This is a genomic window from Borreliella burgdorferi B31, assembly GCF_000008685.2.
In the GTDB taxonomy this organism is placed as follows: domain Bacteria; phylum Spirochaetota; class Spirochaetia; order Borreliales; family Borreliaceae; genus Borreliella; species Borreliella burgdorferi.
Window position 1 is genome coordinate 634,387 of record NC_001318.1, and the last position, 230,686, is coordinate 865,072.

Below are 230,686 nucleotides of genomic sequence, written 5' to 3' on the forward strand. Positions count from 1 at the left end.
TCAAGATTTATTTCAGAAATTCCTAAAGAATTTTTAAATTTTAATTATTATGCAGATTTTGTTGAAAACAAAGCTTAACCAATATTATTGAATTTATTGAATGAATTTAAAGATTAATTTAGTATATTATATTATTAATTATAAATTAAATCCAAGTATATTTATGGATTTAATTTAATCAAAGGAAAGTTATTATGAGTATTGTAATTGATTCTTTTAAAGAGATATCAAAAATTCCAAGATGTTCAAAAAATATTAAAGGAATTATTAATTTTATTAAGCAGAGAGCCAAAAAATTTGGTTATTCTTTTAAAGAAGATCGTGTTGGTAATATTGTAGTGCAGATAAAATCAAATAATAATATTGATATGCATCCTATTATTTTACAATCTCATGTTGATATGGTTTGCGAAAAGAATGAATCCAGTTTGCATAATTTTGAAACAGATCCAATTGAAATTGTTGAAGAGGATGGATATCTTAAAGCAGTAGGGACCACCCTCGGAGCTGATAATGGGATTGGAGTAGCTATGATGTTGGGGATTATGAGTGAAGCCAATAATTTTCCTCATCCCGATTTAGAACTTCTATTTACCGTTGATGAAGAAATAGGTTTAATAGGTGCTCTTGGTCTTGATTCTAATTTATGTAGTGGTAAAAGCCTCATTAATCTTGATGGAGAGGAAGAGGGTTATTTTTTAGTTGGTTGTGCGGGATCAAGACTTGTAGAAATTGTTTTTTCTCCTAAGTATAGCCTTGTAACGAAAAAAACAAAGGTAGAAATTTTGTTTAAAGGGCTTAAAGGTGGCCATTCTGGGGCAGATATTCATTTAGATTTGGCAAATTCTTTAAAATTAATGTTTTTTGCTCTTTTTGAAATTAAGGCAAATCTTAATTTTGAGATTGAAGGCATTTTTGGTGGAAATAGTAGCAATGCAATTCCAATTGAAGCCAAGGCTTTAATCTTTATAGATGATAATGATTATGATTTATTAAATAAAGAGCTTAAACTGTTCGTACTTAAAGTTAAAAGTGCATATTCTCTTGAAGATGAATTTGATATTATTGTTAATAAAAGAGAATTTTCATCAGTTAAAGTTCTTGATGAAAATAGCAAAAATAAGCTTTTAAATATGGGAATGGGATTTTTACATGGAGTTCAAAAAGTAGAAAATTATGAAAATAAGCTTATAAAGACCTCTTTAAATTTTTCAAGTCTTTTGAGAATGCAAGACGATTATATTTTTACTTTTTTAATAAGATCTTTATTGGATTTAGACAAAGAGTATGTTTGCAATCATTTACAATCAATAAGTGATTTGTCGGGAGCTAATTTGCGTGTAATTTATGATGATCCTTCTTGGCAGCCTGATAAGAATAGCAATCTTTTAAAACATCTTCAAGAAGTGTATAAAGAGATGTATCTTGAAGATGCTAATGTTTCCACAATACATGCAGGTCTTGAAACAGGCATAATATCTTCTAGATTGGGAGGTATAGAATCTGTTACCCTTGGGCCTTGGATTGAATGGCCTCATACTACTAGGGAAAGAGTAAATATTTCTTCAACTATTAGAGTTTATGATTTTTTGAAAAAAAGCTTAGAAAGATTTCAAAAATTTTAGTTTTGAAAAAAATTAATATTTTATTATAAATTTTTTAATAAAAGTCTTATGGCTTTTATTATTTTTATCTTTTATTGACTTAGGAATTAAATATTTATAAAATATTATAATAATCATAGTCACTAGTTATTGGTGGTTGTAGCTCAGTTGGTAGAGCGTCGGGTTGTGGTTCCGAATGTCGCGGGTTCAAGCCCCGTCAATCACCCTTTAATCAATTTTATTTTTAACTGCATTCATAGCTCAATTGGATAGAGCGGCGGACTTCGAATCCGAAGGTTGCAGGTTCGACTCCTGCTGAGTGCGAAATTATTATTTATTTAGTAGATTAGGCATACTTGCAAAAGCTTTTAAGTTTTTGTATACTATTTTGAGTATGAAGTATGCCAGGAGTGGTGGAATTGGCAGACACGCTAGACTTAGGATCTAGTGCCTTTGGCGTGTGGGTTCGACTCCCACCTTCTGTAAAAATGCGAAAGTAACTCAGGGGTAGAGTGTCACCTTGCCAAGGTGGAAGTCGCGGGTTCAAATCCCGTCTTTCGCTTTTTAATAATTATCAATAAAATTTAATTGAGGCATTAACAGTGATTTTGAGTAAAGATATTAAGCTTCTTCCAGGTTCAAAAGTTGAGGTTGTCATTAGAGTTTCAAAAAACGTTATTCAGGAAAAATACAATTCATTATTGCAAGATTATTCTTCCCGACTTAAGATTCAAGGCTTTAGAATTGGAAAAGTTCCTATTAATGTTATTGAGAATAAATATTCTGAGGGTTTAAAAGCTACCGTTTTAGAAGAAGTGATTAATAATTCTTTTAAAGAATTTTTCAAAGAAGAGTCCAAAATACCTTTAAGTTATGCTACTCCTACTGTAAAGGAAAAAAATTTAAAATTAAATCTTGACAAAGATTTTGAATTTACTTTTACATATGAGACTTATCCTGAATTTAAAATTCCAAGTTTTGATGAGATTGATATTAAAGTGGAGATCCCTGAAGTTTTTATTGATGATTCTGATATTGATGATGAGATTAAGAATCTTCAAATAGAAAATTCAATTATCATTGAAGATGAGGAAGGAGTTGTCAAGGAAGATAGCATTGTTAAAGTGGATTTTGTTGAGCTTGATGACCTTTCAAATGAGATAGTATCAACAAAAAGACAAGGCTTTGTTTTTACGGTTGGAAAATCTGAGACCTATTATGATTTTGACAAAGATGTAATTGGTATGAGAATAAATGAAGAGAGAGTTATAGAAAAATCTTATATTGCAGATTACAAATTTGAAGAACTTGCGGGTTCTTCAAGAAAATTGAAGATTAAGATTAAGAGTATTAAAAAAAGAGATCTCCCCTTAATAGATGATGAGTTTGCACAGGATATTAGTGATAAATATAATACACTAGATGATCTTAAAAATTTTATAAGATCTAGTCTTTTAAACATTGTTGAAGAAAAAAAAGAAACTTTAAAGCTAAATAAATTTTTTTCTACTATTTCTGAAAAATTAGAAATAGATATTCCCCATTCAATGATTGAGGCTGAAATTGAAATTGCTTTTAAGGATGCTAAAAGGCAAAATAAAAATAATATGAGCCTTGAAGAGTTTAAAAGTATTTTTTATTCTTCAGGATATATTGGTGGTGATAATTTAAAAGATGAGATTCTTGGGAATTTGAAATCTAAACTGATAATGCAAAAAATGGTAGATTTAGACCCAATTAAAGTTACTGAAAGCGATGTTGAAGATGAAATGGCCAGGCAGTCTAAGAATTTAGGTGTAAGTTATGAGGAGATTAAAAAATTTTATGAAGATCAAAATTTGATTTCTTATTTAAAGGATGATATTAAAAGGGAAAGAGCTAAGAAAAAAATTTTGGAAAATCTTAAAGAGGTAAAGGGTAAAAAACTAAATTTTAGAGATTTTGTTAATTATAAAATTTGTGAGTAAGAAAAATGGAGTTTATGCATAATTTAATACCCACTGTAATAGAGAATACGGGAAATTATGAGAGAGTATTTGATATATATTCAAGATTACTTAGGGAGCGTATAATATTTTTGAGTGGTGAAATTAATGATCCTAAGGCAGATACCGTGATTGCGCAACTTTTGTTCTTAGAATCAGAAGATTCAAGCAAAGACATTTATCTTTATTTAAATTCTCCAGGCGGCAGTATTACTGCAGGTCTTGCGATTTATGATACTATGCAATATATAAAGCCTGATGTAAGGACAATTTGCATTGGGCAAGCCGCTTCAATGGGTGCTTTTTTACTTGCTGGTGGCGCTAAAGGTAAAAGAGAATCTCTAACTTATTCTAGAATAATGATTCACCAGCCTTGGGGTGGAATAAGTGGTCAGGCTAGTGATATTAATATACAAGCTAATGAAATTTTAAGACTTAAAAAATTAATAATAGATATTATGTCTAATCAGATAGGAGTTGATAAGGAAAAACTGGCTCTTGATATGGAAAGAGATTATTTTATGACTTCAAGCGATGCTCTTAAATATGGTCTTATTGATAGTATCTTAGTAAGGGAGTAGTTTTATTTTCGGTAAAAGTTTTTATGGCAAGAGTAAAAGGTCAAAAAGTAAAAGAGTGTTCTTTTTGTGGACTTAGTGTCGCTGAGCTTGGTGGTAATGTTGTTATATCTAATGGGGTAGCGATTTGTCCGGAATGTTCTAAAATATGTCACAATCTTTTTAAAGAAAAGTTGTGTAAGCCGCTAGATTCTAAGTCCAACGGTTTGCCAACTCCCAAACAACTTAAAGATCATTTAGACATGTATGTTGTTGGGCAAGAAGATGCTAAAAAAGTCTTATCTGTGGCTGTTTATAATCATTATAAAAGAATATTGAAAAATAATAAATATGACAATGGTATTGAGATTGAAAAATCTAATATACTTTTGGTTGGTCCTACAGGCAGTGGTAAAACTTTGCTTGCAAAAACGTTGGCTGCAGAGATGAATGTGCCATTTGCAATAGCAGATGCTACAACTTTGACAGAAGCAGGATATGTTGGCGAGGATGTAGAAAATATTTTGCTTAAATTGATACATGCTGCTCATGGGGATGTTAGCTTAGCTGAAAAAGGGATTATCTATATAGACGAGATAGATAAAATTGCTAAAAAAAATGAAAACGTCTCAATAACAAGAGATGTTTCTGGGGAAGGGGTTCAACAGGCTTTGTTAAAGATAATTGAAGGCACGGTTGCCAATGTTCCTCCAAGAGGCGGTAGAAAGCATCCTTATGAGGATACTATTGAAATTAATACTCAAAATATACTCTTTATATGTGGCGGTGCTTTTGTTGGGCTTGAAAACATTGTTAAGAATCGAATAAATAAAAGTTCTATTGGGTTTTCAGCAATTGAAAAAAAGAATATAAGAGAAGATACTTCATTAAAGTATTTAGAAATGGAAGATTTGATTAAATTTGGCTTAATACCAGAATTTGTTGGCAGACTTCCTGTGCATTCGTATCTTGAAAAGTTGAATAAAGAAGATTTGTTGAGAATATTGGTTGATCCTCAAAATTCTATTGTTAAGCAGTATTATCATATGTTTAAAATGGACAATGTTGAATTGGTATTTGAAAAAGATGCTTTAGAATCAATTGTAGATGAAGCCATTTTAAAAAATACTGGAGCAAGAGGTCTTAGATCTATTTTAGAGGGTCTTCTTAAAGATGTTATGTTCGAGGTTCCTTCTATTAGTAAGGCTAAGAAGGTTGTTGTTACAAAAGAATCTGTTTTAAATGCAGATGTTAACCCATTAATTTTAGTGGGAAATGCAATTAAAAAACCTTGGGCAAAAGAGTTATATGAAATCAATCTTAAATATGATAAAAAATAGAAAAGAAGATCTTCCAATTGTTATTTTAAAAGAAAATGTTCTTTTTCCCAATATTACATTGTGGGTAACCTTTGATAATGAATATGTAATTAATTCCATAGCGCAATCCATGTTAGAGGAAAGATTGATTTTATTTGCTTATTCAAATGAGCCTAATTGTGATGAATCTGATAGGGGAGTAGTTAAAAACCTATGCTCTGTGGGTACTTATTCTAAACTTATTCAGGTTATAAAGATTAGTAAAGACGTAATAAAAGTTTTAGTTGAGTGTCAAAGTAGGGTTCTTATAGACAGTGTTTCTAAAAAAAATGATTATTTGAGAGCTAAAGTTACTTTTGTGCCTGATTCTAGTGGATTAAACAGAGAGCTTTTTACCTATTCTAAATTTTTAAAAGAAACCTATGAAGCTTATAGAAATTCCTTATCTTTAAAATCTTATGATGCGGATAATGAACCAATTAATTATTTTGAGAATCCAAGTAAGCTTGTCGATATTATAGCTTCTAATTCAAATTTGGAAAATAGCATAAAATTAGAACTTTTACAAGAGCTAAATGTTAAAACCAGAATAGAAAAGTTGATTGTTAATTTAAGCATTGAAATTGATCTTTTAGATCTTAAAAAAGATATTAATTCTAAAGTTAGAGCTAAGTTGGATAAGGGGCAAAGGGATTATTTTCTTTCTGAACAAGTTAAAGAGATACAAAAAAGATTAGGTAAAGATGAAAACGATTATATTGATAGATTAAACTCTAAAGATATTCCAGAAGATGTTAAATCTAAGATTGAAAAAGAAATTTCTAGATTGTCTAAAATGCAGATGAATTCACCTGATGCTAATATTATTAGAAGTTATATAGAATTAATATTAGATCTTCCATGGAATGAAAATACTGTTATGAAAAATCATTTAAGCGAGATTGAATTTATCTTAAGAAATTCTCATTATGGTATGGATGAAGCAAAAGAAAAGATAATAAATTTTTTGGCTGTTTATCAGATTAATTCTAAGGTCAAAGCTCCTATTTTATGTCTTGTGGGGCCTCCTGGTATTGGCAAAACATCTCTTGTGGAGTCTATTGCAAGATCACTGTCTAGAGAATTTGTTAAAATATCTCTTGGTGGCTTAAGAGATGAGGCAGAAATTAGGGGGCATAGAAGAACTTATGTTGGTTCTCTTCCGGGTGTTTTTATTAGCGCAATGAAAAGATCAGGTAAATCCAATCCCGTTATTCTTCTTGATGAAATAGATAAAATTAATAGTAGTTATAAGGGAAATCCCGAATCTGCCCTTTTGGAAGTTTTAGATCCGGAGCAAAATTATAAGTTTATAGATCATTATTTAGAAATTCCTTATGATCTTTCCAATGTTTTATTTGTTACAACAGCCAATTCTCTTAATGGTATGTCAAAGCCGCTTTTAGATAGAATGGAAATAATTAAGGTTGAGGGTTATTCTTATATTGAAAAGTTAGAGATTGCTAAGATTTTTCTGATTCCAAGCATAATTAAAGAGAGTTTTTTGGACAAAGTTTATATAAGAATAGAAGATGATGTTATTTTTAATTTGATTAGAAACTATACTATGGAATCTGGTGTAAGGGGGCTAAAGAGAGTTTTGACTAATTTGATTAGGAGACTTGTAAGGGAGCTGCTTTATGAGTATTCTAAAGATCAAATCATCAAAGGCAACTTTTATTCACCAAGTTCTTTGATACATGGGAATAATTCGCTTTTTACTCATGATCCTGATATTCCAGGTATTTATAAAATAATCAATATTAATAATTATTATAATTATGTTGATACTGAGGATAACTTGGATTTAATTAAGATTGATTCTTCGGGGTTTGTTTATGGGCTTGCTTGGACAAATTATGGTGGTACAGTTCTTCCTGTTGAGGCAACTAAGTTTGAGAAAAAGGGAGACATTATTCTAACAGGTAGTCTTGGAGCTATTATGAAAGAGAGTGCACAGCTTGCATATTCTATAGTTAAGACCTATTCTTCTAAGCTTAATTTTGATGTGAAGGAAAGTCCTGAAATTCATTTGCACTTTCCAGAAGGAGCAACACCAAAAGATGGGCCTTCTGCAGGTATTACCATTGCAACGGCAATTGCTTCGATATTGTCTGACAAGAAAGTTCCTTTGGATCTTGCAATGACTGGTGAGGTGACTTTAAAGGGCTTTGTTCTTCCTGTGGGCGGCATTAAAGAAAAAGTTTTAGCAGCCTATAGAAACGGTATAAGTAAAGTTATTTTGCCCAAAGATAATAAAAAAGATTATTCTAAGCTTCCAGAAGAAGTTAAGGACAATATAGATGTTAAGTTTGTCTCCAGCTTGGAAGAAGTTTTTGATTATTTGAATATTATTTAAAAATTTACATATTTAAATTTATATTTTAGGAGTAGATCTATGAAAGATGGAGTTAGAAAGCCTTCGGGCAATAGAGCGTCTTTTAGCGCTCAGCCTAATGTTAAGGGCTTGAGAAAGAATAATAGTTTTTCTTGTTTTGCTAAGAATAATTTGGGTAAAAGTTTTTCAAAGGGTAAAAAAAGGGGTAAATAAAAAAAGTGGCTTTAATTAGCCACTTTTTTTATTTAATAACACAGAAATAAAAGATATTTTATGCTCTCTTAGAATAATATTCTACAACCATTTGTTCATTAGCAAGCGTAGGTATCTCGTCCCTTGATGGAGCATGCTTTACTTTTATGTTTAAATCATCAGCATTTACTTCTATCCAAGTTGGCAAATTTCTAAGAGACGAAGTTTTTTCTATATTTGATCTTATTAATTTTTTTAGGCTGTCTTTTTCTTTTATTTGAATTTGATCATTTGCTCTTAGTATTATTGAAGGGATTGTAACTCTTCTTCCATTTAATATAATAATACCGTGAGAAACTATTTGTCTTGCGTGTGCTCTTGAGATGGCAAATCCAGCCCTATATACAACATTGTCAATTCTTCTTTCAAGTATTGAGAGCAAGTTGTCTCCAGTAACACCGTGATGTTTTTTTGCTTCTTTAAAAGTGTTGGTTAGCTGTCTTTCACTTACACCATAAGTAAACTTTATCTTTTGTTTTTCTATTAATTGTTTTCCATATTCTGTGATTTTAGCTTTTCTGGCTTTTCCGTGCATTCCGGGAGGATGCGGCTTTTTTTTGAGGATTTTGTCATATTTTGGCTGCTCAAAAATGTTGATACCAAATCTCCTTACCAGCTTGCCTTTAGCTATTTGTTTTCTATTCATCAATTCCTCACATATTAAAAATAAAGCATAGCAGGGATAGGACTCGAACCTATGACCTTCGGGTTATGAGCCCGACGAGCTACCAACTGCTCTACCCTGCGTCTTACAATTTAAAATGTTAACACAACTTTATTATGAGTGTCAATTATTTGTTTATTATTAATTTAATTAGACTAAAAAATATATATCATTTATTTCTTTATATTCTTGTTTTATGATTTTTTTAATATCTTGTGTTTTATTTATAAAATTTTTAAAGTCATTTTCTGAATTTAAATTTATTTTGATATAAAGCACAAGTTTGTTGCCTTGATTATGAAAATTGAGTGTTTTAAAGTTTATATTTGAATTTTTTAACGTGTCTTTTACGCTTCTTTTAAGATCTATATTTTGTTTTGATAGCAAATTGTTTGCGTTATTTATTATTACGTTAAGCCCTTCTTTTATTATGATAAAGCCAATAAATATAGACATAATTTTGTCAAAGCCACTCCACATGTAGGTTGCAAGCAGTAAACTTAGTGTAATCCCACCATGTGAGAATATACAGTTTTTATCAGCAGAAGCTAGTGCTAAGAGAAGTTGATTGTTGTATCTTTTTCCTATTTGAAATTTTGTCAAATATTCTATTATTTTCACTATAAAAAAAATGAAGGGGGTTAATGGTATCCACAAGCTTTTTTTAAGAGATTTATTTGAAAATATTTCTAGTATGTTTTTTTTGTCTTCTTCGTTGTGGTCGTGGTTATGATCGTGATCGTGATCGTGTGAATGGCAATGGTCATGTTCATATATAGTATCATTTTTATTTTTGTTCTGGTGTATGTGTAGATTAAATCCAGACTCTCCCCCAAGAGTGATAAATTTATTTAATCCGGTTGTATTTAGAAATAGTGTAAATCCTGTCATAAGTATAATTATTCCCATGATAAAAGCTATTAAGCTTTCCATTAGTTTGTGTCCATAGGGATAATGAATGGTTTCAGGCTTGCTTGTAATTTTCAAACTAAAATAAGTTATTGTAGATAAAACAAAGTCGGCCATTACGTGGAAAGCATCAGCAATAAGTGCAAATGAATTAAACAGTATTCCAACAGTAAGCTTAGAAGATATTGATGCTACTTCGGTAAATATAGAGATTATTCCTATTCCCATTACAAATTTATCTTCTTCTATTTCAGATGCTAATTCTTTTTTATATTTAGAATCGTTATATTCAAATCCCAAGCTTAAAAGCTCTTCTTGTATTTCAGCAATTTGGCATGAAATTGTTTTAAACTTATTTTTTTTGCCGTAGTGAATTAAATTGCTAATCATTATTCTTTCTATGCCTTCCGATTTAAAATCATCATCAATATAAAAATTAATTATTTCAATTTGATCAACTTTTGTTTTTGCTTTAAGATTTGCAATTAATTTTGAATTAGTTTCAATATAAACAATGTAGATATCCTCTTTTTTTAAAGGATCCAGTTTTAAATAAGCAAATTTATGAATGTTTTTTAAGCTTATTACCTTGACCATAATTGTAACATTCTCCTAGTTGTTGCATAATTTTACTATATTAGCAGTAATGTTAAATTTTATCATTTATTAAATTTAAGCTCAATCTTAGTTTGTTGGGGGCAAAAGTGAGGGATATTTTATGCGGCAAGCAGATTTTTTTGTGAAAAAATGTAAAAAAATTATTTTAAATAATAATGATTTGCACAGTTTAATTGATAATATTAAAAATATTTTTTACGAGATTTTAAAAGAGTTTGACAGAAGGTCATTAGAAGATATATTTGATTATTATTATGAAACCCATGATATTAATAATAGTTTATACAGCTTTATAGAAAAATTTGTTCCAATTATTAATTTTTTATTATTTGAAGATTTGGAATATAATTTTAATTCTGATGAGAAAAAGCTTATTTTAAATGTATTTGATTTATCTGCTCATACTCTTGAAAGCAACAAATTAAATAAGTTTGCAAGTGCTTTGGTTTCTCTAAAGATATTAAATTAAATTAATTTTTTTTCAAGCTCAGAGTATGTTACTCTTCGTAGTTCTTTTTTATCAAAAGGAGATTTAAGTAAATCTTTTAATGTATAAATTTTTATTGGTGTTTTGTTTTCACTAAATGATTTAGATTCTGTTATTATTATTTTTGTATCTTGATTAAAAAATTCTGCCATTACTTGCAGGCATATAGCGCACGGAATACATTCAGGACTTGTATTAAGTAATAAAAAATCTATTTCTTGTACGCCAATTTTTGCAATCATATTTAAAATCGCACTTCTTTCTGCACAACAAGTTGCTCCAAAGCTTGCATTCTCAACATTTGTTCCAATAAAAAAATCGTTTGTTTTGGTCTTAATGCAGGCACCTACTTTGAATTTTGAATATGGAGAATATGAATTATTTCGTGCTTTTTCTGCCATATAAAATGCTTTATCTATATCTTCTTGTTTTAGTTTTTCCAAAATTTCCCACCTGTTATATTTTATTAGCCATTGTGGTTTATTTTATTGAAATATTGTAATATAGTCAATGTAAAATAAGCTAAAAACTTGTTTTGCGGAAGGTTTGCGAACTTTATTATGAGAGATGTTATTAATTTTATTAAAAAATATAATAATTTTGTTATTATTGGGCACAAAGATCCTGATTTTGATTGTATAGGTTCTTCTTTAGCTTTATCCTCTTTTCTCTCAAGAATTGGTAAAAATTCTATTTTGTTAAATGAAGGTCCTTTTATTAGAAAAGAAATAGTTCCTTTTAAGGATAAGTTTTTATCTGAATGGCCCAATATTGAGATTTCAGAGTATTCAGTTATTATTTTAGATTGCTCGATTTTAGATAGGATAGGTGATGAATTTATCTTTTATGTAAAGAATATGCCTACTTTAGTAATCGATCATCATATGTCTGGTGAAAAATTAGAATGTGAGGGCTATATTGATCCTTTTGCACCTTCTACTACTTTTTTAATTGAAAAATTGATAAGAGAGTTTGGACATGATCTTACAAAAGAAGAAGCTTGGTATATTTTAGTAGGATTTTGTACTGATACTGGTTTTTTTAAATTTATTTCAAGAAGTGATCCAGAGCCTTTTGAAATGGTTGCAAGACTGGTTTCAAAAGGAATAAGCCTTAAAGAAGTTTATAGCTATATAGAAACCACCAAAAGCCTAAAATCAATAGAAACTCTTAAGTTAATGCTTAACAGTCTTGAATCTTATTGGAATGGAAAGGTTTTGTTTACATTTTTATCTTCTTCTAGCTCTGGCAAAGATGGTGGAGTTAGTGGGGTTAATGAGCTTTTTTATATGATTTTAAGCAATGTTGAGAATAATGAAATTTTAGGCATTTTAAAGGAAATGGAGGATGGTTCGATTATAGTTGGGCTAAGATCTAAAGATTCTTTTGATGTTGGAAAATTGGCAGAAGATTTTGGAGGCGGTGGGCATAAAAATGCCAGTGGGTTTAGAATCAAACAAGGTTCTCTAGAGATTGTAAAAAATCGAATGCTAGCATACATTAAGGATAATATTTATTTATAATATTTTTTAAAGGGATGGTTCCTTTTGGATCAAAATCTTTAGTGAGTGTTAAAAATCCAGATTTAAATGCCAAGGGTGTTGTTCCATAAATAATTACTATGTTTTTTATCCAATTTAATTTTTTAATATGGTGAGGAGTAAGAGATACAATTACGCTTATTTTGTCTTTGTATTCTTTCAAATTTTCTAAATATTTCAAGCTTCCAGGTGTGGATAAATTAAATATTACTTGTTCAAATTTATTAATTAATTTTTTAATTTCGTCGAGTTTTTGGGGATTAATTCCGTTTAAGGGATAATAGTTGTAATAATAAGCGTATGTATTTTGAAATATTTTTTTACCCTCTACAATCATTTTGTAGTAAGGAGATATTATAAGTGTTTTTTTGGTTTTAGATATTTCTTTTTCTATTCTTACTTTTGTAATACTCCTTAATGTGTTTTGTTCAAAAAATTTTTCACCTTCTTTTGAATATATTTTCTCATTTTTGTTTAAATTAGGATAAAGATCAGATTTATTTTTATTTTCTTTTAAGTACATTAATTTTATTCTTAATATTCTTTTATTAGATTCAATAATATTGTTTTTTATTTCTGAATCTTTTTTCATTAAATTTAATAGCATGTTGTAAGCATTTTGTTGTATATTTTCATTTAAAGATATTAAAAAAATGTCACTTTTGGTTCTAACTATTCTTTCAATCGTATTATAAATGCTCTCATTATTGTAGTTTACTGCGTTCATTAATAGGTCATCAGTAATTATTATGTTATTATATTTTAATTTTTTTCTAAGTATGTCTTTAATTATTTTTATTGAGGATGATGCAGGAATATTTTCTCCATTTGTAAGCTTTGGATATGCTAAATGACCTGTCATTATTACGGGGATGTTTTCTTGGATTAATATTTTATATGGTAAAAGTTCATTTAAGCTTATTTCTAGTAAATTAGAATTTATTATTGGAATATTGATATGAGAGTCAAGAGTGGTATTGCCGTGTCCTGGGAAATGTTTTGCAGTAGAAATTACTCCTCCTTGCTTTTGTCCTTTATAAAAGGCCAGAGAAAGAAGTGATACTATTTTGGGGTTATCCGAATATGTTCTTGGTCCTATTGCAAAATTATTTTCATGGCTGTATATATCTACTATGGGCGCAAAGTTTAGATTTATTCCAAGTTGCCTTAGCTCTTGTGCTATGTAATATCCTGTATTATAAGAATCTTTTGGAGAAAGCGATGCTGCAATTCCAAGATTGCCAATTGTTTCTGATGTATTTAATTTTATGTGCTGCGCCAATCCCCCTTCTTGATCTGTTGCTACAAATAAAGGAATTTTAAATTTATTATTTTGAGATGTTTTTTGAGCTTTATGAATACTTTCTGTTAAATTTTTTAAATCTTTTGCGTTCCATCCAAAAATTTTAATTCCCCCAAGATTTTTTTTACTTATAAAATCAAGAACAAAATTTGTGATTGATTGATTTGGGTAGCTTATCATGAACATTTGCCCCAGTAATTCATGATCTTGCATTTTGCTTACCATTTCATTTATTAATTTTTCTCTTTCCATCGTATCCCAAAAATCAATAGAAAAGCAGTTATTAGCTATAAAAAGGACAATGAGATAAAAATTTCTTTTCATTTAACCATATAAATAATAAATGCTAATTTAGTAATTTATATTTATTAGCAAGCCATTTTGTATTATACTTTATAATAATACTTTTGAATAATAACATTGACAAAGCATTATTGAATTTATACACTTAATAAAAGTTTAAGCTGATGTAGCTCAGTTGGTTAGAGCACTCGGCTCATATCCGAGTTGTCGTGGGTTCAAGTCCCTCCATCAGCATTAGAGGTTGTAAATGGTAGTAGGAATTATTCTTGCAAATGGCTTTGAAGATATTGAGGCCATAATCCCGATTGATATTTTAAGACGGGGTAATGTTAATATTCAAATTATCAGCACAAATGATAGCAATGTTGTGATAAGTTCAAAAGGCGTTTCTTTTTTAGCAGATGATATAATATCAAACTGTAAGGAAAATTGTTTTGATCTAATAATTCTCCCGGGAGGTATGCCTGGAGCTACTAATCTTTTTAATTCAAAAGAATTGGATTTGATTTTAAAAGATATGAATTCCAAAGGTAAGTTTATTGCAGCTATTTGTGCTTCTCCGGTAGTAGTGCTTGCTGCTAAAGGTCTTCTAGGATTCAATAAGTTTACATGTTATCCAGGTTTGGAGAAAAATGTGCTTGATGGTGAGTTTGTAGATGAAAATGTTGTTAGAAGCAATAATTTTATTACTTCTAAAGGAGTTGGAACTTCATTTGAATTTGCTTTTACTCTTCTTGAAATGGTAAAAGGAAAACAAATAATGGAAGATGTTAAAAAAGCAACTTTGCTTTGCAAGAGTTAAATATAAATCTATTTTAAATGATTATAATAAATAAACCAGATTTTAGTTTTTAAAATTGTAAATTATAAATTTTTTGGAATTAAATTATAAATGTCTTCAAGAATGGTTGATTCTTCGTTTGTTGGTATTGCCAGTATTTTTAGTTTGCTATTAATGGTTGATATTTCAGATTCTAAATACTTACTTTGGGCCATTTCATTTTTTTCAAGGTCCAGTTCTATTCCAATTTTTTCAAACCCCTTTAGTGCAAGAGCTCTTATTCCATAATCAGTAACACCAATTCCGCCTGTAAAAACTATTGCATCGACATTAAAATCAAGAGCGGCAATGTAAGATCCAATATATTTTTTTATTCTATATGTCATTATTTCTACTGCAAGTTTTGATTGATATTCTCCTTCTTCAATTTTGTTCCAAATATCCCGCATGTCATTTGATTTTTCAGAAATTCCCAGTATGCCACTTTCTTTATTTAATATTTCTTCAATTTGTTTGGTGGTTTTGTTTAATATAGTGCTCATCAAATTAATAATTGATGGGTCTATATCACCGCTTCTTGTTCCCATTGCAAGGCCTTCAAGCGGAGTAATTCCCATGCTTGTGTCATAAGATTTTCCATTTTTAACAGCATTAATACTTGCTCCGTTACCAAGATGCAATATTATTAAATTTAGACTATCTATTTTTTTATTTAAAATTTCTGAGGATCTTTTTGTTATGTACGAATAAGAAAGGCCATGAAAGCCATATTTTCTAATATTGTGGTTTTTATACCAAGAATATGGAATTGCATAAAGAAAGGCATGTTCTTTTATAGTTTGATGCCAGGATGTATCGAAGCATAAAACTTGCTTTGCGTGTGGTAAAATTTTAAGCACCGCTTCTATTGCGGTGATTGCATTTGGGTTATGAAGTGGAGCAAGTTCAGAAATTTGTTTTAATTTATTTAAAATACTATTATTAAGAATTACTGAATTTTTAAGGCTTGATCCTCCATGTACAACCCTGTGTCCTATTATTTTAATTTCGCTAAGAGTTTTAAGGATTTTTAAATCGCTGTTTGTGAGTATTTTAAACATTTTTTCTATTGCTTTTTGGTGATTTTCAATTCCTTTTTCAAATCTTTCTGTTGTTGATCCGTCAGTATTTACAATTTTTATGATTGATTTTTGTGATTTTATTTTTTCAACAATTCCAGATATTATTTTTTTTGAATTTTCATATTGATAAATAGCAAATTTTAATGAAGAACTTCCTGTGTTTATGATTAATATTTTCATTTTTTTTCCTTTTGTATTTGACAAGTTATGTGCTTGTTTTTAGTAAGTTAATATTTTTATATATGTAATTTATTTTTTCAGATTTTTCAATATTTTTAAAGCTTAAAAATATTGATTTTTGATATGAGGGATTTAATATTAATAAATTAGGATGTTTTTGAAGTATTTCTATTATTTTTTCCATAGGAATGCTTTCTATATTTTTGTATTCTATTTCCAAAGCCCTGTTTTTTTCTTTTAATTTTGTTATGTTTAAATCTTTTGCTAGAATTTTAAGTTCAGCTAACATTAATAGACTGTTTATTTCTTCGGGTATTGGGCCAAAGTCGTTGTGGAGCTCTGATCTTATTTTTTTACTTTCCTCTTCAGTTTGAATTTTAAAGATTTTTTTGTAGATTAGTATTTTATCCTGCTCATTTTTTGCATAATTTTCAGGAATAAATCCACTATAGTTAATTTTAATATCAACCTCTTCTTCATCTGATGAGATTTTTCCCATTTTCTTTTCAATTGCTTTATTTAGCATTGTTAGATAGTAATCTAGTCCAATCGACTCAATCTCCCCATGTTGTTCTCTACCAAGTAAATTGCCAACACCTCTTATTTCCATATCTTTCATTGCTATTTTAAATCCTGCTCCTAGCTCTGAAAATTCTGTTATTGCTCTTAATCTTTCAATAGAGCGTTCATTTAGCTTTTCGCTGTCTTGGTACAAAAAATAAGCATAAGCTTTCTGAGATCCTCTTCCAACTCTTCCTTTTAGTTGATATAGCTGTGCAAGTCCAAACTTGTTTGCATTATTTATTATTATTGTATTTGCATTTGGAATATCTATTCCATTTTCAATTATTGTTGTTGCCAATAAAATTTGATACGCTTTTTTAATAAAATTGTGCATTATATTTTCAATCTCTTCTCCTGTTAGTTTTCCATGAATTATTGCAATTCTTGCATAAGGGGTTAATCTTTCAATTAGTGTTTTTAAATAATACAGTTCTTCAATATTATGATTTACTAAAAAAACTTGACCATCTCGAGACAGTTCACTCTCAATTGCATGTTTTATTAAAAGTTCGCTAAATGATTCTAAATAAGCTTCTATTTTTACTCTGTTTTGAGGCGGAATTTTTAAAACGGAAATATCTCTAAGCTTAATTAGTGACATGTGAAGAGACCTGGGAATTGGTGTTGCAGAAAGAGCAAGGCAATCAACCGAAATTCTTATTTCTTTAAGTTTTTCTTTTTCTTTTACACCAAATCTTTGTTCTTCATCAATTATTATTAACCCTAAATTTTTGCAGGTGAATTTTTTTGAAAGAATTTTGTGCGTTCCTATGATTATATCAATTTTTCCACTTTTAAGTTCTTTTAAGATCCGGCTTTCTGCGTTATTTTTTATAAATCTGCTTAATACTTCGATTTTGATTGGAAAATTTTTAAATCTTTTTTTAAATGTATTGAAATGCTGTTCTGCTAAGATAGTTGTTGGTGAGAGTACAATAACCTGTTTGTTTCCCATTACGGCTTTAAAAGCAGCTCTCATGGCAACTTCAGTTTTTCCAAATCCAACATCTCCACAAAGAAGGCGATCCATTACTTTAAAGCTCATCATATCTTCTTTTATTTCTTTTATTGCTCTTATTTGATCTGGAGTTTCATCGTATGGAAATTCAGATTCAAACAACAATTGTAATTCATTATCTTCTGGGTATTTAATACCCTTAATGCTTTCTCTTTTTGAATAAAGTTCTATTAATTTGTCTGCAATCTCCTCGATTCTTTTTTTTGCGTTTGCTTTGTTTTTTATCCATGTTTTAGAACTTATTTTATCTAATTTGATATTTTTAGGATCACTTCCAATGTATTTTTGGATTAAATTTGTTTGTTCAATTGGAATAAATAGTTTTTCTCCTTCAGCGTATTCAATTTCAATATAATCCTTTTCAAGAGAGCTTGTTTTTATTCTCTTTATTTGCCTAAATATACCAATTCCATGGTTTATGTGAACTACGTGACTATTTTTCTCAATCTCAACAAAAGAGTCAATAGCTTTTGTTTTTGAAGATTCAAAGGCTTTGTTTATTTTTTGCCCCGTATTGAAAATGTTTGATTCAAGAATAATGGCAATTTTTTCTTTTTCTATTATTAAAGAGCTAGATATTTTTAAAACCTCAATTGATACTTTTGGCAATTCTTTGAAAATATATTTAAGTTTTTCTTTTTGTGATTCAGATTCTGCTGCAATAATGATTTTAAATCCATTTTTCAGCCAATTTTCAAATTCTTCTTTTGTAAGTGCTATATTTGAAAAAAAGTTTCTCTCACTTTCGATTTTAAACTCTATAGTTTCTTTGGATTTAAGGCTTTTAATTTTTGAAAATAAAACATCGCTTTTTAGATTGAAGGTTTTATAATTTAAGAGAATTCTTTTTGGATCAATTATATTTTTACCGGCTTCTTCTGCTTCTTTGTAAAGCTTTTCATATTCTTGGTGTATTTTTTCAATTTCTTTTTCGAAATTGTTAATTTCAAAGTTTACAATAGGTGTGTGTTTTTCAATCTCATCACCTAAGTAAGTATTTGCTACTAGTGGATAAAACATTTCTTCTGTTTTTGTTTCTTTTTTAAAATCCAACTCTTCAAGAATCTTTTTATATTCAACAGATTTAATTTTTGTTTTTAAGGTGTTAATAGTTTTATCGTCCCAAATAATTTCTTTTTTTGGAAGAATTTGGAATTCTAAAATTTCATTATCGTGTTTTAATTGGGTTAAGGGATTAAATTTTTTTATTTCTTCTATTTTGTCAAAGTTTAGTGCAATTCTTATTGGATTTTGTTCTCCAAAAGGGTATATATCTATAATTTCTCCTTTTACTGTAAATTCTCCTGGAATTGTTACTCTTAATGTTTTTTCATATCCCAATGTTATAAGAGTTTTTTCAATGTCTGCTGTATTAATATTGGTATTTTTTTCAATTTTATATATATTCTTTAGTAATGTATTTTTATCGGGTATTTTGCTAAGCAATGATTTCAAGACTGTAATATATATTCCAGGATTTTTTTTATAAAAATTGAATAAGAATTTGATTCTTTCGTTAAAGATCGTACTTTTTGAGCCAATGCCCTTGTATACAAGGGGGCTAAAATAGTTAAGCTCAAAGATTTGATTTGTAATTACTTGTAAATCGTTTTTGATTTTATCTAATGTGTGCTCGTCTTTAACTATTAATATTATTTTCCCGGTTTTGCTATATTCTTTGATTTTTTTAATTAAAAAAGCCTTGAAAAATCCTTCATATCCTGTTAATGAAAAAAATATATTTTGTTCTAAAAATTCTTTCATTTTTTTTAAATTAGAATTATTCTTTAATATTGTTGTTAGTTCTTCATCTATATTCATTTTTTACCTTTTTGTTTAATTAATTTAGTATAATAATATACTATAGGTATTATTACTTTCTTTATATATAATGTGTTTAGGTTTTGAGGGGAGCTTATGAATATTAGAAAATTGCTTTTTTGTATCTTTTTTATGAATATTTCTTTTCTTTTGTTTGCGGGAGATTACAAGGGCCTTGATTTTAAAATCAAGTTTTTTAATCAATCTATTTATCGTGTCAATAGTAATGTTTTTATTGAAGTTTCTCTTAGTAATGCGTCTGAGAGTGTTTTAACTTTAGAAATAGGCGATATTAATTCTTTTGGCTTTGATTTTGATGTTACTGATACCACCAATATTAAAGTTAAAAGACCTATTGAATATGTTAAAAAGAGATCTAAAAATGTTGCAATTCCTGTTAGAAATATGAGCTTGAGACCTAATGAAAAATTTTCTGTAGTTATTAACTTAAATCAATTTGTTAAGTTTAGTAAAGATGGAGTTTATTTTGTTAAGGGTATTTTTTTCCCAGACATTTCAGATCCATCTAAGAAAAAAGAATCCAATATTATTACGCTTTTTTTGAATGATGGTTTTGATGAAAATCCAGGTAGCATAGACCTTGTTAATTTGTCTGAAAATAATGATATTCAAGATATCTTGAAAAAGAAAAAATTATCTCCCGATGAAATTGTTAAATATTTGTTAAAGGCATTGCAGCTTGGGAAAAAAGAAAAGTTCTTTTTATATCTTGATATTGAAGGTTTGTTATTAAATGACAAGGGCAAGGCATACCTTTATAAGCAAAAGTTATCACCTATTCCCAATAAAAATGTAGTTGAAGAGTATAAAGAATATTTGTGGAATTCTAATAATTCGGATATTTCAAAAGCACCAAATAAATTTTCTATTATTGAAACTACTTATTCTGATACTTCTGGCAAGGTGATTGCTGATTTATATTTTGACGATGGGCAATTTTATATTTCCAAAAGATATACTTTCTTCTTTAAAAAATATGATTATTATTGGATAATTTATGATTACATTGTTCAAAATACTGGCATTAAGGAAAAGTAAAACTTTTTGTATTTTGCAAATTATAGATCTTATTATATTATTTTATTTTTTAATAATAGGTCCTGTAAATCTTAATGCCGATTTTGAGTATAAGGTTGTCAAGGGAGATACTCTTTTTTCAATTGCAATTAAATATAAAGTCAAAGTAAGCGATCTTAAAAGGATTAATAAACTTAATGTTGACAATATTAAGGCGGGTCAAATATTAATTATTCCAAGTGATTCTAATTTAGGTCAAAACATTACCCACAAAGTCAATCATTCTTTTAGTTTGCTAGAATCTAGTAAAGGGGGAGTTTTTTACACCGCAAAAGAAGGCGACACCATTGAGAGCATCTCAAAGCTTGTTGGACTAAGTCAAGAAGAGATAATTGCTTGGAATGATTTGCGTTCTAAAGATCTTAAGGTTGGAATGAAGCTTGTATTAACCGAGCCTGATTTTTTAAAGCCTTATATGGTTAGGAAAGGTGATTCACTTTCAAAACTTTCTCAGGATTTTGATATTAGTTCTAAGGATATTTTAAAATTTAATTTTCTTAATGATGATAAATTAAAGATTGGCCAGCAACTTTTTTTAAAGAAAGCCACTAAGAATGTTAATTTTCATTATGTTAAAAGAGGGGAAACTCTTGGCAGAATAGCTTATATTTATGGCGTTACTGCTAAGGATCTTGTAGCCCTTAATGGCAATCGGGCTATTAATCTTAAAGCAGGTTCATTGTTAAATGTTTTAAAGATTGTAAATAATGATTTAGAAAAACCTGTTGAGAGAGATTTAAAAATTGAGAAAAAAATAGATAATAAGTTTATCTATCATTCAGTTGCTGTAGGGGAGACTTTGTATAGCATTGCCAGACATTACGGTGTTTTAATCGAGGATCTTAAAAATTGGAATAATTTAAGCAGCAATAATATTATGCACGATCAAAAATTGAAAATTTTTGATAAAAAACTTTCAATTGATTCTTCTATAATTAAAACTAAAAACGATTTATATATTAAAAAAAAGGTTGATTCTGGCTCTAATTCTTCTAATAAAGTGCAAACAATAGTTAATCTTCCCTCAAGTAAAAATAAAAAACTAAATTTAAATACTTTTGGAATTACTGCCAATCAAGATCTTTTTGATATTAGCTCTTTGGTTATTTTAGACTCCAAAATACCAATATTTGAGGTTGTTGGTGATTTCTATTATTGGTATAGACCAAGAAAGATAAGTCAGCCAAGTGAGTTTTATTCAGAAGATTGGCATTCTCCTTTGAATTCTTATAAAAAGGCAACCCAGCTTTTCAAAAGTTTTGAAAAGTTGGTAAATTCTAGGTTTAATAAAGGATCAAGACTTAAGGATAAATTAATAATTCTTGATCCAGGTCACGGTGGTCTTGATCCTGGAGCTATTGTTAAATCTAGAGATGGTCTTGGAAATGAAGTTTTTGTTGTTGAAGATGAATATGTATATGATATTGCCTTAAGGCTTTATGTATACCTTAAAGAAGAGGGGGCCAATGTTGAATTTACTATTTTAGCCCCCGACCATTTAATTAGAAATAGTGTTTTTGCTAACAATACTTTTGTTAATGTTAAAAACGAGGTTTACAATGATTATGATCTAAATAAAAATGATACTGTTGATTCTTGGATAAGCGGCACTCCATCAGGCCTTAAAAAAAGATTAGTCGTTGTTAAAAACATTGTTAATAAATATAAACATATTAAAGATAAGGATATAGCCTTTTTTAGTTTGCATGCGGATAATAGTGTTGGAGCGCCTAAGAGTATGGGGTTTTATTATCAAAAAGATGACGATAAAAAATATGATATTCATTCAAAGTCTGCAGCAGAAAAAATTACAGAAGGAATGAAAAGAAGTTTTTATATTAAGGGTCAAAATCTTCATGTTTTAAGAAATAATATAGTAATGACTAAGCTTTTAGTAGAAGTTAGAAATTTGGCATTTCCAGAGGAAGCTTGGGCTATTAGATCTTCTAAGCTTAGAGATCAAGATTCTAAAATTCTTGCTAATGGGATTTTAAAAATATTGGAAAATAATTGACAAAAATTTTTAAATTTAAGATAATATTTTTAGTGTTCAATTTCCCCTATAGCTCAGTGGTAGAGCGGGTGGCTGTTAACCACTAGGTCGGAGGTTCAAGTCCTTCTGGGGGAGTTAGTTAAAGCCAATTGGTTTTTTAGGTCTGTTTTTTTTATTTTAAAGTAATTCAGCCTTTCTAAGAGTTTTTTACTATTTCCATCCCCCAAACAAAAGTGTTTTTGTATTTTTTGTCTATTTTCTTTTGAGTTTTCTCCTATTATGCCAAGTTCTAACAAATCGCTTAATTTTAATAAATCTTTTTGATTATCTTTAGATAAAGTTCCAACCCCCTTAAGTATTTTTATTATTTCTGTTTTATTTACTGATTCAACCTCAGTGTCTTTAGTATTAAGATATGCATGTTTGATTTTATTATTTTCTCCCAGATATTTGACTATTTTTTGTCTAATAATATTTCCAGATTTATCGCTGTCTGTTAAGATTATTATTCCTTTGTATTTTAAGGCTTTTTTTAACAACTTAATAGTTTCAATTTTTAAAGCAAATCCTTTTGTTTCTATTACTGTGCAGTCAAAAGATTCTTTGATTCTTTTAAGATCATCTTTTCCCTCAACTACAATTATTTCTTTTATTTTTTCCAATTTTAAATTCCTTTTTCAAAGAAAGCCCTTAGCAATTTAATTGCTTCTATGTGGTCAGCTATTGATACTGTTTCGCGCAGGGAATGCATTGCCCACATTGGTGTTCCAATGTCAATAGTTTCTATTCCTGTTCTTGCATTTGAGATTGGACCAATTGTTGTGCCTGAAGGAACATTTGCTTTCATTATTATTTCTTGAATCTTAATATTGTTTTTAATAGCCAAATTTTTTAATTTTGCAAATCCTGTTGAAGTTGTTGCATATCTGAAATTAGCACTATTTTTTACAACTACGCCCTTACCTAGATTTGCTTGATAGTTTGGATCATGTTTAGATGTATAACCCGGATGAATGCCGTGAACGCTGTCAATTGAGATATTAAATGATTTGTTTGTTTTTATTAAATGCTCTTCTCTGGTTAAATCAAGAGCAATATCGATTCTTTCTAAAACTTCTGATAAAAAATTTGAATCAGCGCCTCTTGATGTTAAAGAACCTACTTCTTCGTTATCAAAAAATACAGCTATTTTATTTTTATCATTGCTTGTATGAACATAAGAATTCATGATTGCATGGCATCCCGATTTGTTGTCAAGATTTTTAGAAGCCAAAAATTCTCCTTCAGTTCCTATTATTTTAGAAGGTTGTGATTCTGTGAATATTAAATCACAAGATAGAAAATTTTCACACTCTATTCCAAGTTGTTCTAAGATATTATCTTTTATTGCTTTTTTAGTGCTACTGATTACTGTTAAATTGTCATGAGCATTGTATTTAAATCCTTCGTTAATTTGTCGGTTTAAATGGATTGCAAGGTTTGGAATAATTCCTATGTTTTCAATGTTGATTAATTTTGATTCAATATTCTCATTTTTTTTGAAATATACAATTCCTGCTAAGCTTAAGTCTCTGTCAATCCAAGTAGAAATTATTGGACTACCATAAACTTCAATATGGTTATAAAACACACCACTTACTTTTTCTGTTGCGTCTATTTTTAATTTTAATCCCGGACTGTCTGTATGTGCTGCTGCTATTAGAAACGGTTCATATTTTTTTTTGACATCAATATTAAAGGCAATAAGGCTAGTTCCTTCTTTTTTTATGTAATATGATCCTGTTTTAATTTTCCATTTTTCATTAAGTTTTAATTGTTGTGCATTAAAATAATTTATTAATTTCTCTTCAATATAGTTTACTAAGTGATAAGGGGTAGGGCTATTGTCTAGCAGACTTTGAAAAAATTTTGGTTCTAGTGTTTTAKCAKTCACCATAGGTGTTCTCCTTTAGTTTTATTGCTTTATAGCTATATATTCTATTATAATAGTTTTTAACTGTTAGTTAGGAGTTTGTTATGAGAAAGTGTTTTGTTAGCTTGAGTTTATTGTTGATTTTTTTTGCTTGTAGCTCTAATGTTGAAATTGAGTTAAATGATGATATTAGTGGTATTGTTTCAATATTTGTTAATGTTAATAGAGAATTTGAAAAAATTAGAAAAGAACTCTTAACAACTTTGGTGGGAGAAGAAATTGCAAATATGCCTCTTTTTCCTGTAGATGAAATAAAAAAATACTTTAAAAATGGAGAGGAAAAGCTTGGGCTTAAGCTTTTGAGTATTAAAACCCAAGGAGATTCTATTAATTTAGTTGTTAAGTTTGATAATTTAATTAAAATTTTAGGCGATTATATGAAAAAACCCGATATATCTGTGTTTAAGATAGAAAAAAAAGATGGTAAAAATATTATTGAACTTAATATTAATTTGGAAAACGCTACTAAGAATATTAATGAAAATAAAGAATATATTAGTGATGCACTTGCTGCTCTTTTGCCATCGGATGAGATCCCAATGTCTGCCAAAGAATATAAAGATGTTTTGGTTTATTTTTTATCGGATTTTACTTCCAAAGCAAGTGAACTTATTGACAATTCCAAACTTAATCTTGTAGTTAAGACTTCTAGAAATGTTCAAGAACAATTTGGATTCAAACAAATTAACTCAAACACACTGCGGTTTGAGATGGATATGGTTAAAGGATTAAGTCTTGAAACACCAATAAAACTTAGATTAGTTTATTGACTGGGTTCAAGAATATAAACTTAATCGTTTATATTCTTGTATTCTTTTTTAAGGATTCCTATTAAAACAGCTGTTATAATAGATCCTACCAGGATAGATGTTATCCACATTAATGGGTTTACTACTATTGGTAGAATAAATATTCCGCCGTGTGGTGCTATAACCTCTACCTTGAAAAGTGCAGAAATAAATCCTCCTACAGATGAGCCTAGTATACATGCGGGTATTACCCTTAAAGGATCTGCTGCTGCAAATGGAATTACTCCTTCTGTAATAAAGCATGCTCCCAAAAAATAACAAACTTTTCCAGATTCTCTTTCTTCTTTTGAGAATCTATTTTTAAATAAACTTGTAGCAAGAGCAATTCCTATGGGAGGTATCATTCCTCCTGCCATTATGCTTGCGTGAGGAATATAATTTTTGGCAGTTATCATTGCAATTCCAAATGCATATGCAGCTTTATTTACAGGCCCTCCCATATCTATTGCCATCATTCCTCCAAGCAAAGCTCCAAGTATTGCCATATTAGTACCGCTAAGTTGATTTAGCATATTTGTTATTGATTCATTAATAACAGATATTGGACTAAGCATTCCATATATCAAAATTCCTGAAATTATAACTGATAAAAAAGGATAAGTTAATACCGGATTTATTCCTCTTAAATTGCTAGGAATTATTTTGTCAGATATTTTTTTTACAGTTAGTGTAACGTAGCCTGAAATAAATCCTGCTAAGATGCCTCCCAAAAATCCTGCATTTCCATTGTTCATCATTAATCCTGTAATCATTCCAGGTGCAAGTCCTGGTCTTTCTGCTATGCTAAATGAAATATAGCCAGCAAGTATTGGGATCATTAAAGCAAATGCGCTTCCACCGCCGATTTGCATTAGAATATCTGCTATTTTATTGTAGCTTGGATCGTTTATGTCAAATGCTTTGATTCCAAACATGAATGATATTGCTATTATTATTCCTCCTGAGACTACAAATGGAAGCATAAATGAGACCCCATTCATTAGATGTTTATAAATCCCCGTTTTTTTGTTTTGTTTTTGGAGGGTTTCGGTGGTTTTGTTTGTGTTGCTTTTTTTGTAAATTGGTGCTTCGTTTTTAAGAATTGTTTGGATAAGCTCTTTTGCTTTGTGTATGCCGTCTTTTACTCCCACTTCGATTAAAGGTTTTCCGCTAAATCTTTCTTTATCGATAGTTTTGCCAGATGCAATAATGACTCCTTTTGCTTTTTTTATTTCTTCTTCTGTTATTGGATTTTCGGTTCCACTAGATCCATTTGTTTCTACTTTTATATTTATGTTTAATTCTAAAGCTGCTTTTTTAAGGCTTTCTGCTGCCATATAGGTGTGAGCTATTCCCACAGGACATGCTGTTACGGCAAGAATGAAATCTTTTTTTGTATTTAAATTGTTAGATTCATTTATATTGTCATTATTCAATATTATTTCTAAAAATCTATCTTCATTATTTGTGCTCATAAGTTCATGTCTTAATAGGTTGTTGCTAAAAGTATTACTTAGGTATGATATAGCTTTTATGTGTGCATTGCTTGGAGTTTCTTCGGGTAGGGCCATCATGAAAAACAGTTTTGAAAGCTTTTGATCAGAAGAGTTGAAGTCAAAACCATTGCCAACAACTCTTAAAATAGCAATTCCGTGTTTTTTAATGAAATTGCCTTTTGCATGAGGCATAGCTATATGCTCTTCAATGCCTGTTCCGTTAGTTTCTTCTCTTTTTTTAATTTCTTTTATAAATGCTTCCATGTCATTTAAGTATCCATTTTCATTGAACATGCTAGCCATTTTTCTAATTACATCTTCTTTACTAGTTGCATTGTAATTTAAAACAATCAAGTTTTTTGAAAATAAATTTTGCATAATAATCACCTTTATATATTATATAGTGTATATACATTTATTAAATTTTACTATTTATTTAATTGATTTTATAAATCAAAGGAGATTATCTTGATATATACTCTAACACTCAATCCTTCTGTGGATTATAAAATAGTTTTAAAAGAATTTCAGGAAGAAAGTCTTAATTATGCTTTAAATAACAATTTTTTTGCTGGCGGTAAGGGAATAAATGTAAGCACCGTTCTTAAAAATTTAGGAAAACCTAGTACGGCTTTGGGATTTTTGGGAGGTTTTACGGGTGATTATATAAGATTTTCTCTTGATTCTAGGGGCATAAAAAACGATTTTATTAAAATAAAATATGATACAAGATTAAATATTAAAATGATAGCAAATGGCAGAGAAACAGAAATTAATGCCAATTCTCCAGATATTTCTGAGAATGAATTTGAACTTTTGAAAAATAAACTTAAAAATTTAGCAAATAATAGTACATTAGTGATGTCAGGAAGTGTTCCCGCAGCTCTTGGTGAGGATGCATACAATGAAATAGCTAATAGCATTTCTAATGATGTTAAGCTTATCATTGATACCAGTGGCAAACCTTTGCGAAAAATTCTTAGATTAAATCCCTTTTTAATAAAGCCTAATATTTATGAACTTGAAGATCTTTTTAATGCTAAATTTGATTCTACAAAAGAATTGATTAAAATCGGAAAAAATCTTGTAGAAAGTGGGGTTCAAAACATTATAATTTCCATGGGAAGTGACGGAGCTATTTTTATTGGCGGCAAAAATGTTGCTTTTAGGGCCTTTGTTCCTAAGATTAATTTTGTTAGCACCATTGGAGCAGGAGACTCTGTGATTGCCGGGTTTGTATATGCTTTTGATAATGGAAGTACTTTAGAGGATTCATTTAAATTTGGTGTTGCAGCTGGTACAGCTACGGCATTAAAAGGCAATCTTTGTGAATTTCAAGATGTTAAAAAGATGCTTTGTCAGATTAGGGTTGAGGATATTTACACTTCTTAATATTTTAAATAGAGCTGAAGGATTGATTTTGAAACTTTACTGTAGCTTTTAAAAGCTACAGTATTTAGTTTGCTTAAATTTTTAATTTTGATTTATATAATTTCTTTTTTGCTAGAGCTAATCCTGTAATTACTAGCAATGCAAGTATAGCCATGCTTGTAAAAAAGCCTGTTGTATTTGATTGAGAGACTTTTGCAGCGATTTCTGTACTTTGTTCATCGCAAATACAGTTAACATATCCGCATATTGGGCAGATCTCTTCTACTCCAAATTGGCTTAAGTTCCCATTTGGAATTACATTTTCTTTTGCTATTGTGTTGGTTTGTGCGAAAACAGATGTTGAAATTAATAGTAAAGCAGTTAAAAATAGATATTTTTGTAGATTCATTTTACATTCTCCTTATAGATTTTTTTTTTAATTATTTAAATTATAACCTTTAAATTAAAGATTTGTAATTTTTTTATTAAAAATTTGCTAGAGCATCAATAGATTCTCTAAGAAAAGCTGCTGACACAATAAAATGTAAAATTCATCATCGGGAGCGACGGGTCTCGAACCCGCGACCTCCTGCGTGACAGGCAGGCGTTCTAACCACCTGAACTACGCCCCCAAAGCCATTCTTTTAAAAAGATTATAGTAGTTTTTAATTTATTTGTCAATTTCTTTAAATGAGTTTACGTGTTCTAGTATTTTTGAATCTCTTTTGCTAGATTTTTTGCTTAACTTAATAATAGTCTCTTTGTTAGAAATTATTTCTAAGCTATCCTTGGCTCTTGTTATTGCAGTATACATAAGTTCTTTTGTCAAAAAAGGGTTATTTTCTAATATTACTTTTATATGTTTGTATTCAGATCCTTGGCTTTTATGTATTGTTGTGGCAAAGCTGAATTCATAATTTGTTAGTAAATCTAAATTTATTTTTTTATATTTTTCATCTTTTCTTTGGAATAAAGCATAAAATTTAGAATTTTCATTAAAAATAACACCCCGTTCTCCATTAAATAATTTATTTTTATAGTCAGTTTTAGTTATCATTATTATTTGGCCAATAAAGCTTCCATAGGTCTTTTTCAGGTAAGTTTTTATTATTTCATTTAGTGTTTTAGTTCCAAATTTGCCAAAATTTTTTGAACTTAAAATTATATTTTCAAGTAAAGTTTCAAGTATTGTTTCAATTTTTGATTCTTTTAGTAATTTAAGATTAAAAGTGGGTATTTTTCTGTATAAATTGTTTGTATATTCTATTAGATCTTTTTTTAAGTTTATTTTTTCTATTTCTTTCAGTTGAATATTTTTATTATTATTAATGTATTTGCAAATCAAAGTACTATCTTCTTTGTATATTGCCTTTGAGAGTAAATTTATTTCTTTGTTGCTTCTGAAATTTTCTTTAAGATCTTCTACATTATCGCTATTTATTTTTTGTATTCCCAAAAGACTTGAATATACATTTCCTTCGTTTACTGACGGGAGTTGATTTTTATCTCCTACCATTATTAACTTAGTGGTTATTGGAGTTGCTTTCAGTAGTTTTAAAAAAGTATGTGCATCTACCATTGAAGCTTCGTCAATTATTATTACGTCAAAATTTAATTGATTTTCTTCATCATATAGATTTTTTTTGTTTATGAATTTGATTCCCAATAGTTTTTGGATTGTATTACATTCTATTTCTAAATTTTTGAATGAATAGTCGATACTTGTTTGCAGCCTTAGGCTAGCTTTTCCTGTAGGTGCTGTAATGGCTACTAATCCTTTTTTTTTATTGTTTAATGTTTTATTAATTGCTTTTAAGATATAGTTAACAGTTGTTGTTTTGCCTGTTCCCGGGCCTCCGCTTAATAGAAAGAAGTTGCTTTTTAATGCCTTTCTCACTGATGTAATTTGCTCTTTATTTAAATTATTGGTATTTAAATTTGATATTATATTTTGTATTTTATTGTCATTTAATTCGCTTTTATGGTTTTCTAATCTTTTTATAATTTGTTTTATTAATTCTTCTTCTTCTCTGTAGTTTTTTTGAGTATAAATGTAAATATTGTTTTCCAGGATTAGGGGAGTTGTAATTTTAAGCTTGTTAAATTCCATTAGTATGTTGTTTTTCTTTAAAAGTAAAACTATATTCTTAATAGTTTCTAGATTTCCAAATGTTTCTAGCCCTTTTAGTATTTTTATTAATTTGTTGTAACTTTTATTGGTTTTTTCTAGGTTGTCTTTTGTGAATATTATTGTATTTTGAATATCTTTTGCTAATAGATTTATGTCAGCTCTTAAATGGCCTTTATCAAAGTAGTTAAATAAAAATATTAAAAATATTACAATATTTTCATTGTTTGTGGATCTTGCAAGTGTTTGTGCTTTATAACAATTTTTTTTATTGATATTTAAAAGTTCAATTATTTCATAAAGTTTAAGCTCGGGGGTTAAGAATTTTTTGTTTTTATCTTTTAAAAATTCTCTTAATACTAAAAAATCTCTCATAAGTGTCTTTTAATGCCTAACTCTAAGATGATTTTATCTAAATCCACGTCGTTAAATTTTGGAAGATTAAAATAAATACCATTTTCAAATTTTGATTTTAAGCATTCAATATTGTCTTCAAATGCTCTTGTAAAAAGATATATTATTCCACCAAATTTTTGATTATATTCTTTTTTGTTTTTAAATAATATTTTTTTTATTCCAAGGGCATATATTTTATATTGCAAATCATAATATTCTTTTTTTATCGTATTTTCTAAATTTGTTATATTATAATCTTCCTTATTTTTTCCAAGATAGTTTGTTTTGTAATCTAGGATATATATTTTATTATTAGCTTTAAATATAAGATCTACTATTCCCTTTAAATATCCATCACTTAGTTTTATGTGAAGATCTTCAAAGTGTTTGTCAAAAAGATATTTTTGTTTTTGAAATTCAGGATTTATTTTTATTAAAAATTCCATTTCTTTTTGTAATTCTTCAATATCACACAGACGAGTATTAATTGCTCTTATATTATAAGTTAGTATATTATAAATCATTTTAGCTAATGAATTTTGTATTTCTATTGTATTGAGATTTGAGTTAATTTTTTGTATTTGTTTTTCAATAATTTCAATGTTATTTTTTTTAAAATTATCAAATGTATCTTTTGCTGTGCTAAAGATTATTTCCTCCATTGCTGCATGTAAAATGTTTCCGATGTCTTTTCCTTTGGGCAGAGTCTCTTCTAATCCAGGCTCATAATCAAGTTCTGTTTCTTTTTCGTAGTTAATATTTTTAAAATCATAGTTTTCGTAAAATTCTTTATGATGAGCTTGCGCTGTTAAACTTGAAAAACTAGATGTATATTCTTTTTTAAACATGTTTTTAATTATTGGTTTTGGCGGAATTAATTTTGTATTTACATTTGTATTGTATTTTTTTTTATTGAATCTCTTTTGGCCAATAAATTCATGTATGTTAAAGTCATGTTTAATATCATCGATAGTAAAAATTTTTGCTATTTCTAGTAATTTGCTAGTTATGCTATTTATTTTTATAATAAAAAGAGCAAATTTAGCTCTTGTTGCTCCCACATAAAATATATTTTTTTCTTCGCTTAGTATTTTTAGTCTTGCGTATTTTTTATTTTCTTCCAATTTAAAAAAATCATATTCAATTTTTCCGTCTTGATAAAATTTGTAAAATTGATTTTTTTTTGAAAAAAAATTGCTATTTTCTATTGGAGTTGTATTTAGTAAGAATACAATATTCATGCCAAGCCCTTTTGATTTGTGTATTGTCATGAGTTCTATAGATTCATTATCATTATTTATATTATTTATTTTTTCTTCTATTTCTTCAGGTTCTTCGTTTATTATTAGGCTTTCTAAAGTAGAGATTAGAGATTGTATGTTTTGTTCTTTATGATATATTTTAGAGATGATCTCAAGTGTTGTTTCATAGGTTTTTAAATTTTCAAGCTTACCTTCTTTAATAAGAAGACCTTTGTAATTTATTTTATTTTTTGCCCATTCAATAATTTTTTGATCTTTGGTGATATTTGCAATTTTGATCCACAGGTTTTTTTCGAATGTAATTTTGTTAATTGCATTTATTAATGTTATTTCATTTTTTTCAAGCAAAACTATTATATTTTCAATAAATTCTTCTATAAGGCAAATTTTGTCTTGTTTGATTAAAATTCTTTGTAAATTCCACGGCACATTTAATATTTTGCTGCTTAGAATATAATTTAGAGTTTTAAAACTTTGCTTTCGGTCTAAGCACTTAATAATATAAAAAATTTCGCTAAATTCTTTGGTTTTTAAAAATTTTTCTTGAGTTTTGTTTGTTTGGATTTGCTCTTTTTTTAATGCTTTATCTATTAAATTGATTTCATTTTTTCCTCTGCAAAGTACTTTAATGTCTTGCATTTTAATATTTCTAATTTTATTGTTCTCAGCAATTTTTCCATATGCAAGCAAATATTTTATTGTTAATGCTGTTTTTTGGTAAATGTCTTCTTCGCTTTCTGTATTTGTGGTTATTATATTGATTCCTTCTATTTCTTGTCCGTTGATGACAATTTTATTATTGTCGTTTTTTTGATTTGGAAGTGAATTGGTAAAATCAATTTTTTCAATTTCATCGGCTATTGCATTATTGTATATATTATTAAAAATTTTATTTAAAGGCCCTATGAGTTTTTTACTTGATCTGTGATTTATTTTTAGTACAATTCTAGCGTCTGTATTGATTTTATTTTTTATTTCTTTGTTATAAAATGAAATGTCTGCTTTTCTAAAGGAATATATTATCTGTTTTGGATCGGCTATGAATATCAATTTTATTCCTGCTGTTTTTAATATTTTAAATATCTCAATTTGTATTAGGCTTAAATCTTGCGCTTCATCAATTAAAATGATTTTGTACCGATTTTTGATTGCATTTAGAAGCTTTTTGTCTTCTGATTTTAAGTAATTTTTTAAATTTGAAATTATGTAATTTTGATCTATTGTGTTTGTTGATTTAATAGTTTTCTTTAGTTCTTTTTCTATATATTTTAGTATTTTGTATTCAACTTTTAAAATGACATATTGCTTTAAATTGTTTCTATTTTTATTTCTATTGTCTTCTGATTTATATTTTTCATGTTTAATATTAATTCCCAAACAGATTAAATCATTTTTAATCTTAAGTTCTTTAGGCGATAATTTAGAATTTTTTTTAGTTTCTTTTTCTATTAGAGTTGAAAAAAATTTATTTTTTAATAATGTTTCTGCTATTTTGAATATGTCGTTTTCTTTAGAGTATTCTATTTCAAGTTTGCCAGTTTGAATATGTTTATTATAAAAACTTAATATTTCATCTTTTGTCATTTTATCTAAGTCTTCTATTATTTTGTTGTAATCTTTGATCAGCTCTTCCTTTTTAAGAAGAATGTTTTCAAAAGCCGTTTGGGTTTTAAGCCAATCTCCAAGCTCTTGAGTCGTATCTCTTTCGTAAGCTTTTTTTATTTTTAAAACAATCTCTTCTGTTTTTTTAGCATCAGATTTAAACACTTTAAGTTCGTAGTCTTTAATATCAAGAGCTTGAATCAAGCTATCTGATTTTCTTAAAAAGTCATAAACTATTTCATCTATTTCTTTTGAAAATTTTTCTTTAGGTTTATATTTGGAGTAATTTTCTGTTTCAATTTGAAAATTATTTAAGGCATGTAATGCAAATTTATTGATTGTTGATATAAAGAGTTTTTTTGATTGCTCATAAGCTTCTTTTAAGATTTCATTTGTTTTTGAGTTAGAATAAGCATTTTCTATTACTTTTAGTATTCTTGTGTGCATTTCTTCTGTGGCTTTTTTTGTAAAAGTTAATACCAAGATTTCATTTATGGAGTATAGCTTGGTTTTTATTAAATTTATAACCACATTTTCCAGTATGTGAGTTTTTCCGGTGCCCGCCGATGCTTCTATTAATATTGTTGTGTTATTTTGAATTTTTTCTAGGATTTTGTTCATGAATTTTAATTTTTTGTCCTTACGAATTTAATGTAAAATTTTTCTATCAATATTAATAAATTTTTGTCTAACTTGAAATCATGAGTGTCTTTAAATCTGTTATAGTAATCGCAGAGTGTTATTTCGCTAGTTTTTAAAAATCTCTCGTGTGCTTTGCTTGTGAAATAAGCTTTGGAAGGATTTTTTATCTGCATTTTTATTAAATTCTTAAAACAATTTGAAAAATTATTTTGATTTATTTTTGTTAAAATTTTAATTATCAAGCTTTGGTAAATTGGAGTTGGATAGCTTGATATGTATGCAAATTGCATAAGCATATTTTCAATGTCATCAATTATTATTTCTTTGTGATGATAGCAAATAGTTGTTTTTTGCAGTTAAGCTTTCAAGATCAATTTTTACTTCTGTTAATGAATTGAAGTTTTGTATTTCTTTTTTTATTAGCAGTCCTGTTATATATAAATCTATTTCATTTTTTATTTTATCTGGGATACTGCAATAGTCTTTTTTTACAAAATTTAAATAAAAATAATTGTTTTCGACCTTATATACATTCTCGATATCTTTTTTTAATTCAAATTCTATATTTTTATTTTGAAAATTTAGTTTTATTTTTTTGCAAAATTTAATTTTGCTTTTTGTCATTGCTGAAAGCTTTTTTAAGCTTTCAGCAGCATTATATTTTAATTTATTTATTTTTTTTAAGATTTCATTTACAGTCGTTTTTTGATCTATGTTGAAAGGAATGCTTCCTTGTTGTATTTCATATCTAATGTGGTTTTTAATAATTTCTATTGCTTTTCTTACATCATCTTTTTTCCCCATTATGTATTCATGCAGTAGTGTTGAATTTTTTATAAGTCTGTAAATAATTTCAATAACACTGAAAATTTGTTCTTCTTGTTTTTCTTTGATTTCATTTTCCAATCTTATGTCTTGTATTTTAACGTTTAAAGTTTTTTCGTAAAAGTGCTTGTAAGGATTGGAAAGGGCGTTTTTTAATTCGTATAAATTTAGCTTAATTGGGCTTTCTAGTTTAATTTTATTTTGCTTGAATCCAATTGGTTTAGAATTTTGTAGTATTTTTGCGATATTATAGGCTTCTGGATCATAGTTTATTAAATAATTTTCTTTTGCATCTTTAAAATATACTGGGTCGTGGTTTTCATTTGGATGCTTTTCTATTTGAAAATTTTTTTCATACTTTTGTATGTGTTCAAGTATTTTGTTTATTGTTTTTGATGTATTAATTTCTGGGCTTAAGTTGTCTTGAAAGGAGCAGTAAAGATAAAATTTTTCTGATGTTGCAAAAATCAAATTAAAAAGAGCCGTTATTTCCTCTTTTTCAGTATTCTCATGTTCATAGTATTCATTTAATAAATTCATATTATCATAATTTATCTTAGAGTTGAATTTTTGAAATCCCAAAAAATGAATTTCTTTTTTTTGAAGATATTCTATTTCTTTGTAATTGGCAATCAATATCCCATTTTTTTTATACATTACTCCGTATTTTTCTTTTTCAAGACTTTCTTCAAGCATAATCTTAAAAAGATAAAATTCAATTTTTATTTCATTAATTTCTTTTAAATAGTTTTTGTAAAGATTGTCATTTAAATCTTTGGGGAAATTTTTAAAGGATTTTATCTTATTTTGTAAATATTCATCGGTTGTATTAAAATCTTCAAGATCAATATATTTTTGAATAAAAATTTCTATGATTTCTGCCCATTCATATACTTTGTATGCTTTATTTTTAAAATAGTTTATATCTTCATACAAACTTTTTACTATTGTTATAAGTTTCATTATTGACTCTTGATCTTGAAATCTTGTGCTTTCTTTTTGGGTTTCCTCTTCGTATTTTTCGTCAAATATTTCAGACATTAAAAATCGATTAAATCCATCTTCCCATGAGTTTAAAAAGTTTTGATCATAGTTTAGATTTTCTTTGTGAGTTTTGTTTGCACCAAAACTAATGTTCATCGTATCGCTAAATTCTATTAAATAGTTTAATTCAGATGTTGATATATTAAATTTTTTCATTACTTTGTTGTTACTTAGTAGGTCAAATACTTCTTTTCTGCTAAAATTACTAATTGTTCCGTTTTTTGATACGAAAAGATCCATTAGCCTTTTTAAAGCTATTATACTTTCTCCTCTTGACAAATTGTTATAACATAGAACGCTATATTCGATTTCATATTTATTTAGACATTCTTCTATATATGGCAAATATTCATTAAATTTTTCTTGCAAACAAGTTATTGCTATGTCGCTTAATTTTAGGTTATTTTTTTGCATTGAGTGTACTATTTGATTTGTCAAAATTTCTACTTCACGTTTTTGATTTTTAGCTTCTATTATTTTAAAGCTATCGTCTAATGTTGAAATTGGAGTTTTTGCTATGATATTATTTTTAATGCTTGTTAAAAAATTTTCACCTTTAAATAATTCAATATCTACTTTTTCTAAAGCTTGATATTTTATTGGGTTGATTTTTGTTTTTGTTAACAACAATTCTTTAACAAGAGTAGATTCATAGTTTAGTAAATCTTCAAAAATTAACACATGCACTTCAAAATCAAAAATTTTTTCTAAAGAGTTGAGAATTTTTTTCTCAATCTCTCTGTTGTTGCCAATAAATATTATTTTTTTAATTTCAATTTCTATTTTTTTTGTTGGTTTTTCCTGAATTATTTTTTTATGTAAGTTTAAAATATTTTTTTGTTTTTCAAAGAGCTTTTTAAATAGTTCTTTTTGCATATTTTCGTAGGGTTTTAAATTTTCTTCTTGGAATAAAAATCCATTATCTTCCCAAGTTTCAATTAATTTTGAAAATTTTGAGTAATAATGGTGGAATAAATCTATTATTTTTGATGCAAAAAAGTACCTATTCTTTGTGGATTTGAAATCTTTTATGTATTTTAGTTTTTCAGTTTTCAATATGTTGTATAAAATAAATTTTTCTGTTTCCAAGTAAAATGAAAAAGTATTCTCTTCTATGTATTTTTTTATATTGGGATTTTTAAAAGAAATTTCATATATGCTTTTTGCGGCATTTTTTTTAATATTTAGATTATAAGAAATCCCATTTAGTTTTGCTATGGTTTTTTTAATTTCTTCTCTTAAGAGATCATTTTTTACTATGATGAGTGTTTCTTTTTTAAAAATATTGTCTTTTTGAGTTAGTTCTTTAATTTTATTATAAATTTTATTTACTTTGTTAGTTTTATATATATACATATATTAATTGTTTTTGATATCTTTTGTGAGTTTGTTTTTTAACTTTCTTAAGTTTTTACTGATACTTACTTTATATATGTGGGGATTAATTATTCTTTTGTACGTATGTTCAAGTTTGCTTAAGTCGAGTTTGGTTTTATTTCTAATATTGGTTAAGCTAGACTCGTAGCCTTTGCGAAGTTTTCCATTTTCTAAGACAGTGTGCGTTAGAAATTCAAAATCGTCATATTGTTTGATGATTTTGAAAATGTTATCTTGTATTGGATGAAAAACGGTAAATTCTTTTCTTGAATTCAGATGATCTTTGATTTTATCTTTTTCTTCTTTTAAAAATATAAAATCAAGGATCATTTGGTCATTTAAATAGATTCTTGCAACTTCTTTTTGGTCAGGTAATGTGGATTTTTCTGCGTTATTTGATATTTTTATTTTTGGTATAAATTTTCCATTTTTTTCTATAGAGATCATTTTATATACTCCTGAAAGGCTTGGATCTCCTTTTGCTGTAACTAAATTTGTTCCAACGCCCCAAATATCAATTGGAGCATTTATTGAATTTAAGTACATGATAATATTTTCGTCAAGCTCATTAGATGCAATAATTTTTACATGATTTAATCCATTTCGGTTTAATTCTTTTCTTGCTGCTTTACTTAAATATTCAAGATCTCCACTGTCAATTCTTATTGAAAAATTATTTTTTTCTTCATGTTTTAATTCTTTGAATATTTTAATGGCATTTTTTAATCCACTGTTAAGCGTGTCGTAAGTATCGATTAGCAAACTTACTTTGTTTGGATATGTTTTTGCATATTCTCTGAATGCTTGCTCTTCGGTTTCAAAGCTCATTATCCAACTATGAGCCATTGTTCCTGTAACTGGTATATTGTATTTATATCCAGCAAGCATATTGCTTGTGAAATCTGCTCCCCCTATGTAGGCGGCTTTGCTGGCAGAAAGTGCTCCATTTATTCCTTGAGCTCTTCTTAGCCCAAGTTCTGCTAAAATTTTTGCACCAGATTCTTTTATTCTAGCGGTTTTTGTTGCTATCAAACTTTCGAAGTTTATTATATTTAACACTAACCCTTCTATTAATAATAATTCTATTAAGTGTCCTTCAATCACAACTACTGGTGCTTGGGGGAAAACTATTCGACCCTCTTCTATTGAGCTTATTTTTACGTTTAGTTTGAATTCTCTTAGAAAGTTTAAAAATTGTTTATCTAATATATTAAAGCTTTTTAAATATTTAAGTTCATTTTCTCCAAAACGAATATTTTTTAATTCATTAATCAATGTATGCATTCCAGCTAAAACAATATAGCCATTTTTAAAGGGTGTTTTTCTAAAAAACACTTCAAATTTTGCTTTAGGATTAATTCCTTTTGTAAAATAAGCGTTCATCATTGAAATTTCATAAAAATCTGTAAATAGTGATAGATTTTTCATTCTCCTTATTATATACTAGTTTTGTTTATAAAAAAATGATATTTAATTTGAGCTTAATTTTTGTCTGCTAATCTTTATGAATATGTTTTTTGTGATATATAATAAATTGACCAGATTGGACTAAATTCTATGAAAGAAAGAAGTGTTTCTAATTTTGATATTGTAATTTTTGGGGTTACCGGGAATTTGTCTAGAAAAAAGCTTATTCCTTCACTTTTTAATTTATTTAAAAATAAATGTATTAGCAATTTTAGGGTTATTGGTTTTTCTCGTAAGATTTTTACAGATAAAGAATTTAGATTGTATATTAAAGATTCTTTATGGCAGGAAGAGACCGATTCGTTGATTGAGATTTTTTTAAATTTTTTTGTTTATGTATTTGGCGATTTTAATGAAAAGGAGTCTTATAAAAATTTATTTAAATTTTTAGATAGAAGTCGAGAAACGATATATTATCTTTCGACGTCTCCTGCATTTTATGGACCTATAATTAATCATTTGAAAAAGTATTTTTTAAGCGAAAAATTGACTTTGTCAAAAATAGTTCTTGAGAAGCCTTTTGGCTCTAGTCTTGAGACAGCAAAAAAATTAAATAGTTTGCTTTATTCTGCTTTTAAAGAAGATCAAATTTATAGAATAGATCACTATTTGGGTAAAGAAACGGTTCAAAATATTTTTACATTTAGATTCGGCAATTCTATTTTTGAAAATATTTGGAATAATCGTTATGTAGATTTTGTTCAGATTACGGTAGCAGAAGAATTAGGTCTTGATGGAAGAGTAGAGTATTACGATTCTGTTGGCGCTTTGAAGGATATGGTTCAAAATCATATTTTACAATTGTTAAGCCTTGTTGCAATGGAGTCTCCTATTAAATTTGATTCTGAGTTTATTCATGATGAAAAAGTAAAAGTTTTAAAAAGTTTGAGGAAAATTAGCAAAGAAGATATTAAGAATTACATTGTTAAGGGTCAATATATAGGCTCACAAGTTCAAGGGGTTTTTAAAAAAGGCTATAAAGATGAAACAGAATTTTTGGGAAATTCAAATACCGAAACTTATTTAGCTATGAAAGTGTTTATTAATAATTGGCGTTGGTCTGGGGTTCCTTTTTATCTTAGAACTGGGAAAGGTCTTGCTAGGAAATTTTCAGAAATATATATTCAATTTAAAAAACCGAGCTTTACTCTTTTTAACAATAGTTCTGTTGATTTTTCTAATGCTTTGATATTTAGAATTCAGCCAAGGGATGGAATTGAAATCAAATTCAATACCAAGAAGCCCGGATATAATTATGAAATTCAAACTGCTAATATGGAGTTTTCATATCACGGAGCATTTAAAAGATTGTTTGATGAGGCTTATGAGCGTTTATTGTTAGACGCTTTTTTAGGAGATGGTACTTTATATGCGACAAGTGATGAGATTGAAAGTTCTTGGGAATTTGTTTCAGATATTGCAAATAAATGGGCAGATATTGAAATTTGTAATTATTTTTATGGCTCTGAAGGACCAAAAGAGATAGACTCTATTTTAGAAAAAGATCATTTTTGGCGTAAAATTTAATTTTCTAGTTTTTTAAAAGATATTTTTTAAATAGATAAATGAGATAGAATTTTTATATAATTTATTCCTATCCCTTTTTAATACTTGAGCCCCCAACCCCAACTCTGTGTTCTATTATTTTAATCTAGCTAAGAGTTTTAAGGATTTTTATTCTTGATTTGATTGCAAATTTATGCATCGATTAATAATTTGCGTTATGATTAAAAGATATAAGTAATTTTTTTATAAAAACAATGCTTATATTTAAAGGATGTATATGGAAAATATTGAAGTAAGAGGGCAGCCAAATTTTTTTGGGCTTATTCCTTTTTTTGTTTTTATTATTATCTATTTAGGCACGGGGATTTATTTGGGAGTTATTGGTGTAGAAATGGCCTTTTATCAACTGCCGGCTAGTGTTGCAATGTTTTTTGCTTCCATTGTTTGTTTTTTGGTATTTAAAGGAAAATTTTCCGACAAAATTCACATATTTATTAAAGGAGCAGCTCAGTACGATATTATACTAATGTGTCTTATTTTTATGCTTTCGGGAGCTTTCTCTTCTCTTTGTAAAGAAATAGGCTGCGTTGAAACTGTAGCAAATTTGGGAATTAAATATATTAATCCTAATTGGATTGTTTCTGGTATATTTTTTGTAACCTGCTTTCTTTCTTTTTCTGCCGGCACTTCTGTTGGATCTATCGTTGCAATTGCTCCTATTGCTTTTAATATTGCTGTTAAAAGCGGCATTAATCCGAATTTAATAGCAGCATCTGTAATGTGTGGAGCTATGTTTGGAGATAATCTTTCTTTAATATCAGATACAACTATTGTTTCTAGTCGAACTCAAGGTAGTAGCATCTTAGATGTTTTTATTAGTAGCAGTTTTTATGCTTTTCCATCCGCCATACTAACTTTTTTTTCTTTTTTCTTTCTTTCTGAAAATTTGTCCAATGCCACAAACTTTTTACACGAAAGTTCAATAGATTTAGTGAAAACTGTGCCTTATTTAATGATTATATTTTTCTCTTTAGCTGGAATGAATGTTTTTATAGTTCTTTTTTTAGGTATTCTTTCTATATGTCTTATTAGCGTTTTGTATGGTAATTTATACTTTCTAGATGTAATGAAAAACATTAATAAAGGGTTTTTAAATATGGCGGATTTGATTTTTCTTTCAATTTTAACAGGGGGAGTTTCTTTTGCCGTGATTCATAATGGAGGCTTTAAATGGCTACTTATTAAATTAAAATCCTTGATTAGAGGAAAAAGTTCAGCGGAATTTTCTATTGGGGCTTTTGTTTCAATAGTTGATGTTTTTCTTGCTAATAACACAATTGCCATACTTATTTGCGGCAAAGTAGCAAAAAAGATAGCTTTTGAAAATAACATCAGTGTTCAAAGAAGTGCTTCTATTTTAGATATGTTCTCTTGTATTTTTCAAGGCATTATTCCTTATGGTGCGCAAATGATTATTTTAGTGAATTTTTCAAATGGACTTGTGTCGCCAATTAGTATTTTGCCATTTTTAGTTTATTTTGGATTTTTATTGTTTTTTGTTATTTTATCTATTTTGGGCCTTGATATAAAAAAAGTTTTTTTATTTTTTTTAAAAAAATAAAAATTTTAAAAATTTTAAGATTTGCATTGTTTAATTTTTTTGATTTTATTTAGAATAAATTGTTCTTAATTATATGATTTAGGAGGGTTAAAATTGGAAAGAGATTTGAAATTAGAAAGAGAAACTAATGTGGTTCCAAATTTTTGGGGGCTTATGCCTTTTTTTCTTTTTATAGGGATTTATATTGGCACAGGACTCGTTCTTTATTTTAATGGTGTAGAAAGGGCATTTTATCAAATGCCTCCCGTAGTTGCTATGTTTATTGCTATTGTTTTGACATTTATTATTTTTAGAGGATCTTTTTTAGCAAAAATGAATAAATTCATTGAGGGATGCGCTCAGCAAGATGTTATTTTTATATCTTTAATATTTATGTTATCCGGTGCTTTTTCTGCTGTTTGTAAAGAAATAGGAAGTGTTGATGCTGTAGTAAATATTGGTCTTAAATATGTTCCATTGAATTTAATAGTATGTGGCATTTTTTTAATTACTCTTTTTTTGTCTTTTTCCACTGGAAGTTTTATGGGGACTATTGTTGCTGTTGCTCCTATTGCTTTGGAGCTCGCAGATAAGGTAAACATCCCCCTTCCATTGATTGCTGGTGCTATTCTTAGCGCTGGTGCATTTGGGGACAACATGTCTTTGATATCAGATACTCCTATTATTTCAAGTCATACTCAAAAGGTTAATATTGTTGATGTTTTCAAAAATGGAGCTTTTTATACGTTTCCAGCAGCAATTTTAGCAAGCATTGCTTTTGCATTTTTAGGTTCTTATTATTGCAAGGTCGATAGTTTTATTATTGAGCCTGGTGAGATAAATTTTTTCAAAATTATTCCGTATATTTTTGTTATGGTTTTTGCAATCTCAGGCTTTGATGTATTTTTAGCCTTGTTTTTAGGCATTGTTGTTGCTGGTATTATTGGAATTTATTATTCAGATATTACTTTTTTATTGCTGGCTAAAAAAATCAATGAAGGATTTTTAGGCCTAGGGGAAATGTTTATTCTTGTTATTTCTACTGGTGGAATTTCTTATATGACAATTAAGTATGGGGGGTTTGATTGGTTGCTCTTAAAATTGCAAAAAATGTCAAAGTCTAAAAGAACTTCGGAATTTGTCATTGTTGTCTTAGTTGGCATTTTGACCATGTTTCTTGCAAATAATGGGCTTGCTATTTTAATGAGTGGTTCTGTTGTAAGATCAATAACTAAGGAAAATAATTTAAACTCAAAGCGTATTGCGGCTTTACTTTGTATGTCTTCGTGCTTTTTTTTAAGTATTTTGCCCCATAGTATGCATGTTATAGCTCTTGTAGATTTTACAAAAGGCAAGCTTTCTCCTTTTGACATTTTTCCATTTTTAATTTATCAAGGATTTTTGATCTTATTGATTGCTTTGTCTATAATTGGACTTGATATTAAGTTAATATTTAAGTCTTTTTTAAAAATAGTCACAAAACTTAAAAGCTTTAAATTTTAAAAGCTTTTAAGTTTTTTTTGAATTTAAATATTTAAGAAGACAGATTTAAATATATTTTAAGGATTTCTTCTTTTATTTTTTTAGGTATTTTTTTAAAAATTTCAAATTTGGAAAAATCTTTTGGTAAAAATTTTTCTTCTAAATATAATTTCATTTCGGGGTTATTTTTTGCCTCTTCTTCTATTCTTTTTATTACGTTTTTGTTTGGAGAATTATATCTAGTTTCTTTGAAATTTTTATAAGATGGTTCATTCTCGTATAAAAAGTTTATGAATTTGTAAGCCAAGTTTTTATTTGGAGCATCAATAGGAATTACAAATGCGTCTATCCATAGATTGGTGTTTTCAGGTGCATAAAAATCTAAATTTTTGTCTTTTAGCATAGCGCTTTGTGCTTCGCCGCTCCATGTGAGTTGAATAGATGCTTCTCCATTTAGCATTAATGATTTTGCAGGCACATCTGAAAAATATCCGATTAATAGTGGATTTTGGATTTTTAAAAGTTCCCCAGCTTCTTTAATTTTATCTGTATCATGCTCATTTATTGAGTATCCAAGTTTTTTTAAAGCAACCCCAATATTGTCTTTAGGGGAATCTAGCATTGTAATCTCTTTTTTATATTTTTTATTAAATAATATGTCAAAACCTTGCATGTCATTTAAATCTATTTTAGTTTTATTGTAAAGTATGCCCATTAATCCCCAGTAGGCTGGCACTGAATAAAGATTGCCAGGATCATGTTCCAAGTTTGTAAGATTTTGGGTAATATTTTTTGTTACATTTGGCAATTTTGAGTAGTCTAATTTTTCAATTTTGCCTTCATCGATTAATTCTTGGATTAAATATTCTGATGGGACTATTATATCGTAGTAATTCTTTGTGTTGTTAAATTTAGCCATCATTTCTTCATTATTGTGAAAGATTTCATAATTAATTTTTATATTGTTTTCCTTTTCAAATTGATCTAATAAAGTTTTGTCAATATATTCTGCCCAATTAAATACGTTTAAAGTTATTGTGTCTTTGTTAGTGCAAGCAAAAGTTGTAAGAATTACTATTAATATAAAAATTTTTTTCATAAGTACTCCTTTTTTTCATTTTAAAGCTCAGCATCTGTTGTCAATTTTTTAATTCCTATAAATTTATTAATAATAAACAAAAGGCTCAATATTGTAAAAAACAATATTGCAGAAATAGCATTTATTACGGGTTTGATGCCTCTTTTTGTTAGCGAGTTTATTAGGATAGATAAATTATTAAATCCCTGTCCAGTGGTGAAAAATGATATCAAAAAATCATCTATTGATAATGTAAAGGCAATAAGGGCCCCAGTTGCTATGCTTCCTGCGATTTCCGGATAAATTATATTGAAGAATATTTGAATTTCTGAGGCTCCAAGATCTTTGGCAGCATCAATAATATTTTTGGGAAGAGAATATAATTTGGGTAAAATTATTATTACTACGTATGGTGTTGAAAAAATTATATGTGATATTAGCATTGTAGAAAATCCCAATTGCATTTTTATTGCAGAATAAAATGTCATTAAGCTTATTCCTGTTACAATGTCAGGATTAATTATTGTTATTTTATTTACTGATAATAGTATTGTTTTTAATTTTTTGTTTTCTGATTTATAAATTGCATAAGCACCAATAATTCCAATAACAACAGAAGTCAAAGATGAGATTATGGCTATTAAAATGGTGTTAAATATTGCTGATTTGATTTGACTTGAGGCAAAAATTTCTTTATACCATTTTAGACTAAATCCTTGCCATATAAATCCACTGTCACCAGAGTTAAAGGAATAAATTATTAAGATTATTATTGGAAGGTAAATAAAGCTGAGTATTAGAAATAAGAAAATGTTTTTAAAGGCTCTAAACATATTTTACTCCCCATTATTTTTTCGCATTAATTTTATTATTATTAAATTAAAAATTAATATTACTAACATTAAAATAAATGAAATTGCAGCCCCAGTATTCCAGTCTTCTATAAAGAGAAACTGTTTGCTTATTAGATTTCCTATTAAAATTTGTTTAGAGCCTCCTAGCAAATCTGAAATGATAAATACCGTAATTGAAGGAATAAATACCATAATTATTCCTGTTGCCAGGTAAGAGAGTGTTAGTGGTATTTTTATATAAAGTAATATTTGCCACATTCTTGCTCCAAGATCTTGTGATGCTTCAATATATTCTGGCTTAATTTTTAAAAGCCCCGTGTATATTGGCAAGATCATAAAAGGCAAAAAATTGTATATCATGCCTATTGTAACAGCCTGTTCATTATAAAGAAGATCTAAAGTTCCAATTCCGATCTTTTCAAATAAGTTGTTGATGAATCCGTTTTTTCCAAGTATTCTCATCCAGGCATAAGTTCTAAGTAATGTATTTATCCACATAGGAAGTATTATCATGATTATTAATTTGTTTTGAGCACTTTTTTTTGATAATGAAATTAGCCAAGCGGCAGGATAGCCTATTAAAATGCAAAAAATTGTTGCTATTGTTGCGAGTTTTAGACTTCTTGAAAAAATATTAAGATAGCTTGGATTTAAAAGTCCAATGAAATTATAGATGGTAAATTCGTTTTTTTCATTTAAAAATCCAAGCAATATTATTATTAGTAAGGGAAGAATACTAAATGTTAGTAGGAATATGGAGTATATGATTAATATCAACTTTTTCAAAACCATTATTCCTTATGCATAACATGAATATCATCAGGTTCTAAAAATATATCAACTTCTTCTCCAACTTTTGTAAGTCTTGTGCTTTGAACTATCCAATTTGTTTTTTGGATTTCTAGAGTCATTTCGTAATGAACTCCTTGAAAAATTGCTGATGTTATAGTTCCGCTTAAATGTCCTTTTCCTTTTGGAAGTAGTTTTACATCTTCTGGGCGTATTACAAGGTCAACTGCTTCTTCAGCTTCAAATCCTTTGTCAAGGCATTCAAATTCATGACCAAGCAAACTTACAACCAGCTCTTTTTTATATGTTCCATCAAAAATATTGCTTTCTCCAATAAAATCGGCTACAAACTTTGTTTTAGGCTCATTGTAAATTTCCTCAGGTGTTCCTATTTGCAGAATTATTCCTTCATTCATTACAACGATTCTGTCACTCATTGTCAATGCCTCTTCTTGATCGTGAGTAACATATATGAATGTGATTCCAAGCTGACGCTGTATTTTTTTTAATTCTTTTTGCATCTCTTGTCGCATTTTCAAATCAAGCGCGGAAAGTGGTTCATCTAGGAGTAAAAGCTTAGGTTCCATTACCATTGCTCTTGCTATTGCAACTCTTTGCTTTTGCCCCCCCGATAGTTCGTTAATATTTCTGTATGCGTATTTTGGCATTCCTATCAGCGAAAGCGATGTTTTTACTTTTTCTTTGATTATATCTTTTGGCGTTTTTTTCATTCTAAGTCCAAATGAAATATTGTCAAAAACATTCATATGTGGGAAAAGTGCATAATTTTGAAATACAGTATTAATTTCTCTTTTGTTTGGACTGGTTTTAGATATTTCTTTAGAAAAGAAATAAATTTCTCCATTTTTTTGGCTTAAAAAACCACCCAATATTTTTATCAATGTTGTTTTTCCACATCCGGATGGGCCTAGTAGTGTGATAAACTCATTTTTTTTAATTTTTAAATTTATGTTATCTAAAGTTTTGTTTCCATTGTTATCATAATAATGACTTAGATTTTTAATCTCTAGGATACAATTATCCAACTAATTCCAACCTCCTTATGGCTGTATTAATACAAATCAAGATTATACTTAATATTATTATTTATGTAAATGCCTTTTTTAAAAGGCATTATAATTCTTATCAAGAATTATTTTGCCAAATTTACCCTCTCTAAATTCTTTGATTAATATTTTTGATGCTTTTTCAAGGTTAAGTTCATTTTTTTTACCGATTAATTTTCTTGCTTTTGCAAAATTTTGTAGAATATCAAGTGAATTTTTATGATATATTTCGTATTTTTTTAGTAAAATATTTTTATTATTTTGATCCATTATTTCAAGTAAATACAATGCAAGATCTGTGTTATCTACTATTTCATTTTTGATCATATCCAATATTGCAAGTTTTTTTGCAATCGATTGGTCTACTAGATTATGCCATAAAATCCCTGGCATATCAAAAAGATTTATTTCTTCATTTATTTTTACTATTTGTATATTTTTAGTATATCCAGGTTTATTGGCAACTTTTGCGCTCTTTTTGCCGGATAATAGATTTATTATTGAAGATTTTCCAACATTTGGAACTCCAATAATCAAAACCTTTATTTTTTCTTTATAGTTTTTTATCTTTTTAACAATGGCCAATTTTTTAATAATATCTATTATCTGCTTACGCATTCCTTTTTTGTAAATATTGCTTATTATTACAGTATTGCCAAGATTTTCAAAATATTTTTTCCATTTTATAATTTCATTTATTTGAGCAACATCTGATTTGTGTAGAAGAATTATTTTAGCTTGATTTTTAGTAATTTTTTCAGTTAATGGATTTTTACTGCTAAATGGAGCTCTAGCATCAAGTATTTCTAGCACAATATTAGCTTTTTGTAAATTATTCTTTATCAGATCTAAGGCCCTTTTCATATGTCCAGGAAACCAGTTGATTTTATTTGCCATGCCTAAATTATAGCTTAATGTGTATTGAATGATAAATTGTTTTTGTTTTTAGTTTATGTTAGTTTTCTTTAAAAGAATTGTTTTTTTTTAAATAAAAAATATAATCTGTATTTAAGTTTTTATATTTTTTAAGAAAATAAATTTTACAGGAGGTTTGATTATTATTGTAAAAATCAAAAGAGGGTTAATAGTATCTTGTCAAGCTCTTGAGAACGAGCCTTTACATAGTAGTTTTATTATGTCTAAGATGGCTTTGGCAGCCAAAATAGGTGGAGCTATTGGAATAAGAGCCAACGGAGTTAATGATATTAGCCAGATTAAGTTGGAAGTTGATTTGCCAATAATAGGTATTATTAAAAAAAATTATAATAATTGCGACGTATTTATTACTCCTACCATGAAAGAGATTGATGAGCTTTGTAATGAGGGGGTAGATATAATTGCCCTTGATGCCACTTTTAGAAATAGGCCTGATGGCGTGCTACTTGATGATTTTTTTGAAAATATTAAAAAAAAATATCCAAAGCAGTGTTTGATGGCAGATATTTCTTCTTTAGATGAAGCTATTAATGCCGATAAATTGGGATTTGATTTTATTGGAACAACTTTGTATGGCTATACAAAAAATACCAATGGTTTGAATATTGCAGACAATGATTTTAATTTTTTAAGAACCTTGCTTAATTCTAATTTGAAATCTACTTTAATAGTGGAAGGAAAAATAGACACCCCTTTAAAAGCTCAAAAATGCTTTGAAATGGGGGTTGATTTAGTGGTTGTAGGGGGTGCTATTACAAGGCCCGCTGAGATTACTAAAAAATTTGTAGAAAAAATAAATCAGATTAAAAAATAATTTTAAACTTAAGGGTTAATTTATTTTTTATTTTAGGAGGGTTTTATGTTAAAGGGTTTTGAACAAGCTCAGAAATTTGGACGTTCTTTTATGCTTCCAATTGCTATTTTGCCAGCAGCGGGGCTGCTTTTAGGAATTGGAGGCTCTCTTTCTAATCCAGAAACCGTTAGGACGTATTCTTTTTTGAATATATTCTTCTTACAATCAGTTTTCAAAATAATGAGTGCGTCGGGTTCTATTATTTTTTCAAATTTAGCGCCAATATTTTCTATTGGAATTGCTGTTGGACTTGCAAAATCAGATAAAGGCACATCTGGAATCGCAGCATTTATTGGCTACCTTGTAATGAATGCTACTATTGGAGTTTTAATTGATGTGTCAGGCAGAGCGGAGTCTTTCTCTAGTGGTGCTGTGGGTTTTGTTCTTGGAATTAAGACTTTAGAAACGGGGGTTTTTGGCGGGGTTGTAGTTGGTATTTTGACTTATTATCTTCATTCTAGATTTAACAAAGTAGATTTACCTAAGGTTCTTGGATTTTTTTCTGGATCTAGATTTGTTCCGATCATTGTTTCTTTTTCTAGTATTTTTCTTGCTGTTATTATGTTTCTTGTTTGGCCATTTGTACAAAGTGGAATTAATAAAGTAGGGGGCTTAGTAGATTCAACCGGTTATATTGGAACACTTATTTATGGGATTTTTTTAAGGATGCTTGGACCTTTTGGTCTTCATCATATATTTTATTTGCCATTTTGGACAACAGGCCTTGGGGGATCTGTTATTATTGATGGAAAGTTAATTGAAGGAACTCAGAATATTTTCTTTGCAGAACTTGCTGCCCAAGGTACAGATAGATTTTTTATCGGAACTAGCCGTTTTATGAGTGGACGATTTATTACCATGATGTTTGGTTTGCCCGGAGCTGCACTTGCTCTATATTACACTGCAAAGCGCGAGGAGAGAACAAAAGTTTTTGGTCTTTTGATGTCTTCAGCGCTAACGTCATTTTTAACAGGTATAACAGAACCTCTTGAATTTTCTTTTCTTTTTGTAGCCCCTATTCTTTATGTTGTTCATGCTACATTTGATGGATTTGCTTTCATGCTAGCGCATATTTTGCAAATTACAATAGGTCAAACGTTTTCTGGAGGGTTTGTCGATTTTATTCTTTTTGGCATTTTGCAGGGAAATTCAAGAACTAATTGGCTTTTGGTGCCAGTTATAGGCATTGTTTGGTTTTTTCTTTACTACTTTACTTTTATATTTTTAATAAATAAGTTTGATTTTAAAACTCCGGGTAGAACGCAAGATTTAAATTCTGAAGATTCTCCAAGTTCTAAGAGTAGTGAATTTGAAGAAAATTATGCCACTAAGGTTATTATTGGGCTTGGTGGTGCTTCAAATATTGTTGAGCTTGATTGTTGTGCAACTAGGCTTAGAATTACAGTAAGGGATGTTCTTAAAGTTTCTGAAAAAATTTTAAAAAAAACTGGTTCTAAAGGAGTAATTATTAAAGGCAATGGGGTTCAGGTAGTTTACGGACCAGGTGTTAGTGTTCTTAAGAATGAAATAGAAGAATTGCTAGAGGCTTGATTTTTTTAATAAGTAATAGCTTAAGGCTATTACTTATTAATCTTGTTTATGAAATCAAATACATACTTTGTGAAGTATGATGTGTTTTGGGCGCTTTTGTAGCTTTGGTTTCCAATAGGTAAGTGAGCGTGTGAATTTTCAAGAAGTATGATGGGAATATCCTTTTTTTCACCCCCATAATTTTTTATAAATTCGTTTATTTTTATTGGGTCTACTGTATGATCATTTGGTGTGTGGGTTATTATTAAAGGTATTTTGATTTCGTTGAAATTATATGAATTTAATAATGTGACAAGGCCCATCATTGCAATAATTGCGTCTACATGCTGTACTCTTGAAGAGTGGCTTTTTATAGTCGGGTGTTCTTTTCGTTTATACTCTTTTGTTTCGAATTTATTGTAGCCACCTGTTATAAGATATGCAATTTGTCGCCCCCAAGGATAGTAAACGATATTTGTTCTCTTGTCATAAGGGAATATATTAGGAGAAATTAATACCGCCGAGTTTATTTCATTTGGATAGTTTGCCAAGGCCCAGATGCTGGCAGTGCCCCCATTAGAGGTTCCAATTAATACTAATTTATCACCTATTAATTTGCCAATGTTAATAGCCTCATCAATGTCTCTCAGCCAATCTTGGGTAGTTATTCCCCGAAATGCATTTTTATTGTTAATTCCGTGTCCTTTAAGTCTTGTAAAAAAAATATTTGCATTAAGAGCTTTTGCAATATTATTTGGAACCGGATAAATTTCATTTTTTGATGCTCCAAATCCATGAATATAGACCACAGAATAATTTGTTTTTTGTGCTTTTTCTTTATACCAGATTATTTCTTTTTTTGTATTGCTTTCTAAATTAAATTGCAATTCTTCTTTTAATAAGTAATTGTCAATTTCTTCTATGTTTTTAGGAATCAGTTTTTTTGAAAATTCATTTTTAAATTTTATCCTCGGACTAACCAGTATTAAGAGTAATAAGAATATAAGTATAAAAATGATATTTTTTATATTCATAAAGTGATTTCCTTGTTCTCATCTGGGACATTATTGTTATTATGGGTATCTTTTTTGTAGCAATTATTGCAATGCCCTGAGTAAATGATTTCAATAGATTTTGTTTCCCAGTTTTCTCCAAGTTTGTCTTTCAAAATATCTTTAATATCGTCAAGTTGAATAGGGTGGACTTGATTGCATTTATTGCATTTAAAGTGAGCTATTGTGGAAGCCAAGCTTAGATAAAATTTTGTTTCTTTTTGATCAGTAGTTTTTATATCTTTTAGTATATTTCTTTCTTTTAGAATATTTAATGTGTTATATACTGTTGCTTTTGATAGGCTTGGAATTTCTTTTATAAGTTTGTTATAAACTTCTTTTGCCGTAAAGTATTCTTTTGGGTTTGATGCTATGTATAAAATGATTCTGTTTCTCGAATGAGATGCTTTCATTCCTAATTCTGATGTTAAATTTTTCAATAATACAGGATCGTTTGTAATGCCGACTTTTTCCAATGCGGAATGTACGTCTATTATGTTGTCGTTCATATGATTATACCTTTTTTGTTTAAATTAAAGATTAAATACTTTTTATGTTCTTCTTAGGATAATTTTATACCCAGTTATTAATATTTTACTACTTATTATTTATTTATTTTCATATTTTTTTATATTAGTATAAAAAATTAAATTTTTTATTTTTGAATTCAGTTTTATTTTGTTATCAAAATTATTATTTAATGGTAGTATCATTAAATTTAGTGTTTGAGAGTAATTTATTACATCTTGGATCTTAACTGTGTTATAAGAACCCCCTATATTTAAAATTAACCATTTCTTAGAATTTATTTTTTCAATTTTATAATTAATTGTATGAATGATATGTTTTTCAACATTTAAAAAGCTTATAAAAAAGTTGCTGTTTTTATCATTTCCTTTAGATATCAAAAATTCTGTGCCATTAATGTAGCCTTTGGGATTGTTTTTAGTTATTATTATTTTTTCATAAGTATCAAGATCGCTGTATTTTGCTGTTATTTTTAAATTAGTGCCTTTTGTAATTTCAAAAACAGGTATTTCAAGAGCTGAATATTCAAGAAGATAATCAGGATTGCATTTTTTTAATGTTTTTTTATCTAGATCTATTTTAGAAGGCCATTTTATTTTAATCGATATAAAGAAGCTAGAGATAGTCTCATCTATAAAAAAATCAATTGTTGATTTTTTGGCAGAGTTAAAAGCTAAATATTGTTTTATTCCTAAAATTTTTTCATTTGAGAATGAAAATGAACTTTCAATAGATGCTTCTTTTATTAGTTCTTTTTTTGATGAAACTTTAAAATAGGTTCTAGATGTGTTTAAAAATTCAACTTTTTTATCTTTAAATTTTATTTTATTTAATTTTCCATTTTCGAATTTGATGTTGTATTGATCGTGAGATAGCGTGAAATTTCCTTCCATATTGTATTCTAAATTTTTAGGCACAATTGATTCTGAATTTTTAATGATTTCATCTTGGTGTTTATTTATTAAAAATTCTCTTAAGCTTTTTTCGTTGATTTGATAATCTTTGAGTCTTTTGTTTTGAAAATTTATTATTGGCTCTTGCTCTTTAAGGGAGTTAAATTTTGGAATCTCTAGTAGTTCGGTGGTAAGTTTGGATCCTTCTAGATTTTGTATTTTAATGCTGTGTAAGTTGTTTTCTAGGGCTTTTAAATAAAGTAAAAAATTTTTTAGTTCTTGATTATCATAAGTTTCTTTGATCTCATAAAAATAAATAAGAGTTTCTACGTTGCTTTTTGGAGAATCTATTTTTTGTACTTCATATAAATATTGGCAGTTATTTTTATAAAAAATTAAATAATTTTTATTATTTTTACTCTGCCTTATTCCTTCTGTATAATTGAAATTAAGCTTTCTGTAAAGCTCAGTCACCTTTTTTCTAAACTTTTCTATGTTGTATATATAAAACATAATAGGCGTATTTTGAAATATGTCTTTGTATCCACTTTTGAATGGATTTTTTAGTGCCCAATACAAATCTAAATGTATTTCATCGTGTAGCATGTATTCATGAGGGCTTCCACTGTAAGTTCCAGGCATATATATATCTGTATTGGTTTTGAATCTTTCAAATAGCCATTTATTTAATTCCTCATGTTCTCTTAGAATTTCAAAAAAGTATATTGGAAATGTCCAATGTATTTTGTAAGCTAGCTGTTTGTGTTCAATCAAATATTTTATATTTGATATTATTAATAACAGGTTATCTTCTGAAAATTTAGTTATTGAAATAATAATAATATAAGTTTTCAATTTTTTTAGTTTTCTAAACATAAATTCTTTGTCTTTATAATTTAAAGATTAGTCAATATTTACATTATATAATAAAAATTTTTACTGGTTTTGTATATTTTGTATTTTTTGATGCATAGAAGTAATACGCTACTATAGCGAATGTATTAAGTTTATGTTAATCTTATATTGTTATATGTAAATTATTTTTATTTATAGAAAGGGGTAAAATTTTTATGGCTAAAGACATATATTTTAATGAGGATGCTAGAAAAAGCTTACTTAGTGGCGTTGAAAAATTATCCAATGCTGTAAAAGTAACTCTTGGGCCAAAAGGGAGAAATGTCCTTATTGATAAAAAGTTCGGCTCTCCAACGGTTACAAAGGATGGGGTTAGCGTTGCTCGTGAGATTGAGCTTGAAAATCCGTTTGAAAACATGGGGGCACAGCTTTTAAAGGAAGTTGCTATTAAAACAAATGATGTTGCTGGTGATGGAACAACAACTGCTACTGTTCTTGCTTATGCTATTGCAAGAGAAGGCCTTAAGAATGTGTCTTCAGGAATCAATCCTATTGGAATAAAAAAGGGAATAGATCACGCTGTAAATTTGGCTGCTGAGAAAATTCGTCAGTCTGCAAAAAAGATTACAACAAAAGAAGAGATTGCACAAGTAGCTTCAATTTCTGCTAATAATGACAGTTATATAGGTGAAAAAATTGCTGAGGCAATGGATAAAGTTGGAAAAGATGGTGTTATAACAGTTGAAGAGTCAAAAACCTTTGATACTACGATTTCTTATGTTGAGGGTATGCAATTTGATAGAGGATATCTTTCTCCTTATTTTTCTACCAATAAAGAAAATATGAGTGTTAATTTTGACGATGCTTTCATATTGATATATGAGAAAAAGATTAGTTCTATTAAAGAGCTTTTACCAGTTCTTGAGAAAGTTTTAGGGACAAATAAACCTTTATTAATTATTGCTGAGGATATTGAGGGGGATGCTCTTGCTGCTCTTGTTTTAAACAGCGTTAGAGGAGCTTTAAAGGTATGTGCAATTAAATCTCCTGGTTTTGGTGATAGACGAAAAGCAATGCTTGAGGATATTGCAGTGCTTACCGGCGGTGTTTTAATCAGTGAGGAGCTAGGCCTTACTCTTGAGACAGTTGAAATTGAGCAACTTGGACAGGCTAAAACTATTAAGGTTGATAAAGACAATACCACTATTATTAATACCGGCAATAAAGAGCAAATAAAGGAGCGTTCAGAGCTTATTAAAAAGCAAATTGAAGATTCAACATCTGAATATGATAAAGAAAAACTTCAAGAGCGTCTTGCAAAACTTGTTGGCGGAGTTGCTGTTATTAATGTTGGAGCTGTTACTGAGGTAGAGCTTAAGGAGAAAAAGCATAGAGTTGAGGACGCTCTTTCTGCAACTCGTGCTGCTGTTGAAGAGGGTGTTGTGCCTGGCGGTGGATCAACTCTTATTGAAGTTGCTATGTATTTAGATACAATAGATACAAGTAAATTAAGCTATGAGGAAAAGCAAGGTTTTGAGATTGTAAAAAGAAGTCTTGAAGAGCCAATGAGACAGATTATTTCAAATGCTGGTTTTGAAGGATCTATTTATATTCATCAAATTAAAACAGAAAAAAAAGGGCTTGGGTTTGATGCTTCCAGCTTTAAGTGGGTAAATATGATTGAGAGTGGAATAATTGATCCTGCTAAGGTTACAAGAAGCGCGCTTCAAAATGCTGCTTCAATTGCTGGACTTTTATTAACAACAGAATGTGCAATCACAGATATTAAAGAAGAGAAAAATACTTCTGGTGGTGGTGGTTATCCTATGGACCCAGGAATGGGAATGATGTAAATTAAAGTTTCACCGGCAAGCTTGTGTTTTTGCCGGTGAATATTTTATTATTCAAAGGAATTATTTTGAGTGAGGATGAATTTGTTTTTTGTATAGGCTATGATTGTTCAAAGGCAATAGTAGATAGGCAGCTTTTAAGAGAAAATAAGGGTAAAAGTGCTAAGGAACTTTTTGAACTTGGACTTTACAGAAGTGCCTTTAGCAAAGCTCTTTATAGGAATGACGATGGTCTTATTAATTATTTAATTGAAGAGTATAATAAAATAAGTAACTCTAATTATACCAAAAAAGATGATTTTAAGCTTTTATTTGGAGTAGTTTATCCTGATGATATTAATAAGATAAAAGTGACATATGTATAGTATGGGAGGTTTTGTGTTTTTATTGCAAGAATTTAGCGGCAATAGTAGCTTTTTACGAAGTTTATTAGTTTTTGTGCCTGTTATTGCTATATTTTGGTTTTTAGTGATATCTCCTCAGCGTAAGGAAGAGAAGAATAAAAAAGAAATGATAAAAAATCTAAAAAAGGGCGATAAGGTATTAACAATAGGTGGAATTTTTGGAGTTGTGAAAAAATTAGGCGATACGGATGTTATTTTAGAATTAAGTCCAAATAACGAAGCAGTATTTATAAAAAACTCTATTGATAAAGTTTTGTCTGAAAAAAAATGAAGTTAAAAAAAAGGTATTGTTTAAAGGTAAAATTAGAACTGTTAGCTAATAATGGTATTTTTTAAAAATTTTAAGGATTTGTATAATGAAAAAAGGATCTAAGCTTATATTGATATTGTTGGTGACGTTTTTTGCATGTCTTTTAATATTTCCGACTTTAAAATGGTATTTTTTAATGAGCGTTGAGGATAAAAAAATAAGCTCATATTCACAAGAGGCCTTAAGGGATTATTCAAAGAAAAAAGCCCTGAATGATCTTGTTAAGCTTAAGGAACTGTATAATAAAGATCCCAATAGCAGTATTCCAGCTAGTTTGTCTTATTTAATTCCAATAGCAAAAAATAATTATAGGTCTTCAATGAAAATTCCACCTAATATTTTTACTGCTAAAACCTTGCGTGAAGGATTTTTGACTGATTCGGATATGGGAGAAGTAAGCTTAGAGATTTATAGATATTATGAGAACATAAAGAAGGGCAAAAGCAGAATAATACATCTTGGGCTTGATTTGTCTGGAGGGATGAGTGTTACCATTTCTCTTGATTATTCAAGTGTTGAAAAAAAATTAGGTCGTTCTTTGACTTTTGCTGAGAGAGAGGATGCCATTTATCGAATAATGCAAATTCTTAAAGATAGGGTARATAGGTTCGGGCTTACAGAGCCTAAAATTGTAAGAGAAGCCGGGGGAAATAAAATTTTCTTAGATATTCCTGGAGAAAAAGATGAGAGTAGAGTAAGCACTCTTTTGAGCGGTAAAGGCAATTTGACTTTTTATGTGGTTGATGATGAGTCTACATCTCTTTTGCATAGAAAAATATTAGAAGCGGGCTCTCTTTTTTCTATTCCTGAAATTCAGGCAAGTATGAACCTTCCAGATAGTAAACAAATTTTTCCTTGGTATGTTAAAGATTCTTATGGTGTGGATGATGAGTCATCAGTTCGTTATTATGTAGTTGATGCAAGCCCTGAAAATTCATTTGATGGTGCTCACATTAAAGATGCTGGGGTTTCTAACGATCCTAGAACAGGCCGAGATACTGTTGCTTTTAGCCTTGATGTTGATGGAAGTGAAAAATTTTTTAAATTTACTCAAAAAAATGTTGGAAAGTCTTTGGCCGTTGTTATGGAAGGTAAAATTAAGTCTGTGGCAGGAATTGGATATGCTATCACTGGGGGCAATGTTTCAATTCAAGGTGACTCTTTTGATAAAAAAGAGGCTCAAGATCTTGCTTTAGTGTTTAAAACTGCAGCTTTTCCAGTTGATATTAAAATAGATGATTTGAGAATAATAGGGCCTACTCTTGGTGCTAGGACTATTGATCTTGGCATTAAAGCTTCTGCGCTTGCTCTTTGTTTAGTTTTTTTGTTTATATGTGTTTATTATGGTTTGAGTGGTGTTGTAGCTGGATTTTCACTTGTTATTTATAATGTATTTTTAATTTTAGCGATATTGTCGGCCTTTAATTTTACTTTAACTTTAACAAGCATTGCAGGTCTTATTTTGACAATGGGTATGGCCGTTGACATAAATATAGTTATTTATGAGAGAATTAAAGAAGAAATTAGAGAAGGCAGAAGATTTGAAAATGCTTTTGAAGCTGGTTTTAAAAAGGCATTTTTATCAATTATGGATGCAAATATAACAACATTTATTGCGGTGCTTTTTTTAACTCTTCTTGGGACAGGAGTTATTCAAGGTTTTGCTTGGTCTCTTTCTGTTGGAATTGTGGCATCCCTTTTTAGTAGTTTGATTTTTTCAAGATTTATTTTGGAATTTATCATATCTGTTAGAAAAAGCAAATTTATAAGTATATCTTGGAGTTCAAAATATGCAAAGAGTAATTAATTTTTCAAAATATGGAAGCAATGTTTTAATTGTTAGTGCCGTTTTGATTTTGGTTGGGCTTATTTATACTTTTTTTTATCATGGTGGATACAATTGGGGAATAGATTTTTCTTCTAGGGTTAATATTAATCTTTCAATAGAAAAATCAAATATTAAAGAAAATGAAATTAAAAAAATATTCTCTCCGATTTATAAGACTTTAGATGTTAATAGTATTTTTTCACCAGATCAGAATAAAAGTGAATTCTCTATTATGGTAAAGTCTGATGTGATTGATTATGCTTTTAAAACAGAAGTTCAAAAAACAATATTAGATAAACTTAAAGAAACATTTGATGCTAATATTGAAGTTTTGGATTCTTATTTTATTGATTCAAGTTTTTCTTCTACTTTGAGAATTAGGTCAATTTTTTTGGTATTAGGAACATTTATCCTGATTTTGATTTATATAACTTTAAGATTTAAACTAAGTTATGCTATTGCTTCCATACTTTCAATATTTCATGATATATTTTTTATAGTTGCTTTTTTAGGGGTATTTAGAATAGAGATTAATAGCTATATTATTGTGGCAATACTTACCATTATTGGATATTCTTTAAACGACACAATAATTATTTTTGATAGGATTAGAGATAATGTTAAGCGATTAACCGATAACACATTTTTAAATGTATTAAACATAAGTATTAGTCAAACTTTATCAAGAACTGTTTTGACGTCAGTTACAACATTTGTTGCAGTATTTTCTATTTATGTGTTTACTGAAGGATCTATAAAAGATTTTTCTTTGGTATTTATGGTAGGGGTAATTGTTGGAACTTATTCTTCTGTATTCATAGCGTCTCCAATACTTTTAAACCTGTATAAAAAGATAAAGTAGATCTTAAATAAGATGATATTGTGGCATGAAGTTTTTTGATTTTGGTTCATTAGGATTTTATAGATTTTTTGATTTTCAAAAATATCTTAATTTTAGCATTTTTAGGTATAGTTTAATAAATTATTATTCTTATCGAGAACAGTCAAGCCTTATTAACGATGCTAATTTGCTAAAAGATAAACTTTTGTTTTTGGATAAGATTTATAGGGATTTTAATCCCAGTATCAATAAATCTTGGGGTGCCAATAAAGCTATTTTTTTAGATACTTTACTTATTATTAAAAATTTGATAAGAAAATATCATCCTAATTCCCAATTTTTAGACATTCATGAAGATGAATTGTTAGAAGATGTTTCCTGTTTTAATAAATTTTTAGACAAGCTTAAATATTTAAATTTTAGAGTAGATCTTAAACAAAAAATTGAAAATTTTGAAAAAAAGAGCAAGGCTCCATTTTCTTGCATAAGAATTGCCACATTTTTTATTCAAGAAGAATTTTTAGATCGACTTAGTAATTCATTGGATTTTTTTTCCAATGAGGCCAATAGTAATAATTTAGATGTAATTAATAAAGAAATTAATGATTATTATGAAAAAGTAGAGCAAATTAAAAAAAGTAGCAATATTAAAGAAACTCATAAAAAATTTATTATAGATCACACAAAAGAGAGAATTGATAAAATTATGAAAGATCATAGTCTTGACATTTCTAAACTACTTATAAAAATTGCTTTGCTTGAAATTACAATTCAATGTTTTGATAGCTATTATTTAAATTTATTAGAAATTTTACAAATTCTTTTATCTATTAATAATATAATTGAGATTGGTTTAAACGAATTACCGGATGCTATTTTTAATGAGTGGAATGAGCTTATTTATTTGCGAAGAAAAGAGTTTCAAAAATTTGTTTTAATCTCCGATTATGTTTTCCAAAAAAGGATTGTATCTACTATAAATTCTGGAAATTGGAAATTTGCTTTTTTTACTCTTGCTCCCAGACAAGGGGATGTTTTTCAGTTTTCAGTGGATATTGCTAAAAATTTTGATAATATTGAGGATGGAATCAAAGAATATGAATCTAAAATAAATAAATTTAATGAATATAGGTCGGGTTGGGAGGCAAATTTAAAAAATTTTGGTCATTTATTTTCAGAAACACTTTAGCTGTATATCTCTTTTAATCTTTCGTAAATAGTTTTTACTTCATTATTTATTATTTTTGGAATTTTTACTATCAAAGTGACTTTAAGATCCCTTTTTGAGCTGCTTCCAATTATAGGCATCCCCAATCCTTTTAAGTTTAGAATTTCTCCATTTTTTGCATCTGATGGGATTTTAAGTTTTATTTTTTTCCCTTCAATTGTTTCAAATAGCTTTTCGCAACCCAAAGCTATTTCCCAGGGGTAAACTTCTATTGTTGTTTCTAAGGTTTTTCCATTCAGTTTAAAATTTTTATAACTTGATATATTAAATTTGACTATTAAGCTTCCTTTTATTCCAGAAATTGGATTAATGGGACCTTTGTTGTTTATTTTTATTGTAGTTGTTTCTAATGTTCCTTTTGGAATTATTACCTCGATTTTTTTGTTGTTTATAAGTATTATTTTTTTACTTCCCATATAAGCATCATAAAGTGAAATATTTATAATTATTTCTCTGTCTGCTGTTTTTCTTGAGGATCCGCCAAAGATTTTGGAAAAAAAATCTAAATCTTCAAAATTGCCAAATCTTGTGCTGCTAAATTCTCTTTCAAAATGGTCGTTGTTGCCATTAAAATTTGTGTTACCCAAAGAGTCATAATTTCTTTTTTTATCAGGAGAAGATAAAATTTCATAAGCCTCATTTATTTCTTTAAACTTTTCTTCAGCTATTTTGTTTCCCTTGTTTTTGTCTGGGTGATATTTTATTGCCAATTTTTTGTAAGCTTTTTTTATTTCCTCATTACTAGCATTTTTTTGTATTCCAAGTATATTGTAGTAGTCTTTGGTCATTAAAAAATCTCCTTCAATCTACCTTATTTATTGTATTTTTTAAATATATTTTAATATTTATACTTTATATATGTTATAATTAAACCTAAATTTTTAAAAGACCAATTATGAGAGTAGATCTTTTACCTCTTGTCGAGTTAAGTCTTTATATTAATTTGTCATTTTGTTGTAAAGATTTTAGCATTTTTAATAGAATTTTAGAGGAATTAAAATGTCATTTAATCTTGCTGGGTCATCCAATTATAAAAACACTTTACATTAAGCACGTAGATTTTTGTTTATCTAGGCAAGATAATTTAAAATTTATTTTCACTTCTTTGTCCAAGTATATTAATTTGGAGTTATTAGAAGAATTTACTTTAGAAATTATTCCGGGTTATGTTGATTTTGAAAAATTCAAACTTTTGGATGAATTTTGTATTACTAGAATTAATCTTAATGTTCAAAGTTTTTCTTTAGAGTTTAGAAAGATTGTGGGGATACCCGAAATTTCTTATAAAAAATTGAATATTTTGATTAACAATATTAGAAAGTTTCCTTTTGATTTGAATATTGACATGACTGTCAATATGCCTTTGCAAAAAAAATCTCATCTCAAGCGAGATTTGAAAGAATTGCTTTCATATATGCCTGAGCATATTTGTTTTAGCGATTTTATATGTGAAGAGGAAGGCTTTGTCTTGAGAGATTTTGATAACAGTATTGATTCGGAAAAACTGTGGTTTTGTGCTCTGGAGTGTCTAGAATCCAATGGCTACATTAATTATGAAATTACTAATTTTGCATTAAAGGGGCATGAGAGCAGGCACAATAAGCTAAATTGGGAGTTAAAGCCGCATTTAGGATTAGGATTGTATGCTGTAAGTTTGCTTTTTTGTAATGACAAGAATAATAATGTAAGAGCTTTGATTAGAAAAACTGGTAGTTTTGTCAAAGCAAATAATCACTTAGTAACGTTTGAATTGTTAGAGGATTTGGAGTTTTTTGTTTATCATTTTATTCAAGGGCTTGGAACCATTCAAGGTGTCAGCTTGAGGGCTCTTAGGCTTAGATTTGAGTATAATGAAAAACAATTTTTTCAGTTTATTAATTACTGCTCAACTTTAAGTAAAAAGTTTGTTTTTGATGATAATATTATGCTATTAAAAGGGAGAGAAAGGTTTAAGTTAAATTTTTATTTAGTAAAAATTATAAACCATTTTAATGATAACTTTTTTAAAGTTAAGCTTAGGCTTCCTTGATTTGTTTGTCTTGGTAATAAACTATTCTTGTGTTTTTATGGTTGAATATTCCAATCTCAAGTATACCTGGAAATAGTTTGAAGTATTTTTCTGTTCCTTCAGGATTTTCCACATGCATTTTTACATCTAAGATATAATTATTGTTATCAGTTATAGTGGGGCCTTTCTTTTCTTTACAAATTCTCAAGGTTGCCTCTAAATTCATTTCTTCAAGTCTAGTCATAATAAATCCAACAGCATTTTGGGCAACTTCTATGGGAATAGGCATTTTTGTTCCTAATTTTTTAACAATTTTGGTTTCATCTGCTATTATTAGCAATGTTTCTGAATTGTAGGCTATTACTTTCTCCATTAGATGAGCACCCCCCATTCCCTTTATTAAGCTTTTTTTTTCTAATAAAATTTCATCAGCTCCATCAATTGCAATGTCTAGATTTTTATTAAGTTTTGAAAAATTTGATTCATAAGGAATTTGTTCTTTTGAGAGTAAATATTTTGTATCACTACTTGTTGTGTAGAATTTTAAATTTTTTAAGCTACCCGATTTTATCTTTTCGCTTAGATATTTTATTGCATAATAAATAGTTGTACCTGTTCCGATTCCAAGGTTCATATTGCTTTTGATATAGTGATCAATTGCATGTTTTGCTACCAAAATTTTTTGATTTTCCATAAATTCTTTTCCTTGCTTGATAAACTTAAAGCTTAATGTATTTTAAAGTATATCATTATTTAATTACTAAGGTTTAAATCTTGACTAGATTTTATGCTAATTTATAATTATTAGTATTGGTAAATAAAATAATATGCTAGGAGATTTTATGTATAAATTAGTTTTAGTAAGACACGGAGAGAGTGAGTGGAATAAAGAAAATCTTTTTACTGGTTGGACAGATGTTAAACTTTCTGACAAGGGTATCGATGAGGCTGTTGAGGCGGGTTTGCTTCTCAAACAAGAAGGCTATTCTTTTGATATTGCTTTTAGTTCTTTGTTGTCAAGAGCTAATGACACTTTAAATATTATTTTGCGAGAATTAGGGCAATCTTATATTAGTGTAAAAAAAACCTGGAGATTAAATGAAAGGCACTATGGAGCTTTGCAAGGTTTAAATAAGTCAGAAACAGCTGCAAAATATGGGGAAGATAAGGTTTTAATTTGGAGACGTAGTTATGATGTGCCCCCAATGTCTTTGGATGAGTCTGATGATCGTCATCCCATAAAAGATCCAAGATATAAACATATCCCCAAAAGGGAACTTCCTTCAACAGAGTGCCTTAAAGATACTGTTGCAAGAGTTATTCCTTATTGGACTGATGAGATTGCAAAAGAAGTTCTTGAAGGTAAAAAAGTTATTGTTGCTGCTCACGGTAATTCTTTAAGAGCGCTTGTTAAATATTTTGACAATTTAAGTGAAGAAGATGTTTTAAAGCTTAACATTCCCACAGGCATTCCTTTAGTTTACGAATTAGATAAAGATTTAAATCCCATTAAACATTACTATCTAGGTGATGAGAGCAAAATTAAAAAGGCAATGGAATCTGTTGCTAGTCAAGGAAAGTTAAAGTAACGATTTATTTGTATTAAAGTGTAAATAAGTCATATAATTATGACTTATTTTTTATTAATTTTAAGGCTTAAACGTATTTGCTTGTAATCTTTTCAAAGCGATCAATACCAATTATTTTGATAAATCCAGCTAATTTGGGCCCTTTTTCTTTGTCAATTAAAATTTTATAAATTTGTTTAAAAAATAAAGCAGGTTCTATATTATTTTCTCTTGAAATTTTATATATTTCGTTTTGAATGTCTTGTTCTGTGGCAACTTCAAAATTTTTCTTTAAAAAATCCAAAAGTTCATTAATTGCTTTTTTGCTATTTTCTTCTAGTATTTCCATATTATCAAATTTAGATCTTAATGAAAATTTGAAATCTTCGGGTGCAAAATCTCTTATCCAATTAATTGCGCAATTTATTTTATTTATTAGTTTGTCTTTTTGATCTTCTTGAACGTTTTTCAAGTAATTTAAAATTTTATTTATATTATTTTCAAATATTTGACTGATTACACTTAAATGTCTGAATCCGACCTGATAAGGGATTCTTTTGCTTGGCATGTATGGTTGAGATAGTTCGTAAATTCTTTTAAATGCTCTTTTTTTTTCTTCTTTTACATCTTCTACTCCATAGTAGATTCTCTCAAATTTGTCGTAATCTTCGTATATTTTAATTACATCAAGATCAAATGAGATTGAAAATTCAGTATTTGGTTTAGTAGCAGCAAATAAAAACCTTGTGACTTCGGGTGTATAGACCTCAAGAACATCTTTGAGCGATATGACATCTCCCGATGAGGAGGATATTTTTCCACCACGTCCTTTTATTGAAATAAAGTCATATTGAAATGTTACAGGAGGGCTACCTTGAAAAATTTTTACAATATTTTTAGATGTATCAAAACTGCCGCCACTGCTGTGGTGGTCTTTTCCTGCAGGCTCAAAGTCAACTTTTTCATATTTCCATCTCATAGGCCAATCTATTCTCCAAGGAAGTTTAATGGCCCATGTGGTTCTTATGTCTAGAGATTCTTGATTTCCACATTCACATGAATACTCAACAGAGTAATGATTGTCATAATTATTTACAGTTGTTGTGTCTCTATTGCATTTTGTACAAAATACACTGATTGGATACCAATTTTCTTCAAGCTTTGAGGTTCTGTATTCGTTTAATGCTTCAGACAGTTCTTTTTTATGATCAAGTGCAAATTTTATTTGGCTTGCATAAGCGTTGCTGGTATATTGTTTGCTTTGGTCGATGAATTCAGGATTGATCCCAACTACAGGCAGATATTTTTCAAATTCAATTTCATTAGCCCTTGCATAACTTGTTTTGTGGCTTCTTGTGTCAGGGACCCTTGTTATTGCTTGTCTTAAATAAGTTGTAAGAAGTTCTTGTTCTGGCATATTTTTGGGAACTTTTCGAAATACGTCGTAATTATCCCAAGAATAAATAAACCTTACTTTTGATCCAGAGTCTCTTAGTGCTCTTGCTACAAGGTCTACCGAAATAACTTCTCTAAAATTGCCAATGTGCACAGTTCCAGATGGAGTAATTCCCGATGCTACTGTGTATAAGTTTTTTGGACCTTTTTCTTTTTTTATTTTTTCTGCGTAAAAATCTGCCCAGTGTGCTGTTTTCACATTTTATTCCTAATTTAAATTTAGGTAAATTTTAGCATTTTGTTTTTCAAGTTTCAAGAATTTAAAAAAATGCAGTTTAATGTTTGTTAATTTATAAGTCTTTTTATTAGCTTATCTTCTTTGTTCCAATTTTTTTTAAGTTTTACCTGTAAGAATAGGTTGCATTTTGTTTCAAAAATTTTTGCAATTGTTTTTCTTGCCCTTTCTCCTATTGATTTTATTTCTTTTCCGTTTTTTCCTACAATTATTCCTTTTTGACTTTCATTGGCTACAAAAATATTTGCTCTGATAAAAAGACTTCCTTTTTTATTTTCTAAGGTATCAATATCCACATACAAAGAATAGGGGAGTTCTTCTTTTAGGTTTTCAATAGCTTTTTCCCTTATTATTTCACTAATTCTAAAATTTATTTCTTGATCGGTGTAGTATTCTTGTGGATAATAAAGTGGGCCTTCTGAAAAATTTTCATAAATTTTATTTTTTAGTTCTTCTGTGTTAATTTTTTTTTCAGCAGATATTTTAATTATATTACTATCTTCTATTCCTTTTTCTTTTAGAAATTGCGTTATTTCTTTTATTTTTGTGTTTTTAAGGTCAATTTTATTAAGTATTACTAAAAATTTAATTTTAGAGTTTTTAATTATTTCTAACATTTTATTTTCTTCTTCTCCAGGTTTGTCTTGAATGTCTATTATGTATAAAATGAGTTCAACTTCTCCTATTGAAGAGTGGATATTTTTCATCATTGCAATATTAAACTTTTTTTTACTCAGATGAAATCCCGGTGTGTCTATAAAAATAATTTGTCCTCTGTCGTCCGTAAAGATTCCTTTTATATTATTTCTAGTTGTTTGCGGAATAGGGGATATTATTGATATTTTATGTCCGCATATTGAATTTAAAAGGGTAGATTTTCCAGTTGATGGTCTACCAAGTATTGCTGCAAATCCCGATTTCATGTTTTAGTATTCCTTAAATATGTAATATTCATATATTTTTTATTATAATTAATTATATAGTATTTTAAATACTTATTTTTAAGTAAAATTTGAGGAATTTTCGTTTGGCAAAGGTAAATTTTGAAGTTTTTTGCGAGCAATGTGGCGAAAAAGTTGGACTTAATCGATCTGTTTGTCCCAACTGTGCTGCTAAGCTTGGTGATATCGAATGTCCAAATTGTAGGCATGTAGGTCCAGTTTCTGCTTTTGGAGAAGGTTGTCCTAATTGTCACTACAGTCCTTTTCAAGAACTTAAAGAAAAGCCCTTTAAAAGAAAAGAAAGAGCAAGAATGGTAAGTGATAGAGCAGCTTCTAAGACCTTTGTAAGGCTTTTCCATTTTGGGATTAATATTGATATTTTGCTTTATTTATTTTCAAGTTTTTTATTTGTTATACTTTTTCTTTATATTGTTTATGGCTAAAGGCTTTGTATGGGTATTACAGTTTTTTATTTATTTTCTATTTTTGCATCTTTTGTTCTGGGTTCTAGCATGGATTCTGTTAAAGAGAATGTTCTCAAGAGCACTATTTTTTATTATGATGTTGAAGAAGTTGAATTTCCTTATGCTAGGAAGCAGACTTTACAATTTATTGCTAAAACCCATTTAAAATATGCTGTTTTTAATTTTGACAAAAATAAAATGTTTTCGTACACTTTTGTTTTTGATAAAAAATTAATATCTCAGTATGCAATTTTTATTGAGGTAAAGAAAAAGTTTGGCGAGGCTACACTAGTAACGCCTTTGAATTATTTATGGGATCTTGGTGATTCTATTATTGTTTTAAATAAAAATATTTTAAGAATTACTTTAAAATCTTATATTTCAAATTATAATAAATGATTTTTAATAAGGCTGATAATTGAAAAAAATTTTAAAACGGTTTTTGTTTTTAGTTTTGTCGATGTCTTTTTTATCTTTTGCTGATCATTTTTACGATAAAGAAATTATGATAAATGGGGTTAAGTTTTTTGTAAAAATAGCATCTAATGAGCTTGATAGGGCAAAAGGTTACATGGGTGCTCAAAAAGTTGAATATGGCAATGGAATGCTTTTTGTTTTTAAAAAAGATCAAAATTTGTCTTTTTGGATGGAAAATACACCTTTGCTGCTTGAAATAGCTTATATTGATTCAAGTGGAATTATTAAAGAGATTTATGATTTAGAGCCGTACTCTAGGGCAAATGTTAATTCTCTTTATAAGGTAAGGTATGCTCTTGAGCTTCCAAGGGGCTCATTTTCTAAATTTCAAATAAAAATAGGTGACAAGGTTCATTTTTGCTTTGATGTTAATTCTTTATTAGTAGAATGATTTTGAAATTATTGGGCTTTGATTTCTTGAAGTTCTTCTTCTATTTGATCTTCTTTAAGTTCGTTATTAGATTCTTTTGTTGAATTTGTTTTTTCTTGCTTTAAGGTGGGCTGTTCATTTGATTCATTTGTATTGTTATTTTCTTCATTATTATCAATGTTTTCGTTGTTGGTTGTTATTATTTTTTTGAAAATACTTATTGTTGAGGCAATCTCATCAATTGCATCAAGCAAAAATGTATCATTTGCAAATTCTTCTGCTTTTACAATATATACCAAAGAGTTGATTCCTCTTTCTGCATTATGAATAATCTCCCACGATCCAAATACTCTGTTATTATAACTATCGCTCATAAGCGAGTCAGATATTTCTTTTATTTTTGGTGTGTTTATATCAAATACTTTAACAATTCCAAATATTTCTCTTATCTTTGAATTTTTATATGAGTTTAGTCTTGATCTGATGATTACTTCTTCTTTTTCGTTATTGTTTATATCTTTAAATGCTATAAAGTCATTTTCTGAGTCTATTTTATATTCAATTTTGTTTTTATCTAAAAATTTTTTAATTCTCTTGTCGTACTGTATATTCTTATGATTGCAAGAAATGAGTGCAAAAATGATAATGATCATGCCGTAGAATAATGTATTAATATTCATTATTCTTGCAATTAGCATTGTATTATGTAACATATGATTATTATAATTTAATTATAAGGATTTTAAAAGTAATTTATGCGTCTTCCAGGTAGTGGCTATTCATATACTGTTATTCAATCTAAAAATAATTATTCACAAAAATCTTCTTTTGGAATTTCTTTTGTAATATTAAGCAGAGGAACAAAAATTTTTAGAGAAGATTTGTTTGAATTTTTATCAAATTTTGACTTTATAAGAGAAATAATTTCAATTGAAAAACAGAGCAATAGAAGTTCTTTGCAGTTTATTTCAGAAAGTTATGGTAAGTTAAAATTTATTTTACTTTCTGACGATTTGAATTCTGGGGAAAAGGTTAATTTAGCAATGAAAGAATCCAGCTGTGATTTTGTTTTTGTTTTGCAAAGTGATATGTACTTGTTAAATCCCTTTTGGATTCCAAATATATTCGATGAAATAGTAAAAAAAAATGTTCTTCTTGTTGGTGGGGAGTTTTTTGATAAAGAAGAGGAAATGATTCCTTCAATTTTTCTTCCCAGCATAGATAAAAAGCAAAAGTTTAAGGTAATTTTAGTAAATTCTGAGAAAGACTATGAAAAAACTTTGATTACCATGGATTATTGCGGACTTTATTCTAAAGAGAAATTTTTACAGCTTGGAGGTTTTGACGCAAGAATTCAAAATGAATATTTTCAAAGAATAGATTTTGGACTAAGAGCTATTTATTTTGGGGAGCATGTTTATATTTATAGAAAGCTGAGAATCCAGTATACTGCATTAAATTCGCCAGAAAATTTAACCAAAAGCAAAAGTTTTTTGATTTTTTTGCTTAAGAATTATGTCCCAATTTTTGTTGGAAATGGCGTTGTTTTTTCTTTTTTAAGGTTTTGCAAAATTTGTTTAAAATACAAAATTAATCCTTTTCTCTTCCAAAAAGAGTTTAAGGAGATAAAAGGTGAGATTACTAAAAATAGCTTAAGATTCAAAGGAGACTTAAAGAGTGCCATTGAGCTTTGGGAAAATGATATTATTGATTGATTTGATTTTGTTTTCATATTTAAGCTTGTATTCTAAGACCCCCGATTATTTAAATGTTCTTGATTTTTTTGATACTAATGTTTTTAGGTTTGATTTTAACATTGAAAATGATGTTTTTACAATTGAAAATGATAAGGGATATTTGAAGTTTAGGGTAGGCTTTGAATATGCGCTTACATCTTCTGGTTATTATATGTTTGTAGACCCAATTATTGACATTCGTGGAGAAATTTTAATAAGTCAAAAGGTATTAAAACAAATTGAAAATTATTTTAGTTCTCTTAAAGACTATAATAAACCCAGAATTACTTCAATAATCATTGATCCTGGACATGGCGGGCATGATACTGGTGCTGTTGTGACTTTAAAGATAAATGGTTATGACGTTGTGCTTCAGGAAAAAGATTTTGCATTAACCTATTCTATATATTTGTCTAAAATTTTAAGTAATTATTTTGTAAATAAAAATATTTTGTTAACTCGTATAAATGATGTTTATTTAACTTTAAAAGAACGGTCGGAATTTGCAAATGCAATAAAGCCAAATTTCCCCAATAATGTTATATTTTTATCTATACATGCTAATGATGCTCCAAACGGTGAAGCTAGAGGAGTTGAGTTTTGGTATCTTCCTAAGGATTCAAAAAGAGAAGTTATTAAAGATTTTAAGGGATATGATATTAAAGGTAATAGATACTTAAGCGAGCTTAATGATATACTAGATATTAAATATAAATATGAATCAAAAAGATTGGCTGAAATTTTGTATAAAGTGTTTAAAAATGAGTTAAGCGAAACTAATATTAGGCCAATCAGAAAAGAGCAATGGTTTGTAATAAAAAACAGCAGTATGCCTGCTGTGTTGATTGAAATGGGGTTTTTATCCAATATTTTAGATGCTAAATTAATTTTGGATTATAATTACATGAGCAAGTTTAATATTCTAATACTTAAAGCTTTAATGGAATTTATAAATTTTTATGAAAAATAATATTTCGGATATATTTTTTAAATATAATGTAGTGATTTATAAATTTTTAAATTCAAAAAAAGAGCATATGATTAGGGTGCTTTTGGGGTCTTTGGCAGTAAGCTTTTTGTTTTCTATTTGTATGGTTTTTTTAAATTATGATAATCTTTTTTCAAAAAAGGTTTTTTATTTTCATTCTAGCAAGGGATTTGTTGCTAATTTAAGATATTTAAGAGATGAACAAAATTTGAAAGATAATTTAGATCTTTTAGTAAAAGATTTTCTTTTAGGAAGCAATGAAGGGTTTTCTTTTGGGTTTTTATTAAGTGATTCAAGATTTTTATATTCTTTTTTAAAGAATGGAGTTTATTATGTAAATCTTTCAAGAGAATTTTATGATTCTTTTAATAATGGTGATTATAATGAATCTAATGAATCTTTTGATGTTAAGGTCAATCTTTTTGCTATGTCTTTAATAAAAACAATGCGCTTTAACTATCCTGGTAAGATAAAAAAGATTGTTATTCTTGTTGAAGGGTGTATCTTAAAGGAGCAAAGTTGATAAATTAAATTTTACTAATAAAAATAATTAAAAAACGAAAATTTTATAAAAGATTTATATATATAAGGAGTTGGTTTACATGAAAAGGAAAGCTAAAAGTATTTTATTTTTTTTATTATCCACTGTTCTTTTTGCTCAAGAGACTGATGGATTAGCAGAGGGTTCTAAAAGGGCAGAGCCTGGAGAATTAGTTTTAGATTTTGCCGAGCTTGCAAGAGATCCAAGTTCAACTAGACTTGATCTTACAAATTATGTTGATTATGTATATTCGGGCGCTTCTGGTATTGTTAAGCCGGAAGATATGGTTGTAGATCTTGGGATAAATAATTGGAGCGTTTTACTTACTCCTTCTGCAAGGTTGCAGGCTTACGTTAAAAATTCAGTTGTTGCGCCCGCTGTTGTTAAGAGTGAGTCAAAAAGGTACGCAGGTGATACTATTTTAGGGGTAAGAGTTTTGTTTCCAAGCTATTCTCAATCATCTGCTATGATTATGCCACCATTTAAAATTCCTTTTTATTCAGGGGAAAGTGGCAATCAATTTTTAGGCAAAGGTCTTATTGATAACATTAAAACCATGAAAGAAATTAAGGTATCTGTTTATAGTTTAGGGTATGAGATAGATCTTGAGGTTTTATTTGAAGATATGAATGGCATGGAATATGCTTATTCTATGGGTACTTTAAAGTTTAAAGGGTGGGCTGATTTAATTTGGTCAAATCCTAACTATATTCCTAATATATCATCCAGAATTATTAAAGACGATGTTCCAAATTATCCTCTTGCTTCAAGTAAAATGAGATTTAAGGCTTTTAGAGTTTCAAAGTCACACAGTTCAAAAGAGCAAAATTTCATCTTTTATGTTAAAGATTTAAGAGTTCTTTATGATAAGTTGAGTGTTTCAATAGATTCTGATATTGACAGTGAGTCTGTATTTAAAGTTTATGAGACTAGCGGAACTGAATCCCTTCGTAAATTAAAGGCACACGAAACTTTTAAAAGAGTTTTAAAGCTTAGAGAAAAAATTTCTATGCCTGAAGGCTCTTTCCAAAACTTTGTAGAAAAGATTGAGAGTGAAAAACCTGAAGAATCATCTCCGAAAAATTAGGTTTAAATTAATATGTAAAGCTACCTAAAAGGTTTGCTTTACATATTAAAATAATAGGAAATAGTATATGGAAATATTAGATTTGGAAAATGAAGAGCTTTTAGGAGTTTTTTTTGAAGAAGCTCAAAATCTTGTAGATATCCTTGAAGAGAATATTATGTCATTAGAGGATGATCCTAATAATTCTGATACTATTGATGAAATATTCAGGGCAGCTCATACTTTAAAAGGAAGCTCTGCTTCTCTTGATATGATGGAGTTATCTGATTTTACCCATATTGTCGAAGATGTTTTTGATGCTATTAGAGATGGTAAGGTAAATATAAATAATGATCTTGTTGATCTGCTTTTAAGTTCATTAGATGTTATCAAGGAAATGCTTGCGCTTCGTATTGATGGCAAGGTTTATTTAAATGACATAAGTGATCTTAAAAGCAAATTAAAGCAATTTTTAGTAATTGATGATCAGACTTTTATTAAGAGATTTGATGGAAATTCAATTAAAAACAATTTTTGTCTTTCAGAATCAGATCTTGAGGAGATAAGAGAAGGGCTAGGAATTGGACAAAAGGTTTTAAGGATCAGTGTTGTTTTTAATTCAAATAGCAATTCTGAAGTTGAAAATAGTGGGCTAAAAATATTTAATATTTTAAAAAATTTAGGATCTGTACTTCATACAATTCCTAAATATGAGCAAATCATAGAGGATAAATTTTTAAAAAGGGTTGATTATTATCTGATATATTCAGATATAGAAGGCGTGAAAAAAAGTTTAGATTCTTTAAATTTAATTGAAAGCTATTTGGTTGATGAATTTAACGTAAAAGAAGAATTAAAAAAGCTTGCAGATGAAGAGATTAAAGATGTTGATTTAGATTCCAATTTTGTTTTAAATGATAATTTTGATTTTACAGAGGATGAGATTTCTGATTTATTACTTGAGGTTGAAAATCAAAAGTTATTTAAAGTTAGATTGGATTTTGTAAAAGACAATCCTATGGCTACTATTAGTGGGCTTCAAATGCTTCAAGCATTAAAAAGTCTTGGTAAAATTTTCAAGTCTATCCCAGATTCTAGCGAATTATTGGCAGATAAGTTTTTTGATTTTGTAATATATTACTTAATATCAAATACCAGTGAAGAAAGTATTGCTAAAAAGATTAATTTACCAGATGTTGTTAGTCATTTTGAAATCAAAAATGTTAATTTAGAATCTTTAAAGAGCGTAAGGCTAAAAGAAGATGATGAAGCACCTTTTAAGGAAAATAAAAATATTAAGAAAAATAGTCCAATTAGTGTTAATTTAATTAGAATAGATAGCAAAAAAATAGATTACATATTAAATCTTGTCAGTGAGGCTGTAATAAGTAAATCATCTTATAATCAAATAAATTCAGAAATGATTACATTATTTTATAATTTTAATTATTTTTATGATTATCAAGAAAGTTTTCAGAGAAACTTTTTAATTGATTTAAAGATAGTTTTCAAAGATGCAGGCTTAACATTAGAAGATGAGATCGAATCACATATTAATTCTTTGATGAGTTTTAAAATGGAAAAGGCTCTTAAGGATATATCTGAATTGAGAAATTCTTTTTTCAGACTTCTTCAAAATTTTAAAATGACCTCTGGGCGGCTGTCAAGAATAATTACAGATTTGCATGAGAGTGTTTTAAAAACCAGAATGTTACCAATATCTAATATATTTTCAAGGTTTACAAGAGTCGTAAGAGATCTTTCAAAGAAATTAAATAAGATTGTGAATCTTAAAATGGAAGGGGAAGAAACTGAGCTTGATAAGTCTGTTATAGATGACCTTGTAGATCCTTTGATGCATTGTGTTAGAAATTCAATGGATCATGGCCTTGAAACAGTTGAAGAGAGAGTTAAAAGGGGAAAGAGCAAAGCAGGTACTATAATTTTGCGTGCCAAGAATGAAGGTAATGTAATATCAATTGAGATTGAAGATGATGGGATTGGTATAGATCCAAAGGTCATTAGGCGCAAATTAATTGAAAAGGGAACAATAAAAGAAGATGCAATTTACTCTGATTTTGAACTTATTAACTTAATTTTTGCTCCTGGGTTTTCAACAGCAGTTCAAGTGACAGACCTTTCAGGTAGAGGAGTTGGTCTTGACGTTGTGAAAAAAAGCATTGAAAAGCTTAATGGAACTATTTTGGTGGAATCAGAAATTGGTCTTGGAACAATTTTTAAAATTAAACTACCATTGACGTTAGTGATTATACAAGGTCTTTTAGTAAAGTCGGGGTCTGAGACTTATGTTATTCCTTTAAATAATGTTCTTGAAACTCATAGAATAACTGAACATGATATAAAATTGCTTGAAAATTATCATGAAGTTTATAATTTAAGAGATGAAGTCATTTCTGTTCTCAGGCTTGATAAACTTTTTAACATAACAAGGGATGATTCATTAATAGAAAAATTTTTAATAGTTGTTAATACTAGCAACATGAAGATAGCAATTGTTGTAGACTCTATTCTTGGTGAGGAAGATTTTGTAGTAAAGCCTATTAAGGATAAATTTTCATCAAGCGCGGGTATAGTTGGGGCTACTACGCTTGGCAATGGTAAGGTTGTATTGATAATTGATGTTTTTAAACTTTTTGATTTACAAAAGGATACTAAGGAGTGATCTCTTGTGCAGATAAAAGAAATTTATTTTGGACCCAAAATTTTAGATGATAAAAATTCTAATTCTAAATTGACCAATTTTGATTTTAAAGTTGTTTCTTTTGAGCTTGGGTCGGATCATTATTTAGTAGACATTATGCAGGTTAAAGAAATTAGAAAATCTAGTAATTTTACTTATGTTCCAAATGCCAAAAAGTATGTTGCTGGGCTTGATAATTTACGGGGTGAAATAATTCCTATTATAGATCTTAGAATAATGTTTAATTTAGAATTTAATAAAAAAGATATTGAAGATATTATGGTTTTAAAAAACGAAGACCTTCTTATAGGGGTAATTGTTGATAAAATTAATAATGTTTTTTCAATAGATTCTAGCCTTATTCAAGATCCACATCCAGTTTTATCTCAGGATTCTTTAATAAACTATATAAAAGGCGTTGTAGATTATAACGAAAAGCTTTATATACTTCTTAATGTTTTTAAAATTTTTAATTATGGTGAAGAAGAAAAGTTATTAAAACCTGGTCAAAATTTTGTTGAAAAAAGCGACTTTGTAAGCGATTGTGATAATTTAGATATACTAGAAAATTCTAAGAATGATTTTTCCAATAAGGTTTCTTCAAAAAATGATGGTAACAATGAAAATTCAACTCTAAACAATACTGCAGCTTTTAATTTGGAAAATATTAAAAAAAATCTTTTGAAATACTCGTTTAATGCTTCTTTGGTAAATGATGTGTTTTTGGAAAAAGTTGGAGTAAAATTTAATATGGTTGATACTGATTACTTGCCTTGCGATAGTTTTTTAAATGAATTTTATTCAAAATCATCGGGAAATTTGTGGGGAGCTGATTGTTTGGAAGAATTTAAAAATGAAATTGTTGAGAGTCGCTTAAGTTTTATGAATAACTTAAATTCTATTTTCAATGTATTGGAAATTGGTTGTGGTAGTGGAAAGGAGACTATGGCTTTAGCCAATGCTTTGTCTGAATATTATGTAAAACCTTTTAAGTTGACGGCCATTGATAATGATTTATCAAAAGTTGTTGAAACTTCTAGGTTGGTGTTTTCAGAGTCAGAAATTGGCATTAGTGAAATTTATAGTAGGAATTCTTTTGAACAAAGTCCCGGAGTTTATAAATTTAAGTCAGAAATCCTAAGTAATGTTTTGTTTGAATATTCCGATGCTCTTTTTTCAGATTTGCCTGATAATTTGGGAATGGTTTTTTTAAAAGATGTTTTATGTTTCTTGGATAGTAAAGATCAGATTTTAATTTTAAATATCATTGCTTCCAAAGCTATTAAAGGGGCTCTTTTGGTTTTGGGAGATAACGAAGAGCTTAAAAATAATGATGTTTTTATAAAAGAGAAATCCACAAAATATTTTAACTTGTACAGGAAAGTCTAAAGGAGAAATTAATGAGAATAGATTATATAGAGCCATTTTTGGATGCTGCTTCTTCGGTTTTAAGAGATATGTTGCTTGTTGAGAATATAGAAATGGGTAAGCCCGGGCTTAAGTCGATAAATCAAAAGATAAAAGGTGTTTCTGTAATAGTAGGGCTTGCTGGGTCTGTTGAGGGCAGTATAATTATTGATATGGACATAGAAACAGCTCTTTTTGTTGCTTCTAAATTAAATTTTGAAGAGTATGATGATTTTGACGATGAAGAAACAAAAGAGATGGTTGCTGCAACTCTAACTGAGGTTGGCAATATTATTGCTGGAAATTTTGTTACCACTTTGCATGCCAAGGGTTTTGTATTTGATATAACCCCCCCAGCTTTTATTTATGGAGAAAATATGAAAATAAGTAATAAAGGTTCTGAGGCTTTAATTGTTCCTTTTTCTTTGCCTGATGGTAAAATTATAGAAGTTAATATTGCAATAAGAGAGAGGGTTTGATATGAAAAAAATTCTTTTTATTAGAAGAGAGAGGTTAATATGATTCAAAAGACTACAATTGCTGCAGATTCTTCATCTAAGCCTAGAGGAATCAATTATGATACAGGCATTCCTTTTAATGTTTTAATTGTTGATGACTCTGTTTTTACCGTAAAGCAGCTTACTCAAATTTTTACATCAGAGGGCTTTAATATTATTGATACGGCAGCTGATGGAGAAGAGGCTGTGATAAAATACAAGAATCATTATCCTAATATTGATATTGTCACTCTTGATATTACTATGCCCAAAATGGATGGAATAACTTGTCTTTCTAATATTATGGAATTTGATAAAAATGCTAGAGTGATAATGATATCTGCTTTAGGCAAGGAACAATTAGTTAAGGATTGCTTAATAAAAGGAGCAAAAACATTTATTGTTAAACCATTAGATAGGGCAAAGGTTCTTCAAAGAGTAATGTCTGTATTTGTTAAATAAATTATTTATAAAAAAAGTTCAAGCTTTAATTTTATTATTTTCATTCCCTTGGGAAAAAAATCATTTCATTACTTATTTTATCTAAATTCTTTAAAAAATAAGTAATGTTAAGGTTAAATATTTTTAGAGGTTCTGCATTATTTTCTATGTAAAGTTCTAATTTGTAAAATCCTTTTTTTGTATATATTAGTGAATGGCTTTTAAAAATTCCATTTATATTTTTGATTTTAAATATTTTATATTTTAAAAATTTTTTATCAATGAGTTCGCTTTGAATTAGATATTTATTTGCTTCTTTGTAGTTTGAATTTAATAAGCTGTAGTTAGTTTTATTGAGCATTATGCTTTTTACAAAATGTTCTGTTAGTTTATAAATATTTTTTTCTATTTCGCTTGTTGGAAAATTGGTATAGTATTCTTTTTCTAAAATTAAATTATAAGACGAATATTTTTTTATTTCTTCATCTGCTCTTTTTTCAATTGAAATGTCCAAAAGTCTGGCATTAAGTGGAAAATCTAACAATGCAAGCAGCATTATAATTATTTGAATTTTCATTTTATTTCCTGGTTTTTATTAATTATTTTTTTTACTTTTTCAATTTCTAAAGGTATTTTGCTTTTTCGCTTTGAGTTTAGTTTTTCTTTTAGCAAGAGATTGTTAAATGATTTTGCAAGTTCATATACTTTTTCTTCGCTTAAAGTAAAAGGAATTTGAATTTTTCGATATTCTAATGGGTCTTGTAAAATTTTTGTCATTAAAATAATAGGATTTAAAAAGCTTGCTTTAAAAAATTTATAAAAATTCATTAAAAAAATAGTAAATGATGCAAACAATGTAAATAGAAAAATTCCAAGAATAGAATCGCTTTTTCTTTGCAAATATTTATCTATATAAAATTTTGTTTTCTCCATTTCTATTACTCTATATTCACTGGGACTGTAGTAAACAAATATTTCGTCTGATTTTGAGTATATTATGTCATCTTTTTCCTTGATTATTAAGATGAAGGGATATTTTTCTTTAATGTAAGCTTTTTCATTTATTATTGATATATTTTTAATGATATTAAATTCTTGTTTTTCTGGTATTGAATTTACAATTTTTGAGCTTGATATTATTATAAAAAATGTAAATGGTATTAATAAGCTCATTGAAAATGTCCTAGCAAATGCTATTAGTATTAGGTTCTTTTCTTTTGAATTGTAATATATTTCTATTATTAGGTCATTAAACCTAAGAAGTCTTAAAAATCTTAACTTGAAAAGTGATAGCATTATTGGATTTAATATTGTTTCATGGGCGACAATTATGTTTTTAAGCTGATATGAGCTATAAAACGCTAAAGGAATAAGGCAGTGGATTATATCGAAGAATAGATTGTTTCTGACGTAGATTTCTAATCTTTGGGAAAGGTAGGCCTTGGTTATTTTGTATAAAAAAATGAAAATAAAAATTGTGTCAAATAGAAACCCAAGAAATATTAGTGCAAATCGTATTTTGTATGGTAAAAAAAGAATTATTGAGAGTTCTTCGATTAAAAGTTCAAATATTGAAAAAATTATTATTGCTTTTAAGAAAATTGAAAATTTTTTTACCATTTATTTACCTTGGCTATTTCTGATAATTCTTTAATTATTCTTGAATCATATTCTCTAGAGCCCGACTGTTTTATTGAAAACCAACTTTCATCATACCCAATAAAACCTTTAACCGGATTGTTTTTGTATTTTGGAGTTCTTGCTCTGGCTGAAAAAATGGCAATTAATGTTGAAATTGGAGACATTGTTTGTAAGGTCTCATATTTGAAAAAGCTTTCAATTATAAGCTTAGCTGTCTTTTCGTCTAGAAAGTCGGTATCATTGCTTATTGCTTTTGAAGTGGATTCAATGTTTTTAGTAGTAAGCTCTATTCCTTTTTCAAAGCAGTATTTAATTACCAATACTTTTAAGAGAAGTAGTATCTTTATATAATTTTTTATGATGTCTGATGAATAAAGTGCTTTATTTTCCTTTTGTATTAAGTATATTGTATAAGAGTTTTTTCCTTCAAATAGTTTGTTTATATAAAAAGTAATGTATCCATTGCTTATGGTATTAAAATTATAAAAGAATTCTTTTCTTAAAGATGAGTTGACTTTGACAAAGTTAAATATCAAATTTAAGTCGTTTTTTGTCAATTCTTTACTAAAAAGAGGCTTTACAATGTTAAAATCAATAGCTTCAATGCCAGATAAAACAAATGGGGTAATCATTATATCTGTTTTATCCTTGACGTATTGAATTAGGTCTTTTATTTCTGATTCAAAATCATTTTTGATAAATGTAGCAATTGTTTTTTTGTTTTCTTTTAAATAGTTGAGTATTTCAATTTCTTTTTCTATGGCAGATAAACTTTTTATACTTTCATGATTGAATAGATAATGATATAAATAAGGAAAATATGGTTTTGTATTCATTTTATTAGGTCCAATAGTTCAAGTGGATTGTGTATTATATGTTTTGCTCCACTTTCTTTTAATTCTTGAACACTTCTAAATCCCCAAGAAACCCCTATTGGCATAAATCCAGCGTTTAGTGCGGTTAGCATATCCACATCGCTGTCTCCAATATATGCAATTTCTTCTTTTTGGGCATTTAATTCTAATATCATATCAAGGGCATTTTCAGGATCTGGCTTTGGTGGAAAATTTTTTGAATAACCCCTGATTTCAAAAAACAATATATTTCCAAAAATATTTTTCACCAAATTTATTAATTCTTCGTGGTTCTTATTGCTTAAAATTCCAATTGGAATGTTAAGCTTATTCATAGTTTCTAAAAGGGGTTTTATATTTTCATATGGTTTTGTTTGGAATGAAAGGTTTTTATTGTATTCTTTAACAAATTCTTTGTAAAGTTTTTCTTGTAAATTAGGATTATCATGTTCAAGAGATAATAGCTTTAGAGTGTCTATTACAAACTTGTTAAATCCTCTGCCAACAAGGGCATTGAATTTGCTTAGTTCTATTTTACTGTATCCTAAGTTTGAAAGAGCAGAATTCATTGAGAATGCAATATCCATTATACTATTTACCAGTGTTCCATCCATATCAAAAATGCAGGCTTTGATTTTCATAATACTCTCTTTTGTAATAATTTATTTATTCTTTTATTTTAACATTAATTTGCTCTCTTTATTAAGGTTTTTATATTTTAAGCATTTTTATTTATTAGCAATTAATTTTTATAGATAATTTATTTTGTTTATTAAAATTTAAAATGCTATTGAAAATATAAATTTTAAGCTTTATTATATTTCATTAGAATAGAATATTGTAAGTCATTTATGTTTGATATTTATATTAGGATTAAAGCTTGATGAAAGAAGATGTACTAGTATTAGAAAATATTACAAAAAAGTATGGTGATTTTGTTGCCAATGATAATGTTTCTATTAAATTTAAGGCAGGCGAAGTTCATGCTATTCTTGGAGAAAATGGTGCTGGAAAGACTACCTTAATGAAAACTATTTATGGGATTCATCAAGTAAATAGTGGTCGAATTATTTTAAAAGGTCAAGAAATAAACTTTAAGGATTCAAGCGAAGCTATTCGAAATGGGATTGGAATGGTTTTCCAACACTTTATGTTAATTCCGCAATTTACTGCTGTTCAAAACATTATTTTGGGATATGAAAATTCAAAATTTGGTTTTCTTGATTACAAACAAGCTAGAAAAAAGATAAGTTCTCTTTCGGAAAAGTATGGTTTAAAGATAGATTTAGAAAAAAGGGTTGAAGACTTGAGTGTTGGCATGGAACAAAAAATAGAGATATTGAAAGTTCTTTATCGAAATGCAGATATTATTATTTTTGATGAACCTACAGCAGTGCTTGCTCCAAGTGAAGTTGATGATTTTATAAATATTTTAAAGGTACTCGCCCAAGAGGGTCATACTGTAATACTTATTACCCATAAAATAAAAGAAATTAGATCTATTGCAAAGAAATGTACAATTATGCGTCTTGGGAAGGTTGTAAAAACTGTTAATATTGCTGATATTGATGACAAAGATCTTACAAAATTAATGATAGGAAAAGAAGTTGCACTTCGCTCATCTAAAATTAAATTTGAAAATCATTTTAATATTCTTGAAATAAAGAATTTAAGTGTTAAAGATGAGAGAGGAGTTTTAAAAGTTAAAGACGTTAATCTTGATCTGAGAAATGGAGAAATTCTTGGAATATCAGGTATTGAGGGGAGTGGTCAGGAGGATTTAGTTGATGCAATTTTGGGTTTGAAAAGCATATTTAAGGGCGATATTTTGAAAAAAAATTCTTCGGGGAATTTGGAATCTTTAAAAGGTTTAACTATTAAACAAAGAATAGATAAAAAAATTGGCAATATTCCTTCGGACAGGCAAAAACACGGCCTTATTTTAGAATTCAATGTTATGCAAAATATTGGACTTAAGAGCTTTGATAATCCTGATTATTTGAGATTAAAAACAATTCATTTGAAGAGTAATTTTGATTTAAAATTCAATTTTTTCAATTTTATTAAAAGACAATTCAATAAGTTTAAAAAACAATTTGTGGGGTTTGATCTTAATATTTTAAGAAAATTGAGCAATCAACTTGTAAGTCATTTTGATATTAGACCAAGAGATATTTTAAGCAAGGTAAAGCATTTATCCGGAGGTAATCAACAAAAAGTTATTGTTGCTCGTGAGATTAGTTTAGAGCCAGATATTCTTTTGGCTATTCAGCCTACAAGAGGCCTTGATGTTGGAGCTGTTGAGAATATTTACAAAAGAATAATAGAGCAAAGAGATGCGGGTAGATCTGTTTTATTGGTTTCTCTTGAACTTGATGAGCTTGTTAATGTTTGTGACAGGATAGCTGTAATGCATGGTGGAAGAATAGTGGGCATTTTAGAGGATAATTTTGATATTGATGTTATTGGTAAAATGATGATAGGCTTAAGCTAAATGACAATTAGTAAAAACGTATTTAGTAAATTTATTTTGAAATTTTTAAATTCTTCAGCATTTGTTAGTGTATTTGCTCTATTTGTTGGATTTTTAATTGTTGGGCTAGTGGTGATGGGGCTTGGTCATTCTCCTTTTAGAATGTATTTTATAATATTAGAAATTATTTTTTCTTCTCCCAAACATTTAGGTTATGTTTTAAGTTATTCAGCTCCTTTGATTTTTACAGGTCTTTCTATTGGTATTTCTTTAAAAGCGGGTCTTTTTAATATTGGGGTTGAAGGCCAGTTTATACTAGGATCTATTGTTGCTTTAATAGCATCAGTTTTACTTGATTTGCCTCCAATTTTACATGTAATTACTATTTTTATTATTACTTTTTTAGCTTCAGGCAGTTTAGGAATTTTAATCGGATATTTAAAAGCCAAATTCAATATTAGCGAAGTGATTTCAGGAATAATGTTTAATTGGATATTATTTCATTTAAATAATATAATTTTAGATTTTAGTTTTATTAAAAGAGATAATAGTGATTTTTCAAAACCCATTAAAGAAAGCGCATATATTGATTTTTTAGCTTCTTGGAAGCTCTCACCAGAAGGTCTTGCTTATAGATCTTCTCATCCTTTTGTTAATGAGCTTTTAAAAGCACCTCTTCATTTTGGAATAATTTTAGGTATAATTTTTGCTATTTTAATATGGTTTTTACTTAATAAAACTATTATTGGATTTAAAATAAATGCCACAGGAAGTAATATTGAAGCTTCAAGATGTATGGGTATTAATGTAAAAGCTGTGCTAATTTTTTCAATGTTTCTCTCAGCAGCTGTTGCAGGTCTTGCTGGTGCTATTCAACTTATGGGTGTTAATAAAGCTATATTTAAGCTTTCTTATATGCAAGGAATTGGTTTTAATGGGATAGCTGCTTCTCTTATGGGAAACAATTCGCCAATTGGCATAATATTTTCTAGCATTCTTTTTTCTATATTGCTTTATGGAAGCAGTAGAGTTCAAAGTTTAATGGGCCTTCCATCTTCAATTGTATCTTTGATGATGGGAATAATTGTTCTTGTAATTTCTGCTAGCTATTTTTTAAATAAAATTGTTTTAAAAGGTGTTAAGCGTGTCAAATATAATAATATTCTTGATTAGTGAAACTTTAATAAATTCTCAAACCTTAATTTTAGCTGGTCTTGGGGGTCTTATAAGCGAGAAAAGTGGAATTATTAATATTGGACTTGAAGGAATAATGACAATAGGAGCATTTTCAGGAGCTACAGTTGCATATTTTACAAATGATCCATTGTTTTCAATTTTTGCTGGTGGGCTAGCAGGGCTTGTTCTTGCTATTTTGCACGCTGTTTTTACAATTTTTTTAAAATCAGATCAAATTATAACCGGAATGGCACTTAATTTTTTAGGACCCGCTATTGCTGTTTTTATAAGCACTTTGATTTTTTCTTCTATTTCAACTCCGCCTATAGAAATAAAGTTGCCGATACTTTTTGATGGAATTTTAAACAAAACATCTTTTATTTTTCAAATTTTTGGCAAAAGATATTCTGTATACATTGCAATCCTAAGTGTGGTTTTGTTTCATATTGTTTTCAAATACACTAAAATTGGGCTTAGAATTAATGCAAGTGGTGAAAATCCAGAGGTATTAGAGTCTGTTGGAGTTAGTGTAAATAAAATTAGATTTTTTTGCGTTCTTTTGAGTGGTTTTTTAGCAGGGGTTTCAGGTGCTGTTCTTACAACGGTGGTTGCATCAAGTTATGTGCAAGGGGTTACAGGTGGACAAGGTTTTATTGCTATTGTAATGTTGATTTTTGGAAAATGGACGCCTTTGGGAGTTTTAATAGGCAGTTTTTTGTTTTCATTTGTGAAAACTTTGGCAATTGTTTTGGCTCAATTACCCTTTTTTTCTTTAATAATGCCTCCCAAAATGTTAGTGATTACCCCATATTTAATTATTATTCTAAGTCTTATCTTTTTTTCAAAAAAAAATTATGCGCCTAAGTTCTTAGGAATAACCTATAAAAAGCATTAGCAGTTAATAATAATAGTTTATAATTTGTTTTTCATGTTGTGAAAATTCTTTTATTTTTTTGAGAGTTTTTGATTTTTTGCTGTAAATTTTTTTTTGATACCCTTTGGTCTTGAGTTTATTTGATTAAATAAGTAGGTGATTTGTGAGGTAGTTTATTATGTTATTGAAGCTTAAATACAGGTTTGTTGGATTTTTATTATTGTTTTTAATTTTTATACTGCTACTTTTTTCCACGATTTTTAATTTTGTTTTATGCGGTTATTTAGAAGATTATTATAAGCAGCTTACAAGGGCGCAAGTAAGAAGAGCAGCTTTTTCTTTGCAATCTTTTTTAGACACCCTGCATGTCATAATCAATGGTGCAGCTTCTAATTTGGCACTTGAAACCATATCAGAATTTGCAATGTCTGAGAATAGAGGAAAAGATTTCTCTGAGTCGGAATTGATAGATTTAAGAAAAAATCCAAAATTTGTTATTGACTCTGTAAAGGTGAGCAAAAAATATCGACAATACTTATACAATTTTATGGCCAATCTTAAAAATGATACCCTTTTTGAAGAATTCGCTTTTTTTGATTTTGAAGGGAGAGTAATTGTTAGCACAAGACATGAGAATAATATGGATTTTGGTCATTCTGAGGCTAATACCAATTATTTTAAAAAAGCTGTTGAGGATTATAGGCAAAACCAATTAAAATTTATAGGTTGGTATTCAAATCTTTCTGAAGGAATATCCGCAGAAGTTGCTATTAGGTCTAAACAAAGCGAAAAAAAGGCTTTTGCAATAATTGTACCTGTATATTCCCCAGAAGATAAACTTGTTTGTGGGTATTTGGCCGGATATTTGCTTAATGATATTGTGGCAGATAGTTTTGATAGATTTAGATTCGGTTTTTATAAAAGAGGCAATTTTATTTATGTGGATCCCAACAATATAGCAGTTAATCCTTTTGAAGAATATAATGAAACCAGCAGGGTTAGTTCTAAATTTTTGAATGTTCTTAAAGATGTTTTCTCTAAGCCCCCTTTTCCATCAAACATTGCCAGTGAAGTGTCGGTTTACACTATTGATAGAATACTTTTGTCCGAAATGGGAGAAGATTGTTATTATGCAATGTTGCCCATAAGTAGTAAATTGGGAGAAAAGAGTGGAGTACTTATTGCTAGGCTTCCTTATAAGGATATTTACGGAGTAATATCTAGTCTAAGATTTCAGTATATTTTATATTCAGTCTTAGGCATTATAGCATTAAGTATTGTTCTTTCAATTAGAATAGACAGGATTATTAGTTTTCGTTTAAACGCAATTAGAGTTCTAGTTCAAGATATGGTTAAGGGCAATTTAGATAAAGATTATGCTCTTGATGATGATGAAAATACTCTTGATGAACTTGGCATGTTAAGTCTTCAGGTTGTTAAAATGAAAAAAGCTATTTCTGTAGCAATTTCTAGTGTTTTGAGAAATATTAGCTATGTAAATAAGGCAAGTTTAGAAGTTGCCAGTTCAAGTCAAAATTTAAGCTCTAGTGCATTGCAACAGGCATCTGCTCTTGAAGAAATGTCAGCTAATGTTGAGCAAATAGCCTCAGGTGTCAACATGAGCGCCAATAATTCTTATGAAACAGAACAAATAGCTTTAAAGACGAATGAAAATTCTCAGATAGGTGGTAGGGCCGTTGAAGAATCTGTTATTGCTATGCAAGACATTGTGGAGAAAGTTAGTGTTATTGAAGAGATAGCTAGAAAAACCAATTTACTTGCTTTGAATGCGGCTATTGAAGCTGCAAGAGCAGGAGATGAGGGAAAGGGATTTGCTGTTGTGGCCAGTGAGATTAGAAAGTTGGCTGATTTGAGTAAAATTTCTGCTCTTGAGATTGGAGAGTTAGTTGAAGATAACTCTAAGGTAGCAACTGAAGCGGGAGTGATCTTTAAAGAAATGCTACCCGAAATTGAAGAAACGGCTAATCTTGTTAAGAAGATTTCAGAAGGTAGCTCTAAGCAAAGCGATCAGATTGCTCAATTTAAAATGGCTTTAGATCAGGTTGGAGAAGTTGTTCAATCTTCAGCTTCAAGCAGTGAGCAGCTTTCTAGTATGTCCGATAAAATGTTAGAAAAGTCTAAGGAACTTAGAAAATCTGTATTATTTTTCAAAATTAAAGATTCTAAAATTGAAAATCCAGAAAATGATGATTATGATTTCAGGTTAATAGATTGTCCTGAAAATTCTTTTAAAGATGAAAATCAAAATTTGAAAAGCAATGGAATTTCTACTTCAAATGCCAGTGGGCATAATAATTATTCTTTAGATATTGAGAGCGAATCTTCTGTAAGAACTATTAATAAGCGAGTTGATCCTAAAAAAGCTATCGATATTGCTGATAAGGATTTAAATTTTGATGATGATTTTTCAGAGTTTTAGAATTTATTTTTTGTAAAAGAGGTGGTTAGTATGAAGCTTAAAGCTAGGATGTTGCTACTTGTTCTTATTCTGATAGCATTCTTTATATCAATTTTGTTTTTTGCTTTTGGAATGCTTATTAATAGTAAATTGGTGGATCAACAGTTTAATCTTATGATAAATCTTATTGAAAGCATTAAAAGTTCTTTTAATCTTTACATCTCTTCAATGGAAGAGAAAGTTAGGGTTAGTTCCATGTATTTCAACTCTGCTGAAAAATTTAATGAGGCTAGTAAAATTAAATCCAAAAGGTTGAGCTTTATTTCAGATCAATCTGAAATTCTTATTCAAACCGGTAGTAATATGATGGTTACAGACAAAGAAGGTAAAATAGTGTTTACTACGGCGGTTAAGGATAATAGTGATTTTGGCAAATCTATTGGGGATAGAGAATATTTTACAAAACTTAAGGAGTCTAATAGTATTGTTTACAATTCCTTTGTCATGTTGGCAGATCCCGGGTCTATTGAGGAGTCTTTACTTAAAGATATTTCCAAGATAAAAAATAAAAAAGGTCAGATTCCTTACATATTAATAGGTATGCCATTAAGAGATTTTGAAACAGATAACATTTTTGGTTATTTTATGTTTCTTTATTCAATGGATTATATATATAGGTCTTTTAGAGGGATTAATTTTGGAATACTCTCTAGCGGTCGTGCGCTAGCTTATGATACTACGGGTAGATTGTTGGTTCATCATGTAGTATTGCCAGGTGATATTTTGACTGATATTAGTGCTTCTTATTCCAATATTATTAAGAAAACATCTGAAGATTTGTTGCAAAAGAATAAAGAAATTTCAACTGTTTATTATTATGATCCTAAAAGCAATAAGAAATATGTGGGAATTAGTCAAAAGGTGTTATTAAACTTGTCTAATAATAAATTTATTCTTTTAATGAGAACTTCAGAGGACGATTTTTATTACATGTCACGAGCTACAACTATAATCTTAGCAATTAGTTTTGTATTTACATTACTTATGCTTGCTATTGCAACTCTTTATCTTGTGAAAAAGTTAAGCTCTTCTTTGAATAAGATACTGGAATATTCTGAGAGACTTGCTTCTGGTAATTTTACTGCTGATATTAATTTTGGCAAATGGGATACTGTAGAGCTTTACAGTTTGTACGAAGGGCTTGAGCAGTTGAGAACCAATTTTTCTTCAGTTGCAAAAGGAGTTATTGAAAATCTAGATTATCTTTATGAAAATGCAATTCAAATAGCAAATGCAAGCCAGAATTTAAGTTCTGGCGCTGTTGAGCAGGCTTCTACTTTAGAGCAAATGACAGCAAATATTGAGCAAATTTCACAAGGTGTTTCTGAGAATACTGAAAATGCAGCTACTACTGAAAAAATTGCTGTTAATACTAATGAAAGGACTAAAGAGGGGCATAAATCTGTTGTTAAGGCTATTGAGGCAATGACTGTAATTACTGAAAAAATTGGAATTATTGATGAGATAACAAGGCAAACCAATTTGCTTGCTTTAAATGCCTCGATTGAAGCTGCACGAGTGGGAGAAAAGGGCAAGGGATTTGAAGTGGTAGCTGCTGAGGTTAGAAAGCTTGCAGATCAAAGCAAAGAATCAGCAAGAGAGATTATTGATATTGCAAACAGAAGTTTAACTGTTGCAAGTCGTGCTGGGGAAAATTTTGAACAAATAGTTCCTGGTATGGAACAAACAGCCAGACTTGTAAAAAATATTTCTAATGAAAGTTATAAGCAAAGTGTTCAAATAGAGCAATTTAAAAATGCAATAGAGCAGGTTAGTCAGTTAGTCCAAACTACAGCCTCAAGCAGTGAAGAGCTTTCTGCAATGTCTGAAAAGATGTTAGAGAGTGTAAAAGATTTAAAAGAATCTGTTGATTATTTTAAGATCGAAAAGTAAGTAGAAGATTGAAAAATCTTCTCTAACTTTTTGGGCGGATTATTATTCTATGATTTTAAAAATTTTAGCACCCCCCAGGCATTCTGTGTTTTTATAAAAAATTGCAAATTGTCCTGGGGAGATTCCTTGATCTTTTTTGTTTAAAGAAATTTCCATTAAGTTATTTGTAATAAGTTTTAATTTGCATGAGTATTTCTTTTCGCCATGTCTTATTTTAATTTTGAAATTTTCAAAGTTCGTAGGTGTGTCGTTTATCCAATGTATTTCGTGAACTAAAAATTTGCGTTTTGCTTGTTTTAAATAATTCTCGTTATGGGATATGTATATAATATTTTTTTCCAGATCTTTTTCTATGACGAACCATGGCCCGTTGCTAAGTTTTATTCCTCTTCTTTGTCCAACTGTAAAAAACCAATATCCGTTGTGAATTCCTATTATTTTTCCCGTTTCTTTTTCAATTATATTTCCCTTTTTCTCTCCAAGATGGTATTTGATAAATTCGTTATATTTAATTTTTCCTAAAAAGCAAATACCCTGACTATCTTTTCTATCTTTGTTGGGTAAATTTATGTTTTTAGCTATTTGTCTTACTTCGCTTTTAAGTAATGTGCCTAAGGGAAAGTATAGTTTTGACATTTGTTTTTGAGAGAGATGAGATAAAAAGTAGCTTTGGTCTTTAATTTTATCTTTTGCCTGTTTTAATAAAAATTTACTTTCTTTTATTTGTATTTTAGCGTAATGTCCCGTTACAACCAAATCATATTGGCTATTGATTTTCTCAAAAAATGCTCCAAACTTTATCCTTTGATTGCAAAAAATATCTGGACTTGGGGTATTGCCATTTTTAAGTTCTTCAATAGTATAGCTTACTACTTTGTTATAATATTCTTTTTGAAAGTTTATTATTTCATACGGTACATTAAATTTGTTGCATATAGCTTCAACATAATTTAAATCTTCTTGCCAAGGGCAGTTTCCAATATAAGACAGTTCATCTTCAACCCAGATTTTTAAATAGTAGCATTTTATATTTGAATATCCTTTGTTTATAATTCTATAAAGGGCAACAGAACTGTCGACTCCTCCAGATAAAAGCACGGCTATTTTCATAAACTTCCATTTTTAGGTTTTATTATATAAGATTTTGCTAATTTTTGTAAATTATAATATAATACTTAAGGCCATTAATTCATTGAGGAGTATATGAGAATAGGTATTAGTGATATTAGAATTTTTTTACCTTTAAATTATTTAGATTTTTCTGTTCTTTTGGAAAATCCTTTATATTTTTCTAATGAAGTTTTTTTTAAAAAAATCAATAGAGCAATAGATGCAACCTTGCAAAAAGGTTTTAGGTTTACCAGTCCTAATGAGGATAGTGTAACCATGGCAAGTTCGGCTGTTAAGCTTATTTTTGACAACAATAATCTTGATTTAAGCAAAATTAGAATACTTTTGGGTGGAACTGAAACAGGCGTTGATCATTCAAAGGCCATTTCTTCTTATGTTTTTGGAGCCTTAAAGCAATCTGGTATTTGTCTGGGAAATAATTTTCTAACTTTCCAGGTTCAACATGCGTGTGCTGGTGCTGCTATGTCTTTGCACACTGTGGCAAGTGTTTTAAGCCATTCCAATAATTCTGAATACGGCATAGTTTTTTCTTCAGATATTGCACATTATAGCAATCTTACTACGGCTGAGATTACCCAAGGAGCCGGCGCAACTGCAATTTTGATTGAAAAAAATCCAAAGCTACTTTCGATCAATTTATCTGAATTTGGAGTTTATACTGATGATGTTGACGATTTTTTTAGGCCTTTTGGAAGTGTTGAGGCTAAGGTGCGAGGTCAGTATTCAGTTGAATGTTACAATAATGCAAACGAAAATGCTTTAAGAGATTTTGCTTTCAAAAAGCAACTTAGTATGAAAGATTTATTTTCTAATTATAGGTTTGTTTTGCATGTTCCTTTTGCTAAAATGCCAATAGATTCAATGCATTATATTTTGAAAAAATATTATAGCGATGACGAATCTGTTAGAAATGCTTATTTAGAATCAATAGATTTTTACGATGGAGTTGAAGCTGCTATGGAAGTGGGAAATTTGTATACAGGTTCAATTTTTCTATCTTTAGCATTTTATTTAAAAAGAGTATTTTCCAAGAAAGATATTACAGGGGAAAAGATATTGTTTTGCTCTTATGGATCTGGCAATATTATGATTATTTATGAACTTACCATCGAAAAGAGTGCTTTTGATGTTATTAAATTATGGGATCTTGAAGGTCTTATAAAAAATAGAAATAATGCAAATTTTGAAGAATATAAAGATTTTTTTCAAAATAAAATAATTCCTGGTGAATCCAGAGGATTTTATTTAAAAGAACTAAGGAATGATGGATACCGAGTTTATGGGTATCGAGCCTAATATATTAGAAAATAAAAAAAGGCATATTGAGATTTGTTTAAATAAAAACGATGTTAAAGGTGGCTGTAATTTCTTAAAGTTTATTAAGCTAAAACACAATGCTCTTAGTGATTTTAATTTTTCCGAGATAAACATAAAAGAAGAGATATTTGGATACAATATTAGTATGCCTGTTTTTATTTCTTCCATGACAGGGGGCAGTAAAGAGGGGAATGACTTTAATAAATCTTTAGTTAGAATTGCAAATTATTTAAAAATTCCTATAGGGCTAGGTTCTTTTAAGCTTTTGTTTAAGTATCCCGAGTACATAAGAGACTTTACTCTTAAAAGGTATGCTCATAATATTCCTTTGTTTGCCAATGTTGGTGCTGTTCAGATTGTTGAATTTGGTATTTCTAAAATAGCTGAAATGATTAAAAGATTAGAAGTTGATGCAATTATTGTTCATCTTAATGCAGGACAAGAATTGATGAAGGTTGATGGAGATAGAAATTTTAAAGGAATAAGAGAGTCAATAGCCAAATTGTCAGACTTTTTAAGTGTTCCATTGATTGTTAAAGAGACAGGTTTTGGAATTTCGCCAAAAGACGTTAAGGAATTGTTCAGCCTTGGTGCTTCTTATGTTGATCTTGCAGGGAGTGGTGGAACTAATTGGATTTTAGTAGAAGGCATGAAGAGTAATAATCTAAACATTGCATCTTGTTTTTCTGATTGGGGTATACCTTCGGTTTTTACTTTACTTAGTATTGATGATTCTCTAAAGGCTAATATTTTTGCATCTGGTGGATATGAGACGGGCATGGATATTGCTAAAGGCATTGCCCTTGGAGCCAGGCTTATAGGTGTTGCAGCAGTTGTTCTTAGGGCTTTTTATGATTCAGGAGAAGATGCTGTATTTGGTCTTTTTTCTGATTATGAACATATTTTAAAAATGTCTATGTTTTTAAGTGGAAGCAAAAGTTTATTAGAGTTTAGAAATAATAAGTATTTTTTAAGTAGTTATTTGCTTGATGAACTTGGAGTCTTTAAGCAGTTTTATGGAACTTAGTAAAAATTTTAGACATAAAAGCGTTTTAGAAAAAAGGCAAGAGATAAAAAGTTTTTTGGAATTATCTTATAAAGATTTTTTTTATAATAATGCCAATGAAGATTTTCTTTTTAATATGATAGAAAATTATATTGGATATTTATCTTTTCCTATTGGAATTGTAAAAAATTTGAAAATAAATGGCAAATACTATTCTTTGCCAATTGCAACAGAAGAATCTTCTGTTGTTGCTGCCCTAAATTTTGCGGCAAAGATTCTTGAAAATGCTGATTTAAGGTATTCTTTGGGTGAAGTGTTGGGAATTTCGCAAATTTATATAAAATCGGAAAAAGATTTAAGTAAAATTTTTGTTGACCTTGGTGATAAAATTAAGACTTGGATTGAACCTCTTTTAACCAATATGAATCAAAGGGGGGGTGGATTTAGAAGGTTGTCAACTAGGCACATTAAAGAATTAGGTATTCAAAAATTAAATATTTATGTGGATACTTGTGATGCTATGGGTGCTAATTTGCTAAACTCAATTGCAGAGCGTGTAGCAGAATTTATTTTTTTAGAATTCGGATATGAGTGTGTTTTAAAAGTTTTAAGCAATGATATTAGTGAATTTACAGCCAAAGCCCGTTTTGTTTTAGATTTTAAGCATTTGCTACCGGGTAAAGAGGATTCTTGGAATTTGGCTAAAAAAATTGAACTTATTTCTAGTATAGGTTTTTACGAAGAGGAGCGAGCTGTTACTAATAATAAAGGTATTATGAATGGAATTACAGGGGTGTGTCTTGCAACTTTTAATGACACAAGAGCTCTTGAGGCCTCTGTTCATAAATTTGCTTCAAAAAGCGGCAAATATTTTCCCCTTAGTAAATTTTATACTACTGACAATGCTTTAGTTGGAGAAATTGAAATTCCTTTGCAAGTTGGAACTAAAGGTGGGGTTATATCTTTTAATGAAGCTTCAATTTTAAGTTTTAAAATTATGAATGTAAATAGTAAGAGCGAATTTATTGGTATTCTCTCTTGTGTTGGACTTGCTAGTAATTTTGCAGCATTAAGGGCTCTTGCATTTAATGGGATTCAAAAGGGTCATATGAGATTGCATGTTAATAAAATACTCCATCTTTTAAAGACAAAATATAATATTTCTGATTTTGAAAAAGACAAATTATTATTGGAAATGGAAAGAATGAATATTTATTCTTTTGATTTTGCTTTTAAAATTTTGAAGAAAATAAGGTTAGAGAATGAAAATAAAGTGTAAAGTTCATGCAAGCTTAGCTTTAATTAAATATTGGGGGAAAAAGGATGTTTTTTTAAACATTCCAGCTACTTCCAGTCTTGCTGTTAGTGTTGACAAGTTTTATTCAATAAGTGAGCTTGAACTTTCAAATCGAGATGAAATAATTTTAAATTCAAAGCCAGTTATATTAAAAAATAGAGAAAAGGTGTTTTTTGATTATGCAAGAAAAATTCTTAATGAACCAAATGTTAGATTTAAAATTAAAAGTAAAAACAATTTCCCGACAGCAGCAGGCCTTGCAAGTTCAAGTTCAGGTTTTGCTTCTATTGCTGCTTGTATTTTGAAATATTTTAATAAATATTCTTGTAATAGCGCATCTAATCTTGCAAGAGTAGGATCGGCTTCTGCGGCAAGGGCTATTTACGGGGGGTTTACTATTTTAAAAGAGGGTTCAAAAGAATCTTTTCAATTAAGAGATCAATCTTATTTTAATGATTTGCGAATAATATTTGCCATAATTGATAGTAATGAAAAAGAATTGTCTTCAAGAGCCGCAATGAATATTTGCAAACGGCATAAATTTTATTATGATGCTTGGATTGCCTCTAGTAAAAAGATTTTTAAAGACGCTTTATATTTTTTTTTAAAAAAAGATTTTATACATTTTGGAGCAACTATTGTAAAAAGTTATCAGAATATGTTTGCCTTAATGTTTGCATCTTCTATTTTTTATTTTAAAAATAGTACAATAGATTTAATTAGGTATGCTGCTGATTTGAGAAATGAGGGGATTTTTGTATTTGAGACGATGGATGCAGGCCCCCAAGTAAAGTTTCTTTGTTTGGAGGAAAATTTAAATACTATTTTAAAAGGACTTAAGCAAAATTTTACTGGCATTGATTTTATTGTTTCAAAGGTTGGGTGTGACTTAGAATGGATTTGATTAGTTTTTCTGTACCCGGAAATTTACTTTTAATGGGGGAGTATACTATTTTAGAGGAAAAGGGATTGGGGTTGGCAATTGCCATCAACAAGAGAGCATTTTTTTCTTTTAAAAAGAGCGATTCTTGGCGCTTTTTTAGTAAAAAGAAAAAAATAGACGATTTTTCTTTAATAGAAAATAGAAGCGATTTTGTTTTTAAAATGTTTGCTTACTTGAGTCAAAATTGTTTTTTTAATCTAGAGAATTTTGCGTATGATGTATATATTGATACAAGTAATTTTTTCTTTAATGATGGAACTAAAAAGGGATTTGGTTCAAGTGCTGTCGTTGCTATTGGCATAGTGTGTGGGCTTTTTTTAATTCACAATGCTACCAATGTTGTTGAGAAAGGTGAAATTTTTAAATATTGTTTGGAAGCTTACAGGTATTCTCAAGGAGGAATAGGCAGTGGATATGATATTGCTACTAGTATTTTTGGGGGTGTTATTGAGTTTGAAGGCGGCTTTAATCCTAAATGCAGGCAGCTGGGTGCTGTAGAGTTTAATGATTTTTATTTGATGCAGGGTTTGCAAGCAATTAAAACTACTACGTCTATTTGTGAATACAATAAACATAGAAATTCTATTTTAGATTTTATATTGAAATGCAATTTGGAGATGAAAAAGCTTGTTTTAAATGCTAGCAATTCCAAATCCGCATTAATTTCTAGTTTAAGAAGGGCTAAAGAATTGGGATTGGCAATTGGAGAGGCAATAGGAGTTTCGGCAGCTTTGCCTTCAAGTTTTGATCACCTTTTAGGTCAATGTGATTTGATTAAAGCTTTGGGAGCCGGAAACGAAACTTTTTTAGTTTACAGGCCCAATATTGAAGCTTTTAATTTGTCAAAAATTATTTCAATTGTTTTAGAGAATGAAGGCATTAAGTTTGAAAGCGATAAATGCTAAGAATAAGAAAGCCTGCTAAAATATTGTTCTTAGGCGAACATAGCGCTGTTTATGGGTTCCCAGTTATTGGCGCTACAGTTCCAATTTATATGGATCTGATTTATAGTGTATCTAAAAATTGGAAATATTTAGGAAAACCCAGTACAAGATTAAATAGCCTTATAAGTTTTATTGTTTCAAATTATAGCAAAGTTAATCCTATTGAGTTTGATATAATTTCTGAAATTCCTATTGGAGTTGGTCTTGGTTCTTCTGCTAGTCTTAGTTTATGCTTTGCAGAATATATTACAAGTCATTTTGAATATAAGGATTGTAATAAAATTTTGTTGGCAAATCAAATTGAAAACATTTTTCATGGCAAATCTTCTGGAATGGATATTAGACTAATCGATCTTAATGGAACTTTTTATTTAGAGAAAAAAGAAAATGTTTTACATTCAAAGAAAATAAAAGATTCTGGTTTTTATTTTCTAATAGGAGCAATAAAAAGAGATTTAACAACTAAAGAAATAGTTGTTAATTTGAAAAAAGATCTATTATCAAATGCTTATTTATTTGTTTTTATTGAAAAGCTTGGCCTTGCCGTAAGCAATTCTTATGCTTCTTTTCAGAATAAGGATGTGTATTCTTTAGCTAATGAAATGAATATTGCACAATGTTGTTTAAAGCGTTTGGGGTTGTCTAATGATACTCTTGATTGGCTGATAAGTGAGGGAATCAAATTGGGCGCTCTTTCTGGTAAGTTAAGTGGCGCTGGTAAAGGAGGAGCATTTATTTTTCTTTTTGAAAGCCTAATAAAAGCTAATATAGTGCAAAAAGAATTAAATAACATGCTTAAAGATTCTAAAATAGATTTGCTTTTAAAGCTAAAGGTAATTGAGACTTAGATTATTTTTGGGCCCAGAGAGATTCGAACTCCCGACATCCTGCTTGTAAGGCAGGCGCTCTGACCAACTGAGCTATGAGCCCTTTTATTACTAATAAGTAGTATACAGTATAAGCTTTAATGGTGTCAATTCTTATATTTTCTTTTTCCAAAAAGAACTACAAATATATCTATATTGTCAGTCGTTTTTAATCTATAGCCACCTATTTTATCGGTATCTGTATTAATAAGAGCTTCTTTGTGGCTTGGACTATTAAGCCATGCATTAACTACTCTGTTAAGTTCAATTCCTGATGCCAGTATTTCTCTTGTTAAATTAAAGGATTGATCGTATTTATGTATTCTTTGCATTGGGGTTGTGCCAAAAAGGGTGTGAGTTATTGTTCTATTTTCTCCCAGTTTAATGGCATATTCTTTTGCAACTTTTTCAAGGGTATCATCTATTTCTAGATGGTTTAGATTTAATTTTTTTCTCAATTCAGCAATTTCTGAATATAGAATTTTCATATCTTCTTTTGTATCTATTTTATGCATTGTACTTAAATTGCATGCTTGAGATAAAAACAGTGTAAAAATTATAATCAATTTTTTCATTAAATATCCTTTTTATTTATTATGGTATTAAAACCATAATTATATCTCATTATGTATTATAATAATTATATAAAGGAGATAGTTATGGAAAAGTATTTAAGCTATATAAAAAAGGATGATTTAGACGCAATACAATTAAAATTACAAGAATTGTTAGCAAGTTTGCATATTTTTTATTCTAATTTAAGAGGTATTCATTGGAATATAAAAGATACCAATTTCTTTGTTATTCACAAAAAAACTCAAAAACTTTATGAATATATTGAAAAAATTATTGATATTGTTGCAGAACGCTCAAGAATGCTTGGATATGATTCTGAATTTAGATATTCTGAGTTTATGAAAAAATCCTTTATTAAGGAGCTTGATATTGAATCAACTTCTAATTTTTTGCCCTCAATGGAAAGCATTGTTTGCAGTCTTACTGAGATTTTGAAGAATATTTTTGGAATGAGAAAATTAATTGATACTGCTGGTGATTATGGTACTGCTAATATTATGGATGATATCATGAGTGATCTTGAGAAACATTTATGGATGCATAAGGCATTGCTTGAAAATTGCGATTGTTTTTGTCACGATGAGAATGAAAGCAAATGTTGCGAGTGTGATGCAAAATAGCAATTTTATTAAAAGGTTTAACCTGTGCTAATGAATTTATCTGCATTGAGGCTGTGGTAGTTGTTGGGGATTTATGAGTATTAGAAATATTGGAATTATGGCTCATATTGACGCTGGAAAAACTACTACCACAGAAAGAATTATTTATTATACTGGCAAAAGTCATAAAATGGGGGATGTAGATTCAGGAAACACTATTACTGACTGGATGCCTCAAGAGCAAGAAAGAGGAATTACTATTAGTTCAGCTGCCATTACTTGTCATTGGAAGGATTGCCAAATAAACATTATTGATACTCCTGGGCATGTGGATTTTACAGCAGAAGTTGAAAGATCTCTTCGAGTTCTTGATGGGGGTATTGTTATTTTTAGCGCTGTTGATGGAATTCAGGCCCAAACAGAAACTGTATGGAAACAGGCAGAAAAATACGAAATCCCACGACTTGCTTATGTTAATAAGATGGATAGAATAGGTGCTGATTTTTTTAAAGTTGTGGGAGATATTGAAAATAAATTTAAAACTATTCCTTTGGTTTTGCAAATTCCAATTGGAAATGAAAGCAATTTTGAAGGAGTAGTTGATATTATTTTAAATAAAGAGCTTCATTTTTCAATGGAAAATGGAATTCCAAAATTAACTTATAGTCAAATTAGAGAAGAATTTATTGAAAAAGTGATTCTTTTTAAAAAAAAATTAATAGACATTCTTAGCCAATTTAGTGAAGAAATTACTCAATTATTTCTTGAAGACAAAGAGATTGGTTTAGATATTATTAAAAGAGAGATTAGAAGAGGCACTATTTCTAGATTTATTATTCCTGTTTTAATGGGAACTAGTTTAAAAAATATTGGAATAGAACCTTTGATTGATTCGATTGTAGATTACTTGCCAAGTCCTTTTGAAAAAAGTTTTAGCGCTTTTTCTTTAGACACAAATAAAAAAATTTTAGTTGATCCTAATGAAAATAAAAAATTGTCAGCCCTTGTTTTTAAAGTTCAATATTCAAGCGTGATTGCTTCTCATCTTTATTTTGTTAGAGTTTATTCTGGCGAGATTAATCCTAATAAAAAAATTATCAATGCTTCAAATGGTAAGCGTGAAAAGTTTACAAAAATTTTTAGAGTTTTTTCAAATAAAAATGAACAAATAGATTTTGTAAAAACAGGCGATATTGGTGCTGTTTTGGGATTAAAGTTTTCTGTTACAGGAGATACTCTTGTTGAAGAGAATAATAATGTTTTACTTGAGGCTGTTATGTTTCCAGAGCCGGTTGTTTTAATGTCTGTTGAGCCTGAAAGATCATCAGATGAGGTTAGGCTTAAGGAAATTTTTGAAATAATATCTAAAGAAGATCCTACCTTTAGTTATTCTGAGAGTAAAGAAACAGGGCAATTAATTATATCTGGAATGGGTGAATTACATCTTGAGATTATTTTAACAAGAATTAAAGATGAATTTAATCTTAATGTTTATACAGGAAAGCCTCAAGTAAGTTACAGAGAAAGTGCTGGCAAAATTGTAAAAGAAGTTTTTGAGTTTAACAATATTTTTGCTGGCAAAAATATTGATTTTAAAATTGGAATGATCATTAAACCTTTGTCGCGGGGTGCGGGAAATAAAATTGATTTTGAATGTGGCATTGAACCTGTAATTAAGTCTGCAATATTGAGGGGAATTACATCTGCATTTGTAAGTGGAATTTTTGGATATCCCATTATTGATATTAATGTTAGTATTTTTTCTATTGTTTGTGGGGCCAATAAGATTAGCGAGAGTGCTTTTGAGTCAATTTCAGGATTTGCTTTTCATAGTATTTTTCAAAAATCAGATCCTATTAGACTTGAGCCAATAATGTTATTAGAAATTAGAACACCCATTGAGCATACAGGCGAAATTATTTCTACATTAAATGTTATGGGGGGTGTTATTCATTCAGTTAGCAATATTGGAGAGTATGACTTGATAAAATCAGAGGCGGCGTTTGAGAAACTTTTTGGGTATGCTTCTATTTTGAGAAGTTCTACTAAAGGAAGGGGCAGTTTTACTATGGAATTTTCTTATTTTAAGGAAAAATTAAGTTAAAGTTAGTGGTTTTTAAGGCAAAATGGCTTTTCTTGTATTTATTATTTTTAAATCCAATTAATTTTATTGATGAGTTTTTATGTAAAAATGATTTTATTCCCTTTTTTGTTAAGCTTTAAGTTTTTGATATTTTATGAATGTGATATTATGATGTAAAATGTTTTTTAGCCTTATAAAGGCATGTTTGTCTTTTAAGAATAGATAAAATATTGTATTGGTTTTTTTGATATGATATTTTATAATATTTTTTTTATTTTAAAAATAAAGGAGGTGTATTATGCAGGGTGAAAATATGGTTTCAATTAGAGGCGGAAATAGAAGAAAAATTCTTCTTAGTTTGAAAAATATGCAATATTCAAGAACAGACCTGGCTCGTAAGTTAAGCTTGACAAATGCTGCAGTTACTATTTTGACTAATCAAATGATAAAAGAAAATCTTTTGATTGAAGTTGGCTCTAGGGTGTCTGATGTTAAAAAACATGGACGAAAAGAAATACTTCTCGATATTAATAAAGATTATGCGTATTCAATGGGAGTTATTATTTCTAGCAATTATTTTCAAATAGGTATTGCCAATCTTAAATGCGAGGTTTTAATAAGCGAGACTCATTCTTTTGAGCCCCCAGTTAGCGCTTATGATATTTTAGAAAAAATAAAAGATCATATGATAGAAATTATTTGGAAACATAATTTCTCAAGAGATAAGTTTATTGGCTTAGGCTTTAGTATTACAGGGTTAATAAAGGATAAAGAATTGGGCATTGTTAATGATAGCTATGGATCGTGGATTGAAAAAGATGTTCCTGTTAAGAGAATACTTGAGGAATACTTTTCACTAACAGTTTATCTTGAAAGTTATGTTAAAAATTTATCTCTTGCTGAATTTATGGGTAAAAATATAGATAATATTATGTTTTTTGACTACACAGATACTGCTGAACTTTCGATTTGGTCAGGCGGCAATGTTTACCCTGGTTTTAATAATAAATCAGGTATGGTTAGTCACATGATAATTGATTATGAGGGAGAAAAAAATTGTCCAACTTGTGGTAATAAGGGTTGTGTCAATATGCTAATATCTAATTTTGCTTTGCAGAGATTGATTTCCAAAGAATTTATGAATGGTGAGATTCCTGAGCTTTATGAAAAGTATGAGGGCAGATTGAAAAAGGTTACAATATATGACATTTTTTCTCTTTATGAAAAATATGATTTTATAAATAAAATTATGCAAGATACTGTTAAATATTTGGCAATAATTATTATTAATATTCAAAGAATGCTTGATTTTAATTATTTAGTACTCTATGGTCAAAGTTTTAAATTAAAAGCTTTTTTTGATTTGTTAAAAGAAGAGATTAAAAAGCTCAATAAAGAGAATATAGTATTAAAGCTTAGTTCATTAGATACTGAAGTTTCTGTTGTTGGGCCCGCTTCCAGTGTTATTTTTAATAAATTTTATTTGACTGGAGGAGATATTGATTAATATTGCCTTTTTTTGTATCTTATATTTGACAAGATTATTTTTGAGAATAAGGGTTGTTTTTAATGCTTGAAAGTTTGGGGTCAAATTTTAGAAATTTTATAAACTATCTTTCTGGAAAATCTACGATAAATGATAAAAACATTGCAGAGGCTATTGAGATTATTAAAAATTCTTTAGTTGATGCTGATGTTAACTTAAGAGTTATAAGGCGTTTTTTAAATTCTATAATTGAAGAATCCAAGGGAGTAAAAGTTTTAAGGGGCATTGATCCTAAATCTCAGTTTATTAAAATTGTCAATGATAATCTTGTTAAATTTTTGGGAGGCAAAAATTATGAGCTTAGTTTACATCCTGCCAATAAGCAATCTTATATTCTTATGTTGGGACTTCAAGGTTCTGGCAAGACCACGACATGCGCCAAGCTTTCTTTAAAGCTTAAAAAGGAAAATAGAAAAGTACTTCTTGTAGCTGCTGATACTTTTAGAGCGGCGGCCGTAGAACAGTTAAAAATATTGGGTGGTCAAGTAGGTGTTCCAGTATTTTCAATTGAAGGGGAAAAAGATCCTATTAAAATTGTTAAAGCGTCTATGAAGTTTGCTGAATCTAATTTTTTTGATTCTGTAATAGTTGATACTAGAGGACGACTTGAAATTGAATCTTTGTTGGTTGAAGAGATAAAAAAAATAAAGGGGATTTTGCGACCCGCAGAAACCATTTTAGTAGTAGACTCTATGATGGGGCAAGTTGCTGTAAATATTGCTAAGGAATTTAATGAGAATGTTGGACTTACCGGTGCAATATTTTCTAAGTTTGATTCAGATACTAGGGGGGGAGCTGTATTATCTTTTAAAAGTATTTGTGCAGTTCCCATTAAATTTATTGGTGTTGGAGAGAAAATCGAAGATCTTGATTCCTTTTACCCAGAAAGAATTGCTTCTAGAATTCTTGGCATGGGGGATGTTGTTAGTCTTGTAGAGAAGGTTCAAAGTGTTGTTGACAAAGAAGAGGCTATTAAGCTTGAAGAAAAAATTAATAAAGCCAGTTTTAATTTTGAAGATTATCTGAGTCAATTTAGGCGCATTAGACAAGTAGGAGGGTTTTCTAATTTTGTAAGTTTTTTACCAGGTGTTTCAAAATCAATGCTGAATAGCAATAATTTAAATGAAGAAAGTTTTAATAAAGAAGAAGCTATTATTCTTTCTATGACTAAAAAAGAAAGAATAAATCCAGTGATTTTGAATAATCCCTCAAGAAAAAAAAGAATAGCCATGGGAAGTGGAACAACTGTTTTTGATGTTAATAAGCTCATAAAAAAGTTTAGTCAAGCAACTTTGATTATGAAAAAAATGAAAAATAAAGATTTTCAAAATAAGATTGCATCCCTTTTGGGAAAATAAGGAGGAATAAATTTGAGCGTTAAGATAAGATTGAAAAGAATGGGAGCTAAAAAAAGACCTTATTATAGGGTTGTAGTTATGAATTCTACGTCTCCTAGAGATGGTAGAGCAATTGAAGAACTTGGTTATTATCATCCTGTTGAAAAGCAAAACCAAATAAAAATTAAGGAAGATAGAATGAAAGATTGGATAAGCAAGGGAGCAATTTTAAGTGATACAGTGAAAATGCTTTTAAATAAAAACAACTTGAATGCGAAAAGTCAGGAGGTTTAAATGAAAGAGTATGGGAATGAGATTGAACTTATAGAGTTTATAGTAAAGTCTCTTGTAGATAAAGAAGATGAAGTAAAGTTAAATGTAATTGAAGGGGAAAAATCAACTATTTTGGAATTAAGGGTTTCTCAAAGTGATGTGGGCAAGATAATCGGAAGACGGGGTCGTATTGCGCGGGCTATTAGAACTTTGCTTGGAGCTTGTGCTGCCAAAACCAATAGGCGAGTGCAATTGGAAATTTTAGATTAATCTATGTTTATTAAAGGCGTTATATTATCGTCTTATGGAGTTAATGGGTATGCTAGGGTTAAAAGCATATCCAATAATTTTTGTGATTTTATTAATCTAAAAAACAATAAAGTTCTTTTAAAAAAAAGCAATAGTTCCAGTGTTGAAGTTAAAGTTGTAGATGTTAATATAAAGGGTAATTCCTTATTTTTGAAGTTTGAAGAGATTGATACTCCAGAGGCAGTTAGGCCGCTGATTGGTTTTGAATTGTGGGTTGATGATTCGCTTGCATCGAGTTTAAAAGAAGGCGAATATTATTTAGGAAAGCTTATTGGCTATGCCATTGTTAATAATAATAAAAAACTAGGAGAAGTTGTAGCTTTCTTTGAATATTTAAATAGTGTATTTCTTGAGGTCAGAGTGGGTATTAAATTTTTCTTTATTCCCTTTTTAAGTATATATATTGGAGATATAAATACTCAAGAAAAAACAATTGAGCTTAAGGTTCTAGATCTTTTAAAATGAAATTTACGGTTTTATCCCTTTTTCCAGCAATAATTAAGCCATTTTTTGAAAATTCAATAATGAAAAAAGCTATTAATAAGGGAATAGTAAGTTTTGAGCTTGTTGATGTTAGAGATTTTTCAAAAGATAAGCATAAAAGATGTGATGATTTGCCTTATGGAGGCGGTGCTGGGATGGTATTGAAGGCCGAACCGATTTCTTTTGCTCTTGAGCATGTAGAGTCTGCCAAGAAAACGACAATATTTTTAAGTCCTTCTGGGATAAAGTATAGCCAAGAGTTGGCGTATTCCTTGTCAAAAAGAGAAGAAATTGTTATAATTTGTGGAAGATATGAAGGAATTGATCAACGTATTATAGATTTGTATGTTGATTTTGAGATTTCTATTGGAGATTATGTTTTATCTTCAGGAGAGATTGCAGCTCTTGTTTTAATAGATAGTGTATATAGGTTGCTAGATGGAGTAATAAATCCCAATTCTTTATTAGAAGAATCATTTGGTGTAAAAAATGGATTGCTTGAATATCCTCATTATACCAGGCCCTATGATTTTAAGGGGATAAAGGTCCCAGAAGTTCTTCTTTCGGGACATCATGCAAATATAAAGAATTGGAGGCTTGTTAAAGCTAGAGAAAAAACTAAGAAAAATAGATATGATTTATACCTTAAATATTTAGAGATAATAGGAGAAGATAATGGATTTGATAAGAAAAATTGAAGCTCAGAATAAGAAAAATGAGGCTTTTGTTTTTAATGTGGGAGATACTGTGAGGGTTGTTTACAAAATTATTGAGGGTAGTAATGAAAGGTTGCAGAGTTTTGAAGGGATTGTTATTTCTTTCCAAAACAAGGGAATTGGCAAAACATTTTTGATTAGAAAAATTTCTTCAGGAATAGGTGTTGAAAAAATTTTCCCAGTATATTCTCCTATTATAGAAAAGGTTGAAGTTTTAAGAAGGGGAAAAGTTAGAAGGGCAAAGCTTTATTATATGAGGAATAGAATCGGTAAGGCTGCTATGAAGATAAAGGAGCGCCTTACTATTAAAAAAGTTAAGCATTAGTTTTTAATTATTTTAAATATTTTAGCAAATTAGGTCATAAGATGAATCAAATTAGATTGAGGTTAAAAATTGTTTTTGATTGATCTTTTGTTTTGTAAATTTTTATTCAAGATTTAGTAGAGTTTTTGCTGTTTTGGGAAATAATTTTGGCAAGCTTGGTTGTGTATTTATTATAATTGAGAGCATTAATTAACCATTCTTATTAAATTTCAATGAGGGTTTAATTGTGCTTTTGTCTTTAAAAAGCTGAAGATTTAAAGTTTTGATTTTTTGAAAAACTTTCAGGCTATGTGAGTGATTTTGTTCTTAAATATTTGTTTTTATTTTTTTGAAGAGTAAATATTTATTTTTTATAGTTAAGGAGAGTTAATTTTGAAATATACTCAAAGTAAGTTCAAGAGTAGTAATTTTCAGAAACACAATAAGCGTTTTTATGGTTTTAAGAATAAAAGATTAAATTCTGAGAGCAAAAGTCAAAATGTTGCCCCGCTAAACAGTTTTAATAATAAATCGACTGTCTTGAATACAGATAAACAAAATGTTTTTAAAGGTAAATTTAGAAGAAAAAGTATAAAATTTAAAACAAGAATAAATCTTGATGTTGCTTGTGCTATTTGTGAAAAAAAAATAAATGATATTGTTTATAGCATGTCTTTAAAGGTTGAAAATGAAGATAAACCTGTTCATTTTGATTGTGTTATCAATAAATTAACATCTGAAAATAATCTTTCAAGTAATGAAAAAGTAGTTTATAAAGGTGCTGGTAAATTTTTTATTGTGGATACATCTTCTAGAGGAGAATATTTATATTTCAAAATTATTAAAGAAATTGAATTTGAAAATTTAGAAGAACAACCACTATGGCGTAAAAAAATTCTCAAAGATATTAATAGGGGGTTTAGGCTTTCTTGATATGAGGGTGGCAGTTTTTCCAGGATCTTTTGATCCAATTACTTGGGGTCATATTGATTTAATTAAAAGATCGTTGGCTATTTTTGACAAAGTTATTGTTTTAGTAGCTAAAAATAAATCAAAAAAATATTTCCTAAGTGATATTGAGAGGTTTAGCCTTACAAAAGATGTTATTTCGTCTTTAAATTTTTCAAATGTGCTTGTAGATAGGTATAGCGGGTTTATTGTTGATTATGCATTAATTAATTCTATTAAATTTATTGTTAGAGGAATTAGGGCTTTTAATGATTTTGATATAGAGTTTGAAAGATATCTTGTTAATAATAAGTTAAATTTTGAAATTGATACTATATTTTTACCAAGTAGTGCAGAACATTTATATGTAAGGTCGGATTTTGTAAAGGAATTGATGTTGAAAAAGGATGTTGATCTTTCTAATTTTGTTCCAGAATTGGTGTTTAATAGATTAAAATCTAAGTTTATTGACAAATGACTTGGTTAATATATATATTATTAAGATAATTTAATGTAGTTTAAAAGTAGTTAGGAGAAAGTAATGGCTGTTCCAAAATTTAAGCCTTCAAAATCTAGAAGTAGAACAAGGCGGAGTATAAATATGAGAAAAAAAATTCCACAATTTCAAGAATGTTCTAATTGTGGTAATCTTGGCGTGAGACATAGGATTTGTTTAAAATGTGGATATTATAGGAATAACCAATATCTAGAAATAGGTTTGTAGCTTGTAGTAAGGAAGGTGTATTCATGGATAATGATGAAATTTTTAGCAAGGTTAGGTCTATTATATCTGAGCAACTTGATAAAAAAGAAGATGAAATTACCACAGACTCTAGATTTGTTGAAGATCTTAATGCAGATAGTCTAGATATTTATGAGCTTTTGTATTTGCTTGAAGAGGCCTTTGATGATAAGATTCCAGAGAATGAAGCCAATGAATTTGAGACGGTAGGCGATGTTGTTAATTTTATTAAAAAGAGAAAGGGTTGATGAAAAAAAAATCTTCTGATTTTTGTTTGTGTAATGAAAGAAAATCTCAATTGAGTAAATTTTTGGAAAATTTGAGCATTGACTTTAGTAATTTTGATTTATTGAATACAGCATTGTGTCATTCGTCGTATTCTAATGAGTTGGATCAAAAATCTAGTAATAATGAGAGATTAGAATTTTTGGGAGATTCTGTGCTTAATTTGATTATTACAGATCATCTTTATAAAACTTATCCAAATAAAAGTGAAGGAGAGCTCAGTAAGGCCAGATCTTATATTGTTAGTGAAGATTCCCTATCTAATATTGCTAGAGAGATTAATCTTGGTTCTTATATTTTGCTAGGTAGAGGGGAGGAGAGTAATGATGGTCGAAATAAAAAAGGCATTCTTGCAGATGCTATTGAAGCTTTTGTAGGCGCTATTTATCTTGATAGTGGGTTTTCAAGAGCAACAGAATTTGTGGTTGGACTTTTTGATATGTATATAAGATTGATGTTTAATAGGGGGGATTTTAAAGATTATAAGAGTTTGTTGCAAGAATATGTTCAAAAGAAATATAAAATCTCGCCAAGTTATAAGCTAGACAAGGAAATAGGTCCAGACCATGATAAAGTTTTTTGTGTGGAACTTTATGTTGGAGAAAATTTTATATCAAATGGAAAGGGCAAATCTAAAAAAGAAGCCGAAATGAGAGCGGCTGAAGTAGCTTTAAAAGCTATGGAAAACATTAACCTTTAAGGTTTTGATTTTTTTTATAAGATAATTTTTAGTATTAAGCTTGGGATTTTCAATTACACATCTTAGTAGCATATTTAAAATTTTACCTATATTTTTGTTTTCTATTTGTTCTAGATTTTGAATATCTTTTCCGTTTATTTTTAAATCTTTTAAAGAGAGAGGATTTTTTAGCAATTTTTTTCTTTTTATGTTTTTTATTATAAATAAATATCTTTTATTTTTTCCTTTGAGTGCTTTGTATATATCAATTATTTCTTTATAATGTTCTCTTGTGCTTTTGCTAAGCAAATATCTAATATCACTTAATTTTTTGACATTAAAAATATTGTTATTATCGATTATGCCTCTATAAAATAAAATCAGCTTAATTTCTTTATTTGAGAATTTAAGTAAAGTTAATTTTTCTTTTAGTTCTTTTATAGGTTTTTTAATTGTCAATATTGTGATTGCCTTTAGATAAAATTTGTTTTTATCAAGTAGAGCAATTTTTTTGATTACTTTTGTTTTTATTTCTAGATTAAAAAAATTTTTAAAAAAATCAACTTTTTTAAGATAATAAATTCCTTTTTGTATATTTATGCCTTCTAACAATTTGTGAAATTCATTTTTTATTCTTTCTTTTGAAATCATTAAAATATTTTCTTTTTTATATTTCATTGAAATTAAAGTATTTTTTTCAATGTTAAAATTAAGTGTGGATGAAAATCTTGCTGCTCTAAGTATTCTAAGGGCGTCTTCTTCAAGTCTTTTGTTTGGATTTCCTATGCATCTTATTATTTTCTTATTAAGGTCTTTTTTCCCATTATAGCAATCTATTATGTTGAAGTTGAAAATATCCATTGCAATTGCATTAATTGTAAAATCTCTTCTTTCAAGATCTTTAAGTAAATTTTTAGTATATTCTACTTGTTTGGGGGCTCTGTTGTTTTCATATTCTTTTTCTATTCTGTATGTGGTGATTTCAAAGATTTTTTTATTAAAAATAATACCAATTGTGCCATGTTTTATTCCTGTTTTGATGTTATTTGGAAATAATGTTATTATTTCTTCAGGAGTTGCATTTGTTGCAAAATCAAAATCGTAAGGCTGTTTATTAAGCAGTAAGTCTCTTAAAGCGCCTCCAACTAAATAAAATTCGTAGTTATTTTTTTTAAATATTTTACCAATTTTAATTATATTTGGATTGTTTTTCCCTAGATTCATATAAAATTATATTATAGTGTAAATAATTTTTTTCTAAAATTGATTTACAATTTTAATTTATTTGAAGTATGTTGTAAGTAGTACTTTATTTTTTAAATGGTTTTATTGGGGTTTTATGAGTGGTAATAACAATAGCGTATACAACTCTATAGGTCAACTTTCAAAAGAGACTAAAGATAGGTTGATGAATGATATAAGAAAAAGCTTAGGTTTGAATTCTTCCGATTTTGTTTTGCCCAATAGTAGTAATGAGCCTTATGTTGATTCTCAGCTTGAAAAATTTCTTTCGGGGCGCTTAATGGAAGAATCATTTCTTATTAGAATGTGGTTAACTATTTTAAATTTTTTTCAGAAAGATAAAAGCAAAGAAGATATATATAAAGCTTATGTTATAAAAAACCTGGAAAATCAAATTAATGAAATGTGTAAAAATCCAGTAATAGATTTTAAGAGAGAATGTTTGCATGTTGGTTTTGTGGAAATGTTTTTTAGTGTTTGCCGATATTCAATGGAATTGAAAGAATTTTTTAGGAAATTAGAAAAAGGTGGTATTGTTGTTGAGCAAACTATTTTAGAAATTATTCAAAGCAAAGTTCTTAACTCTAAGAACAATTTGGAAGATTTTTTAGATGAAGGTGAATATGAGCTTTTTTTAAAAAAAGAAAAAACCCAAAACGATTTAGAAGAATCTCTTAAGGTCAAGATAAATGAATATATTAATTCTATTCCATCTAGTACTTACAAAATCGTCTCGGATATGTTTGAGTTTTATTATGTTTTTAATAGTTTGGCGTTTTTCCCTTACAAATCTTTTTTTTCATTTTTTAATGTAGATCTTTTAGATAGTGCTGAGAATATTAGCATTGTTGACTTTGAGGTTGGATTTGGAACCAGCTTTTCAAGTGTTAGTAAGTATTTGAATTCTTTTTTTGACATTTTGTATACATTAAAAGATATTGAGATAGATGAGGATATTGTTAAAAGCATTATATCGAATTATTTTTCAATATCTGATGATATTAGTAATTCAGAGATAATTTCAAGAGAAGATCATATATCTCGGGTAGAATATGTATTTAAAAATGTTTTATCTATTGTATCTAAGATTGTTGGCTTGTCGAGGACTTTGCCTTATTTAGATATTTTTAGAGTATATTGCAAAAATCCTGTTGCATCTCCTAAAAAATATGTACCCTTTTTTGATGTAAAAAATTTTTATGAGAACATTTTATTTTTAAATGTTATGGGTCAGGCTATTAAAAAGCGTGATAGCTCTTTAAAAGTTCTTGTTATCAAAGAAATAAAAAATCTTGTTAGAGATCCTAGTTTAATTTTAAATTTAAAAGGCGAGATTTTTAATGAATTAAATCTTGGGCGTTATAGTTTTAAAAAGTTATATTTTCTTAATGATTTTTTTAAAAACATATATGATGTTAGAATGATGGAAGTTTTAAGAACTATAAATAATGTCGTATTAATCAATAATCATGATTTGAGAAATATATATGTTGACATTGAAAATAATATTACTGCTTTGAAAAAAGAAATTTATAATATTTACTTTGAGATTGATTATAAAAATGAAGAGTTTGAAAGGTATAAAAGAGACGGTAAAATTGATAACTCTTATAAGGAAAGGATTTTGAAGTGGTGCTTAACTGAATCCGTTTCTATTGATAAGGTTTCAAGTAGATTTGTGGATTATTTTATTGAGCTTAAAAAGAGGTGCTTGTCTTTGTTGGAAAATCATAATGTTTTTATTCGAAAATCTTTAACGGTTTCTTACAAATCAATGGTAACTGAAAATAAAACAATTACATTAGCCGATGTTATTGGCAATCTTTTGGAAATCATAAATCAAGCACTTTTTATAATAAAGAATTTATAAATTTCATGAAAGCTTTTAAAGTAAAAAATCTAAGACGTTTTTCAAATTTTATTAGAATTTTGGTTATTGTATTGTTTTTAAATTCTTTGTTAAGTTTGTTCGTGTTTTTGGCTGGTTCTTACAATATTTTTGTTTACAATTTTCAGAAATTTTATCTTGATCTTGCTATTATTTTAAGCTCTGTTTCTTTTGGACTTGAATCTACTAGACTGATATTTTTTTATTTTTTGAAAAATAAAAAAATTAAGTATTATTTAATTTTAATTTTTAGTTTTATAATTTTTTTTATTGCTCTTGTTTTTAAAATTTTTCTTTCTGGTAATAAATAGATTAATAGGAAGATTATATTAATTATTTATCATTATTCTATTGACTAATGAATTTTATTTTTATAAACTAACTATTAGTTTTTGTTTGCCGACTTAGCTCAGCTGGCCAGAGCAGCGGGTCTTGTAAACCGCAGTCGTCGGTTCGAATCCGACAGTCGGCTTTTATGGGGCGGTACCGAAGTGGTTAACCGGGGCAGACTGTAAATCTGTTGGCTTTGCCTACGTGGGTTCGAATCCCACCCTCCCCAATTTAGTGAAATTATAAGCGTTTGCCTTTTTATAATTTTTATTGTGATCTTTTAAATGTGTTATGTCGTTTCATTTTGGTGCTTTTATTTTTGTCTATTTAGAAAAGTTATTATTGGTTATAAAATATGATGTTAGCTATCAATTAAAAATTTTAATTGATAGCTAAAGTGTAATTAGCAAAGACTTTTGTTTAGCTAGGAGATTCTTGTGCTTATTAAAATTGGGAAAGTGTTTATTCTTTTTTTCTTTTTGGGATCTATTTTGTCAATTTTTATATATTTTTTAAATTTATCTTCTTTGGCAAATGGCTTAGTTTATGAATTTAATATTGAAAAAGGTTGGGGAGTTAAAAAAATAGCTAAAGAATTGAAAAAACAAAAATTAATTAAATCCGAGCTGCTTCTTGTTTTTATTTCATATATTTTAGGTAGTGATAAACAATTTAAAGAGGGGAAATATTTAATAAATGGCGATCTTTCTACATTTGAAATATATAAAGAGTTTTTAAAGGGATCTTCTAACGTAAATATTGATGTTACAATACCCGAAGGGTATACTAGCAGAAGAATTGCTTTAAAGCTTAAGGAATTTTCTGTTATTGATGATGTTCAAGATTTTCTTTTTTTAATCAACAAAAAATCATTTATTTATGAGCTTGGGCTTGATTATGACTCTCTTGAAGGATTTTTATTTCCAGATACTTATAAATTTTATAAGGGTATAGAAATAAAGAATGTAGTTCGCATGTTTGTTGATAATTTTTTGAATAAGCTTAAGTCTATAGGCGTTGTTCTTAGCGATTATTCAAGTAAGGAGCTTTACAATAGGGTAATAATAGCATCTATTGTTGAACGTGAATATAGGGTTAAAAGTGAAGCCCCAATAATGTCTTCGGTTTTTTATAATAGAATAAAATCTGGTATGGCATTACAATCCTGTGCTACTATTGAATATGTTATTACAGAGGAGCTAGGACGAAGCCATCCTAAGAGAATTTATTTTTCAGATTTAGAGATAGATTCTCCTTATAATACATATATTAATAAAGGATATCCTCCTACTCCAATTTCAAATGCTGGTATTATTTCGCTGCAAGCAGCTTTTTTCCCAAAAAATACGCAATATTTATTTTTTGTTGTAAAAGACTCTAAGTTGGGCACACATCAATTTTCATCAGAATATTCTTCACATCTTTTAGGGGCAAAAGATTATATTAAAAATTTTATTACTAAGGATTAAGAAGTATGAAGTATTTACAAACTGTAGCTTCAATGAAAAGCAAATTTGATATTGTAGCTATTGTGGAGCAATATATTAAGCTTGTTAAATCGGGATCTGCTTACAAAGGTCTTTGTCCTTTTCATGCTGAGAAGACTCCCTCTTTTTTTGTAAATCCTTTGCAAGGATATTTTTATTGTTTTGGATGCAAAAAGGGTGGAGATGTTATTGGATTTTTAATGGATATGGAAAAAATCAATTACAATGATGCTCTTAAGATTTTATGCGAAAAATCCGGTATTCATTATGATGATTTAAAAATAAGTCGAGGAAGTGAAAATAAAAATGAAAATAAAGACATGGTTTCAAAAATTTACTCTTTGAATTCTCGGTTAATTAATACCATTAAATTTTTTTTAAGTAAAAACAAAAAAGCTTTAGATTATGTTTTAAAGAGTAGAGCAATATCTAAGGAAATTGTTGATTTATTTGAACTTGGTTATTTGCCATTTAACTTTAAAAATGGTTTAGAGCTTCATGATTTTTTAGTTTCAAAAGGATACTCTTCTGAAGTACTTAGAAAAAGTGGTTTGTTCTCGAAAACCAATCCCAAAGTTTCTATTTTATTTCAAAGATTAATTTTTCCAATTAAAGACTTTAAAGGAAACGTTGTTGGTTTTGGAGGTCGAGATTTAGATGGGAAAGGTTCTAAGTATATTAATTTAGGTGAAACTGAAGTTTTTAAAAAAAGGGAGCTTCTTTATGGATTTTATGAGGGTTTTGAGGAGATTAAATCTACAAAATCAGTTATATTGGTAGAAGGGTATATAGATGTTCTTGCTTTTTTTACATCTGGGATTAAGAGAGCCGTATCTACTCTTGGCACTGCTTTTTCAAAAGAGCATTTAGCTTTAATTCAAAGATATGCTGATGAGATAATATTTTCTTTTGATGGGGATGATGCTGGACTTTCTGCAACTTTAAAAGCTTATCAAATTTGTTTGCCGTTTAATATCAATGTTAGTGTTGTTCGAATGGATTTTGGTACTGATCCTGCAGATGTTCTTAAAAGTGAGGGTGTAGACTCCTTGCAAAAAATTTTAAATAATAGATGTGATGCTTTTGAATATCTTTTGGATGTTTATTCTAATAAATATAATTTAAATAAAACTGTAGATTTAAATGCCATGATTAATTTATTTTTAAATTTGATAAATTTATCAAAAGTAGATACTCAGAAAAAAATTTTTTTAGACAAGCTAAGCAATAAACTTGGTATTGGTGTGACAACTTTATTGAAAGATTATTACAGAATAAAAGAAAGATTTGTAGTTGACAATAATAAAAGAAATTTGTATGCTCATAATGATGATTCTTATGAGAGGTATCTAATAGTAGCTTTGTTGAAAAATTTTAGTTATTTTAGCATAGTAAGGCGCAATATTATTGATAGTGATTTAATTAATGTCGATGCCAGAAAAGTTTTTATGTGCTTTGAAAATTTATTTGAAAATAATAAAGATTTTTCATTAATGGATTTAAAAAAAAATTTAAAGGATACCTATAAAGTTAGTGAATTTTTTTTGAAGAAATTTTAAATTCTGAATTTGAAGTGGATGATGAGATGCTCATTCATATTTTACTTGCAATCAAGAGAAGAAAATTAGATTCTCGTGTTTTGCTTTGCAAAAAAAGATATGATGGGGACTCTTTGGTAAATGCTAAGATTCAAATAAATGAGTTAATGTTTTTAAATATGCAGAGAAAAAATTTAAAAATCTACATAGATGATGTTCCAGGGAGTTAGGTTTTGTCGGATTTGGAAAAGAAATATTCGAAGCTGATAGAGGGTATTATTACTCATTTGGGAGATAGAAAATCTCTTAGTTTTAGTGAATTATCAAATTTGCTTCCCGATGATATATTAGAACCAGAGATTCTTGATTGTATTTGTTCGGTACTTGAGGATAGGGGAATAAGGTTGGTTAATAAAATTTCGGAATTAGATCTGGTTGTCAGTGAAGATGGAAATGATGAAGAGGAAGAGGTTGAGATTGAATCTGATAGAAATTTTATGATTTTAGATGATGGTTTTCAAAGTGATGAGGAAGATATTGACATTGATGTTAAGCTGGATGATTGTGATGAAGAAGATATTTCTGTTAAGGATGATTTAGGTTCAGGGTATATTAAAGGCAATGTTTTAAAAGATAGTCACTCAGAAGATCCAATCAAGCTTTATTTAAAGGAAATAGGAAAAGAGTTTTTATTAACGGGAAATCAAGAAGTTGAACTTGCAAAGCAAATGGATTCTGGAGAGAGTATAATTGAGAATATTCTTAAGAATGAGGGACTTGTTATAGAAAATTATTATAATCTTGTGAATACTATTTACTCAAGAATGGAAAGAGAAGAGTTTTTTAAAAGAGAAAAAGATAAGGATAAAGAGAGTAGTCCGGATTATTATAATAAAAAAAAAAGAATTGCCTCTTTTTACAAAATTCCTTTAAAGCCAATTCAAGATCGTTTAATAAGTTATGTAGATAATAAGCATAGGGTGTATGATCTTGGGGGGGATATTTTTGAAAAGAATTTAAAAAAGGAAAGATTGGCCCTAAAAGAGCTTTTGAGAGACATTCCTTTGTATCAAGAGGAATTAAGGATTTTCTCAGATGATTATATTGACTCTGCTAACAAAATAAAAGATTTACAAAGACAACAAAGAATAATTCTAAGCAGGCTGAAAATTGAAAAAATAAGAGATTTGAGGGTGCTTGGAAGAGATTTGACTATTGCTGAAAAAAAAATAGAGATAGAAAAATCTCTCAAGCTTAAAGAAGATGCTATTAAAGAGCAGATTACAGAGGCTCAGCTTGCCCAAAAAGAACTTGAGAGAATTGAGATGTATTATGAATATCCAACTGATAAAATAATAAGCATGTCAGAAGAGATTGCTAAAGGGAAGCAAATGATGCAGCATGCTAAAGATCAGTTGATTAAGGCTAATTTAAGGCTTGTTGTAAGCATTGCTAAAAAATATGCAAATAGAGGTCTTCATTTTTTTGATCTTGTTCAAGAAGGCAATATTGGATTGATTAAGGCTGTTGAAAAGTTCGAATATAAGAGAGGTTTTAAGTTTTCAACCTATGCTACTTGGTGGATTAGACAAGCCATAACAAGATCTATTTCTGATCAAGCTCGCACAATTAGAGTTCCTGTGCACATGATTGAGCAAATAAATAGGCTTAATAGAGAAACTAGATATTTAATTCAAGTTTTAGGCAAAGATCCCACAGATGAAGAGCTTTCAGACAGGCTTGGATGGGAACTTAAAAAGGTTAAAACTGTAAAGAGTGTTTCAAGAGAACCTGTTTCTCTTGAAACACCAATTGGAGAAGAGGAAGATTCTGTTCTTAGCGATTTTATTGAGGATAAGGCAATAAAAAATCCTGCAAATCACACATCTTTTGTAGTTTTGCAAGATCAAATAAGAGCAATTCTTGGAACTCTTCCTGAAAGAGAACAAGAAGTTGTAAAAATGAGATTTGGACTTGAAGATGGCTATTCTTTAACTCTTGAAGAGGTTGGACTTCATTTTAATGTTACAAGAGAAAGAATTAGGCAAATTGAATCTAAAGCATTAAGGCGGCTTAAAAATCCCAAAAAAACTCAAAAATTAAAAGATTATCTTGAAGATTTAAATTGAACAGGAGGATTGATGGAAAACAATATTGATACATTAAAAAAACTTGAAGTTATATATAAATCTAAGTTTGAGCTTGAAGAAAGGCGAAAAAGTATTCCCAAGTATTTGGAGGCGAAAAAAAATCAGATTGAAGAATTGTCGAAAGTTCTTGTTGATTTGCAACAAAAGTTTAAGGAGTATCAAAAAGAAGACTCTGCTTTAAAGTTAGATATTCAAGATATTAATTCAAGAAAGAGCAAGGCTGAAGAAAAAATTGATAGCATTAAAACGCAAAGAGAATATGAGGCTCTTGAAAAAGAACTTCAGGTTATTATTGACGATGAAGTTACAATTAGAAAAAAGATGACACATGTTAATGGGCTTAAAACTAAAATAGAAAAGGAAATATTAGATGTCAACGAGAAGCACATCAAAGAAGAGGAATGTTTTAGAGCTGAAAGCAGTAGTTTTGAGCTGGAGCTTTTAGAAATTGAAAAGAAACTTTTAGAAATAGAGAGTGAAGAGTTAAATTGTGCTTCTAAAATGAATGAAGATTTTTTATTTAAATTTCAAAGAATAATAAGAAATAAATCAAATGGAGTTGTGCCTTTGGTTAACAATGTTTGCAAAGGTTGTCATATGATACTTCCTATTGAATTTGCAAATAAAGTAAGACGTGAGCCCAACGATATTAAATTTTGTCCTTATTGCAGCAGAATACTTTATTATCAGGATAAAGTTCAGATAAGCGATGAAATAATTCCTGGTAGTTTAGCAGATCTTGTTGAATAAAATTTATTAATTTGATACTTTTTATTTAAGCTGGCAGTCAGCCATCGCTTAGTTTTATAATTAAAGCTTAAGAGGAAAGTCCGAGCTCCAATAAGAACATAATGCTAGGTAATGCCTAGGGGTTTTAAACCTAAGAAAGTGTCGCAGAAAATTACCGCCGTAAAAGGTAAGGGTGAAAAGGTGAGGTAAGAGCTCACCGCTTATTTAGCAATAAATACAGGCAAGATAAACCTCATTAGGAGCAAGATCAAGTATGTAAGCACCCTTTGTTCTTGAGGACATGCTTACGGGTAGATCGCACGATTTTTTTAGCGATAAAAAAATAAGAGAGATGATGGCATAGTACAGAACTCGGCTTATGGGTGTCAGCTTAATTTCATTGACCTAAAAGAGAGTTTTAAATGGAAATAAGATATTTAAGATATATTTTTTACTCATTTATGATTTTCATTTTCATTTTTTTAATTTATTACATTTTATCATATTTTAAATCTTTTTCTAGTTCTTATTTAAAGGCAGGTCCAACAGAAGTTGATTTGCTTTTACTCTGGGATAAAAAAGAATATAAAGAAATAATAGATTATGCTGAGAATGACATTAAAAATCATAGATTTGATTTTAATTTGAATTTACTTTTAGGATTTTCATATTTTTATTATTCTTTAATAGTAAATGAAGGGTATTTAAAAGGAGAGTTTTTAGATAAATCCATAGAAAGACTAAGATTTTTAATTTCTATAAATGATGGAGTCTCCATAAGCCCTTTGTATTACATATTGGGAAAGGCATATTCTCATAAAGGAGAGTTTTATAGCGAGCTTGCTGTAAAATTTTTAAAGAAGGCCTTAAATGCCGATAATTTTGATTTCATGAACATTAGAGAAGATATTTTTGAATATTTGGGATATTCGTATCAGCTTTTAAGAGATTACAAATCTAGTTTGAAGTTTTTTGAAAAAGCTTTTAATGAAAATAAATCTGATTTAGTGCTTTGGAGTTTGGCTTATGTTAATTATAAGTTGAATGATATAAACAAAAGCATTGAGTATATAAAAAAAATAATAGAAGAAGAGAAAAGAAAATTATCAAAGGGTGAGAAAACGGATGAAAATTTAATTCAAAAGGTATATTTGCTTTATGGAGACATTCTATTAGATAAAGGCGATTATGACAGTGCTTTTAATTACTATAATAAAGTTCTAGAAATTAATAGTTCAAATTCTAGCGTTTATGTTAAAATAGGAGATATATATAGAAAGAAAGATAAAGATTATCCTAAAGCTAGAAAATACTGGAGAGAAGCTCTCAATCTTAATCCTTATTTAGAAGCAGCAAGAGAGAGGCTTGGAATTACTTTGGAAGACTTTTAGGGAGGTTGTTTTGAATTTGTTTAAGTCTTTTTTGATAGATATTGGCATTGATCTTGGAACATGTAATACATTGGTTTATATTAAAGATTATGGCGTGGTTATGAGCGAGCCTTCTGTTGTTGCAATAGATATAACCAAAGGTAATAAAGTTGTTGCGGTTGGTAGAAATGCTAAAAAAATGCTTTGGAAAACTCCAGAAAATATTAAAGCCGTACGCCCACTTAGAGATGGAGTTATTGCTGACATTGAGAATACAGAGAAGATGATCAAATATTTTATTAATCAAATTTTTTCTCGTAAAAAATTATTTTTTAAGCCGAGAATGGTAATAGGTGTTCCAACTTGTATTACAGAGGTTGAGCGAAGAGCTGTAAAAGAGAGCGCAATGAATGCCGGTGCAAGAGAAGTTAAAGTAATAGAAGAATCTCTTGCAGCTGCTATTGGATCTGATATTCCTATTTTTGAACCTACAGGTCATATGGTGTGTGATATTGGGGGTGGAACTACAGAAATATCTGTTATTTCTCTTGGCGGCATGGTTGTAAGTAGAGCAATTAGGACTGGTGGTGACGAATTTGATGAGAGCATAATAAAGTATATGAGAAATTCTCATAATATTATAATTGGTCAACAGACAGCAGAAAAATTGAAAATTAAGATAGGAAATGTATATCCCGATATTCAAAATTTAAGGGTAGAAAAAATAGACATTAAGGGTACAGATGCTGTAACTGGTCTTCCTAGAAAGCAACTTGTTGATTCTATGGAAGTAAGAGAGTCTTTGCAAGAACCTATAAATGTTGTTGTGGATGAAGTTAAGCGCACTCTTGGTGCAACTCCCCCAGAGCTTGCTACAGACATTGTTGAGCGTGGCATTATTTTGACAGGGGGAGGGGCTCTTCTTAAGGGTTTAAATAGACTTCTTTCAAAAGAGACTGGAGTTCCTGTTTATGTTGCAGACAATCCGCTTCTCTCGGTAGCTGTTGGTGCCGGGTTATTTTATGATTATGCCAATAGAATAGATATTAGTAAAAATATTTACAGTTTTATCAATGAATAAGTTATGAATTTTCTTGTCAAATTCAAGAATTTTATCAAAGTACTTTTGGTATTGATAGTTTCTCTTGTTTTTATGATTCATGATTCAAGCAGCATTCAAAAGAGAAGATCAGATAATTTTTTGTTTTTTACTCTTAATTCTTATATTCAAAGCAGAATGCATGGGGTTTTTAGTTTTATTTCCAATGTTTTTAAAACTGTAAATGAATACAAAAATTACAAGGACAAGATAGAATTTTATAAAAAAAGGATACAACAGCTTGAAATAGTCACTCAGAATATACAGTCACTAAGGCAAGAGAATGTTCGTCTTAAAGAGCAATTAAATTTTTATTCGTCAAGCTCTAGCGATTTTATTTCGGCAGAGATTATATATCTAAACTATTCAAACATATCGACTTTAATGGCTATTAATAAAGGATTCAATGATGGGATAGAAAAAGATATGATAGCAGTTGCATATCAGGATGGATTTAGTGGCCTTGTAGGCAAAGTTGTAAAGGTTTATTCTAATACTGCTAAAATTTTGCCTTTAACTAATTATGAAAATTTTGTGTCCGCAAGGATTCAAAGTAGTAGGTTTATAGGCCTTATAGAAGGCAATGGTTATGGTAAAAAACTTGAAATGAATTACGTTAATAGACTTGCTGAAAAAGATTTAAAAATAGGGGATTCTATTGTTACTGCTGGATTTAGTGAATATCCAGTTGGTATTTATATTGGAAAGATTACAAATTTTCATATTCTTGATTATAATTCTCTTTTAAAAATAGAAGTAGAGCCAGCTATAGTTTTAGATAAGCTTGAGTATGTTTTTCTTGTTAAAAACAACAAAGAGATTGGTGAATAATGGCAACATTTTTTACATATTTTATTTCCAGCGCATTTTTAGGCAAAATTTTTCAACACTATTTTGCAACTTATTTTTATTTTTCAATAGATATTTTTTTAATTTTTCTAGTTTTTAATTCTTTGAATTTTATTTTTAATGTGGGATTATTATCTAGCATTTTATATGGTCTTCTTATGGATTATTTTACAGGATTACCACTTGGATTTTTTGTTTTTGGGTATACGATAATATTTTATTTTAACAATAAAATAAAATTATTCATGCCCAAAAATATGCTTAGCATGACAATATTTTTTATTCTTTCAAAAATTATATTATGGTTTTTAGCTATTGTGTTTTATGATTTTGTAGACTTAAAATCTTTTAATTATTCAATTTTCAACCTTGATCTTTTTGTAAATATAATGTCTATTAACTTTTTATATCCAATTCAAAATTATTTTACTAGAAATTTTTATTCTTTTAAAGAGGATTATTAGTGGGTGTTATAACAAATTTTAGATACAAGTTCGGCATATTTTTTTTAATAGTAATTATGGTGCTTTATTTGGCGATTTTATTCCAAATGCAAATTGGTAAGCATTTGTTTTATGACAGAGAAGCCAATGTTTTTTTATCAAGATTGGAAAAAATCAATGCCTCAAGAGGTGAAATTTTGGATTCTAATTCCAATGTTTTGGCAAATAATTTAACTATGTTTATCTTAAAGATAAGCTTACAACAGTATTACAATATGCCTGCTGCTACTAGAATTGAGATGATAGATTTTTTATCAAGCACTCTAGATATTGATAAATCAATTATTTTGTCTAAACTTCAAGAGCCTGGTGGATATCTTAAAGATGTTGAAATAATTGAACTTACCCCAAAGATGCTTTTCAAAATTTCTGAAAAAAAGTTTTATTATCCTGCTCTTTTGTGGACCTATTCTTTTAAGCGTAACTATTTAGTTGACGATTCATATTCTCATTCAATCGGTTATGTTGGGCAAATAAATCAAAGAGAACTTAGGACGTTTTACAATGTTAGTGGGTATGATAATACTTCTACGATTGGAAAGTTGGGCGTTGAACAAGTTTATGATAATTACATTAGAGGGCAAGAGGGATTAATAAAATACAAGGTAGATTCTAAGGAGAGAAGAATAGACGATGGTTCTATTATAAAAAATATGGTGCCCGGTAATGATGTTGTGCTTAATATCAATAAAGATATTCAAGATCTTGCTAAGAATGCTTTAGGCAAAAGGTATGGTTCTGTTGTAGTATTAAAACCATCAACAGGTGCTGTTCTTGCTCTTCACAATTATCCTTATTATTCTATGAAAGATGTTTACAATAAAGATAATAAGGAAGATTACTCTTTTTTAAATAAAGCAATTCAATCTGTTTACCCGCCTGCGTCTATTTTTAAATTAGTTGTTGCTGCTGCCATTCTTGAAGAAAGAGTTATAGACAAAGATCGTAAAATTTATTGTCCTGGATATTTTAAAGTTGGAAATAGAATTTTTCATTGCTGGAAGCCCGGAGGTCATGGGTATGTTAATTTAGAAGAGGCGATTGCACATTCTTCTAATGTTTATTTTTATACACTTGGGCTTAAGTATCTTGGAGTTGATAGAATTAGAAAATATGCAAAAGAATTTGGGTTTGGAGAAAAAACAGGAATTGATTTGCCAAATGAAGTAGCTGGCCTTCTTCCTAGTCCTGAGTGGAAAGAAAAAACTTTTAATCAGCCTTGGGTAGGAGGAGATACTGTAAATTTTTCAATAGGTCAAGGATTTTTAAATGCTACTCCTATGCAGATTGTTAATATGGTTGCTATGATTGCAAATGAAGGTGTTGTATATAAACCTAGAATTGTAAATAAAATTTTAAAAGGTGGTACTAATAAGGTTGTTCTTGAAAATAAACCAGAAATATTAAGAAAGACAAATCTTATTAGTAAAAACACATTTAAACTTCTGAAAAAATATATGAGAAGTGTTATAACTTATGGTACAGCAAGATATGCAGTTCTTACCAAAGCTGTTGAGGTTGGAGGAAAAACAGGTACTGGTCAAACTGGAATAGATGGTTTTGAAAATAGTTCTTTTATTGGACTTGCCCCTTATAACGGTTCAGCTGATAATCAAATTATTGTTTTTAGTTTGGTTGAGGCAAAAAGTAATGTGGATTGGTGGCCTGCAAAATCTACAGATTTAATAATGCAAGGCATTTTTGCAAATCAAAGTTATGAAGATATTCTTAAAGGTTATAGGCCGTGGTATATTAGGTAGATTAATGGTTTTTAGAAAAAATTATGATTATTTGGCTTTGATAAGCTTACTTATAGTTTCTTTTGTTGGTATATTGTTGATTTATTCTAGCGATTATAATATTAGTGGATCTTTAACCAAGAATGAATATATAAAACAAACCTTTTGGGTAATTATTGGATTTTTTCTAATTTTTATAGTGGGCAAATATGATTTAAAATTTGTTTATAGCATGGTATATCCTTTATATTTTTTATTAATATTGGCTTTAATTTTTACTGCATTTTTTGGAATGACAGTAAATGGAGCAAGATCTTGGATTGGCATATGGAAACTTGGAGGACAGCCTTCTGAATTTGGTAAAGTTGTTATTATTTTAACCCTTTCAAAATTTTACACTGAAAAAAAGGGTTATAATGAATTTTTTACCTTTATTACTGCATTTTTATTAATTTTTCCATCGGTAATTCTTATATTATTGCAACCTGATTTTGGTACAGCAATAGTATATTTAACCATTTTTATATTTATTTCTTTTTTTGCAGGAATAGATTTGCACTATGTTTTAGCATTTGCGTTGATAGGGTTTTTTTCTTTTGTTTTTGCAATTTTACCGGTTTGGTATGAATATAAGGTGAATATGGGTAATGTATTTTATCTTATTTTCTCAAATCCTTTTTATTTTAGAGTAATAATGGGAGTGCTGCTTTTAATTCTTTTGATTTCTGTTTTAGGATTTTTCATTTCTAAATATGGTTTGAGTATTAAAATAATTTATTTTTATGTATTTTTTGCAAGTTCTATTTTATTAGTTTCAATAGTGTTTTCAAAGGTTCTTTCAAAGTTAATGAAGACTTATCAGATTAAACGGTTTTTGGTATTCTTAGATCCGGCTATTGATGCTAAGGGTGCTGGTTGGAATTTAAATCAGGTTAAAATAGCAATTGGTTCTGGCGGTCTTTTGGGCAAAGGATTTTTAAAGGGACCTTATACCCACGCTAATTATGTGCCATCTCAAAGCACAGATTTTATTTTTTCTATTCTTGCCGAAGAGTTTGGGTTTTTGGGTGTTAGCACTATTTTAATATTATTTTTTTTCCTTTTTTTTAAATTTTTGATAATAATGAATAAAAGTCAAGATAGATATATGGCCTTAGTAATATCTGGAATTTTGGGACTTTTATTTTTTCATACTTCTTTTAATGTTGGAATGTCTTTAGGAGTTCTTCCTATTACCGGGATTCCCTTTCCTTTTCTCTCTTATGGAGGTTCTTCTACTATTACATTTTTTTTAGCAATGTCTTTTTATTTTAATATTGAATCAATAGTTGCTATGGATTGAAAATTTATTTTCAGGTTTTTGTTTTCTTATCTCTATTTTTTTAGAAAATTTTTTTGTATATTTTAATTTAGTAATTATAAATATTTGAGGTGCGTATTTTTACGTAAAAGTGATGAGTGTGAATTTTAATTTTTTAATAAAAAGCGAAAGGCAAAAGGTATTGTTGTGAGCAAAGATTTAGATAAAGAAGATATTCTTTACAAAAAAAGACACTCAATAGCTCATGTTATGGCAGAAGCTGTTCTTGATTTATTTCCAAATACCAAGATTGCAATAGGTCCTCCTATTAAAGATGGTTTTTATTATGATTTTGAATTTAAAAAGCAGATTACAGAAGATTCTCTTTTAGACATAGAAAATAGAATGAGAGAAATTTTAAAGACCGGAAGTTCTTTTGAAAAAGAGATAATAAGCGTAGAACAGGCTCTTGAAATTTTTAAAGATGAACCTTATAAGATTGATTTGATTAAAAATTTTGATTTACAAAATGAAGTTTCTATTTACAAGAGTCACAATTTTGTTGATCTTTGTAGAGGTCCTCATGTTGAGAATATGAATAAAATTGATCCAAAGGCATTTAAGCTTACTAGTATTGCTGGGGCTTATTGGCGGGGCAGTGAAAAAAACCCAATGCTTACCAGAATTTATGGAACTTTATGGAATAATGAAAAAGAACTGAGATCTTATCTTAATTTGAGAGAGGAAATAAAAAAAAGAGATCATAGAAAGCTTGGAAAAGAGCTTGATTTATTTTCTATACATGAAGAGATTGGACCAGGACTTGTTTTTTTTCATCCCAATGGTGCCAAAATAAGAGCTTTAATAGAAGATTTTTGGAGAGAAGAGCACTCCAAAAATGGGTATGATATTCTTTTTACTCCTCATATTGGCAAATCTTGGCTTTGGCAAACTTCTGGTCATTTAGACTTTTATAAGGATAGCATGTTTGAAAAAATAGAAATGGATAAAAGTGATTATTATCTTAAACCCATGAATTGTCCTTTTCATATTGCMATTTACAATACAGGTAAGCATTCTTATAGAGATTTGCCATTTAGATGGGCCGAACTTGGCACTGTGTATCGTTATGAAAAGATAGGTGCTTTGCATGGTATGATGAGAGCCAGAGGGTTTACTCAGGATGATGCTCATATTATATGCACCCATTCTCAGGTTTTAGATGAGATTAAAGAAGTTCTTAGGTTTGCTATTTATATGTGGAGTAAATTTGGCTTTAGCAACCCAAAGGCATATCTTTCTACAAAGCCTGACAAATCTGTTGGCAATGATTCTGATTGGGAAATGTCTTTAAAAGTTCTTGAAGAGACTTTAAGCGATTTTGAAGTTCCTTATGAAATTGATAAGGGTGGAGGTGCTTTTTATGGGCCTAAAATTGATCTTAAGATAGTTGATTCGCTTGAGAGAGAGTGGCAGATGAGTACAATTCAATTTGATTTTAATCTCCCTGAGAGATTTAATATGACTTATACCGCTGAGGATGGTAAAGAAAAAAGACCATTTATGATTCATAGAGCTTTGTTGGGATCTATTGAAAGATTTTTTGGAATTCTTGTAGAGCACTATGGTGGTGCTTTTCCTTTATGGTTATCTCCTGTTCAAGTAGTAATCATTCCTGTTAACAATATTGTCGAAGATTATGCTATTAAGGTTTTTAATAAATTTAAAAATGAGGGGATTAGAATAAAGCTTGATAATAGTTCCTCAAGAATGAATGCTAAAATTAGAGAATATCAGGCTAAAAAAATACCTTATATGTTTATAATTGGTGAGAGAGAAGCAACAGAAGAGAGAATATCTATTAGAACAAGAACAAATGAGCAAATAAATGGAATGAAACTTGATGAAGCTCTTAAATTTATTTTATTTAAAATAAGAGATAAGGAGATTTGATAAATTGAATAATTTAATCAAGGTCATTACCCCTAATAAAATAACATTAGTTAGAATTGCACTTTCCTTTATCATATTAATTTTATTTTTTTTGGAAAATGTATTTTTTTCGTATTTGTTTTTTGGAATTATTTGGTTTTTAATTATTTTTAATGAATTTACTGATTTTATTGATGGTTATCTTGCAAGAAAATATGGTCTTGTTAGCAATGTAGGTAAAATTTTAGATCCTTATGCGGATGTTTTGCAGCATTTAACATATTTTGTTTTTTTCTTTTACAAAGGTATAACCCCCTATTATTTTTTTGTAATATTTATTTATCGTGAAATTTCTATTGGGTTTGTTAGAAATTTAATTATTCAGTTTAATGTAGTTCAACAAGCAAATTTTTTGGGGAAATTAAAGTCACTTCTTTATGCTGTTTGCACTTTTGCAAGCCTTTTATTTTATACTTTAAATCAACTCAACTTTACAGAGTCTGTTCAAAATTTTATTAGTTACATTTTAACTTTTAAATTTAAATTTTTATTTATTGTTCAAATGACATATGTTTGTGCTGCTTTTTTTGCAATTTTATCATTTTTAGAATATGTGTTAATATTTTTGAATGTAAAAAAATATGAAAATAAATAAGACATTCATTTTGCTATTTTTATTTACAAAATTTTCTTTTGTTCAAGCTCAAGCAAATCAAATATTAACAGAAATTAGTCCTTTAAGTATTTTAAGCAAAAATGGGAAAGGAAGTGTTTACTTAAAAGTTAGCAAATCTTCCGATTATATTTTAACCCTAGATAAGAGTTCAAATTCCGATTTTGTTTTTAAAATTTATGACATTTCTAATAAAAAATATATAACCGATAAAGTAAAAAGAAGAGATTTTAAAATAAGATTAGATAAAAATTCTCTTTATGCAATAATATATGTTGGTACTAAAAATGAAAACATAAAGTTTTCGCTTACAGATTTAGATTTTTCAATTTTAAGTAGCGATTCCCTGAAAGCTAAAACATCTAAGATTGAAAAAGAAGATTTATTTTTTACTTTAAAAGATTTGCCTGTTTTAAATTTAACTGCCAAGCTTAAAAAATATGTATTAAGGATTTATAAAAGCAATATTTATATTGCTTATCAGCTAGAAAATAGCGATGATATTAAAGTTGCTGAATTTATTGAGGATGTTGGTTGGTTTAATCTTGATTCATCTGTTAATAGAAATATTACTAATATAGTTAATTTTGATTTTTCAATTAATTCTAAAGGAAATTTATATATTGCTTTTGTTACGAAATCAGGGGCTGATTTTGCCAGCGAGCTTATAGTTAAAAAATTTAATAGTAGAAAATGGATTGATATTAGTCCTGGTCACATAGAAAATTTTGGATCTTTATTAAATATTAGCATTGATTTAAAAGATAGGTTGTATTTAGCATATTTAAGGGAAATTAGGGGTGAATATAAAATTAATTTAATCTCGAATATGGGTTACGGAAGTATTTGGACCGATGTAATACATGCTTATTTAAGTAAAGGTGATTCTAATGTTAATTCATCAAACATTGGTTTAATATCTGAACCTTTTTTGGGCATTTTTTATAATTATAAGTCAAATAATGAGATTAAATCTGAATTTATTGTAAACAATGAAAATGCTTGGGTAAATGCAAATATTCCTTCTGTTTATATGGCCAATTTTATTAAAGGCTTTTTTGATTCTAATTTTAATCAAATAATTATGAGTTTTGTTTCTGAAAATAGACCTATTGTAAACATTTGTCCTTTGAAAAGTAGTAGATGGATTAATATAAGTCCTAATGTTGAAATGGAAGGTTTAAGTGCTGACATTGGGCTTTATAAAAATAATTTGTTTTTAGCTTTTGAGGACAATAATAATGTGAGATTAATTTATTTTAAGAATAAAAATTGGTATTTTTTAAATAAGCTTGAGAATTTTAAGAGTAATGTTAAAAGCCCTCAGATTGGAATTTATGGCAATCAAGGGCTTGTAATCTCTACTTTAAGCTCTAATTCCAATGAATTATTTTTTACTTTGATTTGCCAATGAAAGTAATTCAGAGTAAGGTCTAGTTTCAATGTTTTCTTTTAATCCAAATTGGTTGATTATGTTGTCAATTTCTTTTTTTGCCAAGTCTATATCATTTTGATTGTTAATTATTTTTTCTATTTCTAAAAAAAACCCAAGATTTTTTATTTCGTTTATCTCTACATTTAAATTGTTAGTTTGATAAATTAAACTTTTTTTTATCTTTTTGTATAGCTTTTTAAATTTAAGCTCTTTTATAAGGGTTAAAAAATTATTAATACTATCTATTTTGAATTCTATCTCTTTATTAATTTCTACAGTATTGTTGTTGTCTAATATTTTTTTTTTGAATGTGACAATTTTTTCTAGAGTATTTAATTTTCTTATTCTTATAATTTTTTTTTGGTTTGAGTAATARATGTCAGTTTTTATTTCTTCTTTAATAAACTTAAATTTTTTATTTGCTAGCTTGATAATTCTTTTTAACTCTTTTGTAGGAATAAATGCTTTTGATTCTATTTCAAACATATATTAAAAATAATGTAATTATGATAATATTTCAATGTTAAAATATTATGCTATATAAGATAAATTTTTAATAATTTAAACAACTTTTTGTATGATATGTTGAAATTTGAATTTAGCGACAGGTTTTTACTTTTTAGTTATTTTGTTTTAATTATGTTTATAGGCTCTCTTTTGTTGATGTTGCCTATTTCCTGGGAAGGTGATGGCAAATTAGCATACATTGATGCTCTTTTTACTGCTGTTTCTGCTGTAAGTATTACGGGCCTTACAACGGTTAAAATGGAAGGCTTTTCTACTTTTGGATTTATTTTGATAATGTTGCTAATCCAGCTTGGGGGACTTGGATTTATAAGTATTACTACTTTTTATTTGCTTATACCTAAAAAGAAAATGAATTTAACAGATGCAAGAATAATAAAGCAGTATTCCCTTTCAAATATAGAATATAATCCTATTAGAATTTTAAAAAGCATATTGTTTATAACTTTTTCAATTGAAATGATAGGTTTAATATTAATACTTATTTGTTTTAAACTTAGGGGAGTGAATATTTCATTCTTAGAGGCTTTGTTTACGACAATTTCTGCTTTTTGCAATGCAGGTTTTTCCATGCATTCTGAGAGTATTTATGCATGGCGAGATGTTCCTGAAGCTATAGTTGTGGTCTCTATTTTAATAATTTGTGGTGGGCTTGGGTTTATGGTCTATAGAGATGTAAATAACACTATTAAAAACAAAAAAAAACTATCGCTTCATGCCAAGATAGTTTTTTCTTTAAGCTTCTTTTTAATTATAATTGGTGCAATTTTATTTTTTTTTACAGAGATGCATAAATTAAAAGCTGGTTATTCAATGAGCACTTTAATATTTAATTCAATTTTTTATTCGATTAGTACCAGAACAGCTGGTTTTAATTATCTTGATAATTCTTTAATAAGCGGAAGAACTCAAATAATTTCTCTACCATTCATGTTTATTGGTGGTGCACCCGGATCAACTGCAGGAGGGATTAAGATTACAACATTTTTTTTAATTGTATTGGCTGTTGTTAAAAATCAAAACGGCAATGGATATATTATTGGTTCTTACAAGGTTTCAATAGATAGTATAAGATTTGCACTTTTATTTTTTGCAAGAGCTATTTTTATTTTAAGTTTTTCTTTTTTCATGCTTCTTTTTTTTGAGGGAGGATCTGGCAATTGGAAGGTTATTGATTTAGGTTATGAAGTATTTTCTGCTTTTGGAACGGTTGGTCTTTCAGTTGGAGTAACTCAGGATTTGTCATTTTGGGGGAAAGTCATTATAATTTTTACTATGTTTGCAGGACGAATAGGGCTTTTTTCAATGGCTGTTTTTGTTTCAAGAAAGTCGCGTTTTGAAGAATTTACAAGGCCAAGGCAAGATATTTTGGTTGGTTGAAGCATATGAAAACATTTGTTATTATTGGACTTAGTAATTTAGGCATTCACTTACTTGAAGATTTAAGCAGGCTTGATTGTCAAATTATTATTATAGATACATCTAAAGAGCTTATTGAAGAATATGATGTGATATCTACAGAAAGCTTTGTTGTTGAGCAATTCACTAAAAATGCTTTGAAAAGAATAATTCCAGTAGATACAGACGCTGTTGTTATTGATTTTGATGATGATCTTGGCAAAAGTGCTCTTGTTACTCACTATTGTAATCTTTTAGGTTTGAAAGAAATATGCGTTAAGACAGAAAATAGAGATGATGCTGAAATCTTAAAAACTCTTGGGGCAACAAAAATTATATTTCCAAGTAAAGATGCTGCAAGAAGATTAACTCCATTATTAGTATCTCCAAATCTTTCAACTTATAATATTATTGGGTATGATATTATTGTTGCTGAAACTGTTATTCCCAAAGAATATGTTGGTAAAACTCTTTTTGAAGCCGATCTTAGAAGAGAATGTGGGATTACAGTTATTGCTGTTAGAAATTTAAGTAATTCTAGGTATGAATTTGTTGATGGCGATTATTTTTTTTTAAAAGATGATAAAATTGTAATTTGTGGTAAACCAGATAGCATTGAAAATTTTACAAATAATAAAGATTTAATTAAAGATTTAATTTCAGGCTCTAAAGAGGATGAAAATTTAAATAAAGATGCTGAGAAAAAATCTAGATTTTTAGGGATTTTCAATTTTATGAAAATTTTTCAAAAAGATCGTAAGGATAATTAGGATTTAAGAATGACTAAAATTATTCCTGTGGCAAGTGGCAAAGGCGGTGTTGGAAAAACATCTTTTGTTGCAAATGTTGGTTATAAGCTTTCTAGTTTGGGTAAAACTGTAATACTTGTTGACCTTGATCTTGGTGGCTCTAATCTACATACGTGTTTGGGGGTTAAAAATAAGGGTGTGGGCATTGGTTCTTTTATTAATAAAAAGAGTAAAAGTTTTTCAGATTTAGTATGTAAAACATCTTATGATAAGCTTTATCTTATTCCAGGTGATGCTCTTTATACGGGAACAGCTAATCTTCCTTTTTCTATTAAGAAAAAGATTATAGAATCCATTCAAAAAGATCTTATTGCTGATTTTATTTTTTTAGATTTGGGATCTGGAACTTCTTATAATACAATAGATTTTTATTTGGCATCTTACAGCGGTGTAATTGTTACAATACCAGAAACCCCTTCCATACTTAATGCTTATTCTTTTTTAAAGAATGCTCTTTATCGTCTTTTATATTTAGGATTTCCGCAAAAAAGCCCCGAACGGGATTATATTGGTAATTTTTTTAAAGATAAGATTGAGGGGACAAACCTTGGATTTAAAGATTTGGTTGTTGGGATTGAACTTATTTCTTTGAGTTCCTCTTTGAAAGTTAAGAGGATGATGAATAATTTTTATCCTAGAGTGGTGCTAAATAGAATAGAAACTAGTGAAGAGATTGCTATGTGTGAAAATTTGATTAATGTTGTTAAGAATAATATTAATATACCAATAGAGTTTATAGGTTTTGTGCCTTTTGCAAAAAGTTTCAGAGAGGCTATTAATAATAGAGTTCCATTTATTGATTTTGAGAAAAATTCAAAGTTGAATAAATATTTTGAATTCATAGCTGGTAATTTAATTAAATCTCCTATTGAAGGGTCTCCTTATATTTACGATGACATATACGATATGATTAAAGATCAAAGTCGATTTATTAGAAAATAATTAGGTTATAATTCTATAAAGGAGTATTTGGTGTATAGAATTAAAAATGAAAATTTAGATTTTAAAATAGATAGCTTGGGAGAATGCAAGCAAAACAATCCTTTGATTGATTTTTATGCTAGTGAGGGTTCTTCCCATTTTGTTAATGAAAAAAATAAAATCAAGTTTAGTGTATATAGGAATGAGGATAAGGGAGATAGGTATGAAGATGTTCTTTTAGAAAAAGCTGGGCCTAGAGAAAAAATTTATTTTGTGCCCAGGCATGTTAAAGCTGCTATTACTACTTGTGGTGGGCTTTGTCCTGGTTTTAACGATGTTATTCGCTCTATTGTGCGAACTTTATGGAAAATATATGGGGTTCGCAATATTTATGGAGTAAAATTTGGATATCAAGGGCTTCTTCCTGAGTCAAATTCACCTTTTATTAATCTTAATCCAGATGTTGTTGATGATATTAATAAATTTGGAGGTACTATTCTTGGTTCTTCAAGGGGTGGTATTAAGCCTGTGGAAATAGTTGATACTTTAGAGAGAATGAACATTAATATGATTTTTAACATTGGCGGGGATGGTACTCAAAAGGGGTCTCTTCTTATTGCTGAGGAGATAGAAAAAAGAAATTTAAAAATAGCAGTTGTGGGCATTCCTAAAACCGTAGACAATGATTTTATGTTTGTTCAAAAATCTTTTGGATTTGAGACTGCTGTAGAACAAGCTGTTGCAGCTGTTGCTGGTGCTCATTTTGAAGCTAATAGTGCTTATAATGGCATTGGACTTGTTAAAGTTATGGGACGGGATTCTGGCTTTATTGCTGCTCATACCGCACTTTCTTCTAATGATGTTAATTTTTGTTTAATCCCAGAACTTGATTTTGACATAGAAGGTCCTAATGGATTTCTTGTTCATCTTGAAAGACGACTTTTAGAGAAAGAAAGCTTAGAAGAGATTCCCCATGCAGTAATATTGATAGCAGAAGGAGCAGGCCAAAAATATTTTGATCATTTTCCTAAGAAGAAAGACGATTCTGGGAATTTGCTTTATGAGGATATTGGGCTTTATATTAAAGATAAAATTACAGAATATTTTAAAGCAAAAAATATACAATTTACTCTTAAATACATTGATCCCAGCTATATTATTAGAAGTTCACCTGCTAATGCCAGTGATTCGCTTTATTGTGCTAGGCTTGGGTCGAATGCTGTGCATGCTGCAATGGCTGGTAAGACAAAAATGTTGATTAGTTTATGGAGTACAAAATTTGTTCATATACCTATTAAGATGGCAGTAATTGACAGAAATAAGGTTAATCCAAATGGTTCTTTTTGGAGAGATGTTCTTTCAAGTACGGGGCAACCAATTAGCATGAAGAATTAAATTAATTTAATTCTTTCTATTTGGCAGCATTGCCAGCAATATTTAATATATCCCAAGTTCTTGAGAAGGGTGGGGAATATGAGAAATCCATCATCCCTAGCTCTTTTGTTGTAAGTTTTGAATAGATTGCAATTGATAAAGCATGAATTCTTATTACGGCTCCATTTTTTCCTATTGCTTGTGCCCCAAGGATTATTTTGGTATTTTCCTCATAAATTAATTTAATATAAAGATCTTCTTGGCCTGGATAATAATTTGTATGATTTTTGTCCTTTACAAAAATCGTTTTATATTTTATTTGGAGCTTTTTTGCATCTTTTTCTGTAAGTCCTGTTCTTGCAGCTTCTAAAGATAGTATTTTAATTGAAGCTGAGCCCAATGTGCCTTTAAATGCTGTATGATTCCCAGCTAAATTTTCACCAACTATTCTTCCAAGTTTGTTGGCTGTTGTTGCCAAGGGTATGTATTCATTTTTTTTACTTACTATATTATAAATAGTTGCACAATCTCCTGCAGAAAAAATATTTTTTATGCTAGTTTCGCCATACTCATTTACAATTATTGCTCCATTTTTAGTAGTTTTAAGCTGGTTTTCTAAAAATTCAGTGTCAGGTTTTATTCCGGTAGCAAGTATAACAGCGTCAGCTTGATAAGTATTTTTGTTTGTTACTACTCCTTCTGCCTTTTTTTCTCCTATTAAACTTTTTACAAACTCATTTGTATGAAGATTAACCCCCTTTTTTGTTAGTTCTTCTTCCATTATTGTGACTATTTCTTCGTCAAAGGAATCTATGAGTATGTGCTTATCTAGTTGAATTAATCTTACATTTTTTCTTTTATTTTTTGCTGCTTCTACCATTTCAATTCCAATGTATCCACCACCAATTATCACTATATTTTTAATCTCTTCTCTATCCATTAATTTTTTTATTTTTTGACCGTCTTCTAAATTTTTCAGAGTATGAAAATTTTCTAGATTGATATTATTGATTGGTGGAATAATAGGTTTTGCACCAGTTGCTATCATAAGTTGATCGTAAGTATTGTTAAAAATGGTTCCTGTTTTTTGATTTTTTATTACAATTGTATTGTTTTTTGCATCTACTTTGATAACTTCGTGGTTAGTTTTAACAGAGATTCCAGTTTTTTCGAATTCTTCTTGTGTTCTTGAGATCATTGTATTGGGGTTGTCAAAGAATCCCCCCACAAAGTAAGGCAGGCCACAGGTTCCAAAAGATACAATATTTGTTTTTTCATAGATAGTAATGTCTAGCTTTTTGTTTAAGCGGTTTGCTTTAGCTGCGGCACTAGTTCCTGCTGATGTGCCCCCAATAATTATTATTTTCATCATTGTTTTCCTATTTATTTGTTTACAAGCTCTTTTTGGTTGTATATATTATGGTTGAATTGTTTGAGCTGTTTAGCAGATATAACGCCTGCAAGCATTGAGCCGCCTACATTAACAGCTGTTCTTCCCATGTCAATTATAGGCTCAACAGATATTACAAGTCCTACCAATCCCACTGGAAAGTTCATTGCTGAGAGCACCATTAGTGAGGCTGTTGTTGCGCCTCCACCAGCGCCAGCAGCTCCAAATGAAGTTATTATTATTAATCCAATAAGTGTGAGTATAAATGAAATATCTGTGGGGTTTATTCCCTGAGTTGGTGCTATCATTATTGCAAGCATAGCGGGGTGTAGTGCTGCACAACCATTTTGCCCAATTGATGTTCCAAAGGAGCTTGATAAATTTGCTATTCCTTCGCTTACTCCCAGATTTTTAGTTTGAATTTCTATATTAATGGGTATGGTTGCAGCACTCGACCTAGATATGAATGCAAATGATAGTGCTGGGAATATTTTTTTTATAAAAGTAATTGGGTTTAATTTATTTATTGCAATTAATGTCATATGCATAAGAAATGTAAGACCTATGGCAATGTAGGAAGCAATTACAAATTCTCCAAGCTTTATTATGCTTTTGATTTCGCTGGTTGCTGTAATTTTTGTCATTAAAGCTAATATAGCATAAGGCGTTAGTTTTAAAATCAAAGTTACTACACCTAATATTATGTCTTGGAGTGTTAATATTATTTTTTTAAAAAATTCTATTGATTCTGGCTTTTTGATAGATGTTTTAAGGGCGGCTATTCCTATGATAGCTGAAAATATCACGACCCCGATGGTTGAGTTTTTTCTAAGCCCTGCAAAATCTTCAAATATATTTTGTGGAATAAGATCTGTGATTTTTTTTGTGATTGTTGTTTGATTTAATATTTCAAGGCCTTTTTGCAATTTTTCACTTTGTAAAATTTCGATGGTTCCCGCTTGTAGTCCTTCGGCTGTTAATCCCAATGCTAAAGCAGTGAAAATGCCAATTATGGCAGCAATACCTGCTGTAAATACTAGTGTTAATATTACAAGTAGGCTCATTTTCCCAACATCTTTACTATTGGTTAGTTTTATTATTGCAGAGATTATTGATGTTATTATTAAGGGGATTATAATCATTTTAAGGAGCCTTACGTATCCATCGCCCAAAATACTTATCCAATTTATAGTTTCGTTTGTTATTTCTGAATTTGTTCCATAAAAATATTGAATGGTCATTCCAAATACTATTCCGATTGCTAACGCTATAAACACTCTTTTTGTAAAAGAAACATTTTTTCTTTTACAAAGATAAACTATGCTTATTAGAATAAGCATTATTATAATATTGATTAATGTATATAATATACTTATTTTATCCATTATTACCTCTTATATAAGCTTAGTGCATTCTTTTTTAAACTTAAGGGGGTATATTCAAAAATTAATTAATCTTGTTTTAAAATTTTTTTAGAATTTTTTTAGAATAAGATTCTATTACTTCATCTTTAAAATTGTCATTTTTTAAAATTTGATTTGCAATAATTTTTCCTAGCTGAACTCCTTCTTGGTCGAATGAGTTTATATTTAATAAAAATCCCTCAAACATTACTTTATTTTCATAATGGGAGAGTATTGCTCCTATTGCATAAGGTGTTAATTCTTTTGAATATATTAGTGCAGAAGGTCTCTCGCCTTGGAAATTTTTATTTTTATTGCTATTTTCTTTACCTTTTGAAAATGCTATTATTTGGGCTATTAAATTTGCTTTTAATTTATCATTGCTTGAGCTGTTATCAGATATTACATCTTCTTTAAGTTGTGTTTCATTAAAACCTATGAAATCCATTGGAACTATATCCGTTCCTTGGTGAAGCATTTGAAAGAATGAGTGTTGAACATCTGTTCCAATGCCTCCCCAAATTATTCTTACAGTTTTGTAGTTTATTGTTTCATTAAATCTGTTTACACTTTTTCCATTACTCTCCATTTCAAGTTGTTGTAAATGAAGATAAAAATTTTCCATTGCTTTAGAATAAGCAATGATGCAGTTGCTACTGTAATTTAGAACATTTCTTTCATATATGCTAATTAGTGCTGCCAAGAGAGATGCATTGTCTTTTACGTTTTTGTTTAATGATTTTTTGTCAGCCTCATTGGCTCCTTTTAGAATTTCTTTTGCAACTTTTTCTGTGAAGCAAAGAGTAAGTAGTGTAAGTCCAACTGCTGATGTTGGAGAAAATCTTCCACCTATTGAGTCATGCATGAAGAAATATTCAAGATATCCTTTTTCTTCTATTGCCAACATGCTATCTTTTAGTGTTATAATGACCATTTGTTTTTTATATTCTTTTATGCCATTTAATTTTAATTTGTTTATTAAGAATTGCATATTAGCTTTAGTTTCTAATGTATTTCCACTTTTTGAGACAATAATAAAAAGCGTTTCATCAACATTAATGCTGCTTAATACTTCTTCTGATTCGTCTGGATCAATGTTTGAAATAAAATAACCATTCATTAGGGCTAGATTGTGTTTTTTTGCATAATTTTTTATTGAGCTGTAAAGAGCTTTTGGCCCCAGGCTAGATCCACCAATTCCTATTTGAACTACATTTTTAAACTTTTTGCCATTTGAACTTTTAATGTTCCCAGAATGAATTTGCTTTGCAAAATTATATATTTTTTCAAGTTCTGATTGGAAAAACTCTCTCATATTTTCTTTATTGTCTTCTATTACGTCCTTACCAATTTGCCCTCTTGTAAGGTGATGCAGGACTTTTCTATTTTCACTAATATTGATCTTTTCCCCATCAAGCACTTCTTTATATTTTTCTATTAAATTTGCTTCATCGCTTAAATTTTGAAAAATTTTAAGGTGGGTTTCATTAATTTGTTTTGAAGCATAGTTATAATGTACACTATCTCCTTCTATTGTAATGTCGTATTCTTTTATCCTTTTTCCAGTTAATGCCGTTTTGAGCACTTCTGGAGCAATACCTTCAAGGATTTTAAAATTTTCAAGTTCATTAAGATTTTTGTAATTTAACATAAACACACCTCTTTATTATGATTTAAATTTTTCTATTTCTTATTTTACACATGTTTTTAATTTTTAAGATAATAAATTTAAGGAATCTTATTATTATATTGCTTTCAGAATAAATTTTTAAGTAAGCTTCTCCTTCGTTTGCCTCGCTTCTTGTGAATGATTTTCTAACATTATTCTCATCAAGTTCAATTTCAAGTAAAGTTTTTTTGTTTTCAATTGAGATTACCTTTACTTCAATTTCTTTATAGCCTATTTCTTTTAAGGCCTGATATCTTCTAAGTCCTGCTATCAAGTTTTTATTTTTATCTATTATTATTGGATAAATTAATCCATGTTTTATAATACTGTTTTTAAGAGTTTCAATGTCTCCTATATTTTTTCTAATTCTTTTTTTTATTTTTATTTGATCGATATCTATTAACATATTGTTTTAATCCAATTGGATATCTTCTCCGTTGACGTCTTTGTTGTTAATTTTTTCATTTTCATTGTTGTTTGAATTTAATTCTTTTGTGCTTTGTGTTTCTATGTTTGTTTCATTAACAATGACTTCGTCTTTAATTTCTTTGGTGTTTTCAATAAGCATTTCCTGGTTATTATTGTTATTAACTAGATCTTGTTGTGGATTTTTATTTTCTATTTCATTTAAGGGTTCTTCAATGTTCATTTCTATTTCATCTTCATTTTTATTTTCTTCATTATCATTAATGCTTTCAAGATCATTGTTATTATTGTTAAAGCTTTCAAGATTATTATCATTATTACTATTGTTATTAAAGCTTTCAAGATTATTATCAAGATATTCAAATTCAGGAGTGTCAAAATTTATTTCATCGTTATTATTAATCTCATCAATTCCATATATGTTAAATTCTATTGTATTTTTAAATTCTTGTTTATTTTCATAATATTTTGATTTTTCAACTGGCTGGGTGCCGGAAATAAATAGTTCATTTATTATTTTTTCATCAGCAATTTCTTCCGGTAGTAGACCCGTTTCTGCTTGTACGGGGATGCTAATTATTCCTGCAGGTTTTACAAAAACTTTTTTGGGTAAGTTTTTGTGATATTCTGCCATAAATTCTCCCCAACTAGGCCCTGCCAATCCTGTTCCTGTTCCAGATATTCCCAGTGAATATCCTTTTTTGTCAAATCCAACCCAAAATGCTGTTGTTATATAAGGAGAGTATCCTATTGCCCATCCGTCTGCCCAATTTTGTGTTGTTCCCGATTTTCCAGCAATGTCTGATTTAAAATTTTTGAGATTTGTATATCTTTGATTTGCTAGGGTTCCGTATTGAATTGTTGATTTCATCATATCTGTGATTATGTAAGCGGTTTGAGGAGATACTATTTGAGTTTGGTGTTCTTTGTTTTTTATTTTAGCCAATATGCTTGCTTCTTCATTTGTTATTATTCTTCCAGCTCTGTCTTCAATGTATCTTATCCCATAAGGTTCGATTTCGCTACCACTATTTCCTAAAATTGCAAAGGCTCTTGCCATTTGGATTGGAGAAACTGATATTACACCTAGCGCTAGTGGATAAACTTTTGGAAACGTTTTTTCTATTTCTTTTGGATCTGTTATTCCTAGTAGTTTTGAGGAGTAGCTAATTGCAGAGTCAAAGCCTAGCCGGTCTAATATTCTTAATGCCGGAATATTTAAGGACAAAGCTAATGCTTGGCGCGTTAAAACGTTGCCTCTCCATTTGCCGCCATAATTTCCCGGAGCATAAACTTCTCCATTTTTATTTAGAAATGCTACTGGAGAGTCTGAAAACATTGTCGCAGCTGTTATTTTTTTTAGATCAATTGCGGCTGCAAAATATAATGCTTTGAATGCACTTCCAGGCTGAACTTTTGCTTGTGTGGCTCGATTAAATTCATTGTCTTTAGTGTGTCCACTTCCCCCAACCATGGCTCTTATTGCTCCACTTGTTGTATCTATTGCTATCATTGCTCCTTCAGGCTGTGCAATAAGTTTCGGTGTTAATTTATTTTTGATAATATATTCTTTTGTCGCCTTATCTATTTTATCAATTCCAAGTATAGCTCCAAAACTTGCAATTAGATCAATATTGTCTTCGTAAAATTTTCTTTTTCTCAGTTTTTTATATTGTCTTCCATTTATTCTTAAATTTTTAATTCCCAATAAATCTGATATCGCATCTACTACAGGGACAATTTCTGAATTAATGATTATTGTTTCAGATGATCTATTTAAATTGTGCATTGTTCTTGCTTTATTAATCATGTCGTTTGTAACTTTATCTGCATATTTTTGTGCTTCAAGATCAAGGGTTGAATATATTGAGTACCCATCTTTATATATGTTTGCGCCATCTGGTAAATATTTTAGTATTTTTTGCCTTATATATTCAGAGAAATAAGGAGCTTGGTCTTTTTTGTTTGAAATTGCAGATGTGTCAGCCATTCTAGTCCAATCATAATTTTGCCAGTATTCATTAAATTCTTTTTCAGCAATTTCAGCCTTGACTATTCCATTTGATACAACTTGGTTTAAAACTGCACGTTGTATTTTTTTTGAAAATTCTGGATTGTAAAGAGGTGAATAAAGTTTTGCATTTGGAAGCTGGATTATCATCATTACTGATTCTGCTGTATTGATTTTATTTACACTTTTGCCAAAAAAGAATTTTGATGCTGCAACTATTCCATAGTTTCCGTTTCCAAAATAAACTTTATTAAGGTACTTCTCTAGTATTTCGTATTTTGAGAGTTTTTTTTCAAGTTGAATTGCCCACCATATTTCATGTAATTTTCTCAAAATAGATCTTCTTGCTTGATTTGTGTAGAGAAGCTTTGCAAGTTGTTGGGTTAATGTGCTGCCGCCTGAAAAATATCTGCCAAGAACAATATTAAATGCGGCTCTAAATATTCCTATCAAGGAAAAACCTCGATGAGAAAAAAAACCAATATCTTCCCGTATCAAAAGCGTATTAATTAGATTGTCAGGCATTTTTCTCAAAGGCATTAATTCTCTGTTCTCATCAGATATAAATTGAGTTATTTGTTTTCCATTAATATCTAAAAGTCTTGAAGGAACTGCTGGATTTACATATCCGAAATTTTTATCTTTTTGTATGTTTATAGTCTTAGATACTGCTAATGAGAGTGTGATAATAGAAAAGCTAACTGCGAAATATGTTAAATATATAAGCAGCTTATGCGTATTTATTTTTTTCAAATTAGGGCTATTCAATTTCATACTTTTTACTAAAGTATACTATAAGTGCATAAGAATTAATAATGTTATGGGTTGATTGTTATAGTGTAAAATTATTGTTATAATTTTACACTATGTAAACAGCATTTTGTAAGTTTTGTTAATTGAAAGATGCTGTGAGAGGTGGATGATGGTATGTTTTTGATTTTAAGGGTAGATTTATTGATTTTTGGCTAAGCGTGTTTATAGCTTAATTGTTTTAAACTTTTTTATTTGTGTAAAACTGTTTAAAACAATTTGAAGCTTTGTTTAGTATTTTTATATTCAAAAAAAGGAGAAAGGAGAGGTTTATGCTTTTATCTAGAAAAATAAGAGATTATGGGGCTAAGTATAGGGGTAAAGAGATTAAAATGAGCACAGAGATAAATAGTTTTTTAAATCTTCGCAATACTATTGAGATGAGAATAGGCTCTTATACCGCTTTTGGAGTAATTTATTCTATTTCTATGGATTCTCTTAAGCTTATTTTTCAAGAAGATACAGTATTGCCCGCTTTGGCTAAAAATAAAAATTTAGGCTCTATTCAACTTAAGAAAAATTCAGATTCTAAGAGTAGTGCAGCTTTTTTCCCTTTTTTGTCTGTAAAACTATTGAGTGCTTCTGCTTATTCTTCTTTGAATAAAGAATACAATTTATTAACATTAGAATTTTTATCTCCTGCACCAGAAGAGATTGCTATTAAAGTTGGAAAGCTTCTTGATTTAAAGCTTGGGCAAAATCAGAGAATTCATGAGAGGATTATTATCGATAAAGATTCTATTAGAAAGCTAAAAATTGATTCTGATAAAGCTTTTATCAAGTTTAATGGAGCAAAACATAAATGCTTAATAAAAGATTTATCTTATGGGGGTGCTTTAGTAATTTCTTCTTTTGATTATGGGGATGTCGAGGAAGATGCAATTGATTTGATTTTTAGTTTTGAATTTATAGATGGAGAAATTTTTATTGAAGGTAAATCAAAAAGCTTAAGCGTTATTCAGACTCCCAGCGGAAAGGTTTTTGCGCTTGGTATTGCTTTTGATGAAGATAAAATACCACTTGAGTATACTATGTTGATCCATGATTATTTCAATTAATCAAAGGATTGAAATTTTTCTTATGTGATTATGCGAAAATTTACTTGTAATATTTAAGTTTAAGTCTTCTTGGTTGTATTTGCTGGTTTTGCTCGGGTTGGGAGGAGAGGTGTGGCGTGTTTTAGACTTTTGCTTTTAGCTTTAGCATTATTTTATTAATGAATATTTATGCTTTTTGAATTATTTTAAATAACAATTTAGCGTCATTTTTTGTTAATGAATCTATTTGAACTAGCTTTTTTGATTCTATTGTTTATTGAATGTCCAAGTTCTTCGTCTTTTAAGAATTCGCTAAGTATTTGTTTGTAGTTGTTTTCAGAATTTACCAACTCTTTGTAAAGGTTTTGTGCATATTCTTCAAGAGTGTTAAATACTGTAATATTTTTTTTATTCCAAAAAAAATTGAATAAATAGGATTTTAGAGTAGCTTTTGTGATAAGTATTTTCGTATCTTTGTTTAAGTATCTTCTTATGTTATCTTGACTTTTAAATAAATAAACGGGAATTTTTGGCTTATAATGTTCAATTATGTTTCCAGGTGATTTTTCTAGTTCCATTTTTGTTTCTGCGTAATTTACTGTATATTTTCCTTGAAGTTCATTTTCTATCATTTTTTTTGTTATTGCGCCTGGTCTTAATATCAGTACGTTATCTTTTAGGTCAAACCCAACCACAGTTGATTCGATTCCAATATTAAAGTCTTTGTTCTCTTCCGGTTTTATTATTCCTCTTACAAGTCCATTTAATTCTTTTAAGGCCATTTCGAAATTTGTTGAGCTTGGTCTTTTTGATATGTTTGCAGACGGTGCTACTATGGGGACTTTAGATGCTTTTATTAGGCTTAAAGCTGTTTTATTTGCAGGAATTCTTATTGCCACTGTGTCTAGGTTTCCACTTACAAATCTAGATATTTTTATTGATTTTTTAAGAACATAAGTTAAAGGGCCTGGACTAAATTTTTTGATTAGCATGAGGGCACTTTTGGGAATATATTCTGATAATTCTTTTATTTTTTTTACCGTATCAACATGTACTATTAAAGGATTGTTGATGGGCCTTTTTTTTACTAAAAAAATCATTTTTACAGCATCTTCATTGTAAGCATTTGCGCCAATTCCGTAAACTGTTTCTGTTGGGAATACTACAAGTTCTCCCATTTTGATAAGTTTTGCTGCTTTTTGTATTTGGCTGCTGCTAATTATTTCTGTTGATATCATTTTTTAGACTTTTTTCTTTTTATAATTAAATCAAAAAAAATGTAAATAAGCAATTTGCAAGCTTAATTGTTTATTGAAATATGTTTTTATATTATAATAAACATTATGAGAAATTTAATTGATGCCATCTTAAGAGATAATAAAAACTTTGTTTTTCTCTTTGTATTTTTTTTTATTGCTTCTCATTTAAATTCTGCCACAGTGGGTCTTGCTTCATGGTATGGCGAAGCTTTTCACGGCAAAACTACTGCTAATGGCGAAAAATTTGATATGATGGCGCTTACTGCTGCTCACAAAGAATTGCCCTTTAATACTACCGTAAAGGTTACAAATCTTTTAAATAATAGATCAGTTGTTGTAAGAATTAATGATAGAGGTCCTTTTAGGAAGGATAGAATAATCGATTTGTCAAAATATGCCGCTGAGAAGCTTGATTTTTTAGGAATAGGGGTTGCTCCTGTAAAAATTGAAGTGATTGAAAGTTCGAATGAAAAAAGACCTTCTGTATCAAAATCTAGTGACTTTAAAAAAACATTTAATATTCCTGGGGTTAAAGAAGAAAAGAAAACCAAGCAATCAGACGAAAATATTTCTGTTAAAAATAAATCCAAAGATTTATTGGCAGATTACTCAGTTTCTGCTGACAAAGAAACAGATTTTTACATACAAGTTGGATCTTATAGGAAAAAAGATTACGCTGATAGGGCTTATCGAATATTAAAAAAAGCGGGTCTTTTTGTTGTAGTAAATTCTCATGGGCCGTTTTATACCGTTTTTATTCCTACTAATGCCGATGATGTTCAAAAAAATATAGAACTTATTAAATCTGCTGGATATAAAGATACTTTAATAAGAAAAACCAAGGTTCCAGGCGAGAGCCTTATTATGGATTGATTTTTTAAATTATTTTTTTATTAAAATTATTTATTAACTTTTTAAAATTTTATGATTATGTCCTTTATTGCCGGTCCTTTTGTGGTATTTCTTTATTTTAAAAATTTCAATGTTATTTTTGGAAATTTAAATTTATTAAACGACTGTTTTACTTTGTTTAAATTTGTATTTTATTGTTATGTAGTTATTTTATGAAGTTTTTATTTGATATTCCTCTTCCAATTATGATTTTAGCTCCAATGGAAGATGTTACCGATACTGTTTTTAGAAATTTAATTCATTTAATAGGATCTGCAGAAGGAGAACCTCATATTTATTTTACCGAATTTATTTCTACAAAAGGAATTTTAAATGGATCAAAACAATCTGTTCAACATGTTTTTTTAAAACCCAATGAACTTAATAGGCCTTTAATTGCTCAGATTTGGGGCAATGTTCCTGAGCAATTTTATAGAGCAATAGAAATATTAGGGAGCATGGGGTTTTGGGGAATTGATATTAATATGGGTTGTCCTAAGAGTAAAATAATTAAAAAAGGAGTTTGTTCAGCTTTAATTAATAATAAATCTTTAGCTAAAGAGATAATTCTTGCAAGCAAAGAAGCTTGTGCGAGATTTAATTTGCCTCTTAGTGTTAAGACCAGGCATGGATTTTCATATCCAGAAGTTGATGATTGGCTGGGGTTTTTGTTAGGCCTTGAAATTGATATGTTAACGGTTTATCCAAGACTTGCTGTTAATCAGAGCAAAGGTCCTGTTAATTTTGATATTTTTTATGAACTTGTTAAATTACGAAATAATCTTAGTCCTTCTACTCTGATTATTGGAAATGGGGATGTTTTGAGTCTCAAGGAAGCTAGATATTATGTTGATAAATATTTAATTGATGGAATTATGTTTGGTCGTGGAATTTTTGATAATTTGAATTTATTTAAGCCCTTTTCAAAACACTTTTTAGATAGTAATTTAAATTTTAGGTTAAATATATTAAAATTCCATATAAAGGATTTTCATGCTACTTGGGGACTTGAAAAAGATTTTAATAAACTTAAAAAATATTTTAAGATATATTTTACTGAGAAGGAAAGACAGAGTAAGTATTTCTCAAATCTTATAAATTCAAAAACTTATGAAGAGCTTTTTGAAAATTTAAAAGTTATTGACATGGTAGGAGATTTTTAAACGATGAATTGTAGACCTCTTGAAAAATATGATCCTAAGGCATTTGAAGATGAAATTTACACTAAGTGGCTTAAAAACAATGTTTTTTTGCCAGATAATTCTTTATTTGAAAAATTTAGTATGGTTGCGCCTCCTCCTAATGTTACTGGCGTGTTGCACATGGGGCATGCTCTTAATTTTGTTTTGCAAGATGTTCTTGTAAGGTATAAAAGAATGAAAAGACACAATACTTTGTGGCTTTTTGGCACAGATCATGCAGGAATAGCAACGCAGGCTGTTTTTGAAAGACATCTTAAAAAGATTGGTAAAAGCAAAGATGATTTTGAAAGAGAAGAGCTTGTTCAAGAAATTTTTAAATTAAAAGATAGGCATAGAGGGATAATTGTTAATCAGATAAACAAACTTGGGGCGTCTTATGATCACTCAAGAGAAAGGTTTACTCTTGATGAGAATCTTTGTAAGGCTGTTAACAAGGTTTTTAAGGACTTGTATTTTAAGGGGTTGATTTATAGGGGTGAGTATCTTGTTAATCTTGATCCTGGATCTGGGAGTGTTGTTAGCGATGAAGAGATTGAATACAAAGAAGTTGATGGTAAGCTTTATTTTGTTAAGTATTTTATTGATAACTCTTCTTTTATTGAGGTTGCAACAACTAGGCCTGAGACAATGTTTGGGGATACTGCTATTGCTGTTAATCCTAATGATGAGAGATATAAGTCTTTAGTTGGCAAAGAAGTTACAATTCCTTTGACAACTAAAAAGATAAAAGTTATTGCAGATTTTTATGTTGACAGCGCTTTTGGCACTGGGGCTTTAAAAGTTACTCCTGCACACGATCCTAATGATTTTGAAATTTCAAAAAGGCACAATATTTCTAAGGTCAATATTTTAACTCAAGATGGAAAACTTAATAAAAATGTTCCTTTGCAATACCAAGGATTAAGTGCGAAAGATGCAAGATTTAAAATTGAAACAGAATTAATGGAAAAGGGTTTTTTGCAAGATGTTAAGAAGCATAAACAACAGGTTGGGCATTGTTATCGGTCAGGTGAGGTTATTGAACCTTATTTGTCTACTCAGTGGTTTGTGAGAATGAAGCCTTTAGCAGACAAAGCTTTAAAGGCTTTAGAGAATGGCGAATTAAAATTTTATCCTAAAAAGTGGGAAAATACATATAAATATTGGTTATCAAATATTAGAGATTGGTGTATATCAAGACAGCTTGTTTGGGGACATAGAATACCGGTTTGGTACAATGTTGATACATCTGAACTTATTGTTAGTGATACTGATCCTTCTTTAGATGAAAAGAATATGGGGAAGAGGTTTGTTCAAGATCCAGATGTTCTTGATACTTGGTTTTCTTCTTGGCTATGGCCCTTTTCTTCGCTTGGATGGCCCAATGTTGATGTTGATTTTAAAAATTATTATCCAACAAATACCTTGATAACAGCTTACGATATAATATTTTTTTGGGTTGCAAGAATGGTGATGGCAGGATTAGAATTTACAGGGCAAGTTCCTTTCAAAGATGTTTATATAACACCTCTTTTGCGTGACAAACAAGGTAAAAAAATGTCAAAGTCTTTAGGCAATGGAATAGACCCTCTTGATATTATTAATGAGTATGGAAGTGATTCTTTGCGGTTTACTTTATCCTTTTTGTCTGTTCAGGGTCAAGATTTAAATATTGACGCTAAAGATTTTATGTTTGGGGCTAAATTTGCAAACAAAGTTTTTAATGCTTCCAAATTTATTCTTTTAAATTTAAAAAATAGAAAAATATTAAATGATTTGAAATTTAACGACATTGACAAATGGCTGCTTACAAGCTTAAATTCGACTATTCTTGGTGTAGAGTCTTCTTTTGCAAATTATAAATATAACGAAGCTTCAAAATTTGTTTATGAGTTTTTTTGGAATGATTTTTGTGATTGGTATATTGAAATTAGCAAAATTGATTTAAATAATGAAAATGTTGATATTCAAAATATGGCTATTTCTAAGTTGCTATTTTTTCTTAAAAAATCATTGTTAATTTTGCATCCGTTTATTCCTTTTGTTACAGAAAAAATTTATTCTGAATTTGCAGAAAAGGAAGATATTTTAGCTTTAAATGAATATCCAAATTTTGATATTGCCAATAATTTTCAAGAAGAATTTGAAATTTTTAAAGTATTGAAAACTTTTATTATAGCTATTAGAACACTTAAGAGTGAATTTAATATACCTGCTAGTGTTGAAATTGATGTTGCTTTGAAGTTTGATGCTGATTTTAAATATGAGGCATACTTTAAGGCTAATGAAAGCATTGTAAAAAGAATGATTAATTTTAAAAATATATTTTACAATGAAAATTATGATGGCATGCTTGGTGTAGCTGCAGTTGGTTTTGAAATTTATGCAGATGTTAAGTCATTGATAGATAAAACCAAAGAGTTGATAAGGCTTGAAAAGCAGCTTGAAAAGTATAAAATGCTCAATATTTCTGTTTCAAAGAAACTTGAAAATGAAAATTTTTTAATGAATGCTCCCAAGGAAATTGTTGAATCTGAAAAATTAAAATTTGTAGAATTTTCTTCTTTAATTAATAAAATAAATAATTATATTATTAATTTAAAAAATCTGTAAAAAGATTGAAAAATTATTATGTAATGAAATTGGCTATGGTTAGCTTTTCAGTAAAATGCTTGCTTTTTATTAGAAATAGCACATTTTGTGCTATTAATTGTTAAGAAGCTTGAGGAGATAAAAAGCTTGAATCTTGTAGTTTCATGAAGCTGTTTATTATTGTTGAWACATCTTCTTCTTTGATGTAAATTGATGGAAACGTTTTTCTTTGATCAAATAGGAAATTGAAATCAAGAATTAAATAAATTTGATTATTTTTTCGAGTTACACTTAGTTTTAATTCAAAATCATCATCGTCTTTGTATCGTTTATAGGGATTTTCTTTAATCATTTTTGTCTCTAATAATATGATTTCATTTTCTTTAATGTTTTTTGGTCTGCTGTCAAATAAGCTTAGACTTTTGATTATATTACTAGTATTTAAAAGATTAAAAAAGTTGAAATTTCTTCTATATCCGTTTTCTTTTAGGATAAGTTTAACTTCTGAATCGTGATCTTTAATGTATGGTCCGTTATGTTCAATTTCAATAATGCCTTCAAGGCTTGCATTATTTAGAACCTCGGAATATTTCTCTTTTTTTATTAGTATATCTTGTATAAAGAACAAATCTTTGATTGTGTCTTTTGCAAAAGCATAATTATTGGATATTAAAAAGATTAATACCCTCACAAACAATTTTTTTGTCATTAAAATTCTCCTTGTGCCATTTGGAAGTATATCATACTTGTTGGGATTTTTTTAACGACTTATGTTAAAAATAAATTTTTAATTTTTTTGAGCTTTTATCATATGTCTTTTATTTCCAAATCCTTTTTCTATGTGAATGTATTTAAAATTAGCAAGTTTTAGGCCATCTTTTACAATTCTTGCAGAGGAAAATGTTGAAAGCTTGCATTTCGGACTGCTTTTCTCAGAAATTAAATTAAATATTTCATTGCTCCACATTTCAGGATTTTTTTTGGGATTAAATCCGTCTAAAAACCAGTATTCTACATTTTCAGGAATTTCTTTGATTTTTATTTTGGCGTCTCCAATTAAAATTTTTAAATTAACATTTTCTGTTATTTTTAGTTTTAAATTTTTTTTTGGAATTTTAGAATAATTTTTCAACATTAATTTAAAATAAGCGGTTTCTTTAGCAAAGAACTTTGAAATTTGCATTATTGTTTTTTTTTCGAGTGGAAATTTTTCTATAGAATAATAATTAATTTTTGAGGTTATGTTGTTTTCTTTTATGAATTTTAAAAGACATATAAAGTTTAATCCTGTTCCAAATCCCAACTCTGCTATTAAAATATTTTTTTTTGTTTTTAATTCTAAATCTAAATTGCAACCTTTAATAAATGTATAAAAACTCTCTTCAATTCCCTGCTTTGGATTGTAATAGATGTCATCGAATTTGCTTGAATATATGGTATTTTCTTTAAAAATTGGCTTTTTCATTTAATTTTATTTTTTCAAGCTTACAGAATTTTGTAAGCTTGAAATTTTTAATTTGATTGATCAGAATAATAAGTTTTTATGTATAAATTTGTAATTTTTATTAAATATTTAATAAAAATTAAAGCTAAGTAGCTAAACTTAGCTTTTTACTCTTCTATTATTGCAACTATTTCTTTTGCTTTTAGTATTAAATGTTCTTTATTCTCGATTTTTACAGCAGCTCCTGCGTATTTTTCATAAAGCACAGTATCACCAACTTTTACAGTGATCTCTTCTTTGTTAGAACCAACAGCTATAACTGTCCCAATATTTGTTTTTTCTTTTGCATTTTCTGGTATGTAAAGTCCTGAGATTGTTTTACTCTCAGCTTCTTTGATTTTTATTAAAACTCTATCAGCTAACGGCTTAATATTTTTCATCTCAAACATCTCCTTATATAATAATATTAAATATACGAAAAAACTGAGAGTTGAGTCAATATATTTATATGGTGCTTGAAAATTAAATTAATTTTCAAGATAATTTTGTTATTAGAATATCAATTTAGGCAGGGTAATGGTTTGATAACTGTAAGTAATTTGGAAGTTGCATTTGGAGAGAGAGTTTTATTCAAAGATGTAAATATTAAATTTTCTCCTGGAAATTGCTATGGAATAATTGGTGCTAATGGGGCAGGAAAAAGCACTTTTTTAAAAGTATTAGGGGGAATGATTGAAGCTAGTAAGGGTGAAATATCTATCCCCAAAAATCAAAGAGTAGCAGCTCTTGAACAAGATCAATTTGCTTATGATGGATATAAGGTTATCGATACTGTTATTATGGGTCACAAAAGACTTTATTCTGTTCAAAAAGAAAAAGATGAAATTTATAGTAAGCTTGATTTTACTGATGAGGATGGAATTAGAGCTGGAGAGCTTGAAGCAGAATTTTCAGAGCTTGGAGGATACGAGGCTGAATCTGATGCAGCGGTTCTTCTTAAAGGTCTTGGAATAGATGAGGCAATTCATAATAATTTAATGGGTGATGTTGAAGGGGCTTTAAAAGTTAGGGTTCTTTTGGCTCAAGCACTTTTTGGTGATCCCGATGTATTACTTCTTGATGAGCCTACTAATAACCTTGATCTACAATCTATTAAATGGTTAGAAGAGTTTTTAATTAATTTTGAAAATACAGTTATTGTTGTATCTCACGATAGACATTTTTTAAATCAAGTTTGTACTCATATTGTTGACATTGATTATGGCAAGATTCAAGTGTATCTTGGAAATTATGATTTTTGGTATGAAACAAGTCAGATTTTAAACAAGCAACTAAAAGATGCTAAAAAGCGATCTGAAGATAAAATTGCTGAACTTAAGACATTTATTCAAAGATTTTCTAGTAATGCATCTAAGTCTAAGCAAGCAACATCAAGGAAAAAGTTGATTGAAAAAATAAAGGTTGAAGATTTAAAGCCTTCTTCAAGGAAGTTCCCTTATGTTAATTTCAAAAGCGAAAGAGAACTTGGCAAGAATGTTCTTACAATTAAAAATTTAATAAAAGAATTTGAAGGGAATTTAATTTTAAATAAATTTAGTATTATTGTTGAACCTCAGCAAAAGATTGTTTTTTTGGGAAATCCCATGTTTGCAACTTTTTTGTTTGATATTATTACAAATGAAGATAGAAATTATAAAGGTCATTATGAATGGGGATCTACCGTTAATTTTTCGTATTTTAATAAAGATAATGGAAAATATTTTGATTTAGATTTAAATTTAGTCGATTGGTTACGTCAGTATTCAAAAGAACAAGATGAAACTTATATTAGAGGATTTTTAGGTCGAATGCTTTTCAGCCAAGATGAAGCTTTAAAAAAGGTAAATGTTCTCTCAGGGGGAGAAAAAGTAAGATGCATGCTTGCTAAGGCTATGCTTAGCGGAGCTAATGTTTTAATACTGGACCAACCCACAAATCACTTAGATCTTGAGGCAATTACATCTTTAAATTCCGGGCTTAAAGAGTTTAAAGGAGTTGTTCTTTTTACATCACATGATCATCAATTTATAGATACTGTTGCTAATAGGATTATAGAGTTTACTCCTAACGGAATAATTGATCGATATATGACTTTTTCTGAGTATGTTGATGATGCTAAGATTAGGGATCTGAGAAATAATCTTTATGGCAATAATGCTGGTTTTAGGCTTTAGTAGCAGTTTTTTAGAAACTCAAAAGGTTTTTTATTTTGAGAGGTCTACTTTTCATATTTGTGTTTTCAGCTTCTTTTTTAAGGCTTTATTCTGATATTAATTTATATTTTCAAAAAGCATTAACTGGCAAAGTTGCAGGCAATCCAATTATTGATGAAAAACGTGACACTATTACAGTTTTAACAAAAGATAGATGGTTGACTACTTATACAATGTCATTTGAGAAGAAATATTCTTATAGATTAAATAGAATGCCATATCCTTTTCTTTTGAAAGATTTTGATAATGGGTATTATGTTATTACAGTTAGAAATGAAGTTCAAAAGATCAGAAGAGGAAAACTCGTTTGGAAGTATAAGCTTGATTTTTCACCTTTGAGCTCTCCTGCAATAGGAAATGTTAACATCCTAATTCCTCTTGCTAATGAAAAGGTTGTTTCTATTGATTTAAATAGCGGTAAAAAAATGTTTGAGGTTGACATAGGTGGTAGGCCTGCTACTTCTCCTGTAGTTTTTGATAATGGGGATTTTTGTATTGCAAGTGAAAATGATGAAATATTTTTGTTTGATTCTTTGGGTAATAAGAAATGGTTTTTCAGATTAGTTGCTTTCCCTTTTTTGTTAATGATAAATACAAAAAAAGAGGTAGTTGTTGGACATAAGTCAGGGCATATTGTTGCTTATGGAAGAGATTTTGGGGAAGTTATTAGCTCTATTAAGTTGGATTTTCCTATTAATTTTTTGTTTGAAAAGTTTAATGGTGAATATGTCGCAATTTCAAATGTTGGTATGTTTTTTGATTTGAATAGAAACTTTAAGCTTAAATTTAAAAAAAAAATGAACTTTGAGATTGAGAAAGCTGTTCTTTATAATAATAGAAATCTTTTAATTTCAACCAAATCAAATGGAATTTTGTCTTTTGAAGAGGATTTTGATATATCTTTTTCAGATGCTAAACTTAAGGGCTTGTCAGGACTTAGTGCTAATTCAGGTATTATTGTCTTAGGGGGAGATGATTGGGTTCTTAGTACTTATTATTACGAATACGACAGAGAGCTTGATGTTAGCGTTTGGAACCATTTTGGAGGTAATAAATATAATCAAGGCAGAATAGATTTAAAAGAAAAGCGTTTTGTAGATTATGATAAAAATTATTTACTTCTTGAAGAGATCCTTAATTCTAATTATAGTGATGCTGCTTATAATAAATTTTTAGAGATTTTAGATTTTCTTGCAGCTGAACATGGAAATTTTCCCGCAAAATATTTAAATTTATATGAAAAAGCTTTTAATGTGTGGCTTTTGTCAGAAAAGAGGTTTGATAGAATTGCTTCAAGAGGCAAGCTTTATAGATATTTTGTATATGTTAATGATAAAGCTGCAATTAAGAGTTTTATTAATTTGGCAATTAGAGAGAGAGATATTAATAATATAATTACCATAGTCAAAACTATTACTAAATTTGAAAGTTATTATGGGCAAGATTGTATTATATACAATTACATCCAAAATATAGTGTTAAATTATCAGGGTAATTTGGAAATAGCTTATTCTGTGATTTTAAATTTGAGAAATATAATTTTAAATTCAACAGCCGAACTTCTTAAACTTTGTAAGCATAAGTATATAAAGTTATTAATGTTTATGAGGCGTCAAAATTTTTCTGAAAATATTAACAAGCACATTAATGAAATTATTTCAAGCATTCAAGATATTTCAAGTCCCCAAGATTGAATTAGCTGTTTTGCATATAAATCCGATTGTGTTAAAATTAGGTTTAAATTGGTGAATTTAGTTGGTAAGGTAGATTATAATTAAATTTATAGGAGAATTTCTTTTATGAAAAAAATGTTACTAATCTTTAGTTTTTTTCTTATTTTCTTGAATGGATTTCCTGTTAGTGCAAGAGAAGTTGATAGGGAAAAATTAAAGGACTTTGTTAATATGGATCTTGAGTTTGTAAATTATAAAGGCCCTTATGATTCTACAAATACATATGAACAAATAGTGGGTATTGGGGAGTTTTTAGCAAGACCGTTGACCAATTCCAATAGCAACTCAAGTTATTATGGTAAATATTTTATTAATAGATTTATTGATGATCAAGATAAAAAAGCAAGCGTTGATGTTTTTTCTATTGGTAGTAAGTCAGAGCTTGACAGTATATTGAATTTAAGAAGAATTCTTACAGGGTATTTAATAAAGTCTTTCGATTATGACAGGTCTAGTGCAGAATTAATTGCTAAGGTTATTACAATATATAATGCTGTTTATAGAGGAGATTTGGATTATTATAAAGGGTTTTATATTGAGGCTGCTTTAAAGTCTTTAAGTAAAGAAAATGCAGGTCTTTCTAGGGTTTATAGTCAGTGGGCTGGAAAGACACAAATATTTATTCCTCTTAAAAAGGATATTTTGTCTGGAAATATTGAGTCTGACATTGATATTGACAGTTTAGTTACAGATAAGGTGGTGGCAGCTCTTTTAAGTGAAAATGAAGCAGGTGTTAACTTTGCAAGAGATATTACAGATATTCAAGGCGAAACTCATAAGGCAGATCAAGATAAAATTGATATTGAATTAGACAATATTCATGAAAGTGATTCCAATATAACAGAAACTATTGAAAATTTAAGGGATCAGCTTGAAAAAGCTACAGATGAAGAGCATAAAAAAGAGATTGAAAGTCAGGTTGATGCTAAAAAGAAACAAAAGGAAGAGCTAGATAAAAAGGCAATAAATCTTGATAAAGCTCAGCAAAAATTAGATTCTGCTGAAGATAATTTAGATGTTCAAAGAAATACTGTTAGAGAGAAAATTCAAGAGGATATTAACGAAATTAACAAGGAAAAGAATTTACCAAAGCCTGGTGATGTAAGTTCTCCTAAAGTTGATAAGCAACTACAAATAAAAGAGAGCCTGGAAGATTTGCAGGAGCAGCTTAAAGAAACTGGTGATGAAAATCAGAAAAGAGAAATTGAAAAGCAAATTGAAATCAAAAAAAGTGATGAAAAGCTTTTAAAAAGTAAAGATGATAAAGCAAGTAAAGATGGTAAAGCCTTGGATCTTGATCGAGAATTAAATTCTAAAGCTTCTAGCAAAGAAAAAAGTAAAGCCAAGGAAGAAGAAATAACCAAGGGTAAGTCACAGAAAAGCTTAGGCGATTTGAATAATGATGAAAATCTTATGATGCCAGAAGATCAAAAATTACCTGAGGTTAAAAAATTAGATAGCAAAAAAGAATTTAAACCTGTTTCTGAGGTTGAGAAATTAGATAAGATTTTCAAGTCTAATAACAATGTTGGAGAATTATCACCGTTAGATAAATCTTCTTATAAAGACATTGATTCAAAAGAGGAGACAGTTAATAAAGATGTTAATTTGCAAAAGACTAAGCCTCAGGTTAAAGACCAAGTTACTTCTTTGAATGAAGATTTGACTACTATGTCTATAGATTCCAGTAGTCCTGTATTTTTAGAGGTTATTGATCCAATTACAAATTTAGGAACTCTTCAACTTATTGATTTAAATACTGGTGTTAGGCTTAAAGAAAGCACTCAGCAAGGCATTCAGCGGTATGGAATTTATGAACGTGAAAAAGATTTGGTTGTTATTAAAATGGATTCAGGAAAAGCTAAGCTTCAGATACTTGATAAACTTGAAAATTTAAAAGTGGTATCAGAGTCTAATTTTGAGATTAATAAAAATTCATCTCTTTATGTTGATTCTAAAATGATTTTAGTAGCTGTTAGGGATAAAGATAGTAGTAATGATTGGAGATTGGCCAAATTTTCTCCTAAAAATTTAGATGAGTTTATTCTTTCAGAGAATAAAATTATGCCTTTTACTAGCTTTTCTGTGAGAAAAAATTTTATTTATTTGCAAGATGAGTTTAAAAGTCTAGTTATTTTAGATGTAAATACTTTAAAGAAAGTTAAGTAACTTTACAGTTAGATTTAATTTGTATAAATCGTTAAAAAACCAAAAAAGCTAAAAACAAAAGTTTTTAGCTTTTTTAATATTTTTTCGGGATGGTGGGATTCGAACTCACGATCCCCTGCTCCCAAAGCAGGTGCCTTAGCCACTAGGCCACATCCCGAATGAAGCGCACCAATTAGGACTCGAACCTAAAACCTACAGATTAGAAGTCTGTTGCTCTATCCAATTGAGCTATTGGTGCATTTAAAATTCTAATGATGAGTATATCATTTTGAAAAATCCTTGTCAATAAAGTCTAGATACCTTTACTTTGTATATTTTTTATTTTTGTTTTGTGTTTATAATGTTTTATAATTTTTTTATGATTAATCTTGATTTGATTGTTGATGAAACTTTATTTAGATATCCTGATGTTAAACCTTTTTTAAATTATAAAAACAATTATGAACTTTTAATAATGGTTATTTTAAGTGCAAGAACAACAGATAATTTGGTGAATAAAATTTCTCCATACCTTTTTGAAAGGTACGAGAATTTTGAAAGTTTATCAAGAGCAAATGTGAGAGATGTTGAAAAATTAATTTATAAGACTGGTTTTTATTCAAGAAAGGCTAAAAATATTGTGAATTGCTCTATTGATATTTTAGAAAAATTTAATGGTGTTATTCCAAATAATATTTTTGATCTTATTAAGCTACCTGGAGTAGGTCGAAAAACGGCAAATGTTATTCTTGGATCTGTTTACAATAAACCCGCAATTATTGTAGATACTCATTTTAGTAGAGTTATTACAAGACATGCTCTTTCTTTGGAAAGTTCTCCTATTAAGATTGAATTGGATCTAAAAAGAAGAATAAAGCCTTGTAAGCAGTATAGATTTTCTATGGCTATTAATAAGCATGCAAGAGAAATTTGTACTTCTAGAAATGTAAATTGTGATAATTGTTTTTTAGAAAAATTTGCTCCAAGAGTTTGTTAATTTTTTATTTAAGATGATATTAAATGTTTCATTTTTTTTCTTAGCTTAAAATTTATAATTGCTAGTATTATGTTTATGCCTATTAATATGAGTAAGGGATTGATCCATATCCATAGATATTTATTGCCCATTTGCATATAGTTGAGCAGTTCTCCAAGACTGGGATATAGATTTTTATCTTGTTTTTGTAAAAAACTTACTACTTCAAAAGTAGTAAGACTTCTTCCCATTTGTAATGGGATTATAGATGATATTGATGAGAATACTTCTGGAAAAATATGATACAATATTATTCTAATTTTGCTTGCTCCCATAGCTTCGCTGGCTTTAATATAATCTAAATTTTTTATTATTAATGTATTGTTTCTTGCAATAAAAGCAAATCTAATCCATCCATGAATCAATGCTAATAGTGTTGCTGTTTGAAGCATATTGTAAGTTTTTTGTTTTAAAAAGTAATAAAAAACTAAAGACACAACGTAAAAAAAAGGTAATGTTTGCAATGTTTCAATTGGTTTTGAAATCAGCATGCAAATTTCAAAACTAAACATGCCAATGATTGTTCCAATAAAGATTCCAATTATTGCAGAAATTGTTGCGTAGCTTAGTGAAAGTAAAATAGAGTTTCTGGTTGCAATTATTAATCTTGCCATAATATCTCTTCCCATTTTGTCGATTCCTAATGGGTTGTCTTTTGTGGGTGGCATAGGTACATTTTTAATAGATTTTAAATAGACTTTATTTGGATCTTTTTTATAGATTGCAATTTTTGAATTTTCATTAACCAATGACGGAGTAATAATTAGCAACACAATAAATATATTAAAGAGTACGATATAAATTTTTTTTATTATTGTATCTGTTTTCATTAGTTTAGAGTGTCCTTATATGGGTTAATTTTGTAAATTAGTATATCTGTTATTATATTTGGAATAAGCATAATGAAAACGCCAATAAAAATCAAATCTTTAGAAATAGCATAATCGTTAAATTTCAAAGCATTTAAATATAAGGCCCCAATTCCATCAATTTCAAACATTGATTCAATCATTGATGCTCCAAAAAAAGCTGTTGTAATAATAGGTCTCATGTTTGTGAGTAATGGTGTTATTGATGGAATTAATGCATGTTTTAAGATTATTTGCAATTTATTTATTCCTCTTGATTTTGCAGCTTTTATGTAAAATTCTGATAAAGTTTTGTCAAGAGATTGTTTAAAAATTACAGAATTAAATATGAAGAATGAAAAAAACCATGCAAATCCACCCATTATTAAATTTTTTGGATTTAAATTAAGGTAATATATTAAAGACAGTATTAAAAATACTGTTAAGTTTCTTGGCATGGAGTGGAGCAATAGCATTAAATATTCTAGAATATTATTTATTAGATTATTTTTTATGTAAATTTTCCAAATTATAATAAGGATTATTGCCGCAATATAAGAGAGTAGGGCGCCTGGAATTGAGATTTTTAAAGTATTAAATATTTTTTGAAAAATTATTTTAGTAGTTGGCTTTCCTTTGCTCAGCAGAGAGTATCGATGATCGCCCCACAGCATTCCTTCATTTTTTGTTTTGTATATTATATATGAATTGCCAGCTATATGCTTCAAAAAGCAATCTTTTTCTAATTTTGATTTAGGGTTAAAGTCATGTATCAGGGCATATCTTTCTATACTTTTATATACTCCAATGTATTGTAAGTAATTTTTTATGACATTTGTTTTAACAAAAGGAGTATACTGTTGTTCATTTGAAAAAAGATTTACTAACGATACGCAAAAAAATGATGCACAAATTAAATTAATTAATAAATATATTGTATTTTTAAAAATAAATATTTTCAATAAAGACTAATCCTTAGAGTTGTTGGAAGCAAGTTTATTGATTTTTGTAATTTTCTTGGTTTGGATAATGCAGCTTGATAAAAAATAATAAATTAAACCTATTGCTATTGATATAAGGTAAAAATTTTGATTCTTGGAAAGGGGTTTTTGTAAGGTTAATATTTGCCCTTGGTTATATTGATCTTTATTATTGTTGGTTTTTATTACTGTTGAGTTTTTTGGGTAGTAGCCCAATTTTTTAGCTTCTTTTAGAATTTCCGATTTAGATACTTGTAGGTTAATATATCTTGCTTTTAATTCTTTTTGAATTTCTTTTAGTTTTTCGATGTGATTTTTTATTAATGTTAAGTTGTTATCCAATTTTTGATAATTAACAAATCCTCTCTCTCCAAATATGGGAGCTATTATAAAGTAGCTTAGTATTCCTGAGTAAAAAGACATTGCAATTTTTTTATAAATAGTCATATAGCTTGTAATTATATTCTTAATATACTATATTTACAAGTAGTTAAAATTGCTTTAGATTGTAGTTTTATTGAGTAGTTTTGGAGAGCAAGTTTGGCATGAAGGAAAGTGTTTTTTTTATCAAAGAAGGTCCCAAGGAAGTTAATTTTGATATTGAAAAGGTATTTTTAAGAAGTGAGTCTGTTGATATTGTTTCTATAGCCCCAGATAATCTTAAAACTTTTTTGGATGAAAAGCTGTTAAAACTCGATAACATCTTAAAAGAAAGGCACGGCGAGCTGATTAATTGTTTAAAGGGTGTTGAGCTTCGTGTTGAGAGAGTTGAAAAAGAAATGCTTGATAATAGTCTTAAGTTTGTTCAAAGGGATTTTATTTCTTATGATTCGAAGGATTTTGAAAAAAAATCATCCGAGACGGATGATTCATTTTCAAAAAAAGAAGATAATTTGCCTAATATTTCTATTGGTCAAGAAGAATTAGATGCGCTGCTTGAAGGTATCAATTATACCCCAAAAGAAAATGAAGAAGTTCAGCACGATGTTAAATTTAATAGAGATAAAGATTTGAATTTGACTAACAATTTACATGTGGCTGATAATTTTTCTAATAATATTCTTAAAAAAGAGGATATTAATGTTGACAGTGATAATGTGTCCATAGGAAATATGGAGTTAAATAATAATAACGATCACAGTAAAAAATTGGAAAGTTTTACTACAGAGCCAGATAAACTGTTAGATTCTGTTAATAAAAATTTGGATAATAGTTCTTCTTTGGAACATGAAGTGGGAGCAGAAGATCCCTATTCTATTGCTAATTGCGATAACTCTCGAAAATTGGAGAGCTTTGTAGATAATAATAAACAACGTTTGGATTTAATTAATGAGAATGAAAACATTGAGCATGAGAATGGTGATAATTGTGCGATTCTTAAAAGCTTTGGTGAACGTTTTGAGTCAAAAGAATTTGATGATTTTGAAAATATTTTAAAAGAGGATCTGGATTCTACGGTTGCCGAAGGCTCTTTTTCTAATGCTGGAGAGAAAAATTTGCATGATAATTTGAGAGATAAATCAGATCAAGACCAAAGTAATGATGTTGCTAATTATGAAAAGCCCAGCTCTCAAAGCATAACTAAGGACCCTTTTCCTTCTAATTTTAATTTTAATGATGTTGAAAAGGTTGTAAGCAAATTTAATGCTGAAGAATCTTTAAGTAATGTTGTGCTAAATAGCGATGAAAAAGCCATATTAATAAATTTTATTGATAGGGTAGAAAGTGAACTTGAGTTAAATCCTAATAGAAATATTTTTAAAATTAAACAAGAGTATGAAGTTTTAAAAAAAGTTAAATTTTTACTTACTAAAGGTTGAAAATCCATTCGTTTAAGTTCTATTTTTTATAAAAATTCTTAAAATTAATATTTGATAACTGAGCGGTTTGTTTGATATTAATTTTAATTTAAAAGATATATCAGTAAAGCCAAACAACATCTTATCTTTTGATAAAATGTTGTCTTTGTCATGGTATATTTTAATTATATTTATTTTTATATGTTTTTCTTTTAATGCTTTTTATATATAGCAAGATTAATCTGCATTGTTGTGATGTTCATGATGATCTTCTTGATTATCGTTGCTAGAAATATCATCTTTTTCTGTTAATTTTTTTTCTAAGTCGAATACATCAAAAAAAGTCCATTTGCTAGTCGTGTAGTAATATTCATCTTTATCTTTTTTGATTAATATGTCTTTGTCATTTTCTTCGTTTTTATTAAAATAAACTTCAATATTATTGACACTTTTATTGCTCCATTTGACTTCAATTTTGTATTGAAGATTATAATCATCTATTTTAGATTTATCAATTTCAAGTCCGTCAGCTTTAAATTCAGCAATAATATTTAAAGGCCTTTCTTTTGTCATTTTTTGGTTATTTAAAAAATAAAGGCCATCTTTACTGATAATCTCATAGTTATTATTTATGTTATTTTCATTTTCCTTGTTTAATTTTCTTATTATTTTGAATGATAAATTTTCTAATTTTGTGTTTTTTTCTTGGAACAATGTAGTATCTGAAAATGTATTGTAAGAATTTCCTTTGTATGATAAGAAAATGTTTTTTGTTAAGTAAACATTTTCGTCACTACCTTTAATGTATGCCAGTCTTGAATCGCCTTCTCCTGATTTTCCAACAAAAATTTCTGTTAACAGCTTATTATTATTGTCAAATAATTTAAAGCTTGGATTTTCTCCAATTCCTAGTTCCTTGTGTTTTTTTTGATCTCTACTTACAAGCTTGTTTTTTTGAAGCTCGTCTAATGCTTTGATTAGAGAGTTGACTTTTTTGTTATCAACAGGAATATTTTGTTTATTGTATGTTAAAATCCAATCTTTGCCAAGTTTTGTTAGCGTTCCTTCAAGCTCTGTTTCAATTTTAGAAATTAAATTAAAGTCAAAATCAAAAAATTTTTCTTCAAGGATCCTTGCTACTTTATTTTCATTTGAAAAAATTATTCCCAATAAGAATGTAGATGTTAACACTACTATTATCAATATTTTTATTTTTTCTTTATTGATTGAGAATATTTTTGGTTTTGTCATAAACACTCCTTTGTTCTTATTAATTTGCTTTTCTTTTTCTAGTAAATCTAACAAGTCCAAATATTAATATTATTGTTGGAAGAATAATTAAGTTAACAATTATTAATGAAAACTTTGCATTGACCATTTCGTTTGAAGAGCTTGCAAATTTTAATTTAGCTCGTACCTCTCTGGACTTAATATTAAAAAATTCTTCCTTTTGCATTAAATAATCCGAAATTCTTCCTGATAGTTCAAAGTTTGATGGAGACCCGTTGTACATATAATCGCTAAATATCATGCTTGATCCTGTTAGGATTATTTTAGAATTTTTGGAATATTGATCTTTATAAGGACTTTTAATTTTTCCTTCAATTGCATATCCTAGTATTTTAGTTTTATTCTCTTCAAATTTATTTGGAACTTCAAATGCATTCAAAGATATGTTTGAAAGGTTAGGTTCTTTAACTTGCCATGATTGTTTGGAACTTGCAAATAGAGGTAAAAATTTTACTTCTGTTTCATCTTTTTTTATAAGTTCTAATGAGCTGCTCCAAGGAATTGTAGCGGTATAAAAATTTTTAAGCAATGGCATGTCTTTTTTTACAATATTGCTTTTGTCTATTAAGATCCATGGATAGTAAGTTTGGAAATTGCCACCCAAAAAGATTGTGGGCGCTCTTTTATCAAGAATAATATTATCGTTGTATTTTATCCCATAACTTTCAAATAGATCAAATAGGCTGGATTTAATAGGAGTTATGCCATATGGATTTTGAGGATTGTAGTCAATTGTGCTTGTTGCAACAAATATTTTTCCATCATTAACAATAAAATCGTCAATTTTTTTTGCAATTTCTTCGTCAATTTCTTTAGCGCCAATAATGAATAATCCATTTATATCTTTTCTAATGTCTTCTAATTTTTCAGTTTTTAAATCTATTTCTTTTATTTCAATTCCAAATGCTTTTTTCATTATTTCGGAAAAGTTTTTATGTGCTTCTTTTAAAGTGCTGTCTCCAAAAGCAAGTCCTAAAACTTTTTTGGTATTATTTATTAGTTTGTCAAGTCCATTTGCAAGGTCATATTCTAGATTGCTGATTTCTGTTACAACCGGTATTACTTCTCTTTTTCCCTCGTAAATAATCTCAATTCCTGAGTATATTTTGAGTATTGAAAGCTGATTAATATCTCTTAAGTCGATTTGCTGAGAGGGAATACCAATGTGCTCTAATGGTGTTGAAATTTTATCAGCGTCAATTTCTTTATAAATTACCTTACATTTTGAAGCATCAGAAAAACTTATTAAAAAATTTTTTATTTGGTTTGGAAAAGCAAAATAGTTTTCAAGGCTTCCTGAATTGTAATATGTTATATATATTGTTTCATTTGCACTTGAGAACAAATTTTTTGTAACTTTAGATATTGTAAAAGCTTTGTGTTTTGTAAAGTCTATTTTAAAAATGRAAATAGATATATTACAAAAAATCAAAAAGATTATTGTAAGGTTCAAAGTTAGGTTTAAAACTTCATTTTCTTTGTTTTTCATAAATTTATCTCCATTTTTTTAGTGTTATGCTGTGTGTGCTTAGTATTAGAAATGTGACTGTGAATGTAATAAAATAAATAAAGTCTGATAAGTTTAATATACCCATATTAAAATAGCTAAAGTGATTGGTTATTGAAACAAAATTAAGTATTTCTCCTATTATATTTTCTTTTCCAAAGATCATAACCAATTTCCCAGAAAATAGTATTAATATCAGTGTAAATACGGTAAGAATGTAAGAGACTATTTGGCTTTTTGTAATGGAGGATATAAATGTTCCCATGCTTAGCACAGAAAGAGAATAAAGAATTATTCCTAGATATTGAAGCAATATTATCCCAAGATCAAATTCGCCCATGAAAATTGTCATTATTGTAAGAGGTAGGGTAAGTGAGAATAGTATTAAGGTAAATATTTTAAGCGTAATAAATTTGCCCAAGACTATCTCTTGAGGACTTAGCGGTAGAGCATAAAGAAGTTCAATGCTTCCTGTTTTGTGTTCTTCTGAGAATACTCCCATGCTAAGTGCTGGCAGTACCAACATTAAAATAATAGGCATTGAAGAGAAATAAGAGGTAAGAGATGCATTGTCTTTAATAAAAAATCCTGATAAAAAAATAAATGAAAAGTTTATGAATATTAAAAAAAATAGCATCACAACGTATGCAGTTGGGGTTCCAAATAATATTTTTAGTTCTTTTTTAGAAAGCGATAAAGATTGCTTTAAATCTATTTTCATTTTTCTCTCTCCTTGGTTAATTTGCTAAATATCTTTTCAAGGCTTTCATGTTTTGGAATCATTGCTTTTAAGATTATATTATTTTTTACTATGTAGCTAAAGAGATCTTCTTCTGTTTTGCCTTGAGATAGTTTTAATGAAATATTTAAGTCTTTTTCGTGTTCTTCAAGCTTTATTAATGAAAAAATATCATTTTTGCTGTTGAAAATTTTTTTCTCATTTTCAGATTTTTTTGAAACTATTAATTCTATTTCAATCTCTTTAAGTTTATTTTTAATAATATTTTCTTTTGTGTCATCAGCAACAATTACTCCGTTGTTGACAATAATTATTCTTTTACAAATAGATTCTACTTCGCTTAGTATGTGCGAAGAGAATAATATTGTACTTTCTTTTGCAAGTTCTCTTAAAAATTCTTTAAATTCAATTATTTGATTTGGATCAAGACCGTTTGTTGGCTCATCAAGTATTACAAGTTTAGGATTGTTTATTAAAGCGCCAGCTATTCCTACTCTTTGTCTAAATCCTTTTGAAAGTTGAGAAATCAGCTTATCTTCAACCTCTTTTAATTTGAATATGCTTATTACTCTGTCAATTTCTTTTTTTAATTTTTTAACACCTTTTATTTCTGATATAAACTTTAAATATTCTTTAACAGAAAGCTCTGGATAAAGAGCTAGTTTTTCAGGAACATATCCTATTTGCTGTAGTATTTCTTTCGAATGCTCTACAATGTCTTTTCCAAAAATTTTTACATTACCTTTGCTTGGATAATGAAATGATGTTAAGATTTTGATTAATGTGGACTTTCCGGCTCCGTTTGGGCCAAGTATACCAAGTACTTCGCCTTCTTCAACCTTAAAGCTAACATTAAATAGTGCTGTAAATGGCCCATACATTTTAGTAACTTTTTCTACATTTATCATATACCCTCCTATTTAATAATAAAGTTATTTTTGTTTGCTTCAAGCCTCATTCCATCTCTTGTTAAAAAAATTTCTCCGTCTGGATGTTCCAATTTTGCCTCCTTTAGTAAGTTTTCAAGATCTTTTCTTAATGTATATCTTTCACTAAAATGGATAAGTCCTGTTTGTAAAACTTTTGCTTGCTTGACAATATTTGCAGCCCCGCCAGCTGTTAAGTGAAGTTTTTTATCGGCTTCTTTTTTTAGCTCATTTTTAAATGTGCTCTCAATTATTACAAGGTTAAAATTTTTGATTTGCTGTATGAGTTCTTTAAAATAACCAGTATCTGTAATGTATGCAACTTTTAGTCCTTTTTTAGATTTTCCAAGTATTTCTGATGGCTTTATAATTTTTCCGTTTACCAATATTTCTTTTCCATCTTGTAGGGCTTTTCTAATAGGCCCTTTAGGAATATTTAGCTCTTCTGCTTTTTCTGTGTTGAATTTGCCGGGTTTATCTTTTTCTATAAATAAATATCCAACACATTCTATTGAATGTTTTAGTTTAGTGTATTCAATTTTTTTTGTTTTATCTTCATATATTATTTTTTCGGTTTTATCTATGATTATTTCTTTATAAATTATTTCATAGTTTTTATATATTTTAAGCATATTTATATTAGCTTGTGTATAGTTTTTTATTCCAACAGGTCCAGCGATTATTAATGGTTCTTTTCTTGTTTCTCCACTTTGTGACATTAGCATTACTATTCCAAGTAGTCCCGTGATGTGGTCAGCATGTAAGTGTGTAATGCAAATCATTTTTATTTTTTGCCAGGATATTTTTTGTTTCCTTAAAGACATTTGGGTTCCTTCACCACAATCGAACAAAAAGTTATCTCCATCGTATTCGATTAGTACGGATGACAAATATCTATTGTGGAGTGGCCTTGTTCCTCCAGTTCCTATGATATTAATATTAAATCCCAAAGATTATTCTCCTGGTTTGTTTTGTAAGTGTCAATTAATTTTATTTGCTTTGTTAAATCTTGTTTCACTCTTAGTTTCTCTTTGGATAAGAATTATTTTAGCTTAACTTAAACATTATATTATTTTTTTATGAATTTAGAAATATTAATAGTAGTCGTTTGTCAGTATGTATGGATTTAAAAATTTTGATTTTAAGAATGATCCAAAATATTGTAATATTTTGCATATCTTTTAATATTGTAATGATTTGGAATTTTGTCAATTTTTTCAATATTATTAACTAATAAATTAGATAAGTATGGAGCCATAGATACGCCCCTTGTTCCAAAACCATTTAATATAAAGATATTTTTATGCTTAGGATGTTCTCCCAAGAAAGGTTCTCTATCAAGAGTTGAAGGCCTTATATGTGCTTTTTGAGCAATGACCTTGCATTTTAGATTTGTTATTTTTTTAAATTTTTTCAATAGCTCTAATTTTGCCCATTCATTTGTAAGTGTATTCCAAGTGTTCCATTCGTAAGTGCCTCCAAGGTAAAATTTATTGCCTTTTAAGTGAATTAAAGATATGTGTCTATTGTAAATCTCTTTAAAGTTTAATTTTTTGCATTCTAATATAATGATTTCGCCTTTTGCAGGCTCAAATGGGAGATAAGAAAAAAATCCTTTGAGTTTTTCTTTATACCCTTTTGCAAATATTAATTTTTCAAATTTAAAATCTTCTATTTTGAAAAAACTTTCTCCAAGTTTAATTTTATTTTCGTTTATATTTTTGCTTATGTAAGAATTTTTTTCGATTAAGTATTTTTTAATATTTTTTATATATGTTTTTGTATTAACCCTGGCGCCTTTTATTATCATTCCGCCGTTAGAGTCGTTTGAGAAATTGTAAGTTTTTCCATCTTGTATTTTTAAAATAAAGTTTGTTATGTTTTTATTATTTTCAAGTTTATCAATCAGTTCATTTTTTTGATTTTCAGTAGTAAAGGGTCTAAAGATATTTTTTTCTATAAAAAATTTGGATTTAATGGTTTTTTCAATTTCTTGATAGTAGTTTTTTGCAAATTCAAAAATATGTGGTTCTTTCCAGGCAATGTTCATTTTTCTACCCATAATAGGATTAATAAGCCCGCCCGCTACCATTGTTGCTTTTGTATCTTCATTATCAAAAAGAATTACTTTTTTATTTCTTTTAAGCAGTTCGTAAGCAACGGTGCTTCCCGCTATTCCCCCTCCGATAACCGCAAATTCATGGTGCATTATAAACTCCTTTTTAATTTTACTTAATTTGTAAAATTTAGAGTATTTTTTAACTTTAATGAAGCTTGATTAAAGATTTATTAGTCTTTTGCTTTTCAGAAATTAAGTGCAATTGTTTAATTTTTGTGCTTTTTTATCATTTAAAAACCTTTTATTTTCAATTATAATATATCATTATGTTTTTGTATAAGGGATGTTTTATGACCGGGAAAGAAGATAATGATGCTTGTGTTTTGCATGATAAATCATTGAAGTTAGTTTTAAAGAGCAGATCAATAGTTATTGCTGGTGAGATTACCAAGGATGTTTCCAGGCTTTTTCAGGAAAAAATATTATTGCTAGAGGCTCTAGATTTTAAAAAGCCTATATTTGTGTATATTGATTCAGAAGGAGGCGACATTGATGCTGGATTTGCTATTTTTAATATGATTCGCTTTGTTAAGCCTAAAGTTTTTACAGTTGGAGTAGGGCTTGTTGCTAGCGCTGCTGCTTTAATTTTTTTGGCTGCAAAATTAGAAAATAGATTTTCACTGCCCTTTGCCAGATATTTATTGCACCAGCCCTTGAGTGGATTTAAGGGAGTTGCTACAGATATTGAGATTTACACTAATGAGTTAAATAAAGTTAAAAAAGAACTTAATAATATTATTTCAAAAGAAACGGGTCAAAAAATTTCTAAAATAGAAAAGGATACTGATAGAGATTTTTGGTTGGATAGTAGTGCTGCAAAAAAGTATGGGCTTGTATTTGAAGTTGTTGAGACAAAGTATCAACTTGAAGAGTTTATTTCCGCTTAGTGTTTTATTTTTTTCCTGTAATGTTGTAGATACAGATTTTAGTGTTTTGGAGTTTAAGGTTGCAAATTTTAATTTAAATGATGATTTTTCTCAAGGGTTACTTGATTCTGCTTATAATATTCTAAATCGAAGTTTTGATTTAATAATTATTAAGAATCTTAAGAATAAAAATGTTCTTGATTTAATTAATAATAGAGTTTTATTTAGAGCTTTTAAGAATGCTTATTTTATTGATCAAGGTAGTGGCCTTTCTGTTAGCATTCTTTCTAAGCGCAAAATAAATATTAAAGTTTTAAGTGTAATGCAAGATTCTTGCGATTTAAAATTAGGATTGCTTGTGGATTTTAAATTTGAGAATAATCACTATGGTATTGTTATTTATAATTTAAGCAAGGATTTTATTAAAAGTATTGCCAATTTGCAAATTAGTGAACAAATTTTATATTTAAAAGCCCAAATGGATAAATTGATGTTTATTTTAGATGAATCTGAATTTGTTATTTTTGATTTATTAATCAAAAATGGATTTTTTAGCTTAATAAATGATTCAAACTACACTTCAATGTTAGCAAATAAAATTGATTTTAGAGTTTTTTCTAATTTTTTTGCTAGGGTTTCTTTATATTCATTTATGTTTGTAATTGCAGATTATTTGCATAGCAATTATGTTGTTGAGAATTTTCCTCAAAAAATAGTTATCAATTGAGTTTTTATATTTATTTTCTTATTTAACTTGACATTGCAATATATTATTATTTATTATATTATTCTATGCCGAAGTGGTGGAATTGGTAGACACACAGGACTTAAAATCCTGAGGAGGAAGCTCGTACCGGTTCAAGTCCGGTCTTCGGTATTTTTAAATTTTTTATTTATATTTCTCAGCCAATTTTTTGTTTATAAAGATTCCCAGTATGAATGATGTTCCCAGAGATGTAAAAGATGTAAAGCCGATTTTAAAGTTCAATTTTAATACAATTAATATCATTTGTAGAATTGATCCAAAAATTAAGCCTTTTGATAAATAAATAAAATTATTTAAGTGCTTATCTATTATTTTCTTTATTATTAATATTGATGTAATTATTCCCATTGTTGCAGCAGCTGCAAATATTGTAATAAGAATAATGTTAAATTCAGACACAATAAGTATTATTTCTTTATAAAAGCCAAGCAGTAAAAGCATTGCAGATCCTGAGATTCCCGGTAAGATCATTGATGCTCCGCTTATTGTTCCAGAGGATATCAATAATAAGTAATATTTTATTGAGTTTTTGTCTTTAGGTATTGTACTTTGCAATTGTATATTAGATTCTTTGAGTATTAAGAAGAGTACAATAATGCTCATACCAATGAAAAACAATAAATTATTTAATATTTTTGTATTACTATTTATTTCTTTTATAGATATTTCTGTTTTTAGTGTTAGTATATTTCCAAATGCTAATCCTATGAAAAATACTATTAGCAGTGCTTCTATTATTCCATTGTCAAAAGCATAAGTTTTAAATATTTTTGCAGTTAATAATATTGAGGTTAACATTCCTGTTGCCAAAATAGTTAAAAACATTAAATTTTTTTTAATTTCTGTGAGCTTTAAGATTTCTGAGATGGAGTTTATTATTTTGTAATAAATTTTTAATATTAAAGCCAGCGTTCCCCCAGAAACCCCTGGGATTATGTTTGCAATTCCAAGTAAAATTCCCTTGATATAAATATTAAGCATTTTTATTTTTAAACTTTGAGTATTTTAAATTTAAATGCCTTATCTGTCATCGCCTTCGCCATTTATTGTTCCATTTTCATGTCGTTTTTGTATTTTTTTTAGGTTTGTGAGGGCAACATCTTCAAGCGTAATGCCTAAATTATTGCTTAAACTTGACAAGTACCATAATACGTCCCCAAGCTCTTTTTTAATTGATATTAAATACTCATCATCAATAATGTAATTTTTATCTCTTCCCAATTTTTTTATTTTTTCAACAACTTCTCCAGTTTCACCAGCAAGACCAAGTGTTGTTAAAATTAATTCTTCTTTTTTATTTTTGTATTTAGCAGTTTTTTTTGCTTTTTCTTGGTATTCGTTTAGCTCCATGTTGAGAGACAGTTTATTACAGTTTGTTATTATTTGCAAGTCCAAATAGGATTTATTTTTTTTATGTTTTTTATTATATTTGATTAATTAATCGTTAAAGAATTTATAGTATGAGTAAAATTTTTTTATTATTTAATGCAGGTTTCTTTTTTTTAAAAATAATTTATGTTTTTTCTTATCCAGAAATAAAAAATTTCTCAAGGCAAGATCCTGTTTTTTCTGATCTTAAAATTAAAGTTTTAAAATATAACAAAAAACAACATATTCCTCTGTTTTTTTACTCATATAAAGTTAAAAAAGGGGATACTTTTTTTAAAATTGCCAATAAAATAAATGGATGGCAGTCCGGCATTGCTACTATTAATTTATTAGATTCTCCTGCTGTGAGTGTTGGGCAAGAGATTCTTATTCCCAGTAAAAAAGGAGTTTTTGTTTTTGATAGTAAAGATTATAGATTTAATAATTTGCTTTTAGCAACAAGGGATCTTGCTAAAGCTGAAAAGGTAAAAATTAAAAGGAACGACAGAGTTTATGAATTTTATTTTTTTGATTTTGTTAAGAATCCAGATTTTGGACTTTTTTCAGGCACAGAATTGCTTTTTTTCTTAAATGCCAATTTTATTTTTCCTTTAAAAAAATTTATTGTTAGTTCTGATTTTGGATTTAGAAATGACCCTTTCACTGGCAACAAAAGTTTCCATACAGGAATAGATCTTGCAGCTCCAATGAATGCTGAAGTGTATTCTTCTTCTTCTGGAATAGTTATTGAAGCTGGATACAATGATCTTTATGGGAATTTTGTTGTGGTTGGTCACAAAAATAATATTAAATCTCTTTATGGGCATTTAAATTTATATTCTGTAAAGATAGGTGATTTTGTTAAATCGGGAGAATTTCTTGGAANGGTTGGGCAAACGGGTCGCGCAACTGGTCCTCATTTGCACTTTGAAATATTAAAAAAAAATATTCCTATTAACCCTTTAAAGTTTTTAAAGTAAGGTCAGGCTCTGTAGCCAGCTAAATATATTAAATTATCAAATTGTATTGATTATTAACAAATAATGGTGTATAATTATTTGTTTGATAAAAATATTTTTACACTTTTGCGCCATGATTTTAAAAGAAAGTGTTTCATTTTAATATAATTATTGGCATTAAAAAATTTTTTGGTTTCAAAAATATACATGGAATTTAAAGCAGTATTATTTTTTTGTACCCATTATAATTTAATAATTTAAAATAAATCCTATTAATCAATATTATATTCGATTATTTTATTGTGTAAAGTTTTTCTTCCTATTTTTAGTATTTCGGCGCATTTGCTTTTGTTGTTTTTGGAATGAAAAAGTGTTTGTTTTATTATTTCTTTTTCAGCTTCTTTTAGGCTAATTCCNATTGGTAGTGTTATTTTAAATATAAGATTTTCATTATTTTTGATTTTTGCTGGCAAATCTTCTTTAGTGATTTGTTTGCCTTTTGATAATATTAATGCACTTTCAAGCACATTTTTTAATTCTCTAATATTTCCTGGCCAATCGTAATAATAGAGAGCTTTCATTGCATCATTAGAAAGAGTTTTTTCTTCTCTATTGTTTTCCTTTGCGACGTCTTTTATTAGTATGTTTGTTAAATAAGATATATCATCTTTTCTTTCTCTTAAAGGCGGTATGTTTATATTAATGATATTTAATCTATAAAATAAATCTTCTCTAAATTTTTCCTTTTTAATTTCCTCTTCAATGTTTTTGTTTGTTGCAGCCAGAAGCCTGATATCAACTTTAATTGTAGCTTCTCCCCCAACACGTTCAAAAGTTTTGTTTTGCAGTACTCTTAAAAGCTTGACTTGAATTTCAGGTGAAATTTCTGCTATCTCATCAAGAAAAATTGTGCCTTTGTTTGCAAGTTCAAATCTGCCTTTTTTTTTGGAAATTGCTCCAGTGAATGCTCCTTTTTCATGGCCAAAAAGTTCACTTTCAAGAATGCTTTCAGAAAGTGCTGCGCAATTTACTTTTATAAATGGTTTGTCATTTCTATTTGAAAGATCAAAAATAGCATCTGCTATTATTTCTTTACCAACACCGCTTTCGCCCGTTATAAGAATAGATGCATTTGATTTTGCTATTTTTATTACAAGTTCAAAAATTTTTTGCATTAATAGGGATTTTCCCATGATTTTTTCATAGTATTTTAGATCTTTTCTTATTAGTATATTTTCTAAATTAGCATTTTCATTATCGTTATTTTCTTTTTTATTTAGTGATCTTTTTATTATTAGCAAAAGTCTTTCAAGGTCTAAGGGCTTTGTTAAAAAATCATAAGCACCCTCTCTCATGGCATCTACAGCAGAATCAACTGTTCCGTGGGCTGTTAGAATAATAAAAGGTATTCCCAAGTTTTTTTCTTTAACTATTTTGAGCAATTTTTCTCCAGATATCTGGGGCATTCTCAGGTCAGATATTATTACATCAAGATTTTCATTTTCAATTGTTTCAAGAGCTTCTTCTCCGTCACTAGCAGTGAAAACAAAATATCCTTCATCCTCAAGATAAGTAGCAATTCCTTCTCTAATATTCTTTTCATCATCAGCTACAAGTATTTTGCTCATTTTCAATACCCTTCAATTAAAATATTTTTTTTATTTAGTTTAGGCAGCGTAATTGTAAAAATAGTGCCTTTGCCCTCTTTGCTTTCCACAAAAATTTCACCTCCAAGCTCTTTTATTATTTTATAAGAAATAGTAAGTCCTATTCCACTTCCTTTTTCTTTTGTGCTAAATTGAGGCTTAAATATTTCCTCTTTTACCCCATCTTTTATTCCGTTTCCGTTATCTTTTATGTTGATATGTATTTTATTGTCTTTTTCGAAGAGAAAAATTTCTATTTTTTTTATTTCTTTTTTTGTTTCAAGCAGTGCTTCTTCTGCGTTTTTAACGATGTTTATAATAACTTGTTTTAATAGTTTTTCATCAATGAGAATATTGCTTATTTTGTTTAAATTAAGCAATAGTTTTATGTGTTTATTTTCTAATCCAGGATTTAACAATTCACATACGCTGCCTATTACTTGTTTAATATCTTTTTCTTGTAAGTTAATTTTTATTGGTCTGACAGTTAGTAAAAATTCTGTTACTATTTTATCTACTCTGTTTATTTCTTCTTTTATTACTTTAAAATAATTTTCAGCTTTACCATTTTTCATTTTTTGTTTTTCAATTTCCTTTTTTAGCAGTTGTAAATTTATATCGATTGCTCCAAGTGGGTTTTTGATTTCATGGGCAATATTTCTTGCATGCCTTGTAAAAGAGGCCAAAGCCTCAACTCTTCTAAATAGTTCCTCTTTCTTTTTTTTCTCTTTAATGTCTTCGATTAAAATAATGTTGCCTTCAAGTTTTTTTTCTTTTACATAAGGCATAAATGAGATTTTAATATATATGCCGTTTGAGATTGGAACTTCTAATCCTATTATTTTATCTTCTGTTCTAACTAGTTCTTTTATTAAATTTATTAAGTTTGGAATTTGAATGTCATCAAGAATTTCTATTTTTGATTTAGATGTTAAAGCTAAAATTTGGTATAAAATCTTGTTTGCATAGATTATATTGTTTTGTTTGTCAAGTACAATGATTCCTTCATTAATTGATGCAAATATTCCGTCATATATTTCTATTTTTTTGTAAATTTGTTCAATAAATTTAGTTTTTTGTTCGTTAGATAATTTGTTTAGCTTTGTTAAAGCTTTTTTGAAAAAATTATTCATATCTCCTCATAATTTAGCATTAAGTTTTCTATTATTAATTTTTTATTTTGATTATAGGGGCGATATTTGTAAATATTTTTCAAATGCTCTGTGTACTTTAGATATTGATTAATATCTATTTTGTTTTCTAAAAAATCTTTTCTAATGTTAATTGTAAGTTCGTTTAAAAATATTTTAAAGCTTTGCTCATCTTTTATAAAGTCGACTTCTTCAAGATTAAATATGGATTTTTTTTCTTTTATTATATTTAGAATTTTTGCCAATTCTTTTTTTATTTTTTTGCTTTCTTCTTTGTAAAATGAGGCGAAATACTCTTCAATTGTTATATCTTTATTTATTAGAAAGCTTTCTTTAAATCTTTGAATTTCTAAGCTTCTGTCTAGTTTTGCGAAATTGTAGACTCTAAGTCTTGAAAGTATTGTTTTTGGTATTTTGTTTTTATTTCTTGCTGCCAAGATAAAGTAAATATTTGAGGGAGGCTCTTCCAATATTTTTAAAAGTGAGTTATGGACATTAAATGATAAATTTTCGATTTCGTTTATGTAGATTACCTTTGGTTTTTCTTTTTCAGAAAAAATCCAAGTTTGAATTTTTTTTACATCATAAACAGTAATGCTATGATTTAATTCTTTGTTTATATTTTCTATATTTTTTATAAGCTCATTTTTTATGTTTTCATTGTATTCTTTTTCATAATAAACAGAATTAATGTAGTTGATATTTTTTTCTATTTTTTTTAAATTTTTTTCATTGCTGAAATAACATTTGGTAAAAATTACAGTTTTAATATATTCTAGGTATTTATTTGCTATCTTTTGCGAATTTGTAGAAAGATGTGCTTTTGCTTCTACTGTGTCAAGATTTGAGAAAATGAGCAAATTAGGGTTTGTTAAGTTTTTTCCGTTTAATATTTTTTTTGCAAGCTCAATTGCGCTAATCTTTTTTGAAGAAAATTTTTCTCCTAGTAAAAGAATTGCATTTGGCAGTATTTTTTGATCATATTCGTTTATTATCTCTTTTGCAATTTTTGGAAGCATTGTCATTGCTGGCCCTTATTTTGTTTTTGAAATTTTAAAGAGATAGTTTATTCCAGGATTTAAATAATCAAGTAGTTTGCTTTCTTTTAGGAAATATTCAGGTTTAAATATTTGTTGTGAGTGTATTATGTAAACCACGATTGCAATTATTCCAAAAGCTTCAAGTAGGCCAAGCACTAAGCCTAGTATTCTATTGAAGAATAGCAATTTAAGTTGACTTATTATTGATTCTATTAGGGATTGTAGTATTAAAAATCCTATATGTATAAGCAAAAAAAATACAAGTAGTGCTTGAATGTAGGATAGCTCAATAATAGGTTCAACAAACCTTCTAAATTCTTCAGTTTTTTTGTAAAGCAGTAGGATTAAAACAAAAACTTCAGCAAATCCGCTAATTTCTTTAATAAATCCTCTTAAAAATCCTCTAAATCCCAAAGATGTAAAAATTATTATTATTAATATGTCTACTATTCCAGTTATTTTTACAGGATCGTTTATTATCATTTAGATTTTGTCTCCTTAATATCTTTTATTAGCAATTTGGCTATTAAAGTTGAAGAATGCTTATTATTGAATTTTTTGATATTTTCTTTGAGAGAGTTGATTTTTTCTCTATCTTTTAAAGTTTTTTTTATAATTTTTAAAATATTTATATTTAAAATTTCATCTTCATCTATATAAATGCAGGCATTTTGATTTGTTAGTAATTTTGCATTTTTAATTTGATCTCCTCTAGAGCCTTTTTTAAATGGAATCAAAATTGCACATGCACCAGCATTTGCAAATTCCTTTATTGCTCCAGCTCCGGCTCTGCTTATTATTAGATTAGAAAATTTAACTATACTTGCCATTTCTTCTGCGTTAAAAAATTGCCTTCTAAGGTAATTCTTTTCGCTTAGGTCATTTAAATTTTTCCCCGATTGATGGATGAAGTAGATTTCAGCATCCTTTTTAATGCAGAGTGCAAGGTTGTTTAAAGCATTAGCGCCAAGAGATCCCCCAAGTATGCTAATAATTGGTTTGTTAGTGTTTTGTGTCAATTGTTTGATTATTTTGGGATCTGGATTTAAAAATTCTCTTCTTATAGGAGATCCTGTGTAAATAATGTTTTTGTAATTTTTGAAGTATTTTTCACTTTCTTTAAAGCTTATGTGTATGTTATTTGCGAATTTAGAGTTAATTTTTGTTGCAAGTCCGGGATCTAGATCCATTTCATGGGTTATGCTTTTTATTTTTAGCAAGCTGGATGCAATAATTGCAGGAGTTGAAACAAATCCTCCGGTTGCGTAAATAAGCTGAGGTTTATATTTTTTTAAAACGTAAAAGCTTTTTATTATTCCAAGTATTACTTTGAAAAAGTCAGTAAAATTTTTAAAAGAAAAATAGCGTCTAAGTTTTCCGCATGGAATCGAAATAAATTTAATATTATCTTGTTCTTTTATTAGTTTTTCTTCTATAGAATTTTTTTTACCTATCCAAAAAAATTCAATTTCATTATCAAATTCTTTTAATTTTTGTATGATGGAAATTCCTGGAAATACGTGACCCCCAGTTCCTCCCCCTGTAAAAAATATTATTTTTTTATTTGACATATTTTTATTTACTCATGAAAACAATAAAGCATTTACTTTGTAATAAATTTTTTCACATTTTATTTTAATAATATATTGCAATATCAGTATTTCCTTTGTACCAAGAAATTGATTCAATCTTAAAAATTGAATTTAATGGAATTTAAATTCAAAATGTATTTTTTAAGAAATTTTCAATTCGGACCCCTTCTTTTTTTGAAACATTTTCTTTAATTGACTCTTTTATTATTAGGTGAATAGCCTTTGTTGTTTTTTCTAAGGCTTGCTCTGTTTCAAATTTTTCCAAATATCCTATAAGTAAGCTGGTAAATAAATCTCCTGTTCCACTGAAATTTTGTTCTAATCCTTCTAAAAAAAACTCCGAGTATTCTTTGTTTTTAGGATTGTAGCAAATGTTTCCCAAGAGATTTCCCCTTTTAACGCTTGTAACAACTACCGTCGCTTTTGTATCAAGATTTAATATTGCTTTTATGATATCATCTTTGTTGTTAAGTTTTGAGCTTTTGCTTAGCATTTCAAGTTCTGTGATATTGGGTGTTATTATGTTTGCGTACTTTATGATTTTTCTAAATCCACTAATTATTTTATTATCAAATATAGGGTAAATTTCTCCATCGTCAGCAAACACAGGATCAATTACAATTTTTTCAAATTTTATTAATTTAATTATTTTCTCTATTGTTATTTGTTGTTTTTCGCTTCCCAGAAATCCGGTATAGAGTATGTCAAAGTGCTCATTTTGTTCTTTCCATATATTGATAAATTTTTCTAAATGATCGGTTAAATCCACTATTTCAAATTTTTTATAAGCTGTGGAAGCAGAAAGGACAGCTGTCACAAAAGGACAAACTTGCATATTAAACGAAGATATTACTGGTATGCATATTGTAAGAGATGTTCTTCCCATGCTTGAAATATCATGCATTGCTAAAATTCTTTTCATTATTTTTCCCCCTATACTGGTTTTTATAATTTTCTATTCTTGAATTTGCATCAATTTCAATTGGACTTTCTCCATATTTTAAATACATATTAAATCCAAGTCCCGCAATCATTGCTCCATTGTCTGTGCAAAGGTCAAGAGGAGGGTAGTAAGTTTGTATTTTAAGCTTATCTATTTTTTCTCTTAAATATAAATTGCTTGCAACACCTCCTGCTATTACCAATTTGTTGATTTGAGTATCTTTTATTGCCCTTTTTAGTGGGGTGATTAGATTTTCAAAGGCAGCTTTTTGGAAGCTTGCAGCTATATTATTTTTTGTTGTTGGGTTATCTTTGCTTTTGAATTTTTCGAGTTGGTGTATGCAAGCTGTTTTTAGTCCAGAGTATGAAAAATCATACCAGTTTTCTTTTTTTTTAAAGGTGGTAACTGGAAATTGAAATGTATTTTCATCTCCATTTTTAGATATTTGTTCGATGTTTGGACCTCCCGGAAATCCCATATCATAATGTTTTGCCACTTTATCAAAAGCCTCTCCACAAGCATCATCTAGAGTTCTTCCAAGTATTTCAACATCATCGAAATTTTTTTGTTTAGCAATCAATGTATGTCCACCACTTAATAATAATGATATAAATGGATATTCTATTTTTGAGTGCATTAAAGGGGCGTAAAGATGACCCAAGATGTGATCAATGCAAATAATGGGCTTTTTTAATGAAATTGCTAGACCTTTGGCAAAGTTTAATCCAACTATTAAAGATCCAATAAGTCCAGGTCTAGATGTTACAGCTATTAAGTCAATTTCAGATATTTTAGTATTTGCCTTTTTTAGTGCTTTTATACAAACAGACATAATAGCTTCCGTATGAAGTCTTGAGGCAATCTCAGGCACTATGCCGTAATATTTTTTGTGTTCGGTTTGATTTAATTTTATATTGCTTAAAATATGAATTCCATTTTCTACTACAGCTACGCAACAGTCGTCACAAGAGGTTTCTATTCCAAGCACTTTCATCTGATTGTTTCCTCGTAAAGATTTAATAAGTTGTCGAATTCGAATTCCTGGTTTAAATCAGGTCCTTCTTTTTTAAGGACTTTTAGCGTATTTTTAGACCAAATGTGTCCTATTACTTTTACCATTCCATTTTTTCTAGCAATATTTTTTGCTTTTTCAAGCTCCTTTGTTACGGACTCTTCTGTGTCTTTGCTATCAAGAAATACGTCTCTTTTTTCTACTTTAACTCCAATTTCTTTGCCTATTATTTCTGGTACGCTTCCTGCAATAGTTACGCTGTCGAAAAAATATCTGTCAATCTCTTTAAGCTTTTCTAAAATGATTTTCATCAAATCTTTATTTGAAGTGATTAAACTTCCCATATGGTTATTCATTATTTTTGCATCAGGATACTTTTTAAATGCTTTTTCGATTTTTTTGTGTATTTCTTCTTTTTTATCTTTTATGTTTATATGAAATTTTTCTATTGAATTTCTATGTTTTGATTGCATTGGGAAATGTATTATTACTGTTTTGTTAGCATTTTTTAGTTTTTTGTATAAACTCATTGATTTTGGTAAAAATGGAATAATAGCATAAGTTATTTTAAGATTAAGTTTTATAAATTGTTCTAACATAAATTCATCATAGCCCACGTCGTCAATGATTAAGTAAAACTTAGGTTTGCTTTTGGCTTTTTTATCCTCGTTGTTGTTTTTTATTATTAAGCTTTCTTTTTGTGTTTTTTCAAACCTATTTTTAAGTGGGGCATTTGCAATTTTTGAATTGTCATTAAAATATAAAAAACTTGCAAATGCCTGAGTTATTGCAATAACAATAGAAATTATAATAAAAATTACAATAATAAACTTGTTTTTTTTAATATAAAATACAAACATTCATGACCACTGACTTACAAGTAGACCAGAACATGTCATGAATGTCAATGTTAATTTATTTCTTCTTTTAATTTTTTAAGAACTCTTTTTTCAATCTGTCTTACAGTTTCTGATGATATTCCAAGTTCTGTTGAAATATCTTTTAAGGTGCTTTTTTTGGGACTATTGTCCAGGTTATATCTTTTTTTAATTATGTATCTTTCCTTTTCATTTAATTTTGTTTCAAGTATATAATTCAAATGTTTTAGAGTTGAATCTTGTTCAAGGGTAATTTCAGGGTTAAAAGAATTATCCTCGTATAGATTCAAGAGTGTTGAATTTTCAGATCCCTCTATTTCTTTGTCCAGAGAATATTCTTTTTCAAGATAGGGAATAATTTTTATATACTGAGCAGGAGATAGGTTGAATCTTTTCATTATTTCTTCTTTTTTGGGCGATTTTTCTTCTTCTGTTAAATATTTATTTATTTGTAGTATTAGATTTTCTTTTCTGTATGGGACTTTTACCAATCTGGTTTTAGTGTTTAATGCTCTTTGTAGTGATTGCTTAATCCAAAATGATGCATAAGTTGAAAATTTGGTATTTTTATTCGGGTCATATTTTTCAGCAGCTCTTATTAATCCCAAGTTGCCTTCTTGAATTAAGTCTTCAATTTTTAACCCTTTACCCGCATATCTTTTTATTATTTTTAAAACAAGTCGCAAGTTTGCATTTATCATCTTGTTTTTTGCTTTTGCATTGCCTCTTTGTATTTGTCCTGCAAGTTTGATTTCTTCTTCGTGAGTAATTAGCTTGTGTTCTCTTACTGATTTTAAATATATGTTTAAATCCTCATTACTAAATATGTTCATAGTTATTATATTTTCTCCCCTTTCTTGAATATTGTGATTAAGTTTTTACTACTTAATTTCCATGCAAAAACTGTGCCAATTTAATTTAAAAATGGTTTTAAACTAAATAGGATATAATTTTGAGTTTAGGGGGAGTATTTTTTGAATTATTTACTTTTTTGTAATTGATTGTAAATTAAATCGGCAAGGCCAAAGCTTTGAGCTTGTGCCATTTGTTTTGCTCTTTGTTCGCAAAGCATATCTTCAAAAATTTCTTCTACTTGGCCTCCGTTTAGCAAATTTTGATCTTTGTTAAGAGTTTTTTTCATGCTTTCAAGCATTTGCTTGATAAACATAGCTTCAAATTCTAAAGAAGCTTTTCGAAGATCTTCGTTTTTTTGAAAGGATTTTTTTATTTCTACAGAATTTTTAAAATTATTTATTTGATTTTTAAATTTTAGATTTTGTGAATTAATTTTGGTTTCCATCAATTTCCTCCAAGATAAGTTCCCCATTTAATTTATTAATTTTTTGCGCAGCTTGAATTATTTGAATTAATTCTTTATTGCTAAGATTGTTGGAATTTTTTAATATAAATTCATTTAATTTCATTGAGTTTACTTGAATTGTTGTTTTGTTATTTTTACTTAAAAAAATGTTTTGATTGTCTTTTTCAATGGAAAATGTAAAAGTTCCTATTTTTGCATTTTCACTTGCTAAAATAATACCATTTTTTTTGTCTATTAATATCTTGGGGTTGGTTTCTATTTTAATATTTTCAATCTCTTCTAATAGGCTTATGTTTTTTGCTTCTATTTCTATTGTGCTGTCTGATTTAATTTTGTTGTTGATTTTTTTAGAGGTTAATATTTTATGAATTCTATTTATTAATGTATAATTTCCTTTTTTAAGAATTATATTATAACTGTGGTTAATATTTTGATTCTCATTTATTATTACACTATCTATAGTATATCCAGATCCTTTTAATTTATTATTGGGCTGTGTAATTCCTGATGCAATTGCTATTATTTCCCCCTCTTTATTTTTAAGATTTGTTTTTAAAAGTATTCCATTTGTTAAATCTTTTGAGTCCAGTATTGATGCAACGCAAGCTTTATGTTTTGAACCTTTGATTGTATTACCTTTTACTTGGAGACTGACATTTACTAGTGCAATATTTTTACTTTCTATGTTATTAGAGCCTATTTCATTTATTATATTGTTTTCTTCTAAAATTTTAATTATAAGGTCTTTTTGTTTTATAGAGTCTCCTTTTCCAGCAAGTCCCGCTACTATTCCAATACCTGTTAAAAAATTTGTATTTGTGGGATAAATATCCGCAATTTCTTTTAATTTTACGCTTTCAGATAGGCTATTGTTAAATGATTGATCTGTTTTTAGTCCTGTTGAAGCTTTGTTTGTTTGGGCTAATAGACTCGTTGCAAATGTAATTAACATCAACATTAGTTTGTTCATTCTTTACCTTATTTATTGTATTTCTTTAATATCTATTATTTTATATCAATTATTGCAATTAATGAAACTTTTTTCGTTAAATTACTAATTAATCCTTGATTTGTTAAATATTAGCTGCATTAAGGGAGATTAAAATAATAATTTTTAGAAAAGGAAGATAAAATTAGGTATTATTCTTTTTGCACCTTATTTAATCTTATCTCTTCATTTTTGATTGTGTTGCGTATAACTTTGTATTTGCTATTGTTTAATTCATTTAGACTTAAAACATCATTTATTCTTGTTGTGTTAATTTTGTATTTAAAGTATGTATTGTACTCATTAAGGATTTCATTTTTTTTTAGATTTTCTTTTGCAAATACAATTGGCTCGATTACATCAATGTACATATTGATGTAATTGTGTCTTTTGTAGCTTTCAAAGTTTTTTGCATAATAAACAAGAGTTTTTTCAATTGGAATATTTTTGTATGAATTGTTGCTTTTTACCTTAAATTTTACTTTTTTGAAAAATTTATCTTCTATGTTTATTTCAGATTCATCAAAGTTAAATTGAAGTATATAGATATTTTCATTTGATAAATTTTTTGTAATGTAATAAATCATTTCAAAAATTATTGATTTTTTTGTTAAATGTGGGGGGATATATATTTTTGATAAGCTTTGATTGTTACATATTTTTGAATACTTCTTTGAAAAGAAATATGTTTTACTAGGCGCAATGTTGAAACATAAATCATGAGAAGCTCTTATAATTGAGCTTGTTGTGAAAAATAAAATAAAAATAAATAATCTTTTTTTTATTTTATTGCCTTTTTAAGTTATTTGCAATTCCTAACATATTGTCAGAAGTTTGAATAGCTTTTGAGTTTATTTCATAAGCCCTTTGAGCTACTATCATTGTTACCATTTCTTCAGCAATAGATACATTTGACATTTCAAGTATGCCTTGCCTTAGTCTTCCCATGCCTTCACTTCCTGGTATTCCTGCTATTTCTTGGCCTGATCCAGCTGTTTCTTTAAATAAATTGCTTCCAATGGCACTTAGTCCTGCAGGATTGATAAATCTTGATATTTCAATTTGCCCAAGCTCTATTGGTTCGTTGCTGGTATCAATTTTTACCGATACTATTCCCTCTTCAGATATTGTAATTGAGTTTTGGATATATTCTTCTGGGAAGAGTATATTAGGCAATACTTTGTATCCTTGGCTTGTTACAAGCTCTCGATTAGAATCGATTTTAAATGACCCATCTCTAGTATATGCATAAGTTCCATCAGGTAGAAGAATTTTGTAAAATCCATCTCCTTCAATGGCAACGTCAGTGAGTAAATTTGTGGATTGCATTTTTCCTTGTTCAAATATTCTCTGGGTGGCAGCAATTTTTGTTCCGTGACCAACTTGATTTCCAAGTGGTCTTAAAGTATTTTCAGTTGCAGGGGTTCCTGCTCTGTTATGGGTTTGATAAATTAGATCCTCAAATTCTGCTCTTATTTTTTTAAATCCTGTAGTATTTACATTTGAAAGGTTATTGGCAATTGTATCTACATTGTATTGTTGTGCAGTCATTCCACTTGCTGCTGTCCATAATGCTCTCATCATAAAACATGCTCCTTAATATTTTCCAATTTCATTTATTAATTTTCCCAATAGACTATCTTCAGTCTGTATTGTTTTTTGATTAGCTTCATAAGCTCTGTTAATTTCAATCATTAAAACCATTTCTTTAACAGCATTAACATTGGAAGCCTCAAGTGTTTCTGTTTCTATTTTAGGCCTTAATGATATATCAATTTCTTGTGCTTTGCCAGATGTTTTTGTATCGATCCATAAAGAATTTCCCTGTTTTTTGAGAAATCTGGGATTTTCAAAATTTACAATTCTAATGGTATCAAGCAGCTCATAATTTTCCCAAGAATTTTCATACTCGCTAACAAGTCTTTTGGGGTCTGATTCAAAGTTTGAATTGTGAAAGACTTGTCCTTGAGGTGTTATTTTAAAATTATTTTTCTTAAGATATATGTATCCTTTTTCTCCTAGAACGGGAAATCCGCTTTTTGTAACAAGGATTCCTTCTTTTCCAATAGTAAAAGAACCGTTTCTTGTATATCTTTCTCCATCTGAAGTTTGTATTACGAAAAATCCTTGATCGGTGAGTGCTAAATCTAATGGATTGCCAGTAGTTTTTAATGGGCCCTGTTCAAATACTGTGTATATCTCATTTTCTTCAACCCCTGTTCCTATTTTGCCCACAACCGGAGCTGTTTCAAGATGTCCTTTGGGAAATTTATAAAGACCATCATCATTTAGTCTTCTTATTAGCATTTCTGGAAATGCTTTTTGAATAGACAAATCTTTTTTGTATCCAATAAGATCTATGTTTGCCAAATTATTTGACACGGTATCAAGCTTGCGCCTTTCTGCCATCATTCCGCTGGCAGCTGTATAAATTCCTCTTACCACGGTTAAATCCTTAAAGACAATTAACTTTATTAATATTAGCATTAATTGTCCCATATAACAATTAATTGGCCTGTTGTGTTTTTGCTTAATTTTATATTTTTTTGTCTAGGTTTTTATCTTAATAATTAAAATTATAAAATAAGTTGTATAATGATGTTTGTGGCTAATTTTTAAATTAGCTGCCTTACATGAGTAATTTAAAAAAAGAGCTATAATTTGGTTTTAAGGAGGATTGATGACTAGAGTTTTTTCAAAGTTTTTTCTTTTTTTTTGTTTTTCAATGCTTTTATTTGCAAATTCAGAAGATTCAAATGAAAAGGACATTGTTAGCAAGGATGAAAACCCTGTTTTTGAAAATGAAGTTTTAGGATATTGGGTTGGTTATAATGATGTAAGTAACATAAAGAATTCTATTATCTATATTTATAAATATAATGGGGAAGTTTATGGCCGAATTTTAACTATAATAAAAGATGGCAAAAAGTATGATGCTAAAAATCCTTCAGGAGATACTGTAGTTGGGTTTGAAAATCTTGCAATAGAGGGTCTTGATTTTATGTGGGGTCTTAAGTATTCTTCTTCTTCTAAAAAGTGGGATAGGGGCAAAATAATAGATCCTAAAAACGGTAAAATTTATAATTCTGAGATGCGTGTTGATAGTAAAACCGGAAATCTTATTACCAAGGGGAAAGTTTGGATTTTTGGTAGAAGTAAAATTTGGACAAGAGCTAAAGATGATGAAATACCAAAATTAGATTTGCATAATCTTGTTCCAGCGCCCCCTGTGAAAAAATAAATTTGGCTTTTGGTCTTGATATTTGAAAAATATATAAACATATAGATGGGATAAGTAGGTTATGAAAAATAAGACAGAGTATTATGATCAGTTTATTTCAAAAATACCCAATTTTCCTAAAAAGGGTGTTCTTTTTTATGATATTACTAGCGTTTTGCTAAAACCCGAAGTTTATAGTTCATTAATAAATGAAGTATATTCTTTTTATAATTTTAAAAAGATCGATTGCATTGCAGTTGTTGAGTCTAGGGGATATTTAATAGGTGCTCCTTTGTCTTTAAAAATGCAGCTACCCCTTGTTTTAATTCGAAAAGAGGGTAAATTGCCCAGAGAGGTTTTTAGTGAAGAGTATGAGCTTGAATATGGTTTTGGGAGAATAGAGGTGCACAAAGACGATGTTAGGACGTATTCCAATATTCTTTTAATAGATGACATATTAGCTACCGGTGGAACTTTAAAGTCGTCTGCAATTTTGCTAGAGAGAGCCGGGGGCAAGGTTAAGGATATTTTTTGTTTTATTGAGCTTTGCGCTATTAATGGTAGACAAAGTCTTGAAAGTTATGAAGTCAATTCCCTTGTAAGGTATAATTAATTTAATGCTTGACTTTTCTTTTTTATTAAATTTACAATGTTTAGTTGAGGTAATATATGTATGCACTGGTAGAAATAAATGGCAAGCAATATAAGGCTATTGAGGGTGAATTTTTAAAAATAGACAAAATTTCTCCTGTTGAAAAAGATAAGTTGGAATTTAATAGTGTTTTGCTTATTAATAAAGACGGAGAGGTTAAAATAGGAAAGCCTTATGTCGTAAATTCTCTTATTAGATGTACCTATAAAGAAGATAAAAAAGATAAAAAGGTTGTTTCTTACAGATACAGAAGAAGAAAATCAAGTGAGAGAAAAGTTGGGCACAGGCAAACCTATTCTTATATTTTGGTTGATGAAATAGTTTTTTAAGTATATTGATTAATGTTTTGGTAAAAGTAAAAGACGATGTAATTATTTATCTTTTAGCCAATGGTCATGCTATAGGTAAGAATAATGTTAACGTTGTCTGTTCTTCTTTTTCTTTTATTTTGAGAACCTTTTTTAGTGTTCTTGATCTTGAGGGTGAGGCTTTTGTTGTGAAAAATTCAAAAAGAGGTTATTTAGAATTTAAGCCCTTTTTTAAGGATTTGAACAAAGAAAGTCTTTTTTACTATAGTAGGTTTTTAATTAGAGGCATAAATGATTTGTGCTTTGAGTATCCTAATGATATTAAATTAGTTTTGGAGGAAAATTAATGGCAACAAGTAAAAGTGGTGGTAGTTCAAAAAATGGACGAGATTCTATATCCAAGCGACTTGGAGTTAAAAGAAGTGGTGGTCAGTTTGTTAAAGCTGGAGAGATAATTGTTAGACAAAGAGGTACAAAGTTTCATAAAGGTAAAAACGTTGGTCTTGGAAGAGATTATACAATATTTGCGCTTTCATCTGGTAAGGTAGAGTTTAAAACTTTAAAGGGGCGAAAATACGTAAGTATTGTTTAGTTTTAATTGAAAAGATTGGAGATTTTTGGTTTTAATTGAAAAATTGGAGAAAGTTTGTATAACTTTAAGGACTCTGTAAATATAACGGTAGTTTCGGGCAATGGTGGTTCTGGGTGTGTTTCTTTTTTAAGAGAAAAGTTTAATGCAAAAGGTGGTCCAGATGGCGGAAACGGTGGGAGTGGTGGGAGTGTAATTTTCAAGGTGAGGGAAAATCTTAGCACTTTATCTTTTTACAAAAATGGTCATGTGCTTTGTGCTGAAAATGGTAAACCTGGAATGGGTTTTAAAAGAAGTGGTGCTAATGGTAAAGATTTAACTCTTTTTGTTCCTCCAAATACAGAAGTTTATAATGAAAATGATGGAACTCTTTTGTATAGGCTTAAAAATTTAAATGACGAATTTGTTGTTTTAAAAGGTGGCAGAGGGGGTCTTGGTAATTGGAATTTTAAAACTTCAGTTAGAAGGGTTCCAAGGTTTGCTCAACCTGGAGAATCGGGTAATAGTTTGAGCGTGCGTCTTGAACTTTTTTTGGTGGCGGATATTGGGCTTGTTGGATTACCCAATGCTGGTAAATCTTCTCTTCTTAATAGGATAACCTCAGCAAAATCTAGGGTCGCAAATTATCCTTTTACAACAAAGATTCCTCATCTTGGTATGCTCAGGCGTTCTTATGATGATTTGATTATTGCAGATATTCCCGGAATAATTAAAGGTGCTAGTTTTGGAGTAGGGCTCGGGACTAAATTTTTAAAGCATATTGCTAAAACTAAAATTTTAGCTTTGGTTATTGATATTTCTGAAGCAAATTTTTTGGAGTCATATAACATTCTTTTAAATGAATTAAAATCTTATAGCCATAAGCTTTTTAATAAAAAAAAAATTATTATTGCCAACAAGCTTGATTTGGACGGTTCTGAGAAAAATTTTGATTGCCTGATAAAAGCCTTAGGAAAAGAAAAGGTTGTTGGCATCTCTATTTATGAGAATAGAGGAATTGATGAACTTATTAAAGAATTTTTTATTTTGGCTAAAACTTTTTAATAAAATTGATTTTTATTGTGGGCTTTTTATTTTTAAGACTTGGTTTTTGGATATCAGATTTTATTTAGGAAAGAAATCGTGAGAATTGCAATATTAGGGGGCACTTATAATCCAGTTCATATTGGACATATTTTTTTGGCTAAAGAAATAGAGTATTTATTAAATATTGATAGAGTAATATTTATTCCTACTTGCAATCCAGCTCATAAATTGATTGATGAGAATGTTAGTGTTAGCAATAGAATAGATATGCTCAAGCTTGCATTAGAGAATGAAGATAAAATGTTCATAGATGATTGCGACATAATAAATGGTGGTATAACTTATACTGTTGATACTATTTCTTGTGTTAAAAAAAAATACAAAAACGATAAACTTTTTTTAATTATTGGCGATGATCTTTTTCAAAATTTTGATTCATGGAAAGATCCTCAAAGTATTGTAAGTTCTGTTGAACTTGTTGTTGCTCATAGAATCTACAAAGAGAGACTTAAAAGTTCTTTTAAGCATATTTATATAGATAATAAAATAATACCGATTTCCTCATCAGAGATTAGAAATAGAATTGTAAATGGATTGCCCGTCAGCTATTTATTGCCTTTTGGTGTGTTAAAATACATTAAAGATAATAATTTATATGTTAAAAAGGTAAATGTTTGAGAAAGGATTTAATTTTTTTATTTTTAATTGTTTTAATAATAGCAAGTGTAGTAATTTTTTTTATTAGAAGTTCGAAAAAAGAGTTGGTTTACTTCGAGCTTAATACAAAGAGTAATATTAGTTTTTTGTTTCTAATAGAAGATCTTAACAAAAACCTTGTAAGTATGCAAGAAATTTTTATTAATATGAAAACAGGAAATATTGGGTTTTTTGATATTCCAATTCATACTGGATATGAAGATTTAAAAGGGAATATATCTTGGTTTAAAGATCTTTATAAAAAAAATTCTTTTAATAAATTTTTATCTAAAATTTATACACAATTATCTCATGAATCAGATTATTATATTCGTTTTCAAAAAGAAAATTTTGTTAGGCTTATTGATTACTTAGGGGGAGTTAGACTTCTTGTTAAAAACCCAGTGAAAGTTTATAGTTTCGAGGATTCTATTTTAATACCCTCTGGCACTTCTAATTTTGATGGTGATAAGGCTTATGATTATTTGAGATATTTTAATGATGTTAATCAGTTTGAAGAGAGAGTTGAATTTTTTAAAGAATTTTTTAAAAGACTTCTTTTTCAAATTTCAGATTTTGGCATTGAAAATGACAGTTTTTTTAAAATATATTCCATGTTAGATACTAACCTTTCAGAGGTTGTTTTTAAGTATATTGTTAAAAATTATAAAATAAATAATGATAAAATTATTTCTATTAATATTAAAGGACAAGAAGAGATTTTTAAGGATAATGATAATAATTTGATAAAGGTGGTTTTTCCTTATTATGGGGGTGCTATTTTAAAAGAATCGGTGGATAAATTAAACAAAGAGTTGGTTAATGAAGGTGCAGAAGAGATAGTAAAGATTGTTGTTTTAAATGGAACAAAAGTTGTTGGGCTTGCAAAAAAAACAGCAAATATTTTTAATTCTTTAAAATTTAAAGTTTTAAAATTTGGTAATGCAGATAAAAATTCTTATAAAAATACCCTGATTATAAATAATTCGGATAATTTAGAAATGGCTGTTAGGGTTGGAGAGGTAATTAAAACTTCAAATATTAAGCCAATTTCTGAGGTTCAAGCTAAAAGATTGTTAGAGCTTGATAATCTTGATATTAATCCTGATGTAATAGTTATTTTAGGAGATGATTTTGATGGAAGGTATGTTAAAAGTAAATGATATTAATGATTTATGTAAAATAATAAGTGATTTTAATGGAATTGATGTTATAGGCATTAATGTTAGCGATATTTGTAATTGGACTGATTTTTTTATAATAGCCACTTTTGTATCATTTAAGCAAATGGAAGCTTTATATATTGACAAGATAATTAAATTCTTTAAAGAAAAAAAAATTAATCTTAATGCTGAAGGAAAAGGGTTGGTTTATGACTGGACTGTTGTTTCTGGTGCAAATTTGGTAATTCATTTAATGAGTGAAAAATCTAGGGAATACTATGAGCTTGAAAAAATATGGTCCAAAGGAACCATTATTTATCCCTAATTACTTAGTTTAATTAAAATTAATTAAAAAAACTAAAAATATCATAAAAACGTGTTTACAAAAAATAGAAAATATTTTAGATTTAAGTTATGTACTTTTTGCGGGAGGCTTATAAGTGGATATTACAGACATAAGGATTAAGAAAGTTGATAGTAAAAATTCTGGTTCTAAATTATTAGCATATGTTGCAGTTACTTTTGATAACTGTTTGGTTCTTCACAATATTAGAGTTATTAAAGGGCAAAAGGGAGTATTTATTGCGATGCCTAACAGAAGAACTAGAGTCGGTGAATATAAAGACATTGTACATCCTATTAGTCAGGATTTTAGAAAAGCTTTGCAAACTTCTATTTTTAAGGAATATATAAGAGAAAATCCAGCCGATCTTGAACTTGAATTAGATTTTTAGATAATTGTTGACAAAGCTCGTTGTATCTTGTATGCTTGTCAATTGTAAGTATTAATAAGGTATTTGGGACGTCGACAAGTGGTAAGTCAACTGGTTTTGGTCCAGTCATTCGAGGGTTCGAATCCTTCCGTCCCAGTATTTTACATTAGGAGTTTTTTGGTGGAAAATAGCAGGGTTTTAAGTTGCCAATATAGATCAAGCTTTGGATCTTCTAATGCTCGCAGAATAAGAGCTAAGTCTGAAATACCAGCTGTTGTTTACGGGCAAGGTAAGGATGTTTCACACTTGAGAATTAAGAGTAGTGAATTTAATAAGAAATTTGCAAAATTTACGGATAATACTGTCTTAATATTAGATGATGGCAAGCTTGAAAGATGTGTTTTTGTTAAAGATGCTGCAGAAAATATTGCCAGCAAGCTCATTTATCATATTGATTTTTACGAAGTAGATAGGAATGTTGAGCTTGAAAAATATGTTCCTATTAAGCTTATTGGAGCTTCTATTGGGGTTAAAGAAGGTGGAATTTTGACTGTTTTAAAAGAGCAGGTTAAGGTAAGGTCTTTGCCCTTGGATTTGCCAGAATTCATAGAGCTTGATTTAACTCCTGTTAATAAAGGAGATAGCGTTCTTCTTAAAGATCTTGTGTTGCCTTCTAATGTTAGGCTTGCAGAAAATGACGAGAATTTGGAAGTTGTTATTATAAAGTGATTTTATGGGGTTGTTGATACTTGGATTAGGAAACCCTGGATTAGAATTTTCTTTAACTAGGCATAATGTTGGTTTTTCTCTTTTGGATAAAATTGTTTCTAAAAACGGCCTTTTTTTAAAGAGAAAAAAAAAGTATGAATATTCAGAATTAAAAATGATTTCCGGAAGAGTAATTTTGGTTAAGCCATTGACCTATATGAATCTAAGTGGCTCTCTATTTCCTTCAATATTTTCAGATTTTTATATGTGTATAAAGAATTTATTAGTGGTTCTTGACAATGTTGATCTTCCCCTGGGAAAATGCAGGCTTAAAGAGCGAGGTGGTGTGTCTACTCATAATGGTCTTAGATCGATTTCAAGTGTTCTTGGAAGCTCTAACTATAGTAGACTTTATATTGGGGTTGGAAGCAATCTTATGCGTGATATAAAGAGTTTTGTTCTTTCTAGATTTTGCAAGGATGAAATGGATAGACTTGAAAAATTGTATGATTTTTTAAGTGATGAGCTGATTGATATTAGCGAAGCAAATTTTAAAAATAAGGTTCAAAAAATTAATTCTAGTAATTTTTAATGCATTTTTTAGACGAAAATATACAAATTAAAATAGATAAATTTTATAAAAAAAATTCTTTAGATAAAAATCGGGTTATTGTTGCTTTTTCTGGCGGGGCTGATTCTACGGCTTTATTATTGAATTTAAAATATTACCTGAGCAATAATGTTATTGCATTTTATTTTGCTCATTTTATTAGATCTGATAATGAGCAAAATCAAGAGATAGAGCATGTAAAGGGGTTTTGCGATCTTTACAATATTGCTTTACAAATTAAAAAATGTGATATAGATATAAAAAGTGAATCAGCTAGGTTGGGAGTATCTATTGAGGAGCTTGCAAGGAAATTTAGATATATTGCTTTAGAAAATGCTCTTAAAGAAAATGGCGCAAATTATATTGCACTTGCTCATAACGAAAACGATCAAATTGAAACAATAATTATGAGATTTTTTCAAGGATCTTTTTTGGATGGTCTTTCAGGTATTCCTAGTGTCAATAGAAACATTATAAGGCCCTTGCTTGAGGTTTCAAGACTAGAAATTGAAAATTTTTTATCTTTGAATAATATTGGGTTTTTTGTTGATAGTACAAATGCTCAAAATTTATATCTAAGAAATAGGGTTAGAAATAATTTGCTACCCGCTATAAAAAAGGTTTTTAAAGGATATGAAAAATGTCTTAAAAGAATATCTGAATTTTCAAAGGAATTTGCGGATTATTTTGGAAAAGATGAATTTTTTCCTGTTGAGAAAGGTAAATATTATTATTCTTTTGATCTGAAAACTTTCTTAGATTTTCCTAAGTATTTGGTATTTAGATTGATTTTTAAAATTTTAAATTCAGAAGGAATTGCAGCCAAAGTTTCTTATAAAGCTCTTAATGAAGCGTTTAAAGTAGAGATTAATAGGAAAAAAAATAATGTTTTGTTAAAAACCAATGATTTTTTTTTAGAAAAAAGGCATAATAAAATTAATTTAATTTTTAAAAGGGATGAAAAATTTTACAAACCTTTTGATTTTATTTTGGAAGTTGGTAAATGGCATAGTTTATCTTTAGGTAAGATTTTGCTAAAATATTTAGAGTGTAATGCAGCTTCTGTATCAAGATTAAAATGTTGTTCTTATGAGTTTAGGTATAAATTTTTTAAGGATAGATTGAAAGCAAAAAAATTTTTTTCTAAGTTTATAAGGTGTAATCCGGCTTATTTAATGTTGTTAGCATTAGATAACAGGTTAATTGGGATTATTGATTTAAATACTTTAAACTTAGTATGGAGTGAAAAAAGCATTCTTAAAAAAATTAATATATCTTTGATTGGAGGGCTTTTAAAGGAATGAATGGCAATAATAATATGAATAACAATGGAAAATCTAACAACAAAAAAAAGAATAAAAATTGGATTTTAGGACTTGTTGTTGTTTTTCTAATTTCAGCAATATTTATGTCATATTTTATAAGGGGGGGGGAAAGCTATAAAAATGTTCCTTATAGCACTTTTCAGAGTTATTTAGACAATGGTCTAGTTGAGTCTGTAGTAATAATTGATAAAAATTTGATTCAATTTGTCGTCAAGGGTTCTAACTTTGCAAAGTCTTATTTTTCTACCAGCATTCCCTATCTTGATATAAATTTACTTTCAGAACTAAAAAATAAAAAAGTTGAGCTTAGCTCAGGGAAAAGTCAAGCTTCTCTGATTGGGGTTTTATTACAAACTTTGCCATGGATTTTGTTTTTTATTTTCTTTTTCTTTATATTTCGTCAAACTCAAGGTGGCGGTGGGAAGGTTTTTACATTTGGGAAAAGTAATGCTCAAAAGTATGAAGCTGGAAAGAATAAAATCACCTTTAAAGATGTGGCTGGTCAAGAAGAGGTTAAGCAAGAGCTTCGAGAAGTTGTCGAATTTCTTAAAAATCCAAAAAAATTTGAAAAAATAGGTGCAAAAATCCCCAAAGGAGTGCTTTTAGTGGGCTCTCCGGGTACTGGCAAGACTTTGCTTGCCAAAGCCGTTGCCGGTGAGGCTGGGGTTAGTTTCTTTCACATGTCAGGCTCAGATTTTGTTGAAATGTTTGTTGGGGTTGGAGCAAGTCGTGTTAGAGATTTATTTGATAATGCTAGAAAAAATTCTCCATGTATTATTTTTATTGATGAGCTTGATGCTGTTGGTCGAAGTCGTGGTGCGGGGCTTGGCGGTGGTCATGATGAAAGAGAGCAAACTCTTAATCAGCTGTTAGTTGAAATGGATGGATTTGGAACGCATACCAATGTAATTGTTATGGCCGCTACAAATCGTCCCGATGTTCTTGACTCTGCTTTGCTTAGGCCTGGACGATTTGACAGGCAAGTAACAGTTTCTTTGCCTGATATTAAGGAAAGAGAGGCAATATTAAATATTCATTCTTTAAAAACGAAGCTTTCAAAAGATATTAATTTACAAGTAATAGCAAGAGCTACTCCTGGAGCTAGTGGTGCTGATCTTGCAAATTTAATTAATGAAGGAGCCTTAATAGCTGCAAGGAATAATCAAGATGAAATTTTAATGAAGGATATGGAAGAAGCCAGAGATAAAATATTGATGGGAGTTGCAAAAAAATCCATGACTATTACTGATAGGCAAAAGCTTGAGACGGCTTATCATGAGGCAGGCCATGCTTTGCTTCACTATTATCTTGAACATGCTGATCCACTTCACAAAGTTACCATTATTCCAAGGGGCAGGGCACTTGGTGTTGCATTTTCTCTTCCAAGGGAAGATAGACTTTCAATAAACAAACACCAAATTCTTGACAAAATAAAGATATGCTATGGTGGTTATGCTAGCGAGCAAATAAATTTGGGTGTTACAACAGCGGGTGTTCAAAATGATTTAATGCAAGCTACTAGTTTGGCTAAAAAAATGGTTACGGAGTGGGGAATGGGTGAAGAAGTTGGTCCAATATTTTTAGTAGACGATGAAGCACCTATTTTCCTTCCGAAAGAGTTTTCAAAGGCTAAAGCTTATTCTGAGAACACTGCCGATAAAGTTGACAGAGAGGTAAAAAGAATACTTGAAGAATGTTTAAAAGAGGCATCGGATATTCTTTTAAAGCATAAGGATCAACTTGTTAAGCTTGCAAAAGAACTTGTTTTAAAAGAAACTTTGACAGACAAAGAAGTGAGAGAGCTTTTGGGTTTTGAAGCTAATAAGGATGAATACGATTTATTTTCATCAGACTCTACTACAAAAGAAGTAAAGGGGGAGGATGTAAAAGGTTAGGCAAGTGTTTATGTTTTATTTGAAGATGGGTTTCATTCTTTTTATTTCTATAAACCTATATGCAATTTCAGTCAAAGAAGATGAAGATATTTCAAGTATTCTTTTCAATGAGTCTAAAAATTTTTCCAATTTACAAAAAGGAAATGATTTAATTTATGGATCTCTTGATTTCAATTTGCTAGCTTCAGATGCTCTTTATGAGCTTTCATTAAAAGAGAATGTTGCTTTAACGGATAAAATTTATTTATTAAAAGAAGCAATTAATATTAATAACTTTAAAGCAGTAACCCTTAAAGAAGTATACACTTATTATTTTTCGTTGCTTTTAAGACAAAATGAAAATAAGAATATGTATGAAGAAATTATTACTTTGTATAGAAACTTGAATGAAGAATTGCAAATAGACAAAGATTTAATTTGCATGAGGCTTGAAGCTTCTGGAAGACTTGAAAGTTTTGGAGATGATTTCAAAAAAATTTTATTTAAGGCTTTTTCTTTATATGGTAATGATTTTTTATTTTTTAAATGGTTTTTAAAAGAAGATAGGTTTTTTTTTAGCATCTTTAATACTATTAGATCAAAAGAAGATTTTTTCTTTACAACCGAAAACATTAATTATATATTTAGAAATTCAAATTTTAATTATGACAATTCTGTTTCTTTGTTTTCTTTTCTTAAGGGCAAAATTAAAGAATATAATGGAATTCACGGTATTTATTTTTTAAAATACAAACTTTTAGATCCTGATGAAGCTTATAGGATTTTTAAAAAATTTCCTCCTGAGACAATAAATGAATATAAAATGTTTTATGATCTTTTAGAGGATCCCGACATGAAGAGTAAATTTTTAGAAGATTATAAAAGTTTGTCAGGAATTTATTGCATTGATAATAAAAATAATGTTGCCATACTAAAAGATGGAGTTTTAGTAGGCATTTTTTCAGGAATAGTAGATTTTGACAGCAAATTTAGTTTAAATAGCAAATATTTTAATAAAATTTATTTTAAAGATAAGTCTCCAGTTTATTATGAGAATAGTTTGCTTGGTTATAAAATAAATTATTCTGTTTATCCTTATGTTGATATGATTGAGGTTCAATATCCTGATAAAAGAGATGTTTATACCTTTGCTTTACATGCTTTTAAGTTTAATCTTTTTAACAATTTGGGCTGCAATTTTAATAGTTTTGGGATCAGAGAGTTGTTCTTGATTGATATTAGGGATTTTTTTATTCCAAATGCTTTAAATTTATTTTTTGAAAAAACTTCTGTTTTGGATATTAGATCAAGCTTGATAAGTAAAAAAAAATATTTTGGATCTAATTTGGTAGAAATTAAAAATTATGTGGTTGGAAGTTTGGTTTCAATTTATAAAAAAGTTAATAGTTCTAAAAAATTTAATTATATTGAAATTTATGAGAAGAATAAACTAAAAATAAAGAAAGCTTTGTTAGATGATGATAGTTTTGAAAGCTATTATTCTTTTGAATAATAGCTTTAATAAGATCCTAAATTATTAATTTTTAGGCTTTTAATGTTAATGTTTTTTGTTGTTTTTATTTATATAATTGAATTTGATTTACTTTAGGGAGGATTTTTGGGTTTTTGTTTAGACTTTGCTAATAAAGAAGATACTAAATTAAATAACATTGTCTCTGTTAGTCATTTTGATTTTAGGGTAAAAATAAACTTAATTCTTGTAGTTGGACCCATGGGAAGTGGAAAAACAGAATATGCTGCAAAAATTTATAAAGATTCGCTTGTTGTAAGAAAAAAATCTTTCAAGGTATTGGGCAATATTATTAAAGGAAATAGAAGTAGGGTTAATGTATTTTTTATTAGAAATTTTCTCGACAAGAGGAGGTTTCAAGATTATCCAGAAAACGTAATACCATATAGAGGCGGTGGAAAAGATAAAATTGATGAGATTGGTTATGCTAGCAACTCTTTTGATATTGAAAATTTAATAGCCTCTAATCCTAGTTGTGGCACTTTTATTATTGATGAGGCATGTTTTTATGATGAACGTTTAATTTTTGTTTTAAATAAAATTTCATCAAATGAGAATATTTTATTTATATTACCTACACTGCTTTATAATTTTAGAAAAGAATCTTTCAATGATACTGCCAAACTTTTAGTAGAATATTCAGATAAGATTTATAAGCTTGGAGCTTATTGTGGGCACATTGATTGCATGGAAGAATCTTTTTTTTCGTATAGGTATTATTTTTACAACAATAAAGAAATTCCAGCTCCTTATTTTGATCCTTTGCTTATTGTTGGTGGCGATGAAGAGATTGAATCTGCTATTTACCCAAATTACTCTACAAGATGTTCAATGCACCATTATCTTATAGGTAAGGAATATTTTTTTTCTTTTTTAAAGCCATTTGCTTTGCTATATTCACAAGGAGATAAAAAATTTCTTGAAAATGAAATTGTAGCACTAAGCACTGATGTTGAAAATTCTAATTTTGTAAATTCTTTAGATAGTGAAAAAGCGCGTGAATTTAGAGCCGAAATTTTAAGAAATATTTTAGAATTGCCTTTTTTAGCAGAAAGAGCCTTAATAACTCTTTTCTCAGAATATAGTATTTTGAGTAAGGATAATTTTAAAGATCTTGTTTTTAAGTTTTCTTTAAATAAGGATTATATAAATAAAATTTTTTTTTCCAAAGAGGGCAAAGAGTTTTTTTAATAATAGTTTGGCCCTTGTTCAAAAAATGCTTTAGTTTCGTCAATTCTTAGTAGTTCTTTTTTAATAATGTCATAGTAATTAAGCTCTTTAAGAGAAATTTTATGATATTCATCTTCCCAGTTTGTTATTCCATCGTTTTCTAGTTTAACAGTTGTGTAATTTTCAAGTTTTTTGTGGTATTTTAGTGCTTCGCTGTAGTAATTAATAGCTAGTTTATATAATTTTTTTGATTTTTCTAGATTGGAAATAATTCCATCTTTTTCTGGAGTTTTGAAAAAATATAAATTTCTTGTGTCGAATAAATCTCCTAAATGTAAATTTTGCCTAACTAGAAGCAAGTTTACATGCATTTTGAAAAGAAGTTTATATTTTTCCCACTGTTCTTTGGTTTCTATTTTAGTTAGAGAATATTTTGGATTTCCAAATGGGTATTTTAAGGCTTTTTGAAGAAAAAATATATTTTTTTTATAGTTTTCAGGTTTTTTTTTCATTTGAGAATTAAAAATTACATACCATTGTTCTGCGTAATAAAATTTGGACGATGCATTTATCTTTGCAACTGATACTAAAAGAAATAAAATTAAATTTATTTGGAAGGGGACATTTTTGAAAATATGCATATGATTAATTATATTAGAATTTTATTAGATTGAAAATTTTTTTTGCGTTTTTATCTAAATTATCTTTTATTGAATTGTTGATGTAAATCACATTAATTTTTTTTTCTAGTTTTTTAAATATTTTTAAATATTTTAGAGCAATTTGTTCAAAAGTTTTATATTTTTCAAGTTCAAAAAGATCACTTTGTGTTCTATTTTTCTGTATTCTTTCATAAGCTATGTTTGGGTCTGTTTCGATAAAGAATACTTTTTCAGGCAATGGGAAATTTTTATTTAATTCATATCCTAATTTTCCTTGATATGCAATCGATGAGAATAAATAGCGATCAGTTATTATTTTTCTAGATTTTGTGTTTAAAATTTCCAGTATTCCACCTTTTTTATATAAATGATCGTGTCGGTCTGCAGCATAAAGATATGCAAATGTTGATTCTTCTAAAGGATTTTCAAAATTCATTAATTGCTTTCTTATCATTTCTCCAATTATTCCACTTGATGGTTCTTTTGTAAAATAATACCTTGATTCATCGTTGCAAAGAGCTTTTAGTTTATTAGTGATGCTTGTTTTCCCGCTTCCATCAATTCCTTCTATGCAATAAAAGTTTTTCAATATTTTAATCACAAATATTTTTTCTTCCTTTCTTTTGGTGTCAATAATTAGGTTATCGATAATTATTATATAATAATAATTATCGATAGAGTGTATGAATTTGTTGTTTTTGAGAAGTAAGACATTTATATTGTTGATTTTGCCATTTTTTATTTTTGTTTTAATAATTTTTTCCATTAATCTATTTGTTCAAGCTCAAATTTATTCTGCAAAGTTTTTTGCTATAAAATATCTTGAATCAAAATTTGGCTTTAAGATTAAATATGATAAAATTTCACCGTATTTCTTATCATCAATCAAGATAGACGGTTTAGAGTTAAGCTTGGATGGAAAAGATAAAATATTAATAGATATTGTTAGGATAGATTTAAATCTGTTTAAATTAATTTTGGGTGATGAAAATATTATTTTAAATGTTTATGTTAAAGGAAGTAATTTCAATTTTGATATAAACGACTTTAGTTTATCTGGCGATTTAAATCCTAGCAATGCCTATTCTGACAATGAAAATACAGTTTTTAATAAAATTTTAAACTACCTTTATAGATTAAATATTAATTTAGAAAATATCAATATTAATATCAAGCTTAATGATAATAGTTGGCTTAATTTTCAAGTTAAAAATTTTTCCTTAAGTACCGTAGATGAAGATTTTTTATTTAGCTCTGTAGTTGATTTTAGTGCTGTTAAAAATTTAGAAATTAATTTACCCTTTGAAAGAGTTGATGATGGAATTTTGGATTCAACTTTCTATTTTGAGGGGAAATTCAAAAAAGGCTTTGAAGATGGCTATGTTAATTTTAGCTTTTTTGAATTTAAAACAAGTTATTTTTCTTTACTTGAGCAGGGGTTCCAAATAAATTATTCAAAAGGAAATTTAAAAATTTTTAATTTACGAAGAGAGAATTTTGATTTTAATTTAAGTTATGACAAGGCTAATGGTTTTGTTCGATTAGATGCTTTATTTTTCAATGTTAGTCTTTTAGATTGGATTAAGCTAAACAAAGGCTTTGAAATTTATAAAGATTATTTTGATATAAGTTTAAATGGGCAATTGGCATTTTCTTATGATTTTAAGGACAAAGATTTAAGATATGCAGGAATAATAGATTCATCTTTAAATGTAGATACTATAGGAAAAGAAGTTCAAGGCTTGCAGCTTGAAATCAAGGGGGATGATAGAATTGTAAGTGTTAAGAATGCTTTTTTAAAGCTTAAAAGGGGGGTTGTAAACTATAAAGGTTATTATTCTTTGAAAGATTTGCTTCCAATGGGACGTCTTAACTTTAAGTCTGCAAAAATTTTAAACTTTAACGACCTAAATGGGTATTTAGATTTTAATAAAGATAAAGATATTTTTTCGGTTAAGTCTGATAATTTTAGTCTTGGAAATCTTAGTTTTCAAAATTTAATTTTAAAAACTTATTTTTTAAAGGATAAAATTTTTGTTGACTATTTGATTTATTTAGAAAATAAAAACTCTCAAATTTCTTTAAAAGGAGATCTTAATGATGAAGAATTTTCTTTAAGCTTAGGTATTAAAGAATTTCCTTTGCTTTTTTTAAAAGAAGTTATTCCCAGTTCTCACTTGATAAATTTTTTTCCCAAGACTTTATTTTCAGGTAAATATTTAAATTTGGTTTCTGATTTTAATTTTAATAAATTTAATTATCATAAAAATAAATTAAAAAAATTCAATTTCATGGTATTTTCAAAGTTAGACAATTTCAAATTTGTGCTTGATGCCAGTGGAGAAAAAAATTTTTACAAATCAAACAATTTTGATTTGCAGTACAATGATCACAATTTGCATTCTAACTTGTTTGTTGAACTATTTGAAAGTGGGTTTAATATTAGCACGAATTTTTCTTATTTGAATAAAGTTTATCCTTTGCATTTTAATGTTAATCTTAAAGATAAGTTTATTGTTGCCGAATCTCCTCTTGGTATTAAATTAGATTTTAATTATTTTGATTCTAAAGTAGTTTATACCCTTAATGTTAATGATTTTAAGGTTTACAATAAAACCTCTGATCTTTTAATAAATATAAATTTTAATGGGAACTATTTAGGCCTTAATGAAGATTTGAAATTTAAAATAGACGAGTTTAATATAATAAAAGTTTCTAAAACACCTGCCTATAATTTCAACTTTGGTTTTAAGGGCTTATATGAATATGATAAATTGTACATTTCTGATGTTAAACTTATAAACAAACTTTCAAATTTGCAAGGATATGGACAATTTAATTTAAAAGATAATTTTAATGGAAGTTTGAATCTATTTTCTAGCTTAAATTCAGAGAGATATTTTTTAGGGGTTAATTCCGATGAATATGGAAGTTATTTTTTGCTTAAATTTCAAGACTTAGATTTTTACAATTTTAATTCTTTCTCCCTTTTAGAGGGAAAGGTTAATGGTAATTTTTTGCTAAATTTTAAAAAGAATGATTTTAAAAATTATTCTTTGAGTGGATATCTTGAGGCAKATAAATTAACTTTTTTGGGCGTTCCCGTTCAGTTTTCTATGAATTTAGGATTATTGGATAATAAGCTTAACATATATGACATAAAAGCCAAGCGCAATAAAAAAGAGTTTCTTACCGGAAGCTTAAGATATGACCTAAGCAGTTCTATAGGGGTATCTAATATAGTTTTTAATAGCGACTTGTTTTCTTACAGGTTTAATGCAAATTTTAGAAATTTCCAAAGTGGAGTTGAAGAGCAATTTGGAGTTTTGAAAACCAAAACAGAGGGCGAATTTTTCTTTAGAGACATTAAGTATAAAAATGAATCTTTATCCAATCTTACGATTGAATTTAGCAATGATTTTGAAAAATTTAATATGGCTTCAATTGATTATGACCTTGTTAATGTTTTATATCATTATGGCAGTGGGGAATATAGCTTTATTTTAAAAGATTATTTGCCCCTTAGTTTTAATTCGTCAGGCAAAATAATTAAAAATAAAATTCTTGGAAATGTGAGAGATATTAAATTTGATTCAAAAATAATCACCAAAGATTTTTTGGATTCACATTCTTTATTTAATGTTGACAATCATTTTATTCTTTACGATCTTGTTTTAAATGGTGAATTCGATATTGATGGGGATTTGTATAATCCTAATATTAATGGAAGTTTAAATATTCAAAAAGGATCAATTAGCACTGAGTATTTAAGAGCTTCTAGAAAATTTGGTGGTGATAGAGCTTTAGAAATATTTGATATGCCAGTTGCAATTCAGGATAATAAAATCATTTTTAGTAATGAGTTTAACCTAGATCGATATTCCAAGATTTTTGTTTCTACTAGTTTAAATTTAAATTTTTTAAGTGATACTATTATTGATTATTACAAAATAGATATTAATGTGACTGGTAGAACGGGAGTTCCTATTAAATTTGAAAAAATTGCCTTAAGCTTTACAGGCTATGCTTTAGGCGATTTTTCAATTGAAGGAAATGCTGATGAAATTATGTTTAAAGGCATTTTAAATATTTCAAATGCTTGGGTTTATTCTCTTGAAAGTTCTGTTGTTGATTTATTAATAAATCCTTTCAAACGAGCAAAAAGATTGCAAACTGATATTAATCTTCTAGATTTTGATATTTTAACTGATCTTGAGATAAATTTTGACAGCGGTGTTACTTTTCATTGGCCAGATAGTAATATTTCTTTTTTACAAGCTACTATTTCAAGAGGGGATAAACTTGTAATAAAATCTGACACAAAAACAGATGATTTTATTATTAAGGGAGATTTGAATATTGCAAGTGGTTTTGTTAATTATAATAATAAAAAATTTATTTTTAAAAGCGGCTCTTATATATCCTTTAATGAGAGTAGGGCTAAATTTGATCCATGGATAAAAGCGGAGGCTACAAATACTATTAAGGATAGAAATGATAAACTGCTTGTTACAATAAGCATTGATAGTCCTTTAAGTTTATGGAAAATTGAGTTTATGTCTTATCCTTCTAGAAATGAGCAGGAAATTAAATATTTGCTTTCAGGCTCAACAATAGGAGGGTATGAGGGAGGATTGCGATCGGCAGGGACTAATGCTGCTGAAATGGCAATTGGAATAGTAAGTGACATTGCTCTTGATTTTTTAATTCAACCCATTGAAGATTATATGCGTTCTGTATTAAACTTAGACTTGTTGAGTATAAAGACAGATATATTGAAAAATTCTATTAATAGTAATTTTTTCAAAATCGGGAATCCTACTTTTGTTGATGTTCTTGACAATACAAGTGTTAAGGTAGGCAAATATCTTGTTGAGGGTGTTTTTATTAGTGGGGGCTTTGGTTTTTTGAAAGAACAAATGTCTCCTTTTTCAAAAGATTTAAATTTTGTTGTCAATTTGGGTATTGAGTTTGATTCTCCATTTTTTTTGGTTAATTATGAGTTTGATTACAATTTTATGAAAAAAGGTTTAGATGGAATAGGAAATAATATAGGCATTTCTTGGAAATTTAAATATTAAATTGTTAAGAGGTTAAGATGGGTTCAATTAGAGGTTTGTTTTTTGTAAGTTTTTTAATATTTTTTGTTGTTTTTAGTTTTGGTCAAGTTGAAAATTACAAGGGGAAAATAATAAAGGGTATTAATTTTGAAGGACTTAAGAATAAGAAGGAGAGAGATTTTATTAATATTTTAAAACCTTACATTGGCGTGTCATATTCTAATGAAATTTTTGATAAATTGCAAATTGATCTTTATTCTCTTGATTATTTTTCTGGGCTTATTAAGCCTATATTTAAAATAGATGGTGAGGATCTTTTTATTACATTTATTGTAAAAGAAAAATCTTTAGTTAATTCTGTTGTTTTTTCTGATAGCAGTAGAGTTTTTTGGAATAGCGAACTTGTTGAGAAGGTGAATATTAAAACCAATGAGCCTTTAAATCTTGCAAGTGTTAATAAAGGTATTGGCAAGCTTGAAGAGATGTATAAAGACATGGGATATCTTGAGGTTTCTGCAAATTTTGAAATCAAAGAAGAAGGAAATTTAGTTGATATTATTTTTAATATAGTAGCTGGACCCAAATATGTTGTTAAGGGGATTGACTTTGAAGGAAATTTAAGCTTTAAAAGCAGTACCTTGAGGAAATCTTTAGCATCAAGAGTAGTGTCTCTTTTCTCAGATGGTAAATATTTAAAAAGTAATGTTGATAAAGACAAGCGTCAATTAGAGTCTTTTTATAAAAATAATGGATATATTGATGTTAAGATTATCAATAGCACTGTTGATATTAAAGATTCCCTTAAAGATTCTAAAAGACTAGAAAAGGAAGTTTTTTTGAAATATTTTCTTTCAGAAGGCAATGTTTTTAGATTTGGAAAGCTTGAAATTTCTGGTAATTCAGTTTTTAGTTTGGAAGAATTAAAAAGTTTTATTACCTTTAGCGAAGGTGATATTTTTAATGATTCTAAATTTGAGCAGGATTTTGTCAAAATTAAGGAAAGTTATTTTAGAGAAGGGTATATTTTTACAGAAATTATTCCTTCGCAAAAGATAAGAGGGGAATTTGTTGATTTGTTAATTAAAATTTTAGAAAAGGATAAAGCTCATATTGAGTCTATTACTGTTTCTAAAAATAAAAATACAGCTTCGCATGTAATACTTAGAGAGATTCCTCTTCAAGAGGGAGATGTTTTTAGTTTGGACAAGTTTAAGATGGGTATGGCAAATTTACAGCAGCTTGGTTATTTTTCAAATGTAATTCCTGATATTGTTCCAGGCAATACAGAAGGGCTTATGAAAATAAATTTAAACATTGAGGAGCGAGCAACAAGTAATTTTGGATTTGGTATGAATTTTGGAGGCAATTCAAATTCTTCATTTCCATTCTCAGTATTTGGGCAGTGGGAGCTTTCTAATTTTTTAGGCGAAGGCTATTATTTTGCAGCAAGACTAAATTTATCTTTTTTAGAGCAAAGTCTTAGTTTGACATTTAGAGATAATTGGTTTTTTCAAAAAAGATGGACCGTAGGTGGATTTATAGATTTTTCACATTCCGTTAATACTGCTTATCAGGATATTAATGGGCCTATTTTTTCTGGCAAGAGGGAAGTTCCTGATCCATTTACAAGTTGGGAAGAATATCGAGATGCTAAAAGCTTTTCCGATTTTAATGCTATGAATTATTCTTTGCTTAAACTTAGTTTTGGAGCGTTTACCGGGTATACTTTTTCTAATTATCTTGGCAAACAAACCCTTCTTGGCACTTTGCAAACTGCTTTAAAATATGTTTTTTATGATAATGAGGTTAACAGACCTTCAAATTATTATTTAAGAGACAATTATAAAACTTTTAGATTTGAAAATTCTCTTAGTTTGAGCGCGGCTTGGGATACAAGAAATTCTACCTCTTTATCTAATAATGGATTTTTACTTAAGCAACAGTTTGATTTTTTTGGTGGATTTTTATTTGGTCAGAGCCATTTTATTAAATCTTCTACAACTTTTGAGAGATATTTTTCTCTTTTGGGATATGAGGATGTGTTTACTCCTTATTTTGATATTATTTTGACCTTAAGGAGTGTCTATTCAAATATATTACCTCCTCTTGGTAATGGTTTTGAAATTGAAATTCAACCCCATCACCACATAATTCTTAGTGAAAATTTTATGCAGGCTAGAGGTTGGGGGATTTTGAAAAATATTTACAGTTCTTTTGTAAATACTGTGCAGATATCTATTCCTTTGTTAAAAAATATTTTAGTTTGGGATGCTTTTTTTATAGATTTTGCTTCCTATTCTTTAGAAGGGCAAGAAAATTCTTTGTTTAGACCTTTTAGTAGTTTTGCTTTTAGCTGGGGAACTGGAATTAGAAGTCTTTTACCTCAATTGCCGCTGTCTTTTGTAATAGCTTATCCTTTTTATTTTGACAATGATAAAGTTAACAGCTATTACAAATATTATTCTGGATTTAAATTTTTCTTAGGAATTGAGATGAGATATTGATTAATGCTATGGAGAAATTTGTGTTTTTTTTGATTTTACCATTGTTTTTTTTATTATCTTTTAATGTTTTTTCGATAGATGTTATTAAGATAGGAATTGTTGATTTTGATAGAATTGTGATTGAAGTTTTAAATCCTCAATTGAAAGCTAATCTTGATCAAATAAAAAATCGGTATCAAGAACAAATAAATACGTTAAATTTAGAGCTTAAGAATTTAAAACATATGTATGATAAATCGATTGCTGATAATGATTTAGATAATGCAAGATCTTTTGGAAATCAATATAATTTGAAAGTTGATGAGCTAAAGAGAGTGTCTAGTTTAGCAAAGAATAATTTAGAACAGCAGAGATTGGCCAATATTAATAGTTTAAATAATAATAGTGAATCTTTAAGTAAAATACTTCGTGGTATTCAATATGTTGCAGAAATTAATGGGTTTTCTTTGATTATGAAAAAAAATAATCCATATATTCTTTACCACAATAGCACTGTTGATATAACAAACGATGTTGTTAAGCATCTTTTAGAAAAGGACAATAAAAACCCTTAAAGTTAATTAAATTTAAAACATTAGGCTTTTTAATAATTAAATAGCGTTTAATTGCGTAAAATATTTTTTTTATGGTCTTTTTATTATTTTATATTCTTTCTTTTTAATTGAATTATATTTATTTTATAATATCAATTGTAATTCAATATTATTTAGGAAGCATATGGAAAAAAATGTTACCCCAATGATAAGGCAGTATTTAGATATCAAGAAAAAATATAAAGATGCTGTTCTTTTTTTCAGAGTAGGAAGTTTTTATGAAATGTTTTTTGATGATGCAATTGAGGTAAGCAAGCTTCTTAATTTAACGTTGACAAAAAGAGAAAATGTTCCAATGTGTGGGGTTCCTTATCATACCAGTAAAGAATATATAAGGAAATTAATTTTATTTGATAAAAAGGTTGCAATTTGTGAACAAGCGTCCAATTCTACTTCTGGGGGGCCTTTAGAAAGAGAGGTTGTTGAGGTAATAACCCCAGGCGTTATTATTGATGAAGATTTTTTAAATGATGATATTAATAACTATTTAGTTGCTATTAGTGATTATAAAGATTATTATTCGTTTTCTTATATAGATTTATCTACTTCCAGTCTTGGAATAATGTTTTATGAGAATGGTTTTTTTGAAAAACTTAAAAGGGATCTTGAGAAATACTCTCCTAAAGAGATAATAGTTTCTGAAAATTTTTATTATGAATACTCAGAGAAGCTTAATCTTAGTAGATTTTTAATTAACAGAGTTCCTACTTGGCATCTTGATAAGGATATTGCAATAAAAACAATAAAGGAGCATTTTAACATACTTGGATTGAGCTCTCTTGGATTTGATGAGGAAAAGCCCTATTACATTTCAATTTTTCTTATTATAAATCATATAAAAAATAATTTAAAAAATTTATTAAGTAATATTGATAAAATAGATATCAATAATGATTCTTCGTACATGTTTCTTGATGACGTAACTCAAGTTAATCTTGAACTTGTAAAAAATAATAATGATTTTTCTTCTCAATATTCATTATATTCTGTGTTAAATGATTGCAAAACTGCAATGGGAAAGAGACTTTTAAGAGAATTTATTTTAAATCCAATTTTAAATATTTCTGAGATTAATACCAGGCTAGATCATGTTGAATTTTTTTGCAAAAATATTAGCTTGACTGTGACTTTAAGAGAAACTTTTATTAATATATGGGATATTGAGAGAATAATATCTAGGATTCAAATGAAAAGATATATTAAAAAAGATTTTTTATTTATTGAAAAAGCTCTTTCTGTATTTTTTACGGTAAAAAAGTTATTTGACAAGCATAATTTTGATTATTGGAATTTTGATAAATTTGAAGAGGATAGTATTTCTAAAGTTTATTTTTTGATAAATAGTGCAATTTCAAGTGCACCTGATGAACTTATTAAAAGAGGTTATGACTTAAAGCTTGATAACTTAAAAGATTTAAAGATTAATGCAAATAAATATATTGATCAATATCTTGAATCAGAGAGATTGCTTAGCAAGATTAATAACCTAAAGATTAGAAAAACTAATAATAGGGGGTTATTTTTTGAAGTTACAAAGAGTAATTATGCTCAAGTGCCACCACATTTTATGGAAAGCCAAGCTTTAAATTCTTCAAAAAGATATAAAACAGAAAAACTTATTTCTCTTGAGGTGGATATTAATAATGCTGAAGATAATGTGGTTGCTTTTGAACAGGAAATTTTTGATGAAATAGCATCAAATGTTGTTATGCATAATAAAGTTCTTAAAAAGGTTGCAGAATTTTTTGCATATATTGATTTAGTTGTTAACTTTGGTTATTTGGCAAAAAAAAATGAATATAAAAGGCCTGTATTGACATCTGGTAAAGAAATTCTTCTTGAAAAGTCTCGGCATCCTGTTGTTGAGCACTACACTAAAAATACTGAAATCTTTACTGAAAATTTTGTAAGAATTAATAAAGAAAAGTATTTTTGTTTAATTACTGGACCTAATATGGCAGGTAAATCAACCTATTTGCGTCAGGTGGCTTTAATTACTTTAATGGCGCATATAGGCTCTTTTGTGCCAGCTTCTAAAGCTTTAATAGGTATTACAGATAAAATTTTTTGCAGGATTGGAGCAAGTGATAACATTGCCAAAGGGGAATCCACTTTTTTAGTTGAAATGAATGAAACAGCCAACATTTTAAGGAATGCAACAGAAAAGAGTTTAATAATTATGGATGAAGTTGGAAGAGGTACTAGCACAAATGATGGGCTTGCTATTGCTTATTCTATTATAGAGTATATTTTAGAGTATATTAAAGCTAGAAGTTTGTTTGCCACACATTTTCATGAATTGTCGTCTATTAATCATCAGGCTTTTATTAATCTTTCAATGAAAATTGAAAAGCAGGGCAACGATCTTGTTTTCTTAAGAGAAGTTGAAGAAAAGCCATCTCTTAATTCTTATGGTATTTATGTTGCTCGCATAGCAGGACTTCCCTTAAGGGTAATAGATAGAGCTAATGTTATTCTAGAAAGTTTGGTGGGCCGAGAGGGCAACTCTTGTTTAGAGTTTCTTCCCCATGTTTCTTCTGATGGTAATGATAAAGAGATCTTGAAAAATGACACTGATATTCATATTAAATTAAATGAGTATTTAGAGTTAAAAAATTTTATTTCTAACATAGATATTAATAATATTACTCCTTTTCAATCAATTGAGCTGTTAAATCAAATTGTTTTAAAGGTTATTTCTCAGTCCAGTTAGTATGAGCTATTTAAATGTTTTAAAGAGTATATTTTTGCCTTTTTGTGTCTTTTGTGGAAAAAGGTATGTATCTTCTAATGCTCTTTGTGACCAATGTAAGTCACTTTTTAATTTTAACATTAAATTTGATGAGAATTTGATTTATTTTTTTGAATATAAAGAGCATTACAAATCTTTAATTTTGTCTTATAAAAGGGATGCTCAAAAGTCAATTGGTAGATTTTTGGCAAGTGGAATTGCTGAATGTTTAAATAATATTGATTTTGATCAAATAGTAACTGTTCCTTGTAGTTTTAAAAGAAAATTATTTTATGGTTTTGATCATATGGAATACATTGGTATTTTGTTAAGCCGTTTTGGTTTTAATTATATAAATATTTTTTCAAGAAAGTATGGAAAAAGCCAGAAGTTAATGAAAGGGAATCTTAGATTTAAAAATCTTGAAAATAAGATTAAATTAAGATCAAAATATAAAAATTTTCAGTTTAAAAAGATTGTTTTACTTGATGATATTGTTACCACAGGAGCATCTATGTGCATTTGTGAAGATCTTATTATGCAATTGGGAGCTTATAAGGTGATAAAGCTTTCTTTGGCCAAATCTTATAATTTGGTTTAATGTTGACATTATTTTTGCTAAGTGTTAACCTTGACTTAAGGTTTAGTTTATGTATTTAATAAGGTTCTTTAAAAGAACCTTATTATTTTTAGGAATACAGTTGATTAAGTATTTTGACAAAAATAATGAAGTTTTTAATTTGATAAAAGATTTAACAGGGCGGTTAAATGTTGAGATATTAGAAATTAATATCTTTAGAAATAAAAATAATGGAAAAATTCAAATAGTTCTTTATAGTAAAAATTTTTCCTTAGATATTGATTTTTTGACTGATTTGCATAAAATGATTTTATTAATTTTAGAAGCAAATCTTAAATATGGTTTTACTTTAGAGCTTTCTACTCCAGGAATAGATAGAAAAATAAAAAGTGACAGAGAGTTTAAAATTTTTGAAGGTAAAAAGATTAAGTTGATGTTGGATAATGAATTTGAAGAGGGTTTTATATTAGAGTCAAAGCCAAAAAGTTTTATTTTTAAAACAGATAGCAAAGAAGTAAATGTTTTTTATAGTGATGTTAAAAAGGCTAGATTAGTTTAAGGAGGAAGTTTGGATGATAAAGGGCACGGGGCATATGATTGTAAATATTGCAAATGATCGTGGCATGAGTATAGATTCTATTAGAAAAACAATTAAAGAATCAGTATTAATAGCTTATAAGAAGTATTTTGGAAGCAATGAGAATGCTTTTATTAAGTTTGATGATGATACGGGAGATTTGTCTGTTTATGCAAAAAAGAAAATTGTAAAAGAGGTAAAAGATTCTTTGCTTGAAATATTAGAAAAAGATATCTCAAAGGAAAATATTGTAGAAGGTGATTATGCTTACATTGAAATTAATCCCAAAGTTTTTGATAGGCTTTCTATTCAGGTTGCAAAACAAAGAACCAAAAATGACCTGCAAGGAATTGAGGATAATGAGATTTTATCAGAATTTAAAAGCAAGTTGAATAAGGTTGTTATTGGGTACGTTCAACAAAATAGAAATGGTGATCTTTATGTTAATCTTGGTAATACGGATGGTATAATTCCCAAGAAATATCAATCGCCAAGAGAAGTTTATAACCTTAATGATAAGATTAGAGTTTTAGTTTATAATGTCAAAAAGGGTAAAAATGGTATTGAAGTTATTCTTTCTAGGACCCATCCAAAGTTTATTGAAGAGCTTTTAGCGCTTGAAATTCCAGAAATTGAAGAAGGTATTATTAAGATTCATAAAATAGTTCGCGATCCTGGTTACAGAATCAAAGTCGCTGTTTATTCTGAAAAAGAAGAGATTGATCCTGTTGGTCCTTGTATAGGACAAAAAGGAGTCAGAATTCAATCTATAATTAAGGAACTTGAAGGAGAAAAAATTGATATTATTCCCTATAGTAAAGATATTAAAGAATTTATAAAGGATTCTTTGACTCCTTCAAAGATAGAACATGTTTATATTCTTGACGAGGATTTACATAAAGCTTTAGTGGTTGTTAGTGATGACCAGCTTTCTCTTGCTATAGGTAAAATGGGTCAAAATGTTAGACTTGCTAATAGACTTCTTGACTGGGCTATTGATGTTAAAACTAGCAGTCAATTTGCAGAAATGAAGGCTAATTCGGAGTTTAAGCAAGAAACACTCGAAATGTTTGATAAAGTTATGCAAGATGTTGTTGAGGAGGAGCAATTTGAAGAGATTAGTAAAATAAGTGATCTTAAATTGCTTGATCCTTCTGTGATTTCTAATTTATCAAAAGAGGGGTTTGATGATATTAACAATTTTTTACAAGCAGATGAGGGAGTGCTTTTTAATCTTGGTGTAAGTTATGAAAAACAAGAAGAAATTAACAAAATATTAAAAGAGGGGATGATAATAATTGCTAATGACAATGATGAGTCTATGGAAAAGGTAGAAGAAGATGAAGAGCTTCTTTGTCCTGAATGCGGTGTTGTTATTAATGAAAATATGACCTCCTGTCCGGGTTGTAAAATAGGGCTTAGTTTTGAGTTTGAGGAGGAGTAGGTTTGTCGAAAAATATTGATGATATTAAAAATGAAGATGGCAAAAAAGTTAAGATTATTAAGTTGAAAAAGAAGGTAGTAAAAATTGTAACATATAATGATTTAAGCGTTAAAAATGATTCAAATAGCTTTGTTGATTTGCATAATAACAGCAATAAGGCTGAATATTCGCAAAGTAGAGACAATAGAACTGGCGGGTATTCACAAAATAGGGACAATAGAGCTGGTGGATATTCACAAAATAGGGACAATAGAGCTGGTGGATATTCCCAAAACAGAGACAACAGAACTGGTGGGTATTCACAAAACAGAGACAACAGAACTGGTGGGTATTCACAAAACAGAGACAACAGAACTGGTGGGTATTCACAAAATAGGGATAATAGAGGTGGATATTCACAAGGCAGAGACAACAGAACTGGTGGATATTCACAAAGCAGGGACAATAGAACTGGTGGATATTCACAAAACAGGGACAATAGAACTGGTGGATATTCACAAAACAGAGACAATAGAACTGGTGGATATTCACAAAACAGAGATAACAGAACTGGTGGATATTCACAAAACAGAGACAGCTTATCCTTTCAATATCAAGGTTCAGTAAAGAAAACATATGTTGCCAAAAATAATTCTCAAAATAAATATACTACTACTTCTATGTCTTTTAGAAGACTTATAAAAACTAAAGTTCCCGCTATTGTTAGCAGCACACCTGCAGCGGATTCTGAGAATAGTAAAGAGTTAAATCGTAAGCTTGGCGAGAAAAAAAAACAGCAACAAGAGAGTCAAAAAAGCTATAAGAGAAAAAAAGCAGAAACTGAGAGCAAAACAATTGAACAAAAAGTTTTTGAACAACTTCAGAAAAAGAAGAGAGAAAATTTAGCCAACCCTATTCCAAAGTCAATTGACATTATGGGTAGCATTACTGTTTCTGATCTTGCAAGAAAGATGAATTTAAAATCTTCTGATTTGATTGCTAAATTAATGGCTTTGGGCGTAATGGTTACTATTAATGAAAAGATAGATTCTGATACTGCAACTATTTTAGTTGAAGAATATGGTTCAAAAGTTAATGTTGTCTCTATTTATGATGAAACGGTTATAGAAGAAGAAGTGGAAGATCAAAGCAAAAGAGTTGAAAAGCCTCCTGTTATTACAATAATGGGTCATGTTGATCATGGCAAAACCAAACTACTTTCTGTGCTTCAAAATATAGATATAAATCAAACAGAGTCCGGTGGTATTACTCAGCATATTGGAGCTTATACTATTGTTTATAATGATCGAGAAATAACATTTTTAGATACTCCTGGTCATGAAGCTTTTACTATGATGAGAAGTCGTGGGGCTCAAGTTACAGATATTGTTGTTCTTGTTGTGTCAGCAATTGATGGTGTTATGCCCCAAACCATTGAGGCTATCAATCATGCAAAAGAGGCAAATGTTCCAATTATTGTTGCTATAAATAAGATTGATTTACCAGATTCAAATCCCGATAAGATTAAACACCAGCTTTCAGAATACGGTTTAGTATCTGAGGATTGGGGGGGAGATACTATTTTTGTGATGATTTCTGCTCTTAAAAATATAGGAATTTCTGAACTACTTGATATGATTCTTTTACAGTCAGATATGATGTTGTTAAAGGCAAATCCATCCAAAAGAGCTATTGGAAAAGTGCTTGATGCCAAGATTGATTTGGGGCGCGGAATAGTTTGTTCTGTTATTATTGAGGATGGAACGCTTTATGTGGGAGATTCTTTTGTGGGTGGAGCGTGCTATGGTAAAGTTAAGGCATTAATTAGCGAAAAGGGTGTTTCTGTTAAGAGCGTTGGACCCGCTAAAGCCATTAGTGTTTTAGGATTTTCTTCAATGCCTCAAGCCGGGGATCCTTTTCAAGTAACTAAAACTGAAAAAGAAGCAAAATTGATCAGTTCTAAAAGACAAGATCTTAAAAAATATGAATCTTCCAAAAATGTAAAGAAAGTTACTATGTTGAATCTTTATGATTCAATTAAAGAAGGAGCGCTTAAAGAGCTTAAAATAATTTTAAAAGCAGATGTTCAAGGCTCAGTGGAAGCTTTAAAGAATTCTCTTGAAAAATTAACAAACGATGAGGTTCGAGTAAGAGTTGTGCATTCATCAGCAGGGGTAATAACCGAAACAGATATTAGCTTTGCTTCAGCAAGCGATGCTATTGTTATTGGATTTCATGTAAGGCCTACTGCAAAAGCTCAGGTACTAGCAGATCAGGAAAAAGTTGAGATTAGAAAGTACAATGTTATTTATGATGCTATAAATGATGTTAGGTCAGTTCTTGAAGGAATGCTTGAGCCAGATGTTGAGCAGCAGTTTATTGGCTTTGCTGAAGTGAGAGCTGTAATAAATGTTCCTAAAATAGGGGTAATAGCCGGTTGTTATGTTTCTCGGGGGCTAATAAAGCGAGATGCGATTACTAATGTAATGAGAGATGGTTTACAGATTCATTCCGGCAAAATTTCATCTTTAAAGCGATTTAAAGATGATGTTAAAGAAGTTGCTGAGCAATATGAGTGTGGTATTATGATTGATAATTATGCTAATATTAAAGAAGGAGATATAATTGAAGCATTTGAGGTAAAAAAGGTTAAAAAATCTTTTAAAACTTAGTATTGTTTTATTTATATGTGTTTATGTATAAGAATATTAAAAAGTTTAAACTTGAAAGTTTTATTGCTCAAGAAATCGGCAATTTAATAGTAAGTGGGGGGATTAAAGATCCCAGAATTCATTCATTTTTAACCGTGGTTAAAGTAGAATTTTCAAAAGATTTAATAAATGCTAAAGTGTTTATGGGCTCTATTAAGGAAGGTGCTTCTTTGGACAATGCAGTTAAAGCTTTAAATAATGCTAAGGGATTTATTCAAAGTCAAATTATTAAGCGAATTAAAGTTAGAAGCACTCCCAAATTATTATTTGTTAAGGATGATTCTCTTTCCAAATCATTTTATGTTAATAAGTTAATTGAAGGATTAAATACTACAAGAGAGAATTAAATTTGGAAAATGGATTCCTTTTAATTAATAAAGAACAAGGTAAAACTTCTTTTGAAACTCTTTTCCCTATAAAAAAATATTTTAATACAAATCGTGTTGGGCATGCTGGCACACTTGATAAATTTGCAAGTGGAATTTTGGTTTGTCTTGTGGGAAAATACACAAAGCTTTCAGGTTATTTTACTTCTTTAGATAAAGAGTATGTAGCAGAATTCAGATTTGGATTAGAAACAGATACCCTTGATCCGAATGGAAGAATAGTTAGTAAAACAGATTATATTCCTAATGTAGAGGATATAGATTTAAAGCTTAAAGATTTTGTAGGAGAGATTTATCAAAGTCCTCCTAGATTTTCTTCTGTTCATATTGATGGCAGCAGAGCCTATAAACTTGCTTTGAATGGAAAGTTTTTTGAAATTAAAAAACGAAAAGTCACTGTTTATAATATTCAAAGATTAAGTTATGATTTTAGTTCTTCTTTGCTTAGTTTGAAAATTAGCTGTTCAAAAGGTACTTATATTAGGAGTATTGCAAGAGATTTGGCATATTCTCTAAATTCTTGCGCGTATGTTAGTAATTTAAAAAGGACTAAAGTAGGTATGTTTAGATTAAAAGATTCCACATTGTGTGAAAATTTGAGTAAAGCTTCCTTAATTAGTCTAGAATCTTTAAAAAGTTTTGAAAAGGTTTACATTGATTCTAATAAGATAAATCTTGTTAAAAATGGTGTTTATTTTGAAATTGAAATCAATATTAATGAATTTAAAATTTTAAAATCCAGAGAAGAGAAAATATTAGCAGTAATTCAAGGAGTGGGTTTGAATAAATATAAATATGTCATTATATTTTAATTATAAATATATTATGACATTTTAATTTTATATTTGTTTTTTTAAACAATTTAATAATTTATTATTAAAAATAACCCGAAAAGGATAAATTGCTTTTGTTATTTTTAAGAAAAAATATTATAATCTATCGTAGTAGTTATTTTAAATTATGGCAAGAGGTTTGTTAGAGCTTTGCTATAATGGTATAGGAGTTGCTTTATGATAGATAAAAAGCAAAAGCAAAAAATAGTTTCTGAATTTGGAAAAAATGAAAGTGATACTGGTTCTGTTGGGGTTCAGATTGCACTTATTACAGGTAGAATAAAGTATTTAACTGAACATTTAAAGATAAATAAAAAAGATCATAGTTCAAAAAGAGGCTTGTTAAAGTTAGTAGGGCAAAGGCGAAGTTTATTGCGGTATTACCAGAAAAAAGATTTAGAAGCTTATAGGATGTTGATATCTAAACTTGGTCTTAGAAAATAAAAAGAGGTTGAATTTTGAGGAAAATATTAAAGTTGAAAATAGGCAGAGACGAGTTAGTGTTTGAGACCGGATTTATGGCTAAACAGGCTAATGGATCGGTTCTTGCAACTTATGGTGGATCTTCGGTTCTTGCAACTGTTTGTTGCTCGAGTAACGTGAGAGAAGATTTAGATTTTGTTCCGCTTTCTGTTGAATATAATGAGAAATATTATGCAGCCGGTAAAATTCCGGGAGGATTTATCAAAAGAGAAGGAAAGCCAAAGGATAAAGAAATACTTGTTTCCAGACTAATAGACAGGCCGATGAGACCTCTTTTTGATAAAAGATTTGGTCGAGAAATTCAAGTAATTCCTACAACTTTAGCTACAGATCAGCTTAATCCTCCTGATATTGTTGGAATGAATGCTGCTTTTACGGCAGTTTTTTTGTCAGATATTCCGTTTAATGGTCCAATTGCAGCTGTTAGAATGGTTTATTTGAATGGTAAGTTTATAGTAAACCCTTCGTTTGAAGAGATTCATGATTCTGATCTTGATATTGTTGTTGCCGGAAGTTTAAATGGAATTACTATGGTAGAAGGTGGTGCTAATGAGGTTGGTGAGGATATTTTGCTCTCAGCAATAGATGGTGCTCATGAATATATTAAGCAAATTTGTAATGCTCAAAAAGAATTTTTAGATATTGTAGGCAAGAAGGAAAAACTTCCTTTAGCTTTTGAAGAAAAAATATTTGAATTTAAAGATGAGCTTAGGGATTTTGTTTATGCTGATCTTAAAGAAGCTTGTTTTGTTAAGGGAAAGCTTAATAGAGATAAAGCCATAACTTTGCTGCGAAATAAATCTTATGAGTACTTTTCTTCTCTTGAGAAATTGACTGATAGCAATGAATCTCTTTTTCATAAGGCTTTTGATGATTTTGAGAAGGAGATTGTTAGAAGCTCTATTCTTAACGATAATATTAGAACAGATGGCAGAACTCCTAATGAGATAAGAGATATTATCTCAGAAGTTGATATTTTAAGTAGAACGCATGGATCTGCGCTTTTTACAAGGGGAGAGACGCAAGCTTTAGCGGTAACTACTCTTGGTACAAGCATTGATGAACAAATAATGGATGATATTGATGGCGATAAACGCCTTAATTTTATGCTCCACTACAATTTTCCCCCATTTTCAGTTGGTGAGACCGGTAGACTAATGACTGGCAGGCGCGAGATTGGCCATGGTCATTTAGCTCAAAGAGCTTTAGAATCAATGGTTCCTGGAAAAAATGATTTTCCTTATACCATTAGGGTAGTTTCTGAGGTTTTAGAGTCTAACGGATCTTCTTCAATGGCTACTGTTTGTGCTGGGAGCATGTCTTTAATGTCAGCAGGGGTTCCTGTTAAAGGGCAGGTTGCGGGGATAGCCATGGGGCTTATTAGCGAAGGGGATAAATATGTAGTTTTAAGTGATATTCTTGGAGAAGAAGATCATCTAGGTGATATGGACTTTAAAGTGGCCGGTACAAAAAATGGAATTACTGGATTTCAAATGGATATTAAGATTGAAAATGTTACTAAAGATTTAATGAGAGATGCTCTTGAGCAAGCAAGAATAGGTAGAATACATATATTATCTATTATGAATACTGTAATTTCTAATTCAAGAGTTGGTATATCTAAGTATGCTCCTAAAATTGTTCAACTTCAAATTGACATTGACAAGATATCTCTTGTGATAGGATCTACTGGAAAAACTGTTAAGGCTATAACAGATGAATTTGAAGTTAAGGTTCAAATTGAGCAGAATGGAAAAATCATTCTTTTCGGGGATGATGATTTTAAGATGCAAAAAGCTAAAGAAAGAATAGAGAGTATTGTAAGAGAGCCAAAGGTAGGCGAAATTTATGAAGGAACTGTCAAAAAGATTAATAGCTTTGGGGCTTTTATTGAACTTACTCCTGCAAAGGAAGGATTTTTAAGTACTCGTTTGAAACCCAGAGACAGTAAGTATGGTTCTGGAAGATTTGGGAATAGTAATAGATATTCTAGATTTGGTGGCGGTGGAGAGAATATAAGAGGTAATGCGGGGTTAGTTCGACCCCCAAAATTAGAAGAAGGTCAGCGAATTAAGGTCAAAATAATTGATATAGACAAGTTTGGAAAAATTGATCTTGAAATTGTTAGAGATAAAGATTATTAAAATAATATGAAATTTGTTTTGAATAATTTATTTAAAGGTTGTCTTATATGTTTTTTCTTGTTTTTTTCCTGCCTTACTACAGATAGATCTATTCAAGATTCTCATATTAGTGATATTGTAGAGAAGAAAAAAGAAGCAGTCATTATTGATGATAATAATGTTGTTCTTGGGAGTAATGAGGGTAAATTTAAAAGAGACTATTTGATAGGATTAAAAGATAATGAATCTTTTTTTCTTAGTGATGCTTTTTTAAAAGAAAATAATTTTTATTTTAAAAAAGCCAGGGAAAGTTATGCTAAAAAAAATATTGGCTTGACAAATTATTATTTGAATAAAATAGTAACTAATGAGAATCAGCACAGCAGAGAATTGCTAGCTAAAGCGAATTTGTTTTTTGGATATGTAAATTATGAGAATGGTTTTTATGATCTTTCCGAATATAATTTTGATCTATTTTTAAAAGACTATAAATATTCTCATGCTAGTTTAAGATTAGCTGAATTAAAATATCTTGTTAAAGAAAAATCTGATGCAATTTCTGCATTTAAAGAGATTAATGAATTTTCTATCTCAGGTTATGATAGAGAGATTTATGGCTTTTTAAGTAATAAACTTGGAGTAAGTCATTTAAACTTAGAGTCTTTAGGATTTCTTGACAACAGCGTTTTTGATACATTTGTCTTTAATGACAATATATTTGTAACTAATATATTGGGAGGGCTTTTAAGATATAATATTAAAAAAAATGATTGTAGAGTCTATCTTAAGGATAAAAAAAGCATTTTTTTAAATGGCATTAGGGGTTTTGCGGATTATAATGGAACAATTTATATTGGTGGTAAAAATGTTGTTTATTATATAGATGATGTTGATGGGGATTTAAAGCAAATAAATGTTCCCGGTAATGCTGATTTTAGCAATGTACAAGTTTTGCTTGCTGTTAAAAATGGAATATTTGTTGGCACTCTAAATTCTGGATTATGGTTTTATGATTTAAAAAATTGGAAAAATATACCGCTTGGATCTAATAAAATTTCTTCACTCTGCTTTGATAGTTTAAAAAATTTATTATTAGTTGGAACAGTTGACAAGGCTATTTATAGTGTTAATGTCGATAATTTGAAAAAGATTGAACATTTGGATTTTTTTAGCAAAAATGATAATGAAAAAAATATTAATTTTATAAAAGAATATAAAGATAGTTATTTTGTTGGAACATATGGTGGGGGTCTTTTTGAATTAAATTTAAATAAAAATAGTTACAAAAAGCACGTTATTGCCAATAATATTGATGTTAATTATTTTATGGATATGGAGATTAAAGATAAAAAGCTATTGTTTGCAACCTTTGATCATGGGTTATTGATTTATGATTCTGAAAATGACAACTGGGATTATTTTGGACCCAATAATGGGCTTCTTAATTTGAATTTAATAAAAGTTTCTAGATTTGAAAATTATGTCATACTGGGCACTATTAATAACGGTTTGGTTTTTGTAGATGAAAATATTAAAAAACAGTTATGAGTCTTACATAATTGCTGAATTTTTTAAATATTTTTTAATTACGTTTTTATTTTTCTTTTTCGTATTTTTTATAAATCAAATTTTATTCTTTATGAGAATACTTCTTCAAAATTATGTTCCCTTTTTTAAGGCTTTTATTTTTATTATATATTCTCTTCCTATGGTTATTGCGCTTTCTCCCCCTTTTGCTTCTTTGATTTCAGTAATTCTTACTATTCATAAATTCAAGCTTCACAATGAAATTTTAGCTTTTCGTTCAATTGGCATATCAATTTTTGATTTACTTGTCCCATTTTTTAAATTGGGAATAGTTATTGCTTTTGTATCTTTTATATCCAATGATATTTTACTTCCACTTGGATCTATTGGCAGATTAAAAATTTTTAATGAAATAAAAGAAGAAGTTCCCCATTTGGTATTAAAGCCTTATTCAAGCAAACAATATGGAGATTTGATTTTTGTTTCTGGTGAGAAATCGGAAAATGGTTATAAAAATGTAACTTTTTTTGATAACACTGGGCTTAAGGGTTTTGATAGAATATTTATGGCAAAAAATCTTGATATTAGAAAAGAAAATTTTCAAGTGTATTTTATTTTAAATGATGTTCTATCTATTGCCTTAACAGACAGTGAGAGTGGATTTTATGATTATTTTTATGCAGATAAGATGAAATATTCAATCGATCAGGTTACATTTAGTGATAGTTTTTTATTAAATTATGTAACTCCTTCACAAATGAGCATGAGAGATGTTATAAAATTAATTAAAAAGCAAAATAATTTAATTGCAGATTCAAATATAAAAAATAATCTAGAAGGAGACTTTTTAAGTTTAAATTTTTCAAATCTTTATTTAAATTATTTATACAATCAAAACTATTATGTGGATGAATCTTATGTTTTTGAAAATTTAAACTATATGTATAATTTAAATTTAAATTTCAAACCTTATCAAGATAGAAGCATGAAGCAAAATTTGGCTCTGTTTAATCTTGAATTTTATCAAAAAATTAGTTTACCACTTTCAGTTTTATTTTTTATTTTTTTAGCTTTTTCAATGGGAATGTATTCTAATAGAAAATATTCCATTATTCTTGAACTTGTAATTTCAATTATTGTTTGTGTTTTTTATTGGGTAATGTTTATTGGTGGAAAAGTTTATACTGTGCAGTATGCACCAAGTCCTATTATTGTTACTATTTTGCCTAATTTAATTTTAATTATTGCAGGAGCAATTCTCTTTTTGAGATTGTTAAAAAAATGAAAATAGATAAGCTTTTTATAAAAAGCATCATTCTTACTTTTTTGTCCATGAACCTGCTTTTCATGATTTTAATTATGCTTGGTGATTTGTTTGTTAATCTTCTTAACTATCTTGAAAAGAATATTGGCCTTAAGGATATTCTTTATATTTATTATTTATATTTGCCAAAGGCATTCTCAGATGGGGTGGCTTTATCTTTTCTTTTTGCTATTTCGAATCTTATTGGCAATCTTTCTATGAGAAATGAAATAATAGGTCTTTTTAGTTGTGGAGTTCCACTTACCAGGATATTAAAACCAATTATTTTAATTAGTATATTTATTTCAGTTGTTCTTTTCTTTTTTGATAATTATTTGGTAATAGATACTATAGCAAGAAGAGATGTTCTTATTAAGAATAGCATTGGCGACAGTAGATCTGGGGATAAAACTATAATAATAAGGGATTTTGCTAGAGAAATTTATAATATCAAATCTTATGATATTGATGAGAATACTTTTGCTAACTTGATGATTATAATTAAAGACAATAAAGATGAGTTTCAAACAAGGTACGATATAAATAAAGCCGAATGGAAAGATAATAAATGGAGGCTTTATGGTATTAGAGAGTTTGTTAAGGTTGGTAAAAAAATTAAGGAGAACGCCTACGATGTTCTTGATGGGACAGGAATTATTAAGCTGGCGCCCGATTACATAAGAACTGTGATGCTCTCATCAAAGGCGTTAAATTTTACTAAACTTATTAATTGGATAAGTTTTCTCAAAGCTGAACGTTTAAATTATTCTGATGCATTTTTTGATTTATTAAATAGGATATTCTTTTCATTTAGATTGATTCTTCTTAGCTTTACTGTTGGGTTTATTGCTCTTGCTCTTAAAAAAAATATTTTTATACTCAGCCTATTAAATAGCATTGCTTTTGCTGTTGTTTATGTTATTTCTATTGTAATTTTTAATTTTTTAGCGGATCTAGGCTATTTGCATATATATATAGCAAGTTCTTTTACAACTATATTTTTTTTGATTATCAATTTTTTTGTTTATAGGATTGTTAGGAAATAATATATATAATTATTTGGGATATTTATATGTTTAGTGTAATCAAGAATGATAAGCATTTTAATGCAAGGGTTGGATTTTTAAATCTTCCTCATGGTAGAGTAGATATTCCTTGTTTTATGCCAGTTGGTACTTTGGGGGCAATGAAAGGGTTAAAACATGCTGTTCTTGAGAAGTTAGAATGTAATTTGATGCTTGCAAATACTTATCATTTATATTTAAGGCTGGGAATTAAAACTGTTGAAAAATATGTTGGTCTTCATAATTTTACAATTTGGAATAAAAATTTTTTAACCGATTCGGGCGGATTTCGGGTGTTTTCTTTTTCTGATCTGAGAAAAATTGATCTAAAAGGTGTGCATTTTAAATCTCATATAGATGGATCGTACCATTATTTTACTTCCGAGGGAATATTTGCTATGCAAGAAATTTTTGGCAGTGATATTATTATGCCACTTGACATTTGCAGTTCTTATGGGATTGATTATAATGAAGCCAATTTATATACAAATATTACAACCAATTGGGCTAGCAGCACGTTCAAATCTTCTAAAAACAGAAAAGAGGGATACAACGGGCTTTTATTTTTAATAACTCAAGGAAATTTTTTTAAAGATTTAAGGAAAAGAAGTATCAATGATATATTGGAATTAGACAGCCCAGGTATTGCCATTGGAGGCATTTCTGTTGGAGAACCAAGGGAGAAATATTTAGAAATCCTTGAATATAGTTTTTTGTTGATACCAAAAGAAAAACCAAGGTATGTAATGGGTATTGGCACTCCCCATTACATACTTAATGCCATATATTATGGCATTGATATTTTTGATTGCTTTAATCCCGCAAGAATTACTAGGCATGGGTCTCTTTTGACAGATAATGGGATTATGTGCATTGGTAGAAAGGAGTATAAGGATGATACTTCTAAGGTAGAGAAAAATTGCATCTGTACTTTATGTAAAAGGTATTCAAGAGGATATTTAAGACATTTAATAAAATCGAAAGAGCTTTTTGGAATAGTTTTGGCAAGTGAACATAATATCCACTATATGTTTCGATTGATTTCAAAGATCAGAGCCGCAATTCTAAATGATGATTTTTTAAATTTTAGAACTTCATATTTAAAAAAGTATGAAGAGGAAAATTTCGATGAATAAATATGTTGTTTCTACAATTTTGGTCATGATTTCCACTTTTTTTTCAAGAATAATGGGCTTTGTAAAGATAAAGATTTTCTCTTATTATTTTGGTGCAAATCTTGATGCTGATATTTTTAACTATGTTTTCAATATTCCTAATAATTTGCGCAAAATTCTTTCAGAGGGCGCGATGACCTCGGCTTTTTTGCCTGAATTTACACATGAAAAAAACAAATCGCACGAAAAAGCTGTTTCTTTTTTCAGAACTGTCATAACCTTTAACATTATTTCTATTGGGTTAATTGTTTTAGTTATGATTATTTTTGCAAAGCCTATTATGTATTTTATATCTTATTATAGGGGAGAAAACTTAATTTTTGCAAGTTCTGTATTTGGTTATTTGGTATTATATATTTTACTAATAAGCCTATCATCAATCTTCGTGTCTGTTCTAAATTCATATAAAATTTTTTTCATTCCTTCGTTTTCGCCCATTATGCTTTCTTTTGGAATAATATTGAGCATATTCTTATTTTATGGTCGTTTTGGAATATATAGTGCTGTTATTGGCGTAATTTTTGGGGGGTTTTTACAATTTTTAATTCCGTTTGCAAATTGCCTTATGATTGGTTTTGCCTGGAAGCCAACATTTTATTTCAGAGAAAAAGTGTTTTTAAATTTTTTAACCAGATGGCTTCGTATGATTTTTGGATTTTCCATTTCAATTATTACTCAGCAGATTTCATTTGCATTAGCATCTACTCTTGAGATAGGAAGTGTTTCTATCCTTAGTAATGCTGTAGTTTATTATCAGCTTCCTGTAGGAATTTTTTATATTTCTATTGCAACAGTGATTTTCCCCAAAATGGCAGAGCATGCTGTTTTGGGGAATAATATAAAATTAAATGCCCTTTTAGTAGATGGAATTAAAATTTTATTGTTAATTTTTATTCCAGTGTCTTTTTTAATGTTTATTTGGTCTGATTATATTTTAAATTTATTTCTTATGGGAGGCAAGTTTTCTATTTATGATACTCAAAAAACAGCGAGTGTTTTGAAATGTTTTCTTTTAGGTCTGCTTTTTTATTCAATGTTTGGTTTTTTCCAAAAATATTATTTTTCTATTCGTGATGCAAAAACACCGTTTTATTTGAGTGTTTTATTTTCTATTCTTGATATTGCAATATCTGTTTTTGGTATTAATTATTATGGTTTGAACGCTTTAGCATTAGCTCAATCTATTTCTTTTATGATTTGTGTAATTGTTTTTTATTTTATAATATTGAAAAGAGGAGTTAAAATTGATTTAATTGAAATTTTATTTGTTCTTTTAAAGTCAATTATTACACTTTTTCCTTTATATGCAATTTATTTCTTTTTTGAAAAGTTTCAGTGGGATGTGGGGTTTAGTTTTAAAAATCTTTATTTTTTAATGGCAGCTGGAATTGTTAGTATTTTTGTTTTGTTTATTTGTTATTCTGTTTTAGGAATAAATAAGCTTTTTAGATATATTAGAAGGGATGCTTTATGAAATACTTTTATTTTTTATTTTTTTTACTTATTTTTAATGTGTATGCTCAAAATGTTAATTCTCCAGCTCTTCCTAGTCCGCCTTTGTTGCCCGAAATTACAGAAAATAAGCCTGTTGAGAGAGAAAATTCTTCTAAGGGAGAGAATTTTTCTAATGTTGGTTTAGATGGTAAGTATGTTAACGATACAATTCTTTATGGGCTTGATAGTCAAGTGACAAGCATTATAAAAGCTCTTAAAAAATCAAGCGATAGTCAATATAATTTTTCTCTTAAAAAAAGACTTGAGAAAACTTTTAATGCTGAGCTTAAAAGGGAAATACTTGAATTGTTTATTTCTCTTAAGTATTCGGGGGGCATTGATACAGCAAATTATATTCTTGAAAATTATGAGAGTAAAAGATATTCAAACGCTTTATTTGGCTTGGCAATTTCGTATCTTAAGGAGTTTGATGATAAAGAAAAATTAAAAAAAACTCTTATTGACATTCTTGAAAATAAAGAGGGCAATGTGGTATCTATTGCAGCTTATTATTTAGGAGAGCTTAATTCTCTTGAGTATTCTAAAAACATGATGGAAGTTTTTGAAAAATATTCTGGAAATGATGGGGCTAGAAGAGAAATACTTATTGCTCTTGGAAAAATGTCCGCTGTTGATTATCAGGATAGAATTTATGAAATTTCGCTAGATAATTACGAGGGCCCATCAATTAAGGCTGCTGCAATCGAAGCGTTGTCATATCTTGCTTCAGATAAAGTAACTGAAAATGCTGATTTGTATCTTCAGAGTAATAACAATAATTTAAATGTTAAATTAGCTATTATTGCTTCTTTGTCCAAAGATCCTTCTTTAAAGTCTAAAGAGATTTTACAAGGATTTTTAAGAGATTCTGATGATAATATTAGGTTTAAAGCTATTAATGCAATCAAAGGACATAGGGACTCTTCTGCAAAGGATATTTTGATTTATAAGCTTAAAAGCGATCCATCTCTTAAAGTTAGGGAGGCTTCTGCTAAGGCCTTAATTGATATGGATCTTGGGAATATTGAGATAAAAAACATTATGTTTGATTTTAAGATTGACAATAATTTTAAAATTTCAATGTTTAGTTACCTTTTAGATAAGGATTCTCTAAAAGCATTGTCAATTGCTTTAGAAATTGTTAATAAAGAAAATATTAATAGACCCTCAAATGTTTTAAGGGGCGTTGCTTCAATGTTGGCTGGTAAAAAGGGTAATTTTGATAATTTTTATTCTAAAATCATTGACAGCAAAAATATTGATTTAAGGCATTTAGCATTAAAAGGAGCTGTTTATAATAAATCTTCATCGCTTTCTGATAAGCTTAAAAAAATTAAAAGTGAAACGAACTCCGAATATATTAAAATGCTTTTAAAAGATTATTGATTATTAATAAACTATTAAGCATATTAGTATAAAATTTTTAAAATTTCTTTAGCTACTTCTGATTTTTCCATTTCTGGCAGTTCTTTTATGCTTTGTTTATTTATTATATAAACTTTGTTTAATTTTGAACCAAAATATTTAAGTTCATTTGCAATGATAAAGTCCAAGTTTTTCTTTTTTAATTTTTCTTTAGCTTTTTGAATTAAATTTTTAGAATTCTCAGCGCAAAATCCAATAACAATTTGGTTTTTAAGCTTATTGTGTCCTATGTGTTGGATTATGTCGGGATTTTTTACTAATTTTATATATAATCTATTGATTTTATTTTTTTTAATTTTACTATTGAAAATGTGTTTGGGTTTAAAATCGGCAACAGCTGCGGCTCCAATTATTATTTCAAATTTATTATATATTTTGAGAGCTTCCTTGTACATTTCCATTGCAGTTTTTATTTTTATAATGTTGACCCCTTCAGGATCATTTTCATTGGTTGGTCCTGTAATAATTGTAACTTGAGCTCCTAGTTTGACAGCCTCTTGTGCTAAGCAAAACCCCATTTTTCCCGTTGATGTATTTGAGAAATAGCGAATTGGATCTATTAATTCTTCAGTTCTGGATGCTGTTATAAGTATTTTTTTATTTTTTAGGTAGTCTTTTTGATTAAATTCATTCAATATTATTTTTATAATTTTGTCTTCATTTTTAAGGCGCCCTAAAGCATTTGATGAGCAAGCTAAAAATCCTTTATCAGGTTCAATGAATTTATAATTATAAGTTTTAAGCTTTTTTATATTTTCTTTTAAAATAGGGTTTGAATACATTATATTATTCATTGCTATTGCAAAATAAGTAGGAGCCGTGCTTGCAGATATTATTGTAGTTAATGCATCATCAGCAATTCCTGATGCAATTTTAGATATTGTGTTGTAGGTAGCAGGAATAACAAGAATTAGGTGTGCCCATTTTGCAATTTTTATATGCTCCACCTCATTGTGGTCTAAATCCCATAAATTAGTAATTATTTTGTTCTTAGAAATGGTTTCTAAAGTTAATGGAGTAATAAATTTAGTTGCATTTTGTGTCATTATAACTTTAACTTTGTATCCTAATTTAACTAAACTGGAAACTATGTAAACTGACTTGTAAGAGGCTATGCCCCCACATATACCAATTAATATATGTTTATTTTTATCCATATAATATATATTATATAATATACATTATATTTGAATTTATAAATTTTGATGTCCTTTTGTTAAGGTTGTTTTAAATGAGAAATGGGATTTTGTACGCTATATTATTGTATGTTTTTATGTTTGTATTGTGGTTTTGTTTTGCCTATTTTATTGACACATCAACTACTATATTTAATATTCCTTTGTGGTTTTTTTTGTCAGGAATTTTATTCCCCAGTATAATTTTTTTTTGGTTTGTTTTTTTATTTTAGTAATTAGTAAAACTTGATACATTATTGATATTTTTTTATTTTTAGATTTTCTTAAAAAAAGAAATAGAGGTAGGTTTTTGTTATTAAATAAATATTTTCTTGCAAATCGAAATATTAATTTTATTGTTATGGCTTTGTTATTTTCTTCTAGCTATATTAGTGCTAGTAGTTTTATTTCCGGTCCCTCTGCTGTTTATAAGTATGGATTATCTTTTATATTATTAGCTACCATACAAATTCCTACAACTTTAATTGTTTTTATTATTGTTGGTCAGAGATTAAATCGCGAATCAAAAAAAATTAATGCAATTAATATTATTGATTATATTAGGCATAGATATGAAAGTGATTTTTTGGCGTTAATGAGTGGATTTGTATTGATTTTTTTTTCAATGTTTTTGATTTCTGCCCAATTAATAGGTGGTGCCAAACTTATAGAAGTTTTTTGGGGTATTGATTACGTAGTTGGTCTTACTTTTTTTGCCTTCTTGGTTTTTATTTATGTATTTTTTGGCGGCTTTAAGGCAGTAGCTTATACGGATTTGATTCAAGGATTTTTAATGCTAGTTTCATCCGTTATTTTGTTTTCCAAGATGCTAGATTTGGGAGGGGGTATTAATAATTTATTCAAAACAGCAACGTCTAGCTTAGATAAAAGCCTTTTACTTCCTTCAAATGCTGACTTAAAGCCACAATATATAATTTCTTTTTGGATATTAATAGGAATAGGAATACTAGGGCAGCCTCAGATTATTAATAATTTTATAGCATTTAAAGATGAGAATGCTATAAAATTTTCTCTTCCCATTTCTACTTTTATTATTAGCTTTTTAATTGTTTTGATGCATTTAATAGGGTTTTTTGCTATTATTCTTTTTCCAGATTTAAGTCCAAATGATAAAGTTGTTTTAAATGTGGCTTTAAAAGTTTTAAATCCTTTTTCTTGTTTTATGTTTTTTATAGGTCTTTTATCTGCAATAATGTCTACAGTGGATTCAAATTTGCTATTAATAACATCTGTTTTAATAAAGTCAATATTTATTTATAAAGAAGATTTAAAAGAAGATGTAAAGATTGGCAGAATAATAATGATTTCTAATATTTTTTTTATTTTAATAATACTTATATTTTCTCTCTTTCCTCCCAATTTTTTATTCTTTATTAATATTTTTGCCTTTGGAGCTTTGGAAGTTTCGTTTTTCCCTATTATTGTTTTTGGACTTTATTTAAATTTTGTAAGCAAAATAGCGGCTTTTGCTTCTATGTTTTTAGGGTTAATATTTTATTTGTCCATTTTATTCTTTGGTTTAAATATTTGGTTTTTTCACCCCGTTTTTCCATCATTTTTTGTTTCTATATTTACATTTTTAGTAGTTAATTTTTTTTGTAAAAAAAATAGTAAGGTTTGTTAGGGGTATTTTTTGCGTTTGGATAAATATATTTTTTTAGAAGTGCTTGCTAATGATAATGGCAAGCGACTAGATTCAATTTTAATTAAAATTTTAAATTTTTCTAAAGCGAGTATAATAAAACATATTAGAAAAGGTGACATTAGGCTAAATGGTTTAAAATCACATTTTTCATGCAGAGTTTGCAAAGGTGATAAAATTTATTTGTACAAATCTTTAGCCCAAAATTTGAACTTAACCACGGATAAATGCTTTAAAAGCAATATTGATTTTCAATATATTCGAAAAAGAATAATTTATGAAGACAGTGACTTACTTGTTTTAGATAAGCAAAAAGGTATTTTAGTTCATGGAGGTAAAAATTCTCTTGATTTTTTAGTGAATTCTTATCTTTTAAGTCAAAATTTAAGATCCCTAAGCTTTAAGCCTTCGGCAGTTCACAGGCTTGACAGAAATACTTCTGGTATTATTATTTTTGCAAAAAATATAAATACTGCAAGAAAGCTAAGTGAGGCATTTAGTGGTGGATCTATAATTAAAAAATATTTTGCAATACTTTTAGGCGAGGTTAAGTCTCCTGTTGTTTATAAAAATCATTTATTTAGAAATAAAAGGTTGAGAAAAACTTTTGTTTTAGAAGATAAAAATTTTGTTAATGCAATTACAAAGGTTAATCCAATATTATCTTGCAAAAGAGCTACTCTTGTCGAGATTGTTATTGAAACAGGCTTTACCCATCAAATAAGGTCTCAGTGTTCCTTTAACAATCATCCTTTAATTAATGACAAGAAATATTGTAATAAATTCAAGAAAAGCGATTACTTTTTACATGCTTTTTTGGTAAAATTTAATGGAACATTCTTTAAAAAGAATGAATTTTGCTCTAAGCCTAGTTTAGATTTTTAAAGCAAGTAAAAGATATTTTTGATGTCTATGAATTTTCAGAATTTTTCAAGTGATTTTTTTTTAAAAAAAATATTAAGCAAGGTTAAAGACTTTGCAATTAGCATTAAGCATAAATTTGTTAGGGTTAAGGTGTATGCATTAGTAGGATCTGCTGGAACTGGCAAGAGCTTTAGATCGCATTTGGTAGCAGATAAATATTCAATACCTTTAATAATTGATGATGGTGTTTTAATTAAAAATATGAAAATTATTGCCGGAAGTTCTGCTAAGTTTGAAGATAATGTTTTTAAAGCGGTAAGGCGATCTGTATTTGAAGATGATGCTCATTGCAGAGAAATGCTTGAAGTGCTTGCAAAAGAAGAATTTAATAAAATATTAATATTAGGAACAAGTCTTAAAATGATAGATAAAATAATTTCAAAACTTTTGTTGCCAAATGTTTTTAAGATTATTTACATAACAGATGTTTCAACCAGGCAGGAAATAGAAAAAGCAAGAATTTCAAGGCAAATGGGGGAGCATGTTGTACCAGCAGCTGCTTTTGAAATAACGTCTATTAGGCCCAATTTGCTATTAAACTCAATTAAAGTTTTTTTTAAAAGCGGATGGTTCTTTGCTAGGAAGAAAAATTATATTCGATCTGTTGTAAGGCCCCATTTTTATGAAGAAGGGGTTTTATCTATTTCTAAGAGAGCTGTAAGGCAAATTATTGAACATTGTGTTTCTGAGTATGATAGAAATTATATTGTTTATGATCTTAAAATCAAAAAAGATGGAAACAATTACCTTTTTAAACTGTTTTTAAATATTCCTCTTGGAAATAACTTGCTTAATAATACAGAAATGCTTAGAACCTATATTATTACGAACGTACTTAAGTATACAATAATTAATATATTATCTATCGATATAGTTATACATAAATTTTATGACAAAAAAGATTATTTAGAAGAGAGCTATGAAGGTTGATTTTGACGATTTGAATAATATTTTTTTTGTAGGAATAAAGGGAAGTGGGGCTTGTTCTCTGGCTTGTTTTTTAAATTCAAAAGGGTATTGTGTAGAAGGGGTAGATGTTTCTGATAAATTTTATACCGATGAAATTTTAAGTAATAATAAAATATCTTATTATGATAATATTTATGAGTTTTCATTAAAACAGCTTGATAGGTCTTTTGATTTAATAGTATATTCTTCAGCCTATAATAAGGATGGTTTGCAAGTTTTACTTGAGGCAAAAGAATTAAATATACCTATTTTATCTTATCCTGAGGCTCTTGGAGAGCTTTCTAGAAAGTACTATAGCATTGGAATTGCAGGTTCTCATGGTAAAACTACCACTACGGCGTTTTTAGGTGTTCTTTTTAATAAATTAGGATTAAATCCCAATGTTATTGTGGGGTCAAGTGTTAAAGATTTTAAAGATAATTCTGCAATAGCAGGTATTAGCAATATTTTTATTGTTGAAACTTGTGAATATAAGAAACATTTTTTGAATTTTAGCCCTAATATGCTTATTTTAACCAATGTTGACTACGAGCATGTTGATTTTTTTAAAAATTATGAGGCTCTTGAAGAGGCTTTTTTACAGTATATTAATAATTTAAAGAAAAATGGAATATTGATAATTAATTCCGATGATAATAATTTGCTTAAAATTAAAAGGCAAATCAACAGAAAAGATATAAGTATTTTTAGCTATGGGTCTGGAGATTTATCTGATTTTCAAATAAGTAATATTGCAGTTAGGAGTGAATATTTTTGTTTTTCTTTTTTAGGCTTGTTAAATGTTGAGCTTAAGACTGTTTTATTTCATAATGTATTAAATTTTTCAGCAGCGCTTTTGGCTTTAAATCTTTTCTTAGAAAGTAATGGGAAATCAATTTTTGATTTTGAAGAAGCAATAAAGAGAATTGCAAAAAATTATAGCGGTATAAAAAGAAGGGTTGAAGTTGTTAAAGAGGAAAATGGAGTGATTTACATGGACGATTATGCTCATCATCCTAGGGAAATTAAAAATACTCTTTTTGGTATTAAAAATTTTTATAAGAATAAACGTATAATTTTGGATTTTATGCCTCATACCTTTACAAGAACAAAAGAATTTTTTGCCGATTTTGTTGAAGTTCTAAGTGCTGCCGATATATTAATTTTGCACAATATATATCTTTCAAATAGGGAAAATTTTAATCCAGATGAACTTTCTGTTAAATTGTTTTTAAATATTAAAAAAATAAATAAGAATACTTATTTTTTTAAGGATGTTAAAGACTCTATTAATTTTATAAAAAGTTTATTAATATCTGGAGACTTGTTTATTACAATGGGCGCTGGAAATAATTTTATTTTACACGATTTTCTGTAAGGGTGTTATATTGAAAAGCATGACGGGATT

General features: G+C 28.5%; 203 protein-coding genes, 15 tRNA genes, 1 other RNA gene and 3 pseudogenes (2 of these 222 running past the window's edge). 145 read left to right on the forward strand and 77 right to left on the reverse strand.

Annotated features, from left to right (window positions below; genetic code table 11):
- The 11 genes from BB_RS03050 to BB_RS07740 form a co-directional block, all read left to right on the forward strand.
- Positions 1–78 carry the 3' portion of an ATP-dependent helicase gene (locus BB_RS03050; RefSeq protein ID WP_002665417.1) on the forward strand. It extends 1,902 nt beyond the left edge of the window, so only the last 78 of its 1,980 coding nucleotides appear in the window; the start codon falls outside the window, past its left edge; its stop codon occupies positions 76–78.
- Between the two features lie 116 nt (positions 79–194).
- Positions 195–1,625, forward strand: a complete 1,431-nt coding sequence (pepD, locus tag BB_RS03055) for an aminoacyl-histidine dipeptidase (protein WP_010889778.1) — start codon at positions 195–197, stop codon at positions 1,623–1,625.
- A 132-nt stretch (positions 1,626–1,757) separates the two neighbouring features.
- Positions 1,758–1,830, forward strand: a tRNA-His gene (locus tag BB_RS03060).
- Between the two features lie 24 nt (positions 1,831–1,854).
- Positions 1,855–1,928: transfer RNA gene (locus BB_RS03065), tRNA-Arg, on the forward strand.
- Positions 1,929–2,008: 80 nt separating this feature from the next.
- Positions 2,009–2,089, forward strand: a tRNA-Leu gene (locus BB_RS03070).
- A 5-nt stretch (positions 2,090–2,094) separates the two neighbouring features.
- Positions 2,095–2,166, forward strand: a tRNA-Gly gene (locus BB_RS03075).
- Positions 2,167–2,206: 40 nt separating this feature from the next.
- Positions 2,207–3,571 (forward strand): trigger factor, encoded by a 1,365-nt coding sequence (gene tig / locus BB_RS03080; protein ID WP_010889779.1) that lies wholly within the window; start codon positions 2,207–2,209, stop codon positions 3,569–3,571.
- A gap of 14 nt (positions 3,572–3,585) precedes the next feature.
- Entirely contained in the window at positions 3,586–4,170 is a 585-nt protein-coding gene (gene clpP / locus BB_RS03085; protein ID WP_002658123.1) for an ATP-dependent Clp endopeptidase proteolytic subunit ClpP, read from the forward strand.
- Between the two features lie 23 nt (positions 4,171–4,193).
- On the forward strand, positions 4,194–5,486 hold the full coding sequence (gene clpX, locus BB_RS03090) for an ATP-dependent protease ATP-binding subunit ClpX (protein WP_002557199.1): 1,293 nt from the start codon (positions 4,194–4,196) through the stop codon (positions 5,484–5,486).
- Positions 5,473–7,863, forward strand: coding sequence for an endopeptidase La (lon, locus tag BB_RS03095; RefSeq protein ID WP_002658127.1), 2,391 nt, complete (start codon positions 5,473–5,475; stop codon positions 7,861–7,863). The genes clpX and lon overlap by 14 nt, the downstream gene beginning before the upstream one ends.
- 39 nt (positions 7,864–7,902) lie before the next feature.
- A complete protein-coding gene (locus BB_RS07740; RefSeq protein ID WP_002658128.1) occupies positions 7,903–8,055 on the forward strand; it encodes a hypothetical protein in 153 nt (50 codons plus the stop codon).
- Positions 8,056–8,113: 58 nt separating this feature from the next.
- Here BB_RS07740 and rpsD read toward each other — a convergent pair whose 3' ends face one another.
- From rpsD to BB_RS03110, 3 genes are all read right to left on the reverse strand, one after another.
- Positions 8,114–8,740, reverse strand: coding sequence for a 30S ribosomal protein S4 (gene rpsD / locus BB_RS03100; protein WP_002557202.1), 627 nt, complete (start codon positions 8,738–8,740; stop codon positions 8,114–8,116).
- 28 nt (positions 8,741–8,768) lie between these two features.
- Positions 8,769–8,841: transfer RNA gene (locus BB_RS03105), tRNA-Met, on the reverse strand.
- 67 nt (positions 8,842–8,908) lie between these two features.
- Positions 8,909–10,264, reverse strand: coding sequence for a cation diffusion facilitator family transporter (locus BB_RS03110; protein WP_010889780.1), 1,356 nt, complete (start codon positions 10,262–10,264; stop codon positions 8,909–8,911).
- 121 nt (positions 10,265–10,385) lie between these two features.
- Here BB_RS03110 and BB_RS03115 point away from each other — a divergent pair, with 121 nt between their 5' ends.
- Positions 10,386–10,754, forward strand: coding sequence for a hypothetical protein (locus tag BB_RS03115; RefSeq protein ID WP_002557204.1), 369 nt, complete (start codon positions 10,386–10,388; stop codon positions 10,752–10,754).
- Here BB_RS03115 and cdd read toward each other — a convergent pair.
- Positions 10,751–11,215: a cytidine deaminase gene (gene cdd / locus BB_RS03120; RefSeq protein ID WP_002657321.1), complete on the reverse strand. Its 465-nt coding sequence runs from the start codon at positions 11,213–11,215 to the stop codon at positions 10,751–10,753. The two genes, BB_RS03115 and cdd, sit on opposite strands and share 4 nt — an antisense overlap.
- A gap of 117 nt (positions 11,216–11,332) precedes the next feature.
- On the opposite strand from cdd, the gene BB_RS03125 reads away from it, so the two are divergent.
- Entirely contained in the window at positions 11,333–12,295 is a 963-nt protein-coding gene (locus tag BB_RS03125) for a DHH family phosphoesterase (protein ID WP_002657323.1), read from the forward strand.
- Here BB_RS03125 and BB_RS03130 read toward each other — a convergent pair.
- The gene (locus BB_RS03130; RefSeq protein ID WP_010889781.1) at positions 12,273–13,868 is read right to left on the reverse strand and encodes a glycoside hydrolase family 3 N-terminal domain-containing protein; all 1,596 of its coding nucleotides are present in this window, start codon (positions 13,866–13,868) and stop codon (positions 12,273–12,275) included. The genes BB_RS03125 and BB_RS03130 overlap by 23 nt on opposite strands.
- Before the next feature lie 211 nt (positions 13,869–14,079).
- Between BB_RS03130 and BB_RS03135 the strand changes: the two genes are divergently transcribed.
- Positions 14,080–14,153: transfer RNA gene (locus BB_RS03135), tRNA-Met, on the forward strand.
- A 13-nt stretch (positions 14,154–14,166) separates the two neighbouring features.
- On the forward strand, positions 14,167–14,721 hold the full coding sequence (locus BB_RS03140) for a DJ-1 family glyoxalase III (RefSeq protein WP_002657326.1): 555 nt from the start codon (positions 14,167–14,169) through the stop codon (positions 14,719–14,721).
- Between the two features lie 62 nt (positions 14,722–14,783).
- Here the strand turns inward: BB_RS03140 and BB_RS03145 are convergent, their stop codons facing one another.
- Both BB_RS03145 and mfd read right to left on the reverse strand, forming a co-directional pair.
- Positions 14,784–16,001 carry an acetate kinase gene (locus tag BB_RS03145; RefSeq protein ID WP_002665689.1) on the reverse strand — a complete coding sequence of 406 codons (1,218 nt, stop codon included), beginning with the start codon at positions 15,999–16,001 and terminating at the stop codon, positions 14,784–14,786.
- A gap of 25 nt (positions 16,002–16,026) precedes the next feature.
- On the reverse strand, positions 16,027–19,404 hold the full coding sequence (gene mfd / locus BB_RS03150; protein ID WP_010889782.1) for a transcription-repair coupling factor: 3,378 nt from the start codon (positions 19,402–19,404) through the stop codon (positions 16,027–16,029).
- Positions 19,405–19,500: 96 nt separating this feature from the next.
- Between mfd and BB_RS03155 the strand changes: the two genes are divergently transcribed.
- From BB_RS03155 to BB_RS03165, 3 genes are all read left to right on the forward strand, one after another.
- On the forward strand, positions 19,501–20,463 hold the full coding sequence (locus BB_RS03155; RefSeq protein ID WP_002557211.1) for a hypothetical protein: 963 nt from the start codon (positions 19,501–19,503) through the stop codon (positions 20,461–20,463).
- Positions 20,423–22,516, forward strand: coding sequence for a LysM peptidoglycan-binding domain-containing protein (locus tag BB_RS03160; protein WP_044283530.1), 2,094 nt, complete (start codon positions 20,423–20,425; stop codon positions 22,514–22,516). Before BB_RS03155 ends, BB_RS03160 begins: the two co-directional genes overlap by 41 nt.
- A gap of 42 nt (positions 22,517–22,558) precedes the next feature.
- Positions 22,559–22,630 (forward strand) — tRNA-Asn (locus BB_RS03165).
- Here BB_RS03165 and rnmV read toward each other — a convergent pair.
- Positions 22,612–23,157, reverse strand: coding sequence for a ribonuclease M5 (gene rnmV, locus BB_RS03170; protein ID WP_002657333.1), 546 nt, complete (start codon positions 23,155–23,157; stop codon positions 22,612–22,614). The genes BB_RS03165 and rnmV overlap by 19 nt on opposite strands.
- Before the next feature lie 2 nt (positions 23,158–23,159).
- Positions 23,160–24,431, reverse strand: a complete 1,272-nt coding sequence (locus tag BB_RS03175) for a M18 family aminopeptidase (RefSeq protein WP_023003298.1) — start codon at positions 24,429–24,431, stop codon at positions 23,160–23,162.
- 80 nt (positions 24,432–24,511) lie between these two features.
- On the opposite strand from BB_RS03175, the gene BB_RS03180 reads away from it, so the two are divergent.
- A complete protein-coding gene (locus BB_RS03180; RefSeq protein WP_002656050.1) occupies positions 24,512–25,237 on the forward strand; it encodes a lipoprotein in 726 nt (241 codons plus the stop codon).
- A 20-nt stretch (positions 25,238–25,257) separates the two neighbouring features.
- On the opposite strand, the gene BB_RS03185 is transcribed toward BB_RS03180, so the two are convergent.
- On the reverse strand, positions 25,258–27,129 hold the full coding sequence (locus BB_RS03185; RefSeq protein ID WP_002657338.1) for a fructose-specific PTS transporter subunit EIIC: 1,872 nt from the start codon (positions 27,127–27,129) through the stop codon (positions 25,258–25,260).
- Positions 27,130–27,219: 90 nt separating this feature from the next.
- Between BB_RS03185 and pfkB the strand changes: the two genes are divergently transcribed.
- Entirely contained in the window at positions 27,220–28,143 is a 924-nt protein-coding gene (pfkB, locus tag BB_RS03190; RefSeq protein ID WP_010889784.1) for a 1-phosphofructokinase, read from the forward strand.
- Positions 28,144–28,216: 73 nt separating this feature from the next.
- On the opposite strand, the gene BB_RS03195 is transcribed toward pfkB, so the two are convergent.
- The 6 genes and pseudogenes from BB_RS03195 to pncB all read right to left on the reverse strand — a co-directional run bounded on the left by BB_RS03195 (position 28,217) and on the right by pncB (position 38,826).
- On the reverse strand, positions 28,217–28,531 hold the full coding sequence (locus tag BB_RS03195; RefSeq protein ID WP_010889785.1) for a hypothetical protein: 315 nt from the start codon (positions 28,529–28,531) through the stop codon (positions 28,217–28,219).
- Between the two features lie 149 nt (positions 28,532–28,680).
- Positions 28,681–28,754, reverse strand: a tRNA-Asp gene (locus tag BB_RS03200).
- Between the two features lie 38 nt (positions 28,755–28,792).
- Entirely contained in the window at positions 28,793–30,625 is a 1,833-nt protein-coding gene (recD, locus tag BB_RS03205) for an exodeoxyribonuclease V subunit alpha (RefSeq protein WP_002661535.1), read from the reverse strand.
- Positions 30,622–34,131 carry an exodeoxyribonuclease V subunit beta gene (gene recB, locus BB_RS03210; RefSeq protein WP_010889786.1) on the reverse strand — a complete coding sequence of 1,170 codons (3,510 nt, stop codon included), beginning with the start codon at positions 34,129–34,131 and terminating at the stop codon, positions 30,622–30,624. Before recB ends, recD begins: the two co-directional genes overlap by 4 nt.
- Positions 34,132–34,136: 5 nt before the next feature.
- Positions 34,137–37,377, reverse strand: a pseudogene (locus BB_RS03215) (PD-(D/E)XK nuclease family protein).
- Positions 37,378–37,380: 3 nt separating this feature from the next.
- Positions 37,381–38,826, reverse strand: coding sequence for a nicotinate phosphoribosyltransferase (pncB, locus tag BB_RS03220; protein WP_020948779.1), 1,446 nt, complete (start codon positions 38,824–38,826; stop codon positions 37,381–37,383).
- Between the two features lie 129 nt (positions 38,827–38,955).
- Between pncB and zwf the strand changes: the two genes are divergently transcribed.
- From zwf to BB_RS03235, 3 genes are all read left to right on the forward strand, one after another.
- Positions 38,956–40,392 (forward strand): glucose-6-phosphate dehydrogenase, encoded by a 1,437-nt coding sequence (gene zwf / locus BB_RS03225; RefSeq protein ID WP_002656376.1) that lies wholly within the window; start codon positions 38,956–38,958, stop codon positions 40,390–40,392.
- A gap of 256 nt (positions 40,393–40,648) precedes the next feature.
- Complete coding sequence (locus BB_RS03230) at positions 40,649–41,992, forward strand: Na+/H+ antiporter NhaC family protein (protein ID WP_002661671.1); 1,344 nt, start codon at positions 40,649–40,651, stop codon at positions 41,990–41,992.
- A gap of 93 nt (positions 41,993–42,085) precedes the next feature.
- Positions 42,086–43,474 (forward strand): Na+/H+ antiporter NhaC family protein, encoded by a 1,389-nt coding sequence (locus BB_RS03235; protein ID WP_002557225.1) that lies wholly within the window; start codon positions 42,086–42,088, stop codon positions 43,472–43,474.
- A 31-nt stretch (positions 43,475–43,505) separates the two neighbouring features.
- On the opposite strand, the gene BB_RS03240 is transcribed toward BB_RS03235, so the two are convergent.
- From BB_RS03240 to ylqF, 5 genes are all read right to left on the reverse strand, one after another.
- The gene (locus tag BB_RS03240) at positions 43,506–44,552 is read right to left on the reverse strand and encodes an ABC transporter substrate-binding protein (RefSeq protein WP_002657068.1); all 1,047 of its coding nucleotides are present in this window, start codon (positions 44,550–44,552) and stop codon (positions 43,506–43,508) included.
- Positions 44,553–44,572: 20 nt separating this feature from the next.
- Positions 44,573–45,364 (reverse strand): ABC transporter permease, encoded by a 792-nt coding sequence (locus BB_RS03245; protein WP_010889788.1) that lies wholly within the window; start codon positions 45,362–45,364, stop codon positions 44,573–44,575.
- A gap of 3 nt (positions 45,365–45,367) precedes the next feature.
- Entirely contained in the window at positions 45,368–46,171 is an 804-nt protein-coding gene (locus tag BB_RS03250) for an ABC transporter permease (RefSeq protein ID WP_002657355.1), read from the reverse strand.
- A 5-nt stretch (positions 46,172–46,176) separates the two neighbouring features.
- Positions 46,177–47,220: an ABC transporter ATP-binding protein gene (locus BB_RS03255; protein ID WP_002557229.1), complete on the reverse strand. Its 1,044-nt coding sequence runs from the start codon at positions 47,218–47,220 to the stop codon at positions 46,177–46,179.
- A 78-nt stretch (positions 47,221–47,298) separates the two neighbouring features.
- Positions 47,299–48,138 carry a ribosome biogenesis GTPase YlqF gene (ylqF, locus tag BB_RS03260; RefSeq protein ID WP_002656555.1) on the reverse strand — a complete coding sequence of 280 codons (840 nt, stop codon included), beginning with the start codon at positions 48,136–48,138 and terminating at the stop codon, positions 47,299–47,301.
- Positions 48,139–48,292: 154 nt separating this feature from the next.
- Between ylqF and BB_RS03265 the strand changes: the two genes are divergently transcribed.
- Together BB_RS03265 and BB_RS03270 are read left to right on the forward strand one after the other, a co-directional pair.
- On the forward strand, positions 48,293–48,991 hold the full coding sequence (locus BB_RS03265; RefSeq protein WP_002557231.1) for an N-acetylmannosamine-6-phosphate 2-epimerase: 699 nt from the start codon (positions 48,293–48,295) through the stop codon (positions 48,989–48,991).
- Between the two features lie 45 nt (positions 48,992–49,036).
- Positions 49,037–50,581 carry a maltose/glucose-specific PTS transporter subunit IIC gene (locus BB_RS03270; protein WP_010254518.1) on the forward strand — a complete coding sequence of 515 codons (1,545 nt, stop codon included), beginning with the start codon at positions 49,037–49,039 and terminating at the stop codon, positions 50,579–50,581.
- 29 nt (positions 50,582–50,610) lie between these two features.
- Here BB_RS03270 and BB_RS03275 read toward each other — a convergent pair whose 3' ends face one another.
- The 3 genes from BB_RS03275 to BB_RS03285 form a co-directional block, all read right to left on the reverse strand.
- Entirely contained in the window at positions 50,611–51,594 is a 984-nt protein-coding gene (locus tag BB_RS03275; protein WP_002660364.1) for a lipase, read from the reverse strand.
- Positions 51,591–52,121 carry an oxidative stress transcriptional regulator BosR gene (bosR, locus tag BB_RS03280; protein ID WP_002557234.1) on the reverse strand — a complete coding sequence of 177 codons (531 nt, stop codon included), beginning with the start codon at positions 52,119–52,121 and terminating at the stop codon, positions 51,591–51,593. Before bosR ends, BB_RS03275 begins: the two co-directional genes overlap by 4 nt.
- 99 nt (positions 52,122–52,220) lie before the next feature.
- Positions 52,221–53,909: a hypothetical protein gene (locus tag BB_RS03285; RefSeq protein WP_002656740.1), complete on the reverse strand. Its 1,689-nt coding sequence runs from the start codon at positions 53,907–53,909 to the stop codon at positions 52,221–52,223.
- Positions 53,910–54,103: 194 nt separating this feature from the next.
- On the opposite strand from BB_RS03285, the gene groL reads away from it, so the two are divergent.
- The 6 genes from groL (at position 54,104) to BB_RS03315 (ending at position 60,310) form a co-directional block, all read left to right on the forward strand.
- The gene (groL, locus tag BB_RS03290; protein ID WP_002657108.1) at positions 54,104–55,741 is read left to right on the forward strand and encodes a chaperonin GroEL; all 1,638 of its coding nucleotides are present in this window, start codon (positions 54,104–54,106) and stop codon (positions 55,739–55,741) included.
- A gap of 65 nt (positions 55,742–55,806) precedes the next feature.
- Complete coding sequence (locus tag BB_RS03295; RefSeq protein WP_002656076.1) at positions 55,807–56,103, forward strand: hypothetical protein; 297 nt, start codon at positions 55,807–55,809, stop codon at positions 56,101–56,103.
- Positions 56,096–56,413, forward strand: coding sequence for a preprotein translocase subunit YajC (gene yajC, locus BB_RS03300; protein WP_002657363.1), 318 nt, complete (start codon positions 56,096–56,098; stop codon positions 56,411–56,413). The genes BB_RS03295 and yajC overlap by 8 nt, the downstream gene beginning before the upstream one ends.
- A gap of 85 nt (positions 56,414–56,498) precedes the next feature.
- The gene (secD, locus tag BB_RS03305; RefSeq protein ID WP_010889789.1) at positions 56,499–58,259 is read left to right on the forward strand and encodes a protein translocase subunit SecD; all 1,761 of its coding nucleotides are present in this window, start codon (positions 56,499–56,501) and stop codon (positions 58,257–58,259) included.
- Complete coding sequence (secF, locus tag BB_RS03310; protein ID WP_002665673.1) at positions 58,243–59,142, forward strand: protein translocase subunit SecF; 900 nt, start codon at positions 58,243–58,245, stop codon at positions 59,140–59,142. Before secD ends, secF begins: the two co-directional genes overlap by 17 nt.
- Before the next feature lie 25 nt (positions 59,143–59,167).
- Positions 59,168–60,310 (forward strand): hypothetical protein, encoded by a 1,143-nt coding sequence (locus tag BB_RS03315; RefSeq protein WP_002656938.1) that lies wholly within the window; start codon positions 59,168–59,170, stop codon positions 60,308–60,310.
- Here BB_RS03315 and BB_RS03320 read toward each other — a convergent pair.
- A complete protein-coding gene (locus BB_RS03320) occupies positions 60,307–61,137 on the reverse strand; it encodes a DnaJ domain-containing protein (protein ID WP_002657369.1) in 831 nt (276 codons plus the stop codon). The two genes, BB_RS03315 and BB_RS03320, sit on opposite strands and share 4 nt — an antisense overlap.
- Positions 61,138–61,244: 107 nt before the next feature.
- Here BB_RS03320 and psgB point away from each other — a divergent pair, with 107 nt between their 5' ends.
- Positions 61,245–62,378: a HemN-related non-iron pseudo-SAM protein PsgB gene (gene psgB, locus BB_RS03325; protein ID WP_010889790.1), complete on the forward strand. Its 1,134-nt coding sequence runs from the start codon at positions 61,245–61,247 to the stop codon at positions 62,376–62,378.
- On the opposite strand, the gene rpiA is transcribed toward psgB, so the two are convergent.
- Positions 62,365–63,051 carry a ribose 5-phosphate isomerase A gene (gene rpiA / locus BB_RS03330; RefSeq protein ID WP_002663487.1) on the reverse strand — a complete coding sequence of 229 codons (687 nt, stop codon included), beginning with the start codon at positions 63,049–63,051 and terminating at the stop codon, positions 62,365–62,367. The genes psgB and rpiA overlap by 14 nt on opposite strands.
- Before the next feature lie 148 nt (positions 63,052–63,199).
- Here rpiA and gpmA point away from each other — a divergent pair, with 148 nt between their 5' ends.
- Positions 63,200–63,946 carry a 2,3-diphosphoglycerate-dependent phosphoglycerate mutase gene (gene gpmA, locus BB_RS03335; protein ID WP_002657375.1) on the forward strand — a complete coding sequence of 249 codons (747 nt, stop codon included), beginning with the start codon at positions 63,200–63,202 and terminating at the stop codon, positions 63,944–63,946.
- Positions 63,947–64,013: 67 nt separating this feature from the next.
- Here the strand turns inward: gpmA and lysS are convergent, their stop codons facing one another.
- Positions 64,014–65,579: a lysine--tRNA ligase gene (lysS, locus tag BB_RS03340; RefSeq protein ID WP_002663481.1), complete on the reverse strand. Its 1,566-nt coding sequence runs from the start codon at positions 65,577–65,579 to the stop codon at positions 64,014–64,016.
- Positions 65,580–65,665: 86 nt separating this feature from the next.
- On the reverse strand, positions 65,666–66,538 hold the full coding sequence (gene era / locus BB_RS03345; RefSeq protein ID WP_002657380.1) for a GTPase Era: 873 nt from the start codon (positions 66,536–66,538) through the stop codon (positions 65,666–65,668).
- Positions 66,539–66,642: 104 nt separating this feature from the next.
- Between era and BB_RS03350 the strand changes: the two genes are divergently transcribed.
- Genes BB_RS03350 through BB_RS03360 form a run of 3 tightly spaced genes read left to right on the forward strand, consistent with a single transcriptional unit; the run spans position 66,643 to position 67,888 of the window.
- Positions 66,643–66,999: a hypothetical protein gene (locus tag BB_RS03350; RefSeq protein ID WP_002663478.1), complete on the forward strand. Its 357-nt coding sequence runs from the start codon at positions 66,643–66,645 to the stop codon at positions 66,997–66,999.
- A 9-nt stretch (positions 67,000–67,008) separates the two neighbouring features.
- Entirely contained in the window at positions 67,009–67,419 is a 411-nt protein-coding gene (locus BB_RS03355; protein ID WP_010889791.1) for a hypothetical protein, read from the forward strand.
- A gap of 19 nt (positions 67,420–67,438) precedes the next feature.
- Entirely contained in the window at positions 67,439–67,888 is a 450-nt protein-coding gene (locus BB_RS03360; protein WP_010889792.1) for a DUF192 domain-containing protein, read from the forward strand.
- 8 nt (positions 67,889–67,896) lie between these two features.
- Here BB_RS03360 and BB_RS03365 read toward each other — a convergent pair whose 3' ends face one another.
- Positions 67,897–68,565, reverse strand: a complete 669-nt coding sequence (locus tag BB_RS03365; RefSeq protein ID WP_002661205.1) for a lipoprotein — start codon at positions 68,563–68,565, stop codon at positions 67,897–67,899.
- Between the two features lie 57 nt (positions 68,566–68,622).
- Here BB_RS03365 and BB_RS03370 point away from each other — a divergent pair, with 57 nt between their 5' ends.
- The 8 genes from BB_RS03370 (at position 68,623) to BB_RS03405 (ending at position 77,265) form a co-directional block, all read left to right on the forward strand.
- Positions 68,623–69,582: a glycosyltransferase family protein gene (locus BB_RS03370; protein ID WP_002655993.1), complete on the forward strand. Its 960-nt coding sequence runs from the start codon at positions 68,623–68,625 to the stop codon at positions 69,580–69,582.
- Entirely contained in the window at positions 69,575–70,573 is a 999-nt protein-coding gene (locus BB_RS03375; RefSeq protein WP_010889793.1) for an N-acetylmuramoyl-L-alanine amidase, read from the forward strand. Before BB_RS03370 ends, BB_RS03375 begins: the two co-directional genes overlap by 8 nt.
- Positions 70,563–71,114 carry a GerMN domain-containing protein gene (locus BB_RS03380; RefSeq protein ID WP_002657394.1) on the forward strand — a complete coding sequence of 184 codons (552 nt, stop codon included), beginning with the start codon at positions 70,563–70,565 and terminating at the stop codon, positions 71,112–71,114. The genes BB_RS03375 and BB_RS03380 overlap by 11 nt, the downstream gene beginning before the upstream one ends.
- 79 nt (positions 71,115–71,193) lie before the next feature.
- Positions 71,194–72,219: a flagellar filament outer layer protein FlaA gene (flaA, locus tag BB_RS03385; protein WP_002656539.1), complete on the forward strand. Its 1,026-nt coding sequence runs from the start codon at positions 71,194–71,196 to the stop codon at positions 72,217–72,219.
- A gap of 67 nt (positions 72,220–72,286) precedes the next feature.
- A complete protein-coding gene (locus BB_RS03390) occupies positions 72,287–74,881 on the forward strand; it encodes a chemotaxis protein CheA (RefSeq protein WP_010889794.1) in 2,595 nt (864 codons plus the stop codon).
- A 6-nt stretch (positions 74,882–74,887) separates the two neighbouring features.
- The gene (locus BB_RS03395) at positions 74,888–76,288 is read left to right on the forward strand and encodes a CheR family methyltransferase (protein ID WP_010889795.1); all 1,401 of its coding nucleotides are present in this window, start codon (positions 74,888–74,890) and stop codon (positions 76,286–76,288) included.
- An 11-nt stretch (positions 76,289–76,299) separates the two neighbouring features.
- Complete coding sequence (locus tag BB_RS03400) at positions 76,300–76,785, forward strand: chemotaxis protein CheX (RefSeq protein WP_002557258.1); 486 nt, start codon at positions 76,300–76,302, stop codon at positions 76,783–76,785.
- Between the two features lie 39 nt (positions 76,786–76,824).
- On the forward strand, positions 76,825–77,265 hold the full coding sequence (locus BB_RS03405) for a response regulator (protein ID WP_002557259.1): 441 nt from the start codon (positions 76,825–76,827) through the stop codon (positions 77,263–77,265).
- Between the two features lie 40 nt (positions 77,266–77,305).
- On the opposite strand, the gene BB_RS03410 is transcribed toward BB_RS03405, so the two are convergent.
- Genes BB_RS03410 through BB_RS03425 form a run of 4 tightly spaced genes read right to left on the reverse strand, consistent with a single transcriptional unit; the run spans position 77,306 to position 80,380 of the window.
- Positions 77,306–77,821: a hypothetical protein gene (locus BB_RS03410; protein ID WP_002657403.1), complete on the reverse strand. Its 516-nt coding sequence runs from the start codon at positions 77,819–77,821 to the stop codon at positions 77,306–77,308.
- Positions 77,818–78,864 (reverse strand): hypothetical protein, encoded by a 1,047-nt coding sequence (locus BB_RS03415; RefSeq protein ID WP_002657405.1) that lies wholly within the window; start codon positions 78,862–78,864, stop codon positions 77,818–77,820. The genes BB_RS03410 and BB_RS03415 overlap by 4 nt, the downstream gene beginning before the upstream one ends.
- A complete protein-coding gene (locus BB_RS03420) occupies positions 78,858–79,721 on the reverse strand; it encodes a hypothetical protein (RefSeq protein ID WP_002656630.1) in 864 nt (287 codons plus the stop codon). Before BB_RS03420 ends, BB_RS03415 begins: the two co-directional genes overlap by 7 nt.
- Positions 79,718–80,380, reverse strand: a complete 663-nt coding sequence (locus BB_RS03425) for an HAD family hydrolase (RefSeq protein WP_010889796.1) — start codon at positions 80,378–80,380, stop codon at positions 79,718–79,720. Before BB_RS03425 ends, BB_RS03420 begins: the two co-directional genes overlap by 4 nt.
- 242 nt (positions 80,381–80,622) lie before the next feature.
- On the opposite strand from BB_RS03425, the gene BB_RS03430 reads away from it, so the two are divergent.
- The 5 genes from BB_RS03430 (at position 80,623) to BB_RS03450 (ending at position 88,634) form a co-directional block, all read left to right on the forward strand.
- Positions 80,623–82,233 (forward strand): ABC transporter ATP-binding protein, encoded by a 1,611-nt coding sequence (locus BB_RS03430; protein WP_002657011.1) that lies wholly within the window; start codon positions 80,623–80,625, stop codon positions 82,231–82,233.
- Positions 82,234–83,385, forward strand: a complete 1,152-nt coding sequence (locus BB_RS03435; protein WP_002655968.1) for an ABC transporter permease — start codon at positions 82,234–82,236, stop codon at positions 83,383–83,385.
- Complete coding sequence (locus BB_RS03440; protein ID WP_002656061.1) at positions 83,357–84,283, forward strand: ABC transporter permease; 927 nt, start codon at positions 83,357–83,359, stop codon at positions 84,281–84,283. Before BB_RS03435 ends, BB_RS03440 begins: the two co-directional genes overlap by 29 nt.
- Before the next feature lie 157 nt (positions 84,284–84,440).
- Positions 84,441–86,702: a methyl-accepting chemotaxis protein gene (locus BB_RS03445; protein WP_010889797.1), complete on the forward strand. Its 2,262-nt coding sequence runs from the start codon at positions 84,441–84,443 to the stop codon at positions 86,700–86,702.
- Between the two features lie 30 nt (positions 86,703–86,732).
- A complete protein-coding gene (locus BB_RS03450; protein WP_002657417.1) occupies positions 86,733–88,634 on the forward strand; it encodes a methyl-accepting chemotaxis protein in 1,902 nt (633 codons plus the stop codon).
- A gap of 42 nt (positions 88,635–88,676) precedes the next feature.
- Here the strand turns inward: BB_RS03450 and mnmA are convergent, their stop codons facing one another.
- Positions 88,677–89,744 carry a tRNA 2-thiouridine(34) synthase MnmA gene (gene mnmA, locus BB_RS03455; RefSeq protein ID WP_002657419.1) on the reverse strand — a complete coding sequence of 356 codons (1,068 nt, stop codon included), beginning with the start codon at positions 89,742–89,744 and terminating at the stop codon, positions 88,677–88,679.
- Positions 89,745–89,837: 93 nt separating this feature from the next.
- Between mnmA and BB_RS03460 the strand changes: the two genes are divergently transcribed.
- The 6 genes from BB_RS03460 to mvk are packed head-to-tail and all read left to right on the forward strand — an operon-like array spanning position 89,838 to position 96,120.
- Positions 89,838–91,061: a hydroxymethylglutaryl-CoA synthase gene (locus BB_RS03460; protein WP_010889798.1), complete on the forward strand. Its 1,224-nt coding sequence runs from the start codon at positions 89,838–89,840 to the stop codon at positions 91,059–91,061.
- Positions 91,045–92,109, forward strand: coding sequence for a type 2 isopentenyl-diphosphate Delta-isomerase (gene fni, locus BB_RS03465; RefSeq protein WP_002657423.1), 1,065 nt, complete (start codon positions 91,045–91,047; stop codon positions 92,107–92,109). The genes BB_RS03460 and fni overlap by 17 nt, the downstream gene beginning before the upstream one ends.
- On the forward strand, positions 92,099–93,367 hold the full coding sequence (locus tag BB_RS03470) for a hydroxymethylglutaryl-CoA reductase, degradative (RefSeq protein WP_020948784.1): 1,269 nt from the start codon (positions 92,099–92,101) through the stop codon (positions 93,365–93,367). Before fni ends, BB_RS03470 begins: the two co-directional genes overlap by 11 nt.
- Complete coding sequence (gene mvaD / locus BB_RS03475; RefSeq protein WP_002656862.1) at positions 93,351–94,289, forward strand: diphosphomevalonate decarboxylase; 939 nt, start codon at positions 93,351–93,353, stop codon at positions 94,287–94,289. The genes BB_RS03470 and mvaD overlap by 17 nt, the downstream gene beginning before the upstream one ends.
- Entirely contained in the window at positions 94,280–95,233 is a 954-nt protein-coding gene (locus tag BB_RS03480; protein ID WP_002657428.1) for a GHMP family kinase ATP-binding protein, read from the forward strand. Before mvaD ends, BB_RS03480 begins: the two co-directional genes overlap by 10 nt.
- On the forward strand, positions 95,227–96,120 hold the full coding sequence (mvk, locus tag BB_RS03485; protein ID WP_010889800.1) for a mevalonate kinase: 894 nt from the start codon (positions 95,227–95,229) through the stop codon (positions 96,118–96,120). Before BB_RS03480 ends, mvk begins: the two co-directional genes overlap by 7 nt.
- Before the next feature lie 8 nt (positions 96,121–96,128).
- Here mvk and BB_RS03490 read toward each other — a convergent pair.
- Positions 96,129–96,202, reverse strand: a tRNA-Val gene (locus tag BB_RS03490).
- Between the two features lie 43 nt (positions 96,203–96,245).
- Positions 96,246–96,713: a BB0689 family surface lipoprotein gene (locus BB_RS03495; protein ID WP_002662208.1), complete on the reverse strand. Its 468-nt coding sequence runs from the start codon at positions 96,711–96,713 to the stop codon at positions 96,246–96,248.
- An 84-nt stretch (positions 96,714–96,797) separates the two neighbouring features.
- Between BB_RS03495 and napA the strand changes: the two genes are divergently transcribed.
- From napA to rnc, 14 genes are all read left to right on the forward strand, one after another.
- On the forward strand, positions 96,798–97,334 hold the full coding sequence (napA, locus tag BB_RS03500; protein WP_002656543.1) for a neutrophil-activating protein NapA: 537 nt from the start codon (positions 96,798–96,800) through the stop codon (positions 97,332–97,334).
- A gap of 73 nt (positions 97,335–97,407) precedes the next feature.
- A complete protein-coding gene (fusA, locus tag BB_RS03505) occupies positions 97,408–99,417 on the forward strand; it encodes an elongation factor G (RefSeq protein ID WP_010889801.1) in 2,010 nt (669 codons plus the stop codon).
- A gap of 277 nt (positions 99,418–99,694) precedes the next feature.
- Entirely contained in the window at positions 99,695–100,903 is a 1,209-nt protein-coding gene (badR, locus tag BB_RS03510; RefSeq protein ID WP_002557280.1) for a host adaptation transcriptional regulator BadR, read from the forward strand.
- Between the two features lie 62 nt (positions 100,904–100,965).
- Positions 100,966–102,300 carry a signal recognition particle protein gene (gene ffh / locus BB_RS03515; protein WP_010889802.1) on the forward strand — a complete coding sequence of 445 codons (1,335 nt, stop codon included), beginning with the start codon at positions 100,966–100,968 and terminating at the stop codon, positions 102,298–102,300.
- A gap of 12 nt (positions 102,301–102,312) precedes the next feature.
- Positions 102,313–102,573: a 30S ribosomal protein S16 gene (gene rpsP / locus BB_RS03520; RefSeq protein ID WP_002557282.1), complete on the forward strand. Its 261-nt coding sequence runs from the start codon at positions 102,313–102,315 to the stop codon at positions 102,571–102,573.
- Positions 102,574–102,822: a KH domain-containing protein gene (locus BB_RS03525; protein WP_002557283.1), complete on the forward strand. Its 249-nt coding sequence runs from the start codon at positions 102,574–102,576 to the stop codon at positions 102,820–102,822.
- A 3-nt stretch (positions 102,823–102,825) separates the two neighbouring features.
- Positions 102,826–103,326, forward strand: coding sequence for a ribosome maturation factor RimM (gene rimM / locus BB_RS03530; protein WP_002664616.1), 501 nt, complete (start codon positions 102,826–102,828; stop codon positions 103,324–103,326).
- Positions 103,323–104,042 carry a tRNA (guanosine(37)-N1)-methyltransferase TrmD gene (gene trmD, locus BB_RS03535; protein ID WP_002657057.1) on the forward strand — a complete coding sequence of 240 codons (720 nt, stop codon included), beginning with the start codon at positions 103,323–103,325 and terminating at the stop codon, positions 104,040–104,042. Before rimM ends, trmD begins: the two co-directional genes overlap by 4 nt.
- The gene (gene rplS, locus BB_RS03540) at positions 104,020–104,385 is read left to right on the forward strand and encodes a 50S ribosomal protein L19 (RefSeq protein WP_002656814.1); all 366 of its coding nucleotides are present in this window, start codon (positions 104,020–104,022) and stop codon (positions 104,383–104,385) included. The genes trmD and rplS overlap by 23 nt, the downstream gene beginning before the upstream one ends.
- Before the next feature lie 372 nt (positions 104,386–104,757).
- Positions 104,758–105,297, forward strand: a complete 540-nt coding sequence (locus BB_RS03545) for a hypothetical protein (RefSeq protein WP_002656268.1) — start codon at positions 104,758–104,760, stop codon at positions 105,295–105,297.
- A gap of 1 nt (position 105,298) precedes the next feature.
- Positions 105,299–105,790 carry a pantetheine-phosphate adenylyltransferase gene (gene coaD / locus BB_RS03550; protein ID WP_002656002.1) on the forward strand — a complete coding sequence of 164 codons (492 nt, stop codon included), beginning with the start codon at positions 105,299–105,301 and terminating at the stop codon, positions 105,788–105,790.
- A gap of 63 nt (positions 105,791–105,853) precedes the next feature.
- Positions 105,854–106,036: a 50S ribosomal protein L32 gene (gene rpmF, locus BB_RS03555; RefSeq protein ID WP_002557290.1), complete on the forward strand. Its 183-nt coding sequence runs from the start codon at positions 105,854–105,856 to the stop codon at positions 106,034–106,036.
- 23 nt (positions 106,037–106,059) lie between these two features.
- Positions 106,060–106,302: an acyl carrier protein gene (gene acpP, locus BB_RS03560; RefSeq protein ID WP_002656801.1), complete on the forward strand. Its 243-nt coding sequence runs from the start codon at positions 106,060–106,062 to the stop codon at positions 106,300–106,302.
- Positions 106,302–107,039 (forward strand): ribonuclease III, encoded by a 738-nt coding sequence (gene rnc / locus BB_RS03565; RefSeq protein ID WP_002557292.1) that lies wholly within the window; start codon positions 106,302–106,304, stop codon positions 107,037–107,039. Before acpP ends, rnc begins: the two co-directional genes overlap by 1 nt.
- Here the strand turns inward: rnc and BB_RS03570 are convergent.
- On the reverse strand, positions 107,010–108,242 hold the full coding sequence (locus BB_RS03570) for a CCA tRNA nucleotidyltransferase (protein WP_010889803.1): 1,233 nt from the start codon (positions 108,240–108,242) through the stop codon (positions 107,010–107,012). The two genes, rnc and BB_RS03570, sit on opposite strands and share 30 nt — an antisense overlap.
- Positions 108,243–108,357: 115 nt before the next feature.
- Here BB_RS03570 and BB_RS03575 point away from each other — a divergent pair, with 115 nt between their 5' ends.
- The 18 genes and pseudogenes from BB_RS03575 to BB_RS03660 all read left to right on the forward strand — a co-directional run bounded on the left by BB_RS03575 (position 108,358) and on the right by BB_RS03660 (position 127,261).
- Positions 108,358–110,130, forward strand: a complete 1,773-nt coding sequence (locus BB_RS03575) for a hypothetical protein (protein ID WP_010889804.1) — start codon at positions 108,358–108,360, stop codon at positions 110,128–110,130.
- Between the two features lie 5 nt (positions 110,131–110,135).
- Positions 110,136–110,459, forward strand: coding sequence for a hypothetical protein (locus tag BB_RS03580; RefSeq protein ID WP_002557295.1), 324 nt, complete (start codon positions 110,136–110,138; stop codon positions 110,457–110,459).
- A gap of 87 nt (positions 110,460–110,546) precedes the next feature.
- Positions 110,547–110,620 (forward strand) — tRNA-Thr (locus tag BB_RS03585).
- A gap of 5 nt (positions 110,621–110,625) precedes the next feature.
- Positions 110,626–110,707 (forward strand) — tRNA-Tyr (locus tag BB_RS03590).
- 208 nt (positions 110,708–110,915) lie between these two features.
- Positions 110,916–111,947 (forward strand): endolytic transglycosylase MltG, encoded by a 1,032-nt coding sequence (mltG, locus tag BB_RS03595; protein WP_010889805.1) that lies wholly within the window; start codon positions 110,916–110,918, stop codon positions 111,945–111,947.
- 5 nt (positions 111,948–111,952) lie between these two features.
- A pseudogene (gene dnaG, locus BB_RS03600) lies at positions 111,953–113,733 on the forward strand (DNA primase).
- A gap of 3 nt (positions 113,734–113,736) precedes the next feature.
- The gene (rpoD, locus tag BB_RS03605; protein WP_002656292.1) at positions 113,737–115,632 is read left to right on the forward strand and encodes an RNA polymerase sigma factor RpoD; all 1,896 of its coding nucleotides are present in this window, start codon (positions 113,737–113,739) and stop codon (positions 115,630–115,632) included.
- Positions 115,633–115,644: 12 nt separating this feature from the next.
- Complete coding sequence (locus tag BB_RS03610; RefSeq protein WP_002656707.1) at positions 115,645–116,403, forward strand: zinc ribbon domain-containing protein; 759 nt, start codon at positions 115,645–115,647, stop codon at positions 116,401–116,403.
- 26 nt (positions 116,404–116,429) lie between these two features.
- Positions 116,430–116,780, forward strand: an RNA gene (rnpB, locus tag BB_RS03615) — RNase P RNA component class A.
- 24 nt (positions 116,781–116,804) lie between these two features.
- Positions 116,805–117,773, forward strand: a complete 969-nt coding sequence (locus tag BB_RS03620) for a tetratricopeptide repeat protein (RefSeq protein ID WP_002656871.1) — start codon at positions 116,805–116,807, stop codon at positions 117,771–117,773.
- 10 nt (positions 117,774–117,783) lie between these two features.
- The gene (locus tag BB_RS03625) at positions 117,784–118,833 is read left to right on the forward strand and encodes a rod shape-determining protein (RefSeq protein WP_002557301.1); all 1,050 of its coding nucleotides are present in this window, start codon (positions 117,784–117,786) and stop codon (positions 118,831–118,833) included.
- Between the two features lie 3 nt (positions 118,834–118,836).
- Positions 118,837–119,682, forward strand: a complete 846-nt coding sequence (gene mreC, locus BB_RS03630) for a rod shape-determining protein MreC (protein ID WP_002660415.1) — start codon at positions 118,837–118,839, stop codon at positions 119,680–119,682.
- Entirely contained in the window at positions 119,682–120,164 is a 483-nt protein-coding gene (gene mreD / locus BB_RS03635; RefSeq protein WP_002663439.1) for a rod shape-determining protein MreD, read from the forward strand. Before mreC ends, mreD begins: the two co-directional genes overlap by 1 nt.
- Positions 120,164–121,963: a penicillin-binding protein 2 gene (gene mrdA / locus BB_RS03640; RefSeq protein ID WP_002656186.1), complete on the forward strand. Its 1,800-nt coding sequence runs from the start codon at positions 120,164–120,166 to the stop codon at positions 121,961–121,963. Before mreD ends, mrdA begins: the two co-directional genes overlap by 1 nt.
- A gap of 4 nt (positions 121,964–121,967) precedes the next feature.
- On the forward strand, positions 121,968–123,284 hold the full coding sequence (gene rodA, locus BB_RS03645) for a rod shape-determining protein RodA (protein WP_010889807.1): 1,317 nt from the start codon (positions 121,968–121,970) through the stop codon (positions 123,282–123,284).
- 165 nt (positions 123,285–123,449) lie between these two features.
- Positions 123,450–125,195 (forward strand): threonine--tRNA ligase, encoded by a 1,746-nt coding sequence (thrS, locus tag BB_RS03650; protein WP_002665762.1) that lies wholly within the window; start codon positions 123,450–123,452, stop codon positions 125,193–125,195.
- Between the two features lie 4 nt (positions 125,196–125,199).
- Complete coding sequence (gene pgsA, locus BB_RS03655; protein WP_010889808.1) at positions 125,200–125,829, forward strand: CDP-diacylglycerol--glycerol-3-phosphate 3-phosphatidyltransferase; 630 nt, start codon at positions 125,200–125,202, stop codon at positions 125,827–125,829.
- Positions 125,816–127,261 carry a hypothetical protein gene (locus BB_RS03660; RefSeq protein WP_010254694.1) on the forward strand — a complete coding sequence of 482 codons (1,446 nt, stop codon included), beginning with the start codon at positions 125,816–125,818 and terminating at the stop codon, positions 127,259–127,261. Before pgsA ends, BB_RS03660 begins: the two co-directional genes overlap by 14 nt.
- Here the strand turns inward: BB_RS03660 and cyaB are convergent.
- The gene (gene cyaB / locus BB_RS03665) at positions 127,235–127,768 is read right to left on the reverse strand and encodes a class IV adenylate cyclase (protein WP_002657467.1); all 534 of its coding nucleotides are present in this window, start codon (positions 127,766–127,768) and stop codon (positions 127,235–127,237) included. The two genes, BB_RS03660 and cyaB, sit on opposite strands and share 27 nt — an antisense overlap.
- A gap of 96 nt (positions 127,769–127,864) precedes the next feature.
- Here cyaB and BB_RS03670 point away from each other — a divergent pair, with 96 nt between their 5' ends.
- From BB_RS03670 to BB_RS03685, 4 genes are read left to right on the forward strand one after another with little or no spacing between them, the layout of a single operon-like run.
- Positions 127,865–129,187 carry a TrkH family potassium uptake protein gene (locus BB_RS03670; protein WP_002657469.1) on the forward strand — a complete coding sequence of 441 codons (1,323 nt, stop codon included), beginning with the start codon at positions 127,865–127,867 and terminating at the stop codon, positions 129,185–129,187.
- A 5-nt stretch (positions 129,188–129,192) separates the two neighbouring features.
- Positions 129,193–129,975: a potassium channel family protein gene (locus BB_RS03675; RefSeq protein WP_002557311.1), complete on the forward strand. Its 783-nt coding sequence runs from the start codon at positions 129,193–129,195 to the stop codon at positions 129,973–129,975.
- A gap of 9 nt (positions 129,976–129,984) precedes the next feature.
- Complete coding sequence (locus BB_RS03680) at positions 129,985–130,956, forward strand: MinD/ParA family protein (protein WP_002557312.1); 972 nt, start codon at positions 129,985–129,987, stop codon at positions 130,954–130,956.
- Positions 130,957–130,986: 30 nt separating this feature from the next.
- On the forward strand, positions 130,987–132,330 hold the full coding sequence (locus BB_RS03685; protein WP_002656298.1) for an ATP-dependent 6-phosphofructokinase: 1,344 nt from the start codon (positions 130,987–130,989) through the stop codon (positions 132,328–132,330).
- A 16-nt stretch (positions 132,331–132,346) separates the two neighbouring features.
- Here the strand turns inward: BB_RS03685 and BB_RS03690 are convergent, their stop codons facing one another.
- The 5 genes from BB_RS03690 to BB_RS03710 form a co-directional block, all read right to left on the reverse strand.
- Complete coding sequence (locus BB_RS03690; protein WP_002665679.1) at positions 132,347–133,678, reverse strand: CoA-disulfide reductase; 1,332 nt, start codon at positions 133,676–133,678, stop codon at positions 132,347–132,349.
- A 14-nt stretch (positions 133,679–133,692) separates the two neighbouring features.
- Positions 133,693–135,084: an L-cystine transporter gene (locus BB_RS03695; RefSeq protein ID WP_002656177.1), complete on the reverse strand. Its 1,392-nt coding sequence runs from the start codon at positions 135,082–135,084 to the stop codon at positions 133,693–133,695.
- Positions 135,085–135,160: 76 nt separating this feature from the next.
- The gene (locus tag BB_RS03700; protein ID WP_002660427.1) at positions 135,161–136,753 is read right to left on the reverse strand and encodes a glucose-6-phosphate isomerase; all 1,593 of its coding nucleotides are present in this window, start codon (positions 136,751–136,753) and stop codon (positions 135,161–135,163) included.
- Between the two features lie 22 nt (positions 136,754–136,775).
- Complete coding sequence (locus BB_RS03705) at positions 136,776–137,177, reverse strand: ParB N-terminal domain-containing protein (protein WP_002557318.1); 402 nt, start codon at positions 137,175–137,177, stop codon at positions 136,776–136,778.
- A 6-nt stretch (positions 137,178–137,183) separates the two neighbouring features.
- A complete protein-coding gene (locus BB_RS03710) occupies positions 137,184–139,982 on the reverse strand; it encodes a penicillin-binding protein 1A (RefSeq protein WP_002657480.1) in 2,799 nt (932 codons plus the stop codon).
- Between the two features lie 308 nt (positions 139,983–140,290).
- Here BB_RS03710 and plzA point away from each other — a divergent pair, with 308 nt between their 5' ends.
- Positions 140,291–141,076, forward strand: coding sequence for a c-di-GMP-binding receptor PlzA (gene plzA / locus BB_RS03715; protein WP_002557320.1), 786 nt, complete (start codon positions 140,291–140,293; stop codon positions 141,074–141,076).
- A 203-nt stretch (positions 141,077–141,279) separates the two neighbouring features.
- On the opposite strand, the gene BB_RS03720 is transcribed toward plzA, so the two are convergent.
- Positions 141,280–142,293, reverse strand: a complete 1,014-nt coding sequence (locus BB_RS03720; RefSeq protein ID WP_002657482.1) for an L-threonylcarbamoyladenylate synthase — start codon at positions 142,291–142,293, stop codon at positions 141,280–141,282.
- A gap of 105 nt (positions 142,294–142,398) precedes the next feature.
- Here BB_RS03720 and BB_RS03725 point away from each other — a divergent pair, with 105 nt between their 5' ends.
- The 3 genes from BB_RS03725 (at position 142,399) to valS (ending at position 146,999) form a co-directional block, all read left to right on the forward strand.
- Entirely contained in the window at positions 142,399–143,187 is a 789-nt protein-coding gene (locus BB_RS03725; RefSeq protein ID WP_010889809.1) for a septal ring lytic transglycosylase RlpA family protein, read from the forward strand.
- Between the two features lie 191 nt (positions 143,188–143,378).
- Complete coding sequence (locus BB_RS03730; RefSeq protein ID WP_002665666.1) at positions 143,379–144,368, forward strand: tRNA dihydrouridine synthase; 990 nt, start codon at positions 143,379–143,381, stop codon at positions 144,366–144,368.
- Between the two features lie 3 nt (positions 144,369–144,371).
- Entirely contained in the window at positions 144,372–146,999 is a 2,628-nt protein-coding gene (gene valS / locus BB_RS03735; protein ID WP_002657488.1) for a valine--tRNA ligase, read from the forward strand.
- Positions 147,000–147,099: 100 nt separating this feature from the next.
- Here the strand turns inward: valS and BB_RS03740 are convergent, their stop codons facing one another.
- From BB_RS03740 to groES, 3 genes are all read right to left on the reverse strand, one after another.
- Positions 147,100–147,687: a hypothetical protein gene (locus BB_RS03740; protein ID WP_023003300.1), complete on the reverse strand. Its 588-nt coding sequence runs from the start codon at positions 147,685–147,687 to the stop codon at positions 147,100–147,102.
- A gap of 78 nt (positions 147,688–147,765) precedes the next feature.
- On the reverse strand, positions 147,766–148,443 hold the full coding sequence (gene mnmC2 / locus BB_RS03745; protein ID WP_010889810.1) for a tRNA (5-methylaminomethyl-2-thiouridine)(34)-methyltransferase MnmC2: 678 nt from the start codon (positions 148,441–148,443) through the stop codon (positions 147,766–147,768).
- 146 nt (positions 148,444–148,589) lie between these two features.
- Positions 148,590–148,862, reverse strand: coding sequence for a co-chaperone GroES (gene groES, locus BB_RS03750; protein ID WP_002557327.1), 273 nt, complete (start codon positions 148,860–148,862; stop codon positions 148,590–148,592).
- A 141-nt stretch (positions 148,863–149,003) separates the two neighbouring features.
- On the opposite strand from groES, the gene BB_RS03755 reads away from it, so the two are divergent.
- From BB_RS03755 to BB_RS03765, 3 genes are all read left to right on the forward strand, one after another.
- A complete protein-coding gene (locus BB_RS03755; RefSeq protein ID WP_010889811.1) occupies positions 149,004–150,635 on the forward strand; it encodes an ABC-F family ATP-binding cassette domain-containing protein in 1,632 nt (543 codons plus the stop codon).
- A gap of 35 nt (positions 150,636–150,670) precedes the next feature.
- Complete coding sequence (locus BB_RS03760) at positions 150,671–152,368, forward strand: PQQ-binding-like beta-propeller repeat protein (protein ID WP_010889812.1); 1,698 nt, start codon at positions 150,671–150,673, stop codon at positions 152,366–152,368.
- A 105-nt stretch (positions 152,369–152,473) separates the two neighbouring features.
- Complete coding sequence (locus tag BB_RS03765) at positions 152,474–154,576, forward strand: P83/100 family protein (protein ID WP_010889813.1); 2,103 nt, start codon at positions 152,474–152,476, stop codon at positions 154,574–154,576.
- A gap of 84 nt (positions 154,577–154,660) precedes the next feature.
- Here the strand turns inward: BB_RS03765 and BB_RS03770 are convergent.
- Together BB_RS03770 and BB_RS03775 are read right to left on the reverse strand one after the other, a co-directional pair.
- Positions 154,661–154,733 (reverse strand) — tRNA-Pro (locus tag BB_RS03770).
- Positions 154,734–154,740: 7 nt separating this feature from the next.
- Positions 154,741–154,814, reverse strand: a tRNA-Arg gene (locus tag BB_RS03775).
- A 102-nt stretch (positions 154,815–154,916) separates the two neighbouring features.
- On the opposite strand from BB_RS03775, the gene BB_RS03780 reads away from it, so the two are divergent.
- Positions 154,917–155,552, forward strand: coding sequence for an endonuclease III domain-containing protein (locus BB_RS03780; protein ID WP_002657503.1), 636 nt, complete (start codon positions 154,917–154,919; stop codon positions 155,550–155,552).
- 8 nt (positions 155,553–155,560) lie between these two features.
- On the opposite strand, the gene BB_RS03785 is transcribed toward BB_RS03780, so the two are convergent.
- Genes BB_RS03785 through BB_RS03795 form a run of 3 tightly spaced genes read right to left on the reverse strand, consistent with a single transcriptional unit; the run spans position 155,561 to position 157,866 of the window.
- Positions 155,561–156,421, reverse strand: a complete 861-nt coding sequence (locus BB_RS03785) for an ABC transporter permease subunit (RefSeq protein WP_002656250.1) — start codon at positions 156,419–156,421, stop codon at positions 155,561–155,563.
- Positions 156,421–157,401 (reverse strand): ABC transporter permease subunit, encoded by a 981-nt coding sequence (locus BB_RS03790; protein ID WP_010889814.1) that lies wholly within the window; start codon positions 157,399–157,401, stop codon positions 156,421–156,423. Before BB_RS03790 ends, BB_RS03785 begins: the two co-directional genes overlap by 1 nt.
- Before the next feature lie 6 nt (positions 157,402–157,407).
- Positions 157,408–157,866 (reverse strand): septum formation initiator family protein, encoded by a 459-nt coding sequence (locus BB_RS03795; protein WP_002663748.1) that lies wholly within the window; start codon positions 157,864–157,866, stop codon positions 157,408–157,410.
- A 98-nt stretch (positions 157,867–157,964) separates the two neighbouring features.
- Here BB_RS03795 and BB_RS03800 point away from each other — a divergent pair, with 98 nt between their 5' ends.
- Positions 157,965–159,239 (forward strand): hypothetical protein, encoded by a 1,275-nt coding sequence (locus BB_RS03800; RefSeq protein WP_010889815.1) that lies wholly within the window; start codon positions 157,965–157,967, stop codon positions 159,237–159,239.
- 216 nt (positions 159,240–159,455) lie between these two features.
- Here BB_RS03800 and BB_RS03805 read toward each other — a convergent pair whose 3' ends face one another.
- The 6 genes from BB_RS03805 to BB_RS03830 form a co-directional block, all read right to left on the reverse strand.
- A complete protein-coding gene (locus BB_RS03805; RefSeq protein WP_002657509.1) occupies positions 159,456–160,469 on the reverse strand; it encodes a DUF4340 domain-containing protein in 1,014 nt (337 codons plus the stop codon).
- A gap of 19 nt (positions 160,470–160,488) precedes the next feature.
- Positions 160,489–161,997 (reverse strand): GldG family protein, encoded by a 1,509-nt coding sequence (locus BB_RS03810; protein ID WP_023003302.1) that lies wholly within the window; start codon positions 161,995–161,997, stop codon positions 160,489–160,491.
- A 4-nt stretch (positions 161,998–162,001) separates the two neighbouring features.
- On the reverse strand, positions 162,002–162,736 hold the full coding sequence (locus BB_RS03815) for an ABC transporter permease (protein WP_002557338.1): 735 nt from the start codon (positions 162,734–162,736) through the stop codon (positions 162,002–162,004).
- Positions 162,733–163,662, reverse strand: coding sequence for an ABC transporter ATP-binding protein (locus BB_RS03820; protein WP_002655975.1), 930 nt, complete (start codon positions 163,660–163,662; stop codon positions 162,733–162,735). The genes BB_RS03815 and BB_RS03820 overlap by 4 nt, the downstream gene beginning before the upstream one ends.
- Positions 163,663–163,670: 8 nt before the next feature.
- Positions 163,671–164,630 carry a ribonuclease Z gene (locus BB_RS03825; RefSeq protein WP_002657513.1) on the reverse strand — a complete coding sequence of 320 codons (960 nt, stop codon included), beginning with the start codon at positions 164,628–164,630 and terminating at the stop codon, positions 163,671–163,673.
- A gap of 191 nt (positions 164,631–164,821) precedes the next feature.
- Positions 164,822–165,889: an NAD(P)/FAD-dependent oxidoreductase gene (locus tag BB_RS03830; protein WP_002661162.1), complete on the reverse strand. Its 1,068-nt coding sequence runs from the start codon at positions 165,887–165,889 to the stop codon at positions 164,822–164,824.
- Positions 165,890–166,089: 200 nt separating this feature from the next.
- Between BB_RS03830 and BB_RS03835 the strand changes: the two genes are divergently transcribed.
- The 3 genes from BB_RS03835 (at position 166,090) to BB_RS03845 (ending at position 167,542) form a co-directional block, all read left to right on the forward strand.
- Positions 166,090–166,686, forward strand: a complete 597-nt coding sequence (locus BB_RS03835) for an ATP-dependent Clp protease proteolytic subunit (protein WP_002657518.1) — start codon at positions 166,090–166,092, stop codon at positions 166,684–166,686.
- A 46-nt stretch (positions 166,687–166,732) separates the two neighbouring features.
- Positions 166,733–167,392 carry a hypothetical protein gene (locus tag BB_RS03840; protein ID WP_002665764.1) on the forward strand — a complete coding sequence of 220 codons (660 nt, stop codon included), beginning with the start codon at positions 166,733–166,735 and terminating at the stop codon, positions 167,390–167,392.
- Positions 167,393–167,459: 67 nt separating this feature from the next.
- Positions 167,460–167,542: transfer RNA gene (locus BB_RS03845), tRNA-Leu, on the forward strand.
- Between the two features lie 12 nt (positions 167,543–167,554).
- Here BB_RS03845 and BB_RS03850 read toward each other — a convergent pair.
- Positions 167,555–168,412 (reverse strand): undecaprenyl phosphate translocase family protein, encoded by an 858-nt coding sequence (locus BB_RS03850; protein WP_002657522.1) that lies wholly within the window; start codon positions 168,410–168,412, stop codon positions 167,555–167,557.
- Positions 168,413–168,451: 39 nt separating this feature from the next.
- A complete protein-coding gene (locus BB_RS03855; protein WP_002557347.1) occupies positions 168,452–168,781 on the reverse strand; it encodes a nucleoside triphosphate pyrophosphohydrolase family protein in 330 nt (109 codons plus the stop codon).
- A gap of 110 nt (positions 168,782–168,891) precedes the next feature.
- Between BB_RS03855 and BB_RS03860 the strand changes: the two genes are divergently transcribed.
- Entirely contained in the window at positions 168,892–169,779 is an 888-nt protein-coding gene (locus BB_RS03860) for a LysM peptidoglycan-binding domain-containing M23 family metallopeptidase (protein WP_023003304.1), read from the forward strand.
- Positions 169,780–170,030: 251 nt separating this feature from the next.
- Here BB_RS03860 and BB_RS03865 read toward each other — a convergent pair whose 3' ends face one another.
- From BB_RS03865 to flgF, 14 genes are all read right to left on the reverse strand, one after another.
- Positions 170,031–171,386: a sigma-54-dependent transcriptional regulator gene (locus tag BB_RS03865; RefSeq protein WP_023003305.1), complete on the reverse strand. Its 1,356-nt coding sequence runs from the start codon at positions 171,384–171,386 to the stop codon at positions 170,031–170,033.
- Positions 171,387–171,388: 2 nt separating this feature from the next.
- Complete coding sequence (locus tag BB_RS03870) at positions 171,389–172,537, reverse strand: two-component system sensor histidine kinase NtrB (RefSeq protein WP_010889816.1); 1,149 nt, start codon at positions 172,535–172,537, stop codon at positions 171,389–171,391.
- On the reverse strand, positions 172,534–173,580 hold the full coding sequence (locus BB_RS03875) for a hypothetical protein (protein WP_002656659.1): 1,047 nt from the start codon (positions 173,578–173,580) through the stop codon (positions 172,534–172,536). The genes BB_RS03870 and BB_RS03875 overlap by 4 nt, the downstream gene beginning before the upstream one ends.
- 9 nt (positions 173,581–173,589) lie before the next feature.
- Positions 173,590–174,078 carry a CvpA family protein gene (locus BB_RS03880; protein WP_002557352.1) on the reverse strand — a complete coding sequence of 163 codons (489 nt, stop codon included), beginning with the start codon at positions 174,076–174,078 and terminating at the stop codon, positions 173,590–173,592.
- Positions 174,075–175,166, reverse strand: coding sequence for an undecaprenyldiphospho-muramoylpentapeptide beta-N-acetylglucosaminyltransferase (gene murG, locus BB_RS03885; protein WP_002657532.1), 1,092 nt, complete (start codon positions 175,164–175,166; stop codon positions 174,075–174,077). The genes BB_RS03880 and murG overlap by 4 nt, the downstream gene beginning before the upstream one ends.
- A gap of 148 nt (positions 175,167–175,314) precedes the next feature.
- Positions 175,315–176,109, reverse strand: coding sequence for a PfkB family carbohydrate kinase (locus BB_RS03890; protein WP_002656605.1), 795 nt, complete (start codon positions 176,107–176,109; stop codon positions 175,315–175,317).
- Positions 176,084–177,124, reverse strand: a complete 1,041-nt coding sequence (tsaD, locus tag BB_RS03895; RefSeq protein ID WP_002557356.1) for a tRNA (adenosine(37)-N6)-threonylcarbamoyltransferase complex transferase subunit TsaD — start codon at positions 177,122–177,124, stop codon at positions 176,084–176,086. The genes BB_RS03890 and tsaD overlap by 26 nt, the downstream gene beginning before the upstream one ends.
- A complete protein-coding gene (locus BB_RS03900) occupies positions 177,121–178,002 on the reverse strand; it encodes a divergent polysaccharide deacetylase family protein (RefSeq protein WP_002657537.1) in 882 nt (293 codons plus the stop codon). Before BB_RS03900 ends, tsaD begins: the two co-directional genes overlap by 4 nt.
- Before the next feature lie 50 nt (positions 178,003–178,052).
- Positions 178,053–178,853, reverse strand: coding sequence for an RNA polymerase sigma factor RpoS (rpoS, locus tag BB_RS03905; RefSeq protein WP_002557358.1), 801 nt, complete (start codon positions 178,851–178,853; stop codon positions 178,053–178,055).
- 146 nt (positions 178,854–178,999) lie between these two features.
- Entirely contained in the window at positions 179,000–179,320 is a 321-nt protein-coding gene (locus BB_RS03910) for a rod-binding protein (protein ID WP_010889817.1), read from the reverse strand.
- Positions 179,304–180,311, reverse strand: coding sequence for a flagellar basal body P-ring protein FlgI (locus tag BB_RS03915; RefSeq protein WP_010889818.1), 1,008 nt, complete (start codon positions 180,309–180,311; stop codon positions 179,304–179,306). Before BB_RS03915 ends, BB_RS03910 begins: the two co-directional genes overlap by 17 nt.
- Before the next feature lie 170 nt (positions 180,312–180,481).
- The gene (locus tag BB_RS03920; protein ID WP_002557361.1) at positions 180,482–180,916 is read right to left on the reverse strand and encodes a hypothetical protein; all 435 of its coding nucleotides are present in this window, start codon (positions 180,914–180,916) and stop codon (positions 180,482–180,484) included.
- Between the two features lie 199 nt (positions 180,917–181,115).
- Positions 181,116–181,913 carry a flagellar basal-body rod protein FlgG gene (gene flgG, locus BB_RS03925; protein WP_002657111.1) on the reverse strand — a complete coding sequence of 266 codons (798 nt, stop codon included), beginning with the start codon at positions 181,911–181,913 and terminating at the stop codon, positions 181,116–181,118.
- 12 nt (positions 181,914–181,925) lie between these two features.
- On the reverse strand, positions 181,926–182,774 hold the full coding sequence (gene flgF / locus BB_RS03930; RefSeq protein ID WP_002557363.1) for a flagellar basal-body rod protein FlgF: 849 nt from the start codon (positions 182,772–182,774) through the stop codon (positions 181,926–181,928).
- A 235-nt stretch (positions 182,775–183,009) separates the two neighbouring features.
- Here flgF and BB_RS03935 point away from each other — a divergent pair, with 235 nt between their 5' ends.
- The 17 genes from BB_RS03935 to BB_RS04015 all read left to right on the forward strand — a co-directional run bounded on the left by BB_RS03935 (position 183,010) and on the right by BB_RS04015 (position 195,935).
- Entirely contained in the window at positions 183,010–183,570 is a 561-nt protein-coding gene (locus BB_RS03935; protein WP_002661617.1) for a DUF2147 domain-containing protein, read from the forward strand.
- Between the two features lie 61 nt (positions 183,571–183,631).
- Positions 183,632–184,162: an adenine phosphoribosyltransferase gene (locus tag BB_RS03940; RefSeq protein WP_002656149.1), complete on the forward strand. Its 531-nt coding sequence runs from the start codon at positions 183,632–183,634 to the stop codon at positions 184,160–184,162.
- Between the two features lie 56 nt (positions 184,163–184,218).
- Entirely contained in the window at positions 184,219–184,530 is a 312-nt protein-coding gene (rplU, locus tag BB_RS03945) for a 50S ribosomal protein L21 (RefSeq protein ID WP_002557366.1), read from the forward strand.
- 5 nt (positions 184,531–184,535) lie between these two features.
- Positions 184,536–184,856, forward strand: coding sequence for a ribosomal-processing cysteine protease Prp (locus BB_RS03950; protein WP_002657548.1), 321 nt, complete (start codon positions 184,536–184,538; stop codon positions 184,854–184,856).
- A complete protein-coding gene (rpmA, locus tag BB_RS03955; protein WP_002656482.1) occupies positions 184,856–185,101 on the forward strand; it encodes a 50S ribosomal protein L27 in 246 nt (81 codons plus the stop codon). The genes BB_RS03950 and rpmA overlap by 1 nt, the downstream gene beginning before the upstream one ends.
- A 54-nt stretch (positions 185,102–185,155) precedes the next feature.
- Positions 185,156–186,142 (forward strand): GTPase ObgE, encoded by a 987-nt coding sequence (gene obgE / locus BB_RS03960; protein WP_002656945.1) that lies wholly within the window; start codon positions 185,156–185,158, stop codon positions 186,140–186,142.
- A 78-nt stretch (positions 186,143–186,220) separates the two neighbouring features.
- The gene (nadD, locus tag BB_RS03965; RefSeq protein ID WP_002656094.1) at positions 186,221–186,802 is read left to right on the forward strand and encodes a nicotinate (nicotinamide) nucleotide adenylyltransferase; all 582 of its coding nucleotides are present in this window, start codon (positions 186,221–186,223) and stop codon (positions 186,800–186,802) included.
- The gene (locus tag BB_RS03970) at positions 186,799–187,983 is read left to right on the forward strand and encodes an LCP family protein (protein WP_002557372.1); all 1,185 of its coding nucleotides are present in this window, start codon (positions 186,799–186,801) and stop codon (positions 187,981–187,983) included. Before nadD ends, BB_RS03970 begins: the two co-directional genes overlap by 4 nt.
- A complete protein-coding gene (gene rsfS / locus BB_RS03975) occupies positions 187,958–188,308 on the forward strand; it encodes a ribosome silencing factor (protein WP_002657555.1) in 351 nt (116 codons plus the stop codon). The genes BB_RS03970 and rsfS overlap by 26 nt, the downstream gene beginning before the upstream one ends.
- Before the next feature lie 115 nt (positions 188,309–188,423).
- The gene (spoVG, locus tag BB_RS03980; RefSeq protein ID WP_002557374.1) at positions 188,424–188,717 is read left to right on the forward strand and encodes a DNA-binding protein SpoVG; all 294 of its coding nucleotides are present in this window, start codon (positions 188,424–188,426) and stop codon (positions 188,715–188,717) included.
- 64 nt (positions 188,718–188,781) lie between these two features.
- A tRNA-Gln gene (locus tag BB_RS03985) sits at positions 188,782–188,853 on the forward strand.
- Between the two features lie 23 nt (positions 188,854–188,876).
- Positions 188,877–189,425: a 50S ribosomal protein L25/general stress protein Ctc gene (locus tag BB_RS03990; RefSeq protein ID WP_010889819.1), complete on the forward strand. Its 549-nt coding sequence runs from the start codon at positions 188,877–188,879 to the stop codon at positions 189,423–189,425.
- Positions 189,426–189,429: 4 nt separating this feature from the next.
- On the forward strand, positions 189,430–189,996 hold the full coding sequence (gene pth, locus BB_RS03995) for an aminoacyl-tRNA hydrolase (RefSeq protein WP_002660982.1): 567 nt from the start codon (positions 189,430–189,432) through the stop codon (positions 189,994–189,996).
- A complete protein-coding gene (tilS, locus tag BB_RS04000; protein ID WP_002657033.1) occupies positions 189,996–191,318 on the forward strand; it encodes a tRNA lysidine(34) synthetase TilS in 1,323 nt (440 codons plus the stop codon). Before pth ends, tilS begins: the two co-directional genes overlap by 1 nt.
- Positions 191,315–193,234 (forward strand): ATP-dependent zinc metalloprotease FtsH, encoded by a 1,920-nt coding sequence (gene ftsH / locus BB_RS04005; RefSeq protein ID WP_002656600.1) that lies wholly within the window; start codon positions 191,315–191,317, stop codon positions 193,232–193,234. Before tilS ends, ftsH begins: the two co-directional genes overlap by 4 nt.
- Positions 193,235–193,244: 10 nt before the next feature.
- The gene (locus BB_RS04010) at positions 193,245–194,726 is read left to right on the forward strand and encodes a hypothetical protein (RefSeq protein ID WP_002657212.1); all 1,482 of its coding nucleotides are present in this window, start codon (positions 193,245–193,247) and stop codon (positions 194,724–194,726) included.
- Between the two features lie 105 nt (positions 194,727–194,831).
- Positions 194,832–195,935, forward strand: a complete 1,104-nt coding sequence (locus BB_RS04015) for a thymidine kinase (RefSeq protein WP_002657215.1) — start codon at positions 194,832–194,834, stop codon at positions 195,933–195,935.
- On the opposite strand, the gene BB_RS04020 is transcribed toward BB_RS04015, so the two are convergent.
- A complete protein-coding gene (locus tag BB_RS04020; RefSeq protein WP_010889820.1) occupies positions 195,932–196,555 on the reverse strand; it encodes a hypothetical protein in 624 nt (207 codons plus the stop codon). The genes BB_RS04015 and BB_RS04020 overlap by 4 nt on opposite strands.
- Positions 196,556–196,568: 13 nt before the next feature.
- On the reverse strand, positions 196,569–197,177 hold the full coding sequence (gene tmk, locus BB_RS04025) for a dTMP kinase (protein WP_002557382.1): 609 nt from the start codon (positions 197,175–197,177) through the stop codon (positions 196,569–196,571).
- Between the two features lie 82 nt (positions 197,178–197,259).
- Between tmk and BB_RS04030 the strand changes: the two genes are divergently transcribed.
- The 18 genes from BB_RS04030 to BB_RS04115 all read left to right on the forward strand — a co-directional run bounded on the left by BB_RS04030 (position 197,260) and on the right by BB_RS04115 (position 224,529).
- On the forward strand, positions 197,260–201,657 hold the full coding sequence (locus BB_RS04030) for a translocation/assembly module TamB domain-containing protein (RefSeq protein ID WP_023003307.1): 4,398 nt from the start codon (positions 197,260–197,262) through the stop codon (positions 201,655–201,657).
- Between the two features lie 17 nt (positions 201,658–201,674).
- On the forward strand, positions 201,675–204,140 hold the full coding sequence (gene bamA, locus BB_RS04035; protein WP_010889821.1) for an outer membrane protein assembly factor BamA: 2,466 nt from the start codon (positions 201,675–201,677) through the stop codon (positions 204,138–204,140).
- 20 nt (positions 204,141–204,160) lie between these two features.
- A complete protein-coding gene (locus tag BB_RS04040) occupies positions 204,161–204,694 on the forward strand; it encodes an OmpH family outer membrane protein (protein WP_002656507.1) in 534 nt (177 codons plus the stop codon).
- Positions 204,695–204,857: 163 nt separating this feature from the next.
- Positions 204,858–207,446: a DNA mismatch repair protein MutS gene (mutS, locus tag BB_RS04045; RefSeq protein WP_002657221.1), complete on the forward strand. Its 2,589-nt coding sequence runs from the start codon at positions 204,858–204,860 to the stop codon at positions 207,444–207,446.
- A 1-nt stretch (position 207,447) separates the two neighbouring features.
- The gene (locus BB_RS04050) at positions 207,448–208,065 is read left to right on the forward strand and encodes a ComF family protein (RefSeq protein ID WP_002656609.1); all 618 of its coding nucleotides are present in this window, start codon (positions 207,448–207,450) and stop codon (positions 208,063–208,065) included.
- 100 nt (positions 208,066–208,165) lie between these two features.
- Entirely contained in the window at positions 208,166–208,603 is a 438-nt protein-coding gene (gene rimP / locus BB_RS04055) for a ribosome maturation factor RimP (protein ID WP_002660709.1), read from the forward strand.
- Between the two features lie 13 nt (positions 208,604–208,616).
- Positions 208,617–210,065, forward strand: coding sequence for a transcription termination factor NusA (gene nusA / locus BB_RS04060; RefSeq protein WP_002657224.1), 1,449 nt, complete (start codon positions 208,617–208,619; stop codon positions 210,063–210,065).
- A 2-nt stretch (positions 210,066–210,067) separates the two neighbouring features.
- Positions 210,068–212,716, forward strand: coding sequence for a translation initiation factor IF-2 (gene infB, locus BB_RS04065; protein WP_010889822.1), 2,649 nt, complete (start codon positions 210,068–210,070; stop codon positions 212,714–212,716).
- Between the two features lie 23 nt (positions 212,717–212,739).
- Entirely contained in the window at positions 212,740–213,102 is a 363-nt protein-coding gene (gene rbfA, locus BB_RS04070) for a 30S ribosome-binding factor RbfA (protein WP_002657228.1), read from the forward strand.
- Positions 213,103–213,104: 2 nt separating this feature from the next.
- On the forward strand, positions 213,105–213,953 hold the full coding sequence (truB, locus tag BB_RS04075) for a tRNA pseudouridine(55) synthase TruB (RefSeq protein WP_002657230.1): 849 nt from the start codon (positions 213,105–213,107) through the stop codon (positions 213,951–213,953).
- 198 nt (positions 213,954–214,151) lie between these two features.
- A complete protein-coding gene (gene rpsO / locus BB_RS04080; RefSeq protein ID WP_002557393.1) occupies positions 214,152–214,418 on the forward strand; it encodes a 30S ribosomal protein S15 in 267 nt (88 codons plus the stop codon).
- A 14-nt stretch (positions 214,419–214,432) separates the two neighbouring features.
- The gene (gene pnp, locus BB_RS04085; RefSeq protein WP_002656770.1) at positions 214,433–216,601 is read left to right on the forward strand and encodes a polyribonucleotide nucleotidyltransferase; all 2,169 of its coding nucleotides are present in this window, start codon (positions 214,433–214,435) and stop codon (positions 216,599–216,601) included.
- Between the two features lie 6 nt (positions 216,602–216,607).
- Positions 216,608–218,128: a lipoprotein gene (locus BB_RS04090; protein ID WP_002660787.1), complete on the forward strand. Its 1,521-nt coding sequence runs from the start codon at positions 216,608–216,610 to the stop codon at positions 218,126–218,128.
- Entirely contained in the window at positions 218,103–219,392 is a 1,290-nt protein-coding gene (locus BB_RS04095; RefSeq protein ID WP_002660997.1) for an LptF/LptG family permease, read from the forward strand. The genes BB_RS04090 and BB_RS04095 overlap by 26 nt, the downstream gene beginning before the upstream one ends.
- A complete protein-coding gene (locus BB_RS04100) occupies positions 219,389–220,456 on the forward strand; it encodes an LptF/LptG family permease (RefSeq protein ID WP_002656570.1) in 1,068 nt (355 codons plus the stop codon). Before BB_RS04095 ends, BB_RS04100 begins: the two co-directional genes overlap by 4 nt.
- Positions 220,457–220,482: 26 nt before the next feature.
- Positions 220,483–221,610, forward strand: coding sequence for a tRNA guanosine(34) transglycosylase Tgt (gene tgt, locus BB_RS04105; RefSeq protein ID WP_010889823.1), 1,128 nt, complete (start codon positions 220,483–220,485; stop codon positions 221,608–221,610).
- Entirely contained in the window at positions 221,603–223,123 is a 1,521-nt protein-coding gene (gene murJ / locus BB_RS04110; RefSeq protein ID WP_010889824.1) for a murein biosynthesis integral membrane protein MurJ, read from the forward strand. Before tgt ends, murJ begins: the two co-directional genes overlap by 8 nt.
- Positions 223,120–224,529 (forward strand): HEAT repeat domain-containing protein, encoded by a 1,410-nt coding sequence (locus BB_RS04115; protein ID WP_010889825.1) that lies wholly within the window; start codon positions 223,120–223,122, stop codon positions 224,527–224,529. The genes murJ and BB_RS04115 overlap by 4 nt, the downstream gene beginning before the upstream one ends.
- 23 nt (positions 224,530–224,552) lie before the next feature.
- Here BB_RS04115 and coaBC read toward each other — a convergent pair whose 3' ends face one another.
- Positions 224,553–225,725 carry a bifunctional phosphopantothenoylcysteine decarboxylase/phosphopantothenate--cysteine ligase CoaBC gene (gene coaBC, locus BB_RS04120; RefSeq protein ID WP_010889826.1) on the reverse strand — a complete coding sequence of 391 codons (1,173 nt, stop codon included), beginning with the start codon at positions 225,723–225,725 and terminating at the stop codon, positions 224,553–224,555.
- 116 nt (positions 225,726–225,841) lie between these two features.
- On the opposite strand from coaBC, the gene BB_RS04125 reads away from it, so the two are divergent.
- The 6 genes and pseudogenes from BB_RS04125 to BB_RS04150 all read left to right on the forward strand — a co-directional run.
- A complete protein-coding gene (locus BB_RS04125; protein ID WP_002660763.1) occupies positions 225,842–225,976 on the forward strand; it encodes a hypothetical protein in 135 nt (44 codons plus the stop codon).
- A gap of 29 nt (positions 225,977–226,005) precedes the next feature.
- On the forward strand, positions 226,006–227,388 hold the full coding sequence (panF, locus tag BB_RS04130; protein WP_080651861.1) for a sodium/pantothenate symporter: 1,383 nt from the start codon (positions 226,006–226,008) through the stop codon (positions 227,386–227,388).
- Between the two features lie 9 nt (positions 227,389–227,397).
- Positions 227,398–228,344 (forward strand): annotated as a pseudogene (locus BB_RS04135) (pseudouridine synthase family protein).
- The gene (locus BB_RS04140) at positions 228,313–229,260 is read left to right on the forward strand and encodes a hypothetical protein (protein WP_002557405.1); all 948 of its coding nucleotides are present in this window, start codon (positions 228,313–228,315) and stop codon (positions 229,258–229,260) included. The pseudogene BB_RS04135 and the gene BB_RS04140 overlap by 32 nt, the downstream one beginning before the upstream one ends.
- Positions 229,250–230,656 carry a UDP-N-acetylmuramate--L-alanine ligase gene (gene murC / locus BB_RS04145; RefSeq protein ID WP_002656222.1) on the forward strand — a complete coding sequence of 469 codons (1,407 nt, stop codon included), beginning with the start codon at positions 229,250–229,252 and terminating at the stop codon, positions 230,654–230,656. Before BB_RS04140 ends, murC begins: the two co-directional genes overlap by 11 nt.
- Before the next feature lie 10 nt (positions 230,657–230,666).
- A protein-coding gene (locus BB_RS04150) for a YicC/YloC family endoribonuclease (RefSeq protein ID WP_010889828.1) crosses the window boundary here: on the forward strand, positions 230,667–230,686 show its start. 847 nt of this gene lie beyond the right edge of the window; only the first 20 of its 867 coding nucleotides appear in the window; its start codon is at positions 230,667–230,669; its stop codon lies off the right edge, out of view.

What these genes read in the sequence shown, in the direction of transcription:
- pepD (WP_010889778.1), top strand. Translation starts at nt 195, where the DNA reads ATGAGTATTGTAATTGATTCTTTTAAAGAGATATCAAAAATTCCAAGA.
- clpP (WP_002658123.1), top strand. Translation starts at nt 3,586, where the DNA reads ATGCATAATTTAATACCCACTGTAATAGAGAATACGGGAAATTATGAG.
- clpX (WP_002557199.1), top strand. Translation starts at nt 4,194, where the DNA reads ATGGCAAGAGTAAAAGGTCAAAAAGTAAAAGAGTGTTCTTTTTGTGGA.
- lon (WP_002658127.1), top strand. Translation starts at nt 5,473, where the DNA reads ATGATAAAAAATAGAAAAGAAGATCTTCCAATTGTTATTTTAAAAGAA.
- BB_RS07740 (WP_002658128.1), top strand. Translation starts at nt 7,903, where the DNA reads ATGAAAGATGGAGTTAGAAAGCCTTCGGGCAATAGAGCGTCTTTTAGC.
- rpsD (WP_002557202.1), bottom strand. Translation starts at nt 8,740, where the DNA reads ATGAATAGAAAACAAATAGCTAAAGGCAAGCTGGTAAGGAGATTTGGT.
- BB_RS03110 (WP_010889780.1), bottom strand. Translation starts at nt 10,264, where the DNA reads ATGGTCAAGGTAATAAGCTTAAAAAACATTCATAAATTTGCTTATTTA.
- BB_RS03115 (WP_002557204.1), top strand. Translation starts at nt 10,386, where the DNA reads ATGCGGCAAGCAGATTTTTTTGTGAAAAAATGTAAAAAAATTATTTTA.
- BB_RS03125 (WP_002657323.1), top strand. Translation starts at nt 11,333, where the DNA reads ATGAGAGATGTTATTAATTTTATTAAAAAATATAATAATTTTGTTATT.
- BB_RS03130 (WP_010889781.1), bottom strand. Translation starts at nt 13,868, where the DNA reads ATGGAAAGAGAAAAATTAATAAATGAAATGGTAAGCAAAATGCAAGAT.
- BB_RS03140 (WP_002657326.1), top strand. Translation starts at nt 14,167, where the DNA reads ATGGTAGTAGGAATTATTCTTGCAAATGGCTTTGAAGATATTGAGGCC.
- BB_RS03145 (WP_002665689.1), bottom strand. Translation starts at nt 16,001, where the DNA reads ATGAAAATATTAATCATAAACACAGGAAGTTCTTCATTAAAATTTGCT.
- mfd (WP_010889782.1), bottom strand. Translation starts at nt 19,404, where the DNA reads ATGAATATAGATGAAGAACTAACAACAATATTAAAGAATAATTCTAAT.
- BB_RS03155 (WP_002557211.1), top strand. Translation starts at nt 19,501, where the DNA reads ATGAATATTAGAAAATTGCTTTTTTGTATCTTTTTTATGAATATTTCT.
- BB_RS03160 (WP_044283530.1), top strand. Translation starts at nt 20,423, where the DNA reads ATGATTACATTGTTCAAAATACTGGCATTAAGGAAAAGTAAAACTTTT.
- BB_RS03180 (WP_002656050.1), top strand. Translation starts at nt 24,512, where the DNA reads ATGAGAAAGTGTTTTGTTAGCTTGAGTTTATTGTTGATTTTTTTTGCT.
- BB_RS03185 (WP_002657338.1), bottom strand. Translation starts at nt 27,129, where the DNA reads ATGCAAAATTTATTTTCAAAAAACTTGATTGTTTTAAATTACAATGCA.
- BB_RS03195 (WP_010889785.1), bottom strand. Translation starts at nt 28,531, where the DNA reads ATGAATCTACAAAAATATCTATTTTTAACTGCTTTACTATTAATTTCA.
- recD (WP_002661535.1), bottom strand. Translation starts at nt 30,625, where the DNA reads ATGAGAGATTTTTTAGTATTAAGAGAATTTTTAAAAGATAAAAACAAA.
- recB (WP_010889786.1), bottom strand. Translation starts at nt 34,131, where the DNA reads ATGAACAAAATCCTAGAAAAAATTCAAAATAACACAACAATATTAATA.
- pncB (WP_020948779.1), bottom strand. Translation starts at nt 38,826, where the DNA reads ATGAAAAATCTATCACTATTTACAGATTTTTATGAAATTTCAATGATG.
- zwf (WP_002656376.1), top strand. Translation starts at nt 38,956, where the DNA reads ATGAAAGAAAGAAGTGTTTCTAATTTTGATATTGTAATTTTTGGGGTT.
- BB_RS03230 (WP_002661671.1), top strand. Translation starts at nt 40,649, where the DNA reads ATGGAAAATATTGAAGTAAGAGGGCAGCCAAATTTTTTTGGGCTTATT.
- BB_RS03240 (WP_002657068.1), bottom strand. Translation starts at nt 44,552, where the DNA reads ATGAAAAAAATTTTTATATTAATAGTAATTCTTACAACTTTTGCTTGC.
- BB_RS03245 (WP_010889788.1), bottom strand. Translation starts at nt 45,364, where the DNA reads ATGTTTAGAGCCTTTAAAAACATTTTCTTATTTCTAATACTCAGCTTT.
- ylqF (WP_002656555.1), bottom strand. Translation starts at nt 48,138, where the DNA reads ATGGCAAATAAAATCAACTGGTTTCCTGGACATATGAAAAGGGCCTTA.
- BB_RS03270 (WP_010254518.1), top strand. Translation starts at nt 49,037, where the DNA reads ATGTTAAAGGGTTTTGAACAAGCTCAGAAATTTGGACGTTCTTTTATG.
- BB_RS03275 (WP_002660364.1), bottom strand. Translation starts at nt 51,594, where the DNA reads ATGAATATAAAAAATATCATTTTTATACTTATATTCTTATTACTCTTA.
- bosR (WP_002557234.1), bottom strand. Translation starts at nt 52,121, where the DNA reads ATGAACGACAACATAATAGACGTACATTCCGCATTGGAAAAAGTCGGC.
- BB_RS03285 (WP_002656740.1), bottom strand. Translation starts at nt 53,909, where the DNA reads ATGTTTAGAAAACTAAAAAAATTGAAAACTTATATTATTATTATTTCA.
- groL (WP_002657108.1), top strand. Translation starts at nt 54,104, where the DNA reads ATGGCTAAAGACATATATTTTAATGAGGATGCTAGAAAAAGCTTACTT.
- yajC (WP_002657363.1), top strand. Translation starts at nt 56,096, where the DNA reads ATGTATAGTATGGGAGGTTTTGTGTTTTTATTGCAAGAATTTAGCGGC.
- secF (WP_002665673.1), top strand. Translation starts at nt 58,243, where the DNA reads ATGCAAAGAGTAATTAATTTTTCAAAATATGGAAGCAATGTTTTAATT.
- BB_RS03315 (WP_002656938.1), top strand. Translation starts at nt 59,168, where the DNA reads ATGAAGTTTTTTGATTTTGGTTCATTAGGATTTTATAGATTTTTTGAT.
- BB_RS03320 (WP_002657369.1), bottom strand. Translation starts at nt 61,137, where the DNA reads ATGACCAAAGACTACTACAATATACTTGGAATACAAAAAAATGCTAGT.
- psgB (WP_010889790.1), top strand. Translation starts at nt 61,245, where the DNA reads ATGAGAGTAGATCTTTTACCTCTTGTCGAGTTAAGTCTTTATATTAAT.
- rpiA (WP_002663487.1), bottom strand. Translation starts at nt 63,051, where the DNA reads ATGGAAAATCAAAAAATTTTGGTAGCAAAACATGCAATTGATCACTAT.
- gpmA (WP_002657375.1), top strand. Translation starts at nt 63,200, where the DNA reads ATGTATAAATTAGTTTTAGTAAGACACGGAGAGAGTGAGTGGAATAAA.
- era (WP_002657380.1), bottom strand. Translation starts at nt 66,538, where the DNA reads ATGAAATCGGGATTTGCAGCAATACTTGGTAGACCATCAACTGGAAAA.
- BB_RS03355 (WP_010889791.1), top strand. Translation starts at nt 67,009, where the DNA reads ATGGGTATTACAGTTTTTTATTTATTTTCTATTTTTGCATCTTTTGTT.
- BB_RS03365 (WP_002661205.1), bottom strand. Translation starts at nt 68,565, where the DNA reads ATGCTAATTGCAAGAATAATGAATATTAATACATTATTCTACGGCATG.
- BB_RS03370 (WP_002655993.1), top strand. Translation starts at nt 68,623, where the DNA reads ATGCGTCTTCCAGGTAGTGGCTATTCATATACTGTTATTCAATCTAAA.
- BB_RS03380 (WP_002657394.1), top strand. Translation starts at nt 70,563, where the DNA reads ATGAAAAATAATATTTCGGATATATTTTTTAAATATAATGTAGTGATT.
- flaA (WP_002656539.1), top strand. Translation starts at nt 71,194, where the DNA reads ATGAAAAGGAAAGCTAAAAGTATTTTATTTTTTTTATTATCCACTGTT.
- BB_RS03390 (WP_010889794.1), top strand. Translation starts at nt 72,287, where the DNA reads ATGGAAATATTAGATTTGGAAAATGAAGAGCTTTTAGGAGTTTTTTTT.
- BB_RS03400 (WP_002557258.1), top strand. Translation starts at nt 76,300, where the DNA reads ATGAGAATAGATTATATAGAGCCATTTTTGGATGCTGCTTCTTCGGTT.
- BB_RS03405 (WP_002557259.1), top strand. Translation starts at nt 76,825, where the DNA reads ATGATTCAAAAGACTACAATTGCTGCAGATTCTTCATCTAAGCCTAGA.
- BB_RS03410 (WP_002657403.1), bottom strand. Translation starts at nt 77,821, where the DNA reads ATGAAAATTCAAATAATTATAATGCTGCTTGCATTGTTAGATTTTCCA.
- BB_RS03415 (WP_002657405.1), bottom strand. Translation starts at nt 78,864, where the DNA reads ATGGTAAAAAAATTTTCAATTTTCTTAAAAGCAATAATAATTTTTTCA.
- BB_RS03420 (WP_002656630.1), bottom strand. Translation starts at nt 79,721, where the DNA reads ATGAATACAAAACCATATTTTCCTTATTTATATCATTATCTATTCAAT.
- BB_RS03425 (WP_010889796.1), bottom strand. Translation starts at nt 80,380, where the DNA reads ATGAAAATCAAAGCCTGCATTTTTGATATGGATGGAACACTGGTAAAT.
- BB_RS03430 (WP_002657011.1), top strand. Translation starts at nt 80,623, where the DNA reads ATGAAAGAAGATGTACTAGTATTAGAAAATATTACAAAAAAGTATGGT.
- BB_RS03435 (WP_002655968.1), top strand. Translation starts at nt 82,234, where the DNA reads ATGACAATTAGTAAAAACGTATTTAGTAAATTTATTTTGAAATTTTTA.
- BB_RS03445 (WP_010889797.1), top strand. Translation starts at nt 84,441, where the DNA reads ATGTTATTGAAGCTTAAATACAGGTTTGTTGGATTTTTATTATTGTTT.
- BB_RS03450 (WP_002657417.1), top strand. Translation starts at nt 86,733, where the DNA reads ATGAAGCTTAAAGCTAGGATGTTGCTACTTGTTCTTATTCTGATAGCA.
- mnmA (WP_002657419.1), bottom strand. Translation starts at nt 89,744, where the DNA reads ATGAAAATAGCCGTGCTTTTATCTGGAGGAGTCGACAGTTCTGTTGCC.
- BB_RS03460 (WP_010889798.1), top strand. Translation starts at nt 89,838, where the DNA reads ATGAGAATAGGTATTAGTGATATTAGAATTTTTTTACCTTTAAATTAT.
- fni (WP_002657423.1), top strand. Translation starts at nt 91,045, where the DNA reads ATGGGTATCGAGCCTAATATATTAGAAAATAAAAAAAGGCATATTGAG.
- BB_RS03470 (WP_020948784.1), top strand. Translation starts at nt 92,099, where the DNA reads ATGGAACTTAGTAAAAATTTTAGACATAAAAGCGTTTTAGAAAAAAGG.
- mvaD (WP_002656862.1), top strand. Translation starts at nt 93,351, where the DNA reads ATGAAAATAAAGTGTAAAGTTCATGCAAGCTTAGCTTTAATTAAATAT.
- BB_RS03480 (WP_002657428.1), top strand. Translation starts at nt 94,280, where the DNA reads ATGGATTTGATTAGTTTTTCTGTACCCGGAAATTTACTTTTAATGGGG.
- mvk (WP_010889800.1), top strand. Translation starts at nt 95,227, where the DNA reads ATGCTAAGAATAAGAAAGCCTGCTAAAATATTGTTCTTAGGCGAACAT.
- BB_RS03495 (WP_002662208.1), bottom strand. Translation starts at nt 96,713, where the DNA reads ATGAAAAAATTGATTATAATTTTTACACTGTTTTTATCTCAAGCATGC.
- napA (WP_002656543.1), top strand. Translation starts at nt 96,798, where the DNA reads ATGGAAAAGTATTTAAGCTATATAAAAAAGGATGATTTAGACGCAATA.
- fusA (WP_010889801.1), top strand. Translation starts at nt 97,408, where the DNA reads ATGAGTATTAGAAATATTGGAATTATGGCTCATATTGACGCTGGAAAA.
- badR (WP_002557280.1), top strand. Translation starts at nt 99,695, where the DNA reads ATGCAGGGTGAAAATATGGTTTCAATTAGAGGCGGAAATAGAAGAAAA.
- ffh (WP_010889802.1), top strand. Translation starts at nt 100,966, where the DNA reads ATGCTTGAAAGTTTGGGGTCAAATTTTAGAAATTTTATAAACTATCTT.
- BB_RS03525 (WP_002557283.1), top strand. Translation starts at nt 102,574, where the DNA reads ATGAAAGAGTATGGGAATGAGATTGAACTTATAGAGTTTATAGTAAAG.
- rimM (WP_002664616.1), top strand. Translation starts at nt 102,826, where the DNA reads ATGTTTATTAAAGGCGTTATATTATCGTCTTATGGAGTTAATGGGTAT.
- trmD (WP_002657057.1), top strand. Translation starts at nt 103,323, where the DNA reads ATGAAATTTACGGTTTTATCCCTTTTTCCAGCAATAATTAAGCCATTT.
- rplS (WP_002656814.1), top strand. Translation starts at nt 104,020, where the DNA reads ATGGATTTGATAAGAAAAATTGAAGCTCAGAATAAGAAAAATGAGGCT.
- coaD (WP_002656002.1), top strand. Translation starts at nt 105,299, where the DNA reads ATGAGGGTGGCAGTTTTTCCAGGATCTTTTGATCCAATTACTTGGGGT.
- rpmF (WP_002557290.1), top strand. Translation starts at nt 105,854, where the DNA reads ATGGCTGTTCCAAAATTTAAGCCTTCAAAATCTAGAAGTAGAACAAGG.
- acpP (WP_002656801.1), top strand. Translation starts at nt 106,060, where the DNA reads ATGGATAATGATGAAATTTTTAGCAAGGTTAGGTCTATTATATCTGAG.
- rnc (WP_002557292.1), top strand. Translation starts at nt 106,302, where the DNA reads ATGAAAAAAAAATCTTCTGATTTTTGTTTGTGTAATGAAAGAAAATCT.
- BB_RS03570 (WP_010889803.1), bottom strand. Translation starts at nt 108,242, where the DNA reads ATGAATCTAGGGAAAAACAATCCAAATATAATTAAAATTGGTAAAATA.
- BB_RS03575 (WP_010889804.1), top strand. Translation starts at nt 108,358, where the DNA reads ATGAGTGGTAATAACAATAGCGTATACAACTCTATAGGTCAACTTTCA.
- BB_RS03580 (WP_002557295.1), top strand. Translation starts at nt 110,136, where the DNA reads ATGAAAGCTTTTAAAGTAAAAAATCTAAGACGTTTTTCAAATTTTATT.
- BB_RS03610 (WP_002656707.1), top strand. Translation starts at nt 115,645, where the DNA reads ATGGAAAACAATATTGATACATTAAAAAAACTTGAAGTTATATATAAA.
- BB_RS03620 (WP_002656871.1), top strand. Translation starts at nt 116,805, where the DNA reads ATGGAAATAAGATATTTAAGATATATTTTTTACTCATTTATGATTTTC.
- mreC (WP_002660415.1), top strand. Translation starts at nt 118,837, where the DNA reads ATGAATTTTCTTGTCAAATTCAAGAATTTTATCAAAGTACTTTTGGTA.
- mreD (WP_002663439.1), top strand. Translation starts at nt 119,682, where the DNA reads ATGGCAACATTTTTTACATATTTTATTTCCAGCGCATTTTTAGGCAAA.
- rodA (WP_010889807.1), top strand. Translation starts at nt 121,968, where the DNA reads ATGGTTTTTAGAAAAAATTATGATTATTTGGCTTTGATAAGCTTACTT.
- BB_RS03660 (WP_010254694.1), top strand. Translation starts at nt 125,816, where the DNA reads ATGAAAATAAATAAGACATTCATTTTGCTATTTTTATTTACAAAATTT.
- BB_RS03670 (WP_002657469.1), top strand. Translation starts at nt 127,865, where the DNA reads ATGTTGAAATTTGAATTTAGCGACAGGTTTTTACTTTTTAGTTATTTT.
- BB_RS03675 (WP_002557311.1), top strand. Translation starts at nt 129,193, where the DNA reads ATGAAAACATTTGTTATTATTGGACTTAGTAATTTAGGCATTCACTTA.
- BB_RS03680 (WP_002557312.1), top strand. Translation starts at nt 129,985, where the DNA reads ATGACTAAAATTATTCCTGTGGCAAGTGGCAAAGGCGGTGTTGGAAAA.
- BB_RS03690 (WP_002665679.1), bottom strand. Translation starts at nt 133,678, where the DNA reads ATGAAAATAATAATTATTGGGGGCACATCAGCAGGAACTAGTGCCGCA.
- BB_RS03695 (WP_002656177.1), bottom strand. Translation starts at nt 135,084, where the DNA reads ATGGATAAAATAAGTATATTATATACATTAATCAATATTATAATAATG.
- BB_RS03700 (WP_002660427.1), bottom strand. Translation starts at nt 136,753, where the DNA reads ATGTTAAATTACAAAAATCTTAATGAACTTGAAAATTTTAAAATCCTT.
- BB_RS03705 (WP_002557318.1), bottom strand. Translation starts at nt 137,177, where the DNA reads ATGTTAATAGATATCGATCAAATAAAAATAAAAAAAAGAATTAGAAAA.
- BB_RS03710 (WP_002657480.1), bottom strand. Translation starts at nt 139,982, where the DNA reads ATGAAATTGAATAGCCCTAATTTGAAAAAAATAAATACGCATAAGCTG.
- plzA (WP_002557320.1), top strand. Translation starts at nt 140,291, where the DNA reads ATGCTTTTATCTAGAAAAATAAGAGATTATGGGGCTAAGTATAGGGGT.
- BB_RS03720 (WP_002657482.1), bottom strand. Translation starts at nt 142,293, where the DNA reads ATGATATCAACAGAAATAATTAGCAGCAGCCAAATACAAAAAGCAGCA.
- BB_RS03725 (WP_010889809.1), top strand. Translation starts at nt 142,399, where the DNA reads ATGAGAAATTTAATTGATGCCATCTTAAGAGATAATAAAAACTTTGTT.
- BB_RS03730 (WP_002665666.1), top strand. Translation starts at nt 143,379, where the DNA reads ATGAAGTTTTTATTTGATATTCCTCTTCCAATTATGATTTTAGCTCCA.
- valS (WP_002657488.1), top strand. Translation starts at nt 144,372, where the DNA reads ATGAATTGTAGACCTCTTGAAAAATATGATCCTAAGGCATTTGAAGAT.
- mnmC2 (WP_010889810.1), bottom strand. Translation starts at nt 148,443, where the DNA reads ATGAAAAAGCCAATTTTTAAAGAAAATACCATATATTCAAGCAAATTC.
- groES (WP_002557327.1), bottom strand. Translation starts at nt 148,862, where the DNA reads ATGAAAAATATTAAGCCGTTAGCTGATAGAGTTTTAATAAAAATCAAA.
- BB_RS03765 (WP_010889813.1), top strand. Translation starts at nt 152,474, where the DNA reads ATGAAAAAAATGTTACTAATCTTTAGTTTTTTTCTTATTTTCTTGAAT.
- BB_RS03780 (WP_002657503.1), top strand. Translation starts at nt 154,917, where the DNA reads ATGTTTTATAATTTTTTTATGATTAATCTTGATTTGATTGTTGATGAA.
- BB_RS03785 (WP_002656250.1), bottom strand. Translation starts at nt 156,421, where the DNA reads ATGAAAACAGATACAATAATAAAAAAAATTTATATCGTACTCTTTAAT.
- BB_RS03795 (WP_002663748.1), bottom strand. Translation starts at nt 157,866, where the DNA reads ATGACTATTTATAAAAAAATTGCAATGTCTTTTTACTCAGGAATACTA.
- BB_RS03800 (WP_010889815.1), top strand. Translation starts at nt 157,965, where the DNA reads ATGAAGGAAAGTGTTTTTTTTATCAAAGAAGGTCCCAAGGAAGTTAAT.
- BB_RS03805 (WP_002657509.1), bottom strand. Translation starts at nt 160,469, where the DNA reads ATGACAAAACCAAAAATATTCTCAATCAATAAAGAAAAAATAAAAATA.
- BB_RS03815 (WP_002557338.1), bottom strand. Translation starts at nt 162,736, where the DNA reads ATGAAAATAGATTTAAAGCAATCTTTATCGCTTTCTAAAAAAGAACTA.
- BB_RS03820 (WP_002655975.1), bottom strand. Translation starts at nt 163,662, where the DNA reads ATGATAAATGTAGAAAAAGTTACTAAAATGTATGGGCCATTTACAGCA.
- BB_RS03830 (WP_002661162.1), bottom strand. Translation starts at nt 165,889, where the DNA reads ATGCACCATGAATTTGCGGTTATCGGAGGGGGAATAGCGGGAAGCACC.
- BB_RS03835 (WP_002657518.1), top strand. Translation starts at nt 166,090, where the DNA reads ATGACCGGGAAAGAAGATAATGATGCTTGTGTTTTGCATGATAAATCA.
- BB_RS03850 (WP_002657522.1), bottom strand. Translation starts at nt 168,412, where the DNA reads ATGCTTAATATTTATATCAAGGGAATTTTACTTGGAATTGCAAACATA.
- BB_RS03855 (WP_002557347.1), bottom strand. Translation starts at nt 168,781, where the DNA reads ATGGAGCTAAACGAATACCAAGAAAAAGCAAAAAAAACTGCTAAATAC.
- BB_RS03870 (WP_010889816.1), bottom strand. Translation starts at nt 172,537, where the DNA reads ATGAATAATTTTTTCAAAAAAGCTTTAACAAAGCTAAACAAATTATCT.
- BB_RS03875 (WP_002656659.1), bottom strand. Translation starts at nt 173,580, where the DNA reads ATGACAATGCTTCCAAAAATTGCAAAAGAGATAATAAACGAATATGAT.
- BB_RS03880 (WP_002557352.1), bottom strand. Translation starts at nt 174,078, where the DNA reads ATGATAATAAACGATCCTGTAAAAATAACTGGAATAGTAGACATATTA.
- murG (WP_002657532.1), bottom strand. Translation starts at nt 175,166, where the DNA reads ATGTCAAATAAAAAAATAATATTTTTTACAGGGGGAGGAACTGGGGGT.
- BB_RS03890 (WP_002656605.1), bottom strand. Translation starts at nt 176,109, where the DNA reads ATGAAAAGAATTTTAGCAATGCATGATATTTCAAGCATGGGAAGAACA.
- tsaD (WP_002557356.1), bottom strand. Translation starts at nt 177,124, where the DNA reads ATGAAAGTGCTTGGAATAGAAACCTCTTGTGACGACTGTTGCGTAGCT.
- BB_RS03900 (WP_002657537.1), bottom strand. Translation starts at nt 178,002, where the DNA reads ATGTTTGTATTTTATATTAAAAAAAACAAGTTTATTATTGTAATTTTT.
- rpoS (WP_002557358.1), bottom strand. Translation starts at nt 178,853, where the DNA reads ATGAACATATTTAGTAATGAGGATTTAAACATATATTTAAAATCAGTA.
- BB_RS03910 (WP_010889817.1), bottom strand. Translation starts at nt 179,320, where the DNA reads ATGGAAACCAAAATTAATTCACAAAATCTAAAATTTAAAAATCAAATA.
- BB_RS03915 (WP_010889818.1), bottom strand. Translation starts at nt 180,311, where the DNA reads ATGAACAAACTAATGTTGATGTTAATTACATTTGCAACGAGTCTATTA.
- BB_RS03920 (WP_002557361.1), bottom strand. Translation starts at nt 180,916, where the DNA reads ATGATTTATTACATTACAAAAAATTTATCAAATGAAAATATCTATATA.
- flgG (WP_002657111.1), bottom strand. Translation starts at nt 181,913, where the DNA reads ATGATGAGAGCATTATGGACAGCAGCAAGTGGAATGACTGCACAACAA.
- BB_RS03935 (WP_002661617.1), top strand. Translation starts at nt 183,010, where the DNA reads ATGACTAGAGTTTTTTCAAAGTTTTTTCTTTTTTTTTGTTTTTCAATG.
- BB_RS03940 (WP_002656149.1), top strand. Translation starts at nt 183,632, where the DNA reads ATGAAAAATAAGACAGAGTATTATGATCAGTTTATTTCAAAAATACCC.
- rplU (WP_002557366.1), top strand. Translation starts at nt 184,219, where the DNA reads ATGTATGCACTGGTAGAAATAAATGGCAAGCAATATAAGGCTATTGAG.
- rpmA (WP_002656482.1), top strand. Translation starts at nt 184,856, where the DNA reads ATGGCAACAAGTAAAAGTGGTGGTAGTTCAAAAAATGGACGAGATTCT.
- rsfS (WP_002657555.1), top strand. Translation starts at nt 187,958, where the DNA reads ATGGAAGGTATGTTAAAAGTAAATGATATTAATGATTTATGTAAAATA.
- pth (WP_002660982.1), top strand. Translation starts at nt 189,430, where the DNA reads ATGGGGTTGTTGATACTTGGATTAGGAAACCCTGGATTAGAATTTTCT.
- tilS (WP_002657033.1), top strand. Translation starts at nt 189,996, where the DNA reads ATGCATTTTTTAGACGAAAATATACAAATTAAAATAGATAAATTTTAT.
- ftsH (WP_002656600.1), top strand. Translation starts at nt 191,315, where the DNA reads ATGAATGGCAATAATAATATGAATAACAATGGAAAATCTAACAACAAA.
- BB_RS04010 (WP_002657212.1), top strand. Translation starts at nt 193,245, where the DNA reads ATGTTTTATTTGAAGATGGGTTTCATTCTTTTTATTTCTATAAACCTA.
- BB_RS04020 (WP_010889820.1), bottom strand. Translation starts at nt 196,555, where the DNA reads ATGCATATTTTCAAAAATGTCCCCTTCCAAATAAATTTAATTTTATTT.
- bamA (WP_010889821.1), top strand. Translation starts at nt 201,675, where the DNA reads ATGGGTTCAATTAGAGGTTTGTTTTTTGTAAGTTTTTTAATATTTTTT.
- mutS (WP_002657221.1), top strand. Translation starts at nt 204,858, where the DNA reads ATGGAAAAAAATGTTACCCCAATGATAAGGCAGTATTTAGATATCAAG.
- BB_RS04050 (WP_002656609.1), top strand. Translation starts at nt 207,448, where the DNA reads ATGAGCTATTTAAATGTTTTAAAGAGTATATTTTTGCCTTTTTGTGTC.
- nusA (WP_002657224.1), top strand. Translation starts at nt 208,617, where the DNA reads ATGATAAAGGGCACGGGGCATATGATTGTAAATATTGCAAATGATCGT.
- rbfA (WP_002657228.1), top strand. Translation starts at nt 212,740, where the DNA reads ATGTATAAGAATATTAAAAAGTTTAAACTTGAAAGTTTTATTGCTCAA.
- rpsO (WP_002557393.1), top strand. Translation starts at nt 214,152, where the DNA reads ATGATAGATAAAAAGCAAAAGCAAAAAATAGTTTCTGAATTTGGAAAA.
- BB_RS04090 (WP_002660787.1), top strand. Translation starts at nt 216,608, where the DNA reads ATGAAATTTGTTTTGAATAATTTATTTAAAGGTTGTCTTATATGTTTT.
- BB_RS04095 (WP_002660997.1), top strand. Translation starts at nt 218,103, where the DNA reads ATGAAAATATTAAAAAACAGTTATGAGTCTTACATAATTGCTGAATTT.
- BB_RS04100 (WP_002656570.1), top strand. Translation starts at nt 219,389, where the DNA reads ATGAAAATAGATAAGCTTTTTATAAAAAGCATCATTCTTACTTTTTTG.
- tgt (WP_010889823.1), top strand. Translation starts at nt 220,483, where the DNA reads ATGTTTAGTGTAATCAAGAATGATAAGCATTTTAATGCAAGGGTTGGA.
- murJ (WP_010889824.1), top strand. Translation starts at nt 221,603, where the DNA reads ATGAATAAATATGTTGTTTCTACAATTTTGGTCATGATTTCCACTTTT.
- BB_RS04115 (WP_010889825.1), top strand. Translation starts at nt 223,120, where the DNA reads ATGAAATACTTTTATTTTTTATTTTTTTTACTTATTTTTAATGTGTAT.
- coaBC (WP_010889826.1), bottom strand. Translation starts at nt 225,725, where the DNA reads ATGGATAAAAATAAACATATATTAATTGGTATATGTGGGGGCATAGCC.
- BB_RS04125 (WP_002660763.1), top strand. Translation starts at nt 225,842, where the DNA reads ATGTTTGTATTGTGGTTTTGTTTTGCCTATTTTATTGACACATCAACT.
- BB_RS04140 (WP_002557405.1), top strand. Translation starts at nt 228,313, where the DNA reads ATGTCTATGAATTTTCAGAATTTTTCAAGTGATTTTTTTTTAAAAAAA.
- murC (WP_002656222.1), top strand. Translation starts at nt 229,250, where the DNA reads ATGAAGGTTGATTTTGACGATTTGAATAATATTTTTTTTGTAGGAATA.